Origin of the sequence: Neptuniibacter sp. QD37_11 (assembly GCF_047778105.1) — a bacterium.
In the GTDB taxonomy this organism is placed as follows: domain Bacteria; phylum Pseudomonadota; class Gammaproteobacteria; order Pseudomonadales; family Balneatricaceae; genus Neptuniibacter.
Genome location: NZ_CP180554.1, coordinates 482,518 through 686,277, shown reverse-complemented (window position 1 = coordinate 686,277; position 203,760 = coordinate 482,518). Strand labels below are relative to the sequence as shown.

The following is a 203,760-nucleotide window of genomic DNA, read 5'->3' as shown; positions in this document are numbered from 1 at the left end:
TAGAGGTGGAAACACTCGAGAATGGCAAACTACTAATCAGCCTGCCAGTAGCGTGTCTGCAGGCTCTTATCATGGTTATGCAATTCACAACGGGACAATCTGGTCAATAGGTTCAAACCGATATGGGCAACTGGGTCATTCAGAGGTTTGTAGTGGGTCAAGTACTTGTATTAGTTCGGTGTGGACGGATACAGGTCAGCCTGCTGACACAATTAGTGCTGGGGTGAATCATGGGTATGCACTGTATAATGGGACTGTGTGGTCGGTTGGTTACAGTGCAATGGGTCAGCTGGGTCGAGGTGGCGACTCAACTGTTTGGGGTGATACAGGCCAGCAGGCAAGCGGTGTGAGTGCAGGTAGTCATTTTGGCTATGCACTGCATAATGGGACTGTTTGGTCGGTTGGGTGGAACCCTTATGGTGAATTGGGTCGCGCTGGCACTGTAACACAATATTCATGGGGTGATACAGGTCAACCTGCAGACAGTGTCCATGCTGGCGCCCACCATGGTTATGCACTGCATAATGGGACTGTTTGGTCGGTTGGGGATAATCGTTCAGGTCAATTAGGTCGCGGCGGTGATGGATTATCATGGGGCAATACTGGCTTTGCCCCTGATTCGCTTGCAGCGGGTGGGTTTCATGGTTATGCAATAAAGGATGGGACAATTTGGTCTGTGGGTAATAATACACACGGGCAACTATCTCGATCTGGAAGTACCTCTTCTTGGCAAGATACAGGTCAAGCGGGGAGTAGGGTTGTGGGGGGTTCCCATTTTGGCTATGCGTGGAATGGTGAAACACTTATGTCTGTTGGGCATAATAACTATGGCGAGTTAGGAATAAACAGAGTGGTTTCGTACATTTCGCAGTATGAAGAGGTCTTTATAGCAGATTAAGTTAGTTCGCGCTTTAATCCTAAATTGGCGGCGTTGCAGGCAGATTGGGGTGGTGCAGGCTGACCTGACTCTGAATAATAACCTTGATGCCGAAACAAGGCCCTATGTGATATAGGGCCTTATGGGTAGGTTTAGAACTGCTTTTCGATTACAGGTAGCGCGCCGATCAGTTCAGGCAAATCCTTTGGTATCAATATATCCTCATCTGCAGGTGTAATTGATTTAAGTATTGCACGACAAATCGCGACTTGAGCAGTGGGGCCATTGGCGCTGATGCGCAATTGGATATCTTTACCCCAGTCTTTGCGGGTTAGGTTATCAAGAAGCGCTCTATGCTTCACTTGATCTGCGCGAGCTGGGTCTATGTCATCACTGACAGCAAAACGCTCCTTTAGTTCGCCACACTGCATCCAGTTCATGTCAGGACGATACTCAGCCATAGGGACAGATATTTTCGCACCCTGATCACGACACACCCAATATGGGCGAGCCACAAAGGCAGGATCAAGAATTTTTAACTCCCAGCCTTTAACATACTTGGCGATCGCATAAGCTAGGGCCAGACCTTCCAGTTCACGAATATCGGTAGCCTGAGAAGGGCTGTCAATTATGGCTTGTAGGGTATCTTTCATCATCGCTGAATATCCTTATTTCTTTAAACTGCGCTTTAGACGTTGCTTTCAAGGTAGCGATCATGCTCACCACCAGCACTAATGCATTCACTATCAACCGAAATAGGGCGATTGCCGGAATGCTGCTCAATGATTGTCTCAAGCTTAATACGGGCTAATGAGAGGCCTGATGCTTGAAGGGTATTACCTAGGCCCTTAGCAAGCTGCTCCTCTTCATGAAGCTCAGATGCTAACAGTCTTAATTCTGATACTAACTTTGATTTAGACATAAGTAATTCCCTCTCTCAATTCCTACTACATATTATAATGGAAATTTCAGTATTTGCAAGCACTGTAAGGGGTGAATTAGCTGTATTTTGAATAAATAATGGTGTGGGTATAAAAAATTGGGGGAGCAATAAGAAGCAAGTGTATTATTTTCAACAAGTTAGAGTGGGTAGAGAAGGGTAGAACCCAGCCCCGTCGTAGATGATCTCATATAACAGGGCTTTTAAGGGTACTGCTCAATGATTGTCTCAAGCTTAATACGGGCTAATGAGAGGCCTGATGCTTGAAGGGTGTTACCTAGGCCCTTAGCAAGCTGCTCCTCTTCATGAAGCTCAGATGCTAACAGTCTTAATTCTGATACTAACTTTGATTTAGGCATAAGTAATTCCCTCTCTCAATTCCTGCCTTATATTATAATGCAAATTGCAGTAATTACAGGTGCTACATAAGGGTAAGTTAGCTATAGAGTGTGCGGGACCTGAGGTTATCATTTTTTTGACTAGATTAGTTTGTTTCATTAAGATTAGTAAAACAATAATAAATAGAATGGGATAATATTATGTTAAAGAAACATCTGATCGGTGGCGCAATCGCAGCCGCTTTATCATTTTCTGCACTTGCAGATTACACCTTTCGTGTGCCTGCAGGCGTGGGGTTTAGTCCTGAAAATATAGTAGAAAGCGCTCCTGAAGGTCTGCATAGTATTTCTTGCGGGCATCTCCATTGCTATGGGTTGAAGTCGGGCTCCATCTGGTCGGTGGGACGTAATCAGTATGGGCAATTGGGACGTAATGGCGCTACCAATACTAGTCAATCCACATGGGGGGATACAGGGCAACCCGCTGATAGTGTAATTGCAGGTGATGAGCATGGGTATGCGCTGCATAACGGCACGATCTGGTCGGTGGGGCGTAATCAGTATGGGCAATTGGGACGTAATGGCACCACCACTCAAACCACATGGGGCGATACAGGGCAACCGGCGAACAGTGTGAGTGCCGGTGCTCATCATGGGTATGCGCTGCATAACGGCACGATCTGGTCAGTCGGGTTTAATGGCTATGGGCAATTGGGTCGTAATGGCACCACCCAGCAAACCACATGGGGGGATACAGGGCAACCGGCAGACAGTGTGAGTGCCGGTGGCAATCATGGGTATGCGCTGCATAACGGCACGATCTGGTCGGTGGGGCGTAATCAGTATGGGCAATTAGGACGTAATGGCACCACCACTCAAACCACATGGGGCAATACAGGGCAACCGGCGAACAGTGTGAGTGCCGGTGGCAATCATGGGTATGCCTTGTCTGGGGATACGATCTGGTCGGTGGGGTATAATGGCTTTGGGCAATTGGGGCGTAATGGCACCACCCAGCAAACCACATGGGGGGATACAGGACAACCGGCAGACAGTGTGAGTGCTGGTGTCTATCATGGGTATGCGCTGCATAACGGCACGATCTGGTCGGTGGGGCATAATGGCTTTGGGCAATTGGGGCGTAATGGCACCGCCCAGCAAACCACATGGGGGAATACAGGGCAACCGGCAGACAGTGTGAGTGCCGGTGCCTATTATGGGTATGCCTTGTCTGGGGATACGATCTGGTCTGTCGGGTATAATGGCTATGGGCAACTAGGTCTGGGAGACCAGACATCTCGTAGCACCTTTACTGAAGTGACAATTTCAGAGTAAAACGTGGATTTTTATGTAGATCAAGGCTCAGCATTGCTGGGTCTTTTTTGTGCTGTAAATTACTAAGGCTCATTAGTATTGAATATAAAACCCAATAGACTTATTATAACAGTTATAAGAATAATAACAATTGGGTTGCTCCATGTTAAAAAAACATCTCTTAGGTGCCGCACTGGCTGCGGGACTGTCTCTCTCTGCGCATGCAGATTTTATTTACAGCGTGCCCTTTGGCATAGATTTTCATGTGGACCTCTCGAATTCGGGCGGCACGCCTCCTCCGGCACCAACAGGGTTGCACAGCATCGACTGTGGGTATTTTCACTGCTATGGCTTGAAAGATGGGACGATTTGGTCGATCGGTTACAACGGCTGGGGACAGCTGGGTAGGAGTGGCAATGTGACTGTTTGGGCTGATACGGGCCAGCCAGCCGATCAGGTTGTTTCTGGCGGTTACCATGGTTATGCGATTCATAATGGAACAATCTGGTCAGCTGGGCAAGATAGCTATGGTCAGTTAGGAAGAACAGGTGATCGGACCGTCTGGAGCGATACAGGCCAGCCTGCAGATAAAGTTACGGCAGGGGAGCGTCATGGGTATGCGCTGCATAATGGGACCATCTGGTCAGTGGGTCACAATCAGTACGGGCAAACAGGGCTAGGTTGGGGAACAGGCTCTTGGACCGACACAGGGCAGCCTGCGACAGATATCTCTGCAGGTCAATTTCACGGGTATGCGCTGCATAATGGGACCATCTGGTCAGTGGGTCACAATGCCTACTCTCAACTAGGGCGGGGTGGGAGCGATAGTTACTGGGGTGATACCGGACAACCCGCTGATCAGGTGGTTGCTGGTGCTTACCATGGGTATGCGCTGCATAATGGGAATATTTGGTCTGTGGGTTCCGACGGTGTTGGTCAATTAGGCCGTAGCGGAGATACTTCTGTGTGGGGTGATACCGGACAGCCAGCCACTAAGGTTGCTGCAGGATTATATCACGGTTATGCGATTCATAATGGTACGGTATGGTCAGCTGGGCAGAATAGTTATGGTCAGTTGGGTCGAATTGGGGACCCGTATATATGGGTTGATACCGGACAGACAGCGGACGAAATAGTGGGTGGCGGCTATAATGGTTATGCTATTGATGGAAACGCTCTATGGGCGGTGGGTTACAATGCATACTACCAGTTAGGCCTTGGAGATAATACCAACCGAATTATTTTTACTGAATCGCCTCAACCCTAACGGCCTTAGTATGGCGACTTAGCACTAGGGCCTTATAGTAATTAGCTTTAAGGCCCCAGTATCTTTAATAGTTAGAGCGTTTTAGATGAATGGCTCTAGTTCTTTCTCAAGCTGCGCAACGGTAATGCCGTCTTCCTGCGCCACCTGATCAACGAATTCACGGTAACGGTTCTCGCCGTCTTCTACGCTATCCATTAACTGCAGTACTTTCTGTGCGCCTTTAGTCTTCTCAGTCATGCCGGTTTCCTCTCTCATTGCTTAATATTAATTATAATGATTATAATTAATAAAGCAAGGTAAAATATACCTAAAGGCTAGGTAGCACAAGGGCTGAGGCTAACTAGCAGAGCTAGTCACACGGGTATTTTTGGATCGTCTCAATCGCTTTTTCTGCAGGCATATTTTCCAGTGCATCGACCAGTGTTTCAAAGGCTGGCGCGAAGTTATTGTTATTGGGATCAACAACAACCACACCATCCACAATGTTTGTATCAATATGCCAACCATCACCGAGTACGCTGACCATCTCGGCTGTAAGCTCGCTTGTAAGCTCAACGTATTCACCTAAATTTTTATCAAGGCGTTTCAGTAAGGTTTTAAGCTTGGCCATTATTCCATCCCAATAGCTGGATTGTTAAGGTTTGCGATCATTGGCTAGCAGTCTACTACAGCCAAGACCATATAGTCACCTTGAGGGTTGTCTTTCCGCACTTTTCCGATTAATTGTTTAGCGTTTTCGAAGCTCATGCGGTCGCTGTTCTGAAGGTAGCAGCCCTTGGCGATACTAAACTCGCCTACATAGTAGCTAGCATCAGGTGTAGCAGAGGATTGTTCTTTGAGAAGCTTATCCAAGTTAGTCTGCGTCTGAATAACCATCGCGGTACCATCTGGCGCGGTACACTTTGACCATCCAAGGGAGAGGGCATCTTCGAACTCATCAGGCGCTACTGTTTCTGCGCAGGACTCAGATAGTGCGTCTGCGATTTCACCTTTGCCACTGCGGCGTAGTGCGGATAGGGCAACTTGTAGGGCGCCTTTATTGACTGCAATATGATTCATAAATAATGAACTCCAATCCATGTTAGCGCTTAAGTACGACTTGGAATACCGGCTTAGGGCGATTTGCGGGACTTATTTTCTGGTCTGAATAGGACAGGGATTCAAACGCACCTTGCTCAAAGTACTCAATACTCACCGCTTTGTTGCAAGTAGGCTCTCTGTAGTTCAAGCTGGCTGTGATGTCGTATTCGTGGCGCGCCAGTGTTACTTCTTTTTGGCTTAATAGGAAGCGCTTACCTAGACGGTGTACTTCACCCGTAAATGCGCACTTGAGGTTAATAAAATCGTCAATCTCATGAAGGACCTCACCATAGTAAGGCACGGTATTGTTCGCTAAGCCATTGCCTTCAGCCATCTTAATCAGAACACAATCAAATTTCTCGAACGCAATTTTGGCGGAAGGGCTGTAGGTAGGGCCAATCAAAACAACATTTTTCATAGGTATTTCCTCTCTCAACTTGATACTTATTATAATGATTTTTAACAAACAAGCAGCAAATATCGCATAAGTTTGCTAATTAACCTTCCAGCCCTTTTACTGAGCAGGTGATCCCTTCTTCATAATAACGGCGTGCGGCTTCTGAGTAGTACATCACCTTGCCACACTTTGTGCACTCATAGCGATGCAAATCAATGTCGCGGGTGGTTGGCACTTCATGATCATCGACCCAGATATCTTCGCCACCTTCTGATTGCCAATGACCTTTAACCGTTCGGGTATGTGTGCACATTCTCGTTCTTCCTTCTGTGTTTGGGGTGAAAATTTACTCAGCAACCTCTTCATCAGGCTCAGCAAGATAATACTGAAACAAGCAAATGAGAGTCGGAATGCCAAACGCCCCGGGGACAAAATTAACCAAGTAGGCCCGGTAGGCAGTATCGGTCATCACTAACTGGTAAGCCTCCACAATACCGCCTGCCTTCATCAACGTTGATAAGAGTAAGGCAAGAAAGCAGGTAGGCACCACTATGGCATAACCAATGAGTATGCGTTTGCGTAAATTCTTTGTCATGATATTGGTGTTCCTGATATTAAGTGGCGCCTTAAGAGGTTCTGTTAAGTAGGCCGTTAAGCCTACTCTTCAATCGCCAGTAACTGATCAATATTGTCTTGAAGGAGCTGTCGTGCGTCAGCCAGACCTTCTTTGCGACCCGCTTCTTTAATACTAGAAAGCTGAGTTTGCAGATGCTCCATCGCAGAGAGGACAGGCACTTCAATGCCGTTAACCTTCATTTCAACATCAAGCTTAGAGCTGTCAAACTTGCCGAATTTTTCCATACCCACTTCTGACATAGCGTCCACCAGCAACCACGCAAGTACATGCTCTTTGTCTTCAAGTTCTTTCCAATCTACAAGCATTTCCAGTCCTTCCTTAATGTCTCTCAATATTTCTAACAAATATTATAATGATAATGCAAACAATCTCAAGCAACGCAAGCTATTTTATTGGGCATAAAAAGGCCACCCGAAGGTGACCTAAAACACTTAGGGCTGACTTAAACCTTGTCCTGTAGCGCCGCACCAAAGGAGATAAAGTGGTGGTAAGCACTCTCCATAAGACTTACTAGCGCTTCCTGATCAACCTCGGTAAGCTCGGAAGGAAAGGCTAGGCTATCCAGATGTACGGACTTACCGGCAATCATCACCACAACTTCTTCAATCTGATTGGCTTCCTGAACTGCATCATAGATGGCGACCTGAGACTCTTGGGTTGAGATACCTTCAAAATCTTCATTGCCTTCAAGATCAAGAACTAGGTTGGCTGCATACGCCTTAGCTAGGGGATTAAAGCATCACGATTCATGGGGAACTCCTCTCTTTTTTATTATAATAATGATTTTTAGTATTAATGCAACCTATCCAAGGCACAAATGCTCGATTTTCTGTACTGGAGAGGGTTTTGTATCTGGAATGTGAATAAAGGTCTATAAGGTCTTTGACGGGGGCAGTTCGCTCCACTACAATTATTAAAATAACAATAAAAACTAGGCATAATTTATGTTAAAAAAACATCTCTTAGGTGGCGCAATTGCAGCCGCACTATCATTTTCTGCGCATGCAGATTTTACCTACCGTGTTCCGATGGGGATGGATTTCAGCGCCAGCGCTCCACAAGGGTTGACGGGTATTAGTTGTGGCTTATTTCATTGTTACGGGCTTAAGGGTGGTACCATTTGGGCAGTAGGTAACAACTACTACAAACAACTAGGTATACCTTCTGTTGGGCTTGTGAGTGTATGGACCGATACAGGCCAACCGGCGACCTATGTAGCCGCAGGGCACCGTAATGGCTATGCTATCCATAATGACACCATATGGGTTGTGGGGCATAACTCTGTAGGTGAACTGGGTTTAGGACATAAACACGATCGTGATACGTGGACCGATTCAGGCGCTGCAGGCGATACCGTAGTTGCGGGTGACTACCATGCTTATGCACTGGTGGATGGTACTGTCTGGGCGGTAGGGCGAAATAATTACGGACAGCAAGCCAAAGGCAATACCTCCGACAATCTGGTCTGGTCTAATACCAATCTGCAAGCAACAGCTATTGCAGCGGGGGCACACTCCGGTTATGCCATTTCCAACGGTACGGTTTGGGTGGTAGGTCAAAATGGTAGCGGTCAGCTAGGGATGAATGATACTAGCCGCCGATTATCATGGGTTAATAGTGAACAGCCTGCAGAAAAGATCGTGGCGGGTGCATTATTTGCCTATGCAATCAGTGGTGGTAATCTTTATTCTGTTGGTTCTAATACTTACGGGCAGTTAGGTCGTACAGATGTTTGTGCAGGTTCGGGTTGTAGCTCACCTGTCTGGACAGCAACGGGGCAAACCGCTACCGATGCTGCTGCAGGAAGTTACTTTGGCTATATCATCAAGAATGATGAGGTGTGGTCAGTCGGTTTCAACGGCAACGGTCAGTTAGGTAGGAATGAAACGCAATGCTTAAGCTGTAAGAGCATCAACTGGGGAAATACAGGGCAATCGGCAACCCACATAACAGCGAGATATAATTCTGGCTACCTAATGAATGGTAGTGTGATTATGTCAACGGGTGCGAATGGTAGTGGACAGCTGGGCTTGGGTGATCAGGATGCGAGAAATGCCTTTGCTGAAGTGACAGTGCCTGAATAAGCCTGAGGTGAATGCCAAGGTTTTCCGGACACACTGTCTGGATGCGAGGGATAGTGTGAGGCTGCTATGACCTATTCAGGCCAGCTAAAGGGGTCATTTGTATATAATTCAGTCAGTTAGTGTTTCAAGATGGAGTTTTATTAATGGCTTACTATTGTTGGGAGTGTCAGATCTCGTAAGGTCCACCAGCCAAGCTGGAAAAAGTATCAACACCGCCTTGGCGCTTATGGATGGTAGGCGGCTCTTCCTGCTTAAGTTCTGCAAAGTAGCGGGACTATAGGACAGGATCGGACAGGTACCTAGGCGTGTAATTTGGCATAGTAATCACTCTCAGCTCTTAATCGGCATTACTCAGGGGTAGGGCGGCGGGGCCGGTACAGCCCCAAGACCTTGTTAGACTGTGTCAGGGTTTTGCACCTGATGGCAGTGCTGAGGGCCAAACATTTCTCCCAGAATGTCTGCATGGCGCTGTGTGCGGCCGTCTAAGGCAAGGCCTTCAGCTAACCAGCGATCATGCACTGCTTTACGCTGCTCTTCTGATACATCACGCAGAGTATGCTTAAACTCAGGGTCCCAAAAGTAAGCATGACCCTCATAGTCAGGGGTGCCGACACGCGCCTTATCGATGCGCACGTAATCCAGACCGTCTTCTTGAAGCTCTACACCTAAAACACTTGTTGCTGACATGGGGTAATCCTCTCTCATCTCTTAGTAATTATTATAAGGATTATTAGCATAAATGCAAGCACTGCAAGGCGTATTTCATACATAGAAACCACCCAAAAGTGGCCCGAAATACTTACGGCTGACTTAAGCCTTATCCCGTAGCGCTATACCAAAGGAAATGAAATGGTGATAGGTACTTTCCATGTGAGTAGGTCCATGTTCTCTGAAGCTTCCGTACCTTAACTGGAACTTGTTCTATGAATAAACCGGCCTTGTGCCGGTTTATTGTTATGTAGTTAAACGTCTTTGAGACTTTATGCGCAGAAAGCCTTGTAAGCGATCAGGTCAGCACTATCAAAGTGGAAGTAATGACCCACAATGATGACCTTGCTTTTATTGGCCTCTCTTACGTAGGCGACTTGATATGGTGCATCCTCATCATCGACCTTAACCAACCATGTGCCTAGAGGCAGCTCCTCAAAGCTCGTACAGGCAACCCATGGATCTGTTTGAGTCGCCTCTAAATCTTCCTGTGTAGTAGGGCTCATATTTGCTCCTATTCTTGGGTAGTGGGGAAATGGGAAATCGAATGCGTTAGAAGGTGTCGTAACCTTCCACTTCATCAACATGCGCATCAAACTCCACCAGCATAATACCGGCCTCCCAAGCATCCCTTAGGATTTTTCGTGCCGGTGCGCTGAGCTCATACAGTACACCTGAAAATTCATTCATTTCTTCAAACGTATCGCCTTCACGACAAAGTTTAAACATATAACCCCATTCGCGGTGGATAACGCGATCCGTATCGAACTGGTCATTGGCTTCAAGTTTAAACAGGAACTCATGATCGCCTGTTGTTAGGTGAGCTGACGATAGGGCAATTGCGGAATAGTGCTCAGCCTCTGCAAGGCGGTTAAGCGCTTCACCTTGGCGCTCCAGTACCGCTTTGGCAGCGTTGGCGTCATCTACGCCGATCGACTCAGCAACCGCATTAGCAAGCTTGCCGATCTTCACCTGAATATCACGCTCAGATAGTGCGCGCTGAAGGCTATTAACAAAGCTACGGAACTTAGGGTAAGTGGTGATCTGTAACATAACTAACTCCTTGTGAGACTCTTAGTAGCTGCCCCCATTACCAGCGCCTCAGGAATCAAATATGTCATTTGAAAGGCGTCATTCATGCAATTTACCAAACTCTTATGAGCGGGAGCGGCAGGGTGCATACCCCGTGAGCCTTAACCGTTTTTCAGGTATCAGCCAATTCACACTACTTATTATAATGACTAATAAATAAAACGCAAGACGATTATGAGGAGAATTTCTTGATTGAGGGAACATCAGTGAAATAATAAATAGACAATTAAAACAATAATAAAAAAGAGTGCGCATTATGTTAAAACCCCTTATCTCTGGCCTTTTGCTGGCCTCCTTATCTTTGTCTGAGCAGGCGGACTTCACCTACCGCGTTCCTATGGGGTGGAATTTTCGCTATTATCTGCACCTGCGGTAGCCCCACCTACGGGTCTGGCTGGTATTAGTTGCGGCGGCAATCATTGTTACGGATTGAAGGGGGGAGCGATCTGGTCGGTGGGTCATAATGCTAATGGCCAATTAGGGTTGGGGGACACTGATACCCGCACAGCCTTTACTGAAGTGACCATTGATGATTAACGCGTCTGAAAAACCCGGGTGTTGCCCGGGTTTTCGTACATCAATTTGGTAGTGTTTACTTACTTACGGGAACGGTTCATTTTTCGCGCACGTTTGGCGGCACGATTCTTAGCCTGACGCTGTGCCTTCATGGCATTCGTCGCTGGCTTTCGCTTACCTGAACGATCAGGCGCTATGCCTAACATGTCACGGTTAAAGTCTTCTTCAACCCGCGCATCAATGGTTAACGATATCGGTCTATCAAACCAGCCTGCTGAATACATTATCTTGCTCCTTGAAATGCTTCTTTATGCCACTCAGTGCTAGGCATTGAGTGATTTAATTCATGCTTAGTAACCGCGTTTTTTCACGGTTTGCGCACCCGTACGCGGGAAACTCCAGCCATTACGCGGGGACTCATTCCAGCCAACGGCGGAACCATCCTCAAGAATGACCCAATGCATCACATTGCGGTATGCGGTCTTCCATGGATTGCCGGTCTGTGGGAAGGCCTGCTCTGTACCGTCATGGATAGAGACAACCTTCTTATCACCATGTTTTGCCAGCAAAGCTTCTTGCTCTGTTCGTGCATCTTCATGTATCCAGTCACGTAGCGTGGTTGGCTCTTCTGGTGCATGGCCGGTCAAATTAGGCTTGGCATGATCAATCATATTAAAGTCCTTTAGGAAGGAGGGCTAATGCACATTCTCAACTGACTGAAGGGATAGGGCAATGCCGTCAACCTCTATGCCATCATTCAGCGAGCAGAAAGGCTCAGACACTTCAAAGCCTTCATTGCTCTCAACTGCAACCTGCGCGAAGCAAGCGCTACCATGAGATGACATGACCTGAAGGGAGACAACACGACCGTCTTCCACTTCCATCTCTTTGCTGTAAACCAAAGAGCAGTCTTTCAGCTTAGCGTAGACAGTGTCGTCATTTTGCATTGCTGAGTTAAGTAGGCTGAACTCTGCGCTAGGAATGGGCATAACTTGTTGCTTACTCATGGCGCTATCCTCTCTCTAATTGCGTCATTCATTGGGTTGGTGGGGTAAGGCAAGAAGATTGATTGCTCAGCGCCTCAAGGCTTACCCGGGGGCTGTTACGCCCCAGTAAATTCAAAAGGTTTGTTCCAGCGGCCTACATGCACTTCGTAGTAGTGAGAGCAGTGGGAGTAGTCGATCATAGTCTCACTCTCATCAAAGTAGTCATCACCTTTAAGAGCGCTTAACAGCTCACTGAATAGCTCAGCAACTTCTGGCTGACCAATCTCTTCAGCCGCATTAAAGAAACCTGCATTGTGAACCACATAGTGATCACGCGCTTCAGTAGCTACCAGTGCTTCGTCATCAAAACGATTTTTGTGCTGACGGTGTTTTAGATCAAAGTCGATAAGATCCAGATCACCCTTGCTGATAGTGACGATCAGCTTAGAATAGTTCTCAACACGAACAGAACCCTGCATACCGTGCTTTTTAAGTGCCGCTCTAATGGCTGGCATGCGTGCTGCTTTGTCTTCTTTTGATACGTAAGCCATGTCTCTTTCCTCTCTCTCAATCTCTAAGTATTATTATAATGATAAATACAGTATTTGCAAGCACTGCAAACCATAAAACAAAGAAATATGGGAAAAGATTGAATCTGGCAAAAAAGCCACCCGCAGGCAGCTTTAATTTAATCTGATTTTAAGACACTAGCGAGCATCACCTTCATCACACTCAACGTCATCGATATTGTTGATCGTAATATTGTCAGCATTAATATAGATTTCGATGTACTCAGACGGCTTTTCAAGACCATCCACTGGAACCATCACTGATGGGGGTAACGATTCTTTAAGCTTTTCCAGTGCTTGTTCTTCAGTGTCCGCATGCATCACTGCACACATACCAATAGGGCCGTTGTTGCTATCACCAAGATCAAAATGTACGCGCTTCATAATACTCACCACTCTCCCAAAGGGTAAAAATTTATAGATTTGGGGCCAATTTTTACTTTTGGCGCTAAAGCCTATATTTCAATACCTTAGCGCCGATAAGGTTAGTGAAAAACAGGCTGTGCATAATCATAATTAGCAATGCTAAGATCAAGCAGTCTTAGCTCTAGCGCGGCCCACTCTTCAGGATCAAGAGAGACGTTGCAAGGGTGTTCATTTTCATCTGCCATGCTATCCAGCATCACCCAAAGATCATCATCCAAATCATTCTCACTAGGATTAAGCTGTGGCTCAACCTGAGACATTAACTCTCTGGCAAGGACTTGGAACTTGGATTCACCGCGACTATTCATGTCCTCGATCCAGTTGAAAGAACCATTACTCATTACTTCATGGCGAAGAGTGTTGAACATGCCCAGTAGGCTAGGGCTTGGTGAACTATTGCGATCCATTAAGAACATACTGCATTCCTCTCTCATCTCTTAATACTTATTATAATGATTATTACAGTATTAGCAAGTACTTCATACTTTTATATTGGAGCTTGGCGAATGGTTGGTGTGGTACCAGCGGGGCAGGGTTTTGTTTCATGCTTTTATATTAGAGTAATATCTTTATTTTCAAAGGGTTAGCGTTGTTTTTAGCTATTATAATGTGGCTTTGTATGTCAAATCAATAAACTAAGGCTTTTTAAGCTGATTTGAAGGTCTATCGCATTATAAATGGGAGATTTTTTTATGGATATTTAAGGTGGAGATGGATCTTGAGGAGAAGAGGTTGTTCGGGAACACTTCATTTAATATACTGATTATTAATAAACCATAAGAGAGTAACTGCATTCATGAGTCGTAAGAAAAAGGCGTCAAAACCGCTAACAGATAAGCAAAAACTAAAAGCTCAGGTTAAATCTGAGGTTGCAGGTGCCCGGGTAGATAGTCCTTATGCGTTTATTCGATCAGAGGTGCTTCATAAGGGTGGTCGCCACAAATTTGCTAAGGATCTGCTGAGGGAATACGAACAGGGTGATGGCTCTGAAGATGCAAAAAACCGTGCAGATACAGCCTTGTATCGTGGGTTTGCCGAAATGGGCCTGAGTCAAGATACCGCCTATATGGCGACTTTAGAGGTTCAACTGCAAACCGCCTACTTGGGCTGTGGTAGGGCTATTTATCATGTTGACCCAGCGTTGATGCCAGACCTGCTTAATACAGAAAAAAATGCTTCCACTAAGCTGTCTGAGCTTCACCCTAAGGGTGGCTATCTTCGCTTTGATCACATGGGTATTGAGTCATTTGAAAGCTATGAGGGTGTACTGGTTGAGCCTACGCAGGATAAAGAGGGTAACCCGCTACTGAAACTGTGTATCATCCCTGAGGCTTGGGGTACTGAGGCAATGCCTGTAGTGGGCGCGATCACACCGCCTCGCGTGTCCTTTTTGTTCTTAGGCGATCCAGAGAAGTGTTTCAGTGATGTGGTCTCTTCGGATAATGTAACGTTGGATGAGCAGTCTGAGGCTGATATTGGTCAATTGGACGGCGCGAAGGTACTATCGCTTGTGTTGAATACGCTGCTTCACATTCAGACCTATCCAGAACGTCAAAGAATGGCTGTAGAGCCTTCCTCGCAAAAATGTGTTGATAAAGTGCGACATGACATTCGATCCACTAAGGCAGTGGTTGATGATCAATTGTTGTTGGATTGTGGCTTTATTAACATTAACCACGTTCACTGAGCATTAGGGTTTAGCTGAATGAGGGGCTTTGGTGGCCCCTCTTTTTGGCCTAACCAGCGACTTATAACAAAAAGACCCCGCAGTGCGAGGTCTTTTTTCTATTCTGGTTTAGCGTTACTTAGGAACAGGCAGGCCTGTCTCGTAATCGTAGCGAAGGTCTGGGCCTGTTGCGGAGACCCATAAGCACTCGTCGATGCGGAACTCGTAGCGGTGCCCACCGACCACTTGATCGATCTGTGTATTCATGCCCAGCGTAGCCAGATGATTCATGTCCCAGTTGCGGACATTGCTGTCTATATTGGCATCTAGCGTTAGTAACTCAGCACCGCGCTTGATTAAGCTGTTCTGGAGTTTTAGTAGATCAGCCACGCTGTCCTTAATACCTTTAACATTGGCTTGCAGATCTTCCATCGGCAAGTTGTCAAAATCACGATTCACATCGCAAGGGAGATCATCGTCTTCCTGCAAGCCCATAACAAATTCATAATCATCCTGCACGCCATCAGCGCTTGCACCGTTGGCACACAGCTCATTCAATGCACAGTACTTGCTGGCATGATCCACAAAAGAAGTAACAGGCTTAGTTGGGAATAAATTGTTCGCGTTCATAGTGCTTTCCTCTCTCTCAATTTCTAATAACTATTATAATGATAAATAATGATTTGTAAAGTCACTTTATGTAAAGACAATAAAAAACGCACCTATAAAAAGGTGCGCTTTTGGTGACTCAACCCTAAGGATTAACGCCAGTGGTTACTGCTTAGGAAGGCCAGTCTTCTGATCTAAATCCAACCGGCTACCATCTAAGCTCTGCCAGCAAATGCGCCCACTGCTAAAGCTATAGAGTTTGCCATCAACTTCTTGATCAATGCGTGTGTTAAAGCCGATGGTCATCAATGTGGGCATATCCCACTCACAAGGATCAGCAGGGAGCGCACCAAGACGCATCATAATCGTAATGCCATCCTGAATGTAAACCGCCATATTGGTCAGGAAGTTAGCTTCGCTTGATTGCTCAGAGATCAAGTTGTCTACGCTTTCTTCAAAATCTTCCTCATCATGAGGTGACTGGAAATAGATATCCTGACCACTCAGCTCTTCTTCAGTCTCGCAAGCAGCAGCATGATCGTATGCACTCACTAAGCGCATCGAATCCACGGAACCAAACACATTGAGCATGCTGTTCGCAGCCTGAACCTTGGAGAAAAATTCGATAGCTGAATCTGTTTTTGTACCTACTGGGTAACTCGTTGGCATGGTGCTTTCCTCTCTCTCAATTTGTAGTACTTATTATAATGGGTTTTATTAAAAAGACAAGCAATAAATCACCAAAACCCTTAATTAAATCGGCTTCATAAAAGCAAAAACCCCGCAACAATGCAGGGTTAGTGATTCACTATATTCAACCTATGGGATGCGGACTTTACCGCGATCACCGTTCCAGCGATTCAGGTATTTGTACTGCATGCTCCACATGTAGGAATTCTCGCGCACAATCCAGCGAACATCTTCTCCACGCTTACGTAGAAATCGTGCACGTCTGGGACTGATTTTTCGAAAGACGTTCATCGCACCTCCAACCAACTAAAACGACATCGCTTTAAAGCAGGCAAAAGGCTTATTATCACCCAGTGCAACTAAACCAAACCATTCTACGTCTGAACCTTGTCGAGCGAGTACGTAAAGACTCTGATCAAGGAACACCATCACTGACTCAGTGCCTAAAGTGGCAAAGGTTTCACCCGAAGCTCGGCGGTATGACTCGATCAGATCGGGATCAGCCATACCCTGCTCTTCAAAGGCATAATAGCGCTCAGTGTACTGCTTAAAGGTTTCACCGGCTTCACAAGGTGCTTCAACCATTTTCTTGCCCACCTCTTTGAAGTAGGTATGCTGAATATGGGGTGAGGCCTGTGCGATCTGTGCTGACAGACTGATAAGCAGTACAAGCAGAGGGGTAAACAGTGTCTTCATTAGGGCAACTCCATTTGAGTATTAATGAGCAAAGAATATGGGGGTTAGTAGATCAGGGAGGGGGAGCCCTCCCTGACATGAATTACAGTCCGAGAATTTCTGCGACTTGATGCACCTGCTCTTCAGTGACAGGCTGCTTGCGAAAGGTGTTAAACCCTTCAGTAAAGAGAATCTCATTGCGAATAAACTCCTCAATCGCAACAAATAGCGCGCCATGATCCTCTTCATAAAGCTCAGTGTCCGACCACTTAATCTCAAGGTCATCTCGGCTAATGCCCTCATAACGCTCCACTCTTATGGTGCAGGTGACCGCTAGATGTTTAATGCTTGTAGCGGCATCAGGATGATCTGCACACGCAAGGATCAGCTCTATCACATAGGTCTCAAGGGACTCATCTTCATGGTGGGGGTACTCAGAGCCACTAACCTTTAGAAATTCCACATCCCCATTGCGCAACACCTGATACAGCGCCTCGCTATCAGAGCACACCGCATCAGAATCTGGATTGATGGCCATCATTGCCTGCTTAAAGTCTTCGCGCAAATTCTCAGCATCTCGCGCCTGAATAGCCTGACCTTGCTGGTAGCTAGCCATTTCAGCAAATTTTTTACAAACAGCAGCACTTAGCTCTGCAAAATCAGTATTATTTACTTGGGTGGTAGTCATCACTTTCTCCTCTCTCTCATTTTCTAAATATTATTATAATGATAAATGAAAACAAAACAAGCTTTTCCTAGCCTTGTTTGGTTCCGTAATATATGGATAATCAATGGTATAAGAATAATAATTGCAGGCTTAATCATGAACTCTTTAAATAAAGTACTTTTGGCTGCAATTGTGGCAGGCACAGTATTATCGGCGCATGCAGATTTCGAATACCGTGTTCCTATGGGTATGTCTTTCCAAGGCGGAACCGGAGGTTCAAGTGAGGGTAGTAGTGCAACAGTACGTGGTAGTTGCTTGGAGCACTTGAATGCCGGTGAAACCGACAGCGGTGTGTATCCAGTTAACCTAAACAGTGGTGAGACGTCCGTTTACTGCGACATGACCACGCAGGGTGGCGGCTGGATGCTATTAACGCACATCTACGACCAAGATAACCGGGATGATATCCCGGCAGCCTCTCCACAGAATGGCTGGGGTGATCAGGCAAACGGGCCAATCTCGGACACTTCATTTAACATTGCGTCTTCAGATACACCGAGCTACACGGAAGCGCGTTTCGAATGGCGCTACCCCTTGTACAACGAAGAGGTATGGCACTGGGTAGAGGTATTAAAATTCTCACTGGTTAATGAGCGCTTCAACTGGGTAAACGGTGCAAGTCATACTAATTTGTTGATTAACTTTAGTTATGGGTCTGGGGATGTCAGTGATGATTCGATGTTCAAGCTGGGTGCCTTGGGTCAATCAGGAACCGATCTGGTTTACTGGGATGATTTGGTATTAAAGGGGCTTCACTACTATGGGTATGGGAGTTTTGTGAATATGCATACATGGGCAACAGGTGCTGAGCTTCATAATCTGCCAGAGGGGCTGAATCGCTCTGTAGGGACAAATGGGGAAGCGGGCACCCGTGAATCAATCTGGAACATCTGGGTGCGTTGATGCAGAACCATAAGTCATGTCTTGAAATGAAAAAAGACGCATTGCCCTTGATTAATAGGGTCATAATATGACCCGATAATTTAATGTAAAAGGGTCAGATGTTTATAATTCAATCAATTGCAGATCCTGAACCTAGTTAATTGTCGAGTAGGGGCATAAATTCTGCATTCACCAGCTCTCGCCACTCAGAAAGAAGGCCGCTTTATATGCGGCCTTTCTTATGGGAGGGCGTTTTATGCTGACCGACGGGGAATGCGTGGCTTACAGCTCATAAGGTGTTTCGAACACACCGTTTTGGTGACGCACAACGCCGTCTAGTGCCAGTACAGAGCGAATCAGTGCGATGTCCCCCTCAGTTAGCCAATAGTCGAAACTAAACTCACGGCGCATCCAGTTAGCCAGATCAGTGTAGTAAAAGCGCTGTTTGCCGTGGGACTCAGAGAAGCGTTCCAAGATGGACTCAGGGCAGCGACAGCTATTCTCCCATGGTACGCCACACTGGCATACGGATGGGCTGACGAAGTGTGATTTAGCTTGGTTTTCTGCGGTCACCTGATACATAGCTTTTCCTCTCTCATCTCTTAATAAATATTATAATGATTTAAATAAAAAGAGCAATCTAAATACCGAATTGAGAGGGTAGGCTAAATAAAAAGAGGCCGCTAAGCGACCTCTGGATGTTCTGGGGTTGGATTAATCGTTGTTGTCCGGGATTAGTGCTTGACCCATGGAGCTTAGGTTGCCACGGAAGTCGATATCCGGAATCACACTTTGCGGCTTGAATGTGCGGCGGTAGTGGTAAACGTTCACCGGCAAATCATCCAACTGCTCCACCCAAACAGTGGTGTTTTGAGTTTTGGAGATCATATTATTACGCACGATATGCTCACCGGTCGATGTTTCACCCACCTTACAGATCACCGAGACTCGGGTGTCGTTGGTTTTGTCGTAATCGATGGAGCAAAGACCTTCAATCACATTCATCACGGTGTCTGTCCACGTGTTGTAGAATACAATACGGCGATTCACCTCAAAGTTGTCTGCAGCGGCCGCAACATTATCCTTAGCAATCTTTGCGTCCGTTTGGTTAAAGCAGCCTGTTACCGCTGAAGTCATTAGGGCAACCGCTAGAAAACCTGCAATCTTAGTGCGTTTCATTATGAAACCTCTCTCAATGGATAATTTGGGTATTTGGTTTGGTGTAGCACATGGCTACAGGGCTCCGGCCCGCCAGAAACGAACAGATCGGAGCCTTTCATTTAATCGTTAAGGTAGAGCTCAATATCGCCCCAGTGGTGGTGCAATTGGATAGCAATTTCCGCATGCGCACGCTGTTCAGGTGTTAGATCACCTTCGGTCATGCGCGCCACTTCAGACACTTTTTCCGTGTCGATGTAGTTATTCAGAACACCTTCAGCGGTCTCTTCATCAATGGATTGGCCAAACTCTTCATAGAGTACTTCCTGAACGTCTGACTTATCAATTTCATATACTGGCATGATAGGCACCTCTCTCTTAGCCTTAGGATTGTGTGGTAAAGCGGGGTAGCGCTAGGTCACTCCACCCATACCCATGCCTGAACGTAGGCACCTTCTTTAGATTCATCCGACAGGGAGATAAAGGCGTCATTATCAATCTCGATAGAGCCCTCATCCTTATACTGGTCACGCGCCACCTTAATCAGTTCCGCATGCTCATCTTGCTCTTGCTGCTCATCAGCCACCGTTTCAGCAGACGCTTCCAGCTTAGCAATGAGATCACCCGCACCTTCAACCTGTTGAGCATTTACTTTCAGGAACTCAAGTACTTCGTTATTTAAGCCATGCAGGGATAGCGCTCTGATATTGCCAATAGTGCGAATAGCGGACATAGTGTTTCCCTCTCTCATCTCTTAGTAATTATTATAATGATAATTTCAGTGTTTGCAAGTACTACAAAGCTTAATCTGAAATAAAAAAAGGCCATCTGAAGACAGCCTTTAGGTTATTCGTTTCGCGTAGCTCTAGGATTGATTCATCGCAGCACCAAACGATACAAAGTGATGATAGGCGCTTTCCATAAGGCCCACCAGCGCCTCCTGATCAACATCAGTAAGTTCGGAAGGAATGGTTAGGCTATCCAGATGCACGGACTTACCGGCAATCATGACCACAACCTCTTCAATCTGATTGGCTTCCTGAACCGCATTATAGATATCAACCTGAGCCTTTTGGGTTGATATGCCCTCAAAATCTTCATTGCCTTCAAGATCAAGAATTAGGTTGGGTGCATAGGCCTTGGCTAAGGTCATTAGTTTGTCATCATGCATAATTAGAGCCCCCTTACTTAATTAGGCCGAAATGTTTAGCCAGCGCTTCCACGTCATCGCGAGTTAAATCGATTTCAGGGGCTTCGCCATCTTCCGTGCACTCATCATGCTGGTAAAGGCAAAGATCATCTCCCTCATTGGGCATCAGGCTATTTAAAGACCAGCGTGTATCACTAAACGTGTGATCTACGATATCGGAAGTTTCAGCAGTTCGACCCATGATGCACCTCATTATCCATAATCCATAAAACGTGAGATCAAAACAGTGACCTATACCGGCAAGTTTATCTCTCATCTCTTAATAAATATTATAATGATAATTACAGTATTTGCAAGTACTTCATACTATTTATATGGAACCGTAGCGAATAGTTGGTGTAGGCCGAGAGGTGGGTATTTCGTTTCATGCTCTTATATAAGAGAACTATCTTTATTTTTCAGAGGGTTAACGTTGTTAATAACGATTAAAAAGGGCCTTTGTATGTCAAATTGATAAACCAAGGTTTTTTAAGGTGATTTTGGGGTCATTTCATGGGTCGAAATTTTGGGTGGAAGCTATAAGCACATACCCAACAACGAACAGCATGGATAATAATATTTCAAATTAATTAAGATGAAATTCTTTTAAATTAATAGGTTGGTGATGAAAAATCTCTTAGAAAGAGATTATGTCTTATATGGCTCATAAGATTGTGATCGGTTTTGTAAGGTTTGATGTTGTGGTTTGTAGATTTGATTTCGTTAGCCAGTCTTTGTGCTGGAGAGAGCTGACTGGTCGTTGATTTGTGGGTTACGTCATTGAGCAGGCATATTGTGGTGGTTGGTAGAAGCTATCTGGCAACGAGCAACACGGATAACAGGATTTCGAGCTAATTAAGCCACAATTTTTTTTAAATCAATAGGTTAGATGGTGATAATACCACAGAAAATACCTCTGTCTTATAATGCTATAAAACTATGATTGGTTTTGTAGCGTTTTGTGCTGTGGTCTGAAAGTTTGATTTTGTTAACCAGATTTGTGCTGGGGTAACCTGATGGAATGTGTGGGTTCGCTGGTGGTCGGTTTGGTTATGGGTTCAATCTGTGCGGTATAGTGAGATGAGATGGACTGTATCATAGGGTGTTATTAGATATTGCCTAATAGTTTCATTTAATTTTTTGTTTATTTTCAATTGTTTGCCATTGTTTTCTTTGTTGATAGAAAGCGGTCTCAATCAACAGGGTGCTTACTTGGCAACGTTCTCCGTTCAGATGCAGGCGGCTTTTATTAACGCTGGAAAGCGTATCTTTGATATTGACCAAGCCCTTACCGCTGAACTGGATGAGGCGCAGAACCATGATGCTAAAGTGGCTTCCTTAAAGCCTGAGGGCTGCTATCTGCACTTTGGTGATGTATGGCTAAATTCCTTTGCGGATTACGAAGGGGTCTTGGTTGAGAAGCTGCAGGACGCGGATGGCTCACCGATGCTAGGCCTATTTGTCATTCCCCAAGCGTGGGGTACCGATGAAATACATACGAGTGCACCGCCACGCGCGCTGTATTTGTTTCAGGGCGATGAAAGCAAAACCTTTGGCGATCTATGCGGGGCTAAAGGCGCAGCCTTAGATGAGCAGTCAGAAGCGGAGATCGGACAAGAGGATGCGAACAAGTTCATCTCTTTGGTTATGAATGCTTTGCTCTACCTTCAGGAGCACCCAGAAGCGCATGGGAGTGCTATGGAGCCTTCTGCTCAGAAGAGTATTGATAAGGCACGCTATGACATTCGATCCACCAAGGCGGAGGTTGATGAGCAGCTATTGCTTGATGCGGGCTATATTGAGGTTACGCATGTAAGCGCACCTTAGGCGGATGTGGTGCTATAGGTATTAAGAAACCCCGTTGCTAGGGGGCTTCGGGGTTTTATTCTCTTAGGGTGGGGTTGCAGGTCTGTTTATCCTCTTCTGCCTCCACTGCGGAAAATACAGTACTTATATGTACTTCCTTGAAATTAGATCCGCGTAACGAAAAAAGGCCAACCGGGAGTGACCTTTATCCTTGGAACTACGAAGTTAGGCAGCTTCTGCATCTTCTCGATTGAGTTCAATGCGCACAACGACACATTCGCGTGTATCACCTGACCAGCTAACCTTGCAGCCAATCTCTTGGCTAATGGCCTTGTCGGTCTCTTCTACCCACTTACTCAACTCTTTTTGCTCAACGTGGTGATCGAACATCAGGTACAGATCGTAGCCACCCTCACTGACATACAAGTCAGCCATGACAGCTTCTCCTTTGCGTTTCCAGCGGTCTTTTTGATTCTGCTCATCTCTAAGCGCTAAGGAGTCAGGTGCACTTTTTAGGGCTTTGCGTAGCGCTTTGCACGTTAACATTACACGCTGGCGAACATATTCACGTAGGGTTGCAGTAGTCATGGCGAGTTCCTCTCTCAAATCTCAGTGCTATGTGAATTATTATAAGGATTTATGCAGTATTATCAAGTACTGCATCATTTGTTGCATATTTTTTGAGGCAGGCTGGGTCAGAGTAGAGTGAATGCTATCTCGTGAGAAGCATAAATAGGGTGAATGGCACTAAAACCCTTTCAAATCAACAAGTAAGCTACGTATTTTTTTCATTAAATCATTCACTGTCTATACTGGTATATAACAGGTGCTTTTGAAGTGGTGTTTTAGCAGGGTGAGTTAGGGATGCTAAGGATAGCTAGAGTGCGGTATACTGCCTTAACTATCAATTTAAAGTTTATCGATTTCCTCTATTTAATGGGCCTATTAAGGCTGTCGGTAAAGAGGAGGTGTGGGGCAAGACATGTTTGAGAATTTAACGGAACGACTTACGCATACGCTACGTTCAGTCACGGGTCAGGCGAAACTGACAGAAGATAATATTAAGGGCACATTGCGTGAAGTGCGTATGGCGCTGCTTGAAGCAGACGTGGCGTTGCCTGTTGTTAAAGAGTTCGTAAACAGCGTTAAAGAGCGCGCGGTAGGTACCGAAGTAACCCAGAGTCTGACGCCGGGTCAGGTCTTTGTTAAGATCGTCAATGAAGAGCTGGTCAAGGTTATGGGTGAGGCGAATGAGCAGCTAAACCTAGCCGCTACGCCCCCTGCTGTTGTGATGATGGCCGGTCTTCAGGGAGCAGGTAAAACGACCTCTGTCGCTAAACTTGGTCGCCACCTGCGTGAGCGTGAAAAGAAAAAGGTTTTGGTTGTTTCTGCGGACGTCTATCGTCCAGCCGCTATAAAACAGCTAGAAACACTCGCGGGTGAAGTGCAGGTAGATTTCTTCCCATCAACGGCTGAACAAGATCCAGTTGATATCGCGAATGCTGCAATTGCCCATGCGCGTATCCAGCACCATGATGTTGTTCTTCTTGATACTGCAGGTCGTTTGCACGTCGATGAAGATATGATGGGTGAAATTAAACGTTTGCATGAAGCGGTTAATCCTATCGAAACCCTGTTCGTTGTTGATGCGATGACAGGTCAGGATGCGGCGAATACTGCCAAAGCGTTTAATGAAGTATTGCCGCTCACCGGTGTGGTTCTAACAAAAACAGATGGTGACGCCCGTGGTGGTGCTGCGCTTTCTGTGCGTCAAATTACCGGTAAGCCGATTAAGTTCTTGGGTGTAGGTGAAAAGGTCGATGCCTTAGAACCGTTCCACCCTGATCGTATTGCATCCCGTATCTTGGGTATGGGTGATGTCCTTTCTCTTATCGAAGAAGCTGAACAGAAGATCGATAAGCAGAAAGCTGAGAAGTTCGCTAAGAAGATCAAAAAAGGTAAAGGTTTTGATCTGGAAGATTTCCGCGATCAGATCTCGCAGATGAAGAATATGGGCGGCATGATGGGCATGCTGGATAAACTGCCGGGTATGGGGCAGTTAGCGCAAGCGGCCGATGCTGCTAAGGCTGAGAAGGGTATGCATCAGATGGAAGCGATCATTAACTCAATGACGCCGATGGAGCGTCGTAAACCTGATATTATTTCTGGCTCCCGCAAAAAGCGTATTGCGATGGGTTCGGGCACTCTGGTGCAGGATGTTAACCGCGTACTTAAGCAGCATAAGCAGATGTCAAAAATGATGAAAAAGTTCAGCGGCAAAGGCGGTATGGCGAAGATGATGCGCGGAATGGGTGGCATGGGAGGTATGGGCGGCTTACCTCGCCTGTAGCACGAATTAGGTTTATTGCCTTTAGTGTTATGAAGCAGCGCCGTTCAGGTGCTGCTATTGCCTTTTCATGGGGCATGGGGTTTAAAGGGCTGGGGATATACAGTTAAATACACGTCACCTAAAATCACCCCTAAATATTCATAATATCAATAGCTTATAATGGATTAGGTTATTAAAAACGGCTTGTGTGTTTGGAGTATAGTACCTAAGGTTTTTTAGCATCCGGTAAGGGTTGCGTTAATATTGCACGTTACCGACGAACTGTGCCTAATCAGTGGGGTAGGTGATCCCTGCCAAGAATAGGGTGGGGAAGCCCAACGCAAAGGGCAGTACTGGGCCTAATAGAGACCAAAAGAGGGCGTCGGATATCACCGATGTAAATTGCCCCAAGCTCCCGATCATGGCGAATACTACGGTAAAGAATACGCATGTCACAATGACAAAGGATTTAGTCAGGGCAAGGATAAATCGCTTTTGGTTCATGAGGCCTGTTCCGTCAACATGGGTTGATTAGGTAGATTTGTCCAACGAAGAGGGGTTTGCAGCCCACGGCAGCCTGCCACTTCGTAGTCGAGGTCACCATCATAGTAACGGCGTGCAACCCGGGTAATGCCATTGTCCAACATGACCAGTACCGGGAGACCATATTCCGGAATGTAATCCGCACATTCTTTCCACTCATGGAACGTGTCTAGTCCGATCCAGTGGGTTGGTTGTCTCAAGTCTTGGTACCCATCCACTTTGTAGTCGAAGTCACTGCTCTGGTGACGGCGCGCAGTACGCATCATGCCGTTTCCCAGTCTTACCAGTACTGGAAGGCCATGCTCTGGGATATCCGTCTCACAGCTATTCCATAGGCCGTAAGAGCCTAGGGTCTTCGGGTCTGCGGGATTATCCATGAGCTGCATCCTCTTTATTGGTTGTAGGTATGTAAAGAATAACGGTCATAATTACGATGTAAATCGGAAAAGCGAAGAGCGTTAACGGCCGTGCAAATAACCAAAAGTTGGGATCAATTACCGCCTTATAAACACCGGTGAAGCCACCCAGTCCAAACAGGGCAAGCATTAAGCAGAGCGATAAGGTCAAACAGGTTGCGATCAGGAATGATTTAATGAGCCGTTTGTAGTTCATGATTTGCAATCCCTTGTGTCTTTCTTGCCGTAGTAAATAAGGACAGTTGCGGCCACAATGCCCGCAAGGGTAACTAGCGCAGGCATAGGGTATGTTAGTCGCCAAAAATCAGGGCTAGTGTAAGCAGCATAAACGCCCGACCAGCCACTTAGTATTACGAGGCCTAATATTACAAAGATCACTAAGAATGACACGGTGACGGTCAAAAGTAGCTTAATGAAATATTTGTAATCCATACTGGCGCTTCCCTAGGCAGAATCTGACGGCTTAGCCACGGCATCTTCAAAATTAACCAGCAATCTGCGTGTCGACTCAGGGACTTGATCGGGTTCAAGTACCAAGAACTTACCTGCAGAATAATCACAAATACCGGTAATCTCGCCTTGTTTGATCTTGTCACCGACAGCGAAAGGAGGTTGGATATTGTTTTCTTCAAAATATTGTCTGCAGGCCTTTTCATGCTCGGTGCCTACAAAGTAATTCATATTATCCAGCTCGGAGATCATCTCGGCGTCGACATCCCAGCCACGGCGCTCAAGTGATTTTCCTAGCTCAAAGCCATCCATGCTGTAGAAATAGCAGTCAACAATGTCATCGACATTACCTTTGACTGCGTTGGCGACCTGCTTAGCAGCGGTCTGGATCATCTCTGGCGTGATTTTAGGTCTTTGTATATTCATGATGTCAGTTTTCACTTTTGCTTAATCTGAGGCTTTTGAGGCGCAGTGCTTTAGTACGCAATCCACAAATTCTTTGGAGAGGGGTCGAATTTCCACCTCATCCAAATTAAGTGTTCTTACAGGCTTAAAGCCGCAATGAACCTTTACGCGAAGCAGGTTTTCATCTACCACCAGCACTTCGAGGCAGTCACCCACATAGCTCTCGTCCTCACTATTGCGCCATTTAACAACCGTAATGAAGTCACTTTTTTTTACTTTAAGTGACTCTGCTAATTTCTGGGGATCTAATGTCATAATCGCTCCGATGATCTGAATCTTTATTTTAAGTTATAGGCATGCTGTAAACAGCACGCGGTTATTTCCAATTGGCGCTATTTAGCGAAGCCAAGAGCCCTTGCGACGAAGGTTACGCTACCCATTTACCTTGATCATAAAGGCCTGCTAAGCTGCAGGCCTTTATGAGGAACTATCCGATTACACGATTTGAGCAGATGCCCAGCGGCCCGCAAAATCATAATTGGTTTCACCGTTGTCATGCTCAATCGAGTAAGACTTCAGTTCGCCATTTAACAGACCTTGTGCAATTCCTTTCACGGCTTGCTGCTGGCCTTCATGCTCAAGGTGAGCGCGATACTCAGCAAGATTAACACCCATATAGTTGCACTCCCAGTTCAGGGAAACGCTATAGGTTTCACCATCAACCTCAACCTCGGTGCCAATGATAATTTCGGATAGACGATCCACGTCAGCCAACTGCGCATTGGCATCAAGGATGCTCTGGCAGATTTCGCGGTACGTGTCCTTATCATCGGAGTACGAAACATACTCGTTGTCTGAATTGTGAACGAAAACGTAATCGGAATTTAACGTTTTCAGATAATCCACATCAGAATCCATAAGAGCGTAATCGCTGTTACGACCGGATCGGATCGCATCACTCATCATTAGGTGAATATTCTTGATCAGGCCTTCACGGTTAGTCCAACGATAAGGCACCATCTCGGTCTGGAAAACTTCTTCACTGATGACTACATCATTGATAGTGATGTAGCCGTTATCCAGCATAACAATAACGTAGTTTACAGCCATTTCAGAAGGGGTCTGCGCGGAAGTGTTGGTCATCTCTCAATCCTCTCTCATTTCTTAATAAATATTATAATAATATTTATAGAAATAGCAAGAATAAACAAAGGTGTACGGATTAATGATTATCCACACTATGGTCACCTTGGCGGTGTGAGTTCGTGCTCATTTGGCGACCAATGTTTCTCTAAGTCGTTTAAAGTCCTGAATCCAGCCTTTGGCATCGGCTATGACCCTTCGTGAGTCTGCGTCATCTAAATGGCTATGGGCTTCAATGAGCGCCTGCTGATCGCGAATCGCGCAACGCACCATATTTTGGATTGCAGCGTCTCTTGAACCTGACTTGTAAGTCGCCATTCCCATACTCCTAGCATCTAGTAAGGCTTACACCTTGCGTTTCATTGTGTTCTCTACGGCCTTGATACCTCTGCGTGCTTCACTTGCCAACAGGTTGTCTGGCGCCAGCGATTCTACAGAGTGTGCACAATCAGCAAGGTAGTTAACCTCTTTCTCCGTAAGTACAAAGAAATCAACCTGTTTAATATCAGTATTGCCATGTGTCTTAACATGGCGTTTGAGAGCGTTATTGACTGCCTTTAGCCCCAGTCGTGATTCACGCGCCAGATCCTCAGCATTCGCGACAGCCTCTATCGTTCTGGCACACTCCAAGAGGTCATCTAATTCGCTTGGTCTCATCTTGTAGTATTGTGTGGGCATATGCACTACCTGAGGCTTAATTGAAATCACCTATCGCAACAAGGCTTAATCAGTTGCAGAAGCGAGGGGCGCGAAGTCCTTGTCGGTCACAACTCCTTTCTTCTTAAGTATCTTCAAGACACTTGAACCTAAGTGGCCACAATAGTTCTCGCTGAAGCCATTAGGGAATTCAATCCGAACCCCGCCATGCTGATCATAGGTAATCTTAGCATCAGCGTGATGTTTCATCGCAACAGCCTGACCTAATGCGAAATAAACATCTTTTAGATTGGCAATGTAGAGAGCCAGTGCGATTGCGAAGATAATGCCCAGTGAAATATATAACCCTGTCATGACTGTACTTACCTATTAGTTAGAAGTTGCTGTGAATGATTCTGTATCCAGAGGCGCAGTTTACACTGCACAGTGCTCGCCTTCACCTCGAAGGTTTAGCTCAAGGTGAATATCTTCATAATGAAAGGGTAGCGGACTATTGCATTCATCATCCATGTATTTATCCCATTCATCCCAGAGACGCTTAAGCTGGTCGGTGCTGCACTGCTTGATGGAATCTCCGACTTGGAACTTGGATTGCTCTGGCATGGGGTAGTCTCCTGCTTTAGATGCGCGTCATCTTTGCGCGCTTCCAATGGGGTGAAATCTGTATCACAGCGGTAGCACGTCATAGCATCAAAGTCGGATCGAATGTGACGGTGTAGCGCGCCACAATCAGGGCATCCGATCTGCAGATACTGATCTTTAACTTCTAACGGCATATTCAGTACCTGCGTGGTTTAGACGGATTTTGGAAGTCGACTGATATCAGACTCAGGGATTTTGAGGCCGTATTTCTTGCCCCATGCTCTGAGCTTGGACTGCGTATAGATCTCGCCGTTGCGATAGTAGGTGCGCAGGTCAGCCTTCTTAATCAACCGGCTCCACTGGGTAGTGGTTTTAGCCGAACAGGTACCGTCTTCATATTCATGAATCTGATAGGATGCTTCGGTTTTGGTTTTCTGACCTACGTACATAAATTGCACATTGCTCTCTCAAATCAACATTATTAATTATAATGAAAATAAAAAAACAAGCAAGGATTAATGGGTCTTTAACCGTTAAAATCAAACACGATCAAATAGGTACCAAATGGGATCGCGAGTGTGCCGTAGTAGCCATGTTCGTCATCCCCGTGTTGTACAACATATTCATACTCAACTTCATGGTAGCCGGACTCTTGCTTGGTGAAGTGGGTCAGATCAAAGGAGTCAAAGGGCACCATTTTGGGAAAGCCAGTGTGAATAGCGCCTAAGTCGGCCTGTATGTCGTTAATGAGCGTTGCTAAGCAATCAACATCGCTTGGGGAGGTGTTGTCAGTGACGTGTGCAGTATTCGTCATAGTAAATCCAATGTAGGTAAGGTGTATTAAGTTACGTGTTCCATGAGTGCTCAGGCTCTGCATCCCAGCGGCAGAAATCGATAAAGCTTTCGAAGCCATCGCCGTAGGTTAAATAGCGCTTATAGCGCTCTTGGGATCGTGTCAGTGGGCGGATGGTACCCATGTCGAGGTATTCAACTTCCCACGTTGGATGGCAGCGGCTGATGACCCCGGGTTTGTCTGAATCAAAGTTGACGCCAATATAGTGCCCGCAGTCCTCAGCAATAATGCCCGGCTGACCGTCTACGTTGACTATGCGGCCGATGCAGGCCGGTACCTGATAGGCTTCAACAATGTATTCAAATGACATAAGCGCCTCCCTTGCTGGTGGTATTAGCCATAGACCCAGACCTCCTGACTGCCTTTGCCTGAGGCGCCGGTGTACCAACATAGCTCCCCTTGCATCTCTTCCACATATTCAGGGGCAAAACCATAACGTGCACGACTGGTTTCAAGGTCTTCAGGGGAGAGGGGTTCATCAATCTCGCCTGCCTCCATGAGCGCCTCTGAGAGGAGGGTAGCGGCTTCTGCCTTAGGGATTTTGCCACTGAGTACCCAACGGCCGTCAGAGAAGCACTGAGGCTGGGCGAAGAATTCATCAAACTTACTCATAATCTCTACCAGCCCAACGCTTCAATTAGGCGGAATTTATGCACTTCTGAGCCACAAATGTAATTAGGCGCGACCTCTTTGACATAATCGTAAAGGGTACCGGCCTGTTCGTGTTTAGACAGTAACTTCAGACCCGCTTCACGACCCATATTGGTCAGGACATCTAAATTGGAGGCCGGAATAACGATATGGTCAAACTGAGGGTTTAAATCTGGGTTTGTTGTGTTCTCTCTCATACTGCCTGTCCCTTTGTTATCATTTAAGTCTTGAGTTATTTTCTGCATAGATCATGAAGCCAGCCCCGATAATAGCGAGTGCGACCATGCCGAATAGGAGCCACTCTCCCGGAATAATTGATGCTACTTTATCCATTAAAAAGGCCTCTTAAAGATGGACTGGTACCATGACGGGGTATCTCGTGGCTCTACCCCGGCCTCAATAAGCTCAGAATGGGTTTTGAGCATCTTTCTGCGTACCACCAGTAGACCAAGACAATAAACAAAGATCGCGGTTCCTGCGACGATGCAGGCTAGATAGGCATAGATCATCATGGTTACCTGATCCTCATGCACATAATGGTGCTGCTACCATTAACAAAATGCATTACTTTCTGGACAATATACACCCGGATGCCTAAGCCTTCAGGATTCTGCATGTAAACTTCATCCCCTTTGCTAACGGGATTTTTGAAGGAGACCGGACGTCGCACCTCGTCGTCACTTTTCATTAAATAGTTGTACATGGCTACAGCTCCCTAAGTCTTTGATTCGTGTCGTCTGTTCAGGCATAGTTATTTTCCTATCAGCGACGCGAAGCAACACGAATGTTTTCATAGGTGTCGAAGGCACGGACACGGGCAGGCCCAATATCGCATTCACAGGCATAGGCATGCCATGCTTGTTCTGCATCGGTCAGCTTGGCGTGCGCATCATTTTTCAAGGCTTCAAGCTTTTCCTCGCCTGATGGCTCTGCAGGCTGTGCTTGTTCCGATAGCTCTGCAAGCAATGCGGATGGGTCAACACCAAAGTGATCAGCCGCTCTCTGGTAGATTTCCTTGATGGTATCCCAGCCCACGGGTACTCGGTAAGTGAATGTTCCGTGCCCGGAGCACACCTCGCAATCTTCATCATCACCGTCGCACGCGGTGCATTCGAGTTTCACGACTTCTTGAAACTCGCCGATCATGAGGTGTTTTCCACCATTCTCGGCCGTGAGTGCGCGAGGCATTAGTAGGTTGTCACCAGCGTTCGGTTCTGTTGTTTTGGTGTTAGTGCTCATCGGACTGGAGAACCTCCCCTTGAAACTTCAGGAATAGTGATGCTGAGCGTTGTAAGGTCACTCTCGCTCGAATTTACCATACCAACGCGATACTCATTCTTCACCAGAACCTCTTGGATTTTGTATGAAATCTCTTTGGGAACCTCTACGGGGCCGATGCTGTCTTTTTTGTCGATAGCTGCCTGAAACAATTTTTCTTCAATCTGATCCAGAATATCTGGAACGGTTTTTAAAATGCTTGCGGGTATCATGCTTTAGAGTCCTTCACACACCATGAAGCGTGCGAATAGGGTTAATGGGTTAAAACGTGTTCTTCAAGACACGCAGGCTCTTAGAAGTAATGGTCTTTGCCGTTCACTTTTAGTTCGCAGATCTCAAATTCAGCGCCTGTATCTACGGCCTTGTCCGGGTCAAGATTGCACTGAAGGTTTTCGTAATTGAAATCCTCCATTTCATCATCCGGCCAATCAATAACTTGTTTCTTGCGTGTAAGGTATTCGACAGTTACTTTTGCCATGGGAGCTCCAGCCGATCGGATCGGCGTTAGGTTTTTGATTTCTTAAGAATGCTTAGGTCATAGTTGGACTTCACAAAAGCACGAAGCTTTTCATCGTTCACGCCGCAACCAACATAGGTATAGATACTGCTGATCTCTTCTGGGGTGAACTCGGTACCCAAGAAACGGTTCATACCATTCCGGATACGGACATGCCACCAATCACTCAGGCCTTTATGGGCCGGGCGAGATAGCCAAGAGATGACCTTGCAGCGGAAATCGAATTCATTTTCGATACCACTGAGGAAGAAATAGATATTATTCTTGGGTTCAACAATCAGCTCTTCGTCTTTATAGACAAAGGCCTTGGGGAAGAACCATTTTAGGCGCTCAATACAATCTTGAACTTCTTGATTCATCTACACTTCCGTACGTCATTTGAGTTGTTATCAATGCACTTATCGCGCGACACGGCCGCTTTACAGCTACTTGGTTTCACACTGTGGCGTTTCAGCATTCAAGCCTCGTTAGTTTGAACGCCTACTTATTCCCACAGCCCCTTGGCTTCGGGTTTGCTGATCCATCCGCCTAGCTACTTAGCCACAATCTGTTTGGGCGACCCCTACTTAGATTGATTCCGCCTTAGCCGACCATGCCTCTCGATAAGTACACTGGTTAATTGCTTTGATATTATAATGTAATTTAATTAAGACGCAACCCCGGGCAGGGGCTGCTGGTGGATTTTGGGAGAAGAGGGTTGGTTGATCTTCAGGACGCGGGCCTTGAAATCGAAGTATCCCAATTAAGTAATGCGGTTAATGGGATGAAATAGAGCACGTTTAAGAGCCAGAAATCAGGCTCGTCGACAAGCCGGGAAATTGCCTCAGTGTGATCAAGCAGGATAAATGCAAAAGCCCATATTACCGTGATAATACCTGCAGCAATGAGGCTAGAATTTAGGAAACGAAGTAGTTTCATGAACACACCTTCCTTAAGTGCTTAGTAAAAAAGATAGTACTGAACTGCCTGCATACCAAAAAGCCGCAACAAAGAGAGGGCCTATCAGAATTAAGGGTATAAACTTCTGCAACTTCAGTGACTTTGAAAATTGATTGATCATGCCCAATACCATCAATAAGCCCACGCCATACAAGACCACTAAGGCAGAACCTATTATGAGATTAAGATTCGAATACTGGGTGAGCCCAGATCCGTAATCCCAGACGTTGGCAAAATAGGACAGTGGCACGACCGCTATATGGTAATAAAACCCTGCGATGTATCGATAGGGCTGACCTAAAGAAGACCAGTCACTTAGAAAACCCCATAGCCAATAAGCAAGGACACCATAGATTGCTATAAAGATGAGATTGGCAATGATAGGCGCCAGACCCCTAGCCATAGCCTGATGTTGCGGGCTTACACTGGATACCGCTCCTCTATGCTCTCCGTTAGGGCCATAAACATAAGGCATACTATTCTCCTCTCTCTTTTAAATATCAGGGATGCTTAAGTAATTTGCCATGCGTACAGGGAGCGTTCGGCATGCTAGAGATCTATCTCTAAGTGTTAGGGGAGGGGTTAAAGATTGCCCCATGTTTGCCAGTCCGCATCTGTTATGTGCTCATTGTCATCGGGCTTGTGGCGTCCTTCGAGACGGGACTTGTGATCATGGCAAGCGTACAGTGAGTGATTGCCATCAATGGCACGCCATTTTGCGCGCTTTCCACAACTGCATTTACATTTTCCTTTGTATTGTTCCATGGTTACTCCAATCACTAAGGCCACGAACGAATATGCTTTTCGAGGGACGCACCCGCTTACGAGATAGCGTTCGCGATGCCGAACTATCAACGGTTAAGTCCTGCAACAATCTCCAAAAGGAGGAAGTAACCCTATTCTACCGAGCCAACGTTGTTTCGGTCGCCCCTACTTTAACCGACGGCCGAGCACGTCACTCGAAAAGCACACTGTATTGAGAACTATACTATAACGCTTTTAATTGATTATTCAAGGCTTGTCGAGTGCTTTTTGGGAAAGAGAGCCAAGACCTTAATGAGAGTGAGAGAGGTAAGGTCTTGGCTTGACCGGTGGGGGTAAGCCCGAGATAAAGTGCCTAGGTCTTGGAGTATGAGAGAGGGGTCCAAGACCTAGGCGTGCCCGGTAGGCTTACGCCTTAAAAGGGGCTGAGGATCTGGGTTGAGAGAGTGAGAGAGGCCCGATCCTCAGCGTAACTGCTTTGCGGTACCCTAAAGTAGGGACCAAGACCTTGGGGATTTAAGAGTGAGAGAGGCCCCAAGGCCTTGGTATAGCCGCTTAGCGGGCAGCTGCTCTCGAGGGCTGCCTGCTTTGTTAGGCTCAGAAGCTTGGAGTTTTGAGAGAGAGGAACCAAGCTCCTGAAAACTTTTGCTCTTTATGCTGAAGGCGCCTCTCAGGCTCTCAGCGAGCTGTCTCGTGAACATCCGGATGCGTGTTTAAATCGATGTCGCCACGCTTCAGGCGGTCACTTCTGTGTTCGATTCAGAACCTTGGCTATTTGAGAGAGAGGAGGCCAAGGTCCTGAAAACTTTGCTCTGCTTAGCTGAGGAAACCTCTCTTCCGGCCAGCCTGCGTGTCGAGCGTGCACTTATGTGCGTGTACCATGTTGGGCTCGGAACCTTGGATTTTGAGAGAGAGGGAAGGTCCAAGGTCCCGAAAACTGTTGCTCTGCTGCATTGAGGAGTCCCTCCTCCAGTCAATCAGCGGTCACGAGCATGTCGCCTGTGCATTTAAATCGATGTCGCTGCACGTACGACGGGTCTTACTGCGTTTGGTTCAGGACCTTGGCTGTTTGAGAGAGAGGAAGCCAAGATCCTGAAAACTTTTGCTCTGCTTAGCTGAGGAGACCTCTCCTCCAGTCAGCCAGCTGTCGTGAGCTCTGTGCACTTGCGTGCCTTACTGTATTTGGTCCGGGACCTTGGATTTTTGAGAGAGAGGAGATCCAAGGTCCCGAAAACTTTCCCGGGTTAACTTAAGCTGAGGGCGCCTCTCCATCCACCAGCTTGTCCACAAAGGCTTCCGCCTCTTCCAGTGATTTGCGGGGATGCATTTGATCACCTACCCAAACCACGTGCCCGTAATAATAACTTGTCTCATATCTGCGACAGCTGCTACTCGACACATCAGGCCTTTCACTTCATCGCGGACCATCAGAACCAGCGAGCATCTCGCACGACCTGAGGCATATTCCGGATCTGGAGCTCAGCAGCCCTTCTAAATCCGCCTTACCAGCCAGCTGGGCTAAATCAACGCTTGGTAACCCCAGCCACGCTCCGGATAGAATGCAATATCTACAGCCGGATTTAACTCCATGATTTCTAGGCAAACACTGTACGCCATATCAAAATCAGGCTCTTCACCCATCAGTATCTCTAGACGGTCCGCCACATGAACCACTTCCGACGCTTTCACTTTCTCCGATACATCCGCCATTACGGCTTCTTTGTATGTCTCAAACAGCTGAGACTGCGGCATCAGAGGAAGATCCAAGTGCTCCATTTCCGAGTGACCTACACCCTCAGGAAGCATTCTATACTTCATCTCCTGAGATGAATTCCGCGGGCGAATAACTGAAACAACCTGACCTGTCTGTACCTTATCGCCTGCAATCCAAAAAGCGGACTCATTGCATGCGTAAACATTCTGTGCTTCCTGATTAATGTCAGTCATTTCCTTACCTCATCTCTCATCTCAACTCTTAATAATTATTATAATAATAATTATTGGGAAAGCAAGCGAAATTTAGCCTTTATTTCCTTCAGGAGCATCAAAATTAATCGGCGCACCCAGAACTGCACTTAGTGTACAGCTACCAGACTGCTCTTGTTGAACAGGCAGCTGGACGCGGTATTCAGTACTATCACCGATAGCGCGCAAATGTTGACCCTCATGCAAATAAACCGTTCCCTCAATCAAGGGGATTGCACCCGGATCACATGTTATCGAAAGCAGGCGGATGTAGTCATCACCTAAGGGCTCCGAAGTATTATCGTTAACTGGCCCTCTAAATAACGCGTAGCTCATGCTCAAGAGCATCGCCAGCAAAAGGATTGCAAATGCAATAAGCTTGATGCAGTCCCAACCCGTAAAGTTTGAATTTGATTCAGACATATTCTATACCTATGCTACAAAAAGGAGGCCAACTGAAACCATCGCCAACCACACCAAACAAAAAAGATACTGCGCCACAGGATCGGGATTAGCAGGATCAAGTATTGAAAATTTTATCAGCTTATCCAAGGTTACCTCTACATCCAGCTAGCATTTGGAATTTTCACCAGTGTAGACTTCATTCTAGCAACCTCACTGGGAGCAAGATTTTTAAACGCTTCTTGGAAAAGAAGATCTGCTTGCTCTACAGTTTTCTGGTAATCAAGAAATGCTTGGTCCAATGCTTCCGCGGATTCAGGCAAGCTACCAGTAGGATTCGTAAATGCATTTCTCAGGGACGTGCCTAGCATTTGATCCGCTTCGTTAGCAGAAAAAATAAGTTTTTCAGTATAGGCGCCTAGGGCCATGGAGATATCTGCTATAGAGCAAATATCAAGCTCAGCCTCTTGTAGCTCAGCTTTAAGCAACATTGCCGCATCATAAACATGATGTCGCGCAGACATAAGAGTTACTTTTTCCATCACCCAATCCTTTACTCTTTTTGATTAACCTAATCATTAAGTGCGATACGCAAAAAGCTTTAAGCTAAAAGCCCTGAAATAGCTATTTACCATCAGGGCTCTTAAAATAAGCGAAGACCTACTTACAGGTCGCCAAAATCACCCATGTCCGCTTCTTCCGGAGCTGCGACGCCGATAAACTCTTCCAGCTGGCCTTTGTTCATCATGCCAGTATGGCGGTTCACCAGCTCGCCATTCTCGAACATCAGCAGGGTAGGCACGCTCTGAACGCCGTACTCAGTTCGAACCGAATCTGCACCCGCTTCCAGAGCGGCCTCTTCCATGTCAATCACATTGGAAGCGAACACCACATCTTCGATCTCGCTATTCAGACCGTCAAAGATTGGTGCCAACATCTTGCAGGGACCACAGCTTGAAGTGCTAACCTTAACAATCACACGATCATTATTAGCTGCAGTTGCCTTAAGGGAATCCAGATTAACCTTTAATACTTCAGACATGTCACGCTCTCTTCTCAAATTTCGTTAATACTTATTATAATGATTTTAAGCCAACCGTCAAATAAATAAGCCTAAATCACTAAGACATGTAGACATGGAGCGAGAGACAAAGATCGCCCACTCCGCGCCAGCGGATCTAATAAAAACCTACCTCAGCTGCGGCTTTTTGCCGATTCATGAACCAACCAAAGCTGACATTTAGAAGGCGTAATGGTATGCAGCTCAATCTCAGTAGAAGCCGGGGGCTTTTCAGCATTCATGACAGTCACACGACCCTCATACACAGGGTTGTCAAACACAAAGGTTTTGCCGGACTCACACGTGACCTTTGCCTGAGTAACCGGGGTGGACTTGGGCAGCGTAGGCAGTGACATCAAGGTAGGCTGTGCGGAATCAGGTGCTATTAAATCACTGGTCATCAGCATCACCCCCACCGTACAAAAGGCACTTAGCACCATAGCTAAAACAATATTAATGATGTGAGGGATACTTCCATTGTCTTTTGCGCTCATTATTAGATCCTATTTAAAATTTAAAAAGACGTTATCAATGAGATCAAGCCTCACTAGCGTAATCTCATTGATAAATGATTTATAAAACCTTTACCTAATCCCACCAAAGGACATAAGTAACGTGTCTATCATCTTTTTGCATCCCCTCAAGACGAATAACCTCTGGTTTGGCTTCTCTGAGGATTGTGTAGATTGTTGTATCTAGAGCGAGGATGCTTTCTACTGTCTGGTCGCAACACTTCTCAAGGCGCAGGTACCAGTAGTCACGGTTATTAGCCCATGTAATGATTTCACAGCCCGTGTTGGGGTTGTTCTCACCGAAATCACTACGGATTCCTAGCTCTTCAATTTTATGAATCACACGGGATAAAAGCTTTGGATCAAAATTATTCCAAGCGTCTTGTTTGCTAAGATAACCCAGCGCCTGATGTGGGTAGAATTCCAGCGTATGACCCTGAGGTGGTGCCTGAAGACCAGCTAAACACTCTGCTAGTTTAACACCTTCACTAAACTGAACCCCTTGCTCTTGCTGCTTGCGGGCAAGCTTCACACCAGTCCAAAGGACCCATAGTGACCTCATCTGCCCTTTAGGGTTATCCAAAATCTCTTCATGAGTAGGGGTGGTTAGATTGAACGTATGACTCAACTCAACCGCAATATACCATGCAGCCTGCGCAATCTCTTTGTCTTCAAAATGTGCCAAGATCTCATCCAGTGTAATGGATGGATTCAGCGAAGCGTTAACGATTAGTTGTTTAGTGAATTCTGTAGTCTGCGTCATGGTTAATTCCTCTCTCATCTCTAAGTAATATTATAAGGAATATATATAGAAAAGCAAGCATCACATAAGGCTGAGATGAAAAAAGGGCCCATGGGACCCTTAATAGAAAAGCGATACTGGCGAAGCGCTACGCGACTTCGAGATCTTCATCGAAGAGGTAACCTGTATCTATGCACTCGCCGTCTGCACCATCGATCTCCCAGACATCAAACACAACACCCTCAGACTCAAGCTTAATGTGCACCTCGAATACACCAAACTTCAAATAACAGTACGACAGATCATCGCTATAGCTGACCTCAGCCTGCACATATGCAGCCGCACAAACAGCAACATCGAGCACTCGATCATCACCAACCTGTACGCGCAGAACAATACTCTCAGTCGTGTCGACATACACTGATGCCTTTACAGCACAACCTTCAGAGACTTGAATTTCAACATCCATGCCACGCTTGTTTTGATACTGGGTATTGATTGCACTTAGAAATTTCTTCATTATCACTTCCTCTCTCATCTCTAAGTAATATTATAATGATAAAAACAAAAAAGACAATAAGAAAGGGAGATTAATTGGCCTCTTCTCGTTCTTCCATGAGGAGTTTGCCGACAAATGTCACTTTAGGTCGTTGAGCAACATGCAGATCGTTGGTCTGCAGTTCAACTATATCAACATCCATTGACTTAATGTGTTTTTTATAGGCCTCGAGAAATGAATCATGCCGACAGATAAGGCAAAACGAGTCGCTCTTTACCCGCACCACCACTTCATCAAGGACAAGCTCAGAATACGAAAGTGATTCGTAGATATAGCGGATATCACCGGATTGGGGAATGGTATATTCCCCGATTGAACGTTTAGAGCAGAGCGCTGAATCAATTTTAAACTCTATGGCCTGTAAGTCATTATCAAGGATATAGCTCGACAGCCGTTTAATTTGTGCTATCTGATCATCGCTCAGGCACGCCGTCACTGTATTAATGACAGGGCGGTCTTGGTTCTGAGGATTTTCTATCGATAGCAACAAGTGTTTCATGGTATGGCCTGTATATTATTCTGTTTCGTGTGAGGTGTTTATCTGTTAGGCAGAAAAGCCTATCGACGCCATATCGGCCTTAAACTGATCAATGATCGTATTTAAGTGACCACGTACGGCCGTTTCATCCTGCAGCTGCTCCAGTGTCGCATCCGGCCACTGTGCTGTCGATCGCGCGGCTTCAAGATCTGGGACCTTCTTTTCCCTCAGCACACTCACCTTTGTGTAGGTTTTGAATCCTGCAGCCTGCAGGCGTTCCGCCAAAGCATTTAGGTCCTGCAAGCCCTTATCTGATGTATCACCCTCATTAGCTGCGGCGGCTGCCAAGTGGGAGTCGGACGTCATGATCGAATCACTTTCTTGTGATAAATACAGATGATGGCATAGTTGAGCTGGCTCTGAGCTGGCGTGGTATAGCGTATTAGCCACCAGATTAGCCGGTCCTTCAATAGACCGGCCACACCACTCAACTACGTGCGCTAACTCAGGCAGCAGGGCTTTCATGACACGACAATTCTCGTCATCAAAGCGCGCCTTAATGTTGCGCTCAAGATGGCGCATCTGATCTTCTTCATAAAAGCCGGATTCCAAACCAAAACGGCCATCTTCCAGATACATACGAATACGGATCTGAGCCATCCGAGCTCTTCGGTTCGGGGTGGTAACGATCGGAAGAGAGGACTTTAGCTGCTCATCTAGAGAGATAATAAACTCACGATAGTTTTCTGATTCAATAGTTGGCTTAATCATGGCTCAGCTCTCTCAGAAGGAGTAATAAATATTTGAATAATCTATTATAATAGATATTAAAGGAAATACAAGTAAAAGTGGTTGGAATTATTGCTTATGGAATGTGTGTATACGGGGGAAAGGGCATTCTTAGCGTTACTCTTCAGGACGGTCACCCGTTTCCACATCAACTATATTGCCAACCGAGAAGGGCTCCGTTTCCGCGACCTCGACCAGCTCAATGCCATTCCGCTTAAAGATAGCCTCCATGGCACGAACGGCTTTTTTCGTTTCTTGATCTAAATCGAAATTGCCTGACCCGATCATACACTCTGCACTATGGACGGTGGCATAGATCGCTTCAAGCTCATTAAATGTGACTTTGGCGTATTTGGTGCCCATGCGCACTCCATAGAGGTCGTTAATAAAGGGAATGGGGGTGTGACTTTAGCACACCCCAGAAGCATCAAATTTCATGATGAGACAGTACGTAATTACCTGCATCATCCATTGCCATATGATAATAACCGGTTTGATCTTCAGTATTGCCATAGCTGTCAGTGTTATAGACACCTATTGCACAATCGCCCAGCTCAGGCAGGCCGCAACCACCATCATCAGTAAACAATAGGGCGCCACCGCCTTTAAGATCAATTTGGACAGCCATACAGTTACCGCCGGTATGCATGATTTCTGGGGCTTTGGCTGGTATGTAGTCCTGATCAGCCTGACGCTTTAATCGTTCAAGGTGGAATAGGGCTACTTCTTCAGGGCTTTTCGTTAGCTGTCTTGTGAGTGCTTCAAAGGAATCGCCACGCCAGACCGTGTACAGGTACTCACCGTCTTCGGTGACCGCAACAAGAGCGTATTGAGACCAATCACGCTCATCGAATCCTGCAATAGTGTAGTGATCCCAAGGATACTCAACCCACAGCTTAAGGCCTTTCTCATTGTTTTCCCAAGACGGCATCTCATCGTTATGCCAGCTGATATCCTTGAAGCCTTTATAGCCCAAGGCTTTAGCATTGAAATCATCCGGTGCAGTGAAGTTTGGAAACTCCTTCATGAAGTGCGGACGGTCATCTTCAGGGATCGCAGGCTCCGGTGACTCAACCACGTTCCACAGGTCAATAAACGCTTTCAGGAACTGTTTCTGCTCTTCGGTCTTAACCACCACCTGCAGCTCTTCAGCCGACTGATGGGGTAGGCCGTTAGCGTCGCACCACTCTGTAAATAAGTTAACCAAATGCTGACTCAGATTTGCAGGCTGCTGGGCTTGAGGTTCTTTAATAGCAAACTCGACAGGAGCTTCCATTTTCACGTTACTATCGACGGTGGTCCATGATGGCAAACCGTTGAGCGCTCGCTTTTGGAAAATAACGTTTTTTCTTACAAGTGCTTTAAGGTATTCATCCACCTCAAGGATAGAGAGGCCTTCTACATCAATATCTGTAGATTGCAATGAGTAGCGACCATCAGCGTCCCAATCTTCACCTTTGCTTACAATCGTCATATAGACTGCAGCTTCATTCGCCTCCAGTAGGACATCTTCGTTGGACGTGTTTTTAACGGTAATGGTTGCTGACATGTGATCATTCCTCTCTCAATTTATAGTCAATATTATAATGATATTTTAAAATAATGCAATAATTTATGCTAGAGCACCATGTCTGCACTTGAGTAAGGTATTTACATTGAAGATTGTGTGATGGATTGACTTTGTGTGATTGTGCTTTATGATTTTAGCTATGAGATGAGGTGAAATTATGGCACGTGTTTCAAATAAAATGTTACATCACTTAGCGAAGCGTCCAGCGGATCTAGTTAGATTTAACGCGACGGGGCGCCTGCCTAACAGCGTTAGGCCTGTTTCACCTTTGATTAGTATTCTTGAAGAGATTTCGCCAAGAGATAGGCTGGAAATTAAAGGCATCAGAATTAGTCAGCTTGGCTATATGACTGATCAAGTCTGGCAAAATGCAGAGCAGCTGTATCGTTGGCTTAAGCCGGATTCAGAAGTAATCGGTGCTTACCCAGCAGGGAGTCGTCAAGATAAAAGGTTTAACAGACCATTATCTTTGCAAGACATTAAAGACAATTCGCATACATTCCCCCCGCACTTAGAGGCGAAAATCCCAGTGGATTAGCCCTTATAGATCAAGGTTATATGCAGTATCGATCGCGACAGTATTTTAAGTGAGAGTGGCGCGTATACGGACATGCAATTGATCGACCAGCGCATTATCAGTACCCCCGACCTGTTCAATAGACCTTAGCGTTCACCATGTAAGAGGGGTTGATCGCAAGGAAGCTTGATTTAATGCTTTATTTTTCAATCACTATAGCTATTAACTATGGTTAATGAGTTATTTTTAAAGCACTAATGAGGGGAAGACCTTGGCGCTTGAGAGAGGGTAAGCGCCAAGGTGCTTAAAGATTAGGCCTCTAGGCGTCGATACTGATTGGCGTTTCTACCCAGATCTCCTGCGGGGTGATGCTGAAATAAGAGAAGAGAGGCTCATCTTCATCACTGTCACCGTTCAATTCATCCACCCATTTCAGGTAGGACTTGAGGTGTGCGAGCATTTCGTGTTGATTGAAGGCATCCATGATTTCTTCAAACACGGCAGGCTTTAACCTGCAGTGACCATCATAGGGCTTCTGAAAGGCCTTAATTCCAGCCTTTTGACAGGCTCGGTAGAACGAAGCAGGGCAACCCTCAGTAAACTCGCACAGTAGAGATCGAAAGGCGTCACGGGTAGCCTCAACTTCCGTACCGTGTACGGTAAATACAGGCATACTCATATCGGCTGAGAGAAATTCCACTTTGTATACGGTGACTTTACTCTTCATGTAACCTTCCTACTTCAGATTTTCCGCGATGGACTCAGCGGCATCAATCGCGCTCAGATCAAGATTCCATGCATTGTCGATTTCGAATTGTTGGGTACCCACCAGCGCCTGTGCATCACTGGTGCTAATGCTCATTTTGTTTGCCAGTGAGTTCGTGATCTCTTCGACCCACTCTTCGTAGGTTAGGTTAGCTTGTGCCATGGAGGTTGCCTCTATTTCTGATGACGTTTGAAGACAAGCAGGGTTTCCCCATCCATGTCCGTTGAACAAAATACGGTAGCGCCGTGCTGATCTTTACATCGCACACCGTCTGGGATGGGTAGGTTGTCCGCACCATGCGGGTATTCACCCTCCAAAATGGTCTCCACCAGCCAACCGGTGGCATTTATCGCATGCTCAGCATCCAGTGGGGCACCGTCATAGTCAACCTGCACGACCAGATCATCGATCCTGTCTTTAGCGCTCATAAAAAGATCGTGTTTAAAGCCGAAGCTGGTGCGCCGTTTGTCGCGTGTCTGATCAAATGACTCTGTCATCTCACTTATCTCCGAGCTTAATGTAATGCTGATTTCATATTAAATATTATAATGAAATTAACTTAAAAGGCAAGCAAAAAAGCTGCCCTAAAGCAGCTTTTGATTTTTTAGAGCTTAGCGACTCAGTTGTACCAGTCATTAACGAGTCGATGGAAGTTTTGGTCGTACGTTCCGTCCAACTGACTGGAGTAAGCCATTTTATCAACAGCCGTCATTTCCATACCTAGCGTGTCAAATAACGGGCCAAGCAAGCAGTGACCCTCTTCTGTGCGCAATTTAGGGTCATCGACTACATAGGATGGCTCACCATCAGTATTAAGATTAAATACTGACAGTGTGGTATTGCCATCAGTAAGGGTGATCACCTGAAAAACTGCGTTAGTAGCTAGGATGCCTCCTTCTACATGGCAACCCAGTCTATCAAGACGAACCGTATCAGTGATGGCACCCTCATCATTCCCACAATTTGGAAAACAAGTGCAGCTGACATCCATGTTATGATGCTTTGTATCTAGAAAATAAATAGATAGTTCAGGATGCTTGTCGCTCATAGGGCGGGGTTTGTAGTAGGTATCGAGGGTAGTAGAGCCCTTTTTATCCAGTGATACAAACAAAGGCCATTGGATTCTGAGCTGTTCGGGATCAGTCGTCAAAACACCATCGCGCGGCATCTCTGGTTTACCTTCACTCTTAGCCATACGTCCGGTATAAGCCCATCGTTGACCCATTCGATCAGTAACGACATGTAAGTAGCCGAAAGGTAGTAATGGTAGAGTATGTGTTTTATCTTCCTGCAGATTCATGCCATCCGGGAGCTGGCTGAGCGTTAACCGTAGGCTATCGCGCAGCATGTCGCGTGCCCGATCTCTGCCAGCGATGGAAGCACGCTCAATAGATTCCAGTGCACATTGCACATCTTCCTGAGATTCACCCAGTGTCATAAAGATAACGGGCTTGTTGGCGCCTGCAGGGTTTACGTGATGAAATTGGGCGACCATCCCTTCCGGCAGGTCTTCTAAAATCTTTTGTAAAAATTCTTTCATAGGGTGATTCTCAGCTACGCGTAGACGTCGTTGCCTGTGTAGTGATTAATTAACACACAGCGCCCTTTAATTTGTGGATTTTTTCTCAACATACGCTCAAAAGCCTTGAGTGTCCGGCAAGGGGCATGTGTAGAGTAGCTGTCAGTGTCGCTGGTGCGCAACGGCTCCCATGTGCGAGTGTTGTTATTCCACCAGAGCTTTTCTTCTGTCACTTCTGTCAGTGTAACTGCCCAGAAATACCGATGAAAACGTGTTCCTTTCGCTGCTTCAAAACGCATATGTATTAAGGTGGGACCGTAACCCGACCAAACGCGGTGAGCAAAAGATACTCACGGTGTTGCTACGGCCCCTGAACTCCTGAACTTTAAAATTAGTGAACGGCTCTTTAAGGTTGATTAGCCTCAGAGAAATCTTCCAAGACAGCGCCATAAAACGCTTCCTGTTCAACCTCAACTTCATCATAAGGGAGAAATCGAATAAAGCCGCCTAAGCGTTTCAACAAGATTACAAACTCAAAGTTGGTTCGCTTCGGGCAAATACGACGTCGCGGCTGACAATCTTCAACCGTAATAAAACTAGACGATTCTGCCTCAATTAACTCAAGGTTATTTAAGTGAGGAAAACCATAATAAACTACACGGTGAATCTTGCCATCCGCAAGATAGATGTGAAGTGTTGTACCCGATCCCATAACACCCCAGAGGAGCGTGCCCTCGGGAATACCTTTCAGATCTTCAACGGAGATCGCTGTCTCTAGGCTGGCAGCACTTTTGTACTCTTTAAACTGTTCTGGCGTCATAATTAAAGCCTCTCCCATCTCTTAATGAATATTATAATGGTATTTAATAAGAAATCAAGAACGGAATTGAAGGTAGGGTGGGGTTAATGCAAAAGGCCGCTCATGAAAGGGGCAGCCTCTGAGTAAAGATTGCATCGACCGGATCAATCAGAAAGCGAATGTGGAATTAGGTACCGTCAAGACCACAAACAGGGCAGGACAATACTTTACCGTCTTCATCCCATTCCATTTTGCACTCACAGACCTCGCCTGTTTCACGGTGCACAGGGAATAGGCCGAGGCCGTGTTCAATAACCTCTCGCATCTCGTAGTCCGGATGAAGATTTCGAGTGCGGGACGTAAGCTCTTCTTTGTTCATAATATACCTCATAGCTAAGGGGTTATGTTAGCCCACTGTCGCTGTTTAGTTATTTAAGCCCAGATGCAGTCACAGGGGCTCATCAACATGCTCTCCCACTACCTTTTTACAAACGGCACACCTTGGTAGGCAACGCTTAATCGTCTGATGGGCCGAAGTACTGTCCATGTCGTGACCTACCGCAAACCCGTGATGTTGATCACAGCGTGTCGTCAGGGAGTAGTAATAACCGTATTCGGACTGTCCGCAGTGAGGGCACTGTTCAATATCCTGAGATATCATGTCGCATCACTCCTACATTGCATGACTTGTGGTTAACTGGATTTCCAAGTTAGATTGAGAGACTCCAGCATCTCACCGGCTTCTTCAAACATGCCACGCACCAGCTCTTTGTTAGCTTTAACTGTTCGACGGAAACCATACTCTGAGTTCTCATGAGGCTGTGCAAACAGCGCATCAAAAAAGGCATCGAAGTCTGGAAAATCGACATCTTCCGGGGTGCCCGGCTCAAAGCCTTCACCGAAGTTCTCACCCAGCACGAAGTAGAAGCGACGTTCTTCATCTACAAACGTGATCTGCAGATGCAGGGTGTAGTCATCGGCCAGTTCCGGTGCCCCAAGATACTCAACCTCTCGCAGCACTTCCATATCCACGTTATCGGAATTGGGGTTAAAAATACCCCAACTGTTACTGCCATCCTTCGCAATAGGAAGGCAACGCGTAGTAATGGTTGCATTATCTTCTTCAAAATGACGCGGGCCAGAAAATAAATCCATAATCAAATCCTATACAAATTGACGTTTATTACGCATTGCCGGACGCAGCCATGGCGTGTTCAACATGATCAGCAAATTCAGCCCCTTTAGCGGCACACTTGTTAGGCTTAAGGGTAACTGCCTCAGGGATAAGCACTTCAATAACATTGCCACAGTTGGTATGCATTGGCAGGCTCTTGTCATCACCGCGACCTTCTGCAATCGCTGTCGCAGAGGCAATCGCTTCTTCATACTGCAGGGCTGTGAAATAGCGATCTTCACCAATATTCTCATTGCAATGCTGATCAATAAACAGGGCGGTACCACCATGGTTATTGCTCAAACCAAAGGTCATCGCCACATAACGAGGCTCACCGGCAGGCGCATACATATAGTCATCAAAAACCCGTAGATTGGATGCGATCTCATACGCACGATCAATGACCGCCTCACGATTATCTGCGACCCACTCACGGTAAACCGCATCTTCTTTGTCAATGCTGACGCAGTCGGTTAAGCGATAATTCATGCCGCACTGAAGTAGACCGTGACTACGCGCAATGGACAGATTAGAGCGGTCCCAGAACGCATGGAACGGTGCTTCTGATGATGCACCCGAGAAGCGATAAACATTATGCTTAGCGGTATTATGCTCCACCACAAAAGCCGGTACCTTTTTGGTTTCCTCTCCAACCGCACTCATGTAATCAAAGTCCCATAAACGCTGACCATCCCAACGCAACTCAGTCTCACCGATTTTAAAGGCCACCGGGAAGTCTTTGTTATCAACGACAGGAATTTCAATATCAACAAAGTCATGGATAACCAGCATGCTCGGCTTGCGGCAGCGCGGTTTAATGACAATGGCTTCATAGATAAATGGTACAGTCAGCCTAAGTGCATTCATGGTTATTTCCTCTCTCATCTTTAAATTTATTATAATGATTATTATGAGAAGCGCAACAAAAAACCCGCCTCTAGGGCAGGTTTATTTGACTATTAAGCGCTAGCCAGAATGCTGGCTACGCATGTAGCCAGTGGGAATTCTCTTTGGAGCGATTCGCGAGGTAGTCCACCATATCTTTCTTCGCCATGCGCTCACCATCGAAGTAGAACAGGGTGCGACCAGAGTTATGCACCGCGGATAAAGCCGTCTCGCTTTTGCCTGCACGCTCTAGCGCGATAAAGACGTGCTCGTTACCTTTATCTTCAACAGCCTTTGCCGCCATCTCACCCACCAGCACGCCAGCCTCAGCCAAGCCGAAGCCCGGGTCATCCATCATAGCGGCTTCACGTTTAGCCGCGATCGCATCCTGCTCACGCTTCACGCGCTCACGCTCAGCCTGAAACGCCTGCTCAAGATCTGACTGCTTAGCGGTCAACTCCTTAGCCACCTCAACCGCATCCAGCATAGCATGCGCACAGTTTACCTGCGCTTCCAGTGCTGACTCTACGCCCTCTGCATCTACGCCACCTGCAGAGCTACGTACCTCTGCATTCCATACAACTTCAGATTTGCCCTCATCATCATTCCAGACAGTGGCACGACGCAGCTGAACCTTTACCGGATCACTCCAGAACCCCTCAACCTTGTATACAAAATTAAGGTGACCTGAGGCTGCCACCTGATCAGTGACTTCAGGACGGGAAAAACGGTCGTTATTTACTGCAGCAATCAATACGTTTGACATCTCTATTTCCTCTCTCAATTTCCACCTATTATTATAATGATTTTAATAAAAAATACAACAAAAAGGGGCCGAATAAGCCCTTAATTTTGGTGATTTTAAGAATCTAGGACGCACGCAAATAGGGATCAATAGCCCGGCCGCTCTCATCCAGAGGTTGCGCATTGTATGCAGCCATTGCCGCCTCCATAATCTGCAGCTCATAACCGGAACCAAAGAAGTCATAGCCGATCAAGCCAGAGACTGAATTATGACTAATGCCATAAAACTCTTCCCACTCACGACCTGTCCAGTAATGAGCTACGTAAGTCCACACACCCGCACGACGGATACGGGCCTTTAAATTATGCTCCATACGCTTTTGAACCTGAAGGTCTTCAACACCCCCATCCAAGAGCTCTTCAAGCGAATAATCGTCATCCTTCATACAACGAATACTGATCTTACCTTCACGGACCGCCGCAATAACAGCACGCACAGCATCAGCGTTTTCGTAGTAACCGCATTCAAGATGCTTTTCCATCGCTTTAATCAACGTCTGATCCAAAACGGGTAATTCAAACTTAGGCATAGCGGAGCACTCTCTATATCTCATCTCTTAGCAATTATTATAACGATATTTACAGTATTTGCAAGTACTGCTGCAAAGATGTCGGCCCGTAACATCCACGAGTATGTTTTGCTAGATTAATAGGGGAATTCTTTGTCAATCACGGTAAATTAAAATGCGGTCGATACCATGGTTATGCATTGCATAATGGAACGGTGTGGTCTGTAGGGTCAGATTCTCATGGTCAGCTAGGGCGGTCTGGTTCAAATGCTAGTTGGGGAGATACCGGACAACCGGCGAACAGTGTAGCAGCAGGGATTCATTCCGGTTATTTCTTGGGCAATAGCACCTACTGGGTCATTGGTAATAATCTATACGGTAAGTTAGGGTTAGGGGATCAAAGTACCCGCTACAACTTTACGGAAATGACACCGCCAGAATAAGTATACGCGGAGTAAGAGATAGGGTCGGTGTTCCGATCCTATTTCGGTTTAGGGGTTATGGTTGGTCATGAATTAAAGATCAAAGTAGCGCTTAATGACGGGAATGACGCGCTTAAGATCTAGATTTTTTAGATGGCTTTTGTTCCCTAGCTCACGGTGAATAAGCGCTTGAGGGTAGAAGTGGTGCTGCGAGATCTGCATGTATTTAAGGTCATCTTCAATCATCATAATCATTTCAGCGCCTTGCCGAGTTAGCTTGACGGCCAGAGGTGTCTCGGACTCAACGTAGGCTTTAATCGCGTCCATAGAAACCATGATCTCATCTAATGTCGGAAGATCACCCACCCGGTTACGAGCGCAGTTAAACTTAGTATGCTGATCACCATATTCTAAGACTATCTTACTCATGCATGACTCCTGATGGATTAAGAGAGGGTAAACAACCCTCCCTTATCTGTAAAGCTTACGGAAGTAGACCTAAGCAAGGCATGCGGTTTTCATCGGGCTCAAGCACCTTGCCTTTTTGAAGCGCATCTTCTAAGTCATCGACCGCCTGATCAAAGGTGTTAATAGATGCCGTCGAAGCAGAGATACCCCGCAGAGTCTGAATTAACTGAGCTGAACGATTAATGATCTCTGTGACCTGATCCGGCGTCAACTCCACTTCACGAGAGCCGGTAATCTCACCTGAAGAGTCAAAGGTATTTAATTCCAAACCTGCTGGCTCTGTAGGTTGCTCTGGAGAATCAGCGGACTCTGACTTTATTTCATCAATTCTGGCCTTTGTATGCACGAACTGCAAAAAGTCACGGACAGGGCGATCACCCCAGCAGGCATACTGCTCGCAAGACAGTACAATCTCGCCTTCAAGCGACTCTGCAATTTGCTCTAAACGGTCGTTAAGATTTACCGCTGCCGAATGGCGAGTGGCCAGTAACGCCGTATGCAACCTATAGGCATTAAAAACATGATGACCTTCTTTAGTAGGCACATCATAATCAATCATGGTGTCAATTTGCTTGGCAAGCTCTTTCGCAATCATGGACATGGAGCATTCCTCTCTCAAAAATTCATGCTATTTATTATAATGATTAAATAAGAATTAGCAATTAAAAAGTAATCTCATGGCAGCAAAAAGCCACCCTATGGTGGCTTTTTTAAGTAATTAGGATTTAATTCAAATTACTCGACGTGACCTTCGTGTTCTAAGGCAAAATGAGTCTCAGAAGAATCAAGATCCTCAATAAAAATACTTAAGCTCTCGCATACAAATCCGGCCACGGGATGTTCGGCGCTAAAGTAAATTGCACCATCATCCTGAATCTTTATCAGCTGCAGTCTTGTAGATACCTCACAGAGCGAAATGGAGTCTCCATTTTCTTGGATGTCGTCAATTAAATTGCTGCACCATTTGCCGGTCGGGAAGCGATCTGATATCTCAAAAACCCCTGTATCACGCACCAATGCAAGCAGTAATTTAATGCGATCGATCTGCGCTGGATCTAACTCGACCACAAGCGTATTAGGTACTTCGGTCACCAGACCTTCATCTCCAGATAAAACCTCTAGAACTAACTTTTTCATCTCTCACACTCTCAGTAAATGATAAATAACTCAGAAAGAACTAAACCAATTAGGTCAGACTTTCATACTCTGCACTACAAGCATCACATACATAGGGGCCTTCGATCTTGTCAGTGTCATAAATCGACGCACCGGCCTGTTCATCGCCAGAGGCATGATCAACGTAGCGACCTGTCTCATCAACATACACGCTCACGGTACCGGACTGACGACCATAGAATTCCGTATTTAAGCAATCTGGACAGAAGCTTGGCACAGCGTCCTGATCCGAGGTTTCACGACCACACTTGGTGCAGCTGAAGGGCCCGTAAGGAGCACCAAACTCAGCATCGCCGTAGCTTTCGTTATATAAGTTGCGGACAAAGTTGCCTTGGTTATCTACCACGACATCAAGATAAACACGCTGGGATGCAATGAAACGATTGCCATTGCAGTTTTCTGACTGACACATAAGTCTTTCTCCTCTCATCTCTCTTTATTTATTATAATGATATTTTGAGACAAAGCAATATAAAGCCTGCGAATGAGACAGGCTTTAAAGGAATAAATCTAGGCAGATGCCTGAATGTATTTTAGGGCTACAACGTTACTCGGGCCGAAAATCAGACAAACCGTCTATAGGTATGTTGTTTGCTGCTAGTACACCTAACACCTCATCAAACCCAATATGTTTCAGCATAAAGGCAACCTGCGCCTGAAACCCATGGTTATTTACTTTCGTCGCCTCGCTAGACAGAAGATCCATCGCCATAACGCTGCGATCCTCACGCGCTATCAATGCCGGGACAAAACCATTCTCACAAATAAAACTATCATAGCATGGTATTTTTTCATGCACGCGCTCAACCAAGCTGTGAATCGTATCATCAAAGACGTCAGCCTCGGGTGTGATATGCTGTAAACGAAGGTAGGTGTCGATATTCTGGGCAATTTCAGCTGACTGTTTCATATAAAGCTCCTCTCTCATCTCTTTTAACTATTATAAGGATTAATAACTAAAACACAAGACAGAAGCAAATTAGTGGCGTACTTAGATTCATTGTTAGAAGGGAGGCGTAGACCTCGAACATTAGATACTGTTATAATAATAAAAATGGAATTATTGAGAGAGGCTCTCCTATGTCCGTCAGTCTGTTAGGCCCTGAACACGTTGATCAGGTAGTTACGTCCTTAATTAAATATTACGACGAAAATTTTGGCTCTGAAGATCCAAGTAAAAACAAACTGTCTTGCCTGATTCACGACTTGTTTACCGCAGCTTCACGGGAAGAAGGGGTTATGAGTCCTGAAAACCTGCGTGACGATCTACTTAAGCAGATTACGTCAGAGAACATTGCGGTGTTTCAGGAAAATTACTCGAATCGTTACCCAGAAGAAGTAGCGGAAGTGCAGGCAGAAATTGAAGCGTATTCCGATGAGGCCGAGCCGCTGCCGATGGTTGGTCTGAAAAATCTTATCGACATGCAAAGTGCGATCTACCATGTAGCCTACAACTTGGATCGTGCGACACCTGTCGGCAAAGCGATGAATGTAATCGATGATCAGATGGCTGGGTATGTTCTAAAGCAAGTGCCGGGTTACCCATCTAAAACCGGGCCAGTTGATCAAGTGGCTGCGGATCTAATCAGTTTGCGCACATGGGGCGACAAGCTCTACCACTATCACTGTCCGATCGACAGTGTCCTCGTTAAGTTTGAAATGTCTACGGTGGATGATGTTTATGATGAGGATGTAATCTACGGTGAAAATTACTTAGCCACTCTGTATGAGCAGGCTATGTCAGAAGAGCGGCCGATCGTCCTGCCAACCGAGCAGGGTCATAGCAACAACCAATTGCCGGGACTTCGTACGCTGGCAGGTGACAGGCTGGGTACGATTCGAATTCAGGCGGATGTACCTAAACCGGAATTTGGGCAAGTGATGCATGTTGCTAGGGCACTGGATGATCTAAAAGCGAAGGTGGATGCGATGCCACTTGAGGATTTCTGTTCTACGCAAGGTGAGCCGCTTTCACAAGAGCAACTGGATAGCCTTAAAGGCCGTCTTGATAGTGCAGTAAATGTGCATAATTCTATGGCCTTTGGCGGTCTAATACACCTTCAGAGGCAGCGAGATCGTTCCCAAGAGGTTGAGAATGATGGGCTAGCGCCTTAATTGACATCCTTCCCGCCCTGAAGAGACGGGGATTCCTATAAGTAGGCGGCAATACTCTTGCGAGATTGCACTGGTTCCTGCTTCATAGAGCTTCCCAACGGAGGCTCTCCACAAGCTAACACGGCATGCCCTGCCGCTAAAATATTTAAGGCTGCATTATCATCTGCATTAAGTTCTTTGCCGCAATTAGTGCAGTTAAAGAGTGCCTGACTGACCCGGCTTGCCGGGTCTATATGACCACAGCATGAGCAGGTTTGGCTGGTTCGGGCAGGGTTGATCGCCAGTACATCACCACCTTTCCACTGCTGTTTGTACTCCAATTGTCGCCGAGTTTCAGACCACGCCTGATCGAGAATGGAGCGGTTGAGACCTGCTTTTTGACAAACATGGGAGCCGGGTGAATCTAGCGTGCCTTTTGCAGATTTTGACATATTCCTGACCTGCAAATCCTCAATAATGATCATAGCGTGGCTATTGCTGATCTTAGTGGTGATTTTATGCAGGTAGTCTTTACGGCAATCCGCGATCTTGCTGTGAAGGCGTGCGATGCGGGCCTTCTGTTTCTGCCAATTGGCAGAGAATTTTACTTTACGTGCGAGATTTTGTTGCTCGCGTTTCAGTTTCTGTTGGTGTTTCTTAAAACTATTGAGGGGTTCATATACAACGCCGTCAGATAAAGTGGCGAAACGCTTAACGCCTAAATCAATCCCCACAATGGAGTGAGAAGGGTGTTGCGGTTCACCGATCTCTATTTCACATTGAACCGAAATATACCATTTCCCGGCGCGATAACTGACGGTCAGATTTTTAGGCTTACCTTCTAATTTCCGGCTGTTTCTAAAGCAGACCCAACCGATCTTCGGAATATAAACGCGGTTCCCGTCAAATTTAAACCGTTGTGGGATGCGGAACGATTCATCTTTCCCTTTCTTTCGCCAGATAGGGATGCGTTTATTCGGTTGCTGTTTGTCAAATCCGTCTTTAAAGGCGCGATCCAGATCCTTCAAGCGTTGCTGCAGCGCCTGACTGTCCCCGGCCTTTAAAAACCCTAATTCTTCTGATGATTTCCAGAGTTTTAACCAAAAACAAAGCTCTGCAAACCACAAAAGAGGCAGTCCATCTTTTAGCCTTCGGAGGTTCAGTTCTAATGCTTTATTCCAGACAAAGCGACAAAATGCAGCCTGCTCAAATAGCATCTGCTCAATCTCAGGCGTTGTCTTTAATTGGTACTGAAAAGCCTTACGTATCAACATGCAGCAAGAATAATACTGTATTTATATACAGTCAAGTTAATCATGCTCTGCATGATGCGCTATCCATCCCCCACCTGAAGGAAGGGGCTTTCCGCGCTTATTGGCAACCTGAAAGACCTTCTACATAGGTTCAATGCATTCTTTGGTTAGCGCGACATAGGAGGTTAATTAGTGCTTCAAGAAGAAGAAAAAATAACATTAAAGGAAAGACTCGAAAGGCTACCAATCAGTCCAACCCAATGGCTGTTAATCGGTGCTTTCATACTTGCCTTGATGGGCGGGATGATTATTTATTATGGCGTTAGCGGTATTCTGGAACAAAAATATTACAGCTGGTGGGAGAATACCCGCACCAAGATTCATATTGGCGGGGATCTAGCTATCATTCCAAATGTGGGGGGAATTATCACCGGCCTTAGTGCTATCGTGATGGCTGCGGGATGTCTGCATGTGAATAAAGTGGATCGTTATTTTAAGGTATTTTTAATCGCTGCCTTGTTGGGTCTGGCGATCACGAAATTCGCAGAAATTCTTTACGCCTAAATTTAAAAAACCCGACTTATGTTACCTATATTACATAAGTCAGGCTACGTAGGTGCCTTCCTGTTATACCCAGCTACACTACTAAGTTAATTTTGGCTTTGGTTTTTCTGGCAGGATGTAGTGTTTCTTCACCAGCGTTGCTGAGAAACAGAAGCGACCTTCACCATTTTCAACTGGGCCCGGACCGACATAAGGATCAGCACGCAGTTCCCAACCGTTATCAAGGCATTCTGAGAGCTCTTGTTCAATCAACTGATGCTGCTCTGAGCCAAACATGTCAAACGAGCGGGTCAGCAACTTGGTCTCAGTGGTGTATTTTAAGTCACGTACCAAAACCTGCTTCAGGTAGTGAACATTGTGCTCCGTTTGCTGATAGCTTATGCCGCCTTGCATACGCCAGCCTTCATTCATGAGCTCCTGAAAAGCACTAAAAAAGTCCTTAGCCTTGTATTTTGAATTGCTTGTTCTTGCCACTGAGATAACTAGAACCTCTTGTGTGGCACCCTCTTTAACATGGTATTGGAACACACCATTCTTAATATCTTCATGCATGCAACTTTTCCTTAATCTGATTAAATAACTACGATTATAGTTTTGCCAAAATCTCTTTCTCACGGCGCAGAGAGTGCTTTACTTCGGCTTCTTGCTCACGCAGATCAGTAAAACTGGATTCAAACGCATCTTCAACCAGTTCGCGTGAAGCGCTATCAGTCTCATCAAAGGCGGCCAAACATGTGTTATAGACCACTTCCGTTTTTGCAATATTTGCAGCAATGCCTTCCAATCCTTTCTGATAGCGTTCAATATTAATCAAGGCGCGGTAACGCTTAAGCTCATTTATGCAAGCATGGTTATCTGTTTTTAGCTGCCGCTTAATGAAATCAAGATTAATGCCAATGCATGAATCCAGCTCAAAGCTAATAAAGGTATTGGCACCCTGTTCTTTGTTCAGCTCATCACGCACTTTTAAGCGCAGCGCAGTCTTATTGCCCGGGCGCGTCAGGGTTTCAATAATTTCACCGTTCCGAGTGTCAATGATGCCTGCAATAACGAGATTTGAACTCATGCTACTAATCCTTAAAATAATCTTTGGCAATGTTTTAACTGTAAGATGTGTTACTTAAATAAGCTCCATGTGAATTTTGACCTTTTCACGAATAGACATGAATTTCTCCATAGAGGTGTCACCACCTTTGGCTTGCATGCCTGTCCAGCTTAAATAGTAAGACTTAATTTTCTTTTCCAATTCCGCTTCGCTCTTGGCGAGAATATCAAACTGAAACTTGCCTTTAAGTTTGAGTGCGTAAATCATCTGACACCTTTGGAAATTGAGTATATTTTAAGCTTAGAATATGCGGGCTGGCAGCACTTGTCTACCAGCCCTAGCGGTTTAGTATTCAAAGCGATCATGGATGCTGATAGCTACTCTACCTAGATCACCGCCAGAGATTTTTTTCACGGCACGAGAAAAGCGGGAATCGCTTGTTCCGGCGTAGTTACCACCCATCATACCACCTTTACGTGGCTTGCCGATCTCATCGGCTGGCACGATGATCACGTGACCTTGAGTAGCGCCTTTCACAAGCAGGGCTGCAGGACGATCCGCTTCAGGCTTAAATGGCCCATCCACATTAATCAGCGTTAGCTCATCATGCTGAGAGGATATACCACCAGCAGTACAGTTACGCTCAACACCATCATCCTTTGTGCGATAAACATTAACGATTAGACCCATGGTAATTCCCTCTCTCTTAATCTCAATTCTTAATATATATTATAATGATAATTAAATTAAAAGCAAGAAAAAGCACTGACTCCAGCGTTAGTATTCGAGAGGAAAGGCGAGGTTTTAATAGCTCGCCTTTCAGTGGGATCTATAGCACTCTAACAATGATCTGTTTCGTAGTCGTAATATCACCACTCTCATCGAAACCTGTTGTTACTAGGGCGCTCTGAACTTCACATTTTCGCTTTTCTTTTGCAAAAATAGCTTTCGCATTCGAAGAGATCTTTTGTCGAACTTCTGATGCTGAATGACCTTCTACTTCCGCTAAAAAATAAATTCCGCAAGCACCAGCAGGTCTTTTGGCTAGATCTGTAATTGGCACAGATTCTAGGGCGATAAATTTGCTTCGACTTTCCTGCATTTGTTAAGCTCCCGGTACAGTGTGCTGCTTAATGATGGTGGGTTGTAGCTTGATATCAACTTTCAATAAATATTATAAGGATAGTTTGACTAAAAGCAAGCAAAGCACTAACTCTGACGTTAGCATTCGAGAGAAAAACTGAGTCTTAACCCCTCGCCTTTCAGTGGGATCTATAGCACTCTAACAATGATCTGTTTCGTAGTCGTAATATCACTACTCTCATCGCAACCCGCTGTTACTAGGACAAATGCACTTCGACTTTCCTGCATTTATTATGTACCCACCAATATTGCATAGATTACTGATTACGTTCTACCCGGCCTTAGCGAATGTCTGATTGATAGGGTCATTCATAGAGCGTAGGTTCGGTTGATCAAAACAAAGAAGACCTATTTCTTGGTTAACCAATATCTGACAGCCAAGCACTGCAGCGATATTGAAGTAGGTTTCCACTTTGACCGTAGGTTTGGCAGATTCAACGTCTCTAACTGTTACATGGCTGGCACCAATGTTCTTAGCAATCACATCCTGACGGAATGCGCGACGCTTGCGATCATTAAGCAGGAACGAACCGCAATCGTTTAGACAGTTAAGGCGGAAAGTGCGTTCGAGATCGCTACTTTTCCTAAAGAAGAGCTTTATGCCCAGTGCTTTCAATGCACTGGAATAGAGGCCGATCTGGGAACCTTGAGCGCCTTTCTCTATGTGCTTTAGTGTCACATGACTTGTATCCAGTTGCTTGGCAAAGTCATCTTGACGAAGTCCTTGTGCCTTACGGGTTTTGCGAATGATCTCACCCAATTGCGCCGGTGTACTGATCTGGAAATAAGGTGCGTTCGTCATATCTGCCTGCAAAGTCAAAAACGTAGGTTATCTTACAGAACAAAACTGTTTAGGTAAGCCTCTAGATCCACTATCTTTTCGCCACTGGTGCAACCGCGATCATCGTACAATAACCCCTTATTAATAATGAACTCAGTGCACTCAATATCTGCCACAAGCAAGCCGTTTTTTTCCGCAGCAAGCTCATACAGTTCTTCTAAGCTCTTTGCGACCTGTCCTTTAAGCAGGGATGTATCGACAGCATCATTAATCGCAAAGTAATAGCCGTTCTGGTTAATAAAGTACGTCATTTGCTAGTCCTTATCTAATGAAAGGGAGGTTAAACCTCCCTAGAAAAGCCTATGTAAAAGTTACCTTATAGGTAATCCTCGCGAGAAACTTCCTCTGCAGGGTTCATTGGGCCTAAAGCTACGTCATGATAGTGCGGGAAGGCTTCTTCACACACTTCCAGAGCCGCCTGTGTCGCACTTTCCTTATCTGTAGATGCTACCACGACCATGTGACTGTCCATTGCGGTACTCAGATCATCATCACCATACACGCCAATCTCAACCTCATAAAGAGACAGCTCATCAAAGCAATCCACGTCCACTTCAGCAACAGCTTCGTGGAAATTCAGAGGCAAGTCACTAGCACTAGCAACGCTAGCAACGCTCTCATTTAGGAACGCAAGGAAATCAGACTGACCTGACGTAACAAAAGTCATTAAGACATTAAGCTGAGTTGCTTCATTCCAGCCTTGAGCAGCTGCTACGTTCACAAAATGGGTTTGCAGGCCAGAAAGATCAGCTTGCTTAGGTGCTACCTTATCAAACTCAGCTTTTAAAGCATTACTGTTCAGACCCTCAGTTTCAGCAAACGCTTCTAGTAGCTTATTGCCGCCAACAGAAGCATAGCCCTTTGCGCGCAACGTATCTGCGAACTGATGGAAGCGATTAGATAGTGCAGTAAAGCTAGAAAAACCAGAAACTAAATTAGACATGGAATCATCCTCATCAATAGCCACATACAATGAACTGCCTCCGTTACTCAAAATGGCCGAGAATTTTCCCATTCATTTTGAAAGGTCTTACCGATGATTCACGTCTTGCTTTGGAGGCCGCAGGTTATCAACCTTTCTTTAGCTGGTTAACGGGGGTAACGCAGCCGTATTAAGATGATATTTATTATAAGGGTAATGATAAGAAAAGCAAGCTTTAATGGGGTATTTATGTGCTTTTGATAGGTAGTGCGCAATACTCATAAGTTTACAGATAGGCGCGAAGTCCTTTTTACGATAGCTGGCGGGCGAAGTCACGCAAAAAACGAATCATACAACTCTTGTGACAATTGTCAGGCATCGAATTCCATCTGCTTATTCATCGTATAAGCATAGGCGGCGTGCCGTAAAGGTGATACCGGGTTCAGCCCGGATCACTTCACCGGTTATTTCACCATACGTTTCGTAGCCTTCTGGGCAGGCAGGTGGATTAGCTGCAGCGATAAGTCGATCATACCGCACCCGCTTACCTTCGCCTTTATCTTGAAACTCACGTATGACCGCATCTATCGCATCCAGTGTTACACAGTCCTTGGGGATGGTTGTGTGGGGCACAAGGACGTTTGTCTTCTGTATTAAGACTGAGTATCCATGACCAAACCAGTTGCATGTCGTAACAAGCGAGTCCCGAGCCATTGCGGTGTTGCTCATCGTGAGCATTAAAAGAGTAAGACCGATAAATCGAAAGGGTGCCTGTAAAAGTTTTACCATGTACTACCTATTCACTTAAGAGTTTAATTCTGTTAGTTAGCACTGCAGCCGTTTCCTCGTCCCGTATCTGAATCGTCAGGGCCATGATCAGCAACTATTCCTCAAACTCAAGGCTGTAGTTACCCAGTGCCAGTTTTATTTCACCCTCTTTGTTCAGAGAGCGGGACAGCCAGTTACACGGAGCTTATATCTTACCCCTCAAGTCGTCCCGTTAAACTCGTTTTGCAGCCTGCTTATAAACAAAATTTCGTTCTCGTTTACCCACAGCAACGACCACTACTGTTACTATGTTATCCTGTACTTCGTAAACAAGCCTATAGCCAGACTGACGCAGCTTGATCTTGTAGCGATCTTTGGCACCAGATAATCGGCTGCTTTCTACTCGAGGGTGCTCAAGGCGTTCTGCCAACTTGTTTTTGAATTGATCCCGAATATTCGCCCCCAGCTTGCGCCACTCCTTCAGTGATTCCTCACGAAACGCCAGCTTATAGGTCATCCAATGAGACCTCTATGATTTGTTGATCCTGACGTGCATCCGCAATGGTATTCAGTTCAATGTCTTCCAACCGATCCATAAGTTCCTCCCATGCTTCTGCTGGTACGCAATAGAAGTCTGGTTCATTGCGGTTCAGTACTGCAATTGGAAAACCTTCACCTTGTGCCACAACAGCACTGGGATTCTTCTTTAGCTCGGTGATGCTTACACAGGTATCAGCTAAAACTTGTCGCGCCATGATCCACCTCAAAACCTATTTATAGGTCTTATTATAGATCTTTATGGCATCAGGAACAATAAAAAGACCTTTCTATAGGTCTTTAATTGGCTCTTGATCAGTGAGATACGCCGGGGGTTACCCCGGCATTAGCCTCACAGCGCTAGGTCTGGCATTTCTGGGTTGTTTTCCATCATCGCCGCCAGCGCACCGCCAAGATCTTCATGACCCATTTCTTTGGCATGCTTCTCCTCAGTAGGGATACCAACAATGTCGTAACCTTCCTGCTGGAACACTTGCACCAGACTGTCTACGTTGTGGCATACGTGACGCAGACCCAAGCGCCATGCCTGATTCGCCAGACGGAACATGCGGTCGTAGTTGCTGTGCTGGCCCTTAGCGATAGACACAATGCCAAAGCGCATCAGGTACTGCACCGCTGCGGTAGGGGAGATGTCATCGGTGTTGTACTTGTTCAGGGCGCGATCCAACTCCATCCACATAAACTCCGCAAGGTAGTCGTTGTGGATCTCAAACTCACCCGTTACCTGACAGTCACCGTTGTAACTCTTACCGTTCTTCTCTACCACGACTTCCTGATTCAGCGTCATCATCTCGGAGTCACGGAAACCATTCGTTGGGCTGTTGTACTCTGGCGATGTATACACCAATGTACCGTGATTCTGTGATTTAAGGCGATCATAGTTCTCTGTAATCTCTTCTGGCGGCAGTTTAGACTCACCAAGGTTGTAGATGTCATTGTAGATCTTCAGTGCCTGTAGACCCTTATGCAAGCCGTAGCGGCCCCATAGGACATCAATCGCAATCACCTCTTCCAATGTTAGGACAGTGAAGCGGGGTTCAATGCCCAGTTTCGCTGCCGCTTCCTCTTCCTGAATCTGGATAGACAGCGCCATGGTTAGCAACTCTTCCTGAAACTCTGGGCTGTAGTTACCCAGTGCTAGTTTCATCTCACCCTCTTTGTTCAGAGAGCGGGATAGCCAATTACGACGATTGGGGTTGTCATGCTCGGCCTGCAGGTAGTTACGGAAGTGCATCAGTGGGCGCATAAACGCGTACTGCTCATCAGTCAGCATTTCCGCCATGGACTTATCATCATTGACCTGAAGGCAAATCCAGCAACCAAACCGAGCTCCGCAACCGGCACTGCCTGCTTTGCCGTCTACGGCATTCACCATGCATTCACCACCGTTGGCACCACGGTACACTTCAACCAATTCATCGAAGCTGGAGTAAGTATTGATTTTGTTGGAGCGCACGTAACCAATGGCAAAGAAGATATCATCCAGCGTGAAATGAGCAATGGAGGACAAGATCTTCTCTCCTTTGCGTTCAACGTATTCATCTGGACGCTCACCGTTCTTAAGCATATCTGCACGACGGTAGTCAGACTCATCATAACGCTTACCAACAAGGGTAATTACTTTTCCGTCATGGCCTGCATTAAGACGCTTTAGGATGCGTTTCTTTAGACGCTGTACTGGCTTGACTTTCATATTGTCAGCACACGCACGATCCATGCCTACAACAGAGGCTGTAGAGCGACCACCAATAATGTTTACCAAGTAGTTTTGAGACAGGTTCGGGCGTGCCACCTCGACCTCAACAGGCAGACCATGCTCTGCAGCGAAGACGCGAATTTTCGCCAGCTCCATGTGGGCATACGCAGACAGCACTGGATTCTCTACCAGCGTGTCACCGTGTAACACTACCATCTGTGGGCAACGAGATAAACCGTGCTCTTCTACGAATTCACGCATCGCATTCAGCGCCAGCATCAGCATCACGCTCGAGTCTTTGCCGCCTGACCATGCTACGCAAAGCGCATAGCCTTCAGCAAGATAATGCTTGATGACATCCATGGATGCTTTGGCTTTATCTTCAATATCTAAGGAGTTGAACAGAGGTGCCAGATCACGCTCTGGATCAAACAATGCATCCACTAAAGGGAGGCGATTGAACTCTGCGAATAGGTCATCTTGAAGTTGTGAAGTCATCTGCTATTCCTCTCCCATCTCTTAATATTTATTATAATGTTTTTTATCAAAACATCAAGCAATAAAGATGCTTTTAGATGCCTTAACAAACCCGCTTAAGTGTTGACTGTGAATTAAAAATCATTATAATTATGAACATAGCAATGAGAGAGGCTATCCCATGAAAAAATTCAATCTAATGATTACCGATAACGGCCAACCACGCGACTTAACTGTGGGTCTGGATTTTACCCCTGTGACTGATGGAAGCTTTGTTGGTGAAAAAGCGTGGGATATTTTTGCTGCTGGCGTCCAAATTGGTACCATTATCAAATCCACGGGCTACAAGCGTATCGCGGGCGGCTGGGACTCCAACAAGCGGGAAACCATTTGGGGTTACAAAGCCAAGCTCGAAGGCCACAACTGCGCAGGTCAAGATTATCCATTGCGCGCAGACGCTGTGCATGCCTTGATTAGAGTGGTGGCGTTGGTAAATATTGACCTGATCAACCCGGCCGTAATTCACGAGGGGCGCTAGCGAGGAGTAAAGGCTCTATCGGACCTTGTAGTCACTATACAAGATGGCTTGTATACTCAACGCATGAGAGGGTGTAAATATGACGATTGAATCCATTCCTTTAAACACTAAAGGTAATCTGATCACTGTAAATGGCCTGCAGATTCTTGAGCACCAGTGGCAAAGCATTATCTTCTATGCCGAACAGATGCACGAGGGTGGTTGCTTGGATGAAGAGCATGGCGATGCCGTGGCTGAGATTATGAATCATCTATATCAAGTTCAGGAGCAGGGCTGCATCGACCCTGTGATCGTAACACTTTTTGAGATCTACTCAGAAGAGGCGATCGAAGCACTAGTTAAGTTTGGCGAGAGCCGTGACTGGAACTTTAATAAGCATAATCTTGATTAACCAACGTGCAGTATATGGAAGAGGTAAGTGAGTACAGACGCTTTGGTTCTGGCATGGTTAAGCTCCAAGCCGCTGAGACCATTCAGCGTTACAGCGATAAGCGTTACTGGTGGCAAAGCGTTCGACGTTCAGCGTTCTGGGTAGATCAGGAATAAGTATTACACTTCGTTAAATATGGGGGATACGGAATGAGAATTTTAGTCGCACTAGGCGCTGCACTACTATTGAGCGGTTGTGATACTAAGGAATGGGGTCAGGACCTTTCTGAAGCTTATGAGATACCTACGCCTGTTGTTTGGTCAATCAAAAGTGGCCATGTTCTTAATCTAGGCGATAGGTCAGGGAAAGTTATTGGTACCGACAAGTGCAACGATGGTTTTGGCGGGGCGTATGACTGCTGGATCTTTTCACTTAAAGATGGTCATAAGAAATTAATCCATCTTACTAATGAGGAAGGTTCGGTCTTTTATGAAGTTTGGACCACCGTTGATGCAGGACGGGGAAGGATTTATCTGGAGCGGCCAAACGGCATGAGAGTAAGTGATTCGCTGCCGATGGCAGGCTTTAGCAAAAAAGTTAGTGACAAAAATTAATTTTTAGATAACGCGTAGCGAGACGTTTATGAAAGAACATATCTGTAGGCACTCCAATGCGTGCATTATGAATTCACACTGCGAAGCTGGAGTGAACTACCGTGAGCTGGTGGGCGGTGAAATTGCTGGATGGGTTAAACGTAGACCCTGTGATCCTTCAAATGAAACTGATATCAAGTGTGATAAGTTTGAGCCAAGAACGGCTGAAGAGGTGGCTCAGGCGGAACGGGAGAGGCAGATCTTTCGACAGCACGCGGAACATTTGATGATGCTTATTCCGGAAGTGAAAGCCAAGCTTGCTGGGGGTGGTAACGACACCCTTGAGTGTCCCGTATGTAAAGGTAAGTTGCATGTATCGGTGTCATCCCATAATGGACACTGCCACGGCAGCTGTGAGACAGAAGGCTGTTTAAGCTGGATGGAATAACCCAACCCATTAATTAATTATATATGGTGCTAGAGATGAGTGAAGCGACCGATCTGATGAACGCGGGTTTTAACCCAGAGGTATGCCCGGGCACCCACGAGGTGATGCCTAACGTCACCAAAACAAAGAGTGACTCAGTGCATGTCAGCTACTGTAGCCGTACGATCGATTATGGTTGTGCTACCACGGCGATGGTCTTTAAAGGCCGTGTCTTTTTCATCCTGAATGGTAATCACGCCCAAGCATGGGATGCGGCTATCGATGAGGGTGGTGTTTCTGCAGGCCTTGACTACTTTATTGAGCATCTTGCTGAAGCGAACCCGCACAGTGAGCATCGTATGGCCGTAGGGATCGATAAAGACCGTTATGGTTTGATGGCAAGCTTGCAAGAGGTTGTAGGCGGAGAAGGGATTCAGCGTGTGTTTGAAGCAGTGCTTAGAGAAAGTAAAAAGTGATAAATTTCAGATAAATTAACGAGATGAGAATTTGAGAGGGGCTTAGCACAGGAGTCGCGAAGCGGTTATCCTGATCTCCGGAGAGATCACCCCTCTCAGTGGTAAGATTTAGTATAAGGAAAAAGTGCATCTAGTCAACCAGTAGTTCCTCTTTTTTAAATTCTGATAATGCGCACTCACTACAGCTAACCACTATGAGACTCTCTGGATACTTCAATGCTGGACAAGCTAATCACTAAGAGAATTCTAGTATAGGCTGTTTCTTTATGCTAACCACTTTAACCCTCTAGGCTTCTTGGAGCCTTTTTGCTAACCACTAAACCTTCTAAGTCACCCCGACTCTAAGCGACTAACCACTTAAGCCCTCTGGGATATGGACGGAGCTATATACTAACCACTTTAACCCTCTAGGATAATGTCCCACAGCAGGCTAACCACTTAAGCTCTCTGGGCAAACATTTGAACATTTGCTAACCACTTTTAATCCTCTGAGGTACGTCTTCTCCGTGAGCTAACCACTCTATCTTTCTAAGTACCCACGCTAGACTTAGCTAACCACTGAAACCATCTGAGGTGAATTCATGATCATTGCTAACCACTGTTAAACCCTCTGGGTCCAACCATTCCCAGTAGCTAACCACTTAAACTCTCTGGAGTAGCAATAGGTACTCCGCTAACCACTATTTAGATGTTAAAGAGCGTATAGGGGCCAGTTTAGCCTTATTACCAATCGAATGCGACTGGCAAGGGATGCGAGTCCTGCAATAACAGGAAGGCTGAAATCGTACTTCTGGTAGTGCTAACCACTTAAGCCCTCTTGGTGTTGCGTTAAGTCTTGGCTAACCACTGTTAAGCCCTCTAGGTGATTTAGTGTTAATAAGCTAACCACTATTAAAGCATCTGGGCTCTATCGTTTCAGATTGCTAACCACTCTTTAAGCCGCTTGGATAATGGACCACAACAGGCTAACCACTTAAACCATCTGAGTCACCATGCTATCGGATACTAACCACTTTAACCCGCTAGGTACATAAAAAGCTCATTGCTAACCACTGCAACCTTCTAGAAATCTGCTTAACAACGGTGCTAACCACTGATAAGTATTCTAGGTAGGACCCCCGTATATAGCTAACCACTATAGGAACTCTAGAAATCGTATCTGAGTTTAGCTAACCACTCTTGAACCTTCTGGATGGTCGCAGTGCCGCATGCTAACCACTTTTAATCCTCTGAGGTACGTCTTCTCCGTGAGCTAACCACTCTATCTTTCTAAGTACCCACGCTAGACTTAGCTAACCACTCTTAAACCCTCTACGCTAAATGACAGCTTATAGCTAACCACTTCAACCTTCTGGGTCCAACCATTCCCAGTAGCTAACCACTTTAACCTTCTGGGGCGACGCTCCTCTGAGTCACTAACCACTGTTAAACCCTCTGGGGGCTCTACAGCTACCTTGCTAACCACTGTTAAACCCTCTAGGTTCAGTAGCCTCTACCCTATATAGGCAAAGAGGTGATGTCAAACGCGCTTTGATGTTTTCGATAGTGTATTTGACAAATTAACTATTTTAATTATCATTCCATGCATGAAAGATTTACATGAGATGGGCGTCGAGCAACGCGATAGTAACGGCCGGTATACATACTGGCTACCTAGTGTTGTAAGCATTCAGCCCCAGCAACAAAAGTCACAGGATATTTGGCACATTGTCTTTCAAGAGGGTGAGGCTACGGTTGATTTATCCCAATGTGACATGGTCATGTTTTACGGCGAAACAGGTGATCTGCCTATTGCGTTTCTTGCCGATGCAGCAACTCATGAAGTTTGTGTGATGGTGCATCAAGAGCATGCAAGCCACCCACTGGTATTGCATCCCCATCAGCGTAAGGGCCAAGAAGATGTCCTTACCAACCAGATACTCTGTCGGGAGAATCAACGTCGCCGTGTGGTGTTTGCTAAGGCTTGTGTGCGTCAGCGATTGCTGCAGACTCAGTGGCTTAAACCGATATCACAAAAAGCACTGGATAGACTAAAAGCCCAAACGGCACTGATGCCAGTACGACTTCTTGAATCGTGTTATGCCAAGCGTCATTGGGCAGAATACTATGCTTCACTTGGGCTGACAGGAAATCATCAAGACAACAAGCCCGTGAGTCAGGCGTTAGATTCACTCTCAGATTATCTACAATCCATCATGTTGCGGTGGGTTTATTTACACAGGCTTTCACCGTTTCATGGTTTTCTACATGAGCCCATTAATGCTACATCGTTGCTTCATGACCTGATGGAGCCTGTAAGGCATTGGGTGGAGCTCGCGGTGCATCAGTCATTCCGTGAAGGTGGTGAGGGTCAGTTAACCGCCCGATCAATGGCGCGTTTAAAAACGATGCTAACGGAACGCGTGGAGGTGCCAAACCTTCAAATAGAAGCAACCCGGGACAATATCCTGCACGGCACGGTGATGGCGGCACGGGCCTATATTATGAAAGACATGCGGAATCTCGTTTTCCCTCAAGACGCAGAAGCAAGAGAAGTACGTCGACCCATCAAGACCAGTTATGAAGTGCCCGGTGCGATCCGTCGCTATCGCGGTTAAGTGTTTTTACGTTTAAGGTGTTCAATATGAAATCTCAAGATCGCGGTGGCCTATATATCTACGAAGAGGATAAAGTCACCCGTCAGCAGTACAAGAAACGCTTACCTCGTTTGGCGCATCAGATCAGTCAGGCCAACATTGCCATGTTGGTACCGATGAATCGTCAGGGGCGGGGCAATAAGCCGCTCACGCGTACTGAAACCCTGAGTATTCCACTGAAGCGGGCTGAGATCACCTCCATTGAGGGCTTACGCAAGCAAAGTGCGATTTTGGCAGAACCGGTACCCGGGTCTTTATTTGAGTTCGTCTCAGCAGTTCTGCTGTCAGGTTTTCATATCTACGAAAAGGCAGCCCCGGCCATTGCAGAGCATTACCGTGAGCTGCATAAAGATGTGGTCAGTAAGTTGGAATATGCCTTTGATGAATTAGGTATTCCCGGTGGCTATCCGGCCACACTGGCGCTGCTAACCAACTATGTGCCACGTGTTAATGCTGAGTGGACACGGGAATCCATGGTAGCGCAGCTAGGTAAGATCCAGTTGGGTTCCAGTAACGAAGCCTTTAATGCAGATTTTGCGGATGCCATCTTAGAAAATGTGTCGAATTCAGAAAAACCGTTCCATGAGCGAGAAGTTCTGGCGGACGCATTGGTATCGACACTCAAGCAGCATGCAGGCGCCACATTGACGGGCACTCAGTTAATGCAGGCCTGTACAACTGCAGAGCTGCCTAATCCGAAATTAATGAAGTGCTTCAAGACTCGAACGATTGCATGGAAAGCGGAAGGGCACAGTGAGGTTGTGCGTGCTGAGCGCTGGTTTGTGCATCAAGCGATTGCTGTGGCCGCATCCCGGGTTAATGGTGAAGAACACAAAGCGGCAGATGTGCTGACTAAGCTTGTGTCCAATAAGCAGTACAATGGTTTATCGTGGTTGCTTGGGGGTGGTCTGGACCTATTTGGCAAGTTCACCGCAGAGGAGGTCTCAGACGCTTTAAATGCCCCGAAAGAGGTGGTCACCCCTCTATGTAAGATGGCCAGTCGATTGGTAGCTGATATCGATCGAAGCTGGGGTGATGCATCGGATTATCGAAACCACGTAGGGGCTTCGCTCGATAGTTTTATGATGATGTATTGGGCGCGCTTGGAGGAGCTCGAAGCGTACGCCGAAGGGCTGACACCGGTATTGGAAAAAGTGTTACCGGAGGCCCTGTTTCAATCAAAAGCTGAACGACTCTTTTTGGGAACAGCACCCGCGTCAGAAGTTAAAGCTCGCTGGAACGCATTACCAGAAACAATCGTTGCTCTGAAAAACCACATCGCTCAGGCAAAAGGATTTGCTGAAACGCCAACTGCAGCAGATTTTGAGGCCATAGAGGCAGCGATCGCCGATATCTATGATCTGGGCGCGCTACTGAATAAGGTACGTAACAACGGTCGTCAGGCACTGCGTGATGCTGAAGTAAGCAAAGACCCGGTCATTAAGGCGGATCTGGAAGCATTGGCAGAAATGACCCAGTGGGATGATGTTATTACCTCAGCACTGGACGATAAGGGGGCGGGTTCTAAAGAGGATGAGGGCGCCGTTGTGGTTGGAAAACGCTCTTTGTTTAAACCCCCTAAGATCAATGAGTTCGGTCGTACTCGAACACCGAGTGAAGTGGCTTATGCTAACCAGATGGCACTTTTACCTAAAGCGCTGGCATGGTTGGATGAATACGCGCCGTGTGACGATGTTGAATCCATTGCAGAGGATCTTATCGCCGCTCATAAAGACAATGAAATTCGTCACCATGATATGCGAGGTAAGGAGTTAGATCTTAATGCCGCTGAGCTAATGGCGCGCCGTAAGACGTTTGATGAGTGGTTTGCGTTCTGGCGTAATCTATCAGAAGACGCAAGGGTTTATGCGTTTACCATCATGAAGGATCTGCAAGGGCAATTAGCGTCTTCACGCGAGAAATTATCATGGTCGACGCTGTGCAATTCTTTTGTGTTTGCTCGGAAAGGCGTCTTCTATAAGAACCTGTATGCACGTTCAAAACACCGTGAATATGCCATGAATCATCAGGGATTAGCCGTATTTGATCTAGGTGGGCTGGTGGCTCAAATGTATTCGTGGGCGGAAGCGCGCCAAAATGACTCTAAGGTTGCGTTCAATGATTTTATCGAAGTGCGTGGCAAGTTGGCTACTTGGTATGCAAAAGGCATGGCAGGGACCTTTGAGGCGAGGCAGGTGGACCCTCGCCTGACAGCTCCCGAAGGATTAGAGATTAGCTTAACCGGACGCGAGATGTTCGCCTTAAAGGCGGATCGTGTTGATGCTGAGACCTATCAGCGGATTATGAATCGAGTGATCGTGGCTGTTCGAGAAGTCGCTACACTGACCACTAAGCAAGCTTTTGATGAAGTCTTCTCCCTTAAGCCGCTTTCTAAATTAAAACCTCTGGTTTATGTGCCGAGATTACGTACGTCGGATGGTAAAGCTAGACGATGGACACCGCCGGGGCATCTGCGCTTTGGCCATAGTCTGGCTGCAGCCACATTACAGGCGTGCTGGGATGATGTGGCAGACGGTGATTCCGTAGCGATGCCTGACCTATTTGGACTGTGTTTGAATCATTTAACCTCCCCGGGTTACAAAGCCTTGCTAGCGGAAATGCCACATACATGGGGGTGGGCATGCAGTCTGCCGGGTCTATCCATTCAAGAAGGCATGTTGGACTGTGCCGCGGCTGAGAGCTTGTCGGTTGAGAAGGATAAGGTTAGCAAGAATAGACAGCTGAAAGTATTTGCCTTTGATGCGCCCCGTCGTTGGCTCAATCTGATGGACCGGGTATTGAAGGCTGAGGCGAAAAACGCACCCGGACAGGTCAAAGTCGAAGCTTCATGGGTGCCTGAACAGGGTTGGCAGGATGCGCGCGTGTTCCTGCAATTACCGATGGCGACTGAGATTCCTCAGGAATCAGGCCAAGGGGATTTCTTGAATAACCTGATCGGAATTGATTTGGGTGAGCGAGGTATTGGTTTCAGTGTCAGGGCTATCGCTGATGGCGTGGAGGGTGAGCCGATCGCGAAAGGGTTTGTACCAATCCCTGCCATTAAGAAGTTGATTCAGGCCACTTCCGACTACCGTAAGAAACACGTAAAGAAAGCGAAGAATGGTCGTAGTCCACACGTTAATTTTAGTCGTATGCGTGAATCGGTTACCGGTCATGTGCGGAGTGCAATTAACCATTTGATGTATTACTACCGGGGCCTGCCAGTGCTGGAGGCGGAACTCGGAAATCTGGAAAGTGGTCGACAGGCGCTCTCACACGTTTATAACGCCGTGATTTCAAGCTACACCTTCTCCGGTGTTAGCATGCAAGACTCCAAGCGTGAACACATTTGGCGTGGCAAGCACTTTACGCATCCAGACTACCAGTTGGTGACTAAACGTAACAACAAAGAGGTGGTGAAGGACCTTAACTTCTTCCCGGCAACGGTTGTGAACGCTGCAGGCACATCTCAAACCTGTGCCTGCTGTGGGGTTAATGCGACGAAGTTGGTCCGTGATAGCGGTAAAACGCGGTTTGGTATTAATCAGAAGGGTCAAGTAGAGATTGATGGGCAGTGCATTCAGCTTCTTAAGATCAGTGGCCTTAAGGTTGGCACGAGGGTGCCGTATGAGGCTGGAGATATTAAGTCTGCCGATCTGATTAAGCAGATAGCGAGTCAGCGACGCTTAGCGCCTCCTAATGGTGGTAAGGATACAACGCAGTCTCGGTTCCTGTGCCCTATGACAGAGTGTGATCAGCATGAATTCCTTGTACATGCGGATACCAATGCCGCGGATAATATTGTGAAGCGTAAGTTGCAACGCATTCAGCCAAAAGCTGCATAGAAATGTTTAAAGGGAATATGGCAGCCTCATCTTAAGATGAGGCTTTTTTATTGGGTGTGGTTTGGAGTATTGCCACCAAATTAAATAATGTTATACTAATTCTAATGGAAATTAGAGTTAGTATTATGACCTCTCACTCCGTCCACGAACCGAAGGTTAGTTTGTCCACTGCCTTATATATAACATCACTGGTTGCTTGGGTATTGGCACTTATTCGTGTAGAAATATCACTCTGTCTTGATGAGGGGGTTCTCATCTGGGATGTGCCGCTTGTAATCGGACTGATAGCGGCTATTGCTCGGACATCGAGCTTTGTCGAGTATAAGGCTGAAGCTTTAGATATCATGGAATTTAAATTTCTTGGTACTGTGGTTTTCTATATTGTGTTTGGCGCCACTGTACTTATTGCATCGCCATGAGTAGGTTTTCTATGAGGGTTTCTCGACTATTCTTAGCGGCTCTAGCCTTTTCGGTGATCCCAACGGCATGGTCATCGGATGGCGTAGCTCGCCATCTGGTGCGCAGTGCAGCGTTGGAGAAATCTTATGGACTTGATCCTTGTTCCGGTGGCACCTTGCTTAGTGTTGATGATATTGAATTTCATAGAGATCGCGGCGGAGATCCCGTTCAAGTGCAGCGTAAGCGTGTGCTAGATCTTGTTAGCCCCCGCAAGATGGCGATCGCTAACTGCAAAAAGCACGGGCAAGAGTTTAAGGTGTTCTTAGAATATGAATGAGCAAAAGAAAAGTATTAACTGGAATACCGTCACATGTATTGCTGCATGTATTCTGGGAACTTTAGGGTTGGCGGCCTCTATATTTATCATGTTTCTGCATATCAATGGCCCGGTAAAAGGAAAGGATCTAGATGGTATTGAGTTAACAAAATATGCCTTGATAGCAAGGCCTGATGTGCTTAATCACCCGTTTTGTAAACAGCGTAGAGCAATTGCGTATGAGGGGGAGTTTATGAGTCGTACCACTGTAAAAATGACTGTGCGTTGTGAAGATAAGCCTGTATTTACCTTGCTGTATAACACCGGCCTGCGCTTCTAACAAGAGGATGATAAGGTGAGAATAGTTTCGAAATTGATTTTTGTTGTACTGACGCTCAGCACTTCTACTCAGGGTTATGCCTTAGATGAAGATACGGCGACAAAAGAAGTGCGAAAGGCGGCCTACGCTCATCAACACGGTTTCGATCCTTGCCAAGGAGGGAAGCTTATTAAAACTGAAAAGCTGAGGGTAGATAGGTGGGGTGATGCGGGGAGTCAGCGAAGACGCGAGATATTAAACTTGATGCACCCTCGAAAGATAGCAACGCTAACCTGCAGTCAACGCGGTATTGAATACAATGTGGTAGCTGAGTATGAGTGACCAAATCACCAAGAAGGATATTAAGACCTTCTGCTTGTCTATTCTGGCAATTGTTGTCTTAGCAGGTACCGTATTAGCGAGCTTTTTCTATGCAGTAACTCCTAACAAAGGGGAGGATCTTGAAGCTCATATGCTGACCAAGTACGTGGTAATCGCAAGGCCTGAAGTGATGGAGCATCCCTTTTGCAAGCGAAAGAAGGCTATTTTCTATGAGGGTAAATACATGGATTCAAATACGGTCGAATTGACCGTTCGCTGTGAAGATCAACCCTCTTTCAAGTTGCTGCTGAATATTGGACGTCGATGGTAAAGAAGCTTGTAGCGTGAAAGTTGAAAAGCCGGGCTTTAGGGCTTCAGATTGAAATTATAAGAGGATAAACGCATATGGATCAAAAAGACCAAAGATCACTGTTGGCAGTGGATATCATCTCATGCACGGGCGAGTGGCGAGAAACCACCCGGTATAAAAGCGACCTTAGAATTCATCAGGATATGTTTATAGCGATGAATCAAACGGTGCGTAGACTCGGGATTGTTGATGGCGATGAGGGTGAGTATATCGACTTAACTCCAGAAGAATGTGATCGCATGATTAAGCACTATGATCTGAAAAGAGAAGATTCGCCTGTGTTTGTTGATACGTACACGTACCGTTCGGCACGTAGCATGGAGCTAGTTAAAAAACTAAAGCGTGATGCTGGCTTAACTGGGTAGATGCATAAAATGCCGAATGAAGATAACTATTTACGTAGTATAACCTTTCCTACCTTACTATATCTCACCGCCTTTGCTGCATGGTTAGCAGCAATGGCTAGGTTTGAGATATCGGAGGTGCATAACGTCGGTGTGACTGTGTGGGATGTACCTGCGGCAGGTGTCATTCTGTGGCTTATTGTGCGGGTCGGCGAACTTTATGATCCTAAGGGTGCTAAAGAGGATAGAGGTCATTACACTCTCTTTGGTAGTCTCATTTTTATCATCGTTTTTGGTGTGACGGGGATGATATTAGTGGCGTCCTAATCAAGGGAGCTTAATCTTAGCGGCCAATCCTGTTATAATTGTTATAATAACTAAAAGAGAAGCCACGCCATGTCTGTTGTCCTACAGAAACCATCTGATGTTAGTCAGGTGGTGAATACCTTAGAGCAAATCTTTGCCGAGCGTTACCGTGTATACCCTGATGAATGCATGGATCTGAAACAGCGTTCATTGATGTACTGAGAGAAGAGGGGGTTACGGCTTTAGTGATCGCCGGTCAAGGGCCAGAGGATTACGATTTCTCGGTAGATACTCTTGTGATTATTACTGATCCCGGGAATAAGCTGGTGGTGAATCAACAGTAGCATAAGTTGGAGCTTCTAAAGCAGTGCGATGATGGCCTGCCTTACAAGCACGCCCCTGAAGGGCCTCACGACCGTGGATGGCTGGCATATTGCAACACGCTAGGCTTGGAGCCATCTGAGGTGCTACTGGAACTAGAGCAGTGTTCTAGGAGTCTTTGAACACAGAGTGTTCAAATGTAATAAAATAATGAAAGGAAGGTGTATGGCGGACTATGAACTCTATATTTGTGCCTATAAGTGCGGCTGCAAAACATTGCTAACCTTCAGCTGCAGTGATGATGCAGAAGCGGTTGAGAAGGCGAATGCGGCGATCTGGGCCTATGAGGATGAGGCTAACGATGAGATTTATCGTGAACGCCTGTATAAGAGAGTTGCCGGTGAGCAGATAGAACTTTCTTTATAGTTTCTGGAATTGAAAAAGCCACCCGGAGGTGGCCCTGTAGAATGGCAATCGGCAAATAACCACTCGCGATAGACTCGAAGGTCAATATCGAATGAAGCTATTATTATACCTATAATTAACAGAAAATCAACCCTTGATAAAATATCTAAGTGTTATTGTATTAGTGAAAGTAAGCACGCCATAGGGAAGGTGTTATGGTCAGGAGTGATGCTACCCTATAATTAGAGAAGCCCGGCAGCCATAGGAAGCCGGGCTAAGAGAGGAGAGGGTGGTTTATTTGTTAATTAGGGATGCAGAAGTTGGACACCGGAGTGATCGACGAATACTTGTCGAGGAAATGACCCGCATCACCAACATCGGATTCAAATTTATCACAATCCGCCTGACTCTTTGGTGGCTCCTTCGAGAGGCCAACTGAATTGGCTAGCATCAATAGCACGGCCTCATAGATCACCCAACACAACACAAGGTTGTAGAGGAGAACGCCCGGATCTACGAAATTGTAGTTAACGAGCCCGACGCCGATGACGATTGCGATATGTAAAACGAGCTTTGCGAGGTACTGGAACATGACACGCTCCGTTCTTACCTAATTAACTATCTGACACTAAGATTACTTTTAGTATCAACCTATTTATTATTATAATAATAATAAATAGAAAGTCAACCGTTATTTGAGATTTAATCCACAAGGCTTTAAAAAAGTGCGGGTGGTACGTGCATCCACGTCCGCCCGCTTGAGAGAGAAGGTTCGTGAGGGGAGAGCTAGTCATCATCGTGCAAGCGATTCTTAACCTCGAACTCATCCTTTAGGATGTGAGATAACCGCACTTCCATACCTTCAAGTTCAGCACGCAAACTACGAATCTTGGCTTCTGTGCCTCCACGAATATGCGCTTTAGCCTCATCGATGGCCATTTCAATCTTTGACTCAGGAACTACCAGTTTGTAGCTGTGGTGAAACGCGCCGTCTATTGGACTTAAACCTTCTACTTTTTTGCGAGGTAGATGACTTTTAACGTTGAGGCCTGTTAAGCGTTTCTTGCCCACATTATACCTATAGGGGCCTTTGACTATGATGTTTGGAAGATTATCTTTACCTGCACCTGTACCGCGGGTGTTATAAGTGACGGTGCAAAGCTCAATTTCACCACCGGTTTCAAGCTCAATCTTATTAGTTTGTTCCGTCATCTTAATCCCTCTCACTTAGCCTTTGATCTCAATTATTTGCTCAATTGGCAATACATTACCTTAACGCTCTGAAGAAAGCACTTCTTCGACGATCGCGCCCATTGGCAAGGCCAGCACTTCGTTTACCTCATCCAGTGTTACATCATGCTGTGCATCGTACTGCAACACTAAGTGTGCAAAGGTTTCAGGCTCATCACCACCGGTTTCAGAATCTCTTTTGGGCAGGCCGCCTACATCAGCAGCCTCACGTAACGCTTGATTAATTAAAAAATTAATCCATAGCTTTCTCTTCAAATCCATGGTTACTTCTCACCCTTTTCAAGTGCTGTGACCTGAGTTGGGTAGCAGTCGTACTGACCATGAAAGGATAAGATCTCTTCACCTACCGCAGCTTCAGCCGTTTCCGCAAACACCATTAACTCAACCTGCTCATCAGGGTTGCTTAAGTTAAACGCCGTCAGAGGGGTACTGTTAGTAGGGACAACAAGGCTCTCTGCCTTGTCATTTAACATCTGCTTGAGTGCAGCAGCGTTCAGTCCATCCATCTGCTCTGGAAGTTCAGACAGCACCTTCTCAAGCTGCTTAAGCTGAGGGTTGTTTGCAATAATGCGCTCGGAATTAAATTCCATGACGATTCTCTCTTCTGCCTTGTCTGTACTTAGAAGCTCTCTAGAAAGAGCTTCCCTTCTGTTAACTGATCATCCGGACGGTCGTCACGTAAAATTAGGTAGTCTACAGGAATAGCCTCGTCAGGCACCAAACCTGTCGCACAAACCTTATTGGCCATGGAGAGCGGGTCACATTGATCCAACGTGGTTTCCCACTGATAGATTGATTCCTGCTCTTGCGAAAAATACACGGTTACTTCAATACTGGTAGGCATCACTTAGCTCCCAAGGTTGGCGATCATGTCCTGACGTTCTGCTTCAAGCTCAGCAACATCAACACCCAATGATTTGTGGATCAGTCTATCAACCGGCTCTTGAAGTTTTACGGGATCACCTGAAGTGTTAAAGTCCATCAGCGCAAAACCATTTTCCTGACACCACTCCAGAAACTCATTGATAGATTGAACTTCATTGCTGCAGGAAGATAGCTTTTCACACTGTGGGTAATGTTTGTTAGTCATGGTAATCCCTCTCTCAACTTAGATTTATTATTATAATGAATATATTATAGATAACAAGTAGATCTAGTGAAAGAAACTCCTTCCGGGATTAAGGATATCTATGTCAGTCTTAACTTCAGGGGTGGGGGCACCGGGCTGTATAACCCGGTGTTTATAGAAATCTAAACGTTCTCGTGGCGTTCCGCCCATGTGTTACGTCGGTTGTTTTCAAACCGATTGAAAGACGTCGAGATCAAGCATTTCTCACCTTCCTTATTAAGGTAGGATATCTCCACCTCGCGATCATAATTTTTGCCAGAATTGGAAAAGTGCATCCCACCGACTACTTTGGTGACCTGTAAGCCTCCAATCTCAATTGTCTTCTCCCCCTGAAAGGGCCCAACAATATTCCAGAATACGTCTGAAATCAGACCCGGTATATGGAAGTCCCGCTCAGTAATTGTCTCGGGATTCTCCAGTAAGGCCTTACGACGCTCTCGCTCAGCCATCTGAGCCTTTGCGGTTCGATACGCCTGATTAAACAGCTTAACGTAGGTGTTTAGGGCGTCGCATTTCTGTTCTTTCGTGAATGGCAGATTGCGACCTTTGTCAGCTTGAGTGCGCTCCACATAGCCTTTATCATAAAGTAAGACTAAGAACTGTAAGCCGCTAGGGGTAATGACACGGGTGCCAGAGAGTTTATCTTCGGTAAACTCATTGACCCAGTTGCCGTATTTATTGATCAACTGCAAACCCTGATCGGTGCAGCGCGCCTTATCAATGACATAGTGTTGTCCATCGTGTTGGATTAGATCCCATGTCCCTGCTTTATGCATATTGGGGAATTTTGGCGAGATATCCTTGTACTTAGGCAAGGAGATGTCCGATTTGGTTTCATCATACTTCTCTCGCATCTCTTTGAAGATCGGGTGCATGCGTGCTCCTATGTGCAGTTGAGACTTACGTAGTGTAAGCCTCATATCTAATGTCGTGTTTTCAGATTTCAAGTCAGCTAGCGGATGGAATCCATCTCAACATATAGCATGAAGCCCATCAAGGCCCCGGATTATACCCACCATTATACCTTGAATTTTGGAAGGCAGTTCATTAATATAGCTTAAATAATTAAAACAATAATTGGGTTTATCTCTTATGAAGACTCTCAAAGGCGTCATCGCCTCCCTTATGTTTGCTGCTGCGATGCCAGCGGCGGCCGATTTTATCTATCGCACTCCGGCGGGGATGGATATTGATTCCAGTTCTGCTGTCGAAGAGGCCACTGGCTCCACAGGTGCGCTTATCGCTTCAGTAATTGACGGGTGGGATGGTAGTGCTATTTCATCTGCAGCGACACTGATTTCTGGCAACTCATATCTAGGGCGTAACTTCTGGTATAATGCCGTGGCCGATCCAGAGTTTATTGGTTCTCATGGTCCACTTAATGGGGGTATGGAGATTATCTACGATGCGGGGGTTAATAACGTTTGGTCCGCAAGCTCAGCTCAAGTTTACTCCCCTAGTGGTACTTATCCGTACATTTCCCAAGTACACTGGTTTATGTCTCGTGATCAAAGCAATTGGGTGCTGGTGGGTGAAACCGCTAATGATGAGAGTGCTACTACATCGACGTTACCCTTCACAGACACCCAAATGCGTTACATGAAGATCGTACATGATGAACAGCCAAGTAATGGCAGCGATTTGTCTGTAGGTAGCTATCGGAACTTCGACATGAAAATCTTGGAAGCCGATCAAACGACAGTGGCTACTTTGCCTTCTGTGCAGTATGCGTCGCTCTATGAATATCAGTCAGGTTCCAGTTATAGTAATGCAAGTTTCTACACTCATGAGGCAGCTGTGCAGGTCGGGAAGGAAAAATACGCAGCGGCAGAAAATTTTAACTTAACTGTAAGCCTTGAATCATTAAATGATCAGGTTGATTTTGGCTCTCTTCAATTAGTCTTGTTGGATGGTGATGGTAACAGGATTGATTGGATTTGGGATTGGGCAAGTTACACAGGTAAGAATTTTGAGCGTTGTAATTTGCCGGGCTACAGCTATGAAAATTCGCCTCATCCTCTCGCTGGTACGTCAAAAACACTTACCATTTCGCGTGTTGATGGGTTTGTACAAGTTATTGGACCTCTAAAAGGGTGTACTACGTCTTATAATGGGGAATTGAAGCTCGGTTTCTTTATTGGTAATGGTGGACTTTACGAGCTTGGTAAGGAATTCAAGATTACGGTTCAGTAAAGGGTTTGAGTTTTAAAAAGAACCGGGCATTGACCCGGTTTTTTATACTTCACGGCAAAACCCGCATTGACAGCCTTCAAAATGCTTTGTTCCACACTCCCGACAGGGGGAAGCGGCCATGAATGCATTTCTTTGGGCTTGCGGTAGGCACTAAGCCTTTCTGATTGCATGTAGTGCAATTATCCCGTTCCGGTGCCCGATCCTGACAGAACGGGCATTTCCGATACCAGCGGGAATCCTTAAATAAGGGTGTGCACTGGTCAGCCACTTAGTTGGCTTCCATCAGGGGCATAAAATTGAACCCCTGCAAGAAGCCAGCATACTTGGCACAGCGTTGACCCTCGCAATTTGCAACGATCGGCTCACGATTCTCTGATGTGATTACGTGCACCACTTCACGGCACGTCTGATTGTAGATTTTTGATAACTCAGGGTCATTAATCACCTCATCAAACGTTTTACCTTGCAGGCGAGGATCTTGACTGACTGTTCCGCCATGGATGCCGTCTTCCTCAGTTTCCGTCCAGAAGTCATAACCGTCCATAAGGTTAGTGACGAATGTGTCATAGTCCTCATTAGAGAGTGCTACAACGCCAGCAATTAGTCCGCGGCACGGGCGCATCTGAAGCTGGTTCGATTCTAATGCGTACTGCAGTGCATCCCCCATGGAGATGTTTTTGTTCGCAAGAGGTAGGACGATATCAATCAACATACCCACTTGGAAACCTGTTGCAGACGGTTTGCGATCTTTTGTCAGATTGTTGTCGATCAGATCAATCAAGGAACGACGCTTCTTCGCTTCTTCCTCACGCGCGGCAATATCAGCATTGCGAGCATCCTGTCGCGCTTTGTCTTTTTCGTCGTACTCGCTAATCCACTGTTTTACGTCACTCAGGGTGCGTAAGTAATCGGTATCTTCATGAATCATATGGCCCATAGAGCCATCTTCTTCAAGCCAATAGATGTTGTAGTAGTGATGTTTTTTGATACCAATAGGACCTGCCATGCGCTCAGTGCCGTCAAACGTATAGTAAGTTTGATCATAATTATCTTTGCAACGCGTAAGTTTAATCTGTTTGGAATCCATTACCAGCTACTCTCTCATTAATCATCTGAATGGATATTATTATAATGCTTTTAATTGAATTGGCAAGCACATAGGTCATTAAAAGAACCAAAAAGCCGAGCATAGCGCTCGGCTTGAATCACCTAACCTCTGCGCTATTAAAAGCGCAGGAGAAGAGAGTTAAGGCGATTAATAAGGTCTTTAATCCGTTTTTCGGGCACTTGGAGCTTTTCGATAATGTCGTCAGACAGCTGATGGCTAGAAGCCTGCTTTTCTAATGTTTGTGGAATGAAATCTTCATTAATCCGTTGAAGCTGAGCGAGGTAGCTTGGAATTTTCCCAACCCATTTATCTACTCTGAATGAGGCGTTTTTTAAACCAATCTCTAGGCCAACTGCAATCAGTTGATCTTTAATATCTGGTGCTAGGTAGCCATTCTTGAGGCAGTCACCTTTGTTCGAAAGCTCAAGTGGTAAATACATGGTATGCCCAGCGAACGCAGCCATCGGCGTGGAATCATATACCGGCGTAAACTGATATTCCCCGCCATTATGACAGAAGCTCAAGTTCTCGAGATGCAGATCGCCATTGCCAGTTAGCAGTGCTAAACATAGGCGATCGAAAAAATGTTCCCGTTGTATCATTGACAGATTTAGGGGCAAATTAGACGCAGTCAGGGCGGTCGCCACGTTCAGAAAGCTACTAGATAGCCCTGTTTTAAACTCTTTTGCCAAAATTAGATTGAGTACGCTAAAAAGTGACTCTTGATATAGAGGACGCCCCTGAATATCTCTATCAAAGCGCTCGACCAGCAGTGTGGCGTACTTATTGAGAGATCCAAACCAATATCGCGGCACCTCAAAGCCTAACTGCTTATGGAATGCCAAACTAAATGCTTCCAGTGCTGCCATGCCTTGATATTTTTCTGGCTGATACTTGATGATGACGTCAGTATAAGTCTCGTCAAAAAAAGCCGGGCGATTTTGAGGCAGGTTAAAGGTGCCTCGGTAGCCGTCACGGTGAATAGATGCCAGTATCTTAGGAATCATGCCGCCAACGTTAGGCGAACCTCCAAGCGCAGGTGCCCGTGCCACATGGTCATCTTTGTGACTGTTCAGCCATTGCATGTGCTCTGAGAGTATCTCAGTTAAGCGACTATCTTCGGCAAAGAATTGGTCTACTGATTCACGCTCATTAAACCACTGCAGCGCGAGCTCGTCGGACTCGAAAACATTAAGATGACCAATGGTACCGTGGCCACAATACATAAGAAGGGCCCAATCAGTTTCAAAGCCTGCAGGCGGTGAAATATTCTGATCACGAAGGCTCGCCAACAATAGACGTCTTTGAAAATTATCGTTGGTGTTGGGTGGTACTAAATGGCGAATAACAACAGGTAGTGGTTCCAGCTCTGTCACCATATGTATGATGGCGCCATCCCTCATGCGAGAAGGAGGTAGCATGGCACTGAGTCCCGGCATATCGTCCAGCTTAGGTACGTACCTAATTTCGACACGCAAAGGACCACCGTAATCGTGAGCCCGGATCGTGGCGATTTTAAGTGGCTGATCGTTATGATAGATCCAAATAACCGCGTTCTTTTCCATGGGCTACCTACAGCTTAAATTCAAGGCCAAAGGGATTGTCGCTATTCATCTTATCTGCATAGCTATCATCAGGGGTGATCGACACCTTGGAGTTAATCCCTGAGAGTAGACGCTCAATGGTTTTGAGGTCGCAGTTGCCTGACTTTTTAGCGCGAGATAGGGTGCTTTCCGGTACGCCAGTACGCAGGCATAGTGTCTTTTGGGACATCCCTTGGGCTTTGGCGGTGGTTATAATATCTGTGATCAGGCTCATAATTTACACTTGCGTCAATTTACGTAGAAATAGTAGCTTAAATTTACGTAAAGATCAATTTTAAAGAAACTAAAAATTAGCGTTTGCGTAAATTATTTATTATGAAAACACAGAAATTAGCGTTTGCATCAATTTATTTAATGCAGAGAGGTGCATGCTGCTTATGCTAGTGCAGCTATTGCTCCAATAATTTTAGGTATTCCGGACTTCCATACGGATTGATATTACCATACACGCGCTGATCACTTGCGATGTTAGCGCGCATCGCCTTCTTACTCATCCAATAATCTTTGGTATGCGCGTTCTCCATTAGGGGTTTGATTTGAGCTCATATGATCCACCATGGCACCCATCTGTTCAACAATCACTTTCTCATCTGCTGCTTGAGCGGATTTTATGCGGTCTTTGTTGCGTAAGCAGTGGCCGCAGGTTACATGTGACCAATCACCTGTGGTATGACTGGTTTCACCAAGCCATGTACCGCACGGTGCGCGTTCAGTGTCTGCATCACTACACGGGTGGAAATGGGTCTTCATAATGCGCTCCGATAACGATTTATTATGCTGGTGAAAGAGGGGTTGATAGACCCTGCAGATTAGTGAATCCGCTTAGGGCCCCAAGGGTTAGATGTGAAGTATTCAGCCGCTTCGGACAAGGACTCGAACAGCCCGGCATCTTCTTTGCAGCGTGACTCCATGCGCTCAATGGTTTGACACCACATATACTGATCTTGCGCCTGATCCGCGGCACGAATCAGCTCTTCGCCGACCTCGTCAGGGACATGATCTTCAGTGACGTAGTAGAGCGGCTCAAGCGCATAACTGGGCACCGGCTCTTTATACTGCACTTCCTGACATGCATCATACAGGTATACGCAATACACGCGTCCAGCCGCTTGCTGAACCTCCGGGCTGAACTGCTGCGTTCTTTCTACTGCAATTAAGGCTGGCGTCGTCATGAGAAGACCTCCGTTACTCATCACAATCAACAATCTCAACCCAGCATAAGCTGTGGTCAATAATCTTGTTCATTTCTGAAGCGTGATCTTTAGCTTCTGCTTCAGTCATGGGGCCGTGAACGGTCTTTTCCCATCCGGCACAATTATCAATAACGACGTTCTTCATGGCGAATCACCCTCTCACTTAATTCACTATAAATATATTATAATGAAAATAAAGAAAAATCAAGGTAACGCCAAACTCTGTGTCAGCCGTCGCTGGTTTCGGGAACTCCCATCGATTGAATTACACAATCCTCAGATTTCATAAAAGTTAAATAATGTCTATCCGGGTCAACAATAGGGCATTTCATTGTAATCTCAATACCATCAACGGTTTTAAGTTTGATGATCTTTTCTTCAGCTTTTGGTAACCAAAGACCCCAACCAATCACTACTAAGAAGACGGCAGTAAAAAACCAGTCACTTTTAGTCATATCGAACATTTACCTTTAGGAATTAATATATTGCCTTTAAGATAGGGAGGTAGGGAGAGTCACTCGATCTCCTTGGAACTCAGGCTCACTCATATAGCCCAAGTAACTACAGCTCATCAGCATAGCTGAACCGTTAATACAGGCAGAGCGCTTTAACTTTTCGATATCGGGCTTTGTTACCTTCTTATTGGGCAGCCCACCATATGCCTGAGAGGTTTTGCTGCTATGTTGGAATACAAAGCTGTACCAGTGCTGCTTATTTTTGTTAGGCATTTGATTAAAACTCCATAGGGTTATTTGCCATTAAGCATTAGCAGGAAGAGGGGCATGATTTTCCTCCTTAAGGCCGCCAAAGAAGAGCCAGCGATTAACCTCGAAAGCCTTGTCGCTAAAATCAGGAGCGTTATTTAATTCAGTTATGAGGGTAGTGAGGGCCTCCCTATCTTTAGTCTGAATGGTTATCTCCCAGCGTTGAAACAGACCGAATTCAAGTGTGTCATCTCCCACCATCTCTGGTTGTTCCGCGGAAAAATCGCGGAAGCGCAGGCCGATTGTCAGGTCGAGCCTCTGCTCCTCTTTGATTTGTTTGGCATGTGTTAATAGGTGAATCAATACGTTGCAGCAGATGATGTTGGGAATTTTATTCATTTCCACGTAACCATAGCTGATGCCATCAGTGTGGGTTTGGTCCCAAAATCCGATCAGCCATTGCTTGATATCTCCTATGTTAAACGCCTTTTCGCGGGAACGTTGAAGGTCATCCATTCGATTGCGCCATGCGGTTAAATCACGGATATAATCTTCACGACCCTCTTTACGAATTTGTTTCATTTTATCTTTATAGGGATTAGCCATCTTGTTCGCTCTCTAGTGCATCAACATCATCTTTGACAACCTCAACCAGTGCTGACAAGTCAGCCTTAGCCTGCTCAAGTGCAGCCATTATTTCAAATAGCTGAGGGTATTCAGCCCTTATGTCTGCCAGTTTTTCTTGGAATGAAACCCACTGGGTGGGATCTTTCTTCTCTGCGAGGTAGTACGCCAGCATGCGACGATCCTTAATAGTGAGTGCCATTATCATCCCCTCTTAAATATTTTCTTTATATTATAAGGATAAATAAAGCAGAATCAAGCAAGAAGAGTGGATGGGATCGCCTTAACTTTGCTTTATTTTAGGGCGAACAAACAACACCAGCATACCCACAGAGCCTACAGGAATAAGGGTCGCCAAACCAGAAAGTATAAGGTAGTGAAAGGTTTGTTCAACTGGTTGCACTTGAAGCTCCGTAATTCATACCAGACCCTCTTTTAAAGAAGGCGGTAATTTATAACAATGGCTGCTGATATGTCAATATAATCAGCAGCTTAGGTAGGGATCGTCGGATGCAGATGACACATTAGGTTGAGCCATCTAACAGGTGGGAGATTAAGCATTCGTCATTCTTTTCAACGACAAAGACTTTCTTCCCTTCATAGCGCGCACCGTTAAAAGGCTGATTAACTCTACCTATAACCAGCACCACCGTTGCTTCGGTAGTTAACTCTCGACCGGACTTACAGCTGATGTGGGTATAAGTCGTCGGCAACTCGATCTGCGGTCTAGTTATCGCATTTATAGCCCAAAGAGCCATAGCGCATGCCGCAATGAAACACCATAGATTTTTCTGTGTAGTCACGTTCCCTATCAATTTACTGCCCTCTGACTAACGATAGATTTAATGTGTTGATGATCTAGGATCTACTGTGTGGCGCTTATACCGCCATGGTGTCGCCTACAGTATCAAGTGCTTTGATTGCTGCTACTGACTCTTGAGCGCGAACCCGCAAGACATGTGGATAAGAACTGCCGATAGAGAAGCCTTCTCTATATAGGCTGATCTGCTCATCAGAAAAGGTTGAGGGTAGAATGATGGCTTGATTGTCCTTCAGCTCATCAGAGCGAGAAGATCCACGCTCCATACCTAATTCAAAGGCCTGAAGTTGAGAGCTATCAATGAATTCACGATAAACGACATTCTCACCCGTTAAGCCTAGTTCAGCAGCATAAATATTGTTAGATGCAGTTGCGTCATCACAACTTTTTGCCATAGCAGGTGCAGTCGTCTCACTTGCCACCAATTCTACTAAGCTATCCCAGAGTGGGTATTGGGCGATGACTTCACCGTCCGTACTGCCATCCGTACGATCAATAACAGAGACTACGCCTTCTGAATGGTTAACGTTTAAATCATCTGGGTGGTTGCTGGTATTATCATTAAAAATAGTCCAAATAACAGCCGCTTTATCAATAAAATGCTTCATTACTCTCTCCTTAAACTATGCTTAGATACTATAATGAATTTTATAAAACAATCAAGATTTATTATGCGCCTAATAGTATTCCACCAGCATGGTTTGCGCTGTTTTTATGAGGTGGAGAATCGCTTGAGGTGGAGAGCTCATATCGGTTATTATTATTAATATAAAAACAATAAATACAGGCTTTCCTATGAAATCTATTCTGCTTGGTAGCCTAGCTGCCACCATTATCTCATCTGCAGTATATGCGGACACGTTCACCTACCGCGTTCCAATGGGTATGAAATACTCTTTATTGGCTGCAGCAGCGCCTGCGGCACCGGATGGGCTGCATTCAATTTCGTGTGGTCTCAATCATTGCTATGGTCTTAAGGACGGGAATGCATGGGCGGTAGGGTACAACTTTCACGGCCAATTAAGTATTGAGGGTCTGTGTACAGGCTCATCGAATTGCTACATTTCTACGTGGCAGGATACTGGGCTCGCTGCTGATAAGGTCGCTGCAGGTGCAAATCATGGCTATGCGATTAGCGGGGGGACCATCTGGTCTGTTGGTCGTAATGATTTAGGGCAACTGGGTGATGCAACAGCGTCAAACAAATCGTCTTGGGTGGATACGGGGCAGCCTGCCACTGACATTGCTGCAGGACATCATTTTGGCTATGCGATCAATGGTGGTACTGTTTGGTCTACAGGTTATAACCTAAATGGACAGTTGGGTCGATTCTATAAAACTACCCAGTACACATGGGGCGATACTGGCCAACCGGCCTCTAAAATTTCAGCCGGAGGAAACCATGGTTATTCCCTGCGCGATGGTACGGTGTGGTCAATCGGTGCGAATTCTGATGGCCAACTAGGCTTAGGTCACAGCAATGAACGAACTAGTTGGACTAACACGGGTATAGTAGCTTCTGATATCGCGGCAGGTAGTTGGCATGGCTACATTCTTAGTGGGGGTGAAGTATGGTCGGCAGGAAAAGATGATTATGGCCAATTGGGTCGAGGTGGCTCCATCTACCTGTGGCAAAGCACCGGATTGACGGCTACTGCCATTTCTGCAGGTTATGAAGCAGGCTATGCAATCAGTGGGAGTAATGTTTGGTCGGTGGGTAGTAACCGCTTCGGTCAGGGCGCGAGAAGTGGATCAACATCCACATGGGGTGACACAGGGCAGGCCGCTGATAGTATTTTTGCAGGTTTATATAACGTTTATGCCAAAAGTGGGTCCGATTTATATTCGGCAGGTCGAAACACAAAAGGTGAATTGGGTGTAGGGGATACTGGAGATCGATCAAGCTTTACTGCTGTAACCGTTCCTTAATTCATGTATTAGAGCCTGATTTCTCAGGCTCCAATCGTCTAATGCTACATCGCAGCTTCTTCATCTGTTTCAGATCGGTGCTTAATTGAGGCAATATCATCCGCATTATAAGCCTGATCTGCTCTAGACATGCCATCGGCGAGGGCGAAAGCCTCGTTAAATTCAACAATCTGTTCGGATGTATACGAGTCAGGCGGACTAAGCTCTTCATCACTTAGGTCCTCTCCAAAATTGGCCACGCCGACATCAACACCTAACTCAAAGGCATCGCAGAGATCCTTAGAGTCATATTCCCGATAAACGACTTTCTCCCCGGTCATACCTAGCTCGGCCGCATAGACAAATACAGGGCCACGAACAAAATCCAGCCCCTGTGCTTCCAGATCAACAAACACACCATGTAACACACGTAGAGCATGATCAAACTCGACTGAGGTTGCATCAGACACGGATAGGTCAGCTAACGTCCCATCTACGGTAGAAGTGAGGTCGTTTAGACTCAAGCCTTCAAAGTCATCATGCAGGTCTGCTAAAGGCTTCTTCTCGGCATCAATGGCCTGAATCAGGTCCACCAGTAATTGGCAAGCTTCAGGGTGGTCATTCACTAATTTGGCAGCAATAATATTGCGATTCATAGGGATTCTCCTCTCTCATTTCTAATATATTATAATGATAAAATAAAAAATAACAACCATGGCGAGAGAAGGGTGAATTGCATTGCTGATTAATTGTTTATATAATAAACAGATAACAAAAATAAGGTTATTACTCATGAAAAAGTATCTTATGGCTACAGCGATTACGCTGGCGGCACTCCCTGCCTTTGCGCAAACCGAGTATGTCTTCCGCTCACCTGCAGGCATGGACGTACCTTCCAATAGCGCCATTGCATGGCAGCTTCAGGGTCAAATATTAACGTCCGTTAATTCAGGTCAAGCAGTGAGTGCAGATCTGAACGCCTACGTTCAATCAGACACACCGGTCGTATTGGCGTGGTCAAGTGTCGATCTGCCATCAGGATTATCTTTAAGTCAGGGGGGTGTCCTTTCGGGCTCAATCGCTAATGGCGGCAATTATACATTCAATGCTACCGCAGAAGGTGAAGGTGCGACCCATTCGGCGGATTTCAGCCTTGCAGTCGGTTATAGTTGGGCATTGCAAGACACGGATCTCCCAGTCGTATACCACACGCCGGATATGAGCATCGACCTCAACGAGCACGTCGTCACGTCAGGTGCACCTGATTTAGCATGGAGTTCTGCCGGATTGCCTTCTGGCGTTGCATTAAGTGGTGAAGGGATACTTTACGGTCAGCCGACTTATGCGGGGAGGCATGACTTTACTGTGACTGCATCTGATGGGCAGCAGGTGTCAAGCTCAGCATTTAAATTGCATATAGAGCATGATTGGAGTCTTAATGCCTCCAACACTACTATTACAGCGTATGCAGGTCAGTACATGGGTTACAATTTCATGTCTGATTTAAGTCACAATCCTATATATAGTACACCAACTTATTCAGTTACTGGTTTACCTGAGGGGCTGAGTCTGGATTACACTGGTCATCTTTCTGGCATGACGAATGAGCACGGCGCTCATCCGATCACGCTCACGGTCACGGCTGGTGATCGAACAGTCACCCAAAATTATACTCTTCAGTTGAATTTGGACTGTATCGACCCTAACGCGGTTGAGATGGGGACCATATCGTATGAATTCTGTGGATACGCAAAGGGTACACCGTTCATTAAAGGAGCGGAGACTAATGGTAACGCCGTATTATTTGAATACAACACGTTTACGTACCACTGGTCAACGGTATACCAAGATATCGAGACTGTGGATAACTGTACAATTTATCAAAATCAAAGCTTAACTGAGTGCTCAACGGTGGCGCCATCTGGGAAAGAAAACACACTCAATATCAAGTCGCATCATGAGGCCATTGGCGCAATGTCAGCAGCTCAAGCCTGTACGCAAAGAGGGGAGGGGTGGTTCCTGCCTTCATTGGGTGAATTCCAGCAATTGTCCGCAATTAAAGATCGATGGAATGGGTTTATTCCGATGGATGGACAGTGGTACTGGACTTCAACGGAGTTTGATTTCGCTCACGCGAAGGTATTCAACCCTTCGAATGATTACCATACCTATGTAGCAAAAGGGAATGGCATGAGGATTCGTTGTGCCCGCAGCTGGAACTAATGCGCGGTTTGTGTGTTAGCTTATAAAGTCCCCAATTCGGGGACTTTTGTTTGGGGATTTATTCATCAGTGGGATGTTCAGCTTGGTAGCGTATCGCCTGATCGGCGAAACCTATTAGAAGGTCTTTGCTGTCCGGCTTGTGCCCTGAGTGGCGGGTCCACATCTCACAACCGAAGTGAGCGTAGCCATCAGCACCATGTTCGCTTGGTTGTGTGGGGTCGTCATGTTGAAGGCCTGCAAAGCCGAGAACCCGTATAGGGGACTTAAGAAACGCATTCCAGCGTGCTGAGTCTAACTTTAATTGCGCTAATTCTTCTTCACTTACCTGTGGCATACACATCTCCTAAAAGTGTTTGTTGGCTTGATGAATTGCGGCCCAAATCCTGTAGTTTCTGCAGATGATTATATGTGCGGGCACCCGCTTCAGCGGCTGAACTGTAGACCGTTAAGGTCCGCGGCTTTACTTGACCCGTACGGCCATATGCTTCAATGCATTGATCGCTAAAGGCGTAGCTTTCGGCCTCAGCAGGGTCATCGAATGTGGCAACTGACTTTCCGATAGCGCGGTGATCCACCGGTATAAAGACATCAAACAAGGGGATATGCTTCATGAGCCACCTTTAATCCTTTCTTCTGTAATTTTTGCCGTCAGAATACTGGTTGGCAACCAGCTACCGTTGTCCTGCTCTACCAGTACGGAGACACATGAAATCTCACACAAAGAACCTGCCTTAGAGCAGGCGGACTTTAGACTCTTGCTCACGTGATGGCGCGCCTTGACTTCTGTGGCCAGCATGTATTTAACTTCCGTGCCGATCGACTGGCGAGCAAACTCGGAGAAGCCCATAGTGCCAAATTCAACGTACTTGCTTTGATCTTTGTTACGTGACATATCTCAGACCTCAATGCTTACTGTGTAAAGAGTGTAGCGATCTACTGCATCTCTTAATTTCTAAGACTTATTATAAGGGTTTTTGCAGTATTTGCAAGTACTGTTTAAAGTTATGGCCAGTGCATTGAGTCGATCAAAAAGCAAAAAAGCCTCACTATGGAGGCTTTTTGGATTTTTGGGTGAATATAGGTAATTATGCCTGCGCTAGCGCAATCAGATTCTTCTTCATTGCAGAGCTCCTAGGTAGGTTAACGTTCGTGAAGTTCTTAAGGCATTTATTATACAGACTATTAATTATAAATCAATCTCAGCAACTAAAAAGACCTTAGGTATTTAACTTAAGGTCTTTTGTTGCCTATTTTAAGCATTTAAAAGCGACTAACACTTGGATTGAAGTAGTGGTCAGGCAGCCAGTAATTCGTGCCATTAACCTGATTAAAACCCACCAAGAAATAATGGAAGTCCAGATCCTTAATGCACTCTCTTGGCTCTTTACTATTGTCTCTTCGTCGAAGTCGAACGCACCCGTCGTAATCAATGCAGCCAAGGAAGTATTCTACCTTATCAATCTCATTGTCATTAAGGTATTCGACGATACTCTGCATTCCAGAGCTTGATTCACACATAGTGACTCCTTAAGCCTGAATACTTTCTGCAGTGATAGGTAAGTAGGTGCCATCGTCCATAACGCGTACCAGTTGAATATTTGCTCCCGTACCCACGCAGTCATCAACACTGGCAATGACCTTCATGAGGTCCCACAAGCCTACTCGAGTTGCATAATTAAATTGATAGTCACATTGATATAGTGCGGCCTCAGCTTTAGCAGCTTCCGCTGACTCATATTCACCACCACGGTACATTGCTAGCACAATACCATTTGGATCACATGGATTAATTGTCTTTGTCATGGGTAACTCCTCTCTCATCTCAATACAGTATATTATAATGAAATATATTGATTTTACAAGCTATTCACTGAGATTAGTTTAATTAGAAAAGGTCCATAAGGGCCCTGTTGATTTTCATTAGCCGCACACAGCGGATCAATTGCTAGATGCCCTTGAGAGGTGTATTGGTTCTACTTTTTTCAACGTCAGAGTGTACTGGCCTGTAGCACGCAGCGCCGGTCGATTCGGATAACTCAACAAAACATCTTCTGATAATCCAATGGAATGACCTAAAGGCCAATCAAGAACGTATGCTGGTGTTAATTGATGGGTTTTCGCTACGTCCTTAATGCCAAAGGCAAAGTCTGCACCTGATTGAACAAGCGAAGAGAGAAGGAGACGTGCCTGAAGCTCATCCTCATATGTGTTGTTTTTAAGGTCGTAGGTTATGGAAACGACCGGAAAGCCTTTATTGGGCTCGTACGTAGTAAAATAGCCATCATGTTGGGTGCACTTAACTTTTTCGGGCGTATCAATTATGACGGAGCCACCTCGGCAACTGTATAGTGAAGCCTTGGCATTTTCACTGGTGGGAGCGTACTTAGAGGTAGGTACTTTATTTGTTTTGGATGCAGTCGTTTTGGAATCATTATCATTGTTCTGATTGCAGCCTGAAAGAAGAGCTGTTGTAAGCAACATTAAAACAGTTTTCTTCATAAGAGTGTCCTTGGTATGGTTGCGTTCACATTTGGGGTATTTTTGAATACTATAATGAAGAAAATTAAATAAGCAACCCTCTACCTAAAACTTGCTATTTTAATAAATTGTTTTTTATTTCTATCGTTATATTATGTAGAAAATAAAAAATATTTTGGGTAGCGCTATGGAAAAAACAGCATTGGCACTCGCGTGCCTCCTAGGTATGTCAGGAATCGCACAGGCGGAGTTTGTTTACAGAACACCTGCCGGTATGAAAGTTCAGGCCTCTTCGGATGCAGGATCAGACTCAGGGTCGGAACCAGAACTCAATCTTGTTGGTTTCTCTGATGTTCACTGTAATACAAATGATTCCTGTATCGCCATTAAAGATGGTGAGTTGTGGATTACAGGTCAGAATCGATACTCTGAATTAGGGACAGGAAATACTAACCCTGTTTGGGGTTGGACGAATACCAATATGCCTGCCTCTAAAATTGCTATGGGTAATTACCATAGTATGGTGATTAGTAATGGGACACTTTGGGTGTCGGGTTATAACTCTAACGGGCAGCTAGGCTTGGGTGATTATAATCAGCGCTATACTTTTGTGGATACTGGATGGCAAGCTAAGAATATCTCGGCCGGTGGTTGGCACAGTATGTTGACCTTGGCTGATGATAGTCTCTATATGGCAGGGTTGGGTACAAACGGGCGATTTGGAATCACCACGGCGAGTAAAAACCCTAATTTTCTTGATGTGGGTATAAAAGCCACTCAGATGGCAGGTAGTACTTACAGTAGCTATGCCATCAGCAATGGAAATCTGTTTGTAGCAGGCACAAATACAAATGGACAGCTTGGGCTTGGAGATACTGATCACCGATCAGCTTGGGTTGATACGGGCCTTCCTGCCTCGGATGTGGACGGTGGTCAGCAGTTTGCAGCAATTATCTCTAATGGCGTTGTTTATACCACAGGCAGTGGGGATTACGGCCGCCTTGGTTTAGGACATAGCGATCAAGTAACCACGTGGACCAGTACTGGCTTTGCGGCTAATGACATTGATGTGGGTTATTCTCATATTTTAGCGCTGGACTCGAGTGGTGAAATTCATTCCGTGGGTTTGGGTAGTAATGGTCAATTGGGTCTTGATTCCACCTCGTCTAAAAACACCTTCCAAGCGACGGGTCAAATGGCTTCTAAGGTTCGAGCGGGACGCCATACTTCGTACGCATTAACAAGTTCGGGAACGTCAGCGACGGGTCGAAATAGCTTCACTCAAATTGATATGAGTGGTGCTACTTATAAATATGAATTCACGCCGGTCTATACGAACTGATCTGGTTGCTGGAATAATAAAAAGGCGCTCAATAAGAGCGCCTTTTCTTTTAATTGGGAAAACTTAGCTGAACGAGGCGAGTGCTTTTCGGTAGCTTTGCATGTCTTTGGACTTGATAAAGCCCTTAATAGCGCGATGACGGTCAATGTAACCCTGTTTAATGGATGGCGCGAACATTTGCTCAACACCTTCCTTAATTACATTGCGTGGCGTCTCAGGCAGCAGAGCAGCAATAACATCCGCATGCTTGCTTCCAATCATCCCGCGGTACTGTGCATCGACATTACCCGCAATCAGCGCTACATCGTGCATCGGGAGTTCAGACAGGGTCTCGACACCGACCTCAACATACGGACACTCAACCTCCCACGTATGTTGCTTGCCAGATTTATCCACTAACGTGCCAGACCATTCACCTTTGTGAAAGGCATCTCCGATCTTGGTGCACCAAGCCCAATCACCAAACAGCGCATTTAACCAATCGGTCGCGGCATCTTCCAACGCTCTAGGATCATTGGAGGCAAAGTATGCCTCAGCATTAACCAGTACCTCTCCATCCAGAGAGATCCACCATGGTTGAATCTCTTTGCAGTCCGCAAGGGCGCCCACAACGCTACCCCCATCGATACAGAAACCAATATGGTCTGTATGGGTCATATCCCCGTTATCGATTTCAGAGGGTAAGCGACCAATCGCATGGTAGGTGCGGTAATCGGCAAACCCCAAAAGCTGCGCAGACAGGTCATCGGCTTTACGGCCTTTAACACCTGTGCCCATCAGGGCCAATGCAGAAGCAAGGTTAGACTTAAATGACTTAAACTGGCGATCATTCATATAGATCATGACAACATCCTCATCGGCGATACAGGTACAGTGCAACTCGTTAATCTCTACCATCACCTAGATTCAATCATCATAAGTAGTGGTTTACCCTTTGGCCACATGCAGCGCATGTTGAGTTGCGGGAGGGATGGGTTCCCTGATCAGGTTTCCGGCCAAGCCAGCCCCCTGAGTAATATTAACTATAATGAAAATACTGAGTAAGTCAATAAAAATCTAACTGTTTCCGGTTTATTTCAAGGACTTTATGCCAGCTTATAATAGCTGTCACATCCGCATTTTGGGCACACTAAGTTGGAAACTTGGATGCCACTATGGCTAGGATCGGGGATAAGCTTCATTTCCGCTTCGGTGCCGACCCAATCACAGCGGGAGCATGTTTCAGTTACTGGACGCTTACGGTACTTGGTCGCGCCATCAAAGCCTTTCTCTTCCAGTAGCTTTAAGCGCACCATGCGCTGCAGTCTTGAGTAACAAACATGCTTATTATCGATAGAATGGCGATCAAACCAGACGTCATTGGGTGCGTCTTCAAAGACGTCCATATCAATTTGTGAGACTTTCATAGATACCTACTATTTGAATTTGCATGGCCATGCGGCGGCATGCGGTTATTGAAAATTAATATAACAAATAATAACATAAAGACCAGTATAAATAATAAGGGGATTGAACCTTGTATAGCGAAGAAAGAACAGAAGCGGGGGATAGGTTCCGTTTGGTCTTGTTAATGTGTATTCCTCTTGGTGCGATTCCTATAGCACTGGGTATAACATGGTTGATGGAAAATCACGTTTTACAGGCAGGCCACAATACGGTGCTGTCTATTGGGATGATTATGCTGGGTCTACCATAGGTCGGTTTCATCTTTTATGAAAAGAGAAAACTAGATAAGGCCTTAAAAAAAGATAAGTCATGTTAAACATGAAATTCAACTTACTTGGCGGGAGAGACTATTTTGAAACTTGGTCCAAATAACGAAATTCGATTGCCGGATGATGTTTGTAAGCGCTTGGGGGTCTCTGAGGGTGATGACTTAGGTTTATATGCTCTGGACGATAAAACCCTTCGGGTGATCGTCATGCAGAGAGGGGCTGCAAAAGGTATCTTAAGTGACTATGCAGATGCACTCAAGGTAGACGGTAAAAGGCCAGAAGACTTGAATTGAGTATTGGTGCCAGCTCCCTGTATTCAACAAGGAGCTGAATGCTTTTGAGTTAGGAGTCTAGCGTCTCTGGTCGCTGCCAGTATTTTTGGCGCCCATTCCCTATTCTTAGGTGCTTGTAGACATTAGGGAAGCTGCCTAGGTATTCCCAGAACGCTTCATGTGTCATCAGGCCTTCCGCTTCAGTGAAGTCATCGTATTCATATAGAAGGACAACGATGTCTGCTGCTGTGCAGAGTAGTGCAGCTTGGCTATCACCAGCGTCCAGCGAAACGAACCCAACATAGAGGCATTCAGTGTTGGCCAGAGCTGCGAGGTCGTCATCGGTTGCCCCCATGGTTTCAACTTGGGCGATAATCTCAAACCATTCTTTTGAGATTTCAGACCACTGTTGGCTTGAGTTCACCACGGAGTGAGCCCAAGCCCGCTCAGCCCACTCAGGTAGACGTTTATCGGTGCACCCATTTTGCAATTCGTGTTTACTCATGATAGGGCCTAAATCAGTGTGTTGTGTTTAACGGGCATCATAGCCCTTTAGAAAAAGGTTGGGTAGGTCTAATAACCTAGCCTGTCAGCTCATCAGGCTTTAAACGACGGTCCCTTACAATCTCTTTGTCCACAATAGGGAACATAAGGTCTTCTGGAACTGAGATATCAAACTGATTTTCAAACCAGTCCCAGATTTCTTCACGACCTGTGCCAACCTCAAAGTGCAGGAATGGCTCCTCAATGTCTTCATCTGGCGTTACCGGTATGTCACCTAGTTGCGCCCACAGCTGCTTCACGTAGGTTAGGTCACGAGGTAGGGTCACTTGATGCTCATCAATAACAAAAAATGCCTCCGTGCAGGCATTACGCACCATATTGAAGAACCAATTCACCGCGGCTTGAATCTGCTCAATTGTCATTGTGTCCATAAAGAAAATTAAAGCAGGGCCTTCGAGACCGCTAACCGCTCCCTCATAGAACGCAACAATACCGTCTGGAAGGCTGTCTGTATCACCCTCAAGATCTTCAACCATGTCATCGACATTAACATGCTCTTCTGAAAATTCAATGCAGTACTCGCTGAGAATGCGGCCACGTACATACTGCCAAACCTCATTGAGCGCTGACTCTCTTGATGTGTGGATTGATGGCCCATTCAAGCTAATCAGTGCATCTGCATCTGTATCGCGCTGGGAATATATTAGGGTAAATAGGGTTGCATTAGTGGTTGCTGGCATGATTATTTCCTCTCTCAATTCTCTTTATTTATTATAATGAATTTTACAGTAAAGGCAAGAGTTGTAGTAATTTATATGCCTTTAAATAGCAACGTTTAAATTAATTGCATAAAAAAAGCCCCGGAATAATCCGGGGCCCAAAGGTGTGGGACATGGGGGTCCCAAGAAAAGACTGTACAGTTACAGTAAGTGACAACAAAAAGTAAGCAACCCGACTCAATTCAACCTAACAATGAGGCTGCATCACTCAGATGCTTGGTAAGAGGAGCTAAGCTCAACTCTTGATAACTAGTATAATGAAAAATAATATAAACGCAAGACTGTTTTTTAAATTAATTTCTTTTTAAATAAATTTGTAATAAGAGGGGATTCGCTAGTATGTAAGCAGTAGGACGTTAGGTAAGAATACGTTATTATTGTAAGTATCGAAATATATTAAGGATGTGCTGCTATGTCTGTATTGTTGCTTGACCCATCGACAGTCGATTCTGTTGTTAAAACCATGATTGGCTTTTATGACGATAATTTCGGGTCCAAGGATGAGATTGGTAATCGACTGGCAAGCCTAATTTACGAAGTGTTTACTTCCGTTTCTGATGAATTCGGTGTGATGGATATGGACGCTATGGATTCTGAGCTAATGGATAGAATCTGCCGAGAGAATATAGAAGCTTTCCAAGAGAACTGTCAGGGTCGATATTCTGAGGAGGCATTTGATGCGGTAAATACACTCGACTCATATCAAAGTCATGCGAAGCCGCTTGATGCGAATGGTCCAGTCAGTCTTATATCCTTACAAAAAACGATTAATCATATTGCTAGCCAGCTCTCACGAGATACAGAGTTAGGTAAGGCTTTGGACAAAGTTGATGATTATATGCCTGAGTTTGTTTTTAGGCAGCTTCCAGCGTATCCCGACAGTGTGTCGCCCATGGATCAGATAGCATCAGACCTTGTCAGTTTAAATACGCATGGTGATCAGCTTTATCATTCTTGGGGGCCAATTAAGACCCTGTTAAATGCCTTTGAGATCACCCATAGGCCAACAAAGAGTATCGTTTGGGGAGATCGCTATTTCGCTTCTCTTTTTGGTCAAGTCATGGCGGAGGATAGGCCGATCGTCATCCCATCGGAATGGAATCATGTGCCAGATGAGCAATTACCGACGCTTACTGAATTGGCGGGCGAAAAGCTTCCACCTATTGGTATTCAGGCGGACGTACCCCCAGCGGACATGTCCCAGATGTTTAGGGTGGCTAAGGCATTAGAAGTGTTTCGGTCGAAAGTTGAGGATATGGATGTTGATGATGTTATCGCAACAAATGGTGAGCCTTTTTCGCAAGAAGAGCTGGATGAACTTAAAGGCAAAGTGGAGTCCGCAGTATCTGGGCATTACAAGAAGGCATTTAATGGTGTCATGTACCACTATGAGAAAATGGAGAAGGTGGTAAAGCGCAGTCTGAATAAAGATCAGCTGTGTGAAAGTGGAAGTCTAGATAGATAGGTTTTTGAGTGGCTAACTAATTTATGTGCTTTGATGGAGTGAGTGTTTTAGATCATCATCTATTGAAAGCTTAGCTCCACTCCAAATTATTATAGCGACCAAGAAAAACTTGAACTTGCATAGGTGCTCCTTATACTGGAATACGTCGATTAGTTTTTAATCAATTGGTTGATTGCAGGGAGCGCCCGTTTTGAGGGTAGGCCATGTATATTGATTAGTTCATCAGAGAGGGTAAATAACGATGGTACAGTCATTATATCCTGTTACATTACTTGGCTCCGAAGGGGCGATGGCGTCGACGCTGATGTCTTGGTTGGATGAGCGACGTGTTAAACAGCTTGATCTGATTAAATTTCCCAATATACGGACCTTTCATCGCGCCGTTAGCAGTAATATCGCTCACCAAAAGAGAAGGCAGAATAAGATCGATAATACGTTGATCTTAAGTGTACCTTTTGCTGTTTATGAGTCTGCCTCCAACTTGCGAGGTCATAGGGCAATCTCACGTTCTGTGATGGGACATCACGGGAAAGGGCAGGGTAATACCCTCTGTATGCATATATCGTCGTTACACGAGCTGCCATCTAACGTACTTGAGGGTTTTAGTGGCATGGTCATTGGCGCACATCAGATGTACGGGCCTCTCGTGGAAGATGTCTCAGAACAGACGGTTGTTTTGACTGTGCCTGAATCAAAAAAAGACCACCATCTTCATGATTTTGCAGTTAAGGAAGCAAAGGCCTTCTTTGAAAATGCGGGTCATCAGTATGTTACGGTGATTGCACCAAAAACACATGACAAGCTAATGTCCCTGCAGCAGTTCATGGCACACAGTTTTTTCCTATTGTTGGGTATGGTGACTTTGGATTGCCCTAAGGCAGAAGGACAGTGGCTTGAGCACGCTAAAGCTACCGCTAAGCGTGTACTATCAGGTAAAGCGCATGTGTATGAAGGTATAGCTAAAGGCAACCCCTATAATCAGGGTGTTGTTGAATGTTTGAATGATCTTAAGAGAAGCTTGCCTGAATCAATTGGTTTGCAACAATTCATTCATCAGTTGAGTGAGACCCTTCGGGATTACTATGATAAGGCACTCGAAGGCTTGGATGTCACGAGCAAACAAGCTACTTTTATCTCTACGCCGATTTCACGAAAAAGGGATGAATTGTGGTCGGAGTTACCCCAGTCATCGGATCTCGCATCCATTGAAGTGGAAGGTGAGTCAACATTGCAGCGCTATTTAGATGCTGTGAAGGGTAATTACACTGCTTGGTACGATGATATGTCACTGAAACTCATTGCCTGAATCCAGAGTTAAATTACTTTAAAGTTAGTAACGATAAGGCCACATCATGTGGCCTTAATTGATTCAGGGTCTTTGTCTTTAATTCTCTTGTACAGTTCCTTGCCCGCCCAGCCTGCAGCCATGACGGGGAGTGCATAAGGTCCCGCTGCTGTCCGTAAGGCCGCGCTCACGATTGCCGTTTTCATGACCGATTTGCCCGCTTTCTTGCTTGCGCTGTTCAGGGCTTCTTTGTCACCGGTACGCCACGCACGGATTAACGTTCGGATATCCAACACTGCCTTACCTGCAGGGGTAAATGCTCCGATCAGATCTTGGGCAAAATCGACCTGTTTACTTTCATGTTTGCCTGTAATTGCCCAACAGCAGAAATGCTCGCAGTTATTGGCGTGTACGCTGTATAGATCCTCACCTAAGCGAGACTTTGCACGCTGAACGACTTCATTAGGTTTGTACTTAGGTTCTTTGTAGGCACGCAGGTTAATTTCACTGCCACCCGCAAATTCTCTTAGGCTAACGGTCTCTACGGGACCGGACTGCAAACCATCAGCCAGCCCACTGTAGTGGATCACCAGTTTGTTGCCGATATAAATGCCGTGATGAGTATAGCCCTTACGTTTAACCCATAGATGGGAGCCAATCTTAATGCCAAACGAAGAATCTTTGCCGTGTGCTTTGTTGCACGCAATTGCATCAGTGGCCTTCGCTACTGAGTCCATTTTCGCAAAGCCCTTATTTCCCTTTTTCTTCTTAGCCATACACTGCCCTGATCTCAGCACACTTTGTTACTAGTTATTATAAGGGTTAAAAACCCTTTAACAAGGGTGAGTAGGCCTGTTTGTGTTGGGTTGATATTTAAGTGCGTCCCTCTAAAAGAAGGGCGCGTGATGCAGGGGGTTAAGCAGGATCACCAGTCTCTTTCTCAAGGCTTTCGATATCTTGTTTAAGGTTATCGATCCTGAGGGCTTTGCCCGCGTAGTACTGTTCGTCATTCAGTGCATTGGCCTTTGACCAGTATTCTTCGATCAATACGGCTACTTCTGAGCGAAGATCCCTAGCAGGGCCTTGATGCAGACGGATTGAATTAGAACAAAGAGCCTTGCGTCTCTTCCGGTTCTGGCGCTTTCGGTGGTGATGCGATCTTTTTCTTAGTCGGAGCAGGCCCCTTGTCGATATAGATATCGTATCGCGTCTCAATCACCTTAATGAGTGCTGGGTTGCGAGCTGTGTTCTCAACCAAGTACAGATCATCCTCAGTTAGGAATACTGGATCATCTCTAAGCTGGGTTAGTTTGAGGTAGAGTGGGATCTCATCCAGTGTCTCTCGCAGACCCTTAGCGCCACGCCCTTTGATTTCATGAGCATTATCCACAACAGCCTGCAGGGAGCCATACTCATTAAGCCATTCAGCAGCAGTTTTAGGGCCGACACCGGGTACGCCGTCAATACCATCAATGCCATCGCCTTGTAGGGCAAGAAGCTCAGCAATGTGCTCAGGGGGAACGCCGAACTTGTCGATGGTCTCCTGACGGTTACGCATAACCTTGGCCTGAGCATTGTAAATAGAGATATTCTCATCGATCAGCTGATGCATATCCTTGTCACTGGTGACAATAGATACACGGTAACCTTGATTGGCATAATGATTGGCTAGCATGCCCAGTGTGTCATCCGCTTCAATGCCTTTCTTTTCCAACCATGCAAAGCCCAGTGCAGACAACATCTCTTTGCTGAGCAGCTCCTGTGACGCCAGTTCGTCCGGCATGCCTTCACGATCTGCTTTATAGGCATCCGTCATTTCATGGCGGAAGGTTGGCCCATCTGCATCATAAACCGTAATGACCTGTTCAGCCTCACCAATAATAGCCCCTTCGGCATAGCGACGGACATTGTTTACAAACGAGATCGCTGTTTCAACGCGTGCGCCATTCTTAACCAGCGGCGGGCGGGTGTGATAAAAGCGATAAAGGCCGTTATTGCCGTCAATAAGAATAATATGCGGTTGGGACATGGCGTAAAACTCCAAAGCTGTGCATTTAGCGTATTTTAAATATTATAATGATTTTCTATAAAAAAGATACCCTCCAGAACCTCCTATTGATAATTAAATTCATTTTAATATAATTAATAGATTACTCCTGTATATAACGAGAATAACAATGCAGAATTTGTCAACTTCTTTTAAGGCACTTGCCTTGGCTGCTTTGGCAGCTACACCGATCGCGGCCCATGCCGATTTTGTTTACCGAACCCCAGCAGGTATGAGTGTCAGCTCAGCTTCAGAAGAGCCACCAGCTCCCACTGGACCTGCTTCATGCAAGGCCATATTGGATGCAGGGGATTCAATAGGTTCTGGACAGTACAATATTGTGTTGGCCGGTGAGTCGATTAGAACCCACTGTGATATGACAACTGCAGGTGGGGGCTGGACCTTGGTTCAAACCCGCAATCGCGGTGGGGCTTATCAGGTTTCAACAGATCTTCACACGGCCTTTTATGAAACCGGCACCGATGGTAATGCCTCGAAAAGCTTAAGTGATGCAGGCTGGATGGAAATTCGTGACGCCTCAACCGATATGATGCAAATGAATGAGTCTAACACATCACATTACGGCATCATCTCTCTAACGAAAGCTTATGCTGCCAACTGTAAACCACTGGGCGATACTTTGATGGAGTACAGCTTATGGCATCATGAGCCCGACTGTGACTCCTCTCAAACAGACTACTCCTTTATGGGTGCAAACAGCACTACGTGGCACGGAAGCTTGTACAACTATTCTGGATATCTTGATGTAGACACTATGGGGAGTTGGTACGGCTTTAATCACTCGTACATCTATGTGCGTTAATGATGACCTGAAATTAAAAAGCCCTCATCAGGGCTTTTTAGCAAGGGATGCTTAAAGGTCTTCGACAGTCATACCTGTCTGCTCACCAGTTCCTAGAGTGGGGATGGACCACCATTCTATAACCAGTGGATTGCTATGCCCCTCAACCTTCCATGCTTCAATACCGTATGAGTAGTAACCAAGGTGCATTGTGCTGTTTCCGTCACGATCCTGAATGCGGAGCAATACCTCTTCAGACGGGTCAACCCCTTTTTCCCATGCTTCTATGCTAACTTTGCGATTTGGTAGTTTTTTCATAATTTCAACATCTTAATTGGTTTATAGGGCACGTTCAAATAGGTGGCAATTCCAGCCCATCATTTCAGCTTTGGCAAAGGTGATCCGTGCTTCAGTACGATCATAGATTCTACGATCTGCCTTCTGGACATCCTCAAACCTAAGGATGTATAACTCTTGGCCCTCAGGTAACTTCGAAGGGCCGGTGTCTTCACGCTCCATCTGTTGAAGTAGAAAGCATGGCTGACCTTCTGCGCATAGTTTGGCCACGCCTTTAATACCAATCTCTTTATCGGTCAGTACAAAATTAGGACGTGACTCATCTTCAAAAGCCACGAGGTAAAACACCTCTTGGTGAACAGCATCTACGGTTGAGGCGCATAAACGCCCATGTCCACTTTCCATCGGTGTAGGCTCCGGCAATTCTGCTATCCGTGCGTCTATTTCAGCCGTAGTTTCCATGCATCATTACGACTGCGGGCTGGGTTTTACGACTATAAAGGGAACGATCCCAAACTGATCGCGTCTCCACTGAATGTGACTGTCGGCTTGCTGGTAGCTTAATCCATGGGTGTAAAACACCTTTTCACCCGTGTTTTTAAAGGGCACATAAATCATGAATTCCGCTTCTGAAGTGTCAGACTCAGCGGTTTGCGGAACGGCCAGATATTCGACAATATCGAAGTGATCAGGATCATCCAGACGCATACGAGTAAAGCGTGGGCATTCTGCGCTACAGCGGTGTAGTAATTCGCCAGACACTTTGTCTTTTGGTACGTAAAACGAAAACGGCTCTGTGTTCTGAATAATAGCCTGAGGCAAATGCTCATTGAATTCTGATAGTGGCCCATCAATCATGCCAAAAACACCGTATCCTTCTACGCTTACAAGATAGGTATCCCAGCCACAACGCGAATCTTCACCTTCACCGTATTTCTCTACACGAATATCATCTTGTGAAGGCATTGGCCTCCCAAAAGCAACCATCTTGGCTGCGATGTGAGCTTGTAACGCTTTCTTGGTTGGCTCAATATGAATGGTGGTAGCAAGGCTTTGAGACAAGGTTCCGCGCTGTTCACGTAGCTGCATAATTTTACCTATTTATTCCCAGTGAATTTTAGATGGCGATTTCGCATTAGAACCGCGAGATGTGATCGAGCTGTTCTGCGATGTAGTCACCTACAGGTTGGTCGCCAACCATGGCGGAATTGCGATCAACTCGATCTAACAACTCCTGCTCAATACGCCTTGCACTGGCAGAAACAGCGACCTCCACAACAGACTTACTTGGTCTAGGAGCTTCATTCATCAAAGCTGTCATCTCTTCTTCGTGGCGTGCTTGAAGTGCTTCCAACTTTTCCTTGTGTTCAAGTTCATCACGACTACCCTTGCAACAACAGGTATGGCCGATGGTAGGATAACCCTCACTTCGACTCTGAATAGATAAGGCAGGGTTGCCACAATAAGCACAGATTCTACGGTTACCCGCCTTTAAAACCAATGTCGGCTGCAAACCCTCATGGGTCGTATCCCACGAGATTCGGTAACTAGTACCATTCTCACCATGACGCTCACCCACAAAACCGCGGGTAAAAAACTCTTCTGCACGAGGATCGCAATATTCTGGAATAGGCATTAGTTAACATCCTTGGGTAAATGATTTATTTGATAAATATTATAATGATATAAAATAGAAAAACAAGCCACATCAACATCTTTGCCTTGAGGCTCTGTTGTTTGCAGACGAAATCGACAATCACTGAAAGGGGGGGAGGTTGGGTACGCATTAGCGAAGCGTTACCCCGCGTCAAAAAACGTGAATATTATTCAGCCACACCGTCTTGATACTGCAATAAATGGTAGGTAAGGTTGGCTTACAGGGAAAAGGCTATGGAAGGCTTAAGGGATCGGCAAAGGACTGCCAACCCCTCATAAAATGAATGCAACTTAGCCAATTAAGAGTGCGCCCAATAACCAGTAAATCCTTCCCAACAGCTTGCAGGAAAGCTGAGGTAATCGGCTTTACTCACATCAGGGTAGACGGGTACGATAGCATTCTCCGGTTTGAGATCACCCAAGCTTCGTAAGAGTGCCCCAATCCATCCGCTTTTATATAATGTCTTAGCACGCCAATAAAAATCCTCACGATCTGTTTTCCACAACGCACGGACAGCTAGCCTCACATCCTGCTCAGAGAACAAGCTAGGGTCGCAATCCAGCAATGCAGTAGCCCGCTTAGCATCCCAAGGCTGGTCGTAAACCAAATAAGGTTGCAATGCATCAATGATAGCCAGATGCGTCCGATGAATATGTCGCCCACCCTCAAGGTAAAAGGAAATATATAGGCCTTCTACATTGAGGGCGTCTGCAGCTTCGGCAAGCTCACTTAGGTTGTTTGGTTTGGAGGTCATTGATGGAACCTTTGTAATTCAGTTGATAACAATTGGAAAGCTTCAACTCATGAGTGCAACACGCACACACCGCAATTTAAACATAAAGCAAGGGCTGGCAATAAAAAACCAGCCCAACTACACGCTAGCCGCCGTAGCGCACTTCATCAAACTTATAACGCAAGCCATTCTCAAGAAGAACGACCTTATCATCCTCTGTACCCAGCAAAATGCTTTTAATAGCCGAAAATTCACCATCTGCGACCACCTTCACAGGATCACCGATCTCGAGCCAGTCGTCATGACCATTAGGGCAGAAACCGCCCTCAATTTCTGGTGATTCTGGGGTTTCTATATAGCCACAGGTATTACATACGCAAATAGACATCTTGATTCTCCTCTCTCAAAACATAGTTAATATTATAATGCTAATTAAGGTAAAAGCAAGTAAAATAGCCATGAGTGACCCCATGGCTTATCTACGGTCAAATAAGGATCAATCTTCGTCAGACTCTTCCTGCTCAATCAAGAGCGCATCAATCTGATGGGCTACCCAATCCCAGTAACCCTGCAGGGTGTCAAGTTCACTTGCAGCCTGCGCCCAATCTTCGTGCGGGTAGTCTGGATGCACGGACCACGCATTCATGTCGGGATTCTGAGCATCATATTTAGCCTTTAGCTCAGTGCCAGATAGGTTTACGTCTTTTGGATCAGTTAGCTTTAGTGTCATGGTATATCCCTCTCACATCTCATCATTTGCTAAAACGGAATTAAAAGGCAAGGTAAGCTAGCTCCTTTTTAACCCTCTATTTAAAGAGTTTAAGGAAATTCGCACAAATAGCACCGACAGTTGTGACGGTATTTAATGGGAGCTACCGTCAAATTCGCCCCTTGCTTCATCTGGAAGAAGCAGCATGCCCAAAAACCCTAGCCAACCGACAAAGGCTAAGAAACTGAAGATTGAGTAGGGGCTCACCACCATTGGATTTTCCGCCCCCTCAAAATACGGCAGGTACAGTGTCAGCGCCAATAGAGGCAAGATTCGCCACCACTGATCCTTTATGAATGCCAAACGTGTCATACAGGGACCTCTATCTAAATTCTAGATTTACCACAACAAACAGGCTATTCGAATGGTCATGATCAATTATGCGGCTCCCTTGTGAAAAGGGTATCAATGTGCAGGCCATCGCCTTTTAAATCCGCCCAGAGCATAGCGCACAATAGAAGAAACCATGCCCCCAAAAATCCGAACATGCCGGAAAGCATCAGATAATCATCGATCATATGGAACGGACTTGCCGTATTATAGGCGACCACTCCACCGATAATTAGACTTACACTGATCAAATGCAACGCAATGAAGATGCGCGCCATCAAGGTAAGGCTTTTGAATAAACGAATCATGTGTAAACTCCATGCTAAATCAAGGGTGGTTAAGCTTGATACTGAAATCCGGCTCCCAGCGATTACCTTGGTAATATTCCCGCGCCTCTTCAAGTGAGTCGTACAGTGAACCATCTTCCTTAACGGCATCTTCCATACCATCAATGCTGGATGCCCAAATGTAACGCACATCAGAACGTGCAGCCTCTTCATGTAGAGACTGGTCTAGCTCATCAGAGATAGGGTGCTCACAAACATAGTAGATGGGCTCAAGCTCATAGCTTGGAGTAAGCTCGCAGCAATTCACTTGCTGATTGGCGTCATACAGGTAAACAACAAAGAAACGCCCGGTTTGCGCCTGAATCTCTTCAGACAGACCTTGTGTTTCTTCCACTGCAACCAATGCAGGCTTAATGATATCAGACATGAAATTATCCTCTCTCAACTCTTAGTAAATATTATAATGATATTAACCAAATAATCAAGAGAGGATGTATGAGAGTGGGGTATTATAGAAGGGTGCGCAGCATGGGGACAGGCATGCCAGCAAGATCATCCAACGTCAACCGATCCATTTCGTCGCGGTCGTACACGTTGACCTCGATATAGCGATTAGAAGCGGACATGCTAGAGGTATTGTGACGCCTTATATCGTCCTTGCGATCATTAATGAACACTTGAGCTTCAATCCGGCTTTTGCAGAAGGCCCAATCGATCTGCTCATCATCATTGCTGGAATTCGTTTGTACAGCCTTAACATAGCAAGGCGTTGATTTAACACAGCCGCCCATATCTTTCTCAACAAAGCCCAGTTCCATTAACTCATTCTGAAGACTTTGCAGATTTTTATAATGCTTCTGCAGGAAAACTGATGCCACCTTGGCCACCTTCAGTGCTTCCACAGGGGTGTCCAAGTCGATCCCTTCTGCCGTAACAAAGGATTCTAGTAGGCGCGCCGAACCGATACAGCCAATGACTTTGTCACCTACCAGTTCATAAACAGTGTGCTCCCCTACCTTAACCGCCGTTTCTGCGACATGCACTTTAAAGTCACCCGTTATGTAATGCATTTCCATTCGAACCTACCTATTGTCTGTCTGTTGTTTTTGCTAACAAGCGATCTACGGATTCTTTCCAGAGCGCACCTACACGCTCAGCACCAACGGATTCTTCTAGCAAGGTTAGGGCATTGTAGATCGTATGTTATAACGCAATGTGCGTCTGTAGCTGATCGTGCTCGTGATAGAAAACCTCGCAATCATGATTCTCAGCAAATTCAACAGCATCCTCTCTAGTATCAAAACTGTTAACGCTGTTGCCGAATGCGTTTTGGTAACTACCAGCATGGGCAATACACCACTTATTTTGTATGTACCTAATCACCACCGGTACGTCACGGATTTTGTCAGCATCATGAGTCATATTGCAACAATCTTACGGGAGCGCGTTATTCCAAATGGAGCTAATTACGATCAATAAAGCCTTTTAGTCCCAAAGCCCATTTTTTGAAGATGGGATACGTATCAAGCAGTAGCCATAGCGTACCCAGCACTAAAAACAAGATCATCGCGGCAAACACGGACCAGCCAAGTGGTCGATCCACATTTAGAAGATAGTCAGCTCCATAGTAATAGGAAACTGATAGTGAATAGAGCATGGATATAGAAGCCACCGCTGCTAACACCTTGTTGTGATTCCCTCGCAATGAGGCCACAATTAGCGTAACCAGTGTGCAGAAAAGGATGAACTCTGTTGGTATGGAAAATACATAATCAGTCATATCAGTTTCATAACCACCATGAATAAGCGACTCTGTCGGATTAAGGAGAGAGTTTAAAGAAGCCCACTAGCGCAAGGCTAAGCAGGCTTAAATGAATCAATCTTTGTCTGGTAACTGTTCCCACTTAGCGCAGTCAGCGTCACCATCTTCAACATCAAACTGGTTGGCTACTTTCAATGCACAGCCATTCCAAAAGCCACTGATTGGCGCGCCTTCATCAGTACGATGCTTACAGGTCATACATTTACGGTTGGCCGGGTTAAAGACGCACTTCGCTTCATGCGCCGCCACTTTAGTGTGCTCGCCCGTATAGGTGCAAAAATCACACTGCCAAACTTGTTTCATCCTAAACTCCTCAAGTGAGAGCTAAACAGTTAATCGACTCTCTTAGGTGGATTGGGAGGTGCTACACCTACCCGAATCGTCGCCTCAAAAGGCTGGTGAGTAGAACTGCACATATGACCAAACGTTTTAAATAAAACCCAACCTTTCCATACAGACCAACCCTCAATATCTTCTACAGGTGGTACATACTCACCCATGTTTGGATTGATGCTGGAAAGTTCTTCATACTGACGCTTATGCTCAGCCCGACCCGCATCTGTCAGTCGAACGGCAATCAAATAGTTAATGTTAAATTCCAGCACCACGCACCTTCCATACCACGTTTAATTTATTGCACCCAAGTTTACACAGGGGTGTTCCATTGGAATAAGGTAAAACCAAAGCTGTTAGTAGAGTTCAAGCTCACTTGGCTCCAAGAATGAATCCTTGAAATACTGATGGTAGTAGGCCTTATCAGCCCCCGTCAGCGCAGAAATTTCTCGATTGGTTGCTCGCATATGCCTGTAAACTGTTTCCAGCTCACTTGCACGAATGGTGCGGCCAAATTCCGAGTGAGCAAAGCCATTGAGCGACATTTGGTTATGCGCGCCCACCAGATCGTGAACAAGCGACTCATAAAGCTCATGAGTAGCCAGATAAAAGGCATCTTGGTCTGCTGGCTTAACTGGTGTCATTAGCATACCTAAGATGGCCTCAGCGATCTCAAGCAATGCCTCAACTTGCAAATTATGCTCACATGACCAGCTGCCAACTTCAAGCTCATATACATCATCACCAACCCCCTCAAGTACAACACGCTTACGGGGATCGATGTAGTAAATCATATCCGCATCATAAGCCAGCGTACCTTCACCCAAATCTATCTTTGGCGTGCCCGCAGGCATACCGGGCAAACTACCCATCAGCAAGGCAGCTGCACTATTAGCCAAAACCTTGGCCAGTGTAATCGACTTTGCGCTAATCGCGTTGTAATCCAATGGCGTATTGCTCAGCAAATTAATCTCGCGAAGCAGCGCTACACGTCCGATCAAAGATTGAGAGGCAAATACATCTTCACCAGCATCAACCACACCGCCACTGATCAAATCAAACTCATAAGCCTTTCCTTTGACCATAAAATCTACAGAAGGAACGCTGTTCAATGGGGCTGTGTACTTAGTCAATTGCATCTCAATAACCTCTCTCAATTCATATTTATTATTATAATGATTATAACAATAAATGCAAGCTTTATAGGCTTTGTGGGTTGATTTGCTTTGTGGAGAACAGTATTACATATAAAGGCGATGATGTAGGGTGGCAGGATAATCACTATCAGCAGTATATCCACAAGAGACAAGGTTGAGCGATTGAGCACCGGTGCAGTCGATCTCGTTCTTTAACTTTAGGGTAACCTGATAGACACGTCCGTCAGCCGCTCTTTCGAATGTCCATGTCTCACCCTGATAACTTAACTCATCAATCATTAAGCCATCTTCTACCAAGGCCGTCACAGAGGAGGGATCGGCATTGTATTTCACCCGGTATAATTCCGTCACGCCAGCGACATGCTGTGCTTGGCTCGCAAGGGCGGAAAAGCGTGCCTCTCGGGCACTTTGCTCAACAGACAAGCCTTCAAAGTAAAAGAAAACGGTCTGCGCAATCATTGCGAACACAAAAAAGACCTGACTGATCACCAGTGTTCTGGCTGAGATATTGAGTTTCAGCATGTATTATCCTTATCTTTCTTGAGTGGCGATTAATACGGAGTGACTTAGCTAAAAGCGAGCAACTCCAGCACTAACTTTCCTTGGTGCCGCCTAGTTGATGTAATTGGATTTCAGGGTTTTCAAACCAAAGCTGAATCTGCTCAACCGTAAAGTTACCGTAGGTGTTATTATCACCATAATTAACCCAGTACCCAATACGATACTCCGTACCTTCCACCGTCGCATCATCAGGAATCCACCGCGGGCTTAAAGCCATCCAGTAGCGACCCTCTTTACCTTCGGTTTTGCGGTACAGCTCGCGCTGTCGGGTTTTAATATTCAGCATGCCGATATGAGCCTCGTATTTTGCAAGGTTCTTATCCGTTTGCGCGCACGTCAGGGGATTAAAAGCAGACTCAGGCTGCGCATCAACCACCGCTTTTTCACTGAGCTCACTGAGTGCCTTGTCAATGCAGCTATGACGATTCAAATAGTGGCGGATTTCTTCGATTGAAAATACGGTTTCCATAGAATCCTCCAATACTTATCTATTTATGGTGAGCTAAGATTACTCACAAGCCCCAATGCACTTAAAAGATTACGCTCAATTGATGAACGGCCATATATCTTCACACATATACTGAATCATAATCTGACATTGATACGAATCCCGGAAAATTATTAAGATACTGAGATTCAGCACCTTAAACTGAACTCACTTAATGTACTGACGAATCAGCAGGGTAGGCGATTTTCTCGACCGTATGAACACGCAAACCCAGTGCGAACCACTCATCAGGGTCCATCGTAATCTCGTAAGGATTGGCGTCATCATCTGCCATACTATCCAGCATCACCAGTAAATCATCATCCAGCTCTGACTCAGCAGGATCAAGGTGAGGCTCAATATCATTTAGCAGCTGCTTGGCAGCACCCTGAAAACCCGACTCACCCTTAGCTTTCATGTCAGCAATCCAGTTCGTGCAGGCGTTATTCAAGGCCTCATGACGAAGAAGACTGAATAGATTCATTGGGGATGGAATTGGGTTGCCATTGGCGTCTAATAAATTCACTTATAATACCTCTCTCTAATGATGCTTATTATTATAATGATATTATTGAGATAAACAAGCACTGAATAACAATAATTGCGCGAAAACTAGGAATTTTCGTTATGGTATGAGAAAACAAAAAAGGTCTCGCTATGAACAAGACCTTTTCGAATCCACCTTGGTGCCATCTACTCTTTCAGATAGTCTGCAACCGCCTGCATGGGTGTCAGCTCATCATCGTAAGTCCGCTCCCAGTAATCGGGATTAACATCATCGATAATGTGCAATGCGGTGCACAGCTCTTGCGCCACCTGAACGTAACAGTCATAAGCCCCGATCTCTAGAGGTTCGCTAAAGGCCTGATGAAAGGCATTTACTGAAAGATGCTTGCGTCGCACAGTCCGAGCAACAGCACGCTCATAAGCCGCAGACAGGGTAGGCCCGTAGTAACGCTCATCAACCTTAAACGTACCACCATTATCGGATACTGACTTCAGCAAACCATCCAGCCCATCAGCCAATTGCTGATCAACATACTGGGTGACATTACATCGTGCTACACAGAATCGCTGACCCTGTTCATTAGCATCTTCCATTACATAGCAATCATGTTCTATACCACCCGTTACTACAAACCAAACTGCCTCTAAGCTCTTTAGAAGCATAAACGGACTGTCGCGCATCTCCGCTAACTCAGCCGCACGCAACGGCAGTAGGCTGGTAATCGCCTGTTCTGGGGATCGATCGGCATCAAGGGCTTTAACCAGCGCCTTAAGGGCCGCTTCCTGATCATCCAACATATGAACCGTGGAAATCCCATGGCTCGCAAGAGTCAGGGAATCACAGTTTTTCAGGAAGGTAACAGTGCTTTGGCTTATCATTATACGCTCTCTCGCATTAAGGGTATTTTAGGGAGGAATCAGTCCTCGTTGTCTTCAAGGTGAAATAGACCGGTTTCCAGATTAATAAGCGCCAGTTCAATCAGACGCGGGGAATTCACATGAGTACACTCCATATCACTGATTTTTAGCGTTGTGATTGGGCGGCATGTCTTCTCACTGTAAGCGCTGCCATCACAGAGTTGCGCCACCTTGTTAAACTCCGCTTCAATCATGTGAGTTAGGCGATCTGGATCATTATAATTTTCTTTGAGGCGTACAATGTGTAGCTCAGTAGGGTCGCCGGAGAAAAGGGAGTATTCCAGTACCAGCGCATACATAGGAGACTGATTTTCTATCACCAATACCTTGCGGTAAACATCGGTAGGGAAGGAGTCTTCGACAGAACTCTCAAAGAACTCACGGTGCAGCGAGCGAATCAGAATATCATCATCTGTTGGTTTAACCTGATATTTCAAAGCTGTGTAGTAGTTATCACCCGTGGTGCCGCACTTATTTTCAATAGAGGTGTGACCTCGCTCCTCAAGTAAATTAAAGATTTTGTGAAAGGTCGCCAGCGCCTCATGCAACTTAATGCCATACGCATACTGCATGATCTGTGACACATTAAAGTCACTCGAACCGGTTTTAAGGAATTTGGATTCAAACATGGCCTGCACAACCACCTTACAGCCATCTGACCCACTGTACGAGGTTGCTTTAGCTAATTCAGGAACCAGCGTGTCTTTTACCGCATGAAGTGCAGCGGACTTGTCGGCATAGTCACCCTCACTGGAAACCAAACACTCTTTACCGGCATCAATCAGATCACGCATAACTTTCCCTCTCTCAACTCATGCTTATTATTATAATGATAATAATAGCAAGCACAAGCTTTGAGAGGGATTTTTGCCTATTTAATACTCTTCAATAGAGCAAATTCCGCTGTGAATATTAAAGAGGGCATTATCAATCAAAGACGGTTCTGTAGCAAAGTCACATTCCATCTTAGAGACATCCAGAGTGGTCACCATCTTACAGCGATTAAGGTCGAACGGACCACCGCCAGTGCACAGCTTTTCGACGTCTTTGAAGTCAGCTTCAATAAACTTGGTTAGTTTACTGGGGTCCTTATGGCTAGCCCTGAGGCGCACAATATGAAACTTCCCCTGTCGAGCACGATCAATCACAAGCAAGTATGCCGGTGACTGATTCTCAACATAGATCGCCTTGCGTAGGGGCTGACCTTCGGTACATGTCTCTTTGGAATCAAGTGCACAGTAGTAATTATCACCCGAAGCATTAAAACTATTCTCTTCTGAGGTAAAACCATGCTCAGTGAGCTGCTTATGCAGCACAAGGAAAGGCTCCATACTCTCGTGCAACTTAACCCCATAGATATACTGAAGCAGATGCCGGAGATTTGAATCGCGGTCATCCGTTGTTAAAAAGCCAGATTCAAATAAGGCCTGAACAACAGTTTTAGCGCCATCATCAAGACAAGCATTAGACGCGTCCTTCAAGGTTGGCACAAGCGCATCTTTAATGGAGTGAAGTTGCTCAGAAGTCGCCACGTACTCGGGCGATTCATGCTTTATCAGGAATTCAGTAGAGGCGTTAATCAAATCTCGCATAATTACTCTCTCTGCTTAATAGTGGGTAACAGGTTTAATGGGAACAGGCGCACGGAGTGGGCTCAATAGCCCCCTGAACGAGCAAATCGTCAATCTCCATAGCTGTGTTAAAGACTTGATTAACCTCATCAGGCGTTAGCCCTAGGCGTTTAGCCACTAGCTCCAACTGATCTGGCGTGGTAATCAAGGCCAGTTTACTCAGTAGGCGTGGAAAACCGATGTCGACATGCGTTTCGGGTCTTATGCATAAATCAACCGGAGCCTCGTCAGGTGAAGGGACGGTCTCAGATTCCTCAGCATCTCTTATTGCCAGATATTGCTCATAAGGCATTAGCTCCCAACCATACAGCCAAAACGCATTGCCCGCCTTCGGTTTAAAGGATTTCATATGGCCGAGATAACTACTCTCCAACTTCTCTTTGGCTTTTTCAGGGGATGGGTAGTTCAAGAATTCAAACACCTTGCCGGTCTTAATAACTTTCGGGCACCAATTACCACCAACAGCCAGAAGCGGGTGCTTAAGATCAACCATCTCAAAGTCAATGGAGCCAATTGTGAATACTTCACCTGAATTACTCATAGAAAGCCTCTCTCATCTCTTATGGTAAATATTATAATAATAAAAACACAAAAAGCAACAGATGGAGAATGGTTGAAATTATTAAAACAGTAATTTATAGTGTGTATATGACTCCTGTTTTAGGTTGTTATTTCTTGTTTTTGCTTAGGCCCCGGCTTCATGTCGGGGCTTTTTTATGACGCTAACGTCAGCACCGTCACAAGACTAACTCTTTCGCCCATACTCCACGCTGATCACGAACATGCAGTGTTTGGTTGTTCTGCTTTGCCTCTGCCGCCACATCCAATAATGCAATCGCTTTGCGAATGGTTTGAGCGCGATCAACGCAACCTAAAACTGAGCCAAGTTCATCCAGCTTATCCAGTGTTTTTTCATCGAACTGAAAGGTACCAGAACCTTGTTTTCTACCATTGCCTGACATGCACTTACTCCATTGTTTTTTATTGATAAGTATTTTAGTATTAGATTCGTTGTCACCACAACAAAACGATACGCTGTGAAAACGTACGACCCAGAGGCCTCTAGATCAGTTTATTTAGAGGCCTTTTTAATGCCTGAGTGTTAGTGGGCCATAAGCTGGTGGATGTTGTCGCGAATCACGGGATCGTCCGGTGATTCTGATAAGGCTTTAACCATCCTTTCCCAGTGCTTGAGGGTTTTAATCTTTTCTGACATCCCCTTAAAGCCTCTGGCATGCCATTCACCCTCAAAAAAATCAGGCCGAGTAGGGGAGCTAACTAACAGGCGCGTACTGATAACACATACCCCTTTTGCCATCCCATAGTAAGACAGCAAGTCACGTAATGCCTCAGCAGCCTCTTCGGGTTTGGCACTTAGCCAGCTAGATACCAAGCCACGAATGCGCGCCATTTCATAGCGCAGGGTAATATTCTCAATCACCATGGCTTTGTGACCTTGACCTTCATAGCCGTGCTCACGGTTTCTGATCCACTCGATCTCCCATTGCAGGGTTTTATTTTCCGTGACGAACTTATTCATTTCGCAGCTCCACCGTCATCTCTGAATCCGTGCTCACTTCAATTTCAAGTGGACCTAAATCAATCTCAGCTAGTTCTTCAGGCGTATAGCAGCCATTGCGATCCAGCTCACAGGTAATGGCAGCAGCCGATACAAACCAATCTGGCGTACCAAGAGAGCCGCCCGCACAAGCACCGTTACGCTCACAATACTGAAGCGCCACACTTAGGTGTGCCACAGTTTGCTCTTCTCGCTCTTTAAGTGCCGCATTTTGTGTCAATAGGGCGCTGATTAGGCGGTCTTTACCTAAATTGGATATACAGCCCTCATTACGTTGCTCCAGAAGCTCAGAGATGCGTTTATCCAGATCTTTCATGACTTTCTCACTCATTCAGGCTATCTCTGCTATAAAACTCGTTAGATGGGTAGGCAGAAGCGCCTACCCATATTTTTAGTTAAGCCAGCTGGCTAATTAATTGTTTGCGAAGCTCTGTGTTATCGACAGCCGTATCGAACACATCCCCATTCAGGTGCAATTCACGCAGTTCTTGATCGAAGTTATCACCTTCGGGCTCGACATCTTCCTGAATGTCCAGCTGAACACCCGCATAGTAAACGGTGTCACCCTCATGCGTACCGTCAATCTCAGCATCAGATACTTCAATGCCATAGACCTGACCGGTCAGCAGGTTTAGCGTTGCTTTGGTTTCTACAGCACCGCAATCCCAATGGCTGGTGTAGTCCACCTCGACTTTAGAGAACTCAGGGCGTAGCTGCATACCGATTACACGCGCAGTTGAGCTGTCAGCCCATGCAAACATCTCTACGTACTTACCTTTATCCAGAAGGCCGTAGTTACGCAACTCTTGATGCACAAAGCCATACTCTGACCACTCATCTGGGCAACCGCCTTTCATGTCGTCATGGTATTCACACCCCACCCAAATTGCCTGATAAAACTTCTGAAACACCTTAAGGTCATAACCTTTGAGTTCAGTGGCGTTGCTTTCGGAACGCAACACTTCAGGGTCGCAGTAGATATGCTCACCGCTTGGCTTCAGTCCATGCTTTTCAACAGACACTTCACCGTGATACAGCCATAGGCCGTTTTCAAAATCTACAATCAGGTAAGCGCGTGGTGCAAGAACGCTAGGTAGTTGAACATCATCCAACGACACTTCATCCCAATGAGCCACAAGGGTCTGATAACCATTCTTGATCTCAAACTTGGTACGAGCCACCAGTTCTTTTAGCTTAGGGTTGTTGGCCTTCATGTTCATATCCAGCAAGCCGGACATCTCATGGCGGTAAAGCTCAACGGCTGCATCAAACTCAGGGCGGGTAGGGTAAGTAGCAATAGTAAAGGACATAAGTCACCTCAAAACAATTCACTTGGATGGTTAGCCCTTTCCTGCCACCCAAGCAAAACGTGCTTGAGATAGACTTGGTATTGCCATTCATTCAGAAATGGAGCGTTTGCAGCGTCAGTATTGACTGGGCTAGTGCCGAGGGAGCCATCCCCACAGTGACCGACAGCCCTACTGGCTACCTTCCATCTGTCTAATAGTTATTATAATGGTATTAAATTATTAATCAATAGCCAACAGGAGTAATTTAAGAATTTATTTTTGATGGACTGTAAGCAAAAAGAGCCGCCCTAAGGCAGCTCTATTGAGTGATGTGTTGCTTAGAACTTTTTACTTAGCTTATCTTGAAGGGTAATGAGGTCTGCTTCACTGATTGCTTTCTCAAAGACCTGATCCCCTTGTCTGAGATGTTCCCTTACACGGAAAGAGAGCTTGAGATCGGATCGAAGGTCTTCGTAATGAACTGTGTCGACATATTTAGCCATTTTAAGGTCGGGCAGTGTTGACTTAACCTCTCCGGTTAGCATATTTAAATCAGCTTCACTTTCCTCAGGACCAGAGCCAAACTCGCGCACAAGACGTACACATTGATTTTGGTACTCAGAGCGCAATTCAAACCGCAAAACACAAGCGTTGCCACTGGAGCTACCGTGCTCTTGGAAGTCGATATGTTCAGCACTGCGTAAGTACCTTTGGTTTTGCAATAAGCGGAAAATGGAATGCTTGTTAAACCATTCTGTATCACTCACGCCGTCATGAAATAAGTGGCCGACAATGGGTTGATAGTATTTCTTTAAGGGCAAATTCTGCCAATCGCCTATTGGATGAAAATACAGGCCTTGTGACGCCAGCACATCTGGATTGGCTGTTGGGATTGCATCCAGTAAGTTGAAAGGCGTATCTGAATCCGTTACTTCGCCACTGTAAAGCCATGCATTAAAATTGGAATCGAGCACAACGTAGAGAATCGGACTAATCCCCTTAAGGAACATAAAGTCGCCTAGTTCCGTGCGTTGCCAGATCTGTTGGATTATTTTAAAGCCCGCCTTTTGGCGGAAGCAGGTGCGTGCGACCAAGTCCAACAGTTCCTCTTCATCCAGCTGATGATTGAATTCTGTATTTTCTTCCAGTTGGTGCTGAAATTCAGCAACCGCTTCCTGAAACTCGCCCCGTGTCGGGGAGACTGGTGAATCATAAAAAGACATTAGTGAGCCTCGCGTTCAATAGGTTTTTCTTTTTCACAGCACGTATCATCAACCACAATGGGCGTTAAGCTTTCTGGATAGACTTCGCGCAGCAGATCCTTATCCAGATGACGCTTTAACAGTAAGATGAAAAACGGCATGCAGGCAGCAATGATAAACAGGGCTAAAAAAGCCATGCCTTCCATATCTAGGGTCATGATGGCTCCTTGCTTGCGGTATTGGTTTTGGTGGCTACTTGAGCTTCAAATAAGCGATCCGTTTTGAAGATGTTAAACCATTCTTCAATCAGTTCAGGCTCAATCGTTTCTGAACTCCCGTCATCCCAATAGGCCATACGTTCTTTCAGCTCTTCGCGCTTATCGGGATTAACTTTATCGTAATCCAATTCGGCATAACCTTTAGTGGTTAGCGTATGGATGATTGCCTGTAGCACGCCATGACCATGAGATGAAGTGCGTGTTTGATGTTCTCTGTTCTTCATTTGGATTGGCAGCGATTCCTCTTCAGTGCGGTTTATCGCGTCCTCGATATAGAAATCAACAGCGTCCTGATAGCGGCCTGCAATGATGCTTTCCAGCGCACGTTCTTGGTGATCTAGCGGTGAGGCCTGATACACTACCCACTGGATAATGAACGGGAATGCACTTCCAAAGTTAAGAGGGCCACTCGTCAGGAAGGCGTCAACTTTCTTAGACTTTGCTTCATACTTACGCAGGTTTTGTAGCAGAACGTCTGCACTGAAGCGCAGCCCTTTCTCTACATCTGCTTCATAATGCCCCTGCGCGAACCATTCGAGAGTCCATGTGGCATTGTGCATGCTTAGGCCGGAGTACGCTTCGATGAGGAACTCGGTCTTATCGTTATCCATCTCCGAGATCAGGCTTTGGTTGATGGTGTATTTTGTACCATGTACGTCAACCTGAATAACGTTCGGGTTTTCAGTGAAAGTCTTCATTGAAGGTCCATAGTGAATTGCCACTGTGGATACAACACCCGCGATAAAGGATGCAGTAAAGCCGCCCACTGCCAATAATGACTGTTTTTTCATATCTAGCTTGCTCGCCCGAGCGTACATGATAGCGCAAACAACGAGTGCAGCGGCCAACACACCACCCATAATATTCAGGCCATGGCCGAGACCTAAATGTATTGAGAGCAATCCTTCCAGTTTCTCAGCTGCTGTGTCTGAGTCCGTAAAGAAATATTTAAGCGCGGAGGGTACGCTAAAGAATATCGGGACAACAAAAAAGCCCAATAAGAAGGAACCGCCATCTTCATCGGGTTTCGTGACCAGAACTGCAATCATAATGCCAATCAGGAGAAATGATTGAATCAAGCGGGTGGTAATGGTAGTGGAGCCAAAACCATTAGCTTCCATGGTTACTTGGTTAATGTGCTGGTGGAGTTGAGCACTATTGCCCACCGAAAGCACAAACTCCAAGAGGCAGTACATACCAAAACCATACATCAAAGTAATTGAGAGATAAAATAGCCATGTTGGGTAGTTCCCCGGCTGCGATACGCGGCAGAAATTGGCAAAGCCCCTCTCTATACCCAAGGTATTGTGTTTACTGTGTTTAAAGACTTCACACAGTGGAAATAAGATCACGGTGGTAAAGAACGCCACGAGCAACAGCCCGTCATAGGTCAGGTTATAATAGATCTGAATTTCGTCAGACAGGTCTGAAGTATAGCTATTTAAATTTGACATCAGCCAGTGCCAGCCGATCGCGGGTACGGCGAGCAAGAGCAGTAGCGTAATCTTCATGAGCTTATCTAAAGCGTAATTAAAGGTGTTCGTCATCACATGACCTTTTTATTCATTATAATTTTAAAGAGGATGCTTAAATCCGTGTTTGGGAAAGCAGATCGGTAAATCATGAATAATATAACGATAAATAGAGTGGATGCAATTAAAAAGGCCTCCCTAAGGAGGCTTTCCAATATTGAGTATTAACCAGAACTGGTTTGTAAAACTTCTTTAGAAGGGACTCTGTTCTAACATCCAGAGGAACAAAGGACTCATCATCATTTTCCAGATCATGAGGATCTGCACTAAAAAAAGCGTCAGCAAGATCAAAGTTATGTTGGAATTCTTCAACGTCACCCAAATAGAGCCAGAAGGAATCGTTGTAATCGACCACAACATTAAGAATAGGGCTAATGCCAGCAGGAAAGCGTACTATTGACTGTTGATCCACTGACTTCCAGTGACTGGTGAGTGATTGATAGCCATTCTCCTGACGAAAATAGGTACGGGCCACCAGCTCTTTCAGCTTAGGATTGCTTGGCTTTATGAATAATTTGAACAGAAGCCCCATTTGATTACGATATTCTTCAACCGCAACATCAAACTCGGAACGGGTAGGTAAAACGGGATTTGCATAAAAGGACATAAAGTCACCTCATCACTAATCTTGCCTGAGTGGTTTAGCCCATTCCCGCCACCCAAGCAATTCTGCTTGAGATAGACTTTACATTACTGCCATTCAAAACGATGGGGCGTTTGCAGCGTCATTATTGACTAGGCTAGTGCCGAGGGTGCCATCCCTACAGTGACCTGTGATCCGAAACAATCACCTCTCATCTGTCTAATTACAATTACAATAATTTAATATGGAAAATCAAGAGGAGTTTATCGATAGGCATTGTTATTAAATTAATTTTCTTTATACTATTTATTGAAAATAAATAGAAATTGAGAAACCTATGTATAAGCAATCAAAAGAGCTGTCTGAAGAGACAAGGGCGCTACTGGCCTCTGATAAGGTGCGAAAGTGGCATAAGGGCGTTTTTGACGTCGATTATGTGGCAGGGCAGAAGCAAGAAGCGACCGCCTTTCTAAAAAAACAGGCCTACCATTTCTACCTTGCTCTTGCTGTGGTGTTGATTGCCGGTTTTACACTGTTCCCTGCAAGCATGTATGCATTTGGTTATTGGTATACGAATGACTATGCGCCGCAGCCCTACTGGGCGATGGCATCCTTGTTTGTATTCTGTTCGTTGATTGCTGTCGCAGCAAAAATGAGAGAGAAGAAAAAGAGCGCAGAGTTGCCATTGGAAAAGTGGGATATATACACAGGGGCCTTTCTCAATGATCTCCATAAGGCGATTGATGATATTGCAGCAGGTAATCTAGAAGATGCTCCTGACATTGTTGATGCATTATCCCTTGGACTAGGCATGCAGCGTAACAAAAAGGCTAGTATGTTTCTGCGCTCCGTACTCGCGGAAACGGGTGATTCTGAGCAAGCCTATTTGCTAGCAAAGGATTTCAAGGATGAAGGTGATATGGATCATTATTGGCACTGGCTGCAAATCGCAAATGACATGGGTAGCTTCAAGGCTATGAAGGAAGTGCAAAAGATTAAAGCACCTCAGGTCCGAGGTGGTAGTAGTTCAGCCAGTGCATCAGGCCATTTCGCTACCGGCGTGGCTGTGGGTATGTTGTTGGATTAAGGAGCTTATGACTCATGACTTTTTTCAAATACAATGCTTTCGTGTGTAAATTAATAGGCTTCAGTTACTCACGAGAGCAAACGACCTGCTCTTATTTCTTTAGCTCTGTAGCGTTGGCTATGCTGCCATTTTTCATGCCATTTTTGTTGTCAGGCTTCCTATTGGGGTTTGGTTATGGGTGGGCATTTACCCTCGGATCTATTGGTTTTACTGACCCAGTAGAGATGCCTTACTTAATGGGTAATGTGGTACAAGGCTTTCACACAGCTGTGGTTTTTGATTTCGTTTTTAACTGGGCATATAACATGGGAGTATGGTTGAGTTTCTGCTTGATGCTCGTAGCCATCGTGGCGGGACCTATCTATTTCTTTAAAAAGAACTTAGTTCGAGCTAAAGCGGCGTTATGTAAACCTATTATGCTAGGCGAGGGTAAGTAGCATGTTTTTCTATAAGATAAATTCCATTGTCTACAAAACACTCTTCAAGCAAGACTATAAAAGGCAGCAGAATAAATGCGCTTATTTCTATCACTCAGTGGCATGCTCAGTAGGGGTGTTGCTGGCATTTTATGTGGCAATGGTTGCGATGATAGCAGCGTCGTCTATGCTGCTTATCCCAATACTGGGTTTGCAAGGGGATCTTAGTCAAGTTGAGGGCTATATAGATCCTGTGTGGAACTTCTTAGCCCATTTTTTATCCGGTGATGGTTTGGTTGGCCTACTAACGGTGATGGGCTCGATGATCGGTGTACTGCTGATGGTTCTGGGGCCGATTGCTCTAGTAGCTTGGGTTTGTTTCCGTGTGGGTTGTGTGATCTTTAAAAAACCTCTGACCTTGCTTAAGTCATGGTGGAATAAGCCGGTTAATATCAGTGAGAGCCGGATGGGTCGATTTCTGTCGCCAGTATTGCGAGGATTTTCCCGCGTTTTCCGCTTAGAAAATGATCGCCCAACAACGCAAGTGGATTACTTTCTAACGTCGGTGTTTTCAGTGATTGCAGTGGTGGTTCTCTTTGCGGTTTCGTTGGGTGCTCTTACCGGCATCGTGTTTGTGGTGATGTCCGGCCTTCAATACATAGGGTTGCCCGTGGGTGATTGGTATAGTTTTCCTCACTCTTTGCTAGGTTTTGTTGAAGGGAAGTATGGGCCGGTTGGATTCTTCTATTATTTTGGTTTTTTTGGCGTGCTGATGGTGGGTTTTATCGCTATTGGGGGCCTCATTTTATGCGCAGTGATCTGGGCGGCTATTAAATTAGGCAGACCTTGGATCATGAAAGCCTATCGTTCAGAAGGTGTTCAAAAGGTCATGTCTCGATACTTTGAGCACAAAGAAAAGCATTGCACTGTCATTAGCATGGACTAGGGAATATTATGCTGTTTTATAAATATAACAATTTTATTTTATCACTTTTCGATAGAGAGTACGGTAAAGAACAAGCGGCTTGTGAATACTTTTTGCACACCGTATCCCTCGTTGTTCTGCCCTTGATCTGCGCTGTTATGGCATCAGGTGCGTTGTTGTTTTATGCAGTGGTTTTGTCGACTCTTTTGGGTTGGGTTGGCTTTGAATTAACCTATGTGAACAATGCTTATAATTATGTTTTTCCTGAAGGATTTTTGAAACATGGCCCTTCGGAAGTGACAGTGCTTGGGTTTATTTTTTCAATTGGCTTTTTTATAGGTGCTTTACTGTCTTTCTTAGTGTGTACTGCGGTTATTGAACCGATCGCTGAATTTATCAGTGAGCGCATATGGACGTTTGCGAGGTCTTTTTCCGAGGCTGGGAATACTGCTGTGTCTCCAAAGAGATTCTATAACACCCTTAAATCCAAATTGTGTCAGCCTGTTGTATATAAGGGGGAATAAGCGTGTACTCAGCATTAAGTAGTGAAACCTTAGCCACACTAGATCAGGATTTTCGAAAAGTTAAGAGTAAGCTCTACTCTTCAGAAGAAGTGAGTAAGAAGATAGGTGGCTTTGCTCGGCAGCGATCCAATGAGTGGAAGCAGTTTATTATCATGGGCTTTGTCATGATATTGCTAGATATTGCACTGCTTGGCTTGGGTGTGGGTAAAGAGTTTGTTGTTGCCTGCCTTGCTGTGACATTTGCTTTTGTTGCTCTCAGCCTGAAGAAAGTGAACAGGGACTATGAGAGTAATATTTCCTACTGGGAAGACTATGACTTAAAGGGTCGAAAGGAAATAGAAGCCTGCATTGATAAAGTTGCTGATGGCGAGATTGGTTTGGCAGCCAAGCTAATAGAGCATTTCAATCGTGGTCTAGGTCTAGGCATTCCCTGTCAGCAATTTCATTCGTTGTACTTGTATACGGCTCTGGCAGAAGCAGGTAGTGCTACGGATGCCTATTATGCAGCACAGGTGTATCACAATATGGGAGATAGCCAAACGCATACCGATTGGCTTATTAGGGCTAATGGCTTGGGTCATGAGAAAGCTAACCGTGAACTAAGTGAAAAGGGCATTACCTTGCTCTTGGGTGAGTTACCTGAGGGGGTAAAGGTCAAAGCATCAAATTACTTAATAAAGGAATCGTGATATGACTTTCTATAAGTTTAATAAACTTTGCTTTAGTATTTTCCGTAAGGATTACCCTCAAGAGCAGAGTGTTTGCTCTTATGCGGCAACATCTTTTGCATGCATCCTTGGAGTTCTCTGTGTCATGCCATTGTTCATGGCGGGTCTCTTGCACTTCATTTTTTCGGCACTCAATAAATACGGTGTCCAAACAGGGGCGTATGAAGCTCTAACCTTACTGCAGCACTACCTTGCATTCGATTTGGATTGGAACGTAATAACGACCCCATTCGTTGTTTTGCCGTATTTGATTGGTTATGGCGGGGTGATGTTTGTCTTGCTTATAGCGGCTATATGTGGGGCTCTATTTGTTGCGGCGTGGGTTGGTACTGTGATTGTTTTGGCGGTGACGCCCCTAATCCAAACCCATGATATTAGCGGGACTCCTAATTGGTTAAGAACGCGAATCATTAATCCAGTAAAGTCACTAAAACCAAAGGTATGTAAGACTATTCATTTTGAGTAAGTATCAATGAATTCTTATGGGCCTCATTTTGAGGCCTTATTTATGCTCTATTGAAAATAGCCTTGCGCTGACATTAATTATCTTTATAATACAAGTCTTGCAACTTTTGCTGTCATGAAAGTGCCTTGTTAATTGACCAGCTTGTCAATCAACTAAAGGTATTCGCTATGATAACCAAGAAGTACGGTCAGGACTTTAAGTGTGCAGCAAAATGGGATGATAATGCTCTGACGTTGTCTGTCGATGAAGTTTCAGCTCCAGAGGTGGGATCAGGGGTTCATACTCGCGTTCATGCGTCAGGGTGGGTGATATCGGGTGAGGTAAAGGAAGATCAATATACGTGGGTAAACGACTTTGTCGCTTACCATGCACAATTAGGTTTTGTGTGCGGGGATTTTGAGGAGGAGGTTTACGCCTCGTCTGAGGAAGCTTTTAAGCACTTCTACCTGCATCACACTCCGGTATCATGGGATTATGGTGACATATAATCCACAAGTAAGGCTGCTAAGAAATTAGCAGCCTTTTTTGTTTCTCTGTCCAAGCATATAACTTGCTTTAATAAATTAAATCATTATAATAAATTCTAATCTACTAATGGGATGGTTTTGGAATATGGCTCTACGCAAATCTCTTGTTGCACTCTTAAGTTTGACTGTCGTGGCGCTTACTGGTTGCAGTAATGATAATGAACTTACGGAATCTCAGCAGATCGCTAACGACAATCATATTGAAGCGGTGGCGGAACTTCGTAAATGGCATACGAATAGCTTGAAGACAATCTTAGCTAACCTGACGACTAAGGGGTTTGAAGCGGAGTATGTACCCGAACCCACTCTGACACCAATGATCCGTGTCTCTCAGTCTCAACTTAGATTAAAGGCCCATATCCTTCTTGATCTACAAAGCCAGCTGGTGGATCAGGTTGGCACACTACGGGGCAATGCAGAGATAATCAAAAAAGATTTTGATAATACGTTGAAAATTTTACTCAAGACCAAGACAAACGCGTGTCATAATTCAGTTGAGAGTATCTGTAGTGATAGAAGAGAGGAGGATCTTGCCCATTATGATCGGTGGCGGTCTGCCTTTCTGCAATCTCCTCAGTGGCAGCAGATTGATCAAGATATTACGGCCCTGACTGGTGATATTCAGGCTATTCAGGAAGCGATAATTAAGCGTGACATGACACAAAGCCAATTAGCTAAGATGAAAAAGGCGAAAGCTGATAGGAAAGGGTAGGCTGAACCTCCTTTGCTAAAGGCTATGGGTTAGTGGTAGAAAGGAGAATTTAGTAATAAATTCTATGTTACTTAAGGGCCTCACTATGTGAGGTCTTTTTTGTTTATTAGGTAATTTATTTTTGTTATAATTAATACAATTCATCAGATTTAGGAATTTGGTATGCGTCAAAAAATCAATATTACCCGTAATGGTGAAACGCTCTGGTTAAAGGCTTACGCATCAGGCAGTGGTGCGTTAAGTTTCAATGTTGTATCACCAGATGATCCAACAGGTAATGTAGTCACTACTAATATTTCGGAACGAAATGTGCGCGCCTACCGTGACCAATTCAAGCCTGAGTGGCTCATTGTTAACCAGACGTTCAAACATCCTGAACATGAGCAATTCGCTATGTGTCGCGTAGTTGAGCGTGAAGGGGAACTGTTGCGCCTTGACGATCGTCTGTACCGCGTCGACAGCGAAGCCGGTATGCACCCAGAATTCTATCTTGTGGGCCCGAAAGGTGAACATAAGATGGAAAATATCAGCGTGGTAGGTGCGCTTCGTTATTTTATTGCGAATGAGGATACCATTGAGCATGCAAAGGATAAGTACGGTAATGAAGCTGTGCTAGAGGCGCGCAATGAGGTAAAAGCCCCCGAAGCTGATCACGCCATGCAACCGTAACTGCTCGCCATGGCGGTAAGAGAACGGAGCGCCATTACCATTGTGTTTGGCGTTCTGGCGTTCTGGCAGGTATTGTTTCACTCATTTATTGCATAGGTGGCGTGGAAATTATACTAGATAAATATTTCATGACCTGCTCCAAGACGGGTCATTGTGATGAACTCATAGGACTACCGGCGGTTATGTTGGGACTGTCTCATCTTCTCTTTAGTTTGGCGGCCTTTACCGGCATGTTAAATCTATTTAATAAGTTTAGGTGGGATGAGTTTCATCATGCAACAGTTACGTTAATTAAGTTTTTCTTGGCTCTAGCTATTTGTTTGGTTATTGCGACTGTGATTATTGCTTAGGCTTGAACTCCTCTTGGCATTAAAAAACCGGCTTTTCAAGGCCGGTTTTTGTTCAAAGTCAGTAGGGTGCTTAACTGGCGGTGTATTCCCAGCGTGCAGCTTGCATCTTGTCGATACAGAGTTCCTCCTCTGGGTCGCAAGCTTCAGGATCATAGGGGTCGCCATACACGCCCCGAAGAGAATCTAAGCAGAAACGAGCCCAGCCCATTTCAGACATGCCTTTACGTGCACCTTCAATCGTTGTCACAATCATACTGAAGCCTCGCTGATTACCGTTGATGGGGTTTTAATTGGCAATAGAGTAAAACCAGCCGCCTTTTTCAGGGTGGTATGCCAAATTAACCTCAGCCTTCAACTCATTGACTGCAAGACAGATAGTGTCCCCAATGACACAACTAATCCCATCAACCTCATTCTGCAGGTAAGCAATGGCTTTAGACGCCTGATCTGCTTTCAACCAAGGAGTGATAGTCTCCATAACGATGCTTACAGTCGCAACACTGGCGAACACAGTCGGTTTGCAGGCTTTACCTACAGGTAATAGGTGTTTGTATTCACGTACCAGCTCATGCACGCGATCACGTTCATTGCGATCACCTTTGGGATTGATCTGGCAACTGTAGCTCGTTGGTGATTCACCGCAGTTCTCTACGCTGACCAGATGCTTCATTACCAGTTCCATATCCGCTGCTATAGTCATAATCAATCCTCTCTAATTTGAATTAATATTATAAGGATATTTCTGTTTAAATCAATACTGGGTGATTGTAGTCTCTTATGAATATCCTTACGAATTGTCATGTTGAATACCAACAAAGATAAGCCTTATAATATTTTTAAACTTTTAAGGAGCTATTTAATATGCAAGAGAATAAGGGAATTAATCTCAAGAAGGGATTGATTGCAACGGCCGTGATTGTTTTGGGGTCAAGTGCGGTTGGGTATCACTATTTTACCCAGCATGTAGAGGATGCTACCGCCGAGGCAGAGGCGATGGCGACAGAAAAGGCGAATCACTTTTCTGAATTTCTCATCTCAGGTTACAACCAAGATTTCCGGGATAAGGCATCTTATTCGTTTAATACAAAATTTGATTACTGGTCAGGGGAGATGACGTTTAGCGACTATCGTCTTGTGGTGGTTCATCCATACAAGGAGGGGCATAGTATGACACTGGTCGTCCCTCAAGCCGTTCTAACGGGTGATTGTGTTAAGGGTGAATGCGCGATTAAATCTAAGGGCGTCGAACTCTTGGTTAAGTACCCGGAAGGCAAGCGTATTTCTCGCGGTACGGAAGAAACTGAGGCTATCGCTAAGATCGCAGGGTCGCTAGATATCGACTTTTCATTCAAAGAGCAGGATAAGAGGGCTGGTGTTGACGGAGTAATCAGATCATCGAATCTCGGCAGCATGGCTTATAGTCTTACCCTTCAGACAGATAAGCAGGGGCAAGCAGCCGAATTGTGGTCTCTCCCGCAGATAAAGGAGATCCCTCGTTGGGCAAGCGATCTACTGGTGGGCGCAAAGCTTGATCGATTAGATCTAACTTACACAGAGGGTGGGTATCTGAAAGATGTTATCCGTGATTTGGTTGAGCCAGAGGGTATCAAAGCGGACCGGATCTTTGAGCTTTGGGAACAACGAAAAGCCCACTTGAATGAATTGCATCAGCTTAAAATTGAAAGTGGTGATGCTGAAAAAGGCAGTGTAGATCCTGAGGCGCAGGCCTTTGAAGAGGTAATAAAGCTCCTTAAAGAAAGCGGTTCCATCTCAGCGAACTACCGATCTCTGGTGGCAGATCGCGTTCCTGATTTGATTAAGCTGTATCAGGAAGATTACTCTGAGCTTTTAAAGAAGTTCGAGGTGAAGCACGAAGCGCCTACAGTTCAGTAAGTTTTTTTTCGTTCGCATGTCCCCAGTCAGGTTGATTTATGCATTCAGACTGGGGGCTATTTCTATAGAGCTTTCTAAATAAACCCAAACAGCTGATCTTTCACTCCTTCTAAGTGGGCTCTAAAGTGAGCTGTCGTGCGTTTGTGAAGTTCATAGGTTCCTTGATCTGTTTCATTGGCTTCTCCCCACCGTGAACGAAAGGGATTCTAAGAGCCATTACAGCTCAAAGACTAGGGCAGCTTACGCCGCTACCTTTCCCTCTATAGGGCGGCCTAGCCCGACCGCAAGAATGTTCTTGGCCGCGTTAATATCGCGGTCGTGAGTGACACCGCACTCACTGCAAGTCCACTCTCTTATTCCAAGTCCCGCGATACCTTTCGGCCTCGAATCTGGGAGTGTTTCACAGCTCGAACAGGTTTGGGGTGGTTGTCGTTATAGTGAACATCTGCTATCCGACCCATAGCTTAAGCCCCAATGCTTTGAGTACCTTTTGCATAGTGGAGAATGAGACATTAAGGTCATTTTTTTCTAACTTGATGATGGTGGTGCGAGAGACTTCACTTAAGTCTTCAAGGTCTTCTTGAGATAACTTTTGCGCATTACGTGCTTTGATGATGGCTTGTCCGAGCTGATCGATAGGAACAAGCGTTTCCTGTCGCCGTAGTAAGGCAAGTTCAGCTTCTTGCTGATCGAAGCGTTTTTGCACTTCTAGCAAGAGGGAATCTGAAATGCGGGTATGCTTGGGTGAGTCCATGATTAGTCCAGATATATAAACATTAAGCCAAAAAAAATACTTCAATGTTTATAAAATTAAACAATACGGGTTACATTGTCAAGAACTATGGTCTTTATGCGATATATTGTTGGCAAAAGTAAAATAATCTTAACAACTTTGTGCCATATATAGATAAATAGGATTAATAACCTTGCTGTATTTACAAAAAAGGCCTCCTTAGAGGCCAATTACTGTCTGAATCTATCGGGGTAAGGGTAGGCCTACACCGCGCTTAGTGGCGCTCGTATTTCATTTAGTTCGTAGTGCCAAAAAGCAGCTTCTGTGCCGTCTTCAGCCCGTACAATGCCAACACGGCCATGTTGATCAAAGCTGATTATTTTCCCCTCAGTGACTTTCTTGCGGTTTTCAAGCCGCTCCTGTGTCGCTGTGCGTGTCAGTGGTGGTTTGTTCTCACTAACATACGGAATCACGCCAAGGAAAAACCGCGTTTCACGGTAACGGAACGTCCGGGCATCTGTGTTACAGCAAGCAACGCGTTCTGGATCAATCATACATTTGGCCCTTAGAATAATGTTCGTTTATAGCTGATACGGCAGGAAACACCTTGTGGGATGTGATAGCTCATATCATCTCCTGTCTCCAGATCATGCCACTGAATGGAATTTAGCTTTTTGTGAGGTTTTGCTTTTGCTTCTACTTTAAAGCCATTTGAGCATTCAATTTTCCGATCACTTTTTTCAACGTACATTTGTCGACCAAAAGCGATAATCATAATAGCAAAAATGGCCAAGCTGACCTTCGCCCAGACACTCATAGCTAACCCCGAATCAGTATCTTACGCAAACATACTGTTGCAGCTATCGGAAAAGGCTTGAGCATCCTTCAAATTGGCGTACTCATGGGTAATGCCCATAAAGACCACTTCATACTTACCGGTTTTACTATTTAATACAGGCTTTGCCATTAATCTATCCTCTCATTACTTGGATTATTTATTATAATGATAATGATAGAGAAATCAAGCTGACGGTAAAGAAAAGCCCCGCAACAAGTGCGAGGCTTATTAGAGGGCTAGAAGTATCGGTTATTCTTCACTTCACAATGGAAGATCGGCACAAACCATAACAGGTACAGCCGGTGTACATCGTAGTACGATCCCGGATAGCGGGATTTCTTAACTTCGTATGATTCGTAGCGAATAAGCACCTTCACCAGCAGCAAGGGTGCTAACAAGATACGATCTTTATTAGTCATTGAATTAAGCCCTATTCTTATCACCACTAATTGAGTTTTTTAGGTACTACAAGATAATGCCCACAGTACCTGACAAAACGGATCTTCTCATTTTTCAAAAATGCTTTGCTCATTTATCCAGCCCCTTTAGATTGAATCCATGAACATTAAGCTTCGCTTCAATCTCAATGATTTCAGGCCATGTGATTGTCAAATGGTTCTCTTCACGAATATCCGCCCATTTCTCCGAGTCAACTTTAGATTTCTCTAAGTGGGTCAGTTTCTGTATTTCGGCAGCGAGGCTGTACTGTACATGATCATTTGCTTTCTGAGCTTTTTCATAGAGCGTCTGCAGTGCTTCCATCTGATCAGCCGTTGGCAAAAGCCCCCATGAAATCACATGTCTTGAGTATGCCCAAAGTTGGAATAGATTGGTCGGGTGACGTGTAGAGCCTTCAAGCTCGTGCTGATATTGACCTAAAATCAATCCCCAGTAGGCTTCACCATCTCGTTGCTTCAGCGTATCTAATAACGCTAAATTGTACTCCAGTGCGGGGCGTTCTAGCTTGGTAAAGGTGCCTAACCACATGTCATTAAACATCATAAAGCCATATTCACGCGTATTATCATCCTCGTGTTTAGGGATCTTGACAATGTCTTTATGGCGTGGGTCACGCGGTATACGGACAGCATGATCCAAGTTGCGTAAGGCACTTTCCATAAAGGAGATCGCTAAGTCGCGCTGCTGCTCAGTTTTAGCCTGTGGCATTAGGATATCCGCCAAATACTGTGTAAAGACGAAGCTTCCTCTACGGGCTCTTAGGTAGTTAGAAACATTCTTCGACAGCTGAACTTCTCCATCCTTCAGGAAAACATGAGCCCAGCAAGGGTTTTCAAGTTCTAGGGATCGCACGCTCCTCAATTGCCCGTGTGTGCAGTATCCAGCTTGGACGGGATAGACATAGCCATCCTCTTCGAAGTGCTGAGCACTGGTGGCGCTAAAGATGTGAGGTGTCACTAGGTTGGTGTAGAAAATAGGAGCAAGTCCTACATAACCTACAATAAATAAAATCGCTTTAAGGGGGGCGCAATATCGCTTATAGGCTAGATAGCCAATAACGCTGCTCATAACGATGGCGGCAAGTACCCGTGTGCCATTATCGTAGAATGATTGAGTATGTTCAGGTGTGATCCCAGAATGAGCATCCTTGACAAAACCCTCCCAGTCAAACCCTTGAACTAAGCCCAATACTGTTGCCAGAATAACCGCTAATACCGCGCCGCCATAGGCATATCGGCCAATTTTATAGCCTTCACTTTTGTGCGTAAAAACATTCAGTAGAATGATCGCGAGTGCAACACCAGATATCCAATAGGTTGTGATGATATTTTGATAATGATCGACTTCGGCTGGACTGCCTACTGTCCAGAAATATGGGAATGAGTAAAAGCTGTAGGTCCATAAGCTTGAGCTAATAATGCCTAGCTGACACAGCAGCGTCCAAATAGCCAATAAGCCAAGGGTATTGATGACCGCCGAGGTGGTCGATTCTTTTATGAGGATAGGTAAGGGTATAAAGCCCAAAAGGCGACGGTATTCTACCGGGTTTTTCATAAGTCAAACTTCCCACTATTATTTTCCAGTTATTATAAAGGAAAATATTAAAAGGTAAAGTAGAGAAAAAGCCAGTGAGTTGGTTATACTTTAGCCCTGAAAGATAGGGCTAAAAGGGAGGCTTTATGTATCGAGCATGCGCTGAAGTGACTCGTTTTCCGCGTTATTGCGCTCAAGGGTCTTGCGTAGCCGGTTTGCCGCATGCGCCTCAGCGTCTTCCTGAGTGGCGAATAACTCACTTTCATGGAAACTTAGCTCTTGCCAGCCGTCAGGCATTTCACGGCAGCGATAATCTAAGTTAGTGTTGTTCTTTTCTTCGCCTTCGCCGTAGTAAATACCGGAGTGGCGAATCGCATCAATTCGCACCTCTACCACAGGTAGCCGATCATCAAAATTGAAGTTTTCAGGCCGGACAGAACACCACGCGGTATCACCGATTTTAAATTTTGGGTTAAGCTGCATGGAGTTTCACCTGTCTATACGCTTAAGTCGATTAAAAACAAAAGGCCCGGACATGCCGAGCCTATCTCTGTACTGACACTTCTAGTCAGTGCAGAAAATGGGGTCTGAGAAAATCCAATCATTCACGTGATTGCTGTGTTCCTGAGCTTCTTCTTGTGTGTCAAACTCACGTTTTTCACGGAAGATGCCGACTTCCCACTTGCCGGTTTCGGTGTTAAATGTTGGCTTAGCCATCTGTGCTACCTCCTGTAGGCTGTAAATTGGTTTGTGGTGGCTACATCCCCACGGACATTGGCGGGTGAAGTTTCCAGCCCCGGCCTTCCATATAAGTAATGTTTACATCAGGGTTAATGTCAGAGATTGCCATGCAAAGATGATCGGCACTGTCCTCATCTGGCTCTACATAAAGCGAACTCAAAAACGACAGAACTTGCTCACCTTCACCTGCAGCAATTTGACCGCCCAGATGATTCAACACTGCCGCGTCTTCCGACTTGAAGAGTAGGTGTTCATCTACGGAATGCACTTCGCCCTTGTTGTTGACTTCATAACCAAAGCTATCTGGAAATTCGGAGCCTTCAGAGTACTCAGCCAGCACATCAACAACAACGCCAGCGTTTACCTGAAGCTCATTTAACCAGAATACAACTTGACCGAGGGAGTACATGCTACCCATCTTTAACCTCAACAGTGTTACCTAGATATCTTATTATAATGCCAAACAAATAATAATCAAGGTTTATGTTGCGCTAGGAAATATTATTTCAAATAAAAAGAAAGCGGGCATAAGCCCGCTTTTCTTATAGTGATGTATACAGCCTTAAGAAGGCTCGCCTTCACCTACATTAGCGTCATCAGGCTTGGCTTTAAGGCAGAAATAAGGAGATTTTTCACCTGACCTATAGACCGCATACCATGGAGTGCCATCATCAATTCGACGAAAAACCGCATGCCCTTCATCAATACTGTAAAATATGGAATCCCCCTTAATACGGGAATATGTAGGCTCGCTCTCGAGCTCTGCAATCGTTTCACGGTCATTATTTATAACGGCATGATCGTAAAGGGGAAGGTAAATATCACAGGAAACCCGCACAGTGGTTTCGAATAAATCACTAATACTATTAGCCTGCGCCGTCATGGACGTTAGCGCAATTGCCACTGCAACCATCTTTCTCATTATTTACACCTTTATTAATTTTGCAGGGAGCTCACATTGCCGTTTTGGGATATTAACTTAATATCTCGAAAGACACGGTCATGCCATTGTCATAGGTCTTGCTAACCGCATTACCTTCAACCTTAAAGCCTGTCAGGTCACCACGGACACCGTCATGCTCATAGCGCTTAGAGAATACCTTGAATAGGCCAACATGCTCACGCTTCACCTTAGGCTTTAGCCAGAACTGCGTACCGATCGAGACTTTATCGTCAGACACTTCAATATCTTTCTCGTTAGCACCTTGCGCCAACAGCTGAGAGACAATGCTTTCTTTGTACTCAGGCCAATCCTCGACAGTGAGTACGCCTGAGCAGCGCTTAATGACCTGCTTGCCATTAGCAGCCTGAAAGAACTCTTTAGCGGAAGTCAGTACTTTAACCATAATTACGTCCTCTCATCTCAAGCTTATTATTATAAGGAAATTACTTTAGAAAGCAAGCTTAATATAATTTAGAGAGGCTTGAGCATACCACCTAGAGCTTGCTATATCTTTTAATATCATTATAATTACCCCCTTCTATTGTGTTGGGGGGTAATCCTATGAGTTTGAGTAATGAATCGTTATCAGAGCAAACACTTGCCATGTTGAAAAGCGATAAGCTAAAGGCGCTTCATCATGACATCTACCCAGATGAAGTTATTCAAGTCTTTCAGGATGAAGTAAAGAATCGCGAGCGACGCATTTCCAACTTCCTGAAAATTTCTTTTGGGGTCTTTGTAGTAATTGGCATACCTTGTTTTGCGTACGCGCTCTATCTTTTATCAGGTGACGATGGCTCGGCACGCGGCATTTTAGGAAGAAACCCCGAAGCTGCATACTTTATGGCTCCTCTCGCCCTAAGCATGCTGTCCATTACAATTATGGGCATGTGGATAGCGTTAAGCGGTACCCGACGTCAGTTCTATGAAATGCATACCTTTGAAAATACGCAGATTCTTCATCAGGTGATCAACGATCTGGCTGTAGGGAAGGTATATCAAGCTAATCAATTGGCCTTAGCATATGCACAAGGCATTTGTGTGGAAAGAAACATGAAGAAGGCATTGTTTGTTTATTCTATTATGTCAGAGGCGGGGGATAGAGATTCGCATCAGAAGGCATCTCTTCTTCGGCAGGATCTCGGCTTGATAAGTCCTACAGGGTATGCTTTTACGAATGGAGAGATGATTGTCTTATTGGAGGATACATAATGAGTGTAGTTGCGCCTTTTCATCATTTGGAATCAGTTCAACGTAGCGGGCTAATAGAAATCTTCGTTTTAAGCTGACCATTAACAAATAAGGGGCTAGATTCGGCCCCTTATTTGTATCCTTGAAAAGAATTAGATCCTGACTATTAGCTGGCAGTGCCAACCTCAGAGCAACTCAGTTGAACATTGTGAGGTAATTCGCCATTAAACTCTTTACGTATCAGCGCGCTCAACGCATCTTGCTGTTGACGTGCTTTTACCTTGAATCGTACAAAGTTCTCATTACCATAAAAGCGCCAGCCAACACTGAATTCCTTTAGTTCACTTCTTGAGCTTGGTAATGCCATATCTCTCCCTCCCAAATGACCTTATATATTATAACAAATTTAACAAAAACATCAAATATCTGAACTTTGGTGCTACAAGCTTGATTTATTCGTTTTTGCTAGAGATAATAAAGTTATTAAAAGAATAATAAATAATGGTACCTAATATGAGCAATCCACTTTTGGCGGGCATTTTGCTTGCTACAATCTCCATGCCTGCAATAGCTGATTACCAGTACCGCTCTCCTATGGGCATGGAGTTTTCCCCTGCCGAGGTGACTTCTGAAGAAAATATGCCGACAGGCCTCCATTCACTCTCTTGCGGCATTTACCACTGCTATGGGCTAAAAGATGGCACTGTGTGGTCTGTGGGCTATAATAGCTATGGCCAGTTAGCTCGGGAAAGTACGGCGCATCAAAACACATGGGGTGATACAGGCTTTGCAGCCGATAAAATCATTGCAGGCATATCTGGCGGATTCGCGCTGGTGAATGGCAGGCTGTGGGCTGTGGGCTACAACGGCTATGGCCTGTTGGGTCTCGGTGATAGTACTCACCGCCATAGTTTTGTGGATACCGGGCATAATGTCACAGGGGTGGCGGGAGGTCGATACACTACCTATATAATTAAGAATGGGACAGTCTGGTCTGCAGGCCGTAATGATCAAGGCCAGAGGGCTAGGACTACGTCAATAACTCCGGCAGATGAATTCGGTGATACCGGCTTGGTTGCATCGAAAGTGGTTTCCCGTGGTAACTTCGCCATGGCGATCAGTAACGGAACGGTCTGGTCTGTTGGTCAAAATAATTATGACCAATTAGCCCGATCTGGAACCAACTCAATCTGGGGAGATACCGGCTTTGTAGCAGATGATATTGTTGCTGGTGGGCATCATACATATGCATTAAAAGACGGGGTTATATGGTCAGTTGGATACGATCATTATGGTCAGATAGGCCGAGCAATCGGTACTGGAACTCAACCAACGTGGTTTAATACGGGTCAGGCAGCATCCAAAATTGCGGCAGGGTGGCGTTTCGGCTATGCGATCAATAATGGTGAGGTTTTGGTCGTAGGCGATAATGACTACGGGCAATTGAGTCTAGGAGATGGCAGTTCGAGTAAGCAAACAGCATGGGTGTCAGTCGGTCAAGCGGCTAATGATATACATACTGGTTATTACTTTGGGTATGTTAAGTCAGGGGATCAGCTCTTCGCCTCGGGTCGTAACGGTTATGGTGAACTGGGGCTAGGAGATAACATTCGACGTAACTCATTTACGGAAGTTACATTGCCTTAATTTCTTTAGTTTATTGAGACTAAACCCGGCCAAGGGAGTGTAGAGTAAAAGCCGGGTTTATTTTGTCTTTACATTAAGTTACCAGCTCAGGGTGGTATAGGCGTTACTCACTGGGCTGCCCGGATCTGGGTCAGGGTGGTCTGTCCATATGTATTTATCGTTTTCATAGTGAAGACGCACAGCGCGCTCTTCATCGGGTTTTAAGTAGAAGCTTTCACCCGTGCCTTCTTTTGGGTCTCCGACCTGTGGGTTGTGGATACTACCTTTACCATCATTCACCGCATCTTTGATACGCGCATCAATATGCTTTACATACTTTTCAATCGCGGGGCCTTTTAGATTTTCGTTTGTACGACGTCGTGCTTCTTCTGCGTCCATTTTAGTCTCCTGATTGTGAATGCTTATATTCTAAGGCAGCAGCGTGCCTTGTAATGTGGATGATGCCCTCAATCGCAATAAAGCCGTAAATTAGGCGTGAAGAGATAATGTCAGAGGGTCTGAAAGCTTCTGTGAAGTCATTTGTAAGATAGCTGTAGTTATGCGAGGCGCAATAAAAGAAAAGGCCTGCCATAAACGATGAGGCGATATAGAAGAGAAGATCAGGTTGCCGAACTCTACTAAATGCAATGATCACTAAGCCTAATATAGCACCAATTACGATAGTAATTGCCGCCGACATCACCATCTCAGTTTCGTAATACAACTTGAGATACTCTGGGGTGTATTTAGTTTCAGGCCCTATGTTCTGTAGTAATACATCCAGAAAACCAAGAGCTAATAGGCAATATCCCACTATACGTAAGGTTTTGCAGCCTTCAGCTAAATTCATCAGGGATTTGGCATTATTTATGGGTTTCATTCCAAGCTCTCAGTGACCTGCAGTAGCGATAGTTTTATATTGTCATTTCTTGTTGAGGTCCAGATCCAATTTAGCAACTAAGTGGATGTTTCATTGATAGTTCGCTCTGAACATCTAACTCAGTATTTTCTGCTTTTGGATCTGGCAGGTAAAGAATTCTGCAGTTTTTAGCATATTCGCAGTTTAGGCCGATAATGATTGCAGGGGCAAGTGCCATGTTTTGCACTTCATCCCAAACCACAAAGGAGAGGTGGGAATCACGGGTCATATCAATTACATCGGTGCGGCAAACTTTAAATCTCTGTGCTAATTGCTGAATAGTGCAGGGAGTCATGTAAGGCTTATTGGAGTACTCCATTACAAACGTAGTGAGCGCCAAGCGTGTAGCCTCGTACTCTTCGGGTTTCCAGCGGCGCTTATGTAGAAGTTGAGATAGGTAGGCTTGAATGGCTATGCCACCAAGCATGGTGCAGCATCCGGCTACCGGCTGGCCTGTAAGAATCAGAGAGATCCCGATTATTGCAAATGCTAATAAAACAGCTGTGCAGGTATGCTTGATAGTCGTCCTTTTCATGGAATGGCCTCCCTCAATCCAATGTTAATAGCTAAATAAGTGAAGAGTTAAAGCTAACTTTTCAAGATCATCTTTACTTACTAAAGAAAAGACCCGGGCTTCAACGAGGCCCGGGTTCTGGTGTAGATGCCTGCCAAGGCTATAAAGGTCGGCAGGACTAAATCTTATCTATACCTGCTAAAGGTACTAGATCGGCGGGGCTATGTGGCCATCGCTCAACATCTCAACCCAGATCCGACCTGCTTGTTTGGGGTGGCTCATATGTTTTGCCACCCTTCGATATTTAATATAATAAAAAAAACAAAGAAAGCAAGCGTTTTTCAAGATTAATTTTACTTTTGGTGAATTATAATGCCTACCATGAATGGCTTGAGCTATATTTATTATTGCTATATTAAATAAATCCGGTATTATAGCTGTAACGGCTAACCTAAGGAGAATAATAAGAATGGCCTCATGTAAACGTAATGCAGCGATCGCTGCAGCTGTTGCAGTTGTTGCGACAGGTTCTTTTATTGGTGTATCAAGTGTTGCTAACGCTACCGCTAAAGAAAAGGTAGATGAAGTAGTCGCTAAAATTATGCAACAAGTGCCAGAAAAAGAGCGTAATAACTTTTCTTATGAGTACGATGTTGCTCACAGTGTGTTGAGTGGTACAACTGAAATTACTGCTCTTAAAGTGATGGCCAAGAATCCAGATAATGCTGCAGAATCAGTCACTGTAAATATCGATGAGCTCGCATTTTCCGGCGACTGTAAGGCAGGTAGCTGCAACATGGACGTCACAGGCATCTCGTTTGATGCTAAGTTTGAAGAGGGTTCTCGTGATGCTAAAGAATGGGCAGAATACGAGAAGCTGGTAAAGCAGATCGGTAAATTCGATACAAGTTACAACTACTCTGACGCAGACCGCAAGGTTGCCTTCATGCAGAGCGTAGGTGCGCAGAAAGTGGGTGACATCCGTTTTAAGATTGACCTAACAACTGAAAAGCCAATGCAGGCAACTGAAATCTTCTTCACAGAGGATGAAAAGCAGCGTGCTCAGATGGCTGAGCAGGCTTTTGGAACATCAACCCTTAATGGCGTTCAGCTATCATACGTAGACCGCGGCGGTGTAAGTATGCTTATTCAGCATATGTCTGAAAAAGAGGGTGTTACCAAAGCTCAAATGCTGGATGAATTAAAGCGCGAAAAATCCTCTGCTGAACACAGGCATAAGCGCGTAATTAAGAGAGGTAAGGCTGAAGAGGGCTCAACTGGTTTTGAAACCAACATTCTGAATGCCATGAATCAGCTTGTTGAGAACGAATCTGGCTCAATTCAGTTTAAACTCAATTTAAAGGAACCTCTGCCGCTTCCAAGTCTAATGGCTGTGATGTTTGATCCAAACTCAGTAGGTCAACACCTCGAAGTGACTTATCGCAAATAAAGGCCTTTTTGGAACATAGAATAAGACCCCTCACGAAGGGGTCTTATTGGTTTTAAGTACCATCTAAAAGGATTAGCTTGAGAGATAAAAAAAGCCCCAGCAATGCCGGGGCTCAAAGGTGTGGGCCAAGAGGGGCCCAAGAAAAGACTGTACGGTTACAGCAAGTGACAACAAAAAGTAAGCAACCCGACTCAACAATCTCAAAAATGAGGCTGCATCACTCAGATGCTTGGGTAAGAGGAGCCAAGCTCAACTCTTAATACCTAGTATAATGAAAAATAATATATAGTCAACAGCCTGCCTTCAATTAATTCAATAATATTTTAATAATTTACAAATAGAAAGGCCCGCGATGTCGCGGGCCTCAGTACGATCTTGGTTTTAACGGTGATGCGACTTGCACAAACGAGAGCTGTTTCGTCCGGTTTAGATAGTTATCCTTTTAACGCTTCGCTGCATTGATCAATAGCGTTGCTAGATCGCTGTCAGGGTCGATCGGCGGTTCAAGATCCCACAGTAGGTCGGCTTTAACGATTTCATTCATTGCTTCATAAAACTTATCCAGCACCACATCGCTGTAGAGTGATTTTTGCTCATCTGCCACCTTGAAGGTAGCGGCCATGACCTCTTTCTCTTTCCACGTTACATCTGCATTCCAGTCCAGTTCTACGTCCTGCGCTTGTAGATGCATTTCAACCTTTAAGAAGGTGATATTGTTGTTTTCATCCAGCTCTACGCTATCCTGATTGATTGCAACCTTAAATACTGACGAATCACTTAAAGCACGACTGAGGTAGTGGTCTGACTCTGTGAAGTTGGACTTGTCCTTTTGCGCATAGAGGCTCATTGCAAGACGCTCTATCACTTGATTGCGACGCACACGACGAACGGAAATCATGTCTGCATAGTTCTTCTGGGTATTAACCAACTCGATCAAAGCGCTTTTAATTTCTTCCTGACGCTCAAGTTGGGCCTGTGCATATTCAATTGCAGTAGTCATGATCTCTCTCACTTATCAACATTCATTCCATTTATTAAGTATATTATAATGATAAATGGCACAAAAGCAATAAGGGCGTACTTAGGGCATAAAAAGACCCGGCTTCGAGCCGGGTATTAAAGAAGTACAGAAGACTTCTGATCAAAGAAAGTCGTGGGCATACTATAGCAAGATTAATCGCCTAGCAAGAGTAAATTTTCACTATACAATAACTCATTACTCAGATAGATCTGAAGATTTAAAGTTAGCGCCATAGACTGTTTCTTGAGCATTGCGCAAGCGATGAACTAGGGAAAACGAAGTATTCGTCTCGTTAAGGATGCCTGAAACTTCAAAATTCATGAAATATCGGCCATGACCAACCACCTGATCGCGGTATTTGGCAACATCTTCAATACTCATCAGGGGAGCAAGCTCTAAGCAGCTTGCATCGGGTGCTTTTAGCAAGCTGTTATAGATGCTCTTATAGTGGTTTGCTTTTCTGGTCGCTGAGCCAAACTGCACTGAGCAAACAACGGTCAGTAGTACACTTGCCAAAGTACTTAACATCATTTGAAGCGACTGGTTGGAGTTAATTAGAAGAATAGCTCCTGTGCCTGCGGCTAAAAAAATGAGGGCTAATGAATAGAGGGGGGTTTTCTTCCTCTGGTTAATTTCTTCAGCAACCAAACAGGCTGTAAGAACCCCTAACATAATTAGAAAAAGTGTTCGGTTGAAAATCTCAGTCATGATACCTAGGTGAGAATCAAGGTGCAGAACGCCAAGCCCAAGCCATTGGTAATGAATGATCCCTAGAGTTAATAGGGTGCCTATTAAGAACCAAATATGGGCGTGTTGTATCGATTGTCGAGATAAATCGTTATGCTCTTTTCGGGCGTCTTCAATCTCTATTAAAGAGGGGGCCGGTCCATGTATTTTGAACTTCATCGTGTGCTAGTCCTTTGTATAATCCGTTCCATGCACTGTTTTGTGTGCACGATTAATCTGATGATAGCGCTTCATCTTGAATATTACGCCTTATCTCCAACCAAGTTCTCCATGTACACAATGCGACAGGCCTCGTCCTCTTGGCGTTGTAGTTCGGCAGTGTTCTTTGACGCTTTGTCTTTGGTGTAATGCTTTGACATAGCATCTACTTCAGCATTCGTGAACAACCGTGCTTCAGCCTGCACCTTAATGCGGAATTGATTGACTTCAGGTAGATAGAGCCATTCTTTAATTTGTAAGCAGCTTCGTTTGGGAGCTTCTTGCAATCCGTGCCATACATTCCGTGCTTCAATCAGCTGCTTATGTTTTATGACCAGCATAGTCGCAAGAATGACGCTAGTAATCGAGATAACTAGATGCGGCAATTGGTACCAGCTCAATAGATCGTAATGCAACCAAGGAAACATTATACCTGTTGCTACACCAACTATTGGAAATAAAATGAAGGGGTGGTATTCATGTTGTTCTTTACCCGGCACAGTCTTATCTAAAGCTCCTGTAAGCCCCAGTAATGCTAATGCAAACCCACCTGTAATAAATACTGCAGAGCACATCAGGTTATCATAAAAACTATTCAGCGATTCAGATTCCTTATAGCCGATGTGCGATCCGACAATGACTGCACAAGCAATCAAGCATGAAACGATAATCATACGGTGGAAGGTTTTTCTTAGCTGAGCAACTTGTGCGGATTGTGCTTGGCGCTCAGCTTCCAGTTGATCACGGGTCAAAGGAGGGTTATTGATGTCGATATTCATGCTTATGCTCCTGTAAGGTTGCCTGTATAGACCTTGGCACACGCCGCATCGATCTCAGCTTGTTTTCGGTCTTTTGCAGCTTGCTCTTCGGCCTGCTGGTAGAAAGTGCGCATAGCCTCAACTTCACCAATCGTGAAGCAAGTCCTGTCGGTTCCTTGAAGGGCATTGCGATAGGCTACGATGTCTTCATTGTCTAACCAGTGTTGAATTTCCAGACACGATTCGCTAGAGGCATTACTTAAGGCACGATGAAATGCTTTGTGGCTGCTCAATAAATTAAATTCTTTATAGATTTGGTAAGCTAAGAGTGTTAACGGTACGAGCATTCCTATTTTGAGCCCTATATAAGTTGCGGTATTATCTGTTAAAGGAGCAAATACTGCAGCACCTGCAGTAAGTACGCCCATGATAAAAAGCCCAAAATCGAACTTAAAGCTCATCATCATGGTGAGCCCCATAAGATGAAAGATTAATGCACCGGTAAGCGCTTGAGTTAGTTCAGCCGTCTCCTTAAAGGAGGTTGTAGCAATGCACAGCATTACTAATACGGGTATGTAGAGTGCGGGAATAATTATCAATAAGCTCTTAACTTTTCCCTTGGATGCTAAATGCCTAGCCTGTGCAGATTTTTGTTGATCATCTATAAAGGATTTACTGAAAGGTTTGCTAAGAATATCGAAATTAACCATAGGGAGCCTTGACGCTTTTATCATTAGGTAGCTTGCTATTATAACGGTAATTACTTAATAAGCAAGATGGCAAATACTCTATTTAGCGCATCAAAAGACGGCATGACTCTTTCCATGCGATTTTCTGACATAAAAAAAGCCCCAGCAATGCCGGGGCTCAAAGGTGTGGGCCAAGAGGGGCCCAAGAAAAGACTGTACGGTTACAGCAAGTGACAACAAAAAGTAAGCAACCCGACTCAACAATCTCAATAATGAGGCTGCATCACTCAGATGCTTGGGTAAGAGGAGCTAAGCTCAACTCTTGATATCTAGTATAATGATAAATAATCAAACGTCAACACTTTTCTTGCTTATATTTAAATTTTATTTTAATTATTGTCTGAGCAATAATATATAGCATATTAAACCTTATGAAAATCTAGGTGTCTTTTATGAAGAAAGTACTTATCGCGCTGGGTATAGCGCTGACGTCTCTGTCTGCACACGCGGACTTCCAATTTCGCACTCCCGTGGGTATGCAGTTCACAGTATCGGATGCAGCGGCATCCGCACCAGCGGATCTGACGGGCATTAGTTGTGGCGGTCACCACTGTTTGGGTATTAAGGATGGTAATGTCTGGGGGGTGGGCGGCAACTATTTCGGCCATTTGGGTGTGGGAGATTCAATCGATAAGTATTATTGGATTGATACCGGCTTACCTGCTACGCAAGTGGCGGCAGGAGATGCTTTTTCCTATGCGTTGAGTAATGGTCGGGTTTGGGTTACGGGGCATAATGGCTATGGGCAATTAGGTCTGGGTGACAAAACCCGACGTTACAATTGGACGGATACGGGTCGGACAGCAACCGATATCGCAGCAGGCAGCCTTCATGGCTACATATTAGAAGGCGGAGTGGTTTATGGTAGCGGCTACAACGCGCATGGGCAGCTGGGTTTAAATCATACCAATGAGGTGTTGAGTTTTACGGCCTCTTTAAGCGGCGTCAAGGACATTGAAGCTCACTACTACCATGGGTTGGCAGTGCTTGATAATGGGGAGCTTTATTCTGTGGGTCATAATAGCTACGGACAGCTAGGGCGAAGCGATGTATCTATAGCCAGCAATGCTAATGCTCATCAGTGGGGGAGTACAGGTCAGGTAGTTACGGAGGTAATACCGGGTTACCGTCATACAATAATCAAAAGTGGCGGTAAGTACTTAGGTGTAGGTGCCAATAATTTGGGTCAATTAGGTATCGGCGCGAGTAACGTTGTTACAACGTGGTCTGAATTCCCCATATCCTTTGATAAGATGGCAGCAGGTCACTACCAAAGTTATGGTATGGTTGGTAATCAACTGTGGGTGGTAGGCTATAACACCAATGGCGGCTTGGGGACCGGTAATAACACCGACTTAACTACATGGACCGACTCGGGGCTAACCGCACAAGCTATATATGGGGGAGAGGATGCTGCGTACCGTATTGATACGGGTGGCACAATATTTTCAACGGGTAAGAACCTTCGAGGCAATGCAGGGATCGGCGTGACCGGTGCTCAGCTAGACTGGATGGAAGTCACTGTGGGTGGTGAAGAATAACGGAACAGCCTCATTCAGCACATTAAAAGCCCAGCTGTGCTGGGCTTTTAATGGGGCGCATTTCTTATAGGGTGGGTTCATTCTCTGCTTGCTGATCTTGGTTAAGCTGCAGCATATGGTATTCCAGATCATCGATCCCGCCTTGAATGTGAAACAACTCTTCTTTCCGTTCTGTGATCTGGCGGTCGAGTGCTTCCATACTTGGGCGATAGGGCTCCATCGCGTGCGTGGGTTGTTCCCGTTCCGCAGTTAGGCTAACGCCAAGATCGGTTTCAATCTCTTTTAACTCACCTTCAAGCTCATAGATTTTGCTCTGTACGTCAGTACGTCGCTGACGTAACTCAATCAGATTGTTTTTGTAGTTTTCTGCCGGTCCGTACTGGTAATCAAGCACGTCAAGCCCATTATTTTCTTTGCTGTGAAGCAGGAATAATGTAGCGCCTTGGACTTTAAAGAGTCGCAACTCAGCCCCTTCTACCAAACCGCCTGATTCAGCGATCTGACGCAATGCGCTTGGACCACCGGCTGGTTGGTAAGGCTCAATAGAGTTGGATTCAATGCCTACGGCAAAACGAACGCCCTCTTGATCGGTATAGCACAGTGCATACTGGTCCTGAGTTGAACTGGAGCGGTGAAAATGAAATTTCTCTACCGATAAGGCCTGATTGAATTCGGGTGTGACAATAATCTGTTGTGTGTTCTCAACGCTCATGATGCTATTCCTGTGCAACACTGTTATTTATTATAACAATTTTAACATATTCATTGATCAGGAGTCACTATAAGACTGCTCCTAAAGGCGTTGCCGTGACGTACAGTGAAACGTTGAATGTTAGTCCTATTTTAGCGCTTTAAATAGCCATGATAGGTTTGGACTTTTTTGAACTGCCAGTAGTGTGCAGGATCAAACTCAGTAAGCGATGAAGCTGTTTTTAGATTAATGCGGCGCTCATGAGTGGCCACCATAAAATAACCTCGTACCATCGATGCGGCTAAAGCCGCAAACAATCCACCCATAATATAGGGCTCTGAGGGCGTAAGGGGCTTGATTGCAAATAACGTTGAGGTTATTAAATAAGCGAGACTGCTCGTGCCAATAAACAATGCGATCTGCAGTAGGGCGGTAGGTAAGGATACCGGAATTATCCATGGGTTGTCGCGCCCTTGTAGATAGGTCATAAAACCATCTACAAATAAAATACCGATAGCCGAGGCTACTACCACCAACAGGCACTCAAAAGCCCAAATTGCATCAGGATAAATCATGGTAAGCATGGTCTATTTCTCCCTTTTCGATGTGAAATAAGCATCGCGAACGGCATGGACTTTTTCACTTGTATCTTTCTTAACAGATTCCATGTGCTCTTTGACTGCTCCTACCTGTTCTTCTAGTTCTTCTAAGCGTGCATTGTAAGCCTTGCTGTTCTTACGCCCAGCTTTCTTAGCCAGAATCTCCAACATCAGATCGTAACCACGCCCATAAGGCAACTCACCTTCATCTAAGGTGCGGGCGATACTGTCGCAGAAGCCGCCCTTTCCATCACGTAGGTCTGCCGCGAAACCGATTAGTGTGTACAAGTCTTCAGCTACTACTTCTTTCGCCGCATCCTCAAGCGCTTGAATGTCAGCCTGCATCTGCTCATAGTCCGTTAGGCCGCCATTACGTTCACGCTGCGCTTCATGCTCAGCATCTACTTTAGCCTGACGTTCTTCCTGTTTTTTCTGGCGACGCGCTTCACGCAATGCTTTCTGACGCTCTTTCTCTAGACGCTCAACCTCAGTGATCAGCTTGGCATCACCGCGCTTAGTCACGCAGTCACAGCCTACGGAGAACTTAACGCCGTCTTTGCTCTCAATAAGGAAATTATGTGTTAGGCCAGTGCCGCAAACCAGACACGAACCGCAGCCATATCCGCGAGGCATCGCGTTCAGCTGGTTATTGTAGGCAGTAGGGTTTGCCTCAGCCAAAGCTTTCGATGGAAACGAGTACAAGCCAACACAGCGGTATGGTGGCTTACCGCAACCACGATCTTCCCACTTGTGAAATAATGATTTTGATTCTGTAGCTGATGCTGTAGCAGTCATGTCCATATCCCTCTCATCTCTTAATAACTATTATAATGATAATAATAAGAAAAGCAAGACTATAGTTCTCAAGAGAGGGTTTTAACAGCTAAAAATTCGCACACTAAAATACGGTTTCACCCTTAATGGCGAAGAGGGGAGATCTTAATCCGATCGTACGCTCTCATTATTTGACAAAGTCTACCTGCTTTAGGGTCAGAGGTGCTTTGAAGGATCGATCGTAAGCGGATTCGATCTGCATTAGTCGGAATAAGTTTGTGTCTAACGACAATGCAATCCTGCTCAGCCTTGAAAAGCCAAGATGAATTGTTAAAAGAACGCTTTAGATCTTTAAAAGCTTCAGGTGAGATAGTTATAGTTTCCATTGAAGGTTGGTGGGTATAGTGCATACAGGCTCCAGCCTTATAATCGTGAAGCTAAATTATAACGAAAAACAAGCATAGAGCAATTAATGGGTTGCTTTATTTATTATTTGCCTTTTTAAATATCATTTAGCATACTTTAGTTAAATAATAAGTAGAGATTTACCATGAAAAATCTAGTTCAGGGCTTGTTGTGCGCGGCCTTAATAGCTCCTTCTTTTGCAGCTTATGCCGATTTCACATACAGAACCCCTATGGGAATGAAATACTCAGTAGCTGCTGCTGAAGAATCTGCGCCTGCTGGGCTTCATGGTATCTCCTGTGGCCAATATCACTGCTTAGGTGTTAAAGATGGCACAGTATGGGGTGTGGGATATAATTCAAATTTCCAGTTGGGATTGGGTCATAATACCTCTCAATATTCATGGTTAAGCCTAGGGATTGAGGCTGATTTTGTGAAAGCGGGCTACCTTTCTAGCTTTGCGGTTAAAGATGGGGTGCTTTGGGTAGCAGGGGGCAACTCTTATGCAATGCTGACAAACACTGTCGCGGGTGCTGTTAAAACATGGTTTAACACTGGATTGAGCGGTGTTACCGATGTCGCCGGTAGTGCATTCCACAGCCTTATTGTTAAAGATGGTACAGTCTGGTCTGCCGGTCGAAATCAGTATGGCCAGTTAGGTTTGGGGTATGCCTCAACAGAAGAGTCGTTGTCCGATACGGGTCTCAGTGCTACAGCAGTGGCGGCCAACCGCTATACAAGTCATGCAATCAGCAATGGCGTTCATCACTTTGCGGGCTTTAATAGCCACGGTCAGGCGGGAGTGTCTGGAGGCGGGGCTTATTACGATTGGACCAGTTCGCACCTACCTGTAACTGACTTGGCAGCAGCTAAGCATTACTTTGCCGCATATGCTATCAGTGATGGTCAGTTATGGGTCGCAGGCTATAATGCCCAAGGGCAGCTTGGATTAGGTCACAGCAACAATGCCTCTGTATGGATAAATACGGGACTGTCTGCGAGTGATGTCAAAGCGGGCTATCAACATGCACTTGCCATTAGTAATGGTGAAGTTTACTCCGCCGGAAGTATAACCTATGGTCAGTTGGGCCGTTCCGGCTCTAACAACACATGGCTGGGGACAGGTGAACAGGCCGATGAAATTGCGGCGGCAAACTATACTAGTATTCTTGTATCCTCTGGCGTGAGAAAAACGGTAGGTTATAACCAACATGGTCAGGCTGGGGTAGGCCATACGAATAATCTTAGTGAGTGGACAGAGGCATTGCCTTTAGAATGATATTAGAGACCGCCCTTAATTCCTGAGGGCGGGTTATTCCGATAATAACAGGTAGTCGCTTTTTGATTGTGAAAGCTAGCCGAGCAAAGCTGCGGCTTATTAATATGGTGGTTGATCTTGTAGGTTAATTTCTGTTCCATTCAACCAGTTAGGGTGGAGGTGAAAAAGGATCTGCATCTCAAATACGTACAGATAATCCCGTTCTTTCATAACCGTATCGAAGTATCCAGAATCAGGCCCAAACTCACTTAGGACTCGTTTAAACGAATCTCGCTTATCTTCTGGAATGTAAATTTTTGTGATATCAAATTGCCTGATATGATTATGTACGACATGGTCATTCACCATAATCCTCACACTTTGAGTTTTTAGGAAGGCAATCTTCCATGCACAAACCCCCGCGACCAGCAGAGAAGTAAAGATTAAGGTGCCCAGTACGGGCCAACTCAACGTAGGTAGGAAACCGTACTCTGTATTTAACGAACCTTGTGTGAGTGCGCATAACCCAGCAATAGCGAACATAAGTACGCCGGTGGCGGAGAGGTCCCTTATTCGGGCATATACGTGATGTAAGTGTTTACACAAGGCTAGTGCTTCGCTTAACTTAAGCCCTTGGTTGGCGTACTGGTGAGGTGTTTTTTTAATTTCCATTACGATTCAACTTTTAGTGGACCAGAGATCTTTTCCACTTCTCCACCGACGGAGGTCATTCGCATTACGGGCACCAGCTGATCACTGCCATCGCAACAGATTTTCTCCCAGCTAATCTCAACTGCACCGATGGACTCCGGCGAAAACCCTAACGCCGCCACGGTCTGGGCAAGGGATTCCATGCGCTGGACACTGGCAGGCTTTGTGTCGTCGTCTCCGCTATTCACAGCATGGGCTAAATTTGCAACGGCATTTATCGCCCCGATCATCTGCTCCGCTTCGCGTTCTTTGCGACTTTTAAACATTTATGCGCCCATCCAAGTTGGTGGAGGCACTACGCCTTTAAGAACATCATCATCAGAAGCCTGCTCTAGTGCAGCGATCTGTTGATTACGAACCTGATCTGCCACCAGCATTGTGAATACTTCATAAGGCAACTCTACCGGTGTGAAGCTATCGTCTGAAGGTTTGGTGATCGTCACCACACTCTCAGCATCTAAAGAACTGTCGTGATGCGCAACTAGGCCATCAACCAGTTTCGTAGTGTGTGCCATATTTAAACCTCCAAATTAGTCAAGCGAACAGTGATAGGTGAGCTAAAAGAACTCGCGATGCGATTGCCGTAATGTGTTTTGCACATTCCAATAATCTGATTCCAATAATGATCAGGCATATCGCACTGATGCGAGCCTTCACCACTCAAATCAGGTGAGACCAGAACAAGCACGTCGCTGTATTCATCGACATCTTTACACTTTTGATGCCATGTCATGACATTAGTCTCAGGGTTATTCAGCCATGCAACGAAGTCCTCTTGTTCAAACCACTCAGGCACATTGCTTACTAGGCCTAATGAGTGATCAGGCTTAATCAGAAGATAAAGTAGACTAGGATTGGTGTTCATCAACCATTGGCGCAACGCCAATTCATCCATCTTTAATGTTAATTCGGTCGCAGTAGCGAAGCGCGCCATAAACTCTTGAACTGGTGCAAACAAACTTTCTTTCATGCGTCCAACCATGCTGTATGGCAGGGTCTTACGATAAGTAAGATCCAAAAAGGACTCAAGCAAAGCGTCCTCTTGAATAAACATAGTTTCAAAAAAATCTACCGCATCAAATGGGAATAGGAAGGTGTGATCACCATTTTTAGCGGTCAGCTCTGCAGGGATAATAGAATCAGTCATGGGAAATCCTCTCTCATTTCTTGGATATTATTATAATGAAAACACCAAAATAGTCAAGAGGGTGGATATAGATGGGTAGTCCACATTGCAAATGACTTAGAGTCTCCAGCGACTTATTTGAAGAATAGAGCGGCAGGGAGGTCGGCACTTCGCTCAATCATCAGGGGATATAGGAGTTGCTTACTTAGATGCACTTTAAATGCGCAACCTTTTAATATAATATAACAATAATAATAACAACAATATGGTTACATCACATGAAAAAACTACTTATGGCAACTTTGATTGCTATCACCCCTTTTTCTGCGCACGCGGATTTCGTCTATAGTGTGCCGTTTGGCATAGATTTTCATTTGGATATATCTGGGTCAGGGGGAACACCTCCACCTCCGCCAGCACCAGTAGGGCTCCATAGTATAGATTGCGGTCAGCAGCATTGCTTAGGCATCAAGGATGGTGAGGTATGGGGTGCCGGTGACAATGGGTACCTGCAATTTGGTTATGTGAGTGGTGATCATTCTGAGTGGACTAACCTAGGTATTGAAGCTGACTCTGTCTACGCCGGGTACCGCTCTAGTATGGCGATTAAAGACGGTCAGCTATTCGTGACCGGTGATAATCCTTATGGTCATTTGGGTGTTAGTATACACCCTGTAAGTTCATGGCATGATACCGGGTTGACTGGCGTTACAGATGTGGCCGCAGGTAGGTATCATTCGGTTATCGTGAAGGACGGCACAGTATGGTCGGCGGGCCGAAACAATTATTACCAGCTGGGACTGGGTGATAATAACTCGCGTAATTCATTTCAGGATACAGGCCTGCAAGCTTCCAAGGTAACGGTAACTCGTTTTTCTAGCCATGCAATAAGTAATGGTGTAGTCCACTCTGTCGGCTATAATAGCAATGGTCAATTAGGGTTGGGCGATCTTGTAGCGCGACACACTTGGGCTTCTGCAGGCTTTCAAGCTGACGACATTGAAGGGGCGCGAAACTTCTATTCAGTCTACGCAATCAAGGACGGTAACTTGTGGGTAGTGGGTCGAAATGATTTCGGACAATTAGGCATTGGGAATAATGATGAGAAGACCTCATGGTTTAATGCAAATATTCCTGTAGAGGATATAGAATCAGGGTATCGACACGCAGTGCTTATTAGTGGCGGAGAGGTTTACACCACAGGTGATAGCGCCTTTGGTCAGCTTGGTAGGAGTGGCGAGCATAGAGCTTGGACTGCCACGGGAGAGCAAGCCAGCGAGGTCGCGTCGAGTGATTATACGACCATTCTAGGGAATGGAGAGACTGGCAAATCAGTAGGGGATAACTCTTCTGGCGAGGGTGGTGTGGGCCATGTTAGCAATCTAAGTTCTTGGACTGAATGGGCGTCATTTGATGCAGCACCAGATTCATAAGACTATGCTCCTAATGAAGCCCTAAATACTTAAGTATTTAGGGCGTTTTCTTAGGCTTTACTCAGAAGCGGATGCCCACTCACCATCACTCAAATAATGGATATTGTTTTCCGTGAACTGTGTGACATAGTCACCGTAGGCAATCACAACCTGTAAGGGGTCAGTTGGATGCGGGAGCATAACCCATGTGCCGCAGAAGCCCGGACATCCATTCATATAATGGAAGGTGCGGGCATACTGACTGGCGTAGTGAAGACGACCTGAGCCCGGTTCAAACCACGCTTGACCGTCAGCGGGGTTGTCCATCATTAAGTCCGTCAGCTTTGCTGCCAATAAGGATGCGTTCTCAGCATCCTTAACACCCGACTCACTCAGCTCAAGCGTATGGATACTGTTTCGGTTGGCAATGCGATCAGTGATCTCCTTGATCAGATCTTCTGCATAGGCCTCACGCAGCTCATTAATGCGTGCGACAGGAGTGTCGTCATAATTCACCGCATCACAAAAGCTGTGCATACGATGCACTGGGCCATCTTGTGCCTCTACGTTGAACTCAGGCATCTGAATGTATTCAGGTGAACCGTCCCAGACTATTACCAAACGCTCACCAGAGACTAAAACGTCGACCATGCGAACCACGTCGGCAGGTGTAGGGTAAAAATCGCGGTCTTCAAGACCCGGGTCGGTCTCCCATAGCATAAGGTAGGCGTTGATTAGCTGATCCATCATTACTGGTGACATCCTGAAGCCCTCTCAAATATTTAGATTATAAATTATAATGAAAATAATCATACTTGCAAGAGAAATGAGGGAATAATGCATCCTAACCTTAGCTTGGAATCTTCACACCCACCTGTAGGCAGGGCTTTTCACGCCAAAGCGCAGGCTAAGCTTTATGTCGTCAAACAAACCAAATTAAAAGCGCCACCGAAGCGGGTACAGTCAACATGAATAGTGCGAAAAATATAATGAAGGCGAAGGAGAAATAATCCGAACATTCCCAGTTTAGAAAGTCGGCTTTTATTTGAGTAAAGTTTGATCGTATGGCCGCAGGGGACAAGTCATTACGAAAGATTCCCAGCAATAGAATCAATACACTTAGTGAAAACAATAAAAGTATGCTAGCCACAACATGGGCATAGATTGGAAGATCGTTCATAAAACACCAAATTCAGGATTAGAAATAGGCCTCATGTATAACTGAGGCCTAAAGTGGGGATTAGCCTTTGATATTGATAATTGGCTTCACGTGAGTCACTACGTCTACCAGATGACTCTGCAAATGCATTACATCAAAGATGGATTTGTAGACAGCTGGGGACTCATCTCGGGTCTTTGTGGTGACGCGCGCGGTAATCCCCTCCATAGTTTTCTCAAAATCCCCCATAGATATCTGCTCTTTTGCTTCTGAGCGCGACAGAACGCGTCCAGCACCATGCGAGCTGGACCATAACGAATCGGCATTCCCTTTACCACGAACAATGAAGCTGCCATCACGCATATTGCCCGGTATTACGCCCATCATGCCATCTTCTGCATGTGTAGCTCCTTTACGATGAATCCATAGCCCATCTCGTTCTACAGCGTGATTATGATTGCGGTTAATTAGGTAATCCCAATCCGCCTTACCGTGGCAAACCGTAGCCATAGAGGCTACGATATCTTTCATCATGGCTTTGCGGTTCTCTAGTGCAAAGTCTAGGCCCCAGTTCAGGTCGTTGATGTAGTCCTGACCGACATTAGAATCCACATGGAATCCATGATGACCTTCCAACGGCTGATCGGAATTTGCAGCTAACTTCATGTACTCGGTTGCTAGACCGTGGCCTACTCCACGTGAGCCAGAATGGATTATGACCCAGACTTGGCCGGTATCGGAGGCACCAATCTCTATAAAGTGATTGCCACCACCCAGCGTTCCTAATGACAGCGCCCCTTTGCGTGACTTATAGATACCCTGACCTAGTCGAGTCAAATCACTTACGTTCTTATCAAGTGGCAGGGCAGTACCACGAAGGCTGTTCCCAATAGGCACGCGACGGCATACCTCATCAAAAATAACGCGGCTATTCTCTCGAATATCATCAGCATCAAATGAGGTTGGCAGTGCACACATTCCACATCCAATGTCATAGCCAACCCAAGCTGGAACAACAATATCTCGGGTTGCAATAACAGCACCAATTGGCAGGGAATAGCCACTATGTGCATCTGGCATCAGCGCACCACTGATCACAAACTCTTGCTTTAGTGCATCATGAAACTGATTTAGTGCACGTGGCTCAAGAACTTCTGCGTAAATATGATGTGGCTTAGCCATAATCCTCTCCAAATGGATCGAGTTATTTAAAAACAAGGCAATTATTATAAGAAATATAAAAACAAGGAGCAAGTTGTTAATTAATAAAGAGCCCCGTCTAATTCGGGGCTGATTCTAGCCTAAGGCTGATTATGCTGTTGCCAGCTCCATAAGCCTTTGCTCTTGATTGTTGATCTTATGGAGCGCTTCTTCGACAGTTTTAAAACGATCGCGAAGCTCCAGATTGTTTTGTTGCTGGCTTTCGAGCTTGTGTATGATATTTAGCATCAGCTCACGAGAATCTTTATCCTCGGTTTTAGCTACCTTCTTAAGAAGGCTGATAAGGTCTTCTGGACTTACGCCGCTATGCGCGCCGATATCGGCACTCGCACGGACAAAGTCTATCAAAAATCCGTGACCTTGAATTCGGTGTTGATCGATAGGAGTTGAGTTGGCTTTGTTGGTCATACTATGTCCTTAATACCCGGAGTGGTAAGAATGTATTCTAATGCTTCTTTGTCCCTTACAATTTCACACTGGAAGAACCATTCAATAAACTCAGAATCCAGTGTGGCAGGAAATCGCTTGTTTTTCATAGGGCTACTAATGATCCCTAGATTTATTGCTTCCTCTACAGAGCGCCTTAAATCTGGATGCAAATCAACAGAATCGCTCTGAGCGCTGCGAGTTAGAGGTAGCACAACACCATTAATCACGTATCGCTCTATGTAATCGTCAGGCCCTCTAAAATACCGAACATGACCTGTGGAATCAGGGTCATAATTACTAGCGATAAGCCACCCTTCGGACCATTCAGGAGACTCTCGTTCCTGCCAAAACTCATCAGGCTTCTGGAAAGAGCCATCGGAGAACTCAAAGCCGGTATTCATGAATCGAATACTTACCCCCTCTCCAAGAAGAGGGTGCGTAATCCATTGGTTGCGCAATGTCACCCAAAGGGCGTCATCTTTATTAAGTGGCATTTCATTACCTTAATTTAGTGCAAGCCGAACTGGGCTAAGTTCGACCTGCTGAAGAAAAGGATTACTCAGCGGGAGTGGAACTCTGATCCATGCACTCAAGTAACTGCGGGAAAACACGAGCTGCTAACTGAGCGGTGGCGTAGCTGTAACTATTGCTCAGTTCCTTTATGGCTTCTGCAAAAGGCTCAATGATTTCCGAAGGGTCTTTGTCATCAAAGTCCTTCGCAAGTTGATCCGCCAACATAGCTACATCTGCAGTAGAGTTGTTGGAAATCAGATTAACAATACGGTGGTAAGCGAATGCTGACATGATCTGTTCCTCTCTCATTTGGATAATGTATATTATAATGAGATTAAATAAAACTGCAACCCTATTTAATATTATATAGCTAGATTTCCAATCGCTGAAGTTAAAAAGCCCCGGTCATCCGGGGCTTAAAAGCAAAGTAAGCAAAACCTCTAGCAATGGAAGTTATGCGATGTTAATAAACCAGTTGCCATGACTTCTATAAGCGGCAGAAAACTGCTCATCTTTTGAAAACAGCTGTGTTGCACGATGGCGTGCAGAAGCCTCATCGACCTCACTAGTCTGATACTCTGCTAGCAACTCACCTGTTTCGCGGCTTACGATCTGGCAAATTGGTGCTTTTTGAATATTCATAATGGTCCCCAATTAATCCTTTGTACTCGCTGGTGGGGGATTTACAATCTTCTCATCCTCACTGCCAGCTTCCTCTTTTTCCTTAAGGTAATATGTTGCATACAGCAACCCGTACGCTATACCGGTAAAGAACCAACCTAGAGAAAACATAATCCCTACCTGAGCAATAATCAGGGCCGGTATAAATGGGTTGTTGACCACTCCATCCTTTGCGTCTTGCTCCTGCTTCTTTGACTTAGAAAGGATAGCCACCAGCAATGCGAGTGCTAACACCAGTATCACTCCATACGACAGATTGCTAATCGGCTCACTACTAGTTAGTACGGCAGTCGCCAGCAGTGCTGTAATACTAGGATGAATAACAATCGGTGCGTACTTCTTTAATTCCATAATAATCTCTCTTCCCGCTAAACGGTGATTTTCATGCAGCCCAACAGGTTTCGACAATAATCATAAAAAAGCAGGGCGCTAAGCTACCATATACTCAATGAAATTCATTATAATGATAAGTATTACTATAGCAAGTATTATTTAACAATAAGGCACCGGTGATCTTTTTGATCAATAAAGATAAAGCGCGCAGGGGAGATCTCGATAATTGTCCCTGCATTCAATCCGTGACTGATGACATGCATCGCATGGTTGAAGCCGATCTGGTTAACTCGTTGCACATTAGAGGCTGTAAAGAAGGGTTTGTCGCCGTCTTTCATGAAGCCTCGCATCACCGCTAGTTTCTTTGGGTACAGAGCCACCCAATCAGCATGAGAGGGCACTATGAATCACCTTTCATATATTCATGCTCTTTCAAAAATAGCTCGCCAAGGGCCGTGAGCTGCTTGGTTTCAGAGGTTTTAGCATCTTTCAGAAGTCCAGCATCCACCACCATGTGATAGGCAGTATGTCCAGACCAAAAGCCATTTAGCTGATCCGTTAGCGTTTTAACAAGTTGTTTGCGCTTTAGAGTGGTACTGTTATTGATGGGCTCACCGAAGTTCGTACCTTGAAAAAGTTGTTCGATAAAGTCATCGGTAAACGGACTTGATTGCTTTGATGAAAAATCTATGGCTAAGACTCTTTCCCGGCGCGCAGCCTTTTCGGCATGGGTCACACCCCATTGCGTTGAGAAAAGATGGTCACATTTGGGGCAGCACTGATGATGTGCTTTGCGTCCACGGCCAAAACGGGTACGTACATTCATAAATATTAATTGCTATAGTAATTAAGTTATCTCTATTAGATGATAAATTATTGAAAACCGCAACTTACTTTTATAACAGCTAAGGGCAAGGCTTATTCCCATGGCGGGCGCTGAATTACAACCAAAGATGTCTGGATGCCAGTGCCGGATTCGCGGAACATACCTGCAGGAATATCTTCTTCGTGAATCAGATACCCGCACTCAGCCCATTCGCGGAACTCTTTGGCGAGACCGTCGGATGCAGTCTTCCAGTTGCGGGACATGATCGCAACAATCATTCCAGATTTTTTCAAGAACTTATACATGTGATCGACATGTATAACATCCTGATTTTTACTAAAAGGAGGATTGGCTAGAATTAGATTATAGCGATCTTCCTCATTCTCCGGAGGTGACATTGCCATAAAATCACTGCCTATGACGTTGTAGCCCTTGCCTTCCAGAAGACTCTGAAACTCGGGTTCCATCTCGCAGACATCTAAGGTCATTGAATCTTGATAGCTCACCTGTGATGCAAAGTCCTTCCAGTAGTCACATAAGTGACCTTGACCTGCTTCTGGCTCCAGTACGCGCATGCCGTGGGTGGGGTAAACCCACTCTTCCATACGCTCAAAAACAGCCTTAGGAGTGTGAAAGAATTGAGTCCGCTTTTTAAAACTACGCTCTAGCTGGATTGACTCACCAGCCTGAATGCGTTTTAGCAAGTCAGAAGGGTCTGAATCAAACAGAAAGGCTTGAGAAGAGCTATTCCAATCACCGCCAATACCCTGAATAGCGCGCTTAACCTGCGGGAACACAGTCGCATCAATTTGATAGCTTGGCAGCTTTACGGATTTACCGGATACAATGCACTCATTTAAATGCTCTGCAATATTTGCTGGCAATACAGAAGACATGGCCTAACCTCTCTCAAAACTTAATATTAATTATAATGATAATATAACAAAAAGCAAGATAGAGGCTAAGATTTCACCGCTTATTACAAATGGGAAATTTAACTGATGATAGTTACGCCTACCTTCTTTGTGAGCTGTTTCTCAACCCATTCGACTGCATGAGGCACACAATCATGACCATGATCAGGGCAAGGCGGGATTGCATTAAGCACTTTCAGTAGGCTCTGCTCGCGAACCTCCATATGATTAATCATGGTTACAACCTCACTAAGCGCTAGGCTATTTCCCCTATCATCTGTGACCATGCCTTCTTCATTTATATGCCAGTGCGTTTGGGCAGTGGTCATGTGTACAATTGCTTCGGGGGCATTATTCCGGAGCCATAATCGTAGTTTTTTGCTATCTATCTGCAGTGACACTTCGCAGGCTTCTTCGCGACGTTCTGCGGCATCAACCAGTTCCATAACTGGGCGAAGGGTAGTATTACCGAGTTTCTCAAGCATAAACCGCGGCAACATGTTTTCGCGATTAGCAGGATAGAGCGAACGAGGGAGCTTTTCCGGTTGGTCTTCCAGTATGGCTTTAAAGTACTCGACAGCATCGAAGTTGTAGGTGACACTATTGCTAAGGGACTCGCCATTAATCCTTGCAGGAATAATAAAATTTTTTCGCATAATAAGTACTCTCTCTTAATACTAAATTTGGCCTGAACCTAGCTCAGTGAACCACAATGGAAGCTTTAGGTGCACCGGGGTGGTTGCCGCGCTTAAAGTCTTCGATCTGCTCTTTTGAGAGCGGCTCGCCAATGTGAAGCGTGATCGGTGTAACGGATACAATATGTTTAAAGCGCGCAAGCTCAGAAAGGCTCTTAATATCCGTTATTTTGGGCATCCACTGGTTAGCGTGTTTGCCTTCCCCTAGGACCTTGTGACGAACTCGATAGATCTGCTGCTTATTAGTCATAACTACCCCTCAATTTCAGGCAATTTGGGATAAATATTAATGTGCAGAGAGCCTTCTCCGACTACAACGTCTGTTTTGCCTAGCAGGTCTAAGTGGATAAGATATTCGACAGGCTCATTCCTGTCTGCAAACTCATCAACGGCCTCAGCCATTTTAGATGGGTAGCAATGCTCCATCTGTGTGCCCCATCTCAGTATGGGTACACCTTTCTGGGCAAATAATACAATGACGTCCGTAGACATGAATCACTCCAACAAATAAGAATAAATTATAATGAAAATTCAGGATTAAACAACCAGTACTTTCGTGCACTTTTGGAGAAAGCTCTTGGCAAGGCTTTATTTTTTAATTTCTATTAGTATAATGAAAAACAATTAGATAGAAAGCAACTGGAGAGATTATGCTAGAAAGCTCACAAATCTTTGGCCGCCAGAGCAGTCGGAGTGATGAACTTAATGCCCGTGCCTATAACTTTGTTGTCGGCTTGGTCATTCTTTATGGATTTATCGTTAACTGGGCGATGGTGTCCTTTATTCCCGTAGAATCTATTCAGGCGATGAATGTCTGGGTATTGCTGATCGGTTATTTCGTATCCTGTATTGCGGGTATCATGATTTTCACCAAGTCGGACAACGCGCTCGTCAGCTTTGGTGGTTACAATCTTGTGGTGGTCCCCTTTGGTTTATTGCTAAATCTTTTTGTAGCGCCTTATTCGCCCGATCTGGTGTTGCAGGCCGTAATCTTAACGGGTGCCTTTACAGCAATCATGATGGCTTTGGGAACGATGTATCCCGCCTTCTTTGATCGACTAGGGCCGTTGCTTTTTGTGTCCTTACTGGCGATGATTGTTGTTGAGCTGGTCATGATTTTTGTGTTGGGAGAGGCTTCAGAATGGACCGACTGGGTCGTAGCGGCAATCTTCTGTGGCTATATTGCGTATGACTGGCAGAAGGCGAATCGCATCCCGAAAACGCTGGATAATGCAGTGGATAGTGCAGCAGCGCTCTACATGGACATCGTCAACCTGTTTGTTCGTATCTTGTCGATCCTCGGCAATAGTAGCGGAAGTGGTGACGGTGGCTTTGGTGATGATTGATCATTAACCTCTACCACTAAAAAGCCCCGTCAATACGGGGCTTTTTTATTGCTTTAAGTAATTGATGTGTTAGTCATCGTCAGAACAAACGTGTTCTTCACCTTCAACAATAAACCCCCAGCATTTGCGGCATTCACCAACAATACGTTTGGCTGGTGCGCGAAGCATTGCAGCCTGTTCTTTTAGTATGTCAACCAAGTCTTCAATGCTATCCACTTTGGGTCCACTAAAGTGACATTCCATAGTTTTGCTACTGAAGCGATAACGCGTGTTTGGATTCATCTTATCCATCACGACTATAGGGTGGTCATCCGGCAGCTTATCAACCTCCAGTTCTTCACTGGGAATAGTGGATGCGTCAAGAATTTCAATACCGCCTTTTTCTAATATTGCTACTAGATCCATGACCACAAGCGCCAAGTCTTCTTTGGTCTCTGATATTGGTGCTTTTAGTAAGACTGCGTAACCGCTGCCTTGCAGGATGTATTGCTGCTTTGCTTCAGAAGCCTCCATGATTATTTTCTCCTCATTATTAATGGATGCTTAGGTATCAGACAATACTATAACGAAAAAAAATAAATAACTATTCTCTATTGGGGTGTGGGTGTCAATTATGAGAGGGACTTGATATTCGGTTGATTTAAGCAGATAATAATTTAAATCATAATAAAAAACAAAAGGCATACGTAATGCTTAAGTCACTCGTAACAGGTATGCTGATTGCATCCCTGTCTTTATCAGCCGCAGCTGATTTTGAATATAGAACCCCTATGGGTATGAATTTCGCATTTTCAGAGGATGCTTCTTCGCCTCCTAGTGATGCAACCAGCTTATCGTGTGGCCACTATCACTGTGTTGCAATCAGTGGGGGAACCGTTTGGTCAATTGGCCGAAATACTCATGGGCAGTTGGGTGTAGGTGATCTGGAAGCCCGTTCCTCTTGGACAGACACAGGTTTGTCAGCTACGTCTGTCGTAGCGGGTCTGTATCAGTCATATGCTCTATCTGGTAGTCAGTTATGGGCCACTGGTATGAACGACCGTGGTGGTTTGGGCTTGGGACATAATCACTTAGTTACTGGTTTTACGAATACTAATATTTCCCTCTCTCAGATGAATGAGAATACTGTCTCAGGTGGAAATAGCTTCACTTATTTAATTCAGGATGACGGTAATGTTTGGGTTACTGGTCGTAACGGGGAAGGGTGTTTGGGTCTAGGTGGGGGTGGAGATCGTTATAACTTCACTAACACTAATATTCAGGCCGTTCGCGTGGCAGCGGGCGGTAGTCATGGTTATCTAATGCAATCAGACGGGAGCGTCTGGGCAGCCGGTAATAACTGGAGAGGCCAGACCGGGTTACTGGGTAGTATTGGTGGCACTGTACCTACGTGGGCTGATACGGGTATTGATGCGACCGATATTGCTGCTAGCTGGGATACAGGTTATGCCATCTCAAACGGTTCCCTTTTGGCGGTAGGTAGGGGTAATAAAGGTCAAACCTTGGCTTGGGCTGACTATGGGAATTGGACAGATACAGGATTTTCAGCTGATAACGTAGTTGCGAATGGGCAAAGTGTTTATACACTTAAGGGTGGAACAATCTGGTCCGCTGGTTGGAATAATTACGGGCAATTGGGTCGAAGTGGTAGTGTGCAGTTTATGACCGACACTGGGCAGGCAGGGGATGAGATCATTGCGGGCTCACTCATGGTTTTTAGTAAAACTGCATCAGGGGTTAAGTTGGCGGGGGATGGTTCTGAAATGGGAGATTCGCCGTCTTCTGTTTTCCGTGATTTTTTGTTGCCTTAAGCAAGTATTTTAATAAATAAAATAATAATGGATTTAATTATGTTAAAGCGTATTTCTACTGCTCTTATTTTGAGTGCAATATCAGCCTCTGTTTCTGCAGGCTGGGTTTATCGTGTGCCTTTGGGCATGGAATTTGATATCAGTCAGGCAGCAGCTGAAGCGCCGGGGGATATGACTGGTATTTCTTGTTACCTCTATCACTGCTATGGTTTGCGTGACGGGGAGATCTGGTCAGTGGGTCGAAATCACCGTAGTCAGTTAGGTCGTGAAGGCACAACCGATCAGCATACATGGGGCAATACCGGAGTGGTGGCTGATAAGGTTATTGCTGGTTACGACCATGGTTACGCTCTCAAGGACGGTGTTATTTTAGTTGTGGGTGCTAATGATGATGGTCAGCATGGTATGGGGGATACCGTCCAGCGGAGTCAGTGGACCTCTTCGGGTCAATCCGCCGATGATCTTGTAGCGGGTGGTTATCATGCTTATATCTTGCGAAGCGGATCTGTATGGTCTGCAGGCCATAACGGTTTTGGTCAATTAGCTCGGACAGGTGATACAACTGTCTGGGTAGATACAGGCTTTGATGCTACGGAGCTGGCTGCTGGCATTTACCATGGCTATGCGTTATCAGGCGGCACGGTTTGGGGTGTTGGTTACAATGGTTACGGACACTTTGGGATTGGAAGTGTCTCGAACTCTGTGTCAGCTTGGACTAATAGCGGTGTTTCAGCCTCTAAGATCGCTTCTGGCACCTACCATGGTTACTTAATTAAAGACGGCAAGATATGGAGTGCGGGCCGAAATGATGTAGGCCAGTTAGGTTTAAATGACAAAAACGATCGAACGGTCTGGACGGACACGGGCGTTGCTGCATCGGAAGTTTATGGTGGGGCGATACATGGTTACGCGCTCAGCGGGGGTAATCTGTTGTCGGTTGGCTATAACGCCTATGGGCAATTAGCTCGTGAAGGTCAGAGTGATCAGCAGACATGGGGTGATACAGGATACGATGTCACTGAAGTGTATCCGGGTACGCATGGTGCGTATTTCCGCATCAATGACAAACTTAATGCTATCGGATATAACGAGTTTGGTCAGTTAGGTGCGGGTGATGTTAGTCACAAGCTTGAAATGACTGAGATCAGCCCATAGATGCGTTGACTGCGACATTACAGAGGGAAGAAGAACGGCGGTCTTTCCTAGGTATGCCTGAGTAAGTTTTCACACTTCAGTTTTAAATTCAGGTGCTAGACACGGCCCGGTGAAAAACTCCGGGCTTTATTTTGCCGACTAGTTCTAGGTTAAGGCTGCCAAGTCATTGACATATAGGCCAGATGAGCCATGAATCCATAGCTAGTATATAGTGTGACCTTGCGCATCTAATATTCCTTTCCCGGTTCTGGTGTTATTTCCTCAGCAATGACCGTAATGCGGTAATGCTTACCCGCTTTTAGAAATACGCCAGAGTAGTTATCTTGTCGGTGATCCATGTTGGAGACGGTAAGTCCATCAGTCCAGATCGCTGTTTCGCCGGACCCGTCATCACATTTAGCCTGTTAGCGAGCGATAGCTTCAAAGGTGTGTTCCATTTTCTCTGTCATTAGATCTGCCCTCATATTGCCTTATTGCGGTGTCTTTTGAGCAAGAGTCTTAAGGTCACCTACCGTCATTTTAATGAACGCCCGGAATTCTGGCAATTCTACACCGGGCAGGCCCGTTGGTTGATTCTCCCAATGACCAAGAGATAAGACGAAGTCATCCGGCTTATCTCCATATTCATTTAAAATAGTGTGTAGGTACTCATTCCACTCCATAATGCTCAGCCTTTAGATTCAGTGTAGCCAGTTCTACCAGCACTTCCATCGCGCTATTCATGGTTCGCCAACCTTCATGATTTGCTTGTTAAGTGATATGAGGGCTAACAGGATTGCGATGAAGATTATTCCTGAAAAAACAACTCCGCCAATGATCAACGGGCCAACAAATCCCCAGATTTTTTCTGCGATTAGGGTTAAAGCTTCAATCCCCGATGCTTGAAAAGCGGGAGAGATTATAAATACCGCTGTTGCGACAAGTATCGTGATGAGTTTCAGTGTTGCTATGAATTTGTCATGGTTCATTAGGCGCTCTATTCTTTGTTAGGTTGCTTAGAACTTAATCCACTGCATTCTGTTCGGCCTGAAGGTTCAGTGTGGCTAATTCTACTAGCTCTTCCATTGCTTCATGCACAGTCCACCAGCCTTCAGGATCTACCGAATAGGGCGTTAGGGGGAAGCGAGTTACTTGAAAGGCAAATGCCTCAGGGTAACCAGCGAGCGCGATCATGTCGTTGATTTGTTTGCCACTAAACTTAGCGGCTTCGGTCTGGCAGTGGTATTCACAATAGCCAATCAGGGCATCTGCATCTTCAAAATTGGGCGCTGTTAATCTGTACTCGCTAGGCTTTACGGCTTTGGGCTTGCACTGGCCACAGCAATTGCCGTTACTGATGCAACGTTGCTCTGTTGCAAGGGGTGAAATAGGTGTACTGCACATATCATTCTACTCGTGGTGTATTATTGTTTTGCTGTGCGATGTCTTGCACAGGGGTATTACTATCAAAGACATGAACAATAACTTCATTCATAGTCTCGATCCAAACATGGGCTCCGCAGGGCAGAGGATTATCAGGTCGATAGACTACTTTAGCGGTAGGTTCGCCGTGCTCATCTAAAAGGATAGCTTCATGGGCATAACGATTTTCTTTGTAGTCTTTGCAGGTTAGGACAGGTTCAACTGAGCCGGTTTTCCGGTTGCGCTTAATCACGTGTTGATTTACATGAATAATGGTTTTCTTTGGCATGCCTGAACCTCTCAATCAATACAGGGCGCAGAAGGTCAGGCGGGAGCCTAATGAGCGTTAGGTAAATTACCCGACCCTCTGCTTTGACCATAAGGCCAGTACTGACAATTATAATGATAATAATCATCAGGACAAGTAATTACTGTTAAATTATTTACGCATAATTCAGCCCTCATGGTGGATTGTAAGGATATTATTTGTGCAGCTCTTATTGAGCTAAAATAGAGCCTATTATTATATCTAAATTAAGTAAAAAAGCAAGAAAACATACACTGCAAGGCGTTGAGAAATAGAATTATAAGGCAAATAAAGCACGACTTGCTTATTTTTTAAACGTTTTTTAATTCTTGCTACTTGTACAATAAGTCTTTAGGATTATTTTATAAAAATAATAAATATGAGGCCTGTGTTATGAGCGCTGAAGGTTATACCGCGTGGTGAAACGCTGGTATACCCTTCAAGTGTATTGAAATTTACAGGCTGATTCGGGCTAAAACTACTGAATCAATTTGATGGGTAAGAGAGATATGAAACACATGGTTTTAGGCGGTCTGCTGATGGCCGCAACATTGACTGCACACGCTGATTTCCAGTACCGTACGCCAATGGGTATGGCATTTAATGCCAGCGAAGCAGTAGCTGGGGCACCGGCCGGTGCGGGTTCCATTGATTGTGCTGAAAACAGTTGCTTGGCGATCATTGGGGGGACGGTATGGGGTGTTGGTTATAACGTTGATGGGCGATTAGGGCTTGGTGATACCGATTCCCGTTATGAGTGGACAGACTCGGGGCAGCCTGCCGATAAGATTGCGGCCGGTGAGCGCTTTAGTTATGCCCTTCACCAAGGGAAACTCTACGTTACCGGTACCAACTCATCTGGCGAACTCGGGTTGGGTAATGCGACATCTCAAAACGCTTGGGTTGATTCCGGTGTAACTGCTGATGATATTGCTGCGGGTATTCATACAGGTTATATCCTGAAGGATGGTGAGGTATGGTCAACAGGGTCTAACAGCTGGGGAGGCCTAGCAAGGAATGGGTCGCAAACGGAATTTATAACAACCGGTTTAAGTGCCACTAAGGTTGTTGCGGGTGGCTACTTTGCCTTAGCTCTCAGTAATGGTACGGTCTGGGGTGTTGGTATGACTTCACAGCACCCCTTTGGAAACTATGGTGGTGTTACTCAAAATGCTTGGGTAGATACGGGTTTTTCCGCTACGGATATTGAAGCAGGTAAGTACCATAGTTTGGCAATCAGTGGCGGTGAGCTATATACAATTGGTCGAAATACTGAAGGTATGCTGGGTCGCACCGGTGCTGCCGACCAATGGTTAAGTACGGGGTTGCAACCCTCAATGATTGAAGCGGGGGATTGGGATAGTTACGCCATTGTAAATGGTACTATCTGGGCCGCAGGGGCCAATTCCTATGGTGAACTGGGTTTAGGATCAACTGGTGCAATATCTACCTTTGCCGATACATTACTTGAAGCGGATGAAGTCTCAGGTGGTTCGTATTATGCGTTTGCTAGGAAGGGTGGTGCCCTTTATTCAGCAGGTAGGGATTCCTTTGGTAAGCTAGGGAATGGGACAGGCACATCGGTTAGCATACTGACCTTTACGCAAGTTTACCCAACGCCCTGATAGAAAGCCCGGTATAAACCGGGCTTTTATTTACTGTTTCGAACTCACTAAGAAAATAACGCCAGCCAATCCTCACCTGAGGTGTTTGGGTCGATGGGTTCTCTGGGGTGATCTAGGCCGTTTATGTAGCCAATCGTGCCTTTCTCGAAGGAGCCATCGCGCACTGTCCGATCAATCAATTGCAACGGAGATCCATCTTTAGCTTCTAAATCAGGCTCTAGCGTCAGAGTGTCGCTATCACGAATATCTAGAGTATTTTCTTTGAATCCCCAAATTATGACGCGACAACCAAGGCCATTCGGGCCAAGCACATCAAGGCTTTTGTATTTGCCTGTATCTTCAATTTGTTTAATGATGGGCTTAATGATTTGCTCGAACCAGTAATTTTCGTACTGATCCTTAAACTCGGATCTCAGGAGGGTTTCAACCTCATGACGGTCTACACCTTCCTGCTTGAGTGCATCACGGCGCGCATCAATCTTATTCTCACTTACTAGCCAAGCGTTGTATAACTCAGACACTGTTTCCATCGTCTCTTTCCACGATAAAAGTATTTATGATTTGAGCGGGGCGGCGATCACTCGCCGCTAAGGTGCTCGGAATGATTTTCAGTGATGTAATTGCTTAGCGCGCCCTCAGGCAGCAGGCAGGATAGAGCATCGATCATACCTACCAGCGCATCATACTCCTCATCATCTGAAGTCTCTTGAAGGCCATCTTTAAGCTGGCAAAAAGCTTCTTCATCACTTAAAGAGCCTTTAGCAGCAATAGGGATTTCCTTTTCTTCAAGCGTCCAACTGCCACGAAAATCCACGCCGTCCTCAGGATCATCATCAAAATGGTGAATATTGTCTGACATTTGACCTTGACGCTCACCTTTAGCGAATGCATTAAGCGCAATCTCTTCACCGCAATCCTTCAAAAACGGAAGGTATCGCTCAACATCTACACTAGGATCTAATGCAGTCCATGACTGGGAGATAATTACACTATTAGTGAGTTGTGCGGTTTGTGCTGACATCTTGATATCCTCTCTCAAACTTATGCTATATATTATAATGATATATTACTGTAAAGCAAGCAATTATTAGCGCATATATTAACTGCCTTTTGATTTTTGGGTCATGAATTCATATAATGATTTTTAACTAAATCTAGAAGAATAAGAGCATGCCAATATCACAAAGCAATCCCACTATAGACAAGCCGCCGTTCGACAAACTTATTGATGAATGGCTCATGATAATAGGAGATGAAAGAGGTAGCCAAATGAAGATCGGCGTTCTTCCGAATGAGGGTGCAAAAAAACCTTACCGGACGATCAAGATCACGGGACTTAAGCCGTTTCTAGCTTTAACGTCAAATTTTGTGGAAACAGGCTTTTATGACCACTTAGTTGAAAGCTTCACTGACGCCAATGGGTATGACTGCATGTTTGAACCAACCGAAGTCACAATGGCGGCTTTAAGTCAGGCTGAATAGCGGCAGCCTGACCTTATCGGTGAGCTTACAAAGTGTGACCCGGCTCACCGCATGAGCCAAGTGCTTCCGCATAGTTTGAGAGCTCTTCATCCGCATCATCATCGCCAAACAACACGTTGCGAATAAAGTCTTCAAGGTAGCCTCCAGAATCTATATCGCGCCATCCATTGCCTGTAATCTCAATGCCACCGATGGATGCATAGTCTGTAGTATCAAACTCCAGCCCTGATATAAGTTTTACGGTAGATTCGGTTAGCTCACCAGTACTATTAAAGGCTGCCGTGAAGTGGCGTTCACTTCCTTCTAAACCATATAGGTAAACATCAATGCTCTGACCATTAATGCATGCTGTATTGCGATATTCCGAAGCGCTTGAACTCATAAGGTAATCCTCTCTCAATGCGTACCTTATATTATAATGAGAAATACAAAGAGTGCAAGCAATCCTTTAAGGAAGCCCTGTATGGCTAGCATCAGGAATTTATTTTTGCTATATTATTTTTAATAAGAATTATATACGAGCAGTCAATGCCAAAGCATACAGATCAAGAATTACACAAAACGACTTTTTGGGCAAAACTTAAACACGTCCTTTTTCACGATTGGGCGAAGTGGGAAGACGTTGGTGAAGGAAACATCACAAAGGCGGCATAAGGGTAGGCACCTACATCCGACAAAAACGGTACTGCAAAATGTGCGGCAAGGCTCAATTGAATGACATAGAGCACTATGATTAATTCATTGAATAATTATGAATATTTACCAAAAAGCCCGCTATAAAAGCGGGCTTTTATCAGACTTAAATCAGCCTATAGTGTGCGCTTACCATTGAGCACCCAAGCACCGGACTCGACCTCTTCAAATATGAAGTTAATGCCGCGCATACCGCCAATTGCCACATCTACCTGCCCGCCACCAAGATTACGATGCAGCTTCAAATCGTCACAATTGGACTGAGCAAAATACTCACGAGCCTTGTTATTGGCCTTTAAGGCGCCCAGCTTTTCTATACCCTTCTTATCAAAAGGCATACCGCCATCCTCAGCGATCTTCAACAGACCATCCACGTCTGAATCGCGCAACGCCTCGCAGCTCACCTTTGCCAAAGACTCTACATCAGTGGGTGTGCCACCACAACCTACTAAGCCTGCTGTTGATGCTGCTAGCGCCAGTGCAATAATTGAACGTTTCATAAGTAATCCTTCTCTCATTGATTTGGTTGATACCTATTATAATGAAAATAATGGATATTGCAAGCATTAACTTCTTTACTTTGAATTATAATTAAAATAATTGAACCTTTTTGGTAATTAGATTAATCGACCAAGTTTAAAAGTCTGATCGGCATGCCCCAGCTGTGCAACAATGGCTTCAGGGTCGTGTAAAATATCCTGTAGGCGGTGACGTCTAATCTGAGCACCCATTTTTAACATGCGGTCATAGTCGCTGTGAGAGCCTTTATAGATACTTACCACGCCCAAACGGAACAGATAGTCTAATCCTGCTGCCGGTTTATACATGGGTTGATTGTACTGCTCTAGTGCCCAATCAAGCTCCAGATCCAGAAACGTCTGCAACTCTTCATGGTTTACCTTAAACTCAACATCAGTAGGCACGTGCATGTACTGTCGACCACCGGACTTCTCTATTACCGTCTCAATACCTGCTGCTGCGGCCTGAAGGTCTCTAAGGCCGTTAAACTCATCATCATAGCTGGTATCCGCAAACGGTACTGATACATCAGGGAAATCATTCAGTAGTGGAAACTCTGGTAACTGCTCCTGATCTAATGGGGGTAGGGTAAGCTGCCCATCCTGCACCACATCTTTCCACACTCGTAGAGCCTGTAGGCAATCGTTAAATCCATATCGCGCCCACAAAACCTGTACTGCGATCACTTCTTCAAAAGAAATGATCTGGAAGCGAGGAGGAATGCCTTCCGAAGCGGCCCGCTGATCTTCTAATTTCTGGATAGATAGGGCCATGCGCAACAGCTCTTCCGCAAATGCAGGGCTATAGGCATTTGGTTGAAGTTTAATGGAACCATCATCTTCTAGCTTGCGCGCCAACCAACTGCGTTTTGTTGGATCATTATGGTATGCCTGCAGATAGTTGCGGAACGCCCATAGATAGCGCATATAATCAAATTGATCTTCTTCCAGCATGGTTTCCATGCTTTTATCAGTGGCATTCTGAAGGCAGATCCAACAGCCGTATCTTGCCCCGCAGCCAGCGCTGCCAGCCTTACCGTCCAACGCATTAACCATGCATTCGCCACCATTAGCTGCGCGGTATGTTTCTACCAGTGAGCTAAAGTCGGAGTAGGTATCAAGCATCTCAGATCGAACCATTCCAATGACCCAGAAAATATCATCTTGGGTAAAGTGAGCAATAGAGGATAGGACTTTCTCATCACCACGCGTAATATGTTGGTGTGGCACCTCGCCGTACTTAATCATATCAGCACGACGCGCATCACTTTCATCATAGCGTTTACCAACTAAGGTAAGTACTTTCTCACCATAGTTATTGTGTAAGCGCTTGAGGATTTTCTTCTTCAGTCGTTTCAGAGGCTCAACTTTCATCATCTTCGCACACTTACGGCTGGACGTTGCAGCGACGCTAGCAATCGTGCGTCCACCTAGAATATTGACTATGTAATTTTCAGACATGGATGGGATAGCGATATCGACTTCAACAGGAAGATTGTTTGCCGCCGCATAATCCCGGATGCGCTGAATTTCAGCGAGGGTGTGTTTGTCGATCTCTGGATTTTCAAGCAAGGTGTTGCTGTGAATAACCGACAGGACGGGACAATTATCTCGTCCATGCTCTGAGATATATTCCTTTAGGGCTTCCATTGTGAGGGCGAGCTGTACGCTGGAGTCCTTGCCACCCGAATACGCTTGAAACAGCGCCCATCCATTAGCAAGGTATTCCTTGATTTTAGCCTTTAGCGTGGCAATTTTGGTGTCAATATCATCGTCCTGACGAAAGCCGTCAGGCAGCTCCATCGTGATATCAATCGCTGCAATTGGTTCCGCTGAACCAAATAAATCACCACTCATCGCATTAGTCATAGAATCACCTCTCTCAATTTCTTATTATATTATAATGAAAATAAACAAGAAGGCAAGCAAGACGCTTCAGAAGTAACCTTTATTTTATTAGTATGTGGCGGGGCATGTCTCGCACCTTGCACACAAAAATAGTATCGTCATCACAAACATCAACCATATTGTTATTAGTCAATAATGCTGACAATAGAATCTGGTCCATGGCGGCTAAGTTCTGATTTGATTCAATCTGAAGCCACTTCTCATTATAGCTAGACCCCTTAATGCAGATCGCATAGGTCTGAACCTGATCAAATAATCCACCCTCTTCAGGCTCGTCAGACGACTCCACAATAACGGGGTTGTCAGTGTGTTTGAGTGCGTAATCCGCAATAAAGTTTTCGCTTAAGCACTCTCGCAAAGTCTCATTAAGACCATCAGCAACTTCTTCAGGATTGGTAGACTGAACTGCAAACTGCAAATTCACAAGGGCGTAAGGGGTATTAGGTTTAATCTCATGCATGATTATCTCCTCTCAAAAAATCATTTATTATCATAATGAAAATAATCACAAAAACAAGGGTGAGAATTTGGCAATTTGGCTGAGCACGCCTCAAGCAAGTAGTGCAATAAGGAATGACGTTTTTATAGGTCGGTGTTAATTACTTGATTACTCGAGAGAGTTTCGAGGCATCCTGTTCGGGCACACCGTTATAATTCAAACGGGTTATCCAATCATTCATTTTAAGGCCTATTTGATCCGCAATCGCCTGAGCCTCGTTCTTTGTTAGATTGAAAGCACTTGCCGCCTTTTGAGCCTGATCTAAACTAGGTAGAAAGGTGTTATAGCCAAACCCTATCTGTGGGTACTTGTTTAATTCCAGTTCCGGCACAATGTCATAGGCGGGCGTAAGTCGCCAACCTTTAGTGGTGTGCATGAGGGAGAAATTCCGTAAATGATCATCCCGATTATTCAGGACTTCATTTAAAAGCATTTGCCCAAAGAGTTGCTTTAAATCGGCTTCTGGATCGCAGGAGTAAGAAATCAGAATCCTTGCTAGCTGGTTGTATGTAGCATTTCGGTTATCGCTTTGTTGCTCTTGATCTTTTAACAAGGCATTCATGGTAAGCATGTGATAACGACCGCCATCAGGGCTGGTATCAAAGCGCTTGGCGAGCAAGTAGGGCTTAGCTCCAATCTGGCCAGTAATAGAATCTGTCGTGCGGATCTGTGCGTCTCTCGCTATTTCTAAGCAAGTATGTTCAACAAGCACTTGGTTGAACGTGTCTTGCTGGCGATTAAATTTAGCAAGATAGGTGTGCTGATCATCATATACCAAGGCTTTTGGCCTAGCGCCTCCAACATTACTGCCTTGAACCAAGAGTTGTAAGCCAAGGATTTGTAATTCATCTTCGTCAACATACTCATGCCCTTTGTTTGCGCCCGTATCGAGCAGGCTTAGCCGCTCAATAGGGAGCCCCATTCCATAAACAGGGGCTGTCGAGATCGGGTTGTTGGGGTCGTGCGGTATGGCACGTAAAGCGCCAATACCGCTTTCCGGTAAGTGGTTTAAAATCTCGATATTATCATTAGGATCGATCTTGCGTTTTTCGAGTGCACTATAATGCCTTGCGATCAATGCACGGCCCCACTTATCGGGTAGCATATCATCCAGAAAGCCCGGAAGAGTTAGTCCATCCGTTCCATATTCAAATACACTCTCTTTTAGAGGAGCATGAATGGGATCTAAATCATGTGCGGCAGGGTGGGCGAGGTATTCGTTAGTGTAACGGAAGTTAATCTTCGTTAAGCGCCCATTATCATGTGCTGCCAAGACAAAACTGCCACAGTGCACACATTCGCCTGAGGGGAGTTTGTTCCAAAGTTTGTATGCCGCTTCCTTCATGGCTTATAGGCCGAATTTATCGAGCAGGTTAGGTTGCTCTTTAGGGATAGTAAAAAAATCTCTCAACTTATCTTCAGTGCCAAGCAGGATTGATGCCTTAACATAGTGGTTAAAGTGAACACTTCCGTTTCCCTTTTCCATTTTCTGATAGGTTGCGCGACTGACGCCAATGCGACGGGCAAATGCCCCTTGGTTATCGGTGGGAAACTGCATTTTCCGCGCTTTTTTAAGTGCTAATCCCAGTGTTTCAAGGAGAGGTTTGATTTGGTCATCAAGCATGCAAAGGCCTAATTAATTGTACAATAGGTACATTATAGGCAACAAAAGCCTAATTTACTAGGCTTTTGCTTCTCTCCGATTGAGCGTTATGGCAATACACTCATTCGTAGGGTACATACTGTAGGATTTCAGTTCGAATTTCACAATCTTGGGTGCCATTTGAAAGATTAAAGCCGCCCAGTTCCTCAAAGGCGCGCTTAGCGACCTCGATCTGCCTCGAATGCAAACTAATAAGGTAGCCCTGATCATGTGCAGTAAGAGTAATAAGGAATTGCCTTTGTAAGTCACTCACATCCCATGCAGAATTGTTTTCACAGACTAATAGCGGAAGATCTTGAGTGTGTGCATAGTATGCGCGTGCCAAAACATACACCGCTATTGCTGAAAGCTCATAAGGTTGAGCCATTAGTGAGTTTTCGAAAGCGCCTGTAGAGTCAATAATGGTGTCGTGATAGGCCCGCTCGGACTCGAGTAGGACTTCTCGAGAAGGCAAAGCCAGTGCAGGCTTGGATTCTTTTTCAAGCTGACCACCCAAATAAGCATGATAGAGATAAGTTTCTCCCGAAGATGACATGCTCGTAGTTGAGTCGATATAGGAGAAGCCTTCTTGTATATCTTCTTCCCCGTATGGGCCTGTTTTGTAGACAGCAACGCGATATTCAGCGAGAGGGCCTTCAGGATTGGAGGGTTCCTCGACCATCAGAAACAGATCACCATCAACCTCACGAAGCGTAAGGGGTCTTGAGTTTTCATAGAGTGAGAGGGAATTTTTACCTTCTTCCACATAATTAGTGGTGATGGTTCGCATTACATTATTCCTTTTGCCTGAGAGACTTACCAATCCAAGCCTTCTACGTTAAACTCGTGCTTACACTGAGTGCACACCACCCCCTTTACAGAGAAATTTTGATGCGCTTCAGACCAGTGCTCACCATTGGGGCAGGCCTGCATCAAAACTCCGCATTCTTCATCGTGGTTATGCCCGTTTGTATCTGCCTCATCTCGAAGGTTAATGTCCGATTCACAATTAGGACATTCAACCCAAACATCGATATGCATTGAGGCTCTAACGCTTTTTTTATCTGTCATATCCGTCCTTAATTCACGTCTTGGCAACGAACGTATTTTGGTCCATCCGTAGGCGGGTTTTCATACACCTGATGATCACTGGTGAAGGTCATGCCTTCTTCGGTCATGGCACCGCATTTCTCGCAGCATTTACGTACACTGCCATAGGGCTGATTGTCTTGTGTGATAAGGTGTAATGTGACTTCTTTCATCAATACGTTCCAACTAATTAGTTAAATGGCTTGTCGCAACGGAGACCTGAATCAGGGTGGCCAAACTGATGTTCGCACTTTTCTCCGGGGTCTATTCGGCACCAACCGGACTCGCAATACTCACATAGAGCATCGCGGTTCACCGATCGATTGAATGCTAGCCTAATGCGATCCTGTTGACGGGATTCGTCATCAATATCCATAACGTGCAGCTCAACTTCATCAACCATATCAATGCTTTTAGGCTGGATAAGGTGATTTGTAGCCAACATCACCCAACTCAATCACGCCTTCCAGATTGAGAATGGCATTAATTACACGGACGCTTGCTTCACCCAACTCTTTTTGCAGCCATACATCAAGATCGGTGTACCAGAAGCAGCTACGCCCATGATCTTGAGTAAAACGCGCCAATAGTGACTCAGGCGACTCAGAGCCATCCGAGCATAGCCCTGTGGACGAAAAAGCATTTCTTATTGATGACAGCATGTGACACCTCTCTAAAATATTACCTTTATACTATAATAATAAATAAAAGAAATACAACTCTAGTCAACTGAGTTTTCGGAGAGTAATTGGTCGAAGGGGTGAGGATCTACCATTCATTCTCGCGCAACTCTTTTGCGTACTCTCGTAGCAGCACATTACCTTCTGAAGTGATGTTGTTATGCGAGTTGATCAAGCCTCTTTTCCTCAGCTTGCCTAACCAACCGCCTGCCCACAGTCGCAACCCTCCACCTCTACAAACACCGCGACCGGCGCGTGCGGTACGCTGCCACCCTTCATGATCAGAAGGGAAATACAGTTTTGCAAACTGCCCCGGGGTTACACCGGGATGCTTGGAGACAATTTTAAGACTTTTAATGGTTGCGTTCATAGCGGTAAGAGGGGAGGGTATTAACCCTCCCTGACATCTCAAGCTTCTTCCTGCGCCATAGCATTGAAATAATCATCACAGTAGCGCTGTAAGTGTGCCTGAAGGGTCTTGCGATTCATGCGTTGCGTAGCCGGGTATTCATCCAAAAACTGAAGGATGGCTTTATGATCAGAAGATAGCGCTTCAAACCATGTCTTATAGGCATTCTCATCACCCGCATCTTCAGCCACCAGCACCTCACCCATCTGTTTAACGCAGGCATGAAAATAGCTAAGCTCGACCAAAGTACGCCCGATCATGTCATGCGCACTATGGTTTCCAAGCTGATCATTGAGGTCAGGGCAAAGGCGGAAAAACTCAAGCACGTAGGGCATTGTAATGTATGGAGTGACTTCAAGCTTAGGGTCATCAGCAAGCGCCAAGCGAATGTTATTCAGCTCATGCTTCCATGTGCCATTTTCAACATAACCAGTAACGCGAGCCTGATATTGATTGATCGCATCACGTACGCCATTCATACAGTTCTGATAGACTTCAAATTCAGCCATACTGAGCGTGCGGCCCGGAAGATTCATCTGTACCTGTGCAGGTTGAGTGCCGAGCTTAGATTGCACGCCGTCTTCAGCATACGGGAGCTCCAAGGTGTGATCGCTCCGGACGGAACTAAACATATGCCCCAGCGAAGGATGTATAATGCGGAAATTTACCGTCCGACCTTCTTTGCTCATCATGCCTTCACGCACGGTTACCAAGATGCCGTAAGTGCCTTTATCAATCATCTGTCCACGCATAATTCCATCCTCTCCATCAACTTTATTGCAGCCTATATATTAAGCTGCACGCATAAGCCCATTAATACAATACAGTAAATTACTTATCAGCCAAAGCGCACACTACGCTCAGCTTCATCAAAGAGACGCCATTCATTATCACCGCGACCCCATGCAAGGGTGCCGTATGCTGGCTCTTCTTCTGCCCAAACTTCCAGATCGACCGCATCATTGGCCGCAATCTTTTCCGACAAACGTTCTGCAGCAGACTCTGATGAAAACTCAACTGGGTGAGAATAGCGACGACCATCACGAAACTCTAGCGCAACGAAGTAGAAGGAGTCTGGCTCAGGGCACGGCTCAAACATATCCCCGCCGTAGCTAGCCTGCTCATGCCAAGACTCAATAGCGCGCTGATTGCGATCCAGTGCTTGCACACAAACGCTTCCACCCACTTCCGATAGTACAGTACGTTTAGACATAACCCAGCCCTCTCTAAAACTTAGGATATATTATAATGATAAACTGAAATAAAACAAGATCAAGCCAAATTAACCTCTAACTTTTTGACGACTCTACATCCAGCTTATCAGTCTAAGCAAAAAAGCTGTTGGAAATTCGCTATAGCTGAATTAGCTGATTAACAGGAACGGGTGGTCGTACGAGATTATCAGGACAGCTAAAATCATGATTTGTTGCTGTTACACGACCTGCATCCTCACTGTGCGTTGAGCGATCATAGCGGTGCTTCTTATCGCTACAGACCAAGCACTCGTAGCCCCTTGAAGTGGTTCGATCCAACACCTTAATGACTTTACCTTTTTGAGTTGCGTACGACTGGCCTACCTCAAACATGAATGAGGTATTATTAACCGCTTGCTTAGCTTGATTACTCACATTTCACCTTAATTATTTTTGAAGGGGTTTACGACGCTTACTGCCACCACCTTGCCACTCTTCCGTTCGACGCGCTAATGCAGCTTTCGCTTCAGTAGGCCACTCAAAGTCACGCCCGTAGGTAGACACGCCAAATTCAGACTGCTGCTCTTGCATGGCTTGATCTACGGTCACCACCTTAATATCCTGATCTTCAAGCAAGCTTGCCACAGCCGTTCCATGATGGGTGCTAACACCACCGATAACCACAACTGTTTTGCCACTCATTGTGCAGCACTCCCTGATTCATCCAGCAATGCTGCAACAAGCACATCAAACTCAACCTTACTCATCTGATCAGAGTAGAAGTAAGGTGTCTTAGAACCACGATCTGGAAACGCTGGCACAAAGGTATCAAACTCACGGCCGTTCACATCCATATCGCAGGTATTAACCTTGCCTTTTTTGACCAGTGATCCAACAACGCCTTTAACCTCTGCAGTGCTCATACCATGCTCATCAGCCAGCTCTGATATTTCCGGCCCACAACTACCAAACACGTAGCTGCAGATAGATTTCAGGACTTTGGTTTCACGATCTGTTAGTACCGGCATGCCTTTACCCCCCCCTCTCATTGAATAATATATATTATAATGAAAAAGAAACTCAAATCAAGAGACTGGGCTTATCTTAGGCCTATTTTGTCAGCAAGATAGCCATTATTGCCATATACTAACGTCCCCATTGCAAATAAAGAGATCATGGCGCACGCGGTTAGGCCAAGAACCCAGTCGGGCAGGGTTAAGGTTGCAAACGAGTCAGTTGATGAAAGCCCTACCACAGCAACAAACAGCATAAGTGCTGGAATAAAGAAGACAAACAGGTATTTAATCTTGGATTTCATGGATCACCTTTTTATAGCAATTAGGCCGTGATGGGCGGGTTCATTACTAGGTAGATTAATATGCCGCCAAAGATAGCCGTAAGAATCCAATCTAACCACTTCGACCCTGCTTTGCGGCCCTCATATTGCTCATAGACCCGAAGTGCCTTGACGATCCAAAAGCCAAACATAAATGTGCAAATCACCCAAAAGAGCGGGATTGTTATAGCGGTGGTGACTGTTTCGACCAGTTGGGTTTTTAACACCATCATTGCAGAAACCAAAACCAGTACCGGCGTAGCCAGCATTAAGGCTGTGAACTGCAAAAACGTCGTATGGCGCGTTTTGAATCCAATGCCAATGCCCTTAATCGCTTGTGAAATCATTTTTTTCACTCCTTTAAAGCCAAATAGATAGTGGCAGAGCATGCCTTATGCTCACCTTTTATTTTAGAATAGCCTTACCTTGTTTGCCTTTTCCTTTCCAACCTTCACCGTTGGAGAACGGATCAGCTGCTTTTTTCTTTTCCATTCCTAGTACAAACTCGCCAGCTTGAGCGCCAATTTTTGTTGCCTCTCCGAATGCATGTGGCATTTTAGCTGCAATTGATAAAGACAATAATTTCTTCTTATGCATTTCTCTCACCTCTTTTACTTACATTTTATTATAATGAATTTTAATTTAATAACAAGTTATTTTGTGATTAGTGAGAGCTCTTGAAGGAGTCTGCATATTTTCGTTATAATTTCAAAAACAATAACAAAAAAGGCTTAAGCAAATGAGTGCGGATCTCGCAGACATTCTCTACAACGGTATAGGCTTAATCGGAACAGCGCTTTATATTATCTCTTACACGTTGCTTCAGTTAGGTAAGCTTGACGGTAATGGTCGGGCGTACATCTTATACAACCTAGGTGGTGCGATTTGTGTATCAATCAGTTTGATTCACAATTTCAACCTTGCCTCTTTAACTATTCAGCTCTTCTGGATTGCTATCAGTATCGTGGGTTTGATTAAGATGCAGAGGGAAAAGAAGGGTGATCCTTCCCCTGCGGAAGTCTAGTCCACAGGGGAGAGTGCTTGCTAGTGGTCTTCACTGCCGCAGTGGCATCGGGTCTGGTTGGGTACTTCAATCATCGGCATAATTTGTAATGAAGCTATCGTACGGCGCTGAGGATAGGGCTTCATGACGTATTGGATGTAGCCGAGGGAATCCTCCTCAAGCTTACCCTCTCGATTAAACACGCGCATAGCCATCGCATCAGGTGCACCATTTTGATCCACTAGGATAAAGAACTCGAAACGTTCACCTGATGCACCTTCAGACAAGTGAATATAGCCGATATTTAACTCACCATATTGGATGGCGCGATCAAAGAAGGTGGCCGCTGTCGCCATCCCTATATAGCCCTGTAGTACGTAGGCTGTGAAAGATTGGCATATCTGTGCAGTTTCTCCCTGCCAGCAAGGAAGGTCTGCAAAGGGGTAAACGGTAAAGGGTTGGGGTGATAAGGATTCGTTCACTGATTAATCTCCGTTAGATGTCGCACATTCTATACGAATCAATACCTGCGTGCGACATTGACCCGCTTCAATAGGTAACTAAGGTGCTGTTCCTATACCTACTCCTCTCGCGGCACCATCTGCTTGTTTTCAATATTGTTGTGATTGAGGCCTTCTACAATAGCCCACGCCCCGCAGGCGCCATGATGCGAGATTATTGCAGGGACATATTGCCCGAAGAACATTTGCGCTCGGTTGTCCATGTCATTTTCGAGAAGGTTTGCGAATTTCTCAAGGCAGGCCGATTCAGCTCGGTAATCATTCGCGATCACCCTGACTTGTTCTTGTGTGGTTAAGTACTCCCCAAACTGTTCTACAGGAGATTTCATACCTGCAGCTTGTGCGGAGAATGCGGTAAGCAATAGTGTGCAAAAAAGGATGAGCTGTTTCATGATCACCTCTGGGTTATTAATCGATTTGTTTTAATGTTTTGTGCTGCACTTTTAATCTGTGAGTACAGTCTTTTTAGCTGCTTGCGGGCTGACCCTTTAGGGAGGATTTTAATAATTGATTCTGCTTTACTGTATTCACCTTCGCGCACTAATCTTAGTACTTGGCGAGCGACATCGGAGTAGAGTGACGCGTTTAAGTCAGCAATTTCCAGTTTTAAATTAGATAAGCGTTCAGCGTGTTTTTGTGACTCTTCGCTCAAAAGGCTTATTGCGTCATCAGTATTTGCGTTTTTGTTGGTATCAGTCATTAAAGTAATCACTCTGCGACAATTGGTTCTTTAGGGCTATTACATGCCCCCTTAAATATCTTCTTGCTTATCAAAAGCATTAATCTTACTCATCAATCTGGATTTTGAGCGTGCGTAAAGAACGGCATCCGTATCGATGTGTCGAGCAAACCAGCGTGATCCTTTGTTTTTAATTTCCCACTCCATGCGAGAACTTGGTGTAATATTTGCCATAAATCCTCCTTTCTCATCACATTAATTATAATGAAAAAACACCAAAGATCAAGTACGGATATTAATCAACCCCTTGTTTTTGATGCGAAATTAATATAAGGTTAATTAAAAAAAGAAGATCAGCTATGAAAAAATTACTTGCTTGTGCTATTACTGCGGCTGCGTTATCGCCTACAGTTAATGCGGATTTTATCTATCGTACCCCTGCGGGCATGCAGGTAGGCTCCGGTGCCTCTGAAGAAGCTAGTGGGTCTAGTCCATTACCTTCTAAGCCAAGCTACAGTTCTGACTGTGCAGGGGCGTCTATTGGTGATTCGTGTATGATTAATGATGATTCCGTTATTTATGCTGGCGATCTCTCAGGAGAGCGAATATACATGGCATCGAATACTGAGCCTGAGAATGGTTATTTTGGGCTACGGGGTTATAGCTACGGTTCAGTTTTGGGTGATGGGTATGGTAATACACCTAAAATGATTGGCGGGTTATTTGATCATCAAGGTTCTAGCAACCCTATTTCGGGCTCAACCTATGTAAATAACATTGCCACGATGTGTACGTCCCATGGGTCTAATTGGTATGTTCCAAGTGAATCAGAGCTATCAACAGCTTTTACGAATTTAAGTCATAACCTTTCAGGATTAGGGTTTGCAACTAACTTAACGTACATTACGTCAACCGAGCATGGGACGCTCTATGCGAAAGGGTTGAGGCCGCAGAATAGCACTGCTCCGGCGGTCGATTACCTTGACAGGAGTCATCAAAACCCGATCCGCTGTTTTGTTAAAGATACAGAGAAGAAGCTCCTCGCTGTAGGTCCGCGTAACAATGTTGCTCACAATGGTATTAACGGGCTAACTGACGCGTCTTTTACAGCCAGTTCTAATTATAGCAGTGATTATGCTTATTCAGCGTTTGATGGTGGTGATTACAATAATGCAGGTTTTGATTATGGTACATTGCTAGGCTATAAAAACCGTAGCATCTGGCTTGTTTACAGAGGTCAGGATGAATGGATTCAAGTGGACTTTGGAGATCGGAAGGTCAATGCTGCGGGCATCGTGATCAGGAATCCTTCTCTTTATCCGAGTTGGCTTACCTACATGCCAAAAGATGTAACGGTGCAGGCTTCTAATGATGGGGTAACGTTCCATGATGTGAAAAGTTTTAATGATCTGCCGCAAGAGCCCATGAGCACCTTAACTTTCGACTCACCGGTATATGCGCAATATATCAGGCTTGTGGTGCACTCTAACTACGGCAACACATATATACAAATTGGTGAAATTGAAGTGTTTGAATAAATCGCTTCTTTGAAATGTAAAAAGGGCCTAAGGCCCTTTTTTGTTATCAAATGGCTTATTTATAATAGAACCCACATTGAATTGCGTGGCATCTCTGGATCTTTTGGTGGAGCCTCACTGCCTGAATCATCCACGTCACTTCCGCCCGGATTGGAGAAGTTTGTGCGGATATTCTTTTCAGCTTCAGCAAGCGAGCCGAAGGGGCCATAAGGGGTACACTCATCCTCTTCATAGGCATCTTCAAAATTTCCCAGTAGGACGTACCACTGCTCATCAGTAGCCAGCCAAAAAGAACACCGCCTACGCATGCTCATATGCTATCACCTTTGTTCTGTGTTTTCGGCAAGGCGTATTGCCGTCTGTTCGTTCTAAGCGTGGATCAATATGAGCAGCACGGCTAAAACCACAATGTGCGCACGGCTTACCTTTTATTCCTAACTTATAAAGAACGAGATCGCGTGCTTCATCGAGCCATACATTCCGGTACAGAGAATACAGTGCCAATAAAAACGTCCCAATGAAAAGAAGGAATGGCACTCCTGCACCAATCACTATTAACCATCCTGCCAATGTCATGATTATGCCTCCAATATCATTTTGTATGGACGGCGCTTGTAGTGGGTAATCTGGCACAAGGTATTATTCTCCAAGCAAGTGAAGCGTGTTTTCCGGCCTTCTTTTCTGACACGGAAGCGTTTTCCAGTGAACTCACCCGCAGGGCCACGGAACGTCAGTGCGTCCTCAAACTCCACAAGATCACCATCTTTCAGTGGCTCCATGTCTGCAAACTGCCGACAGCGCTCACGCCAAGCCACCGCAGACTTCTTATCTGTTGGCGTCAGTTTATCCAATATTGATTTGGGGCACTCATCTTCCGCAGGCCCTGCATCTTCAGACACATATTTTAGGCACACTTCAGAGCCCTTTTGTGAGATTAGTGCAACAGACACCCACACTTCTAGCACCTCATCAGTTTCGACACGGCGATTCTCTATAGCTAAATATGCTACACAACCCTTACGGCGATACTCAATCACATTGCGTTCAATACCATTCGCTTCCCACGTATGGTCTTTAACAATTTCATCTTTAACGGATTTGACATCCTCCCCGCCCTGAAGAGACGGGGATTCCTATAAGTAGGCGGCAATACTCTTGCGAGATTGCACAGGTTCCTGCTTCATAGAGCTCCCCAACGGAGGCTCTCCACAGGCTAAAACGGCATGCCCTGCCGCTAAAATATTTAAGGCCGCATTATCATCCGCATTAAGTTCTTTGCCGCAATTAGTGCAGCTAAAGAGTGCCTGACTGACCCGGCTTGCCGGGTCTATATGGCCACAGCATGAGCAGGTCTGGCTGGTTCGGGCAGGGTTGATCGCCAGTACATCACCGCCTTTCCACTGCTGTTTGTACTCCAACTGACGCCGTGTTTCAGACCACGCCTGATCAAGAATAGATCGATTGAGACCTGATTTTTGGCGGACATTGGAGCCGGGAGAGTCTTGCGTGCCTTTTGCAGATTTTGACATATTCCTGACCTGCAAATCCTCAATAATGATCATGGCGTGGTTATTGCTGATCTTAGTGGTGATTTTATGCAAGTGGTCTTTACGGCAATCCGCGATCTTACTGTGAAGGCGCGCGATGCGCGCCTTCTGTTTCTGCCAATTGGCAGAGAATTTTACTTTACGTGCGAGATTTTGTTGCTCGCGTTTCAGTTTCTGTTGGTGTTTTTTAAAGCTATTGAGGGGCTCATAAACAACGCCATTGGATAGGGTTGCGAAACGTTTAACGCCTAAATCAATCCCCACAATGGAGCGAGAAGGGTGCTGTGGTTCACTGATCTCTATTTCACATTGAACCGAAATATACCATTTCCCGGCGCGATAACTTACGGTCAGATTTTTAGGTTTACCTTCTAATTTCCGGCTGTTTCTAAAGCCAACCCAACCGATCTTCGGAATATAAACGCGGTTCCCTTCAAACTTAAAACGCTGTGGGATGCGGAACGATTCATCTTTGCCTTTCTTTCGCCAGATAGGAATACGTGTATTCGGCTGCTGTTTATCAAATCCGTCTTTAAAGGCGCGATCCAGATCCTTCAAACGCTGTTGTAGAGCCTGACTGTCCCCGGCCTTTAAAAACCCTAATTCTTCTGATGATTTCCAGAGTTTTAACCAAAAACAAAGCTCTGCAAACCACAAAAGAGGGAGCCCATCCTTTAATCTACGTAGGTTCAGTTCTAATGCTTTATTCCAGACAAAACGACAAAAAGCAGCCTGCTCAAATAGCATCTGCTCAATCTCAGGCATTGTCTTTAACTGGTACTGAAAAGCCTTACGTATCAACATGTAGCAAGAATAATACTGTATTTATATACAGTCAAGATAATCATGCTTTGCATGATGCGCTATCCATCCCCCACCTGAAGGAAGGGGCTTTCCGCGCTTATTGGTAATACTGTCCTTCTGCATGCAGGTCCAACCCATGGCATATCTCCTCTCTAAATCTCTACCTATATTATAATGATAAATTATAAAAAAGCAATCAAGGCGATGAGTTTTAATCTTTTTTAGGGCTCAAATGACTCAATATTTGCAAAGACCTACTTCAGCACGTGAGCATTACCATCCACCTAATAATTGGAGAATAGAAATGCCTCTGCTTCCTCTTCAGTCATCACAAAACCAAAATACACCAGCCTTTCTTCCGTGGTTTCAATGGCCTGCCAACCTTCTGAGCTATTGATATCAAGGTCCTCAATGTTCACATCATCATACATAGGGCAGACGCACCATGAGTGCTGACACCATTGGCCATCTTCCGAGAGGGCATAGCCCGTCGCTATTCGCACCTTGTCACGGTTGGCATCCCATAGGTTTGCGCTATTCATGTGGCATTGAGAAGGCTCCCCCAGCATCAAACCTGAATTGTCACCATCAATCACAAAGCCACGAGTAAGAATCTTATCAAGATCTTCTTCATACTGAGCGCTTAACATACCACCAGCGATGGATTGAAGTTTTTCTTTCAGTTCTATCAATCGTGGGTATCTGGAGGCAGCGTCATCGAATTTCCGATCAAGTCCAGCGCGCCATTTAAGATCGCAGTCACACTTATAAGGTCCAGCGTAATAGGGTGCATCAATATATGGAGACATTGTTGGCTGCGATTCCGGATTTGACATGTATTTACTCCTCTCTCAACTATGTATTTTATTATAATGATTTTAATTCATTCTGCAACGCATAGTCTTGATTCTTTAAGATGAATCATTATAATATTTAAGACCAAATCAAGGGAGTCAGAAATGTTTTACCGATTAAATGCATTGGTTTATCGTTTATTTGGTAAGGTTTATCCGTGCCGTCCTTCAGGCTGTTACTATGGGTTCACCTCAGTCTGCTGTGCAGCCTTCATGATATTCCTCCCGGTAATTATCGCAGGTTTTATACTTGGGGTTAAAATTTTCTTTGACTTATTTGACGTCAATCCATTGGCAGCTTTAGGTGTGAATACGGTTGAGCTTGCAATGCAAGTCAAAGCGGGCTTATGGATCGTGAACGATTCGCCGGTTTTACTGTATGTTTTTTTAATTGCAGCAATTATTGGATATTTTGTTCTCGTAGCAGTGCCGATTCTCTTGGCGCTGTGGGCTGCTTTTCATGGTATTAAGTATCTACTTAAGTCGATTGGCTTTTTGATAAGCTTGTTGCCAACACCGAGCATGCCTAATGCTGTTAAGATGTCATGTCAGCTTGTGAAGTCCTTGCATGCCCAGCTTTGTAAGCCGGTAGAACTGGGCAAGTAGTCCGTTTTACTGGGCTAATAGTGATGCCTGAAAGCGCTTTTGCTTCCCAAACAGTGCATCCCCATTGTAGTGAGGTATACGCACGGTTTTTTAGTGCTTCTCTAACTCCGTGACTGATCCCCATCTATGTGAGGTAGGCGCTTGAAGTGAGGGATGAAAAGACTCGTGAGCAGATTTGATCCCCATGTTATGGGGCAAGAGTGTTGTTTCAATTCATACTTCCTAGTCTTAACGGTTTATCCCCATGGGTTTCGGAGTGTGCTTGCTATCATCAAACACTCAAGAAGCAGAGATCCGTCAATCCCCACCGGTGTGGGGTAAACTCTGTTTATTGAAGAAAGACTCACACCAAACTCAGGTTAATCCCCACACTTACGGGGAGGGTCTGTATTCGATACGGATGTGCCTAACACATTTCGATCAATCCCCATGCCTGTGGGGTAGATGGTGTTATAGGTAATTCAAGTCTGCGTCCATTAGATTTATCCCCGTACTTTCGGGGCAGACTCAATGTGGGCAGTAGCCTCTTCAGCTGATAGCGGTTAATCCCCGTTTCTTCGGGGCTGACTCCTGATAGTCATCCATAAATGACATCATCAGTGATTTATCCCCACTCCCGTGAGGTTCACCTAAAGCCGCAACTTCATTGACTAGACTATCCTCATAGCAATGAGGGTGTAAGCCAGTAGGCTCATCCCCGTGCTTACGGGAAATATAGTAATTAATAGGAGACAGTTTTACCCTACCACACCAAGCTTGAATATCTAAGGCTTGCAGAAAGTGGTTAATCCCCGTACTTACGGGGCAGATGCTCTTGTGCTGTTTGCACCATGAGTTGTTCAACGGTTAATCCCCATACCTACGGGGCAGACAAGGAGAGGCGTTTTGATTGTGATGATATTCTCGATTAATCCCCATGTGTACGGAGAATATCTTATTTCGGACAGTTCTTTTACATCATCCCACGGTTCATCCCCATTCATATGGGGCAGGACTAATGTTGTTCGAGGTGCATCGCGCTAGCACTGGTTAATCCCCGTACCTACGGGGCAGACTTCGGTCTTCGTATACAAGCTTCGCCAGATGCCGGTTAATCCCCGCACTTACGGGGCAGACTCTTTCACCAGTTATGAAACCGCCAAGAATGCCGGTTAATCCCCGCACTTACGGGGCAGACAAGGGGACACCAGATTCCATCTGTTACTCACTGCGGTTAATCCCCGCACTTACGGGGTAGACCAGATTAACGAAGTCAAGGAAGCTAAGGGGTTCGGTTAATCCCCGCACTTACGGGGTAGACTTTTAGTGAAATTCTAAATGCCTGTTCCAGAGCGGTTAATCCCCGCACTTACGGGGTAGGCTCTTACTGCAATATGTTGATTAATCAAGCGAAATTTCAACTGCAGCAATCTACCAGAATCTTTAGGACACCTGCCGCCGAAGCGGCAGGGTGTTTAACCCACATCAGTGGGCGCATTAATACCATAACGGCATATCCCCACAGGGTGGGGATAGTCAGCATATCACACCTTTTTAATCTTGCCTTCGACGGTCTTGATTGGCTGATCCCCATTCAATGGGGTTATTTATGGTTTGAACGGCTACGTTTTAGCTATCCCGGTCGATCCCCGTACCTACGGGGAATACGCTTCGAGCTTCCTCAAAATCCTATAAATTGTGCGGTCTATCCCCGTCCCTACGGGGAATACTACTCTAGATTGCCCAATTGCGAGAACATTTCCGGTTAATCCCCGCACTTACGGGGCAGACGTAGGGTGCTCGATTTCAAAGGTATGTTCTAGCGGTTAATCCCCGCACTTACGGGGCAGACTTTTTCCTTTACACGCCAGATGCGGCTGTTTTGGGTTAATCCCCATCCCTACGGGGAGCATCAGGTTCCGGTTTTGCTCCCTGAGCTGCTCTACGGTTAACCCCCATACTTACGAAGAATACGACATTCGTGAGGACATGTAATGCCGTGTTTTCGGTTCATCCCCATGTGCACGGGGAATACAACGAGCTGCATAGAACGAAGCCTCATTACTACGGTCAATCCCCATTTCGCTGAGGTATGCGAGAATACTTTTTATTAAGACTCATCAGTTATACCTCTGCTGGTTAATCCCCATACAGACGGGGAATGCTGGAGTCAGTCCATAAGGTTGTTCCAAGAAACCGATTCATCCCCGCACCTACGGGGAGTACAGATTGTATGCCCAGTTGAAATGCGGCCTTTCCGGTTCATCCCCGTATCTACGGGGAATACTGAGGACTTACTAGAAGAAAACTATCTAAGTGACGGTTAATCCCCGTGCCTACGGGGAATACGTTCTAGGACGTTATTGCCCTGCTGCAACTAGCGATTCATCCCCGTACCTACGGGGAATGCGTAGATGAAGCAGGTCAGCTTGGTACTAGGCAGCGGTCAATCCCCCTACCTGCGGGGAACACGATCATTCTACCTGCTTCCCTTAGCTACCATGGGGTTTATCCCCACCTGCATGGGGTAAGTTCACCGCTTGCCTTCAGCGGAGCCATGTCGTGCGATTTATCCCATGTTTATGGGGTGGTACGCAGATATGACGTTTATCCCGACTACGATGTGCAAGGTTCATCCCCGCACTTACGGGGCAGATATGCGCTCAAATATGGAGAGGGTATGTTCGTGCGGTTAATCCCCGTGCCTACGGGGCAGGCTGGAGTTTAAGGATTACACTTTCTAACTCCTTCGGCTAATCCCCGTATCTACGGGGTTGGCTGATTAACAACCGTTCTGTAGATGTTTTTGGACGGTTCATCCCCGTACTTACGAGACAGACAATCCGTACCCTTTGCGTAGATGAAGCAGGTCAGCTTGGTACTAGGCGGCGGTTAATCCCCGTACCTACGGGGAATACACCTCTTAAGCTCATTCCGTTTATATTCATAACGGTTCATCCCCGTACCTACGGGGAATACTATTATCGTCAAAAAGAACGAAAACACCTTTCCGGTTCATCCCCGTACCTACGGGGAATACAATGGTGCTAGAGCAGTTGTCTAGGTTGAAGTCGGTTCATCCCCGTACCTACGGGGAATACATCATCCGTGCATATAGATCAGGGTCTACTACCGGTTCATCCCCGTACCTACGGGGAATACGGTCACAATGAATACCAAGCAAACCCAAACTACGGTTCATCCCCGTACCTACGGGGAATACTCTAATGCTAATCCATTGATGTTAAAGAGCGTTTTGCGGCTATGGATATCTACCAACCATAACGGCAAACGGGTGACTCTATGAATCACCCGTAATTTGTGCGATGAAGCAGCCTAGTCGTTAATCATAAAGGCTTCAAAATCAAGCTCAGCGGTAGCTGGATCACTTTTGACTTCATCCCACTGGCGTAGTGCAGTCTGCAGTACCTCACCTTCAACCGTAAAACCGTCTTCTGTGAAGCCTACAGTGCCCACAATTTCTGGTGCATCTGCATCTTCAGCCCATGTGCGCACGGTCCATTGGCCCGACACTTGACCGAAGTTATAGTTTTTGTGGGCACCCATGTAAGGTTTGCGCGCAAATTCACGTAACGATGCCAAGGCAAGGCCCAGCTCTAAGCCTGTGCTGTTTTCAAGGATCATCTTATGATCCATGACGGTACCGCGTCGAATTGCTTCAAAGCCATCCAGTGGGCGCTGAATACTATTTTGGCTACCTTCTTTTGCTTCACCAATCTTTTTGATTTCAGCTTCATGTGCGCGAATTTGATCAAATAGCGATTTTTTGTCCCCTTCCGTAGAGGCATTCATCGCTTGTTTTTTCAGCTGGTTGATTTGCGATTTGATCGCATTTTTCTTCTCAGACACTTCTGAGTCTTCATTGATCATACGCACCAGCAAATCCTGATCATCTTCTTTCAACCATTCAACCTGATCAGGGCTGCGTACAAATTCGTTGGTGCGGGCACCCGAGCCCTCAAGGTATACACAGTTATCCGATTTTGGATGTGCGTTACCAATGCCCCAGTGACCTGCTAGCTTCCAGCGGCCAAATAGGCTTAGTAGTGGGTTCTTGTCACGCAATTCACCTTCTTGCGACACAAGGCCGGAGGTTTTTTCGTTCAAGGTTTTGTCGGTAATGTCGACGCCAATGGAGTTCATCATGTGTGTGGTGAGTGTCCATGGTTTTTCTTCCTGAGTGCTTTGCTTGCAGGCGCGGTACACTAAGTCACGGCAGGCGCGGCGAATCGCACCACGAATGGTAGAGCTTGGGAAATATACCGGAGAACCGTGCGTTTTGGCACCCGCACGCGGTAGGCGAGCAGTTTTGTCACTTGGAGAAAAATTATCACCCGGACGGCTTACCGCCAATCCTTCTTCTGCAGTAATTTCACCAGTAAAACGATAAGTAGTAGCTGTGTTAGTCATTGAATGTCTCTCCAAGGGTTAGACGATAATCTGTCGACGAATAGTTTCAGGGCGTACGGTTTTGCATAGGGCTTCTTTTTGCCAGTAAGGTGGAATCAAACGCCCCTGATCCAACATTTCAGGTGCAGGATCTTCGTTAAATAAGGTTTTGTAATCTGCTTGCGGAATGACGCGTGCTAATTTGTTTTGCGCATCCACTACAGAGTGATCTTGTTCTTGCTCCATGACGTGGATGTGGCCAATATCACCAGCACCGGGGCCACCATTGGAGCCAATTGAAAGTAAGTAGAAACGGAAGAGTTCGGCGATCTCGTGACCATTCCCATACCCCTCAAAACATACAAGCGGCGCGTGATAGGCCAAATGTTTTTGTAGTCGAGGTGCAGTAGGGCCGCCATCTTGAATGATGCGAGGGTACTTACCACCTTTGCCGTGGGGTTTGAAAAGTGACGGGTGTAGGTCACGTTCACCTTTTAAACTACGCACCGTATTGAATTCAGTGCCAAATAGGCCGGTGTCTGCATTCACGCCAAATGATAATGTACTGGCATGGTAATAGCCTGAGTCATTCATCAAGAGATAATCACTTAAACCCTCGATAGCACGTTCTATATCGCCACCATAATGACGATGAAGCACTTTGCTGAGCAAGCCATCAAGAGCGGGAGCGTAATGCCCGACTGTGATGCCTGTATTCAGTTCGATGCGTATTTGGAATGGGGCAAAGCTCATACGATCATGGCCTCCAGTTCTTGTTTTGTATGCTTTGGCTTCATGGCCTCAAGCATGCCGTTTGAAGTAAATATTTCTGCGCACTTAAGTTCTTCATGGAAACGCAATGGCACTGCCTTTGATGCACCTTTGATTTTTGGTAAAGCTTTTACGCTGGTGGTAAAGCGGCTGTCACAAACCCAGAGCGTACCCTCATCGGATTTACTGCGTAGAAGACGGCCAATGCCTTGACGTAACTTACGCACCATTGCGTGGTGCATGGCTGCTTGAAAAGCTCCGCTTGCTTTTTCAAAGCTGTACCCACGTCGCATAAGGTTGTCGACAAACGTTTCTTCGTACTCGAAATCGGGGGTGCTGTTAGGTAACCTTGTGATCACTAAGTTTTTAAACAGCTGATCACCGTTTAGGCTACGGATCGATACGCCTTCCCAAACAGAAGGGGATATCAAAACTGCGGACGGTGCTTCTTTGAATGCAATAAGGCACTCATCCAATCGGCGATTTGCATGATGGACAATCACAGGGGTATTGCCGATCGCTGTTAATTGCTTGCCTAATGTTTGTGCTTCACGGAAGCTGCCTGTAATCACAAGTGTATGTGAGCTATTTTCACTGGCAGCATTGATTATGTCGCAAGTATTTTTGACCCAAATATCACTCAGGATTGCGCCGACTTCTTCATCTTTGACAAAGGGCAGCGGGTTATTTAAAGGACTTAATGCAAACTTCATCTTGCCAAATGACTTCGGGGAAATTTGAACACTTTCTGCAATATTGTCGGGGTACAGGCCCACCATTCGACAAAGATTGTTGAAGGTTGGAATGTCAGCATGGCCATCTGATAAGGTTGCAGAAGTCATCATCACCGGCACATCATGTTGATGCCAAAGTCGGCTGATAATGCGACCCGGATCTAAACGGATGGTGCTGAGACTAGGGAGGCTTTTTATTGGGCTCCATGACAGTCCTGCACGCGCCATTTCGCCTTCATCCCCTCGTTCGGAACAGAAGCGCTGCACCCAAGACTCAATCTCTTTCAGCTCAACTAATCGAGGTAGGTCGCTGTTTTGAACTTTAGATTTGCCCGCTAACTTATTAACTGATTTCAATTGAGAGAGCAGTTTTTTTAGCTCTTCTTTAATAAGCCCTTTCGCTTCAATGCCATCAGCACTTTCATCGAAGGTTACATGGCGGCTATTACTCCAGTGAGTTTTCAAGTCACTGAGTCGCTCATGCATAGAAAGCGCACAGTCACTTAGTTGCTTAGAAGAAAAGCGGAGTGCGCCATCGGTATTTTTAATCAATCGCTCTGCCAACTTGTGGATGTGGTAGGGCTGCAAGCGCTTATTCATAATTGCTTGAGCCGCCGTTTCTATCCGGTCAGCCTCGTCTACAACAATGGCACCAAATTCCGCTGTTTGACCTCTTAACTGCTCTAACAGTAAGCTTGAGATCGAACACACAATCACTTGTGCTGATTGGCAGTCTTCGCGGTCATTGGTGTATTGCGGATTCTCGTACTCTTTATGATGCTGAAGCAAACAAACATCTTGTGAATGGATATTGTCTGGCAAAGCGCCATGTTCAGCTATCCAGTCACTTACCAAGCCCGTGCCACTGCTTACGGAGCGTTTAACCCATTCATTAAAAAAGGTCCACTCTTCAGGCATAAGACCTGTTGGAAAGCGCTCTTCAATCAAAAGTTCAATACGACTGGGTGCGAAATATTGGTGTCTACCCACACGCAAGGCTGTGTCTAGATTTACATCCAGTGTTTCTTTAACAAACTCAACAGCCACAGGGATATCACTATCAATCAGCTGGTGCTGTAAAGCATTGGTAAAGGTGGCTACGGCCACACGCTCATCGGTGATGGCAGCATAAGCCAATAATGGAATGCTGAACCCAAGACTCTTGCCTGTACCCGTATCACCTTCTAAGAGGCTTACAGGGCGCGCGTGACACAACCAATTAACCACATGCTTCGCATAGCTTGCTTGCTCTGGTACATGATTGAAGCCGCGTGAGACTAACCATCCATCTTTGTGAAAAGCGTAGTCCACCAGCTCACGTAAACGAGATTGCCAAGTCATTAATCCAGCACCTCAAGTTTGATCATGCCGGTGCCACAAGCACGCTTACGGCCAATGCCTTTCAACATTGCTGTTTGAGCAGCAGAAGGATCGACAACTTTGACCATTGCGTTATAGCGACGTGTCATAAAAGAGAAGCGCATCGCACCTTCTTTTTTCTTGTGGTTATTGGCATGGAAGAGCTCTGGCTCTGACCACGTAACACCTTCAAGTTGAAGCCCTTGATTCTCAAATACGCGAGTAGCCCAAGTATCTAGCTCATCTTCAGGCACGAGGATCTCTCGACCGTCAACGCGCTTCAAGGTCGCGATACGGCCTTCAATCCAAACAATCTCATCCTGATCAAACTGATATTCTTTTGGACGCAAATGCTCTCGTAACTCGCCAGCCACTTTCGATTCTGCCGGAAGGCGCACCTCAACATAACTACAATCAGGCTGAGTAGGGTGGGCGTAACTATTGAAAACATAATCGCGCAAACTTTGGTTTTCACCTAGATGGCCATAAAGCACTTTCCAAACAGCTTGATGGACGGCATAGGCATCTTTCATATTAACAGGGATTGTAAAAGCCCCTTCAAGACATTTCATGGGCAGTCCTCTATCGGAATAAGGTTAATAAGCTAAGACGCTCATGCGGATTGACAGGCAAGCTAAGCGCCGCAACGCGACATGCCTCATGCTCCGCAAGAAAGGATTGGAACTGCTCATCGCTTGGCGCAATAGTTCCTCTGCAGTACTTGGCCATAAGCTGGTCAAATTTCTTGTAAGTGGAGGGCTTAAGTTCGCTCTTCAGCAGTGAAAGGGCAAGGTAAGCCTTGCGATTAACCGCGTATTGATGGCTTTCACCACAGACCTGTAGAACATTCTCGCCTTGAGACATTTTCAGATTTTGTACCAAACTTCGTTTCTTGCGACCAAAGTCATCGATAAACAAATAGCGATCAGTAGGCAGATTGTTGACGATATGGTTACGTAGCGCCTTTGCACTTAGGTTTTCAAACTCAAATGGCGGTTCGGCTGCTTCCACAACTTTGTTGTAGTAACCATTATTCAAGAACAGTTTAAAGGATGTGTCCGTAACCAATGCACCACAACCGGTAAGCATTCCCAGCTTAACTGGCGATGGTATTTTCTTTGCGCCACGATAGGACTCAATGCCCGTCTTGTTGATGTCACCTACATAGAGGGTGTGACACGCGGTGCAATGAGTGCTTGTTACGCCATACTGCTTAAAACGAACCGTTTTGTTAGGCTCAAGCCATTCAGCAGCTGGTCGCTGGCAATTAGGACAAAACCCCTCATCAACTTCTTCTATTTCATCCGCAAAGATTTGTCGAAGAGGATAAGAGCCATACGCATAAAGGTAATCGATAGCATGCGCACAACCGTTATCGACTTGCTCCCCATAACGAGACTGCAATTCTTTCTGTGTTGGTGAGGTCATTAATTAACCTTTAATAACATAACTTAGTTTGAGTTTAAAAATTATAATAATAAGTCATTGCTTGTCAATAATAACATAACTTACTTTATAACTTTCCTTACCCTAAATACTTCCCTGTAGCTCTAACGGAGCCTAGGAAGAACTCGCCATATCCATCGACAGTGATACACCGGAACTCAGTGCAAGCTCTGTCCACGATTGAGACTCGACTACCGGATCGTAGTTCTCGTAATCGCTGGTTTCGTTCAGGACATTGAATTGCAGATGACCTTCAGGCGTTAGCTCAACAAGACAATCATCTTCAGGGCGCACGTAGTCCATATCAATGATGTTATTCTCCTCAAGATACGGAAGGTCACCGCATTGCACTTGCTTGGCTAGATAGACACCTTGATGCCCGGGGTACTGTTTCTCTTCAAAACCTGCGTCAGCAAAAGCCTGAATCACGGCCAACGGCAGGATTGCGCACGTATATGCAATTGACATATCTACACCTCTCTAACAGTAACTAGGGGCTCAAAAACCACCCCCATAAAACTTACTCTGTTCCGAATACTTCCGGCTGATCTAGTACTATCTCAGCATCAACAAGACTCTCACCGGGGAAATGCAACGCACCATCTTCTTCACTTAAGTGGCCCGGTAAACCGACCACAAACTCAACAGACTCACGTTGCTTTGCGACAACAGTGAAAGCAGCACTAGAACATGAAGCCTCAACATGGTCACAGACCACCTGCCCACTTTCGGGATAAAAGCTGATCACTGTAAATGGGAATTTTTTCATCACTCTCTCCTCTCATTCAATACCTATTATTATAATGATAATAAACAAAATAACAAGAAGAAAGTTGGCTTAATGACTCTCTGTTAAGGTTCTGCAGTGCATGGATGGCGCGATCGATCTCTGGAGTAGGGGCCCTAGTAAGTCTCGTGATGCACAGCGTTGAGGTAGCGCATTCCATCACGGATTTTACCTTTGTTGCTGATATCTGATTTAAGAATGCCGGATAAGCCGAGACCCATACCCGGCACATCAATGACTGTGACCTTCTCAGCCATATGCCTAGAATACATGCGAGTTTTACCCATGCCGGGCGCTTCACAGATGGTGATCCCTCTTTCACGACGATCACGCCAGTCATACTCAACATGAGAACACAAGACATCAATTGGAGGGGATGTGAACTGAGGCATTTGACCATGTATTGCTGCAGCTACGGCAGCACGAATGGTTGTAGGATGCATTCCAAAAGGACGGTATCTCATGGCTTTCCCTCTACTAACCTTACGGAAATTGGCTGCATAACGCTTCTCTGCTTCAGCATACGCCAGCATAACGTTACGAGCGGCTTCTTCCATCGTACGGCCATAACCCATAATGTCGTTAGTATCATCAAATGGCAGGCCATCAATTTTACCTTTACCAATCCCCATAATCCGAATTTGGAAGGGGCAGGGACAGTGAGGGTGAAACGCTATTGTGTGCGTTTTCTTATACAGGGCTTTAATGTGCTCATTGGGCTCATTTTCAACCAGTTCTTGCCCCCATGTTTTATAAGGTCCCGGTCCGGTCTTCTCAGGATGACTTGGAGAGGTCACAACTACAGCGATCCCTTCACCGTTTTTACTGTCTTCCATTTCATAGGACATATCCATTATGACTGTTCCTTAGTGACTGGGTCTACAAGGTCAAAGGTATCTGGATTGATTCCAATACGGCGCATCACCCGCTCAACTGCATGCGTATCGTTTCGTTGCATCAACTCATCTGTAAGGCTGTTGCCCAAGATGCGCACGCTTACATGGTCGTTCGAATAACGTCTGGTATCTGCATCCAACTCAAGTTCTTTAAGGGCTTTTCTGAAAATGGGAAGCGCTTCAGCATAGCAATGCTCAGCATAACTAACCACCAATAAAACCTGCTCCTCATAAGACAAAAAATCGATACACTCACATAACTTATAGCTATTTTTAAATGCTTTAAGCTGGCCTAAGGTATAAGTGCCAATAGTATCTTTACGGCTATTGCGCTGAAGAGGAAGACTTTCTATTTCAAGGTTCATCAATTCAGCCATGGTATCCATTTTCTTTAAATAGGCGTTGCGACTGTTGACGGCTTTTTTAATTAGATCGCGGTAATGCATAAGGCTTCCTCTCTCATAATATAGGCATTATTATAATGATAAATAACAAACAGTCAATGCATATTCGTGAAAAGCAAGACCTATTATTGGTTAAATACTTCAAGGAGAACTGTAATAGTGAGTAGGGGCTTTGTGCGAGGGTGGACTATACTGGGGCATCAAAATAGAAAATAGGCTTCAGTTGTGTGAAGCCTATCTTGCAGTAACAAACTTATTCGGTCCGTTACTATTTGCAGGCAGAGAGGGTAGCATCAACATAATCCCGATCAAATCCCGGCATAGCGGGCAGGACTGTATCTGAAGGCACTGCATCAATCCATTCTTGTTGCATCTGGTTGACCTCGAGCAGCAGTTTAACTTTAGCTGCATCGGTCAACTCTAACTCCGCAACATTCCACACGTAGCATCCGTTTAGCTCTTGCTCCAGTAGTACTGTTCCATCAGCGATCTCAAACAGTGGAAGCTTAATCGTCGTACAAGGATTGCTTGGAGTGCCATCGTCATTAACAGTGACGTATGGTGAAAAATCCTTCAAAGTGACTTCTGTGCCAATCTGAAACACATCCATTTCATCAAAAGACTCTTTGAAGAAGTCGTTCTCAACCATCTGTTCAATAGCCTTAGGCCAATCCTCCTGTAGTACAACCTCCAGTTCATTTGCATCGCGCACCATCACGTCACGGAAGCATTTAACGCACTGATTACCTGTACTCTGGCTGCGGAATTGCTCAACACCCTGTATGAAAGTGTACCGTCCCATTGGCGTTTCAGGATTGCACGGTGTATTCCGGTACGTCACAATCTGGCCAATTTTCAAGTCTTGCGCCTTGTTGGTAAATCCCGATGTCATGGTCTTACTCCTTATCCTTAATCCATTGAAGCAGTGTAACGCAGGTCACGCCGAACTAGAACCTTAAACTGCATTAGCTAACTCACCCAGTTTGAGTGAGTACCTGTCGATACCAAAGGCCTGAAACATGCGCTGCAACTCATAGAGTGAGTCCTTCTCCACCAACGTCTCTTTGAATGCAGTCACAATAAGATCTGGGCTTTGAAGGACAGTAGCCAGATCACCTGCAGTCAAACCTGTCTTCTTGGGTATTGCACGCTTAATGACATCGCCATACCCGTGATCATCAAGCATGTTGAATAGCTCATTGCCTTTATTGGTGAAACGATCATGTAAGTAGCCACACAAGTAGTTAACCCCATCTTCCATACTTAGGAAGTCAAAAGGGGACAGAGCATCCATTTCAGCTTCTAACTGATTCATGCGTTTATCCATTGCGACTTTCCGCGATTCACTGTCGCAACCACTCTGAACCGGCATCTCATTCACGATATCCCGCATTGCCTGTAGCATCTCTTCCAATACAGCGCGCTGCTGGTCACAAAGATCGACTGCCTTTTTGGCGATTTCAGAGTACTTCATAACTCAAACCTCTTCTGGAGTTGATTTATATTATAATGACAATAACCATAATAGCAAGCAAAGAGGATCATGTAATGCCTTATGTCCGGAGTGGGAGATTGATCTTCAGGCGAAGATTGCCTTTTATTTAATTTGTGTTTTGAAAAATGAGCACTTATTATAACAGTATATAAAAAAAATAAGAGAATTATCATGAAAAAATCAGCGCTATTTGCAGCATTGCTGCTGGCCTCAACAGCCGCGTCGGCTGAGTTTGTGTTTCGTTCAAATGCGGGCATGGAGTTACCTACTCAAGAAGTGGCTCAAGAGGAGTCATCATCTTTTGATGGTACATGTGAAACAGCCAGTGTGGGTGATTTATGTGATATCAATGGTAGTAATTTCTACTACTCGGGGGTATTTAACGGTCAACGTCTTTACCTAGATGCTGTTGATACAGCATCAACTCGTACCCATTTCTGGGGTGCCTACGGTTATGTAGTGGGTGTAAATAATACAGATGGATATGCCAACACCCTTGCAATACGTGATGCTGTTAATGCAGGTGAAGGTACTGGGAACCCCGATGACGGCAATACAAACAATGCTGCTTTGGCTTGCGTAAATAAGGGGGCTGGATGGTATTTGCCAGCTAAGGATGAATTTGAAACGGCCTTTGGCAACTTGGGTGCTTTAACAGGCTCTTCCACATGGTATGAAGGGTTTGGCCTTCAGGGTGCATACTATTATGCTTCGTCAGAACAACACCATGATTACAGTCGATATGCGTATGCAGTACTTCCAGCAAATACTGCACCTTGGGCTTATTCATCTTACGATCATAAAAATAAGGCGTGGTTAGTTCGCTGTGCCTTCAATCCAGCGGTACTCTAAGTGTCGCTCACGCTGAAGTGAGTCTATTTTGTAGCAAAATAGACTGGGGAGTTCTAGGTACAGGTCAGTGGACTTGTACCTAGCGTTATTTAAAGAGCAGTATTTGAATTGATTTTGAATGTAGAGGTTAATGGCACATGGAGGTAGGTACCTTGCTTTATAGTTGCTACGGCGCTGAGGAGCCAAAAATATCATCGTCCACTTTAGTATATTGAACTCCGGGTGCAGTCTTTGGAAGGGAATTGTCTTCTAATTCCGATGCCTCTATAGCAGCTTTTTCAGCTTCGTCTTCATGGCGTTGCTTTTGGTAGAGAGCATTTGCTTGCTTAGCAGGCATGTTAATTACAGCTTGTAGCTCAGGGTCAGTAGTTTCCCTGTCTGCGAGATCAAAGTCCTGAATCATACGGAACTTAAGTTCACGCTCATTCTTAACAGCGTTTGCTTTCTTGATCTCATTTACGAACTCTTGAGTAGGGTAGACCTCATACACTTCATCTACAGTGCGCTTACGGCCATTCGAGCCGGTTTCCTTGATAACGCGCAGGAGCCTATAAGATTCAAGCACGCCCAACTCAATCAGTTCATCAAAGGAGAAGATGAGAGGGTCGCGGCGCTTATTGATCTTCATGTCTTCAGGGGTGTTTAATTGGCCCCAATCCCTTGTCTCCATTAAGAAGATCTCAAACATTCTACCTGTAGCGGCCCAGCGGAATTCATTGCAGAGTTTCTTATAGAGTAGTCGAGTAAGGCTGCCTTTAAACTTCTTAAAACGAGAGTGGTTATAGAGGCGGTATTGTAGCTTTGCTATCTCTTCAGTGATCATGCTGTTAAATACAGCAAAGAACTGATCACCATCATTTGGGTTGTCTCTCTCACCACTGGATAATATTTCATTAATGTGTGTGTATTCCCATTCTTTGAGTTTACCATCTTCACCCACACGCCGGAGTGTGTAGTCAGCCTTCTTAAGAATAGAAAGAGATTCCTTGATGTTGGTAAGGCTCATTTTCTGATGGTCATCAGAAATACGTCGGGCTAGCTCACTGAGAGTAAAGGGGACGCCTATGCGATTCCCATACTGTTCAAGCTTTTCACCTGCAAGCTTCATTAGGGCAGCGAAGACATTTTCTTCTGGAGTGCCCGGATAGAAGTCATATTCTTCGCCATTGCGCTTGCCCGCCGTTGGAGAGATTTCTAGCGTGTAAGCGGTATCATCTAGAATAAAGCTATGTGAGCGCACGCGGTCTGAATCTGTATTTTGAGCCGCTGGGACCTTGGCGTGCTTGCCATTACACCAGTGAGGTAATGAATCATAATGGTTCATTAAGTTGCCGTAATGGCTTTTCTCACTAACGCCGATCTGAAATAGCTGGCCCTGTACGGTCAAGCTCTGATTTTTCTCATTATTTTCTTGAACAGGTACGCTCATTTTTCAAATTCTCTCCCTCATGTATATACCGAAAGATATGAGGTACTTTGAAAGCTGTCAACCGGGGGTTAAAGTACCCCGACCAATCAATATTAATATTTGATATATTCAAAAACCCGATTTGACTAGTATCTTTTTGTGGGTGGGTGGAGAATGAAAGTACCTATTAAAATAGAGGGTGTTTTAAGGTACCTCCATTCTAGGGGTGGGTGGTATATAAACGGAGCTGTAGGCCGCATAATATGCGTTATTCATTAAATTAAAATTGAATTCGGTGCTTCATATAATAATCAAAACTAAATTTTGATAGGGTGGAGAATGAAGGTACCTTTCAGAAGCCTATTTGTCTTAAAAAAAATGTGCTTTTAGTGAAACTTTTTTCATGATTTTATGACTTTTGACTTCAGGTACTTTCATTCTAGGGGGTATTTGGTTGAATTTCGCACAAAAAGTGCTTCCATTTGCCAAGATAGTCCGTTCAGGGGAGCTGGTAATTTGATTTCTCTGAGGTCCCTTCATTTATTGGGCTGGTGAAAGGTAATTACTCTTCGTTTTCATACTAATTTGCTCAGGTACTTTAATTCTCTGGGTGTTTTTGTGTATTTAACTTATTGTTATTTAAAGGGTATTCTCCTAAGGTACTTTCATTCTATAGGCCGATCGGTGTTGGATTTATTCTTCAGAACTGTAGTTTTTTGGCTTAAGGTCCCTTCATTCTAGCGGTTTGCGGCTAGTTTTTAGCCAACATCTGCTTATTTTTATTGGTTTTCTGGTTAAAGAATGCTTTTGACTCAATGAGTTAGTCGATTAGGTACTTTCATTCTCTAGCCTTTTTGAATGTGAGGTACCTCCATTTATCGTCCGTTGTTTAAAGTGGTTGTTGAGCCTTATCGAGCCCTGCATCCAGCGTATTTACTGGGGATTGGGACTTTAGGTACTTTCATTCTATGGGCTGGATTTTTACGCCTATTCTGAAATTATTGCCTTAAAATGTCTGAGTAATGGCGTTTAGGTCCCTTCATTCTCCACCTTATTGGAGGTTTTTTGTTGGTTTACAGGGTGTTTTGATGGTTTTGACTGCTCCGAAAGGCCCGTATTATCAGTCTTTCAGAGTTTAGGTACTTTCATTCTTCACCCTTAAAACGTCTGAGGTACGTCCAATTATCGTGCTATTGGGGAAACGTGATTCATCAGAGTATTTTATTGGAATGTGGCCTGTGCCCCTCGTATTTACTGGTGTTGAGGAGTTTAGGTACTTTCATTCTATGGGCTGGGTTTTTACGTCTATTGGGAAGTTGTTTCCTTAGAATATTTGAATAATGGCGTTTAGGTCCCTTCATTCTCCAACTTATTGGAGGTTTTTTGCTGATTTGTAGGGTGTTTTGATGGTTCAGACTGCTCTGAAATGCCCGTATTATCAGTCTTTCAGCGTTTAGGTACTTTCATTCTACCCCCACCTTTAAACGCCTGAGGTACCTCCATTTGTTGTGCTGTGGAGGGGGTGTGATTTATCAGTGGTTTAGTTGCGATGTTCCTGTATCCCCCGTATTTACTGGGTTGAGGGCTTTAGGTACTTTCATTCTATGGGGGAGGATCAGGGGGGTGAATTAGTAGAGTCGTAATAAAATCGGCTATTTTTTGTGCTTAAGGTTCCTCCATTCTCTAGCTATTTAGCCTCTCAGGTGCCTCCATTTGTCGAATATCGAGGGTTTTTTATCTAGTTTCTTCCTTTGCGGCCTTTGGTTGAGAGGCTTCAAGTTAATTAGGTACTTTCATTCTAGGGGTGTTGAAGTTTAGGTCCCTTCATTCTCCAGTAGCAGCTGTTTGCGATCAGATTTGACGATCTTATGCTGAATAAGGCCCTCTGAGGTACTTTCATTCTCCACCCTAAACCCAATTTACAGCCTAGATGCACTTAAAATGCCGACATTCTCAATTACCAATGACGTTATTGACCATGTTTGGTGATCAAATGATCAGAATGTAAGTAACATGAGGTGTAGGTAGATTATTGGAGGGACCTTTCGTTCACTTCATAAGCAATTTCCTCAGATAATGATGATTGAAGGTACCTTTCGTGAATCTATCTCGTGTTGATCTCAGGTGGGTTGATTATTGGAGGGACCTAATCTCTGATTACTTTGCGTTCATTGATCTCTTTGTGATCAGCGATATGTTAAAATTGAAACCACCTAACCTGTTTAACCAAGGTTTTTATGAAAGCGCACACGCGCGCCCTTTGTGATTACTATTTAAACGATTTTTTGTTTTATTGGGTAAGAGGGTATATGGATTAAGGGTAAAATCCGCAATTTATTGTTTTGGCGGGATTTTTTGGCGCTAAGGACCTGTTAATAAGTGCTATTAGGTCCTTTCAATCTCTATCCAAGGGATTTAAACCTTTCTCTAAGGTACTTTCAATCTCATGGCAAAATGGCTCAAAAATGGGTTATTTACAGTTTTGCACCAGTTATTCATTATTTACTAACAAAAACAGTGGATAAAATTCTAGGTAATTTCCCACTCTGTTGAAAAATCCGTTCATTTGTCCAATAAGGTCCGTTGATTCTAGGGTTTTAGGTCTGCTTTAGTGGTCATGCGGTCTGTAGCGCGATCTTATCCACAGGATGGTGTAGATTGGAGGTACCTTATCACGAGGTTGGCCGCTCGAGATGGAGAATGAAGGGACCTGTTGTTGTTTAGATATAGTTTAGCCAGATTGCCGCCTTGAAGTGATGTTGGTTGTCTTATTAGGCTGGACTTGCGATAGGTGGAGTGTGCATTTATCGACGGCATTCTCGATTTCACGGTATTGCATAGATTGGGACTTGTTATCGTGCCATTGAATAATGTTGCTCCCGATCATTGCGGATTCAGTTAACCCAGTGCTAAAACCATTCTCGCAGATGATAGAGAAGTGAATTTTGGATTGCTCTTCATTTTCTGTAACTTCTGCAGATGCGGAACTAATCGACAAGGCAATTAGGCCTATGGTTAGAAGTCCCTGCTTAGCGATTTGCGATGGGTTGGGCGCCATAGTGCTGTCCTGATAATTGACCTTTATATAATATAATGAAAATCAATATCCAGACAAGCGCTATTTTGGTTTGTGGAATCCTTTGCCCACAACCTCTTCATGGAGTTGGCGCATTTCAGTCAGTATCATTTTTTGATGTGCTTCATTTAATAGGCCAAAGTCATGGCGGTAGCGGGTTGCCATCGACGTCAGGAGTGCTTCGGAAGGTTCAATATCGACCTTAACGGTCCCCTTTTGCTGTTCAACTCGCTGTTCCAGCTGGTTAATCCGGGTGCGGAGCTTCTCTGAGGTCTTTTTTTCTTTAAGTAAGACTTCCTCATAGCCTCCAGCTAATTCCTGCCAGTGCTCAACTGTTTGTGGCATAGATGTGCCTTTTGGGACCAGCGAGGGGATTCGAATTGCCATAACCCCTTCTGGTAGCTTTACAGGGTCTATAGTTACATAGTTCTCAAGGGCTCCCCATTCAACGCCACCGCATTTTTTACAGCAAACTGTTTGATCAAGTACCTCTACATCATCTTCTGTAATGAGGCCGCAGGTTGAGCATGTGAAGAGTTGTATCATCGTTTTTATCCTTTATTAGCGCTTGCTTTACCGGCATCATAGGCCGCTTGCCACATAGCACCTACTTTACCTTTAAATTGTTCTTTTCGCTTCCGTATTTCCTGTACTGAGGTGTGATTACCAATACAGAAAACCAAATTGAAAAGTTCTTCAAGATCCATCTCGCTTGGGCCTATTGCATGAGTGTTTGCATTAGGAGGATCTGAATTTTCAGAAGTCTCGATCAGGCACCATACGCAGTTATTGTTGGTTGAGGAGCTGTGCTGCTCTACTTTTCCTTCAAGTGTTAAGGTAAGCATAATTCTGCGTGCTGACTCAGTGCTGCAAATACCCTGTTCACGGAAGTATCGTGTCGGTAGGGGGCCGTGAGTTTCGAGTTCCTTAAGAACAATAAGCCGTAGTGTTTTCATCGTACACCCAATTCTTTCATAAGTTTGAAAGTTTTCAGCGCTTTTCGGCTTTGGTGCTTATCCCAGTCGCCTACTTCATCGTTTAGGCAGCGTGTTAGCTCATCCCAGTGGGTGATTAGTTTCATCCACTTTTTTGAGATCATTTCAATTTTAGTGAAGTGTTCTCGAATTTCCGGAACCGCTTCCACCAATTTCATGCATCTGTAGAGGTCACGGGGATCACACGGTGGGGAAAGTTCTTCTGGTTCAATGTTACACGCGGTAAAGGCCATGGCTTCCGAACTGATGCCTGTATCACCAGCTGCCATCCATTTAAGGATTTTACGTTCTATCATAAGAGTATTGCTCTTTGTTTTATATTGGATAATATAAAGTAAATTAATTGCATGTGCAATTTTTTGGGTAGCCTTCACAGCAACGCCAAGGTTCTCCTTTTTGCTTAGCATAGTCAAACAGGCTGTGATTTGTGCTGCAGTTCTTACAGGTGAGGGTGACGTTATCAGCGAAGTTGATGCCG

General features: G+C 45.3%; 314 protein-coding genes, 1 pseudogene and 2 CRISPR repeat arrays (2 of these 317 cut by a window edge). Of the genes and pseudogenes, 66 read left to right on the top strand and 249 right to left on the bottom strand.

What is annotated here, in order from left to right; genetic code table 11:
* Nucleotides 1-898 carry the 3' portion of an RCC1 domain-containing protein gene (locus ACMXYT_RS21920; RefSeq protein WP_415912538.1) on the top strand. It extends 236 nt beyond the left edge of the window, so 898 of the gene's 1,134 nt are visible here — the last part of the coding sequence; its start codon lies beyond the left edge, outside the window; its stop codon occupies nucleotides 896-898.
* 131 nt (nucleotides 899-1,029) lie between these two features.
* Here ACMXYT_RS21920 and ACMXYT_RS21915 read toward each other — a convergent pair whose 3' ends face one another.
* The 3 genes from ACMXYT_RS21915 to ACMXYT_RS21905 form a co-directional block, all read right to left on the bottom strand.
* Nucleotides 1,030-1,533: a hypothetical protein gene (locus ACMXYT_RS21915; RefSeq protein WP_415912537.1), complete on the bottom strand. Its 504-nt coding sequence runs from the start codon at nucleotides 1,531-1,533 to the stop codon at nucleotides 1,030-1,032.
* Between the two features lie 32 nt (nucleotides 1,534-1,565).
* The gene (locus tag ACMXYT_RS21910; protein WP_415912536.1) at nucleotides 1,566-1,799 is read right to left on the bottom strand and encodes a hypothetical protein; all 234 of its coding nucleotides are present in this window, start codon (nucleotides 1,797-1,799) and stop codon (nucleotides 1,566-1,568) included.
* A 221-nt stretch (nucleotides 1,800-2,020) separates the two neighbouring features.
* A complete protein-coding gene (locus ACMXYT_RS21905) occupies nucleotides 2,021-2,176 on the bottom strand; it encodes a hypothetical protein (RefSeq protein ID WP_415912535.1) in 156 nt (51 codons plus the stop codon).
* Between the two features lie 180 nt (nucleotides 2,177-2,356).
* On the opposite strand from ACMXYT_RS21905, the gene ACMXYT_RS21900 reads away from it, so the two are divergent.
* Together ACMXYT_RS21900 and ACMXYT_RS21895 are read left to right on the top strand one after the other, a co-directional pair.
* A complete protein-coding gene (locus tag ACMXYT_RS21900; RefSeq protein ID WP_415912534.1) occupies nucleotides 2,357-3,490 on the top strand; it encodes an RCC1 domain-containing protein in 1,134 nt (377 codons plus the stop codon).
* A gap of 142 nt (nucleotides 3,491-3,632) precedes the next feature.
* Nucleotides 3,633-4,736: an RCC1 domain-containing protein gene (locus tag ACMXYT_RS21895; protein ID WP_415912533.1), complete on the top strand. Its 1,104-nt coding sequence runs from the start codon at nucleotides 3,633-3,635 to the stop codon at nucleotides 4,734-4,736.
* 81 nt (nucleotides 4,737-4,817) lie between these two features.
* Here the strand turns inward: ACMXYT_RS21895 and ACMXYT_RS21890 are convergent, their stop codons facing one another.
* The 8 genes from ACMXYT_RS21890 to ACMXYT_RS21855 all read right to left on the bottom strand — a co-directional run bounded on the left by ACMXYT_RS21890 (nucleotide 4,818) and on the right by ACMXYT_RS21855 (nucleotide 7,439).
* On the bottom strand, nucleotides 4,818-4,973 hold the full coding sequence (locus ACMXYT_RS21890) for a hypothetical protein (protein WP_415912532.1): 156 nt from the start codon (nucleotides 4,971-4,973) through the stop codon (nucleotides 4,818-4,820).
* Between the two features lie 112 nt (nucleotides 4,974-5,085).
* Complete coding sequence (locus ACMXYT_RS21885; RefSeq protein ID WP_415912531.1) at nucleotides 5,086-5,346, bottom strand: hypothetical protein; 261 nt, start codon at nucleotides 5,344-5,346, stop codon at nucleotides 5,086-5,088.
* A 44-nt stretch (nucleotides 5,347-5,390) separates the two neighbouring features.
* Nucleotides 5,391-5,795, bottom strand: a complete 405-nt coding sequence (locus ACMXYT_RS21880; RefSeq protein ID WP_415912530.1) for a hypothetical protein — start codon at nucleotides 5,793-5,795, stop codon at nucleotides 5,391-5,393.
* Nucleotides 5,796-5,817: 22 nt separating this feature from the next.
* A complete protein-coding gene (locus tag ACMXYT_RS21875; RefSeq protein ID WP_415912529.1) occupies nucleotides 5,818-6,234 on the bottom strand; it encodes a hypothetical protein in 417 nt (138 codons plus the stop codon).
* A gap of 79 nt (nucleotides 6,235-6,313) precedes the next feature.
* Nucleotides 6,314-6,526 (bottom strand): hypothetical protein, encoded by a 213-nt coding sequence (locus ACMXYT_RS21870; RefSeq protein WP_415912528.1) that lies wholly within the window; start codon nucleotides 6,524-6,526, stop codon nucleotides 6,314-6,316.
* A 33-nt stretch (nucleotides 6,527-6,559) separates the two neighbouring features.
* Nucleotides 6,560-6,808, bottom strand: a complete 249-nt coding sequence (locus ACMXYT_RS21865; protein ID WP_415912527.1) for a hypothetical protein — start codon at nucleotides 6,806-6,808, stop codon at nucleotides 6,560-6,562.
* Nucleotides 6,809-6,870: 62 nt separating this feature from the next.
* Entirely contained in the window at nucleotides 6,871-7,155 is a 285-nt protein-coding gene (locus ACMXYT_RS21860) for a hypothetical protein (RefSeq protein WP_415912526.1), read from the bottom strand.
* Nucleotides 7,156-7,292: 137 nt separating this feature from the next.
* Nucleotides 7,293-7,439, bottom strand: a complete 147-nt coding sequence (locus ACMXYT_RS21855; RefSeq protein ID WP_415912525.1) for a hypothetical protein — start codon at nucleotides 7,437-7,439, stop codon at nucleotides 7,293-7,295.
* A 355-nt stretch (nucleotides 7,440-7,794) separates the two neighbouring features.
* Here ACMXYT_RS21855 and ACMXYT_RS21850 point away from each other — a divergent pair, with 355 nt between their 5' ends.
* Entirely contained in the window at nucleotides 7,795-8,934 is a 1,140-nt protein-coding gene (locus tag ACMXYT_RS21850) for an RCC1 domain-containing protein (protein ID WP_415912524.1), read from the top strand.
* A 393-nt stretch (nucleotides 8,935-9,327) separates the two neighbouring features.
* Here ACMXYT_RS21850 and ACMXYT_RS21845 read toward each other — a convergent pair whose 3' ends face one another.
* The 3 genes from ACMXYT_RS21845 to ACMXYT_RS21835 form a co-directional block, all read right to left on the bottom strand.
* Nucleotides 9,328-9,621, bottom strand: a complete 294-nt coding sequence (locus tag ACMXYT_RS21845; RefSeq protein ID WP_415912523.1) for a hypothetical protein — start codon at nucleotides 9,619-9,621, stop codon at nucleotides 9,328-9,330.
* A gap of 293 nt (nucleotides 9,622-9,914) precedes the next feature.
* Entirely contained in the window at nucleotides 9,915-10,148 is a 234-nt protein-coding gene (locus ACMXYT_RS21840; RefSeq protein WP_415912522.1) for a hypothetical protein, read from the bottom strand.
* Between the two features lie 46 nt (nucleotides 10,149-10,194).
* The gene (locus ACMXYT_RS21835; RefSeq protein ID WP_415912521.1) at nucleotides 10,195-10,695 is read right to left on the bottom strand and encodes a hypothetical protein; all 501 of its coding nucleotides are present in this window, start codon (nucleotides 10,693-10,695) and stop codon (nucleotides 10,195-10,197) included.
* Between the two features lie 381 nt (nucleotides 10,696-11,076).
* Here ACMXYT_RS21835 and ACMXYT_RS21830 point away from each other — a divergent pair, with 381 nt between their 5' ends.
* Nucleotides 11,077-11,271, top strand: coding sequence for a hypothetical protein (locus ACMXYT_RS21830; RefSeq protein WP_415912520.1), 195 nt, complete (start codon nucleotides 11,077-11,079; stop codon nucleotides 11,269-11,271).
* A gap of 59 nt (nucleotides 11,272-11,330) precedes the next feature.
* On the opposite strand, the gene ACMXYT_RS21825 is transcribed toward ACMXYT_RS21830, so the two are convergent.
* From ACMXYT_RS21825 to ACMXYT_RS21800, 6 genes are all read right to left on the bottom strand, one after another.
* Nucleotides 11,331-11,534 (bottom strand): hypothetical protein, encoded by a 204-nt coding sequence (locus ACMXYT_RS21825; RefSeq protein ID WP_415912519.1) that lies wholly within the window; start codon nucleotides 11,532-11,534, stop codon nucleotides 11,331-11,333.
* Nucleotides 11,535-11,600: 66 nt separating this feature from the next.
* On the bottom strand, nucleotides 11,601-11,921 hold the full coding sequence (locus ACMXYT_RS21820) for a hypothetical protein (RefSeq protein ID WP_415912518.1): 321 nt from the start codon (nucleotides 11,919-11,921) through the stop codon (nucleotides 11,601-11,603).
* A 24-nt stretch (nucleotides 11,922-11,945) separates the two neighbouring features.
* Nucleotides 11,946-12,257 (bottom strand): hypothetical protein, encoded by a 312-nt coding sequence (locus tag ACMXYT_RS21815; RefSeq protein ID WP_415912517.1) that lies wholly within the window; start codon nucleotides 12,255-12,257, stop codon nucleotides 11,946-11,948.
* Between the two features lie 95 nt (nucleotides 12,258-12,352).
* The gene (locus tag ACMXYT_RS21810; protein WP_415912516.1) at nucleotides 12,353-12,787 is read right to left on the bottom strand and encodes a hypothetical protein; all 435 of its coding nucleotides are present in this window, start codon (nucleotides 12,785-12,787) and stop codon (nucleotides 12,353-12,355) included.
* 156 nt (nucleotides 12,788-12,943) lie between these two features.
* Complete coding sequence (locus tag ACMXYT_RS21805) at nucleotides 12,944-13,189, bottom strand: hypothetical protein (RefSeq protein WP_415912515.1); 246 nt, start codon at nucleotides 13,187-13,189, stop codon at nucleotides 12,944-12,946.
* 101 nt (nucleotides 13,190-13,290) lie between these two features.
* Nucleotides 13,291-13,647 carry a hypothetical protein gene (locus tag ACMXYT_RS21800; protein WP_415912514.1) on the bottom strand — a complete coding sequence of 119 codons (357 nt, stop codon included), beginning with the start codon at nucleotides 13,645-13,647 and terminating at the stop codon, nucleotides 13,291-13,293.
* A 380-nt stretch (nucleotides 13,648-14,027) separates the two neighbouring features.
* Here ACMXYT_RS21800 and ACMXYT_RS21795 point away from each other — a divergent pair, with 380 nt between their 5' ends.
* A complete protein-coding gene (locus tag ACMXYT_RS21795) occupies nucleotides 14,028-14,918 on the top strand; it encodes a hypothetical protein (RefSeq protein WP_415912513.1) in 891 nt (296 codons plus the stop codon).
* Between the two features lie 114 nt (nucleotides 14,919-15,032).
* Here the strand turns inward: ACMXYT_RS21795 and ACMXYT_RS21790 are convergent, their stop codons facing one another.
* The 5 genes from ACMXYT_RS21790 to ACMXYT_RS21770 all read right to left on the bottom strand — a co-directional run bounded on the left by ACMXYT_RS21790 (nucleotide 15,033) and on the right by ACMXYT_RS21770 (nucleotide 17,559).
* Nucleotides 15,033-15,527, bottom strand: a complete 495-nt coding sequence (locus ACMXYT_RS21790; protein WP_415912512.1) for a hypothetical protein — start codon at nucleotides 15,525-15,527, stop codon at nucleotides 15,033-15,035.
* Between the two features lie 144 nt (nucleotides 15,528-15,671).
* Nucleotides 15,672-16,175 (bottom strand): hypothetical protein, encoded by a 504-nt coding sequence (locus tag ACMXYT_RS21785; protein WP_415912511.1) that lies wholly within the window; start codon nucleotides 16,173-16,175, stop codon nucleotides 15,672-15,674.
* 150 nt (nucleotides 16,176-16,325) lie between these two features.
* Nucleotides 16,326-16,487: a hypothetical protein gene (locus ACMXYT_RS21780; RefSeq protein ID WP_415912510.1), complete on the bottom strand. Its 162-nt coding sequence runs from the start codon at nucleotides 16,485-16,487 to the stop codon at nucleotides 16,326-16,328.
* Nucleotides 16,488-16,502: 15 nt separating this feature from the next.
* A complete protein-coding gene (locus ACMXYT_RS21775; RefSeq protein ID WP_415912509.1) occupies nucleotides 16,503-16,892 on the bottom strand; it encodes a hypothetical protein in 390 nt (129 codons plus the stop codon).
* 82 nt (nucleotides 16,893-16,974) lie between these two features.
* Nucleotides 16,975-17,559, bottom strand: a complete 585-nt coding sequence (locus ACMXYT_RS21770; RefSeq protein ID WP_415912508.1) for a hypothetical protein — start codon at nucleotides 17,557-17,559, stop codon at nucleotides 16,975-16,977.
* A 135-nt stretch (nucleotides 17,560-17,694) separates the two neighbouring features.
* Here ACMXYT_RS21770 and ACMXYT_RS21765 point away from each other — a divergent pair, with 135 nt between their 5' ends.
* Entirely contained in the window at nucleotides 17,695-18,501 is an 807-nt protein-coding gene (locus ACMXYT_RS21765; protein WP_415912507.1) for a fibrinogen-like YCDxxxxGGGW domain-containing protein, read from the top strand.
* Nucleotides 18,502-18,762: 261 nt separating this feature from the next.
* On the opposite strand, the gene ACMXYT_RS21760 is transcribed toward ACMXYT_RS21765, so the two are convergent.
* The 6 genes from ACMXYT_RS21760 to ACMXYT_RS21735 form a co-directional block, all read right to left on the bottom strand.
* Nucleotides 18,763-19,062, bottom strand: a complete 300-nt coding sequence (locus ACMXYT_RS21760) for a hypothetical protein (RefSeq protein WP_415912506.1) — start codon at nucleotides 19,060-19,062, stop codon at nucleotides 18,763-18,765.
* 132 nt (nucleotides 19,063-19,194) lie between these two features.
* Nucleotides 19,195-19,659 (bottom strand): hypothetical protein, encoded by a 465-nt coding sequence (locus ACMXYT_RS21755; RefSeq protein ID WP_415912505.1) that lies wholly within the window; start codon nucleotides 19,657-19,659, stop codon nucleotides 19,195-19,197.
* A gap of 101 nt (nucleotides 19,660-19,760) precedes the next feature.
* Nucleotides 19,761-20,000, bottom strand: coding sequence for a hypothetical protein (locus ACMXYT_RS21750; protein ID WP_415912504.1), 240 nt, complete (start codon nucleotides 19,998-20,000; stop codon nucleotides 19,761-19,763).
* A 56-nt stretch (nucleotides 20,001-20,056) separates the two neighbouring features.
* Nucleotides 20,057-20,371: a hypothetical protein gene (locus tag ACMXYT_RS21745; RefSeq protein ID WP_415912503.1), complete on the bottom strand. Its 315-nt coding sequence runs from the start codon at nucleotides 20,369-20,371 to the stop codon at nucleotides 20,057-20,059.
* A gap of 132 nt (nucleotides 20,372-20,503) precedes the next feature.
* Entirely contained in the window at nucleotides 20,504-20,809 is a 306-nt protein-coding gene (locus ACMXYT_RS21740) for a hypothetical protein (protein WP_415912502.1), read from the bottom strand.
* A 13-nt stretch (nucleotides 20,810-20,822) separates the two neighbouring features.
* The gene (locus ACMXYT_RS21735) at nucleotides 20,823-21,029 is read right to left on the bottom strand and encodes a hypothetical protein (RefSeq protein WP_415912501.1); all 207 of its coding nucleotides are present in this window, start codon (nucleotides 21,027-21,029) and stop codon (nucleotides 20,823-20,825) included.
* A gap of 1,010 nt (nucleotides 21,030-22,039) precedes the next feature.
* On the opposite strand from ACMXYT_RS21735, the gene ACMXYT_RS21730 reads away from it, so the two are divergent.
* On the top strand, nucleotides 22,040-22,654 hold the full coding sequence (locus ACMXYT_RS21730) for a hypothetical protein (protein WP_415912500.1): 615 nt from the start codon (nucleotides 22,040-22,042) through the stop codon (nucleotides 22,652-22,654).
* 204 nt (nucleotides 22,655-22,858) lie between these two features.
* On the opposite strand, the gene ACMXYT_RS21725 is transcribed toward ACMXYT_RS21730, so the two are convergent.
* Nucleotides 22,859-23,221 (bottom strand): hypothetical protein, encoded by a 363-nt coding sequence (locus tag ACMXYT_RS21725; RefSeq protein ID WP_415912499.1) that lies wholly within the window; start codon nucleotides 23,219-23,221, stop codon nucleotides 22,859-22,861.
* A gap of 394 nt (nucleotides 23,222-23,615) precedes the next feature.
* Between ACMXYT_RS21725 and ffh the strand changes: the two genes are divergently transcribed.
* The gene (ffh, locus tag ACMXYT_RS21720) at nucleotides 23,616-24,983 is read left to right on the top strand and encodes a signal recognition particle protein (RefSeq protein WP_415912498.1); all 1,368 of its coding nucleotides are present in this window, start codon (nucleotides 23,616-23,618) and stop codon (nucleotides 24,981-24,983) included.
* 479 nt (nucleotides 24,984-25,462) lie between these two features.
* On the opposite strand, the gene ACMXYT_RS21715 is transcribed toward ffh, so the two are convergent.
* From ACMXYT_RS21715 to ACMXYT_RS21570, 30 genes are all read right to left on the bottom strand, one after another.
* Nucleotides 25,463-25,882: a hypothetical protein gene (locus tag ACMXYT_RS21715; RefSeq protein WP_415912497.1), complete on the bottom strand. Its 420-nt coding sequence runs from the start codon at nucleotides 25,880-25,882 to the stop codon at nucleotides 25,463-25,465.
* Nucleotides 25,875-26,117, bottom strand: a complete 243-nt coding sequence (locus tag ACMXYT_RS21710) for a hypothetical protein (RefSeq protein WP_415912496.1) — start codon at nucleotides 26,115-26,117, stop codon at nucleotides 25,875-25,877. The genes ACMXYT_RS21715 and ACMXYT_RS21710 overlap by 8 nt, the downstream gene beginning before the upstream one ends.
* A gap of 248 nt (nucleotides 26,118-26,365) precedes the next feature.
* Nucleotides 26,366-26,797: a hypothetical protein gene (locus ACMXYT_RS21705; RefSeq protein ID WP_415912495.1), complete on the bottom strand. Its 432-nt coding sequence runs from the start codon at nucleotides 26,795-26,797 to the stop codon at nucleotides 26,366-26,368.
* 21 nt (nucleotides 26,798-26,818) lie between these two features.
* The gene (locus ACMXYT_RS21700; protein ID WP_415912494.1) at nucleotides 26,819-27,091 is read right to left on the bottom strand and encodes a hypothetical protein; all 273 of its coding nucleotides are present in this window, start codon (nucleotides 27,089-27,091) and stop codon (nucleotides 26,819-26,821) included.
* Between the two features lie 180 nt (nucleotides 27,092-27,271).
* On the bottom strand, nucleotides 27,272-27,919 hold the full coding sequence (locus ACMXYT_RS21695) for a hypothetical protein (protein WP_415912493.1): 648 nt from the start codon (nucleotides 27,917-27,919) through the stop codon (nucleotides 27,272-27,274).
* A 126-nt stretch (nucleotides 27,920-28,045) separates the two neighbouring features.
* Nucleotides 28,046-28,237 carry a hypothetical protein gene (locus ACMXYT_RS21690; RefSeq protein ID WP_415912492.1) on the bottom strand — a complete coding sequence of 64 codons (192 nt, stop codon included), beginning with the start codon at nucleotides 28,235-28,237 and terminating at the stop codon, nucleotides 28,046-28,048.
* A gap of 27 nt (nucleotides 28,238-28,264) precedes the next feature.
* Nucleotides 28,265-28,597, bottom strand: a complete 333-nt coding sequence (locus tag ACMXYT_RS21685) for a hypothetical protein (protein WP_415912491.1) — start codon at nucleotides 28,595-28,597, stop codon at nucleotides 28,265-28,267.
* 45 nt (nucleotides 28,598-28,642) lie between these two features.
* Entirely contained in the window at nucleotides 28,643-28,930 is a 288-nt protein-coding gene (locus ACMXYT_RS21680; RefSeq protein ID WP_415912490.1) for a hypothetical protein, read from the bottom strand.
* Between the two features lie 60 nt (nucleotides 28,931-28,990).
* On the bottom strand, nucleotides 28,991-29,179 hold the full coding sequence (locus ACMXYT_RS21675) for a hypothetical protein (protein ID WP_415912489.1): 189 nt from the start codon (nucleotides 29,177-29,179) through the stop codon (nucleotides 28,991-28,993).
* A 191-nt stretch (nucleotides 29,180-29,370) separates the two neighbouring features.
* Nucleotides 29,371-29,616, bottom strand: coding sequence for a hypothetical protein (locus ACMXYT_RS21670; protein WP_415912488.1), 246 nt, complete (start codon nucleotides 29,614-29,616; stop codon nucleotides 29,371-29,373).
* A 68-nt stretch (nucleotides 29,617-29,684) separates the two neighbouring features.
* Nucleotides 29,685-29,972 carry a hypothetical protein gene (locus ACMXYT_RS21665; protein WP_415912487.1) on the bottom strand — a complete coding sequence of 96 codons (288 nt, stop codon included), beginning with the start codon at nucleotides 29,970-29,972 and terminating at the stop codon, nucleotides 29,685-29,687.
* A 31-nt stretch (nucleotides 29,973-30,003) separates the two neighbouring features.
* On the bottom strand, nucleotides 30,004-30,402 hold the full coding sequence (locus ACMXYT_RS21660; RefSeq protein WP_415912486.1) for a hypothetical protein: 399 nt from the start codon (nucleotides 30,400-30,402) through the stop codon (nucleotides 30,004-30,006).
* Nucleotides 30,345-30,623, bottom strand: a complete 279-nt coding sequence (locus ACMXYT_RS21655) for a hypothetical protein (RefSeq protein ID WP_415912485.1) — start codon at nucleotides 30,621-30,623, stop codon at nucleotides 30,345-30,347. Before ACMXYT_RS21655 ends, ACMXYT_RS21660 begins: the two co-directional genes overlap by 58 nt.
* Nucleotides 30,624-30,628: 5 nt before the next feature.
* Nucleotides 30,629-30,859: a hypothetical protein gene (locus ACMXYT_RS21650; RefSeq protein ID WP_415912484.1), complete on the bottom strand. Its 231-nt coding sequence runs from the start codon at nucleotides 30,857-30,859 to the stop codon at nucleotides 30,629-30,631.
* 565 nt (nucleotides 30,860-31,424) lie between these two features.
* Nucleotides 31,425-31,901: a hypothetical protein gene (locus tag ACMXYT_RS21645; RefSeq protein ID WP_415912483.1), complete on the bottom strand. Its 477-nt coding sequence runs from the start codon at nucleotides 31,899-31,901 to the stop codon at nucleotides 31,425-31,427.
* Nucleotides 31,898-32,152, bottom strand: coding sequence for a hypothetical protein (locus ACMXYT_RS21640; RefSeq protein WP_415912482.1), 255 nt, complete (start codon nucleotides 32,150-32,152; stop codon nucleotides 31,898-31,900). The genes ACMXYT_RS21645 and ACMXYT_RS21640 overlap by 4 nt, the downstream gene beginning before the upstream one ends.
* An 80-nt stretch (nucleotides 32,153-32,232) precedes the next feature.
* On the bottom strand, nucleotides 32,233-32,418 hold the full coding sequence (locus tag ACMXYT_RS21635) for a hypothetical protein (protein ID WP_415912481.1): 186 nt from the start codon (nucleotides 32,416-32,418) through the stop codon (nucleotides 32,233-32,235).
* Nucleotides 32,419-32,444: 26 nt separating this feature from the next.
* Nucleotides 32,445-32,816: a hypothetical protein gene (locus ACMXYT_RS21630; RefSeq protein ID WP_415912480.1), complete on the bottom strand. Its 372-nt coding sequence runs from the start codon at nucleotides 32,814-32,816 to the stop codon at nucleotides 32,445-32,447.
* Nucleotides 32,817-33,388: 572 nt separating this feature from the next.
* Entirely contained in the window at nucleotides 33,389-33,871 is a 483-nt protein-coding gene (locus ACMXYT_RS21625; protein WP_415912479.1) for a hypothetical protein, read from the bottom strand.
* Between the two features lie 1,805 nt (nucleotides 33,872-35,676).
* A complete protein-coding gene (locus ACMXYT_RS21620; RefSeq protein ID WP_415912478.1) occupies nucleotides 35,677-36,105 on the bottom strand; it encodes a hypothetical protein in 429 nt (142 codons plus the stop codon).
* A gap of 72 nt (nucleotides 36,106-36,177) precedes the next feature.
* On the bottom strand, nucleotides 36,178-36,546 hold the full coding sequence (locus ACMXYT_RS21615) for a hypothetical protein (protein ID WP_415912477.1): 369 nt from the start codon (nucleotides 36,544-36,546) through the stop codon (nucleotides 36,178-36,180).
* A 137-nt stretch (nucleotides 36,547-36,683) separates the two neighbouring features.
* On the bottom strand, nucleotides 36,684-37,067 hold the full coding sequence (locus tag ACMXYT_RS21610; protein WP_415912476.1) for a hypothetical protein: 384 nt from the start codon (nucleotides 37,065-37,067) through the stop codon (nucleotides 36,684-36,686).
* Between the two features lie 122 nt (nucleotides 37,068-37,189).
* Nucleotides 37,190-37,567 (bottom strand): thioredoxin family protein, encoded by a 378-nt coding sequence (locus ACMXYT_RS21605; protein ID WP_415912475.1) that lies wholly within the window; start codon nucleotides 37,565-37,567, stop codon nucleotides 37,190-37,192.
* Between the two features lie 152 nt (nucleotides 37,568-37,719).
* A complete protein-coding gene (locus ACMXYT_RS21600) occupies nucleotides 37,720-38,079 on the bottom strand; it encodes a hypothetical protein (protein WP_415912474.1) in 360 nt (119 codons plus the stop codon).
* Between the two features lie 94 nt (nucleotides 38,080-38,173).
* Nucleotides 38,174-38,860 carry a hypothetical protein gene (locus ACMXYT_RS21595; protein WP_415912473.1) on the bottom strand — a complete coding sequence of 229 codons (687 nt, stop codon included), beginning with the start codon at nucleotides 38,858-38,860 and terminating at the stop codon, nucleotides 38,174-38,176.
* Nucleotides 38,861-38,987: 127 nt separating this feature from the next.
* Nucleotides 38,988-39,359, bottom strand: coding sequence for a hypothetical protein (locus ACMXYT_RS21590; protein ID WP_415912472.1), 372 nt, complete (start codon nucleotides 39,357-39,359; stop codon nucleotides 38,988-38,990).
* A gap of 70 nt (nucleotides 39,360-39,429) precedes the next feature.
* Nucleotides 39,430-39,897: a hypothetical protein gene (locus ACMXYT_RS21585; protein WP_415912471.1), complete on the bottom strand. Its 468-nt coding sequence runs from the start codon at nucleotides 39,895-39,897 to the stop codon at nucleotides 39,430-39,432.
* Between the two features lie 45 nt (nucleotides 39,898-39,942).
* Nucleotides 39,943-40,647: a hypothetical protein gene (locus ACMXYT_RS21580; protein ID WP_415912470.1), complete on the bottom strand. Its 705-nt coding sequence runs from the start codon at nucleotides 40,645-40,647 to the stop codon at nucleotides 39,943-39,945.
* Nucleotides 40,648-40,782: 135 nt separating this feature from the next.
* Complete coding sequence (locus tag ACMXYT_RS21575; RefSeq protein ID WP_415912469.1) at nucleotides 40,783-41,028, bottom strand: hypothetical protein; 246 nt, start codon at nucleotides 41,026-41,028, stop codon at nucleotides 40,783-40,785.
* Nucleotides 41,029-41,092: 64 nt separating this feature from the next.
* Nucleotides 41,093-42,214 (bottom strand): hypothetical protein, encoded by a 1,122-nt coding sequence (locus ACMXYT_RS21570; protein ID WP_415912468.1) that lies wholly within the window; start codon nucleotides 42,212-42,214, stop codon nucleotides 41,093-41,095.
* Nucleotides 42,215-42,392: 178 nt separating this feature from the next.
* On the opposite strand from ACMXYT_RS21570, the gene ACMXYT_RS21565 reads away from it, so the two are divergent.
* The gene (locus tag ACMXYT_RS21565) at nucleotides 42,393-42,773 is read left to right on the top strand and encodes a hypothetical protein (RefSeq protein ID WP_415912467.1); all 381 of its coding nucleotides are present in this window, start codon (nucleotides 42,393-42,395) and stop codon (nucleotides 42,771-42,773) included.
* A gap of 298 nt (nucleotides 42,774-43,071) precedes the next feature.
* Here ACMXYT_RS21565 and ACMXYT_RS21560 read toward each other — a convergent pair whose 3' ends face one another.
* From ACMXYT_RS21560 to ACMXYT_RS21510, 11 genes are all read right to left on the bottom strand, one after another.
* Nucleotides 43,072-43,479, bottom strand: coding sequence for a hypothetical protein (locus ACMXYT_RS21560; protein ID WP_415912466.1), 408 nt, complete (start codon nucleotides 43,477-43,479; stop codon nucleotides 43,072-43,074).
* Nucleotides 43,480-43,488: 9 nt separating this feature from the next.
* On the bottom strand, nucleotides 43,489-43,680 hold the full coding sequence (locus ACMXYT_RS21555) for a hypothetical protein (RefSeq protein WP_415912465.1): 192 nt from the start codon (nucleotides 43,678-43,680) through the stop codon (nucleotides 43,489-43,491).
* Nucleotides 43,681-43,691: 11 nt separating this feature from the next.
* Nucleotides 43,692-44,015: a hypothetical protein gene (locus ACMXYT_RS21550; protein WP_415912464.1), complete on the bottom strand. Its 324-nt coding sequence runs from the start codon at nucleotides 44,013-44,015 to the stop codon at nucleotides 43,692-43,694.
* Nucleotides 44,016-44,137: 122 nt separating this feature from the next.
* Nucleotides 44,138-45,058 (bottom strand): hypothetical protein, encoded by a 921-nt coding sequence (locus tag ACMXYT_RS21545; protein WP_415912463.1) that lies wholly within the window; start codon nucleotides 45,056-45,058, stop codon nucleotides 44,138-44,140.
* A 385-nt stretch (nucleotides 45,059-45,443) separates the two neighbouring features.
* On the bottom strand, nucleotides 45,444-45,857 hold the full coding sequence (locus ACMXYT_RS21540; protein ID WP_415912462.1) for a hypothetical protein: 414 nt from the start codon (nucleotides 45,855-45,857) through the stop codon (nucleotides 45,444-45,446).
* Between the two features lie 166 nt (nucleotides 45,858-46,023).
* On the bottom strand, nucleotides 46,024-46,215 hold the full coding sequence (locus tag ACMXYT_RS21535; RefSeq protein WP_415912461.1) for a hypothetical protein: 192 nt from the start codon (nucleotides 46,213-46,215) through the stop codon (nucleotides 46,024-46,026).
* A 69-nt stretch (nucleotides 46,216-46,284) separates the two neighbouring features.
* Nucleotides 46,285-46,497: a hypothetical protein gene (locus ACMXYT_RS21530; protein WP_415912460.1), complete on the bottom strand. Its 213-nt coding sequence runs from the start codon at nucleotides 46,495-46,497 to the stop codon at nucleotides 46,285-46,287.
* A 32-nt stretch (nucleotides 46,498-46,529) separates the two neighbouring features.
* Nucleotides 46,530-46,991, bottom strand: coding sequence for a hypothetical protein (locus tag ACMXYT_RS21525; protein ID WP_415912459.1), 462 nt, complete (start codon nucleotides 46,989-46,991; stop codon nucleotides 46,530-46,532).
* Between the two features lie 28 nt (nucleotides 46,992-47,019).
* On the bottom strand, nucleotides 47,020-47,877 hold the full coding sequence (locus ACMXYT_RS21520) for a hypothetical protein (RefSeq protein ID WP_415912458.1): 858 nt from the start codon (nucleotides 47,875-47,877) through the stop codon (nucleotides 47,020-47,022).
* A 115-nt stretch (nucleotides 47,878-47,992) separates the two neighbouring features.
* Nucleotides 47,993-48,661: a hypothetical protein gene (locus ACMXYT_RS21515; RefSeq protein ID WP_415912457.1), complete on the bottom strand. Its 669-nt coding sequence runs from the start codon at nucleotides 48,659-48,661 to the stop codon at nucleotides 47,993-47,995.
* A 103-nt stretch (nucleotides 48,662-48,764) separates the two neighbouring features.
* Nucleotides 48,765-49,229, bottom strand: a complete 465-nt coding sequence (locus ACMXYT_RS21510) for a hypothetical protein (RefSeq protein ID WP_415912456.1) — start codon at nucleotides 49,227-49,229, stop codon at nucleotides 48,765-48,767.
* Nucleotides 49,230-49,408: 179 nt separating this feature from the next.
* On the opposite strand from ACMXYT_RS21510, the gene ACMXYT_RS21505 reads away from it, so the two are divergent.
* Complete coding sequence (locus ACMXYT_RS21505; RefSeq protein ID WP_415912455.1) at nucleotides 49,409-49,651, top strand: hypothetical protein; 243 nt, start codon at nucleotides 49,409-49,411, stop codon at nucleotides 49,649-49,651.
* Nucleotides 49,652-49,723: 72 nt separating this feature from the next.
* Here ACMXYT_RS21505 and ACMXYT_RS21500 read toward each other — a convergent pair whose 3' ends face one another.
* The 5 genes from ACMXYT_RS21500 to ACMXYT_RS21480 all read right to left on the bottom strand — a co-directional run bounded on the left by ACMXYT_RS21500 (nucleotide 49,724) and on the right by ACMXYT_RS21480 (nucleotide 52,184).
* A complete protein-coding gene (locus ACMXYT_RS21500) occupies nucleotides 49,724-50,059 on the bottom strand; it encodes a hypothetical protein (RefSeq protein WP_415912454.1) in 336 nt (111 codons plus the stop codon).
* A 55-nt stretch (nucleotides 50,060-50,114) separates the two neighbouring features.
* Entirely contained in the window at nucleotides 50,115-50,699 is a 585-nt protein-coding gene (locus ACMXYT_RS21495) for a hypothetical protein (RefSeq protein WP_415912453.1), read from the bottom strand.
* 134 nt (nucleotides 50,700-50,833) lie between these two features.
* Nucleotides 50,834-51,235 (bottom strand): hypothetical protein, encoded by a 402-nt coding sequence (locus ACMXYT_RS21490; RefSeq protein ID WP_415912452.1) that lies wholly within the window; start codon nucleotides 51,233-51,235, stop codon nucleotides 50,834-50,836.
* Between the two features lie 49 nt (nucleotides 51,236-51,284).
* Nucleotides 51,285-51,686 carry a hypothetical protein gene (locus tag ACMXYT_RS21485; protein WP_415912451.1) on the bottom strand — a complete coding sequence of 134 codons (402 nt, stop codon included), beginning with the start codon at nucleotides 51,684-51,686 and terminating at the stop codon, nucleotides 51,285-51,287.
* A 135-nt stretch (nucleotides 51,687-51,821) separates the two neighbouring features.
* Entirely contained in the window at nucleotides 51,822-52,184 is a 363-nt protein-coding gene (locus tag ACMXYT_RS21480) for a hypothetical protein (RefSeq protein WP_415912450.1), read from the bottom strand.
* A 170-nt stretch (nucleotides 52,185-52,354) separates the two neighbouring features.
* Between ACMXYT_RS21480 and ACMXYT_RS21475 the strand changes: the two genes are divergently transcribed.
* Nucleotides 52,355-53,389 (top strand): hypothetical protein, encoded by a 1,035-nt coding sequence (locus ACMXYT_RS21475; protein WP_415912449.1) that lies wholly within the window; start codon nucleotides 52,355-52,357, stop codon nucleotides 53,387-53,389.
* A gap of 35 nt (nucleotides 53,390-53,424) precedes the next feature.
* Here the strand turns inward: ACMXYT_RS21475 and ACMXYT_RS21470 are convergent, their stop codons facing one another.
* Complete coding sequence (locus tag ACMXYT_RS21470) at nucleotides 53,425-54,642, bottom strand: RNA-guided endonuclease InsQ/TnpB family protein (protein ID WP_415912448.1); 1,218 nt, start codon at nucleotides 54,640-54,642, stop codon at nucleotides 53,425-53,427.
* A gap of 171 nt (nucleotides 54,643-54,813) precedes the next feature.
* Here ACMXYT_RS21470 and ACMXYT_RS21465 point away from each other — a divergent pair, with 171 nt between their 5' ends.
* The gene (locus ACMXYT_RS21465; protein ID WP_415912447.1) at nucleotides 54,814-55,185 is read left to right on the top strand and encodes a hypothetical protein; all 372 of its coding nucleotides are present in this window, start codon (nucleotides 54,814-54,816) and stop codon (nucleotides 55,183-55,185) included.
* A gap of 81 nt (nucleotides 55,186-55,266) precedes the next feature.
* On the opposite strand, the gene ACMXYT_RS21460 is transcribed toward ACMXYT_RS21465, so the two are convergent.
* The 12 genes from ACMXYT_RS21460 to ACMXYT_RS21405 form a co-directional block, all read right to left on the bottom strand.
* Complete coding sequence (locus ACMXYT_RS21460; RefSeq protein ID WP_415912446.1) at nucleotides 55,267-55,737, bottom strand: hypothetical protein; 471 nt, start codon at nucleotides 55,735-55,737, stop codon at nucleotides 55,267-55,269.
* 34 nt (nucleotides 55,738-55,771) lie between these two features.
* Nucleotides 55,772-56,251, bottom strand: coding sequence for a hypothetical protein (locus ACMXYT_RS21455; RefSeq protein WP_415912445.1), 480 nt, complete (start codon nucleotides 56,249-56,251; stop codon nucleotides 55,772-55,774).
* A gap of 54 nt (nucleotides 56,252-56,305) precedes the next feature.
* The gene (locus ACMXYT_RS21450) at nucleotides 56,306-56,497 is read right to left on the bottom strand and encodes a hypothetical protein (RefSeq protein WP_415912444.1); all 192 of its coding nucleotides are present in this window, start codon (nucleotides 56,495-56,497) and stop codon (nucleotides 56,306-56,308) included.
* 78 nt (nucleotides 56,498-56,575) lie between these two features.
* Complete coding sequence (locus ACMXYT_RS21445) at nucleotides 56,576-56,920, bottom strand: hypothetical protein (RefSeq protein ID WP_415912443.1); 345 nt, start codon at nucleotides 56,918-56,920, stop codon at nucleotides 56,576-56,578.
* 139 nt (nucleotides 56,921-57,059) lie between these two features.
* Nucleotides 57,060-57,332, bottom strand: coding sequence for a hypothetical protein (locus tag ACMXYT_RS21440; protein WP_415912442.1), 273 nt, complete (start codon nucleotides 57,330-57,332; stop codon nucleotides 57,060-57,062).
* Between the two features lie 312 nt (nucleotides 57,333-57,644).
* Nucleotides 57,645-58,175, bottom strand: coding sequence for a helix-turn-helix domain-containing protein (locus ACMXYT_RS21435; protein WP_415912441.1), 531 nt, complete (start codon nucleotides 58,173-58,175; stop codon nucleotides 57,645-57,647).
* 32 nt (nucleotides 58,176-58,207) lie between these two features.
* Nucleotides 58,208-58,465 carry a hypothetical protein gene (locus ACMXYT_RS21430; protein WP_415912440.1) on the bottom strand — a complete coding sequence of 86 codons (258 nt, stop codon included), beginning with the start codon at nucleotides 58,463-58,465 and terminating at the stop codon, nucleotides 58,208-58,210.
* 65 nt (nucleotides 58,466-58,530) lie between these two features.
* A complete protein-coding gene (locus ACMXYT_RS21425) occupies nucleotides 58,531-59,157 on the bottom strand; it encodes a hypothetical protein (RefSeq protein ID WP_415912439.1) in 627 nt (208 codons plus the stop codon).
* Between the two features lie 372 nt (nucleotides 59,158-59,529).
* Nucleotides 59,530-59,925 (bottom strand): hypothetical protein, encoded by a 396-nt coding sequence (locus ACMXYT_RS21420; RefSeq protein WP_415912438.1) that lies wholly within the window; start codon nucleotides 59,923-59,925, stop codon nucleotides 59,530-59,532.
* Nucleotides 59,926-60,136: 211 nt separating this feature from the next.
* Entirely contained in the window at nucleotides 60,137-60,421 is a 285-nt protein-coding gene (locus ACMXYT_RS21415; protein WP_415912437.1) for a type II toxin-antitoxin system RelE family toxin, read from the bottom strand.
* Nucleotides 60,411-60,659, bottom strand: a complete 249-nt coding sequence (locus ACMXYT_RS21410) for a type II toxin-antitoxin system Phd/YefM family antitoxin (RefSeq protein ID WP_415912436.1) — start codon at nucleotides 60,657-60,659, stop codon at nucleotides 60,411-60,413. Before ACMXYT_RS21410 ends, ACMXYT_RS21415 begins: the two co-directional genes overlap by 11 nt.
* Before the next feature lie 134 nt (nucleotides 60,660-60,793).
* Nucleotides 60,794-62,656, bottom strand: a complete 1,863-nt coding sequence (locus ACMXYT_RS21405) for a phosphoadenosine phosphosulfate reductase family protein (RefSeq protein ID WP_415912435.1) — start codon at nucleotides 62,654-62,656, stop codon at nucleotides 60,794-60,796.
* Nucleotides 62,657-62,816: 160 nt separating this feature from the next.
* On the opposite strand from ACMXYT_RS21405, the gene ACMXYT_RS21400 reads away from it, so the two are divergent.
* The 16 genes from ACMXYT_RS21400 to ACMXYT_RS21325 all read left to right on the top strand — a co-directional run bounded on the left by ACMXYT_RS21400 (nucleotide 62,817) and on the right by ACMXYT_RS21325 (nucleotide 74,117).
* Entirely contained in the window at nucleotides 62,817-63,173 is a 357-nt protein-coding gene (locus ACMXYT_RS21400; RefSeq protein ID WP_415912434.1) for a hypothetical protein, read from the top strand.
* Nucleotides 63,174-63,252: 79 nt separating this feature from the next.
* Entirely contained in the window at nucleotides 63,253-63,564 is a 312-nt protein-coding gene (locus ACMXYT_RS21395) for a hypothetical protein (RefSeq protein WP_415912433.1), read from the top strand.
* A 14-nt stretch (nucleotides 63,565-63,578) separates the two neighbouring features.
* Nucleotides 63,579-63,719 carry a hypothetical protein gene (locus ACMXYT_RS21390; protein ID WP_415912432.1) on the top strand — a complete coding sequence of 47 codons (141 nt, stop codon included), beginning with the start codon at nucleotides 63,579-63,581 and terminating at the stop codon, nucleotides 63,717-63,719.
* Nucleotides 63,720-63,752: 33 nt separating this feature from the next.
* A complete protein-coding gene (locus tag ACMXYT_RS21385; protein WP_415912431.1) occupies nucleotides 63,753-64,157 on the top strand; it encodes a hypothetical protein in 405 nt (134 codons plus the stop codon).
* 67 nt (nucleotides 64,158-64,224) lie between these two features.
* Entirely contained in the window at nucleotides 64,225-64,584 is a 360-nt protein-coding gene (locus ACMXYT_RS21380; protein WP_415912430.1) for a hypothetical protein, read from the top strand.
* 35 nt (nucleotides 64,585-64,619) lie between these two features.
* Nucleotides 64,620-65,039 (top strand): hypothetical protein, encoded by a 420-nt coding sequence (locus tag ACMXYT_RS21375; RefSeq protein WP_415912429.1) that lies wholly within the window; start codon nucleotides 64,620-64,622, stop codon nucleotides 65,037-65,039.
* 1,586 nt (nucleotides 65,040-66,625) lie between these two features.
* Nucleotides 66,626-67,636 carry a CRISPR-associated endonuclease Cas1 gene (locus ACMXYT_RS21370; RefSeq protein ID WP_415912428.1) on the top strand — a complete coding sequence of 337 codons (1,011 nt, stop codon included), beginning with the start codon at nucleotides 66,626-66,628 and terminating at the stop codon, nucleotides 67,634-67,636.
* Between the two features lie 26 nt (nucleotides 67,637-67,662).
* Nucleotides 67,663-71,520, top strand: coding sequence for a type V CRISPR-associated protein Cas12c (gene cas12c / locus ACMXYT_RS21365; protein WP_415912427.1), 3,858 nt, complete (start codon nucleotides 67,663-67,665; stop codon nucleotides 71,518-71,520).
* Between the two features lie 125 nt (nucleotides 71,521-71,645).
* Nucleotides 71,646-71,939 carry a hypothetical protein gene (locus ACMXYT_RS21360; RefSeq protein ID WP_415912426.1) on the top strand — a complete coding sequence of 98 codons (294 nt, stop codon included), beginning with the start codon at nucleotides 71,646-71,648 and terminating at the stop codon, nucleotides 71,937-71,939.
* 11 nt (nucleotides 71,940-71,950) lie between these two features.
* Complete coding sequence (locus ACMXYT_RS21355) at nucleotides 71,951-72,256, top strand: hypothetical protein (RefSeq protein WP_415912425.1); 306 nt, start codon at nucleotides 71,951-71,953, stop codon at nucleotides 72,254-72,256.
* A complete protein-coding gene (locus ACMXYT_RS21350; protein ID WP_415912424.1) occupies nucleotides 72,249-72,575 on the top strand; it encodes a hypothetical protein in 327 nt (108 codons plus the stop codon). Before ACMXYT_RS21355 ends, ACMXYT_RS21350 begins: the two co-directional genes overlap by 8 nt.
* A gap of 15 nt (nucleotides 72,576-72,590) precedes the next feature.
* Nucleotides 72,591-72,896 carry a hypothetical protein gene (locus tag ACMXYT_RS21345; RefSeq protein WP_415912423.1) on the top strand — a complete coding sequence of 102 codons (306 nt, stop codon included), beginning with the start codon at nucleotides 72,591-72,593 and terminating at the stop codon, nucleotides 72,894-72,896.
* A complete protein-coding gene (locus ACMXYT_RS21340) occupies nucleotides 72,889-73,206 on the top strand; it encodes a hypothetical protein (RefSeq protein ID WP_415912422.1) in 318 nt (105 codons plus the stop codon). Before ACMXYT_RS21345 ends, ACMXYT_RS21340 begins: the two co-directional genes overlap by 8 nt.
* A 74-nt stretch (nucleotides 73,207-73,280) precedes the next feature.
* Nucleotides 73,281-73,610: a hypothetical protein gene (locus ACMXYT_RS21335; protein ID WP_415912421.1), complete on the top strand. Its 330-nt coding sequence runs from the start codon at nucleotides 73,281-73,283 to the stop codon at nucleotides 73,608-73,610.
* Between the two features lie 9 nt (nucleotides 73,611-73,619).
* Nucleotides 73,620-73,916: a hypothetical protein gene (locus tag ACMXYT_RS21330; protein ID WP_415912420.1), complete on the top strand. Its 297-nt coding sequence runs from the start codon at nucleotides 73,620-73,622 to the stop codon at nucleotides 73,914-73,916.
* Nucleotides 73,917-73,985: 69 nt separating this feature from the next.
* Entirely contained in the window at nucleotides 73,986-74,117 is a 132-nt protein-coding gene (locus tag ACMXYT_RS21325) for a hypothetical protein (RefSeq protein WP_415912419.1), read from the top strand.
* Between the two features lie 81 nt (nucleotides 74,118-74,198).
* On the opposite strand, the gene ACMXYT_RS21320 is transcribed toward ACMXYT_RS21325, so the two are convergent.
* Entirely contained in the window at nucleotides 74,199-74,354 is a 156-nt protein-coding gene (locus ACMXYT_RS21320) for a hypothetical protein (protein ID WP_415912418.1), read from the bottom strand.
* Between the two features lie 87 nt (nucleotides 74,355-74,441).
* On the opposite strand from ACMXYT_RS21320, the gene ACMXYT_RS21315 reads away from it, so the two are divergent.
* Nucleotides 74,442-74,642: a hypothetical protein gene (locus ACMXYT_RS21315; protein WP_415912417.1), complete on the top strand. Its 201-nt coding sequence runs from the start codon at nucleotides 74,442-74,444 to the stop codon at nucleotides 74,640-74,642.
* A 280-nt stretch (nucleotides 74,643-74,922) separates the two neighbouring features.
* Here ACMXYT_RS21315 and ACMXYT_RS21310 read toward each other — a convergent pair whose 3' ends face one another.
* From ACMXYT_RS21310 to ACMXYT_RS21280, 7 genes are all read right to left on the bottom strand, one after another.
* On the bottom strand, nucleotides 74,923-75,213 hold the full coding sequence (locus ACMXYT_RS21310; protein WP_415912416.1) for a hypothetical protein: 291 nt from the start codon (nucleotides 75,211-75,213) through the stop codon (nucleotides 74,923-74,925).
* 194 nt (nucleotides 75,214-75,407) lie between these two features.
* Nucleotides 75,408-75,833 carry a hypothetical protein gene (locus ACMXYT_RS21305; RefSeq protein ID WP_415912415.1) on the bottom strand — a complete coding sequence of 142 codons (426 nt, stop codon included), beginning with the start codon at nucleotides 75,831-75,833 and terminating at the stop codon, nucleotides 75,408-75,410.
* 60 nt (nucleotides 75,834-75,893) lie between these two features.
* Entirely contained in the window at nucleotides 75,894-76,133 is a 240-nt protein-coding gene (locus tag ACMXYT_RS21300) for a hypothetical protein (protein ID WP_415912414.1), read from the bottom strand.
* Nucleotides 76,134-76,135: 2 nt separating this feature from the next.
* Nucleotides 76,136-76,462: a hypothetical protein gene (locus tag ACMXYT_RS21295; RefSeq protein ID WP_415912413.1), complete on the bottom strand. Its 327-nt coding sequence runs from the start codon at nucleotides 76,460-76,462 to the stop codon at nucleotides 76,136-76,138.
* 29 nt (nucleotides 76,463-76,491) lie between these two features.
* Entirely contained in the window at nucleotides 76,492-76,716 is a 225-nt protein-coding gene (locus tag ACMXYT_RS21290) for a hypothetical protein (RefSeq protein ID WP_415912412.1), read from the bottom strand.
* A gap of 3 nt (nucleotides 76,717-76,719) precedes the next feature.
* Nucleotides 76,720-76,962, bottom strand: a complete 243-nt coding sequence (locus ACMXYT_RS21285; RefSeq protein WP_415912411.1) for a hypothetical protein — start codon at nucleotides 76,960-76,962, stop codon at nucleotides 76,720-76,722.
* A gap of 161 nt (nucleotides 76,963-77,123) precedes the next feature.
* Complete coding sequence (locus tag ACMXYT_RS21280; protein WP_415912410.1) at nucleotides 77,124-77,876, bottom strand: hypothetical protein; 753 nt, start codon at nucleotides 77,874-77,876, stop codon at nucleotides 77,124-77,126.
* Between the two features lie 217 nt (nucleotides 77,877-78,093).
* On the opposite strand from ACMXYT_RS21280, the gene ACMXYT_RS21275 reads away from it, so the two are divergent.
* On the top strand, nucleotides 78,094-79,194 hold the full coding sequence (locus ACMXYT_RS21275; RefSeq protein WP_415912409.1) for a hypothetical protein: 1,101 nt from the start codon (nucleotides 78,094-78,096) through the stop codon (nucleotides 79,192-79,194).
* Between the two features lie 268 nt (nucleotides 79,195-79,462).
* On the opposite strand, the gene ACMXYT_RS21270 is transcribed toward ACMXYT_RS21275, so the two are convergent.
* From ACMXYT_RS21270 to ACMXYT_RS21215, 12 genes are all read right to left on the bottom strand, one after another.
* Entirely contained in the window at nucleotides 79,463-80,281 is an 819-nt protein-coding gene (locus ACMXYT_RS21270; protein ID WP_415912408.1) for a hypothetical protein, read from the bottom strand.
* Nucleotides 80,282-80,418: 137 nt separating this feature from the next.
* Nucleotides 80,419-81,867, bottom strand: a complete 1,449-nt coding sequence (locus ACMXYT_RS21265) for a type II toxin-antitoxin system HipA family toxin (RefSeq protein WP_415912407.1) — start codon at nucleotides 81,865-81,867, stop codon at nucleotides 80,419-80,421.
* A gap of 7 nt (nucleotides 81,868-81,874) precedes the next feature.
* A complete protein-coding gene (locus ACMXYT_RS21260) occupies nucleotides 81,875-82,120 on the bottom strand; it encodes a hypothetical protein (RefSeq protein WP_415912406.1) in 246 nt (81 codons plus the stop codon).
* A 272-nt stretch (nucleotides 82,121-82,392) separates the two neighbouring features.
* Entirely contained in the window at nucleotides 82,393-82,656 is a 264-nt protein-coding gene (locus ACMXYT_RS21255) for a hypothetical protein (protein ID WP_415912405.1), read from the bottom strand.
* 59 nt (nucleotides 82,657-82,715) lie between these two features.
* The gene (locus ACMXYT_RS21250) at nucleotides 82,716-83,078 is read right to left on the bottom strand and encodes a hypothetical protein (RefSeq protein WP_415912404.1); all 363 of its coding nucleotides are present in this window, start codon (nucleotides 83,076-83,078) and stop codon (nucleotides 82,716-82,718) included.
* A 13-nt stretch (nucleotides 83,079-83,091) separates the two neighbouring features.
* Nucleotides 83,092-83,244, bottom strand: coding sequence for a hypothetical protein (locus ACMXYT_RS21245; RefSeq protein WP_415912403.1), 153 nt, complete (start codon nucleotides 83,242-83,244; stop codon nucleotides 83,092-83,094).
* An 82-nt stretch (nucleotides 83,245-83,326) separates the two neighbouring features.
* Nucleotides 83,327-83,554, bottom strand: a complete 228-nt coding sequence (locus tag ACMXYT_RS21240; RefSeq protein ID WP_415912402.1) for a hypothetical protein — start codon at nucleotides 83,552-83,554, stop codon at nucleotides 83,327-83,329.
* Between the two features lie 36 nt (nucleotides 83,555-83,590).
* Nucleotides 83,591-83,827, bottom strand: a complete 237-nt coding sequence (locus tag ACMXYT_RS21235) for a hypothetical protein (protein WP_415912401.1) — start codon at nucleotides 83,825-83,827, stop codon at nucleotides 83,591-83,593.
* A gap of 30 nt (nucleotides 83,828-83,857) precedes the next feature.
* Nucleotides 83,858-84,409: a hypothetical protein gene (locus tag ACMXYT_RS21230; protein WP_415912400.1), complete on the bottom strand. Its 552-nt coding sequence runs from the start codon at nucleotides 84,407-84,409 to the stop codon at nucleotides 83,858-83,860.
* A complete protein-coding gene (locus ACMXYT_RS21225) occupies nucleotides 84,402-84,629 on the bottom strand; it encodes a hypothetical protein (RefSeq protein WP_415912399.1) in 228 nt (75 codons plus the stop codon). Before ACMXYT_RS21225 ends, ACMXYT_RS21230 begins: the two co-directional genes overlap by 8 nt.
* Nucleotides 84,630-84,951: 322 nt before the next feature.
* Nucleotides 84,952-85,230 (bottom strand): hypothetical protein, encoded by a 279-nt coding sequence (locus ACMXYT_RS21220; RefSeq protein WP_415912398.1) that lies wholly within the window; start codon nucleotides 85,228-85,230, stop codon nucleotides 84,952-84,954.
* A 76-nt stretch (nucleotides 85,231-85,306) separates the two neighbouring features.
* Nucleotides 85,307-85,855, bottom strand: a complete 549-nt coding sequence (locus tag ACMXYT_RS21215) for a hypothetical protein (protein WP_415912397.1) — start codon at nucleotides 85,853-85,855, stop codon at nucleotides 85,307-85,309.
* 187 nt (nucleotides 85,856-86,042) lie between these two features.
* Here ACMXYT_RS21215 and ACMXYT_RS21210 point away from each other — a divergent pair, with 187 nt between their 5' ends.
* Nucleotides 86,043-87,176, top strand: coding sequence for an RCC1 domain-containing protein (locus ACMXYT_RS21210; protein WP_415912396.1), 1,134 nt, complete (start codon nucleotides 86,043-86,045; stop codon nucleotides 87,174-87,176).
* Between the two features lie 44 nt (nucleotides 87,177-87,220).
* Here the strand turns inward: ACMXYT_RS21210 and ACMXYT_RS21205 are convergent, their stop codons facing one another.
* Nucleotides 87,221-87,811, bottom strand: coding sequence for a hypothetical protein (locus ACMXYT_RS21205; RefSeq protein WP_415912395.1), 591 nt, complete (start codon nucleotides 87,809-87,811; stop codon nucleotides 87,221-87,223).
* Nucleotides 87,812-87,947: 136 nt separating this feature from the next.
* Here ACMXYT_RS21205 and ACMXYT_RS21200 point away from each other — a divergent pair, with 136 nt between their 5' ends.
* Nucleotides 87,948-89,378: an Ig domain-containing protein gene (locus ACMXYT_RS21200; protein ID WP_415912394.1), complete on the top strand. Its 1,431-nt coding sequence runs from the start codon at nucleotides 87,948-87,950 to the stop codon at nucleotides 89,376-89,378.
* A 58-nt stretch (nucleotides 89,379-89,436) separates the two neighbouring features.
* On the opposite strand, the gene ACMXYT_RS21195 is transcribed toward ACMXYT_RS21200, so the two are convergent.
* From ACMXYT_RS21195 to ACMXYT_RS21170, 6 genes are all read right to left on the bottom strand, one after another.
* A complete protein-coding gene (locus ACMXYT_RS21195; protein WP_415912393.1) occupies nucleotides 89,437-89,712 on the bottom strand; it encodes a hypothetical protein in 276 nt (91 codons plus the stop codon).
* Nucleotides 89,696-89,989 (bottom strand): hypothetical protein, encoded by a 294-nt coding sequence (locus ACMXYT_RS21190; protein WP_415912392.1) that lies wholly within the window; start codon nucleotides 89,987-89,989, stop codon nucleotides 89,696-89,698. The genes ACMXYT_RS21195 and ACMXYT_RS21190 overlap by 17 nt, the downstream gene beginning before the upstream one ends.
* Nucleotides 89,986-90,270, bottom strand: a complete 285-nt coding sequence (locus tag ACMXYT_RS21185) for a hypothetical protein (protein ID WP_415912391.1) — start codon at nucleotides 90,268-90,270, stop codon at nucleotides 89,986-89,988. The genes ACMXYT_RS21190 and ACMXYT_RS21185 overlap by 4 nt, the downstream gene beginning before the upstream one ends.
* Nucleotides 90,271-90,638: 368 nt before the next feature.
* Nucleotides 90,639-90,896: a hypothetical protein gene (locus ACMXYT_RS21180; RefSeq protein ID WP_415912390.1), complete on the bottom strand. Its 258-nt coding sequence runs from the start codon at nucleotides 90,894-90,896 to the stop codon at nucleotides 90,639-90,641.
* A gap of 9 nt (nucleotides 90,897-90,905) precedes the next feature.
* Complete coding sequence (locus ACMXYT_RS21175) at nucleotides 90,906-91,181, bottom strand: hypothetical protein (protein WP_415912389.1); 276 nt, start codon at nucleotides 91,179-91,181, stop codon at nucleotides 90,906-90,908.
* Nucleotides 91,182-91,316: 135 nt separating this feature from the next.
* The gene (locus tag ACMXYT_RS21170) at nucleotides 91,317-91,877 is read right to left on the bottom strand and encodes a hypothetical protein (RefSeq protein WP_415912388.1); all 561 of its coding nucleotides are present in this window, start codon (nucleotides 91,875-91,877) and stop codon (nucleotides 91,317-91,319) included.
* 166 nt (nucleotides 91,878-92,043) lie between these two features.
* Between ACMXYT_RS21170 and ACMXYT_RS21165 the strand changes: the two genes are divergently transcribed.
* Nucleotides 92,044-93,198 (top strand): RCC1 domain-containing protein, encoded by a 1,155-nt coding sequence (locus tag ACMXYT_RS21165; protein ID WP_415912387.1) that lies wholly within the window; start codon nucleotides 92,044-92,046, stop codon nucleotides 93,196-93,198.
* Nucleotides 93,199-93,261: 63 nt separating this feature from the next.
* On the opposite strand, the gene ACMXYT_RS21160 is transcribed toward ACMXYT_RS21165, so the two are convergent.
* Together ACMXYT_RS21160 and ACMXYT_RS21155 are read right to left on the bottom strand one after the other, a co-directional pair.
* Nucleotides 93,262-94,095 (bottom strand): hypothetical protein, encoded by an 834-nt coding sequence (locus tag ACMXYT_RS21160; protein WP_415912386.1) that lies wholly within the window; start codon nucleotides 94,093-94,095, stop codon nucleotides 93,262-93,264.
* Between the two features lie 188 nt (nucleotides 94,096-94,283).
* A complete protein-coding gene (locus ACMXYT_RS21155; RefSeq protein WP_415912385.1) occupies nucleotides 94,284-94,604 on the bottom strand; it encodes a hypothetical protein in 321 nt (106 codons plus the stop codon).
* A gap of 110 nt (nucleotides 94,605-94,714) precedes the next feature.
* On the opposite strand from ACMXYT_RS21155, the gene ACMXYT_RS21150 reads away from it, so the two are divergent.
* Nucleotides 94,715-94,894 carry a hypothetical protein gene (locus ACMXYT_RS21150; RefSeq protein ID WP_415912384.1) on the top strand — a complete coding sequence of 60 codons (180 nt, stop codon included), beginning with the start codon at nucleotides 94,715-94,717 and terminating at the stop codon, nucleotides 94,892-94,894.
* 102 nt (nucleotides 94,895-94,996) lie between these two features.
* A complete protein-coding gene (locus tag ACMXYT_RS21145) occupies nucleotides 94,997-95,206 on the top strand; it encodes an AbrB/MazE/SpoVT family DNA-binding domain-containing protein (RefSeq protein ID WP_415912383.1) in 210 nt (69 codons plus the stop codon).
* 49 nt (nucleotides 95,207-95,255) lie between these two features.
* Here ACMXYT_RS21145 and ACMXYT_RS21140 read toward each other — a convergent pair whose 3' ends face one another.
* Nucleotides 95,256-95,690, bottom strand: a complete 435-nt coding sequence (locus tag ACMXYT_RS21140; protein ID WP_415912382.1) for a hypothetical protein — start codon at nucleotides 95,688-95,690, stop codon at nucleotides 95,256-95,258.
* A 76-nt stretch (nucleotides 95,691-95,766) separates the two neighbouring features.
* The gene (locus ACMXYT_RS21135) at nucleotides 95,767-96,429 is read right to left on the bottom strand and encodes a hypothetical protein (RefSeq protein ID WP_415912381.1); all 663 of its coding nucleotides are present in this window, start codon (nucleotides 96,427-96,429) and stop codon (nucleotides 95,767-95,769) included.
* 451 nt (nucleotides 96,430-96,880) lie between these two features.
* On the opposite strand from ACMXYT_RS21135, the gene ACMXYT_RS21130 reads away from it, so the two are divergent.
* Together ACMXYT_RS21130 and ACMXYT_RS21125 are read left to right on the top strand one after the other, a co-directional pair.
* On the top strand, nucleotides 96,881-97,933 hold the full coding sequence (locus ACMXYT_RS21130; RefSeq protein ID WP_415912380.1) for a hypothetical protein: 1,053 nt from the start codon (nucleotides 96,881-96,883) through the stop codon (nucleotides 97,931-97,933).
* A 241-nt stretch (nucleotides 97,934-98,174) separates the two neighbouring features.
* Nucleotides 98,175-99,239, top strand: coding sequence for a hypothetical protein (locus ACMXYT_RS21125; RefSeq protein WP_415912379.1), 1,065 nt, complete (start codon nucleotides 98,175-98,177; stop codon nucleotides 99,237-99,239).
* A gap of 44 nt (nucleotides 99,240-99,283) precedes the next feature.
* Here the strand turns inward: ACMXYT_RS21125 and ACMXYT_RS21120 are convergent, their stop codons facing one another.
* The 3 genes from ACMXYT_RS21120 to ACMXYT_RS21110 form a co-directional block, all read right to left on the bottom strand.
* Complete coding sequence (locus ACMXYT_RS21120; RefSeq protein WP_415912378.1) at nucleotides 99,284-99,994, bottom strand: lecithin retinol acyltransferase family protein; 711 nt, start codon at nucleotides 99,992-99,994, stop codon at nucleotides 99,284-99,286.
* Nucleotides 99,995-100,133: 139 nt separating this feature from the next.
* Nucleotides 100,134-100,265, bottom strand: a complete 132-nt coding sequence (locus ACMXYT_RS21115; RefSeq protein WP_415912377.1) for a hypothetical protein — start codon at nucleotides 100,263-100,265, stop codon at nucleotides 100,134-100,136.
* Nucleotides 100,266-100,320: 55 nt separating this feature from the next.
* Nucleotides 100,321-101,247 carry a 5'-3' exonuclease gene (locus ACMXYT_RS21110; RefSeq protein WP_415912376.1) on the bottom strand — a complete coding sequence of 309 codons (927 nt, stop codon included), beginning with the start codon at nucleotides 101,245-101,247 and terminating at the stop codon, nucleotides 100,321-100,323.
* 148 nt (nucleotides 101,248-101,395) lie between these two features.
* Between ACMXYT_RS21110 and ACMXYT_RS21105 the strand changes: the two genes are divergently transcribed.
* A complete protein-coding gene (locus ACMXYT_RS21105; protein WP_415912375.1) occupies nucleotides 101,396-102,088 on the top strand; it encodes a fibrinogen-like YCDxxxxGGGW domain-containing protein in 693 nt (230 codons plus the stop codon).
* Between the two features lie 51 nt (nucleotides 102,089-102,139).
* On the opposite strand, the gene ACMXYT_RS21100 is transcribed toward ACMXYT_RS21105, so the two are convergent.
* The 31 genes from ACMXYT_RS21100 to ACMXYT_RS20950 all read right to left on the bottom strand — a co-directional run bounded on the left by ACMXYT_RS21100 (nucleotide 102,140) and on the right by ACMXYT_RS20950 (nucleotide 120,043).
* A complete protein-coding gene (locus ACMXYT_RS21100) occupies nucleotides 102,140-102,385 on the bottom strand; it encodes a hypothetical protein (RefSeq protein WP_415912374.1) in 246 nt (81 codons plus the stop codon).
* A 21-nt stretch (nucleotides 102,386-102,406) separates the two neighbouring features.
* Nucleotides 102,407-102,826: a hypothetical protein gene (locus tag ACMXYT_RS21095; protein ID WP_415912373.1), complete on the bottom strand. Its 420-nt coding sequence runs from the start codon at nucleotides 102,824-102,826 to the stop codon at nucleotides 102,407-102,409.
* Nucleotides 102,827-102,832: 6 nt separating this feature from the next.
* Nucleotides 102,833-103,453 (bottom strand): hypothetical protein, encoded by a 621-nt coding sequence (locus tag ACMXYT_RS21090; protein ID WP_415912372.1) that lies wholly within the window; start codon nucleotides 103,451-103,453, stop codon nucleotides 102,833-102,835.
* A 46-nt stretch (nucleotides 103,454-103,499) separates the two neighbouring features.
* The gene (locus ACMXYT_RS21085; RefSeq protein WP_415912371.1) at nucleotides 103,500-104,000 is read right to left on the bottom strand and encodes a hypothetical protein; all 501 of its coding nucleotides are present in this window, start codon (nucleotides 103,998-104,000) and stop codon (nucleotides 103,500-103,502) included.
* A 319-nt stretch (nucleotides 104,001-104,319) separates the two neighbouring features.
* Entirely contained in the window at nucleotides 104,320-104,775 is a 456-nt protein-coding gene (locus ACMXYT_RS21080; protein ID WP_415912370.1) for a hypothetical protein, read from the bottom strand.
* A 124-nt stretch (nucleotides 104,776-104,899) separates the two neighbouring features.
* Complete coding sequence (locus tag ACMXYT_RS21075) at nucleotides 104,900-105,142, bottom strand: hypothetical protein (protein ID WP_415912369.1); 243 nt, start codon at nucleotides 105,140-105,142, stop codon at nucleotides 104,900-104,902.
* Between the two features lie 108 nt (nucleotides 105,143-105,250).
* Nucleotides 105,251-105,484: a hypothetical protein gene (locus ACMXYT_RS21070; RefSeq protein ID WP_415912368.1), complete on the bottom strand. Its 234-nt coding sequence runs from the start codon at nucleotides 105,482-105,484 to the stop codon at nucleotides 105,251-105,253.
* Nucleotides 105,485-105,616: 132 nt separating this feature from the next.
* Nucleotides 105,617-105,835, bottom strand: coding sequence for a hypothetical protein (locus tag ACMXYT_RS21065; protein ID WP_415912367.1), 219 nt, complete (start codon nucleotides 105,833-105,835; stop codon nucleotides 105,617-105,619).
* A 62-nt stretch (nucleotides 105,836-105,897) separates the two neighbouring features.
* Nucleotides 105,898-106,161 (bottom strand): hypothetical protein, encoded by a 264-nt coding sequence (locus ACMXYT_RS21060; protein ID WP_415912366.1) that lies wholly within the window; start codon nucleotides 106,159-106,161, stop codon nucleotides 105,898-105,900.
* A 19-nt stretch (nucleotides 106,162-106,180) separates the two neighbouring features.
* Nucleotides 106,181-106,567 (bottom strand): hypothetical protein, encoded by a 387-nt coding sequence (locus tag ACMXYT_RS21055; RefSeq protein ID WP_415912365.1) that lies wholly within the window; start codon nucleotides 106,565-106,567, stop codon nucleotides 106,181-106,183.
* Nucleotides 106,568-106,649: 82 nt separating this feature from the next.
* On the bottom strand, nucleotides 106,650-107,216 hold the full coding sequence (locus tag ACMXYT_RS21050; RefSeq protein WP_415912364.1) for a hypothetical protein: 567 nt from the start codon (nucleotides 107,214-107,216) through the stop codon (nucleotides 106,650-106,652).
* 127 nt (nucleotides 107,217-107,343) lie between these two features.
* The gene (locus ACMXYT_RS21045; RefSeq protein WP_415912363.1) at nucleotides 107,344-107,562 is read right to left on the bottom strand and encodes a hypothetical protein; all 219 of its coding nucleotides are present in this window, start codon (nucleotides 107,560-107,562) and stop codon (nucleotides 107,344-107,346) included.
* Between the two features lie 40 nt (nucleotides 107,563-107,602).
* A complete protein-coding gene (locus ACMXYT_RS21040) occupies nucleotides 107,603-107,920 on the bottom strand; it encodes a hypothetical protein (RefSeq protein ID WP_415912362.1) in 318 nt (105 codons plus the stop codon).
* Nucleotides 107,921-108,016: 96 nt separating this feature from the next.
* Nucleotides 108,017-108,265, bottom strand: a complete 249-nt coding sequence (locus tag ACMXYT_RS21035) for a hypothetical protein (protein ID WP_415912361.1) — start codon at nucleotides 108,263-108,265, stop codon at nucleotides 108,017-108,019.
* A gap of 29 nt (nucleotides 108,266-108,294) precedes the next feature.
* Nucleotides 108,295-108,567, bottom strand: coding sequence for a hypothetical protein (locus ACMXYT_RS21030; protein WP_415912360.1), 273 nt, complete (start codon nucleotides 108,565-108,567; stop codon nucleotides 108,295-108,297).
* A gap of 84 nt (nucleotides 108,568-108,651) precedes the next feature.
* Nucleotides 108,652-109,434 (bottom strand): hypothetical protein, encoded by a 783-nt coding sequence (locus ACMXYT_RS21025; protein WP_415912359.1) that lies wholly within the window; start codon nucleotides 109,432-109,434, stop codon nucleotides 108,652-108,654.
* A 102-nt stretch (nucleotides 109,435-109,536) separates the two neighbouring features.
* Nucleotides 109,537-109,974 carry a hypothetical protein gene (locus tag ACMXYT_RS21020; protein ID WP_415912358.1) on the bottom strand — a complete coding sequence of 146 codons (438 nt, stop codon included), beginning with the start codon at nucleotides 109,972-109,974 and terminating at the stop codon, nucleotides 109,537-109,539.
* Between the two features lie 70 nt (nucleotides 109,975-110,044).
* Nucleotides 110,045-110,482 (bottom strand): hypothetical protein, encoded by a 438-nt coding sequence (locus ACMXYT_RS21015; RefSeq protein WP_415912357.1) that lies wholly within the window; start codon nucleotides 110,480-110,482, stop codon nucleotides 110,045-110,047.
* A 190-nt stretch (nucleotides 110,483-110,672) separates the two neighbouring features.
* Nucleotides 110,673-111,026, bottom strand: a complete 354-nt coding sequence (locus ACMXYT_RS21010; protein ID WP_415912356.1) for a hypothetical protein — start codon at nucleotides 111,024-111,026, stop codon at nucleotides 110,673-110,675.
* A gap of 167 nt (nucleotides 111,027-111,193) precedes the next feature.
* Complete coding sequence (locus ACMXYT_RS21005) at nucleotides 111,194-111,886, bottom strand: hypothetical protein (protein ID WP_415912355.1); 693 nt, start codon at nucleotides 111,884-111,886, stop codon at nucleotides 111,194-111,196.
* A gap of 38 nt (nucleotides 111,887-111,924) precedes the next feature.
* A complete protein-coding gene (locus ACMXYT_RS21000; RefSeq protein ID WP_415912354.1) occupies nucleotides 111,925-112,719 on the bottom strand; it encodes a hypothetical protein in 795 nt (264 codons plus the stop codon).
* 81 nt (nucleotides 112,720-112,800) lie between these two features.
* Nucleotides 112,801-113,517: a hypothetical protein gene (locus ACMXYT_RS20995; protein WP_415912353.1), complete on the bottom strand. Its 717-nt coding sequence runs from the start codon at nucleotides 113,515-113,517 to the stop codon at nucleotides 112,801-112,803.
* Nucleotides 113,518-113,551: 34 nt separating this feature from the next.
* Entirely contained in the window at nucleotides 113,552-114,097 is a 546-nt protein-coding gene (locus ACMXYT_RS20990; protein ID WP_415912352.1) for a hypothetical protein, read from the bottom strand.
* A gap of 196 nt (nucleotides 114,098-114,293) precedes the next feature.
* The gene (locus tag ACMXYT_RS20985; RefSeq protein WP_415912351.1) at nucleotides 114,294-114,518 is read right to left on the bottom strand and encodes a hypothetical protein; all 225 of its coding nucleotides are present in this window, start codon (nucleotides 114,516-114,518) and stop codon (nucleotides 114,294-114,296) included.
* Nucleotides 114,519-114,658: 140 nt separating this feature from the next.
* Nucleotides 114,659-115,096 carry a hypothetical protein gene (locus ACMXYT_RS20980; RefSeq protein ID WP_415912350.1) on the bottom strand — a complete coding sequence of 146 codons (438 nt, stop codon included), beginning with the start codon at nucleotides 115,094-115,096 and terminating at the stop codon, nucleotides 114,659-114,661.
* Complete coding sequence (locus ACMXYT_RS20975) at nucleotides 115,089-115,466, bottom strand: hypothetical protein (protein ID WP_415912349.1); 378 nt, start codon at nucleotides 115,464-115,466, stop codon at nucleotides 115,089-115,091. The genes ACMXYT_RS20980 and ACMXYT_RS20975 overlap by 8 nt, the downstream gene beginning before the upstream one ends.
* Nucleotides 115,467-115,530: 64 nt before the next feature.
* Complete coding sequence (locus ACMXYT_RS20970; RefSeq protein WP_415912348.1) at nucleotides 115,531-116,445, bottom strand: hypothetical protein; 915 nt, start codon at nucleotides 116,443-116,445, stop codon at nucleotides 115,531-115,533.
* A 317-nt stretch (nucleotides 116,446-116,762) separates the two neighbouring features.
* Complete coding sequence (locus ACMXYT_RS20965) at nucleotides 116,763-117,647, bottom strand: hypothetical protein (protein WP_415912347.1); 885 nt, start codon at nucleotides 117,645-117,647, stop codon at nucleotides 116,763-116,765.
* A complete protein-coding gene (locus ACMXYT_RS20960; RefSeq protein WP_415912346.1) occupies nucleotides 117,647-117,844 on the bottom strand; it encodes a hypothetical protein in 198 nt (65 codons plus the stop codon). Before ACMXYT_RS20960 ends, ACMXYT_RS20965 begins: the two co-directional genes overlap by 1 nt.
* The gene (locus ACMXYT_RS20955; protein WP_415912345.1) at nucleotides 117,841-119,451 is read right to left on the bottom strand and encodes a hypothetical protein; all 1,611 of its coding nucleotides are present in this window, start codon (nucleotides 119,449-119,451) and stop codon (nucleotides 117,841-117,843) included. Before ACMXYT_RS20955 ends, ACMXYT_RS20960 begins: the two co-directional genes overlap by 4 nt.
* Before the next feature lie 109 nt (nucleotides 119,452-119,560).
* Entirely contained in the window at nucleotides 119,561-120,043 is a 483-nt protein-coding gene (locus ACMXYT_RS20950; RefSeq protein ID WP_415912344.1) for a hypothetical protein, read from the bottom strand.
* A 313-nt stretch (nucleotides 120,044-120,356) separates the two neighbouring features.
* Here ACMXYT_RS20950 and ACMXYT_RS20945 point away from each other — a divergent pair, with 313 nt between their 5' ends.
* The 10 genes from ACMXYT_RS20945 (at nucleotide 120,357) to ACMXYT_RS20900 (ending at nucleotide 126,423) form a co-directional block, all read left to right on the top strand.
* Nucleotides 120,357-121,106, top strand: coding sequence for a hypothetical protein (locus ACMXYT_RS20945; protein WP_415912343.1), 750 nt, complete (start codon nucleotides 120,357-120,359; stop codon nucleotides 121,104-121,106).
* Between the two features lie 14 nt (nucleotides 121,107-121,120).
* Nucleotides 121,121-121,543: a hypothetical protein gene (locus ACMXYT_RS20940; RefSeq protein WP_415912342.1), complete on the top strand. Its 423-nt coding sequence runs from the start codon at nucleotides 121,121-121,123 to the stop codon at nucleotides 121,541-121,543.
* A gap of 1 nt (nucleotide 121,544) precedes the next feature.
* Nucleotides 121,545-122,468, top strand: coding sequence for a hypothetical protein (locus tag ACMXYT_RS20935; protein ID WP_415912341.1), 924 nt, complete (start codon nucleotides 121,545-121,547; stop codon nucleotides 122,466-122,468).
* A gap of 8 nt (nucleotides 122,469-122,476) precedes the next feature.
* Entirely contained in the window at nucleotides 122,477-122,971 is a 495-nt protein-coding gene (locus ACMXYT_RS20930) for a hypothetical protein (RefSeq protein ID WP_415912340.1), read from the top strand.
* A gap of 2 nt (nucleotides 122,972-122,973) precedes the next feature.
* The gene (locus ACMXYT_RS20925) at nucleotides 122,974-123,660 is read left to right on the top strand and encodes a hypothetical protein (protein WP_415912339.1); all 687 of its coding nucleotides are present in this window, start codon (nucleotides 122,974-122,976) and stop codon (nucleotides 123,658-123,660) included.
* Nucleotide 123,661: 1 nt separating this feature from the next.
* Nucleotides 123,662-124,165: a hypothetical protein gene (locus ACMXYT_RS20920; protein ID WP_415912338.1), complete on the top strand. Its 504-nt coding sequence runs from the start codon at nucleotides 123,662-123,664 to the stop codon at nucleotides 124,163-124,165.
* Between the two features lie 167 nt (nucleotides 124,166-124,332).
* Nucleotides 124,333-124,653 (top strand): hypothetical protein, encoded by a 321-nt coding sequence (locus ACMXYT_RS20915; RefSeq protein ID WP_415912337.1) that lies wholly within the window; start codon nucleotides 124,333-124,335, stop codon nucleotides 124,651-124,653.
* Between the two features lie 124 nt (nucleotides 124,654-124,777).
* Complete coding sequence (locus tag ACMXYT_RS20910; protein ID WP_415912336.1) at nucleotides 124,778-125,404, top strand: hypothetical protein; 627 nt, start codon at nucleotides 124,778-124,780, stop codon at nucleotides 125,402-125,404.
* Between the two features lie 162 nt (nucleotides 125,405-125,566).
* Entirely contained in the window at nucleotides 125,567-126,073 is a 507-nt protein-coding gene (locus tag ACMXYT_RS20905; protein ID WP_415912335.1) for a hypothetical protein, read from the top strand.
* Nucleotides 126,074-126,174: 101 nt separating this feature from the next.
* On the top strand, nucleotides 126,175-126,423 hold the full coding sequence (locus ACMXYT_RS20900) for a hypothetical protein (protein ID WP_415912334.1): 249 nt from the start codon (nucleotides 126,175-126,177) through the stop codon (nucleotides 126,421-126,423).
* A 70-nt stretch (nucleotides 126,424-126,493) separates the two neighbouring features.
* Here ACMXYT_RS20900 and ACMXYT_RS20895 read toward each other — a convergent pair whose 3' ends face one another.
* Complete coding sequence (locus ACMXYT_RS20895; RefSeq protein ID WP_415912333.1) at nucleotides 126,494-126,676, bottom strand: hypothetical protein; 183 nt, start codon at nucleotides 126,674-126,676, stop codon at nucleotides 126,494-126,496.
* A gap of 33 nt (nucleotides 126,677-126,709) precedes the next feature.
* The gene (locus ACMXYT_RS20890; protein WP_415912332.1) at nucleotides 126,710-127,123 is read right to left on the bottom strand and encodes a hypothetical protein; all 414 of its coding nucleotides are present in this window, start codon (nucleotides 127,121-127,123) and stop codon (nucleotides 126,710-126,712) included.
* Nucleotides 127,124-127,284: 161 nt separating this feature from the next.
* Here ACMXYT_RS20890 and ACMXYT_RS20885 point away from each other — a divergent pair, with 161 nt between their 5' ends.
* Complete coding sequence (locus ACMXYT_RS20885) at nucleotides 127,285-128,316, top strand: hypothetical protein (RefSeq protein WP_415912331.1); 1,032 nt, start codon at nucleotides 127,285-127,287, stop codon at nucleotides 128,314-128,316.
* 240 nt (nucleotides 128,317-128,556) lie between these two features.
* On the opposite strand, the pseudogene ACMXYT_RS20880 reads toward ACMXYT_RS20885, so the two are convergent.
* The 11 genes and pseudogenes from ACMXYT_RS20880 to ACMXYT_RS20830 all read right to left on the bottom strand — a co-directional run.
* Nucleotides 128,557-128,736 (bottom strand): annotated as a pseudogene (locus ACMXYT_RS20880) (zinc ribbon domain-containing protein); the annotation flags it as partial.
* A 28-nt stretch (nucleotides 128,737-128,764) separates the two neighbouring features.
* The gene (locus ACMXYT_RS20875; RefSeq protein ID WP_415912330.1) at nucleotides 128,765-129,070 is read right to left on the bottom strand and encodes a helix-turn-helix transcriptional regulator; all 306 of its coding nucleotides are present in this window, start codon (nucleotides 129,068-129,070) and stop codon (nucleotides 128,765-128,767) included.
* Nucleotides 129,071-129,312: 242 nt separating this feature from the next.
* Nucleotides 129,313-129,603, bottom strand: coding sequence for a hypothetical protein (locus tag ACMXYT_RS20870; RefSeq protein WP_415912329.1), 291 nt, complete (start codon nucleotides 129,601-129,603; stop codon nucleotides 129,313-129,315).
* Between the two features lie 11 nt (nucleotides 129,604-129,614).
* Entirely contained in the window at nucleotides 129,615-129,866 is a 252-nt protein-coding gene (locus ACMXYT_RS20865; protein WP_415912328.1) for a hypothetical protein, read from the bottom strand.
* Nucleotides 129,867-129,887: 21 nt separating this feature from the next.
* Nucleotides 129,888-130,016 carry a hypothetical protein gene (locus tag ACMXYT_RS20860; RefSeq protein ID WP_415912327.1) on the bottom strand — a complete coding sequence of 43 codons (129 nt, stop codon included), beginning with the start codon at nucleotides 130,014-130,016 and terminating at the stop codon, nucleotides 129,888-129,890.
* 399 nt (nucleotides 130,017-130,415) lie between these two features.
* Nucleotides 130,416-131,900 carry a hypothetical protein gene (locus ACMXYT_RS20855; RefSeq protein ID WP_415912326.1) on the bottom strand — a complete coding sequence of 495 codons (1,485 nt, stop codon included), beginning with the start codon at nucleotides 131,898-131,900 and terminating at the stop codon, nucleotides 130,416-130,418.
* Between the two features lie 123 nt (nucleotides 131,901-132,023).
* The gene (locus ACMXYT_RS20850; RefSeq protein ID WP_415912325.1) at nucleotides 132,024-132,362 is read right to left on the bottom strand and encodes a hypothetical protein; all 339 of its coding nucleotides are present in this window, start codon (nucleotides 132,360-132,362) and stop codon (nucleotides 132,024-132,026) included.
* Nucleotides 132,363-132,443: 81 nt separating this feature from the next.
* Nucleotides 132,444-132,596, bottom strand: coding sequence for a hypothetical protein (locus tag ACMXYT_RS20845; protein ID WP_415912324.1), 153 nt, complete (start codon nucleotides 132,594-132,596; stop codon nucleotides 132,444-132,446).
* A gap of 40 nt (nucleotides 132,597-132,636) precedes the next feature.
* Complete coding sequence (locus ACMXYT_RS20840; protein ID WP_415912323.1) at nucleotides 132,637-133,038, bottom strand: hypothetical protein; 402 nt, start codon at nucleotides 133,036-133,038, stop codon at nucleotides 132,637-132,639.
* Nucleotides 133,039-133,182: 144 nt separating this feature from the next.
* The gene (locus ACMXYT_RS20835; RefSeq protein ID WP_415912322.1) at nucleotides 133,183-133,542 is read right to left on the bottom strand and encodes a hypothetical protein; all 360 of its coding nucleotides are present in this window, start codon (nucleotides 133,540-133,542) and stop codon (nucleotides 133,183-133,185) included.
* A 52-nt stretch (nucleotides 133,543-133,594) separates the two neighbouring features.
* Nucleotides 133,595-133,966, bottom strand: coding sequence for a hypothetical protein (locus ACMXYT_RS20830; protein ID WP_415912321.1), 372 nt, complete (start codon nucleotides 133,964-133,966; stop codon nucleotides 133,595-133,597).
* Between the two features lie 158 nt (nucleotides 133,967-134,124).
* On the opposite strand from ACMXYT_RS20830, the gene ACMXYT_RS20825 reads away from it, so the two are divergent.
* Nucleotides 134,125-134,775: a hypothetical protein gene (locus tag ACMXYT_RS20825; protein WP_415912320.1), complete on the top strand. Its 651-nt coding sequence runs from the start codon at nucleotides 134,125-134,127 to the stop codon at nucleotides 134,773-134,775.
* Between the two features lie 145 nt (nucleotides 134,776-134,920).
* Here the strand turns inward: ACMXYT_RS20825 and ACMXYT_RS20820 are convergent, their stop codons facing one another.
* The gene (locus ACMXYT_RS20820) at nucleotides 134,921-135,121 is read right to left on the bottom strand and encodes a hypothetical protein (protein WP_415912319.1); all 201 of its coding nucleotides are present in this window, start codon (nucleotides 135,119-135,121) and stop codon (nucleotides 134,921-134,923) included.
* 146 nt (nucleotides 135,122-135,267) lie between these two features.
* Here ACMXYT_RS20820 and ACMXYT_RS20815 point away from each other — a divergent pair, with 146 nt between their 5' ends.
* The gene (locus tag ACMXYT_RS20815) at nucleotides 135,268-136,401 is read left to right on the top strand and encodes an RCC1 domain-containing protein (protein WP_415912318.1); all 1,134 of its coding nucleotides are present in this window, start codon (nucleotides 135,268-135,270) and stop codon (nucleotides 136,399-136,401) included.
* 78 nt (nucleotides 136,402-136,479) lie between these two features.
* Here the strand turns inward: ACMXYT_RS20815 and ACMXYT_RS20810 are convergent, their stop codons facing one another.
* The 3 genes from ACMXYT_RS20810 to ACMXYT_RS20800 all read right to left on the bottom strand — a co-directional run bounded on the left by ACMXYT_RS20810 (nucleotide 136,480) and on the right by ACMXYT_RS20800 (nucleotide 137,834).
* Nucleotides 136,480-136,779, bottom strand: a complete 300-nt coding sequence (locus ACMXYT_RS20810; RefSeq protein ID WP_415912317.1) for a hypothetical protein — start codon at nucleotides 136,777-136,779, stop codon at nucleotides 136,480-136,482.
* 1 nt (nucleotide 136,780) lies between these two features.
* On the bottom strand, nucleotides 136,781-137,260 hold the full coding sequence (locus ACMXYT_RS20805) for a hypothetical protein (RefSeq protein ID WP_415912316.1): 480 nt from the start codon (nucleotides 137,258-137,260) through the stop codon (nucleotides 136,781-136,783).
* A gap of 70 nt (nucleotides 137,261-137,330) precedes the next feature.
* Nucleotides 137,331-137,834 (bottom strand): hypothetical protein, encoded by a 504-nt coding sequence (locus ACMXYT_RS20800; protein ID WP_415912315.1) that lies wholly within the window; start codon nucleotides 137,832-137,834, stop codon nucleotides 137,331-137,333.
* A 448-nt stretch (nucleotides 137,835-138,282) separates the two neighbouring features.
* Here ACMXYT_RS20800 and ACMXYT_RS20795 point away from each other — a divergent pair, with 448 nt between their 5' ends.
* Nucleotides 138,283-139,263, top strand: a complete 981-nt coding sequence (locus tag ACMXYT_RS20795; RefSeq protein WP_415912314.1) for a hypothetical protein — start codon at nucleotides 138,283-138,285, stop codon at nucleotides 139,261-139,263.
* 442 nt (nucleotides 139,264-139,705) lie between these two features.
* Here the strand turns inward: ACMXYT_RS20795 and ACMXYT_RS20790 are convergent, their stop codons facing one another.
* From ACMXYT_RS20790 to ACMXYT_RS20775, 4 genes are all read right to left on the bottom strand, one after another.
* The gene (locus ACMXYT_RS20790; RefSeq protein WP_415912313.1) at nucleotides 139,706-140,263 is read right to left on the bottom strand and encodes a hypothetical protein; all 558 of its coding nucleotides are present in this window, start codon (nucleotides 140,261-140,263) and stop codon (nucleotides 139,706-139,708) included.
* Nucleotides 140,264-140,479: 216 nt separating this feature from the next.
* A complete protein-coding gene (locus ACMXYT_RS20785; RefSeq protein ID WP_415912312.1) occupies nucleotides 140,480-141,190 on the bottom strand; it encodes a hypothetical protein in 711 nt (236 codons plus the stop codon).
* A gap of 83 nt (nucleotides 141,191-141,273) precedes the next feature.
* Nucleotides 141,274-142,008 carry a hypothetical protein gene (locus tag ACMXYT_RS20780; RefSeq protein ID WP_415912311.1) on the bottom strand — a complete coding sequence of 245 codons (735 nt, stop codon included), beginning with the start codon at nucleotides 142,006-142,008 and terminating at the stop codon, nucleotides 141,274-141,276.
* Nucleotides 142,009-142,010: 2 nt separating this feature from the next.
* Nucleotides 142,011-142,697 carry a hypothetical protein gene (locus tag ACMXYT_RS20775; protein WP_415912310.1) on the bottom strand — a complete coding sequence of 229 codons (687 nt, stop codon included), beginning with the start codon at nucleotides 142,695-142,697 and terminating at the stop codon, nucleotides 142,011-142,013.
* Nucleotides 142,698-143,128: 431 nt separating this feature from the next.
* Between ACMXYT_RS20775 and ACMXYT_RS20770 the strand changes: the two genes are divergently transcribed.
* Nucleotides 143,129-144,277, top strand: coding sequence for an RCC1 domain-containing protein (locus ACMXYT_RS20770; RefSeq protein ID WP_415912309.1), 1,149 nt, complete (start codon nucleotides 143,129-143,131; stop codon nucleotides 144,275-144,277).
* 64 nt (nucleotides 144,278-144,341) lie between these two features.
* Here the strand turns inward: ACMXYT_RS20770 and ACMXYT_RS20765 are convergent, their stop codons facing one another.
* The 3 genes from ACMXYT_RS20765 to ACMXYT_RS20755 all read right to left on the bottom strand — a co-directional run bounded on the left by ACMXYT_RS20765 (nucleotide 144,342) and on the right by ACMXYT_RS20755 (nucleotide 146,362).
* A complete protein-coding gene (locus tag ACMXYT_RS20765; protein WP_415912308.1) occupies nucleotides 144,342-144,989 on the bottom strand; it encodes a hypothetical protein in 648 nt (215 codons plus the stop codon).
* 131 nt (nucleotides 144,990-145,120) lie between these two features.
* On the bottom strand, nucleotides 145,121-145,552 hold the full coding sequence (locus ACMXYT_RS20760; RefSeq protein WP_415912307.1) for a hypothetical protein: 432 nt from the start codon (nucleotides 145,550-145,552) through the stop codon (nucleotides 145,121-145,123).
* 3 nt (nucleotides 145,553-145,555) lie between these two features.
* Nucleotides 145,556-146,362, bottom strand: a complete 807-nt coding sequence (locus ACMXYT_RS20755; protein ID WP_415912306.1) for a hypothetical protein — start codon at nucleotides 146,360-146,362, stop codon at nucleotides 145,556-145,558.
* Nucleotides 146,363-146,891: 529 nt separating this feature from the next.
* Here ACMXYT_RS20755 and ACMXYT_RS20750 point away from each other — a divergent pair.
* Complete coding sequence (locus ACMXYT_RS20750) at nucleotides 146,892-148,025, top strand: RCC1 domain-containing protein (protein ID WP_415912305.1); 1,134 nt, start codon at nucleotides 146,892-146,894, stop codon at nucleotides 148,023-148,025.
* Nucleotides 148,026-148,124: 99 nt separating this feature from the next.
* On the opposite strand, the gene ACMXYT_RS20745 is transcribed toward ACMXYT_RS20750, so the two are convergent.
* The 4 genes from ACMXYT_RS20745 to ACMXYT_RS20730 are packed head-to-tail and all read right to left on the bottom strand — an operon-like array spanning nucleotide 148,125 to nucleotide 149,862.
* Complete coding sequence (locus ACMXYT_RS20745) at nucleotides 148,125-148,676, bottom strand: hypothetical protein (protein ID WP_415912304.1); 552 nt, start codon at nucleotides 148,674-148,676, stop codon at nucleotides 148,125-148,127.
* A complete protein-coding gene (locus tag ACMXYT_RS20740) occupies nucleotides 148,676-148,981 on the bottom strand; it encodes a hypothetical protein (RefSeq protein ID WP_415912303.1) in 306 nt (101 codons plus the stop codon). Before ACMXYT_RS20740 ends, ACMXYT_RS20745 begins: the two co-directional genes overlap by 1 nt.
* The gene (locus ACMXYT_RS20735) at nucleotides 148,982-149,230 is read right to left on the bottom strand and encodes a hypothetical protein (RefSeq protein ID WP_415912302.1); all 249 of its coding nucleotides are present in this window, start codon (nucleotides 149,228-149,230) and stop codon (nucleotides 148,982-148,984) included.
* 2 nt (nucleotides 149,231-149,232) lie between these two features.
* Nucleotides 149,233-149,862 (bottom strand): hypothetical protein, encoded by a 630-nt coding sequence (locus tag ACMXYT_RS20730; RefSeq protein ID WP_415912301.1) that lies wholly within the window; start codon nucleotides 149,860-149,862, stop codon nucleotides 149,233-149,235.
* A gap of 257 nt (nucleotides 149,863-150,119) precedes the next feature.
* Between ACMXYT_RS20730 and ACMXYT_RS20725 the strand changes: the two genes are divergently transcribed.
* Nucleotides 150,120-151,274, top strand: coding sequence for an RCC1 domain-containing protein (locus ACMXYT_RS20725; RefSeq protein ID WP_415912300.1), 1,155 nt, complete (start codon nucleotides 150,120-150,122; stop codon nucleotides 151,272-151,274).
* A 57-nt stretch (nucleotides 151,275-151,331) separates the two neighbouring features.
* Here the strand turns inward: ACMXYT_RS20725 and ACMXYT_RS20720 are convergent, their stop codons facing one another.
* The 13 genes from ACMXYT_RS20720 to ACMXYT_RS20660 all read right to left on the bottom strand — a co-directional run bounded on the left by ACMXYT_RS20720 (nucleotide 151,332) and on the right by ACMXYT_RS20660 (nucleotide 158,516).
* Nucleotides 151,332-152,015: a hypothetical protein gene (locus ACMXYT_RS20720; RefSeq protein ID WP_415912299.1), complete on the bottom strand. Its 684-nt coding sequence runs from the start codon at nucleotides 152,013-152,015 to the stop codon at nucleotides 151,332-151,334.
* Between the two features lie 478 nt (nucleotides 152,016-152,493).
* Complete coding sequence (locus ACMXYT_RS20715; protein ID WP_415912298.1) at nucleotides 152,494-153,594, bottom strand: RtcB family protein; 1,101 nt, start codon at nucleotides 153,592-153,594, stop codon at nucleotides 152,494-152,496.
* A gap of 129 nt (nucleotides 153,595-153,723) precedes the next feature.
* Nucleotides 153,724-154,041 carry a hypothetical protein gene (locus tag ACMXYT_RS20710; protein ID WP_415912297.1) on the bottom strand — a complete coding sequence of 106 codons (318 nt, stop codon included), beginning with the start codon at nucleotides 154,039-154,041 and terminating at the stop codon, nucleotides 153,724-153,726.
* On the bottom strand, nucleotides 154,038-154,556 hold the full coding sequence (locus tag ACMXYT_RS20705) for a hypothetical protein (RefSeq protein ID WP_415912296.1): 519 nt from the start codon (nucleotides 154,554-154,556) through the stop codon (nucleotides 154,038-154,040). The genes ACMXYT_RS20710 and ACMXYT_RS20705 overlap by 4 nt, the downstream gene beginning before the upstream one ends.
* Nucleotides 154,557-154,617: 61 nt before the next feature.
* The gene (locus ACMXYT_RS20700; protein WP_415912295.1) at nucleotides 154,618-154,866 is read right to left on the bottom strand and encodes a hypothetical protein; all 249 of its coding nucleotides are present in this window, start codon (nucleotides 154,864-154,866) and stop codon (nucleotides 154,618-154,620) included.
* Between the two features lie 162 nt (nucleotides 154,867-155,028).
* A complete protein-coding gene (locus ACMXYT_RS20695; RefSeq protein ID WP_415912294.1) occupies nucleotides 155,029-155,217 on the bottom strand; it encodes a hypothetical protein in 189 nt (62 codons plus the stop codon).
* Nucleotides 155,218-155,229: 12 nt separating this feature from the next.
* Nucleotides 155,230-155,607, bottom strand: a complete 378-nt coding sequence (locus ACMXYT_RS20690) for a hypothetical protein (RefSeq protein WP_415912293.1) — start codon at nucleotides 155,605-155,607, stop codon at nucleotides 155,230-155,232.
* A gap of 137 nt (nucleotides 155,608-155,744) precedes the next feature.
* Complete coding sequence (locus tag ACMXYT_RS20685) at nucleotides 155,745-155,990, bottom strand: hypothetical protein (RefSeq protein WP_415912292.1); 246 nt, start codon at nucleotides 155,988-155,990, stop codon at nucleotides 155,745-155,747.
* Nucleotides 155,990-156,415 carry a hypothetical protein gene (locus ACMXYT_RS20680; RefSeq protein WP_415912291.1) on the bottom strand — a complete coding sequence of 142 codons (426 nt, stop codon included), beginning with the start codon at nucleotides 156,413-156,415 and terminating at the stop codon, nucleotides 155,990-155,992. Before ACMXYT_RS20680 ends, ACMXYT_RS20685 begins: the two co-directional genes overlap by 1 nt.
* Before the next feature lie 92 nt (nucleotides 156,416-156,507).
* Nucleotides 156,508-157,311, bottom strand: coding sequence for a hypothetical protein (locus ACMXYT_RS20675; RefSeq protein WP_415912290.1), 804 nt, complete (start codon nucleotides 157,309-157,311; stop codon nucleotides 156,508-156,510).
* A 98-nt stretch (nucleotides 157,312-157,409) separates the two neighbouring features.
* On the bottom strand, nucleotides 157,410-157,985 hold the full coding sequence (locus ACMXYT_RS20670; RefSeq protein WP_415912289.1) for a hypothetical protein: 576 nt from the start codon (nucleotides 157,983-157,985) through the stop codon (nucleotides 157,410-157,412).
* 43 nt (nucleotides 157,986-158,028) lie between these two features.
* Complete coding sequence (locus tag ACMXYT_RS20665; RefSeq protein ID WP_415912288.1) at nucleotides 158,029-158,274, bottom strand: hypothetical protein; 246 nt, start codon at nucleotides 158,272-158,274, stop codon at nucleotides 158,029-158,031.
* A 2-nt stretch (nucleotides 158,275-158,276) separates the two neighbouring features.
* A complete protein-coding gene (locus ACMXYT_RS20660; RefSeq protein ID WP_415912287.1) occupies nucleotides 158,277-158,516 on the bottom strand; it encodes a hypothetical protein in 240 nt (79 codons plus the stop codon).
* 158 nt (nucleotides 158,517-158,674) lie between these two features.
* Here ACMXYT_RS20660 and ACMXYT_RS20655 point away from each other — a divergent pair, with 158 nt between their 5' ends.
* Nucleotides 158,675-159,370, top strand: coding sequence for a Bax inhibitor-1 family protein (locus ACMXYT_RS20655; RefSeq protein WP_415912286.1), 696 nt, complete (start codon nucleotides 158,675-158,677; stop codon nucleotides 159,368-159,370).
* A gap of 69 nt (nucleotides 159,371-159,439) precedes the next feature.
* Here ACMXYT_RS20655 and ACMXYT_RS20650 read toward each other — a convergent pair whose 3' ends face one another.
* Nucleotides 159,440-159,883 (bottom strand): hypothetical protein, encoded by a 444-nt coding sequence (locus ACMXYT_RS20650; RefSeq protein WP_415912285.1) that lies wholly within the window; start codon nucleotides 159,881-159,883, stop codon nucleotides 159,440-159,442.
* Nucleotides 159,884-160,059: 176 nt separating this feature from the next.
* On the opposite strand from ACMXYT_RS20650, the gene ACMXYT_RS20645 reads away from it, so the two are divergent.
* Nucleotides 160,060-161,181 (top strand): RCC1 domain-containing protein, encoded by a 1,122-nt coding sequence (locus tag ACMXYT_RS20645; protein ID WP_415912284.1) that lies wholly within the window; start codon nucleotides 160,060-160,062, stop codon nucleotides 161,179-161,181.
* 39 nt (nucleotides 161,182-161,220) lie between these two features.
* A complete protein-coding gene (locus ACMXYT_RS20640) occupies nucleotides 161,221-162,336 on the top strand; it encodes an RCC1 domain-containing protein (RefSeq protein ID WP_415912283.1) in 1,116 nt (371 codons plus the stop codon).
* A 470-nt stretch (nucleotides 162,337-162,806) separates the two neighbouring features.
* Here the strand turns inward: ACMXYT_RS20640 and ACMXYT_RS20635 are convergent, their stop codons facing one another.
* Genes ACMXYT_RS20635 through ACMXYT_RS20620 form a run of 4 tightly spaced genes read right to left on the bottom strand, consistent with a single transcriptional unit; the run spans nucleotide 162,807 to nucleotide 164,026 of the window.
* A complete protein-coding gene (locus ACMXYT_RS20635) occupies nucleotides 162,807-162,998 on the bottom strand; it encodes a hypothetical protein (protein ID WP_415912282.1) in 192 nt (63 codons plus the stop codon).
* Between the two features lie 57 nt (nucleotides 162,999-163,055).
* The gene (locus ACMXYT_RS20630) at nucleotides 163,056-163,304 is read right to left on the bottom strand and encodes a hypothetical protein (RefSeq protein ID WP_415912281.1); all 249 of its coding nucleotides are present in this window, start codon (nucleotides 163,302-163,304) and stop codon (nucleotides 163,056-163,058) included.
* Nucleotides 163,305-163,338: 34 nt separating this feature from the next.
* Nucleotides 163,339-163,719 (bottom strand): hypothetical protein, encoded by a 381-nt coding sequence (locus ACMXYT_RS20625; RefSeq protein WP_415912280.1) that lies wholly within the window; start codon nucleotides 163,717-163,719, stop codon nucleotides 163,339-163,341.
* 1 nt (nucleotide 163,720) lies between these two features.
* Nucleotides 163,721-164,026: a hypothetical protein gene (locus ACMXYT_RS20620; protein WP_415912279.1), complete on the bottom strand. Its 306-nt coding sequence runs from the start codon at nucleotides 164,024-164,026 to the stop codon at nucleotides 163,721-163,723.
* A 527-nt stretch (nucleotides 164,027-164,553) separates the two neighbouring features.
* On the opposite strand from ACMXYT_RS20620, the gene ACMXYT_RS20615 reads away from it, so the two are divergent.
* Nucleotides 164,554-165,669, top strand: a complete 1,116-nt coding sequence (locus tag ACMXYT_RS20615; protein ID WP_415912278.1) for an RCC1 domain-containing protein — start codon at nucleotides 164,554-164,556, stop codon at nucleotides 165,667-165,669.
* Nucleotides 165,670-165,716: 47 nt separating this feature from the next.
* On the opposite strand, the gene ACMXYT_RS20610 is transcribed toward ACMXYT_RS20615, so the two are convergent.
* Nucleotides 165,717-166,199, bottom strand: a complete 483-nt coding sequence (locus ACMXYT_RS20610) for a hypothetical protein (RefSeq protein ID WP_415912277.1) — start codon at nucleotides 166,197-166,199, stop codon at nucleotides 165,717-165,719.
* A gap of 47 nt (nucleotides 166,200-166,246) precedes the next feature.
* Nucleotides 166,247-166,690: a hypothetical protein gene (locus ACMXYT_RS20605; protein WP_415912276.1), complete on the bottom strand. Its 444-nt coding sequence runs from the start codon at nucleotides 166,688-166,690 to the stop codon at nucleotides 166,247-166,249.
* A 248-nt stretch (nucleotides 166,691-166,938) separates the two neighbouring features.
* On the opposite strand from ACMXYT_RS20605, the gene ACMXYT_RS20600 reads away from it, so the two are divergent.
* Nucleotides 166,939-167,151: a hypothetical protein gene (locus ACMXYT_RS20600; RefSeq protein ID WP_415912275.1), complete on the top strand. Its 213-nt coding sequence runs from the start codon at nucleotides 166,939-166,941 to the stop codon at nucleotides 167,149-167,151.
* A gap of 25 nt (nucleotides 167,152-167,176) precedes the next feature.
* Here ACMXYT_RS20600 and ACMXYT_RS20595 read toward each other — a convergent pair whose 3' ends face one another.
* The 20 genes from ACMXYT_RS20595 to ACMXYT_RS20500 all read right to left on the bottom strand — a co-directional run bounded on the left by ACMXYT_RS20595 (nucleotide 167,177) and on the right by ACMXYT_RS20500 (nucleotide 177,715).
* Nucleotides 167,177-167,533, bottom strand: a complete 357-nt coding sequence (locus ACMXYT_RS20595) for a hypothetical protein (protein ID WP_415912274.1) — start codon at nucleotides 167,531-167,533, stop codon at nucleotides 167,177-167,179.
* Nucleotides 167,534-167,960: 427 nt separating this feature from the next.
* Entirely contained in the window at nucleotides 167,961-168,344 is a 384-nt protein-coding gene (locus tag ACMXYT_RS20590; protein ID WP_415912273.1) for a hypothetical protein, read from the bottom strand.
* 117 nt (nucleotides 168,345-168,461) lie between these two features.
* Entirely contained in the window at nucleotides 168,462-170,231 is a 1,770-nt protein-coding gene (locus ACMXYT_RS20585) for a phosphoadenosine phosphosulfate reductase family protein (RefSeq protein WP_415912272.1), read from the bottom strand.
* Between the two features lie 79 nt (nucleotides 170,232-170,310).
* The gene (locus tag ACMXYT_RS20580; RefSeq protein ID WP_415912271.1) at nucleotides 170,311-170,730 is read right to left on the bottom strand and encodes a hypothetical protein; all 420 of its coding nucleotides are present in this window, start codon (nucleotides 170,728-170,730) and stop codon (nucleotides 170,311-170,313) included.
* Between the two features lie 139 nt (nucleotides 170,731-170,869).
* On the bottom strand, nucleotides 170,870-172,114 hold the full coding sequence (locus tag ACMXYT_RS20575) for a type II toxin-antitoxin system HipA family toxin (RefSeq protein ID WP_415912270.1): 1,245 nt from the start codon (nucleotides 172,112-172,114) through the stop codon (nucleotides 170,870-170,872).
* A gap of 3 nt (nucleotides 172,115-172,117) precedes the next feature.
* Entirely contained in the window at nucleotides 172,118-172,393 is a 276-nt protein-coding gene (locus tag ACMXYT_RS20570) for a helix-turn-helix domain-containing protein (RefSeq protein ID WP_415912269.1), read from the bottom strand.
* Nucleotides 172,394-172,493: 100 nt separating this feature from the next.
* Nucleotides 172,494-173,201: a hypothetical protein gene (locus ACMXYT_RS20565; protein ID WP_415912268.1), complete on the bottom strand. Its 708-nt coding sequence runs from the start codon at nucleotides 173,199-173,201 to the stop codon at nucleotides 172,494-172,496.
* Nucleotides 173,202-173,227: 26 nt separating this feature from the next.
* Complete coding sequence (locus ACMXYT_RS20560) at nucleotides 173,228-173,482, bottom strand: hypothetical protein (RefSeq protein WP_415912267.1); 255 nt, start codon at nucleotides 173,480-173,482, stop codon at nucleotides 173,228-173,230.
* Nucleotides 173,483-173,490: 8 nt separating this feature from the next.
* Nucleotides 173,491-173,673: a hypothetical protein gene (locus tag ACMXYT_RS20555; protein ID WP_415912266.1), complete on the bottom strand. Its 183-nt coding sequence runs from the start codon at nucleotides 173,671-173,673 to the stop codon at nucleotides 173,491-173,493.
* A gap of 17 nt (nucleotides 173,674-173,690) precedes the next feature.
* The gene (locus ACMXYT_RS20550) at nucleotides 173,691-173,945 is read right to left on the bottom strand and encodes a hypothetical protein (RefSeq protein WP_415912265.1); all 255 of its coding nucleotides are present in this window, start codon (nucleotides 173,943-173,945) and stop codon (nucleotides 173,691-173,693) included.
* Nucleotides 173,914-174,162 carry a hypothetical protein gene (locus ACMXYT_RS20545; protein ID WP_415912264.1) on the bottom strand — a complete coding sequence of 83 codons (249 nt, stop codon included), beginning with the start codon at nucleotides 174,160-174,162 and terminating at the stop codon, nucleotides 173,914-173,916. Before ACMXYT_RS20545 ends, ACMXYT_RS20550 begins: the two co-directional genes overlap by 32 nt.
* Nucleotides 174,163-174,268: 106 nt before the next feature.
* Nucleotides 174,269-174,550, bottom strand: a complete 282-nt coding sequence (locus ACMXYT_RS20540; protein WP_415912263.1) for a hypothetical protein — start codon at nucleotides 174,548-174,550, stop codon at nucleotides 174,269-174,271.
* Nucleotides 174,551-174,588: 38 nt separating this feature from the next.
* The gene (locus tag ACMXYT_RS20535) at nucleotides 174,589-175,341 is read right to left on the bottom strand and encodes a hypothetical protein (protein ID WP_415912262.1); all 753 of its coding nucleotides are present in this window, start codon (nucleotides 175,339-175,341) and stop codon (nucleotides 174,589-174,591) included.
* An 86-nt stretch (nucleotides 175,342-175,427) separates the two neighbouring features.
* Nucleotides 175,428-175,802: a hypothetical protein gene (locus ACMXYT_RS20530; protein WP_415912261.1), complete on the bottom strand. Its 375-nt coding sequence runs from the start codon at nucleotides 175,800-175,802 to the stop codon at nucleotides 175,428-175,430.
* Nucleotides 175,803-175,941: 139 nt separating this feature from the next.
* On the bottom strand, nucleotides 175,942-176,217 hold the full coding sequence (locus ACMXYT_RS20525; protein WP_415912260.1) for a hypothetical protein: 276 nt from the start codon (nucleotides 176,215-176,217) through the stop codon (nucleotides 175,942-175,944).
* 12 nt (nucleotides 176,218-176,229) lie between these two features.
* Nucleotides 176,230-176,484 carry a hypothetical protein gene (locus ACMXYT_RS20520; protein WP_415912259.1) on the bottom strand — a complete coding sequence of 85 codons (255 nt, stop codon included), beginning with the start codon at nucleotides 176,482-176,484 and terminating at the stop codon, nucleotides 176,230-176,232.
* Entirely contained in the window at nucleotides 176,481-176,810 is a 330-nt protein-coding gene (locus tag ACMXYT_RS20515) for a hypothetical protein (RefSeq protein WP_415912258.1), read from the bottom strand. The genes ACMXYT_RS20520 and ACMXYT_RS20515 overlap by 4 nt, the downstream gene beginning before the upstream one ends.
* Nucleotides 176,811-176,881: 71 nt before the next feature.
* Nucleotides 176,882-177,100, bottom strand: a complete 219-nt coding sequence (locus ACMXYT_RS20510) for a hypothetical protein (RefSeq protein WP_415912257.1) — start codon at nucleotides 177,098-177,100, stop codon at nucleotides 176,882-176,884.
* 20 nt (nucleotides 177,101-177,120) lie between these two features.
* Nucleotides 177,121-177,465, bottom strand: coding sequence for a hypothetical protein (locus tag ACMXYT_RS20505; protein WP_415912256.1), 345 nt, complete (start codon nucleotides 177,463-177,465; stop codon nucleotides 177,121-177,123).
* A gap of 58 nt (nucleotides 177,466-177,523) precedes the next feature.
* The gene (locus ACMXYT_RS20500) at nucleotides 177,524-177,715 is read right to left on the bottom strand and encodes a hypothetical protein (protein ID WP_415912255.1); all 192 of its coding nucleotides are present in this window, start codon (nucleotides 177,713-177,715) and stop codon (nucleotides 177,524-177,526) included.
* Between the two features lie 142 nt (nucleotides 177,716-177,857).
* Here ACMXYT_RS20500 and ACMXYT_RS20495 point away from each other — a divergent pair, with 142 nt between their 5' ends.
* A complete protein-coding gene (locus tag ACMXYT_RS20495) occupies nucleotides 177,858-178,142 on the top strand; it encodes a CBU_0592 family membrane protein (protein ID WP_415912254.1) in 285 nt (94 codons plus the stop codon).
* Between the two features lie 20 nt (nucleotides 178,143-178,162).
* Here ACMXYT_RS20495 and ACMXYT_RS20490 read toward each other — a convergent pair whose 3' ends face one another.
* The 4 genes from ACMXYT_RS20490 to ACMXYT_RS20475 form a co-directional block, all read right to left on the bottom strand.
* The gene (locus ACMXYT_RS20490) at nucleotides 178,163-178,603 is read right to left on the bottom strand and encodes a hypothetical protein (protein WP_415912253.1); all 441 of its coding nucleotides are present in this window, start codon (nucleotides 178,601-178,603) and stop codon (nucleotides 178,163-178,165) included.
* A 98-nt stretch (nucleotides 178,604-178,701) separates the two neighbouring features.
* Nucleotides 178,702-179,034, bottom strand: a complete 333-nt coding sequence (locus tag ACMXYT_RS20485; RefSeq protein WP_415912252.1) for a hypothetical protein — start codon at nucleotides 179,032-179,034, stop codon at nucleotides 178,702-178,704.
* A 2-nt stretch (nucleotides 179,035-179,036) separates the two neighbouring features.
* A complete protein-coding gene (locus ACMXYT_RS20480; protein ID WP_415912251.1) occupies nucleotides 179,037-179,342 on the bottom strand; it encodes a hypothetical protein in 306 nt (101 codons plus the stop codon).
* Nucleotides 179,343-179,393: 51 nt separating this feature from the next.
* The gene (locus tag ACMXYT_RS20475; protein ID WP_415912250.1) at nucleotides 179,394-179,555 is read right to left on the bottom strand and encodes a hypothetical protein; all 162 of its coding nucleotides are present in this window, start codon (nucleotides 179,553-179,555) and stop codon (nucleotides 179,394-179,396) included.
* Between the two features lie 125 nt (nucleotides 179,556-179,680).
* On the opposite strand from ACMXYT_RS20475, the gene ACMXYT_RS20470 reads away from it, so the two are divergent.
* On the top strand, nucleotides 179,681-180,859 hold the full coding sequence (locus ACMXYT_RS20470; RefSeq protein WP_415912249.1) for a discoidin domain-containing protein: 1,179 nt from the start codon (nucleotides 179,681-179,683) through the stop codon (nucleotides 180,857-180,859).
* 59 nt (nucleotides 180,860-180,918) lie between these two features.
* On the opposite strand, the gene ACMXYT_RS20465 is transcribed toward ACMXYT_RS20470, so the two are convergent.
* From ACMXYT_RS20465 to ACMXYT_RS20450, 4 genes are all read right to left on the bottom strand, one after another.
* Nucleotides 180,919-181,173 carry a hypothetical protein gene (locus ACMXYT_RS20465; protein WP_415912248.1) on the bottom strand — a complete coding sequence of 85 codons (255 nt, stop codon included), beginning with the start codon at nucleotides 181,171-181,173 and terminating at the stop codon, nucleotides 180,919-180,921.
* A 264-nt stretch (nucleotides 181,174-181,437) separates the two neighbouring features.
* A complete protein-coding gene (locus ACMXYT_RS20460) occupies nucleotides 181,438-181,896 on the bottom strand; it encodes a DUF6927 domain-containing protein (protein ID WP_415912247.1) in 459 nt (152 codons plus the stop codon).
* A 96-nt stretch (nucleotides 181,897-181,992) separates the two neighbouring features.
* Nucleotides 181,993-183,210, bottom strand: coding sequence for an RNA-guided endonuclease InsQ/TnpB family protein (locus ACMXYT_RS20455; protein ID WP_415912246.1), 1,218 nt, complete (start codon nucleotides 183,208-183,210; stop codon nucleotides 181,993-181,995).
* Nucleotides 183,211-183,494: 284 nt separating this feature from the next.
* Nucleotides 183,495-184,046 (bottom strand): hypothetical protein, encoded by a 552-nt coding sequence (locus ACMXYT_RS20450; RefSeq protein WP_415912245.1) that lies wholly within the window; start codon nucleotides 184,044-184,046, stop codon nucleotides 183,495-183,497.
* A gap of 123 nt (nucleotides 184,047-184,169) precedes the next feature.
* Here ACMXYT_RS20450 and ACMXYT_RS20445 point away from each other — a divergent pair, with 123 nt between their 5' ends.
* Nucleotides 184,170-184,670 (top strand): hypothetical protein, encoded by a 501-nt coding sequence (locus ACMXYT_RS20445; protein WP_415912244.1) that lies wholly within the window; start codon nucleotides 184,170-184,172, stop codon nucleotides 184,668-184,670.
* Nucleotides 184,671-185,198: 528 nt separating this feature from the next.
* Here ACMXYT_RS20445 and ACMXYT_RS20440 read toward each other — a convergent pair.
* The 12 genes from ACMXYT_RS20440 to ACMXYT_RS20385 form a co-directional block, all read right to left on the bottom strand.
* Entirely contained in the window at nucleotides 185,199-185,513 is a 315-nt protein-coding gene (locus tag ACMXYT_RS20440; protein ID WP_415912243.1) for a hypothetical protein, read from the bottom strand.
* Nucleotides 185,514-185,696: 183 nt separating this feature from the next.
* Nucleotides 185,697-185,970: a CRISPR direct-repeat array (repeat unit 29 nt).
* A gap of 1,489 nt (nucleotides 185,971-187,459) precedes the next feature.
* Nucleotides 187,460-187,872: direct repeats of the CRISPR family, unit length 29 nt; unit sequence CGGTTCATCCCCGTACCTACGGGGAATAC.
* Nucleotides 187,873-187,985: 113 nt separating this feature from the next.
* Complete coding sequence (locus tag ACMXYT_RS20435) at nucleotides 187,986-189,080, bottom strand: hypothetical protein (protein WP_415912242.1); 1,095 nt, start codon at nucleotides 189,078-189,080, stop codon at nucleotides 187,986-187,988.
* An 18-nt stretch (nucleotides 189,081-189,098) separates the two neighbouring features.
* Nucleotides 189,099-189,812, bottom strand: coding sequence for a hypothetical protein (locus ACMXYT_RS20430; protein ID WP_415912241.1), 714 nt, complete (start codon nucleotides 189,810-189,812; stop codon nucleotides 189,099-189,101).
* Nucleotides 189,809-191,905 (bottom strand): ATP-dependent DNA helicase, encoded by a 2,097-nt coding sequence (locus tag ACMXYT_RS20425; protein ID WP_415912240.1) that lies wholly within the window; start codon nucleotides 191,903-191,905, stop codon nucleotides 189,809-189,811. The genes ACMXYT_RS20430 and ACMXYT_RS20425 overlap by 4 nt, the downstream gene beginning before the upstream one ends.
* Nucleotides 191,905-192,495 carry a type I-E CRISPR-associated protein Cas6/Cse3/CasE gene (locus ACMXYT_RS20420; RefSeq protein WP_415912239.1) on the bottom strand — a complete coding sequence of 197 codons (591 nt, stop codon included), beginning with the start codon at nucleotides 192,493-192,495 and terminating at the stop codon, nucleotides 191,905-191,907. Before ACMXYT_RS20420 ends, ACMXYT_RS20425 begins: the two co-directional genes overlap by 1 nt.
* A gap of 10 nt (nucleotides 192,496-192,505) precedes the next feature.
* The gene (locus ACMXYT_RS20415; protein WP_415912238.1) at nucleotides 192,506-193,351 is read right to left on the bottom strand and encodes a hypothetical protein; all 846 of its coding nucleotides are present in this window, start codon (nucleotides 193,349-193,351) and stop codon (nucleotides 192,506-192,508) included.
* A gap of 132 nt (nucleotides 193,352-193,483) precedes the next feature.
* Nucleotides 193,484-193,837 (bottom strand): hypothetical protein, encoded by a 354-nt coding sequence (locus tag ACMXYT_RS20410; protein ID WP_415912237.1) that lies wholly within the window; start codon nucleotides 193,835-193,837, stop codon nucleotides 193,484-193,486.
* 52 nt (nucleotides 193,838-193,889) lie between these two features.
* Complete coding sequence (locus ACMXYT_RS20405) at nucleotides 193,890-194,138, bottom strand: hypothetical protein (RefSeq protein ID WP_415912236.1); 249 nt, start codon at nucleotides 194,136-194,138, stop codon at nucleotides 193,890-193,892.
* A gap of 134 nt (nucleotides 194,139-194,272) precedes the next feature.
* A complete protein-coding gene (locus tag ACMXYT_RS20400) occupies nucleotides 194,273-195,010 on the bottom strand; it encodes a hypothetical protein (RefSeq protein ID WP_415912235.1) in 738 nt (245 codons plus the stop codon).
* Nucleotides 195,010-195,498 (bottom strand): hypothetical protein, encoded by a 489-nt coding sequence (locus ACMXYT_RS20395; protein ID WP_415912234.1) that lies wholly within the window; start codon nucleotides 195,496-195,498, stop codon nucleotides 195,010-195,012. Before ACMXYT_RS20395 ends, ACMXYT_RS20400 begins: the two co-directional genes overlap by 1 nt.
* Before the next feature lie 226 nt (nucleotides 195,499-195,724).
* Entirely contained in the window at nucleotides 195,725-196,348 is a 624-nt protein-coding gene (locus tag ACMXYT_RS20390; protein ID WP_415912233.1) for a hypothetical protein, read from the bottom strand.
* A 63-nt stretch (nucleotides 196,349-196,411) separates the two neighbouring features.
* A complete protein-coding gene (locus tag ACMXYT_RS20385; RefSeq protein WP_415912232.1) occupies nucleotides 196,412-196,930 on the bottom strand; it encodes a hypothetical protein in 519 nt (172 codons plus the stop codon).
* 192 nt (nucleotides 196,931-197,122) lie between these two features.
* Here ACMXYT_RS20385 and ACMXYT_RS20380 point away from each other — a divergent pair, with 192 nt between their 5' ends.
* Complete coding sequence (locus ACMXYT_RS20380; protein ID WP_415912231.1) at nucleotides 197,123-197,803, top strand: hypothetical protein; 681 nt, start codon at nucleotides 197,123-197,125, stop codon at nucleotides 197,801-197,803.
* A gap of 166 nt (nucleotides 197,804-197,969) precedes the next feature.
* On the opposite strand, the gene ACMXYT_RS20375 is transcribed toward ACMXYT_RS20380, so the two are convergent.
* The 5 genes from ACMXYT_RS20375 to ACMXYT_RS20355 form a co-directional block, all read right to left on the bottom strand.
* The gene (locus ACMXYT_RS20375; protein ID WP_415912230.1) at nucleotides 197,970-199,232 is read right to left on the bottom strand and encodes a hypothetical protein; all 1,263 of its coding nucleotides are present in this window, start codon (nucleotides 199,230-199,232) and stop codon (nucleotides 197,970-197,972) included.
* A 2,710-nt stretch (nucleotides 199,233-201,942) separates the two neighbouring features.
* Entirely contained in the window at nucleotides 201,943-202,269 is a 327-nt protein-coding gene (locus ACMXYT_RS20370) for a hypothetical protein (protein ID WP_415912229.1), read from the bottom strand.
* 60 nt (nucleotides 202,270-202,329) lie between these two features.
* On the bottom strand, nucleotides 202,330-202,833 hold the full coding sequence (locus ACMXYT_RS20365) for a hypothetical protein (RefSeq protein ID WP_415912228.1): 504 nt from the start codon (nucleotides 202,831-202,833) through the stop codon (nucleotides 202,330-202,332).
* A gap of 5 nt (nucleotides 202,834-202,838) precedes the next feature.
* Nucleotides 202,839-203,243 carry a hypothetical protein gene (locus ACMXYT_RS20360; RefSeq protein ID WP_415912227.1) on the bottom strand — a complete coding sequence of 135 codons (405 nt, stop codon included), beginning with the start codon at nucleotides 203,241-203,243 and terminating at the stop codon, nucleotides 202,839-202,841.
* Nucleotides 203,240-203,578, bottom strand: a complete 339-nt coding sequence (locus ACMXYT_RS20355; protein WP_415912226.1) for a hypothetical protein — start codon at nucleotides 203,576-203,578, stop codon at nucleotides 203,240-203,242. The genes ACMXYT_RS20360 and ACMXYT_RS20355 overlap by 4 nt, the downstream gene beginning before the upstream one ends.
* A gap of 100 nt (nucleotides 203,579-203,678) precedes the next feature.
* Here ACMXYT_RS20355 and ACMXYT_RS20350 point away from each other — a divergent pair, with 100 nt between their 5' ends.
* Nucleotides 203,679-203,760, top strand: the 5' portion of a protein-coding gene (locus tag ACMXYT_RS20350) for a hypothetical protein (protein WP_415912225.1). The gene runs 71 nt beyond the window's last position; 82 of the gene's 153 nt are visible here — the first part of the coding sequence; the start codon lies at nucleotides 203,679-203,681; its stop codon lies off the right edge, out of view.

Excerpts from the sequence above, each read along its gene's own strand:
- ACMXYT_RS21195 (WP_415912393.1), bottom strand. The coding sequence starts at position 89,712 with ATGCCACAGGTAAGTGAAGAAGAATTAGCGCAATTAAAGTTAGACTCA.
- ACMXYT_RS21750 (WP_415912504.1), bottom strand. The coding sequence starts at position 20,000 with ATGCCAGTATATGAAATTGATAAGTCAGACGTTCAGGAAGTACTCTAT.
- ACMXYT_RS21795 (WP_415912513.1), top strand. The coding sequence starts at position 14,028 with ATGAGTCGTAAGAAAAAGGCGTCAAAACCGCTAACAGATAAGCAAAAA.
- ACMXYT_RS21305 (WP_415912415.1), bottom strand. The coding sequence starts at position 75,833 with ATGACGGAACAAACTAATAAGATTGAGCTTGAAACCGGTGGTGAAATT.
- ACMXYT_RS20975 (WP_415912349.1), bottom strand. The coding sequence starts at position 115,466 with ATGAGTGAGAAAGTCATGAAAGATCTGGATAAACGCATCTCTGAGCTT.
- ACMXYT_RS21595 (WP_415912473.1), bottom strand. The coding sequence starts at position 38,860 with ATGACGCAGACTACAGAATTCACTAAACAACTAATCGTTAACGCTTCG.
- ACMXYT_RS20950 (WP_415912344.1), bottom strand. The coding sequence starts at position 120,043 with ATGTCCTTTTATGCAAATCCCGTTTTACCTACCCGTTCCGAGTTTGAT.
- ACMXYT_RS20720 (WP_415912299.1), bottom strand. The coding sequence starts at position 152,015 with ATGTCACCAGTAATGATGGATCAGCTAATCAACGCCTACCTTATGCTA.
- ACMXYT_RS21745 (WP_415912503.1), bottom strand. The coding sequence starts at position 20,371 with ATGTCCGCTATTCGCACTATTGGCAATATCAGAGCGCTATCCCTGCAT.
- ACMXYT_RS21710 (WP_415912496.1), bottom strand. The coding sequence starts at position 26,117 with ATGAACTACAAACGGCTCATTAAATCATTCCTGATCGCAACCTGTTTG.
- ACMXYT_RS20820 (WP_415912319.1), bottom strand. The coding sequence starts at position 135,121 with ATGGCATTACCAAGCTCAAGAAGTGAACTAAAGGAATTCAGTGTTGGC.
- ACMXYT_RS20940 (WP_415912342.1), top strand. The coding sequence starts at position 121,121 with ATGACTTTTTTCAAATACAATGCTTTCGTGTGTAAATTAATAGGCTTC.
- ACMXYT_RS21740 (WP_415912502.1), bottom strand. The coding sequence starts at position 20,809 with ATGCATGATGACAAACTAATGACCTTAGCCAAGGCCTATGCACCCAAC.
- ACMXYT_RS20430 (WP_415912241.1), bottom strand. The coding sequence starts at position 189,812 with ATGAGCTTTGCCCCATTCCAAATACGCATCGAACTGAATACAGGCATC.
- ACMXYT_RS21620 (WP_415912478.1), bottom strand. The coding sequence starts at position 36,105 with ATGACTGACATTAATCAGGAAGCACAGAATGTTTACGCATGCAATGAG.
- ACMXYT_RS21640 (WP_415912482.1), bottom strand. The coding sequence starts at position 32,152 with ATGATACCCGCAAGCATTTTAAAAACCGTTCCAGATATTCTGGATCAG.
- ACMXYT_RS20540 (WP_415912263.1), bottom strand. The coding sequence starts at position 174,550 with ATGAACGCAACCATTAAAAGTCTTAAAATTGTCTCCAAGCATCCCGGT.
- ACMXYT_RS20365 (WP_415912228.1), bottom strand. The coding sequence starts at position 202,833 with ATGATACAACTCTTCACATGCTCAACCTGCGGCCTCATTACAGAAGAT.
- ACMXYT_RS21645 (WP_415912483.1), bottom strand. The coding sequence starts at position 31,901 with ATGAGCACTAACACCAAAACAACAGAACCGAACGCTGGTGACAACCTA.
- ACMXYT_RS20710 (WP_415912297.1), bottom strand. The coding sequence starts at position 154,041 with ATGACCAACAAAGCCAACTCAACTCCTATCGATCAACACCGAATTCAA.
- ACMXYT_RS20445 (WP_415912244.1), top strand. The coding sequence starts at position 184,170 with ATGTTTTACCGATTAAATGCATTGGTTTATCGTTTATTTGGTAAGGTT.
- ACMXYT_RS21660 (WP_415912486.1), bottom strand. The coding sequence starts at position 30,402 with ATGTTGGTACACCGGCGCCTCAGGCAAAGGCAGTCAGGAGGTCTGGGT.
- ACMXYT_RS20605 (WP_415912276.1), bottom strand. The coding sequence starts at position 166,690 with ATGTCAGCACAAACCGCACAACTCACTAATAGTGTAATTATCTCCCAG.
- ACMXYT_RS21665 (WP_415912487.1), bottom strand. The coding sequence starts at position 29,972 with ATGACGAATACTGCACACGTCACTGACAACACCTCCCCAAGCGATGTT.
- ACMXYT_RS21765 (WP_415912507.1), top strand. The coding sequence starts at position 17,695 with ATGAACTCTTTAAATAAAGTACTTTTGGCTGCAATTGTGGCAGGCACA.
- ACMXYT_RS21070 (WP_415912368.1), bottom strand. The coding sequence starts at position 105,484 with ATGACACTAAAGCTAACTGATCCAAAAGACGTAAACCTATCTGGCACT.
- ACMXYT_RS21825 (WP_415912519.1), bottom strand. The coding sequence starts at position 11,534 with ATGTATTCAGCAGGCTGGTTTGATAGACCGATATCGTTAACCATTGAT.
- ACMXYT_RS21390 (WP_415912432.1), top strand. The coding sequence starts at position 63,579 with ATGGAAGAGGTAAGTGAGTACAGACGCTTTGGTTCTGGCATGGTTAAG.
- ACMXYT_RS20580 (WP_415912271.1), bottom strand. The coding sequence starts at position 170,730 with ATGCATGAGATTAAACCTAATACCCCTTACGCCCTTGTGAATTTGCAG.
- ACMXYT_RS20435 (WP_415912242.1), bottom strand. The coding sequence starts at position 189,080 with ATGACTAACACAGCTACTACTTATCGTTTTACTGGTGAAATTACTGCA.
- ACMXYT_RS21210 (WP_415912396.1), top strand. The coding sequence starts at position 86,043 with ATGAAATCTATTCTGCTTGGTAGCCTAGCTGCCACCATTATCTCATCT.
- ACMXYT_RS21480 (WP_415912450.1), bottom strand. The coding sequence starts at position 52,184 with ATGAAACAGTCAGCTGAAATTGCCCAGAATATCGACACCTACCTTCGT.
- ACMXYT_RS20545 (WP_415912264.1), bottom strand. The coding sequence starts at position 174,162 with ATGCTGTCATCAATAAGAAATGCTTTTTCGTCCACAGGGCTATGCTCG.
- ACMXYT_RS20980 (WP_415912350.1), bottom strand. The coding sequence starts at position 115,096 with ATGAATAAGTTCGTCACGGAAAATAAAACCCTGCAATGGGAGATCGAG.
- ACMXYT_RS21655 (WP_415912485.1), bottom strand. The coding sequence starts at position 30,623 with ATGAGTAAGTTTGATGAATTCTTCGCCCAGCCTCAGTGCTTCTCTGAC.
- ACMXYT_RS20635 (WP_415912282.1), bottom strand. The coding sequence starts at position 162,998 with ATGGAGTGGAATGAGTACCTACACACTATTTTAAATGAATATGGAGAT.
- ACMXYT_RS21360 (WP_415912426.1), top strand. The coding sequence starts at position 71,646 with ATGACCTCTCACTCCGTCCACGAACCGAAGGTTAGTTTGTCCACTGCC.
- ACMXYT_RS21915 (WP_415912537.1), bottom strand. The coding sequence starts at position 1,533 with ATGATGAAAGATACCCTACAAGCCATAATTGACAGCCCTTCTCAGGCT.
- ACMXYT_RS21810 (WP_415912516.1), bottom strand. The coding sequence starts at position 12,787 with ATGGCTTACGTATCAAAAGAAGACAAAGCAGCACGCATGCCAGCCATT.
- ACMXYT_RS21705 (WP_415912495.1), bottom strand. The coding sequence starts at position 26,797 with ATGAATATACAAAGACCTAAAATCACGCCAGAGATGATCCAGACCGCT.
- ACMXYT_RS21125 (WP_415912379.1), top strand. The coding sequence starts at position 98,175 with ATGGTACAGTCATTATATCCTGTTACATTACTTGGCTCCGAAGGGGCG.
- ACMXYT_RS21875 (WP_415912529.1), bottom strand. The coding sequence starts at position 6,234 with ATGAAAAATGTTGTTTTGATTGGCCCTACCTACAGCCCTTCCGCCAAA.
- ACMXYT_RS21040 (WP_415912362.1), bottom strand. The coding sequence starts at position 107,920 with ATGACTGATTATGTATTTTCCATACCAACAGAGTTCATCCTTTTCTGC.
- ACMXYT_RS21255 (WP_415912405.1), bottom strand. The coding sequence starts at position 82,656 with ATGAAGACCCATTTCCACCCGTGTAGTGATGCAGACACTGAACGCGCA.
- ACMXYT_RS21110 (WP_415912376.1), bottom strand. The coding sequence starts at position 101,247 with ATGTCCCAACCGCATATTATTCTTATTGACGGCAATAACGGCCTTTAT.
- ACMXYT_RS21375 (WP_415912429.1), top strand. The coding sequence starts at position 64,620 with ATGAGTGAAGCGACCGATCTGATGAACGCGGGTTTTAACCCAGAGGTA.
- ACMXYT_RS21015 (WP_415912357.1), bottom strand. The coding sequence starts at position 110,482 with ATGGAAACCGTATTTTCAATCGAAGAAATCCGCCACTATTTGAATCGT.
- ACMXYT_RS20625 (WP_415912280.1), bottom strand. The coding sequence starts at position 163,719 with ATGTGCAGTACACCTATTTCACCCCTTGCAACAGAGCAACGTTGCATC.
- ACMXYT_RS21685 (WP_415912491.1), bottom strand. The coding sequence starts at position 28,597 with ATGCCCACACAATACTACAAGATGAGACCAAGCGAATTAGATGACCTC.
- ACMXYT_RS21200 (WP_415912394.1), top strand. The coding sequence starts at position 87,948 with ATGAAAAAGTATCTTATGGCTACAGCGATTACGCTGGCGGCACTCCCT.
- ACMXYT_RS21475 (WP_415912449.1), top strand. The coding sequence starts at position 52,355 with ATGTCCGTCAGTCTGTTAGGCCCTGAACACGTTGATCAGGTAGTTACG.
- ACMXYT_RS21590 (WP_415912472.1), bottom strand. The coding sequence starts at position 39,359 with ATGAAGAAATTTCTAAGTGCAATCAATACCCAGTATCAAAACAAGCGT.
- ACMXYT_RS21065 (WP_415912367.1), bottom strand. The coding sequence starts at position 105,835 with ATGACACGTTTGGCATTCATAAAGGATCAGTGGTGGCGAATCTTGCCT.
- ACMXYT_RS21085 (WP_415912371.1), bottom strand. The coding sequence starts at position 104,000 with ATGCCTATTCCAGAATATTGCGATCCTCGTGCAGAAGAGTTTTTTACC.
- ACMXYT_RS20840 (WP_415912323.1), bottom strand. The coding sequence starts at position 133,038 with ATGGGTAGCATGTACTCCCTCGGTCAAGTTGTATTCTGGTTAAATGAG.
- ACMXYT_RS21080 (WP_415912370.1), bottom strand. The coding sequence starts at position 104,775 with ATGACCTCCAAACCAAACAACCTAAGTGAGCTTGCCGAAGCTGCAGAC.
- ACMXYT_RS21415 (WP_415912437.1), bottom strand. The coding sequence starts at position 60,421 with ATGACCTATAAGCTGGCGTTTCGTGAGGAATCACTGAAGGAGTGGCGC.
- ffh (WP_415912498.1), top strand. The coding sequence starts at position 23,616 with ATGTTTGAGAATTTAACGGAACGACTTACGCATACGCTACGTTCAGTC.
- ACMXYT_RS20805 (WP_415912316.1), bottom strand. The coding sequence starts at position 137,260 with ATGAAACCCATAAATAATGCCAAATCCCTGATGAATTTAGCTGAAGGC.
- ACMXYT_RS20455 (WP_415912246.1), bottom strand. The coding sequence starts at position 183,210 with ATGTTGATACGTAAGGCTTTTCAGTACCAGTTAAAGACAATGCCTGAG.
- ACMXYT_RS20575 (WP_415912270.1), bottom strand. The coding sequence starts at position 172,114 with ATGAAGGAAGCGGCATACAAACTTTGGAACAAACTCCCCTCAGGCGAA.
- ACMXYT_RS21840 (WP_415912522.1), bottom strand. The coding sequence starts at position 10,148 with ATGAGCCCTACTACACAGGAAGATTTAGAGGCGACTCAAACAGATCCA.
- ACMXYT_RS21095 (WP_415912373.1), bottom strand. The coding sequence starts at position 102,826 with ATGGAAACTACGGCTGAAATAGACGCACGGATAGCAGAATTGCCGGAG.
- ACMXYT_RS20790 (WP_415912313.1), bottom strand. The coding sequence starts at position 140,263 with ATGACTACTGCAATTGAATATGCACAGGCCCAACTTGAGCGTCAGGAA.
- ACMXYT_RS20695 (WP_415912294.1), bottom strand. The coding sequence starts at position 155,217 with ATGAATATTCAAAAAGCACCAATTTGCCAGATCGTAAGCCGCGAAACA.
- ACMXYT_RS21530 (WP_415912460.1), bottom strand. The coding sequence starts at position 46,497 with ATGATATCTCAGGATATTGAACAGTGCCCTCACTGCGGACAGTCCGAA.
- ACMXYT_RS20735 (WP_415912302.1), bottom strand. The coding sequence starts at position 149,230 with ATGGCACACACTACGAAACTGGTTGATGGCCTAGTTGCGCATCACGAC.
- ACMXYT_RS20850 (WP_415912325.1), bottom strand. The coding sequence starts at position 132,362 with ATGCAGCTTAACCCAAAATTTAAAATCGGTGATACCGCGTGGTGTTCT.
- ACMXYT_RS20405 (WP_415912236.1), bottom strand. The coding sequence starts at position 194,138 with ATGAAAAAATTCCCATTTACAGTGATCAGCTTTTATCCCGAAAGTGGG.
- ACMXYT_RS20810 (WP_415912317.1), bottom strand. The coding sequence starts at position 136,779 with ATGGACGCAGAAGAAGCACGACGTCGTACAAACGAAAATCTAAAAGGC.
- ACMXYT_RS21560 (WP_415912466.1), bottom strand. The coding sequence starts at position 43,479 with ATGAAGAGTAAAGTCACCGTATACAAAGTGGAATTTCTCTCAGCCGAT.
- ACMXYT_RS21580 (WP_415912470.1), bottom strand. The coding sequence starts at position 40,647 with ATGATTAAGCCAACTATTGAATCAGAAAACTATCGTGAGTTTATTATC.
- ACMXYT_RS20875 (WP_415912330.1), bottom strand. The coding sequence starts at position 129,070 with ATGGACTCACCCAAGCATACCCGCATTTCAGATTCCCTCTTGCTAGAA.
- ACMXYT_RS20355 (WP_415912226.1), bottom strand. The coding sequence starts at position 203,578 with ATGATAGAACGTAAAATCCTTAAATGGATGGCAGCTGGTGATACAGGC.
- ACMXYT_RS20670 (WP_415912289.1), bottom strand. The coding sequence starts at position 157,985 with ATGCGAAAAAATTTTATTATTCCTGCAAGGATTAATGGCGAGTCCCTT.
- ACMXYT_RS21635 (WP_415912481.1), bottom strand. The coding sequence starts at position 32,418 with ATGGCAAAAGTAACTGTCGAATACCTTACACGCAAGAAACAAGTTATT.
- ACMXYT_RS20650 (WP_415912285.1), bottom strand. The coding sequence starts at position 159,883 with ATGGAGGCTTCTGAAGCAAAGCAGCAATACATCCTGCAAGGCAGCGGT.
- ACMXYT_RS21340 (WP_415912422.1), top strand. The coding sequence starts at position 72,889 with ATGAGTGACCAAATCACCAAGAAGGATATTAAGACCTTCTGCTTGTCT.
- ACMXYT_RS20475 (WP_415912250.1), bottom strand. The coding sequence starts at position 179,555 with ATGGCAAATATTACACCAAGTTCTCGCATGGAGTGGGAAATTAAAAAC.
- ACMXYT_RS21300 (WP_415912414.1), bottom strand. The coding sequence starts at position 76,133 with ATGGATTTGAAGAGAAAGCTATGGATTAATTTTTTAATTAATCAAGCG.
- ACMXYT_RS21470 (WP_415912448.1), bottom strand. The coding sequence starts at position 54,642 with ATGTTGATACGTAAGGCTTTTCAGTACCAATTAAAGACAACGCCTGAG.
- ACMXYT_RS20600 (WP_415912275.1), top strand. The coding sequence starts at position 166,939 with ATGAAGATCGGCGTTCTTCCGAATGAGGGTGCAAAAAAACCTTACCGG.
- ACMXYT_RS20815 (WP_415912318.1), top strand. The coding sequence starts at position 135,268 with ATGAGCAATCCACTTTTGGCGGGCATTTTGCTTGCTACAATCTCCATG.
- ACMXYT_RS20765 (WP_415912308.1), bottom strand. The coding sequence starts at position 144,989 with ATGAGCGTTGAGAACACACAACAGATTATTGTCACACCCGAATTCAAT.
- ACMXYT_RS20705 (WP_415912296.1), bottom strand. The coding sequence starts at position 154,556 with ATGCCACTTAATAAAGATGACGCCCTTTGGGTGACATTGCGCAACCAA.
- ACMXYT_RS20905 (WP_415912335.1), top strand. The coding sequence starts at position 125,567 with ATGCGTCAAAAAATCAATATTACCCGTAATGGTGAAACGCTCTGGTTA.
- ACMXYT_RS20500 (WP_415912255.1), bottom strand. The coding sequence starts at position 177,715 with ATGCATAAGAAGAAATTATTGTCTTTATCAATTGCAGCTAAAATGCCA.
- ACMXYT_RS21245 (WP_415912403.1), bottom strand. The coding sequence starts at position 83,244 with ATGAAGAACGTCGTTATTGATAATTGTGCCGGATGGGAAAAGACCGTT.
- ACMXYT_RS21880 (WP_415912530.1), bottom strand. The coding sequence starts at position 5,795 with ATGAATCATATTGCAGTCAATAAAGGCGCCCTACAAGTTGCCCTATCC.
- ACMXYT_RS20505 (WP_415912256.1), bottom strand. The coding sequence starts at position 177,465 with ATGATTTCACAAGCGATTAAGGGCATTGGCATTGGATTCAAAACGCGC.
- ACMXYT_RS21790 (WP_415912512.1), bottom strand. The coding sequence starts at position 15,527 with ATGAACGCGAACAATTTATTCCCAACTAAGCCTGTTACTTCTTTTGTG.
- ACMXYT_RS20380 (WP_415912231.1), top strand. The coding sequence starts at position 197,123 with ATGAAAAAATCAGCGCTATTTGCAGCATTGCTGCTGGCCTCAACAGCC.
- ACMXYT_RS20640 (WP_415912283.1), top strand. The coding sequence starts at position 161,221 with ATGTTAAAGCGTATTTCTACTGCTCTTATTTTGAGTGCAATATCAGCC.
- ACMXYT_RS20520 (WP_415912259.1), bottom strand. The coding sequence starts at position 176,484 with ATGAGTGGCAAAACAGTTGTGGTTATCGGTGGTGTTAGCACCCATCAT.
- ACMXYT_RS21725 (WP_415912499.1), bottom strand. The coding sequence starts at position 23,221 with ATGACTACTGCAACCCTACGTGAATATGTTCGCCAGCGTGTAATGTTA.
- ACMXYT_RS21170 (WP_415912388.1), bottom strand. The coding sequence starts at position 91,877 with ATGAAGAAAACTGTTTTAATGTTGCTTACAACAGCTCTTCTTTCAGGC.
- ACMXYT_RS21605 (WP_415912475.1), bottom strand. The coding sequence starts at position 37,567 with ATGTCTGAAGTATTAAAGGTTAATCTGGATTCCCTTAAGGCAACTGCA.
- ACMXYT_RS21405 (WP_415912435.1), bottom strand. The coding sequence starts at position 62,656 with ATGACTTCACAACTTCAAGATGACCTATTCGCAGAGTTCAATCGCCTC.
- ACMXYT_RS21555 (WP_415912465.1), bottom strand. The coding sequence starts at position 43,680 with ATGGCACAAGCTAACCTAACCTACGAAGAGTGGGTCGAAGAGATCACG.
- ACMXYT_RS20565 (WP_415912268.1), bottom strand. The coding sequence starts at position 173,201 with ATGCGAACCATCACCACTAATTATGTGGAAGAAGGTAAAAATTCCCTC.
- ACMXYT_RS20375 (WP_415912230.1), bottom strand. The coding sequence starts at position 199,232 with ATGAGCGTACCTGTTCAAGAAAATAATGAGAAAAATCAGAGCTTGACC.
- ACMXYT_RS21410 (WP_415912436.1), bottom strand. The coding sequence starts at position 60,659 with ATGGCGCGACAAGTTTTAGCTGATACCTGTGTAAGCATCACCGAGCTA.
- ACMXYT_RS20535 (WP_415912262.1), bottom strand. The coding sequence starts at position 175,341 with ATGCGTGGACAGATGATTGATAAAGGCACTTACGGCATCTTGGTAACC.
- ACMXYT_RS21450 (WP_415912444.1), bottom strand. The coding sequence starts at position 56,497 with ATGATTTACGCACTCAAACTTAAAGGCAAGTTTCAGTTTGATATTCTC.
- ACMXYT_RS20660 (WP_415912287.1), bottom strand. The coding sequence starts at position 158,516 with ATGTCTACGGACGTCATTGTATTATTTGCCCAGAAAGGTGTACCCATA.
- ACMXYT_RS20555 (WP_415912266.1), bottom strand. The coding sequence starts at position 173,673 with ATGAAAGAAGTCACATTACACCTTATCACACAAGACAATCAGCCCTAT.
- ACMXYT_RS20495 (WP_415912254.1), top strand. The coding sequence starts at position 177,858 with ATGAGTGCGGATCTCGCAGACATTCTCTACAACGGTATAGGCTTAATC.
- ACMXYT_RS21715 (WP_415912497.1), bottom strand. The coding sequence starts at position 25,882 with ATGGATAATCCCGCAGACCCGAAGACCCTAGGCTCTTACGGCCTATGG.
- ACMXYT_RS20675 (WP_415912290.1), bottom strand. The coding sequence starts at position 157,311 with ATGTCTTCTGTATTGCCAGCAAATATTGCAGAGCATTTAAATGAGTGC.
- ACMXYT_RS20680 (WP_415912291.1), bottom strand. The coding sequence starts at position 156,415 with ATGAATGTACGTACCCGTTTTGGCCGTGGACGCAAAGCACATCATCAG.
- ACMXYT_RS20775 (WP_415912310.1), bottom strand. The coding sequence starts at position 142,697 with ATGGTTAATTTCGATATTCTTAGCAAACCTTTCAGTAAATCCTTTATA.
- ACMXYT_RS21695 (WP_415912493.1), bottom strand. The coding sequence starts at position 27,919 with ATGACCAACACTTCCGCGCAGACCCCTTCTGAAATGGCTGTAAACTAC.
- ACMXYT_RS21755 (WP_415912505.1), bottom strand. The coding sequence starts at position 19,659 with ATGAAACGCACTAAGATTGCAGGTTTTCTAGCGGTTGCCCTAATGACT.
- ACMXYT_RS20755 (WP_415912306.1), bottom strand. The coding sequence starts at position 146,362 with ATGACTGCTACAGCATCAGCTACAGAATCAAAATCATTATTTCACAAG.
- ACMXYT_RS20715 (WP_415912298.1), bottom strand. The coding sequence starts at position 153,594 with ATGGCTAAGCCACATCATATTTACGCAGAAGTTCTTGAGCCACGTGCA.
- ACMXYT_RS20690 (WP_415912293.1), bottom strand. The coding sequence starts at position 155,607 with ATGGAATTAAAGAAGTACGCACCGATTGTTATTCATCCTAGTATTACA.
- ACMXYT_RS20620 (WP_415912279.1), bottom strand. The coding sequence starts at position 164,026 with ATGCCAAAGAAAACCATTATTCATGTAAATCAACACGTGATTAAGCGC.
- ACMXYT_RS21770 (WP_415912508.1), bottom strand. The coding sequence starts at position 17,559 with ATGACTACCACCCAAGTAAATAATACTGATTTTGCAGAGCTAAGTGCT.
- ACMXYT_RS20370 (WP_415912229.1), bottom strand. The coding sequence starts at position 202,269 with ATGGCGCCCAACCCATCGCAAATCGCTAAGCAGGGACTTCTAACCATA.
- ACMXYT_RS21835 (WP_415912521.1), bottom strand. The coding sequence starts at position 10,695 with ATGTTACAGATCACCACTTACCCTAAGTTCCGTAGCTTTGTTAATAGC.
- ACMXYT_RS20700 (WP_415912295.1), bottom strand. The coding sequence starts at position 154,866 with ATGTCAGCATTCGCTTACCACCGTATTGTTAATCTGATTTCCAACAAC.
- ACMXYT_RS20730 (WP_415912301.1), bottom strand. The coding sequence starts at position 149,862 with ATGACTGATTCTATTATCCCTGCAGAGCTGACCGCTAAAAATGGTGAT.
- ACMXYT_RS20745 (WP_415912304.1), bottom strand. The coding sequence starts at position 148,676 with ATGGAAATTAAAAAAACACCTCACCAGTACGCCAACCAAGGGCTTAAG.
- ACMXYT_RS20515 (WP_415912258.1), bottom strand. The coding sequence starts at position 176,810 with ATGCCGGTACTAACAGATCGTGAAACCAAAGTCCTGAAATCTATCTGC.
- ACMXYT_RS21250 (WP_415912404.1), bottom strand. The coding sequence starts at position 83,078 with ATGACGACGCCAGCCTTAATTGCAGTAGAAAGAACGCAGCAGTTCAGC.
- ACMXYT_RS20885 (WP_415912331.1), top strand. The coding sequence starts at position 127,285 with ATGCAAGAGAATAAGGGAATTAATCTCAAGAAGGGATTGATTGCAACG.
- ACMXYT_RS21385 (WP_415912431.1), top strand. The coding sequence starts at position 63,753 with ATGAGAATTTTAGTCGCACTAGGCGCTGCACTACTATTGAGCGGTTGT.
- ACMXYT_RS21060 (WP_415912366.1), bottom strand. The coding sequence starts at position 106,161 with ATGATTCGTTTATTCAAAAGCCTTACCTTGATGGCGCGCATCTTCATT.
- ACMXYT_RS21440 (WP_415912442.1), bottom strand. The coding sequence starts at position 57,332 with ATGCAGGAAAGTCGAAGCAAATTTATCGCCCTAGAATCTGTGCCAATT.
- ACMXYT_RS20510 (WP_415912257.1), bottom strand. The coding sequence starts at position 177,100 with ATGAAATCCAAGATTAAATACCTGTTTGTCTTCTTTATTCCAGCACTT.
- ACMXYT_RS21455 (WP_415912445.1), bottom strand. The coding sequence starts at position 56,251 with ATGAGTTCAAATCTCGTTATTGCAGGCATCATTGACACTCGGAACGGT.
- ACMXYT_RS20780 (WP_415912311.1), bottom strand. The coding sequence starts at position 142,008 with ATGAATATCGACATCAATAACCCTCCTTTGACCCGTGATCAACTGGAA.
- ACMXYT_RS21870 (WP_415912528.1), bottom strand. The coding sequence starts at position 6,526 with ATGTGCACACATACCCGAACGGTTAAAGGTCATTGGCAATCAGAAGGT.
- ACMXYT_RS21330 (WP_415912420.1), top strand. The coding sequence starts at position 73,620 with ATGCCGAATGAAGATAACTATTTACGTAGTATAACCTTTCCTACCTTA.
- ACMXYT_RS20450 (WP_415912245.1), bottom strand. The coding sequence starts at position 184,046 with ATGTCAAATCCGGAATCGCAGCCAACAATGTCTCCATATATTGATGCA.
- ACMXYT_RS20420 (WP_415912239.1), bottom strand. The coding sequence starts at position 192,495 with ATGAAATGTCTTGAAGGGGCTTTTACAATCCCTGTTAATATGAAAGAT.
- ACMXYT_RS21315 (WP_415912417.1), top strand. The coding sequence starts at position 74,442 with ATGGCGGACTATGAACTCTATATTTGTGCCTATAAGTGCGGCTGCAAA.
- ACMXYT_RS21105 (WP_415912375.1), top strand. The coding sequence starts at position 101,396 with ATGCAGAATTTGTCAACTTCTTTTAAGGCACTTGCCTTGGCTGCTTTG.
- cas12c (WP_415912427.1), top strand. The coding sequence starts at position 67,663 with ATGAAATCTCAAGATCGCGGTGGCCTATATATCTACGAAGAGGATAAA.
- ACMXYT_RS20665 (WP_415912288.1), bottom strand. The coding sequence starts at position 158,274 with ATGACTAATAAGCAGCAGATCTATCGAGTTCGTCACAAGGTCCTAGGG.
- ACMXYT_RS21045 (WP_415912363.1), bottom strand. The coding sequence starts at position 107,562 with ATGACTCATGATGCTGACAAAATCCGTGACGTACCGGTGGTGATTAGG.
- ACMXYT_RS20595 (WP_415912274.1), bottom strand. The coding sequence starts at position 167,533 with ATGAGTTCAAGCGCTTCGGAATATCGCAATACAGCATGCATTAATGGT.
- ACMXYT_RS21370 (WP_415912428.1), top strand. The coding sequence starts at position 66,626 with ATGAAAGATTTACATGAGATGGGCGTCGAGCAACGCGATAGTAACGGC.
- ACMXYT_RS21280 (WP_415912410.1), bottom strand. The coding sequence starts at position 77,876 with ATGCACCCGATCTTCAAAGAGATGCGAGAGAAGTATGATGAAACCAAA.
- ACMXYT_RS21520 (WP_415912458.1), bottom strand. The coding sequence starts at position 47,877 with ATGAATGCACTTAGGCTGACTGTACCATTTATCTATGAAGCCATTGTC.
- ACMXYT_RS21225 (WP_415912399.1), bottom strand. The coding sequence starts at position 84,629 with ATGGCACTCACTATTAAGGATCGTCGCATGCTGGCGTACTACCTCGCA.
- ACMXYT_RS21540 (WP_415912462.1), bottom strand. The coding sequence starts at position 45,857 with ATGACGCCAGAACAGTTTAAAGAGTACAAAAGTGCTGCCAGCCTAGAG.
- ACMXYT_RS21895 (WP_415912533.1), top strand. The coding sequence starts at position 3,633 with ATGTTAAAAAAACATCTCTTAGGTGCCGCACTGGCTGCGGGACTGTCT.
- ACMXYT_RS20955 (WP_415912345.1), bottom strand. The coding sequence starts at position 119,451 with ATGACGAACACCTTTAATTACGCTTTAGATAAGCTCATGAAGATTACG.
- ACMXYT_RS21035 (WP_415912361.1), bottom strand. The coding sequence starts at position 108,265 with ATGAAACAAGTTTGGCAGTGTGATTTTTGCACCTATACGGGCGAGCAC.
- ACMXYT_RS21615 (WP_415912477.1), bottom strand. The coding sequence starts at position 36,546 with ATGTCTGAATCAAATTCAAACTTTACGGGTTGGGACTGCATCAAGCTT.
- ACMXYT_RS21260 (WP_415912406.1), bottom strand. The coding sequence starts at position 82,120 with ATGAGCCTGATCACAGATATTATAACCACCGCCAAAGCCCAAGGGATG.
- ACMXYT_RS21855 (WP_415912525.1), bottom strand. The coding sequence starts at position 7,439 with ATGATTGCCGGTAAGTCCGTACATCTGGATAGCCTAGCCTTTCCTTCC.
- ACMXYT_RS21395 (WP_415912433.1), top strand. The coding sequence starts at position 63,253 with ATGACGATTGAATCCATTCCTTTAAACACTAAAGGTAATCTGATCACT.
- ACMXYT_RS20785 (WP_415912312.1), bottom strand. The coding sequence starts at position 141,190 with ATGAAGTTCAAAATACATGGACCGGCCCCCTCTTTAATAGAGATTGAA.
- ACMXYT_RS20970 (WP_415912348.1), bottom strand. The coding sequence starts at position 116,445 with ATGTCCTTTACTATTGCTACTTACCCTACCCGCCCTGAGTTTGATGCA.
- ACMXYT_RS21275 (WP_415912409.1), top strand. The coding sequence starts at position 78,094 with ATGAAGACTCTCAAAGGCGTCATCGCCTCCCTTATGTTTGCTGCTGCG.
- ACMXYT_RS21570 (WP_415912468.1), bottom strand. The coding sequence starts at position 42,214 with ATGTCAGCAACCATTACCGTTAAAAACACGTCCAACGAAGATGTCCTA.
- ACMXYT_RS21600 (WP_415912474.1), bottom strand. The coding sequence starts at position 38,079 with ATGAGCGCAAAAGACAATGGAAGTATCCCTCACATCATTAATATTGTT.
- ACMXYT_RS20860 (WP_415912327.1), bottom strand. The coding sequence starts at position 130,016 with ATGGCAAAGCCTGTATTAAATAGTAAAACCGGTAAGTATGAAGTGGTC.
- ACMXYT_RS21800 (WP_415912514.1), bottom strand. The coding sequence starts at position 13,647 with ATGTTCTTAATGGATCGCAATAGTTCACCAAGCCCTAGCCTACTGGGC.
- ACMXYT_RS20865 (WP_415912328.1), bottom strand. The coding sequence starts at position 129,866 with ATGAGTGTCTGGGCGAAGGTCAGCTTGGCCATTTTTGCTATTATGATT.
- ACMXYT_RS21500 (WP_415912454.1), bottom strand. The coding sequence starts at position 50,059 with ATGAGTAAGATAGTCTTAGAATATGGTGATCAGCATACTAAGTTTAAC.
- ACMXYT_RS21760 (WP_415912506.1), bottom strand. The coding sequence starts at position 19,062 with ATGTATCAGGTGACCGCAGAAAACCAAGCTAAATCACACTTCGTCAGC.
- ACMXYT_RS21805 (WP_415912515.1), bottom strand. The coding sequence starts at position 13,189 with ATGAAGCGCGTACATTTTGATCTTGGTGATAGCAACAACGGCCCTATT.
- ACMXYT_RS21780 (WP_415912510.1), bottom strand. The coding sequence starts at position 16,487 with ATGAACGTCTTTCGAAAAATCAGTCCCAGACGTGCACGATTTCTACGT.
- ACMXYT_RS21135 (WP_415912381.1), bottom strand. The coding sequence starts at position 96,429 with ATGCCAGCAACCACTAATGCAACCCTATTTACCCTAATATATTCCCAG.
- ACMXYT_RS21295 (WP_415912413.1), bottom strand. The coding sequence starts at position 76,462 with ATGGAATTTAATTCCGAGCGCATTATTGCAAACAACCCTCAGCTTAAG.
- ACMXYT_RS21400 (WP_415912434.1), top strand. The coding sequence starts at position 62,817 with ATGAAAAAATTCAATCTAATGATTACCGATAACGGCCAACCACGCGAC.
- ACMXYT_RS20725 (WP_415912300.1), top strand. The coding sequence starts at position 150,120 with ATGAAAAAACTACTTATGGCAACTTTGATTGCTATCACCCCTTTTTCT.
- ACMXYT_RS21430 (WP_415912440.1), bottom strand. The coding sequence starts at position 58,465 with ATGACGTACTTTATTAACCAGAACGGCTATTACTTTGCGATTAATGAT.
- ACMXYT_RS21180 (WP_415912390.1), bottom strand. The coding sequence starts at position 90,896 with ATGTGTGAATCAAGCTCTGGAATGCAGAGTATCGTCGAATACCTTAAT.
- ACMXYT_RS20465 (WP_415912248.1), bottom strand. The coding sequence starts at position 181,173 with ATGAGCATGCGTAGGCGGTGTTCTTTTTGGCTGGCTACTGATGAGCAG.
- ACMXYT_RS21785 (WP_415912511.1), bottom strand. The coding sequence starts at position 16,175 with ATGCCAACGAGTTACCCAGTAGGTACAAAAACAGATTCAGCTATCGAA.
- ACMXYT_RS21100 (WP_415912374.1), bottom strand. The coding sequence starts at position 102,385 with ATGAAAAAACTACCAAATCGCAAAGTTAGCATAGAAGCATGGGAAAAA.
- ACMXYT_RS21230 (WP_415912400.1), bottom strand. The coding sequence starts at position 84,409 with ATGGCTAATCCCTATAAAGATAAAATGAAACAAATTCGTAAAGAGGGT.
- ACMXYT_RS20645 (WP_415912284.1), top strand. The coding sequence starts at position 160,060 with ATGCTTAAGTCACTCGTAACAGGTATGCTGATTGCATCCCTGTCTTTA.
- ACMXYT_RS21000 (WP_415912354.1), bottom strand. The coding sequence starts at position 112,719 with ATGCGTGATCTGATTGATGCCGGTAAAGAGTGTTTGGTTTCCAGTGAG.
- ACMXYT_RS21610 (WP_415912476.1), bottom strand. The coding sequence starts at position 37,067 with ATGGAAAAAGTAACTCTTATGTCTGCGCGACATCATGTTTATGATGCG.
- ACMXYT_RS21380 (WP_415912430.1), top strand. The coding sequence starts at position 64,225 with ATGAATTCACACTGCGAAGCTGGAGTGAACTACCGTGAGCTGGTGGGC.
- ACMXYT_RS21900 (WP_415912534.1), top strand. The coding sequence starts at position 2,357 with ATGTTAAAGAAACATCTGATCGGTGGCGCAATCGCAGCCGCTTTATCA.
- ACMXYT_RS20835 (WP_415912322.1), bottom strand. The coding sequence starts at position 133,542 with ATGAGAAAGATGGTTGCAGTGGCAATTGCGCTAACGTCCATGACGGCG.
- ACMXYT_RS21850 (WP_415912524.1), top strand. The coding sequence starts at position 7,795 with ATGTTAAAAAAACATCTCTTAGGTGGCGCAATTGCAGCCGCACTATCA.
- ACMXYT_RS21055 (WP_415912365.1), bottom strand. The coding sequence starts at position 106,567 with ATGTCTGATATCATTAAGCCTGCATTGGTTGCAGTGGAAGAAACACAA.
- ACMXYT_RS20995 (WP_415912353.1), bottom strand. The coding sequence starts at position 113,517 with ATGCGAGATTTGATTAACGCCTCTACTGAATTCCTGATAAAGCATGAA.
- ACMXYT_RS20895 (WP_415912333.1), bottom strand. The coding sequence starts at position 126,676 with ATGATTGTGACAACGATTGAAGGTGCACGTAAAGGCATGTCTGAAATG.
- ACMXYT_RS21885 (WP_415912531.1), bottom strand. The coding sequence starts at position 5,346 with ATGGCCAAGCTTAAAACCTTACTGAAACGCCTTGATAAAAATTTAGGT.
- ACMXYT_RS21435 (WP_415912441.1), bottom strand. The coding sequence starts at position 58,175 with ATGACGAACGCACCTTATTTCCAGATCAGTACACCGGCGCAATTGGGT.
- ACMXYT_RS21460 (WP_415912446.1), bottom strand. The coding sequence starts at position 55,737 with ATGCATGAAGATATTAAGAATGGTGTGTTCCAATACCATGTTAAAGAG.
- ACMXYT_RS20415 (WP_415912238.1), bottom strand. The coding sequence starts at position 193,351 with ATGACCTCACCAACACAGAAAGAATTGCAGTCTCGTTATGGGGAGCAA.
- ACMXYT_RS20920 (WP_415912338.1), top strand. The coding sequence starts at position 123,662 with ATGACTTTCTATAAGTTTAATAAACTTTGCTTTAGTATTTTCCGTAAG.
- ACMXYT_RS21215 (WP_415912397.1), bottom strand. The coding sequence starts at position 85,855 with ATGAAGCATTTTATTGATAAAGCGGCTGTTATTTGGACTATTTTTAAT.
- ACMXYT_RS20655 (WP_415912286.1), top strand. The coding sequence starts at position 158,675 with ATGCTAGAAAGCTCACAAATCTTTGGCCGCCAGAGCAGTCGGAGTGAT.
- ACMXYT_RS21020 (WP_415912358.1), bottom strand. The coding sequence starts at position 109,974 with ATGCTGAAACTCAATATCTCAGCCAGAACACTGGTGATCAGTCAGGTC.
- ACMXYT_RS21240 (WP_415912402.1), bottom strand. The coding sequence starts at position 83,554 with ATGACTAAAAGTGACTGGTTTTTTACTGCCGTCTTCTTAGTAGTGATT.
- ACMXYT_RS20960 (WP_415912346.1), bottom strand. The coding sequence starts at position 117,844 with ATGACCCTAGATATGGAAGGCATGGCTTTTTTAGCCCTGTTTATCATT.
- ACMXYT_RS20750 (WP_415912305.1), top strand. The coding sequence starts at position 146,892 with ATGAAAAATCTAGTTCAGGGCTTGTTGTGCGCGGCCTTAATAGCTCCT.
- ACMXYT_RS21165 (WP_415912387.1), top strand. The coding sequence starts at position 92,044 with ATGGAAAAAACAGCATTGGCACTCGCGTGCCTCCTAGGTATGTCAGGA.
- ACMXYT_RS21205 (WP_415912395.1), bottom strand. The coding sequence starts at position 87,811 with ATGAATCGCAATATTATTGCTGCCAAATTAGTGAATGACCACCCTGAA.
- ACMXYT_RS21075 (WP_415912369.1), bottom strand. The coding sequence starts at position 105,142 with ATGTCTATTTGCGTATGTAATACCTGTGGCTATATAGAAACCCCAGAA.
- ACMXYT_RS21420 (WP_415912438.1), bottom strand. The coding sequence starts at position 59,925 with ATGGTAAAACTTTTACAGGCACCCTTTCGATTTATCGGTCTTACTCTT.
- ACMXYT_RS21130 (WP_415912380.1), top strand. The coding sequence starts at position 96,881 with ATGTCTGTATTGTTGCTTGACCCATCGACAGTCGATTCTGTTGTTAAA.
- ACMXYT_RS21675 (WP_415912489.1), bottom strand. The coding sequence starts at position 29,179 with ATGCCAGAGCAATCCAAGTTCCAAGTCGGAGATTCCATCAAGCAGTGC.
- ACMXYT_RS21485 (WP_415912451.1), bottom strand. The coding sequence starts at position 51,686 with ATGTGTCAGTCAGAAAACTGCAATGGCAATCGTTTCATTGCATCCCAG.
- ACMXYT_RS20550 (WP_415912265.1), bottom strand. The coding sequence starts at position 173,945 with ATGTTGGCTACAAATCACCTTATCCAGCCTAAAAGCATTGATATGGTT.
- ACMXYT_RS21690 (WP_415912492.1), bottom strand. The coding sequence starts at position 28,237 with ATGGCGACTTACAAGTCAGGTTCAAGAGACGCTGCAATCCAAAATATG.
- ACMXYT_RS21050 (WP_415912364.1), bottom strand. The coding sequence starts at position 107,216 with ATGGAAATGCATTACATAACGGGTGACTTTAAAGTGCATGTCGCAGAA.
- ACMXYT_RS21545 (WP_415912463.1), bottom strand. The coding sequence starts at position 45,058 with ATGAAAGAATTTTTACAAAAGATTTTAGAAGACCTGCCGGAAGGGATG.
- ACMXYT_RS20385 (WP_415912232.1), bottom strand. The coding sequence starts at position 196,930 with ATGAAGTACTCTGAAATCGCCAAAAAGGCAGTCGATCTTTGTGACCAG.
- ACMXYT_RS21310 (WP_415912416.1), bottom strand. The coding sequence starts at position 75,213 with ATGTTCCAGTACCTCGCAAAGCTCGTTTTACATATCGCAATCGTCATC.
- ACMXYT_RS21525 (WP_415912459.1), bottom strand. The coding sequence starts at position 46,991 with ATGGATTTATTTTCTGGCCCGCGTCATTTTGAAGAAGATAATGCAACC.
- ACMXYT_RS20795 (WP_415912314.1), top strand. The coding sequence starts at position 138,283 with ATGGCCTCATGTAAACGTAATGCAGCGATCGCTGCAGCTGTTGCAGTT.
- ACMXYT_RS21575 (WP_415912469.1), bottom strand. The coding sequence starts at position 41,028 with ATGGGCACCAAATACGCCAAAGTCACATTTAATGAGCTTGAAGCGATC.
- ACMXYT_RS21190 (WP_415912392.1), bottom strand. The coding sequence starts at position 89,989 with ATGAAGCATATCCCCTTGTTTGATGTCTTTATACCGGTGGATCACCGC.
- ACMXYT_RS20530 (WP_415912261.1), bottom strand. The coding sequence starts at position 175,802 with ATGTCTAAACGTACTGTACTATCGGAAGTGGGTGGAAGCGTTTGTGTG.
- ACMXYT_RS20800 (WP_415912315.1), bottom strand. The coding sequence starts at position 137,834 with ATGAAAAGGACGACTATCAAGCATACCTGCACAGCTGTTTTATTAGCA.
- ACMXYT_RS21735 (WP_415912501.1), bottom strand. The coding sequence starts at position 21,029 with ATGGGTCGAACTGCTGAAACTTCCGATATCGTAGATCACACGTTTAGT.
- ACMXYT_RS20945 (WP_415912343.1), top strand. The coding sequence starts at position 120,357 with ATGTATAAGCAATCAAAAGAGCTGTCTGAAGAGACAAGGGCGCTACTG.
- ACMXYT_RS20570 (WP_415912269.1), bottom strand. The coding sequence starts at position 172,393 with ATGCTTGATGACCAAATCAAACCTCTCCTTGAAACACTGGGATTAGCA.
- ACMXYT_RS21445 (WP_415912443.1), bottom strand. The coding sequence starts at position 56,920 with ATGGGTCTAATCGTTAATGTTTATCGCACAAAGGATGATGGTGTTGAG.
- ACMXYT_RS20965 (WP_415912347.1), bottom strand. The coding sequence starts at position 117,647 with ATGTCTTTTTATGATTCACCAGTCTCCCCGACACGGGGCGAGTTTCAG.
- ACMXYT_RS21585 (WP_415912471.1), bottom strand. The coding sequence starts at position 39,897 with ATGAAACACTTGTTGCTATCGATAGAAAATCCTCAGAACCAAGACCGC.
- ACMXYT_RS20560 (WP_415912267.1), bottom strand. The coding sequence starts at position 173,482 with ATGACAGATAAAAAAAGCGTTAGAGCCTCAATGCATATCGATGTTTGG.
- ACMXYT_RS20985 (WP_415912351.1), bottom strand. The coding sequence starts at position 114,518 with ATGTCAGGCAATGGTAGAAAACAAGGTTCTGGTACCTTTCAGTTCGAT.
- ACMXYT_RS21290 (WP_415912412.1), bottom strand. The coding sequence starts at position 76,716 with ATGCCTACCAGTATTGAAGTAACCGTGTATTTTTCGCAAGAGCAGGAA.
- ACMXYT_RS21515 (WP_415912457.1), bottom strand. The coding sequence starts at position 48,661 with ATGTCAAACGTATTGATTGCTGCAGTAAATAACGACCGTTTTTCCCGT.
- ACMXYT_RS20910 (WP_415912336.1), top strand. The coding sequence starts at position 124,778 with ATGGCTCTACGCAAATCTCTTGTTGCACTCTTAAGTTTGACTGTCGTG.
- ACMXYT_RS21775 (WP_415912509.1), bottom strand. The coding sequence starts at position 16,892 with ATGAAGACACTGTTTACCCCTCTGCTTGTACTGCTTATCAGTCTGTCA.
- ACMXYT_RS21175 (WP_415912389.1), bottom strand. The coding sequence starts at position 91,181 with ATGACAAAGACAATTAATCCATGTGATCCAAATGGTATTGTGCTAGCA.
- ACMXYT_RS21425 (WP_415912439.1), bottom strand. The coding sequence starts at position 59,157 with ATGTCTAATTTAGTTTCTGGTTTTTCTAGCTTTACTGCACTATCTAAT.
- ACMXYT_RS20845 (WP_415912324.1), bottom strand. The coding sequence starts at position 132,596 with ATGGCTAAGCCAACATTTAACACCGAAACCGGCAAGTGGGAAGTCGGC.
- ACMXYT_RS20770 (WP_415912309.1), top strand. The coding sequence starts at position 143,129 with ATGAAGAAAGTACTTATCGCGCTGGGTATAGCGCTGACGTCTCTGTCT.
- ACMXYT_RS21270 (WP_415912408.1), bottom strand. The coding sequence starts at position 80,281 with ATGGATTCCAAACAGATTAAACTTACGCGTTGCAAAGATAATTATGAT.
- ACMXYT_RS20740 (WP_415912303.1), bottom strand. The coding sequence starts at position 148,981 with ATGTTTAAAAGTCGCAAAGAACGCGAAGCGGAGCAGATGATCGGGGCG.
- ACMXYT_RS21550 (WP_415912464.1), bottom strand. The coding sequence starts at position 44,015 with ATGACAGAGTCATTTGATCAGACACGCGACAAACGGCGCACCAGCTTC.
- ACMXYT_RS21155 (WP_415912385.1), bottom strand. The coding sequence starts at position 94,604 with ATGAAAGTCTCACAAATTGATATGGACGTCTTTGAAGACGCACCCAAT.
- ACMXYT_RS21820 (WP_415912518.1), bottom strand. The coding sequence starts at position 11,921 with ATGATTGATCATGCCAAGCCTAATTTGACCGGCCATGCACCAGAAGAG.
- ACMXYT_RS21865 (WP_415912527.1), bottom strand. The coding sequence starts at position 6,808 with ATGACAAAGAATTTACGCAAACGCATACTCATTGGTTATGCCATAGTG.
- ACMXYT_RS20935 (WP_415912341.1), top strand. The coding sequence starts at position 121,545 with ATGTTTTTCTATAAGATAAATTCCATTGTCTACAAAACACTCTTCAAG.
- ACMXYT_RS20425 (WP_415912240.1), bottom strand. The coding sequence starts at position 191,905 with ATGACTTGGCAATCTCGTTTACGTGAGCTGGTGGACTACGCTTTTCAC.
- ACMXYT_RS20480 (WP_415912251.1), bottom strand. The coding sequence starts at position 179,342 with ATGACTGATACCAACAAAAACGCAAATACTGATGACGCAATAAGCCTT.
- ACMXYT_RS21910 (WP_415912536.1), bottom strand. The coding sequence starts at position 1,799 with ATGTCTAAATCAAAGTTAGTATCAGAATTAAGACTGTTAGCATCTGAG.
- ACMXYT_RS21625 (WP_415912479.1), bottom strand. The coding sequence starts at position 33,871 with ATGCCTTATGTTTATGGCCCTAACGGAGAGCATAGAGGAGCGGTATCC.
- ACMXYT_RS20890 (WP_415912332.1), bottom strand. The coding sequence starts at position 127,123 with ATGACTATAGCAGCGGATATGGAACTGGTAATGAAGCATCTGGTCAGC.
- ACMXYT_RS20610 (WP_415912277.1), bottom strand. The coding sequence starts at position 166,199 with ATGGAAACAGTGTCTGAGTTATACAACGCTTGGCTAGTAAGTGAGAAT.
- ACMXYT_RS20585 (WP_415912272.1), bottom strand. The coding sequence starts at position 170,231 with ATGACTAATGCGATGAGTGGTGATTTATTTGGTTCAGCGGAACCAATT.
- ACMXYT_RS20590 (WP_415912273.1), bottom strand. The coding sequence starts at position 168,344 with ATGAAACGTTCAATTATTGCACTGGCGCTAGCAGCATCAACAGCAGGC.
- ACMXYT_RS21490 (WP_415912452.1), bottom strand. The coding sequence starts at position 51,235 with ATGAAAAAGTTAGTTCTAGAGGTTTTATCTGGAGATGAAGGTCTGGTG.
- ACMXYT_RS21140 (WP_415912382.1), bottom strand. The coding sequence starts at position 95,690 with ATGAGTAAACACGAATTGCAAAATGGGTGCACCGATAAACGTCTACCT.
- ACMXYT_RS21650 (WP_415912484.1), bottom strand. The coding sequence starts at position 30,859 with ATGAGAGAGAACACAACAAACCCAGATTTAAACCCTCAGTTTGACCAT.
- ACMXYT_RS20930 (WP_415912340.1), top strand. The coding sequence starts at position 122,477 with ATGCTGTTTTATAAATATAACAATTTTATTTTATCACTTTTCGATAGA.
- ACMXYT_RS21700 (WP_415912494.1), bottom strand. The coding sequence starts at position 27,091 with ATGACATTAGATCCCCAGAAATTAGCAGAGTCACTTAAAGTAAAAAAA.
- ACMXYT_RS21680 (WP_415912490.1), bottom strand. The coding sequence starts at position 28,930 with ATGACAGGGTTATATATTTCACTGGGCATTATCTTCGCAATCGCACTG.
- ACMXYT_RS20825 (WP_415912320.1), top strand. The coding sequence starts at position 134,125 with ATGAGTTTGAGTAATGAATCGTTATCAGAGCAAACACTTGCCATGTTG.
- ACMXYT_RS20410 (WP_415912237.1), bottom strand. The coding sequence starts at position 193,837 with ATGTCAATTGCATATACGTGCGCAATCCTGCCGTTGGCCGTGATTCAG.
- ACMXYT_RS21510 (WP_415912456.1), bottom strand. The coding sequence starts at position 49,229 with ATGCCTAAGTTTGAATTACCCGTTTTGGATCAGACGTTGATTAAAGCG.
- ACMXYT_RS20400 (WP_415912235.1), bottom strand. The coding sequence starts at position 195,010 with ATGGATATGTCCTATGAAATGGAAGACAGTAAAAACGGTGAAGGGATC.
- ACMXYT_RS20915 (WP_415912337.1), top strand. The coding sequence starts at position 124,333 with ATGATAACCAAGAAGTACGGTCAGGACTTTAAGTGTGCAGCAAAATGG.
- ACMXYT_RS20390 (WP_415912233.1), bottom strand. The coding sequence starts at position 196,348 with ATGACATCGGGATTTACCAACAAGGCGCAAGACTTGAAAATTGGCCAG.
- ACMXYT_RS21335 (WP_415912421.1), top strand. The coding sequence starts at position 73,281 with ATGGATCAAAAAGACCAAAGATCACTGTTGGCAGTGGATATCATCTCA.
- ACMXYT_RS20615 (WP_415912278.1), top strand. The coding sequence starts at position 164,554 with ATGAAACACATGGTTTTAGGCGGTCTGCTGATGGCCGCAACATTGACT.
- ACMXYT_RS20395 (WP_415912234.1), bottom strand. The coding sequence starts at position 195,498 with ATGCATTACCGCGATCTAATTAAAAAAGCCGTCAACAGTCGCAACGCC.
- ACMXYT_RS21185 (WP_415912391.1), bottom strand. The coding sequence starts at position 90,270 with ATGTCACGTAACAAAGATCAAAGCAAGTACGTTGAATTTGGCACTATG.
- ACMXYT_RS21320 (WP_415912418.1), bottom strand. The coding sequence starts at position 74,354 with ATGGCTCCAAGCCTAGCGTGTTGCAATATGCCAGCCATCCACGGTCGT.
- ACMXYT_RS21630 (WP_415912480.1), bottom strand. The coding sequence starts at position 32,816 with ATGAATCAAGAAGTTCAAGATTGTATTGAGCGCCTAAAATGGTTCTTC.
- ACMXYT_RS21845 (WP_415912523.1), bottom strand. The coding sequence starts at position 9,621 with ATGTCAGCAACAAGTGTTTTAGGTGTAGAGCTTCAAGAAGACGGTCTG.
- ACMXYT_RS21160 (WP_415912386.1), bottom strand. The coding sequence starts at position 94,095 with ATGGTAGAGATTAACGAGTTGCACTGTACCTGTATCGCCGATGAGGAT.
- ACMXYT_RS21350 (WP_415912424.1), top strand. The coding sequence starts at position 72,249 with ATGAATGAGCAAAAGAAAAGTATTAACTGGAATACCGTCACATGTATT.
- ACMXYT_RS20630 (WP_415912281.1), bottom strand. The coding sequence starts at position 163,304 with ATGAACCATGACAAATTCATAGCAACACTGAAACTCATCACGATACTT.
- ACMXYT_RS21905 (WP_415912535.1), bottom strand. The coding sequence starts at position 2,176 with ATGCCTAAATCAAAGTTAGTATCAGAATTAAGACTGTTAGCATCTGAG.
- ACMXYT_RS20485 (WP_415912252.1), bottom strand. The coding sequence starts at position 179,034 with ATGAAACAGCTCATCCTTTTTTGCACACTATTGCTTACCGCATTCTCC.
- ACMXYT_RS21235 (WP_415912401.1), bottom strand. The coding sequence starts at position 83,827 with ATGCCTAACAAAAATAAGCAGCACTGGTACAGCTTTGTATTCCAACAT.
- ACMXYT_RS20870 (WP_415912329.1), bottom strand. The coding sequence starts at position 129,603 with ATGATTGATCCAGAACGCGTTGCTTGCTGTAACACAGATGCCCGGACG.
- ACMXYT_RS21265 (WP_415912407.1), bottom strand. The coding sequence starts at position 81,867 with ATGGAAAAGAACGCGGTTATTTGGATCTATCATAACGATCAGCCACTT.
- ACMXYT_RS20760 (WP_415912307.1), bottom strand. The coding sequence starts at position 145,552 with ATGCTTACCATGATTTATCCTGATGCAATTTGGGCTTTTGAGTGCCTG.
- ACMXYT_RS21090 (WP_415912372.1), bottom strand. The coding sequence starts at position 103,453 with ATGCAGCTACGTGAACAGCGCGGAACCTTGTCTCAAAGCCTTGCTACC.
- ACMXYT_RS21815 (WP_415912517.1), bottom strand. The coding sequence starts at position 12,257 with ATGAGTAAGCAACAAGTTATGCCCATTCCTAGCGCAGAGTTCAGCCTA.
- ACMXYT_RS21005 (WP_415912355.1), bottom strand. The coding sequence starts at position 111,886 with ATGATAAGCCAAAGCACTGTTACCTTCCTGAAAAACTGTGATTCCCTG.
- ACMXYT_RS20830 (WP_415912321.1), bottom strand. The coding sequence starts at position 133,966 with ATGGTTAAAGTACTGACTTCCGCTAAAGAGTTCTTTCAGGCTGCTAAT.
- ACMXYT_RS20470 (WP_415912249.1), top strand. The coding sequence starts at position 179,681 with ATGAAAAAATTACTTGCTTGTGCTATTACTGCGGCTGCGTTATCGCCT.
- ACMXYT_RS21355 (WP_415912425.1), top strand. The coding sequence starts at position 71,951 with ATGAGGGTTTCTCGACTATTCTTAGCGGCTCTAGCCTTTTCGGTGATC.
- ACMXYT_RS21495 (WP_415912453.1), bottom strand. The coding sequence starts at position 50,699 with ATGTCCATGATTGCGAAAGAGCTTGCCAAGCAAATTGACACCATGATT.
- ACMXYT_RS20855 (WP_415912326.1), bottom strand. The coding sequence starts at position 131,900 with ATGAAAAACCCGGTAGAATACCGTCGCCTTTTGGGCTTTATACCCTTA.
- ACMXYT_RS21120 (WP_415912378.1), bottom strand. The coding sequence starts at position 99,994 with ATGGCTAAGAAGAAAAAGGGAAATAAGGGCTTTGCGAAAATGGACTCA.
- ACMXYT_RS21025 (WP_415912359.1), bottom strand. The coding sequence starts at position 109,434 with ATGCAATTGACTAAGTACACAGCCCCATTGAACAGCGTTCCTTCTGTA.
- ACMXYT_RS21535 (WP_415912461.1), bottom strand. The coding sequence starts at position 46,215 with ATGAACAAAGAAGAGCTTACGTCCCGCACTCGAAATCTTCATCCGGAC.
- ACMXYT_RS20990 (WP_415912352.1), bottom strand. The coding sequence starts at position 114,097 with ATGAGTAATTCAGGTGAAGTATTCACAATTGGCTCCATTGACTTTGAG.
- ACMXYT_RS21860 (WP_415912526.1), bottom strand. The coding sequence starts at position 7,155 with ATGCTTGTAGATTGGAAAGAACTTGAAGACAAAGAGCATGTACTTGCG.
- ACMXYT_RS20360 (WP_415912227.1), bottom strand. The coding sequence starts at position 203,243 with ATGAAAACACTACGGCTTATTGTTCTTAAGGAACTCGAAACTCACGGC.
- ACMXYT_RS21285 (WP_415912411.1), bottom strand. The coding sequence starts at position 76,962 with ATGACTAACAAACATTACCCACAGTGTGAAAAGCTATCTTCCTGCAGC.
- ACMXYT_RS21890 (WP_415912532.1), bottom strand. The coding sequence starts at position 4,973 with ATGACTGAGAAGACTAAAGGCGCACAGAAAGTACTGCAGTTAATGGAT.
- ACMXYT_RS21325 (WP_415912419.1), top strand. The coding sequence starts at position 73,986 with ATGTCTGTTGTCCTACAGAAACCATCTGATGTTAGTCAGGTGGTGAAT.
- ACMXYT_RS21565 (WP_415912467.1), top strand. The coding sequence starts at position 42,393 with ATGGCACGTGTTTCAAATAAAATGTTACATCACTTAGCGAAGCGTCCA.